This window comes from Haloarchaeobius baliensis, assembly GCF_052060055.1.
Taxonomy (GTDB): Archaea; Halobacteriota; Halobacteria; order Halobacteriales; family Natrialbaceae; genus Haloarchaeobius; species Haloarchaeobius baliensis.
Window position 1 is genome coordinate 500763 of sequence record NZ_JBPPFR010000001.1, and the last position, 218847, is coordinate 719609.

A 218847-nucleotide genomic window follows, 5' to 3' on the forward strand; every position below is an offset into this window, starting at 1 on the left:
CGAATGGGTACGAATCACTGCGCGTGAGCGCCGTTGGTCCCACGAACGAAGCGATGTCGACCGTGGGGCGAGTGAACGCGGTGAACGAGCGCCGTTGGTCCAGTGGTAGGACAGTGGCTTCCCAAGCCACTAGCCCGGGTTCAATTCCCGGACGGCGCATTTTCTGCCGAGCGGAGCGAGGCGAAAATCGCCCGGAGGGAATTGAGTCCTACCAGTCGCGCACAGCGAACGCAGTGAGTGAGCACGTCTGGTATCGGTTCAATTCCCGGACGGCGCATGGTTGTCTCGAACGCAGTGAGAGACATCTTCGTCCGCGGGAACTGAGTCAGGGAGGACACGCGCAGCGGAGCGAGCGGGAACGCCCCGTCGATGTGTGGTCGGGTTCTCGAACAGTCCGTTCGTCCCGGCTCGCTCAAGCGCTGGTTGAGCGGGAGAAACCGCTGGTTTCGCGCCTGTGGCGAACGGTCATCCGAATCGGTTCGAAATGACCCCGTAACGACATCTTGTCGAACGAAACCACCAGCGGGCGCGGGGGATTGAAAACGGCATTATCTGCCCCCGGTCGCTTACACACGGGGACAGGCTGAGGTAATCCGTGGTTAGCTATGTCCTCCGGTATCAATGTTATGGCCGGGGAGTTGGAAGGCCGTGAGTCAGAACGTACATTCCGATACTGGGGGTATCGATCCACCTGCGACGGGTGAGACGCAGACGACGGGGGAGTCACTCGTGTTCGACGTCCTCTCCGATTCGACCGTGACGGAGCGGTGGCCACAGCTCGCACGTGGCTACGCCGCGAACGACTTCGCGACGATCCGTGCCACCGTCGCGGTCGAGTGGGACGACATCGAACACGAGGACCTCGACGTCGAGCCGGCGGACCTGCTCGACTGTGCGGAGGGAGACTGAGATGCGCTTCCCGACCATGGTCCGACTGGTGGTCGGTCTGGCGCTGTTCGCGCTGGCTGCATTGGGTCTGGCGTGGTCGTTCGAGGGGACGATGTACGCGCTGGGCTCGGTCGGTATGCTGGCAGTCTGTCTGTTCACGGTCGGACTCGCGCTCGAACCGGAGCTCCGGGGCGTGTACTGATCCCACACCGGCGTGGCGCCATCCCACTGGCGCCGGCGATTTCTTCGGAACGCAACGGCTCGCGAGCCTGGGCGACGTCAGAAACGCAGATCGGCGGGTCTACCGCGAGGGCGAGGACCGATGGTCCGTCTGCTCGGTGATGGCGACGGTGGTATCGGACTCGATCCAGGCGTCCAGGTTCTCGCGGTCGTAGATGATGAGTCCGTTGACCGTCTCGCGTCCTACGTAGCGTTCGGAATCCGTGTCTTCCATTCGAGTCGATACAGGATTCCGCGGCGCTGGGCTTATGTTTGCTGGCCGGAATGGCCACAACACCTAAGCCCCGGACAGCGATTTCGCGCAGTTCCGGCAGTAGCGGTAGCGCGAGTCGGGCTCGTTCGACGCGCCACAGTGTGGACAACGACGACGGTCGGTCCCGTCGGTGTCCCGGACCGACGTGTTCGCCACGACGCGGTCGACGCCCGCGGGGTCGCCGCCGGCCGGGTCGGGCGTCGGGTCGTCGTCGACCTGGCGACGGTAGTAGACGTACACGGCGAGCTGGAGCGCGGCGAACACGACGAGGTAGCCGAGGGTCCAGTCCCAGACGTTCGCCATACTGTGACATTGTGTGTCATGGGACTTATAGCGTTCGACGCCGGGGGTGGACGACGGACCGTCACGGGGGGCGGACGCGGTAGATCTCGTCGTCGGTGGGGTCGGGGTCGCCGCGACCGTCCTGGTTGCTCGTCGTGAAGTAGAGGTGGTCGTCGGGGCCGGTGACCGTCGTCCGGAGCCTGCCGAGGTCGCCGTAGAGGGTGTTCTGGCCGACGACGTCGTCCGCATCGAAGGTGACCTGCCGGAGGTGCGTACCGGTGAGTGCGCCGACGAAGAAGCTGTTCTGCCACCGCTCGATGGGTCCGGTGTAGTAGGCGAGCCCGCCCGGGCCGATGGACGGCGTCCACGTGACCAGCGGGTCGACGTACTCGTCGCTGCTGCTCTTCCCGGTGACCGCCGGCCAACCGTAGTTGCCGCCGGCCTCCAGGCGGTTGAGTTCGTCGGCCTCGTCCGGTCCGTGCTCGACGGCGTACACGGAGCCACCGACGAACGTGAGTCCCTGCGGGTTCCGGTGGCCGAGGGAGTACACCGGGTTGTCGAACGGGTTCCCAGACGCTGGCTCGCCGTCGCGGGTGACCCGGAGCACCTTCCCGGCGAGGGAGTCACGCGACTGGGCGGTGGTCGGCTGGCCGGCGTCGCCGGTGGTCACCCAGAGCGCGCCGTCAGGGCCGAACGCGATGCGGCCGCCGTTGTGGACCGTGTTCGCCGGGATGCCGTCGAGGACGACCCTGTCGACGGCGAACTCGCGCTCGACGTCGAGCCGGAGTACCCGGTTGGTCAGCCCGTTCGCGCCGTTGTAGGTCTGGTAGACGTAGGCGTCCCGCGGGTCCGCGGGGTCGAACGCGAACCCGAGGAGACCACCCTCGCCGAAGGCGGCGGTGTCCTGGAGGGTTCGGACCGCGCCGCGGTCGTCCCCGGTCGCCCGAACGACTCGACCAGGGCGCTCTGTCACGTACAGGTTCCCCGTCTCGGGGTGGAACGACGCCCCCCACGGTGTCTCGAGGCGCATCCGGACGCGTTCGAGCCGGAGCGGGGCTCCCTCGTCGATGGTCGTCGTCCCGCCGTCTCCAGGCAGGTTCAGACAGCCGGCGACGCCGCTGGCGAGGCCTGCACCCACTGTCGCGAGGAGGCGACGACGGTTCATCACCCCGACCTTTCACACGACAGAGTAAAAACCTGTTACTTCGGCGGCGACAGGTCGCGCCCGAACTCGTCGAACGTGTCGAGGTCGTCGGGCAGTTCGTACTCGATCTCGCGCTCGTCGCGGCGGTCGACGGTGGCGTCTTCGAGCGGCTCCGCGACGTCCTCCCAGCCGGGCTTGACGCGGACGCTCTTCGCGGGCTGGCCGACGGCGACGTGGTGGTCCGGCACGTCGCTGCCGACGATGCTCTTCGCCCCGACGACGGCGTTCTCGCCGACGCGACAGCCCGCCCGGACCATCGAGTCGTAGGTGACGCGGGCGTCGTCGGCGACGACGGTGTGGTAGTTCGAGACCTCGGTCTGGTCGACGATGTCGTGGTCGTGGCTGTAGAGGTGTGCGTCGTCGGAGATGGAGACGCGGTCGCCGATGGTCAGCTTCCCGCGGTCGTCGAGGTGGACGTCGTCGTGGACGACCACGTTGTCGCCGACGCTGATGTTGTGGCCGTAGGTGAACGTGATGCCCTTGAAGAACCGGCAGTTCTCCCCGCACTCCTCGAAGAGGTGGTCGGCGAGCATCTGTCTGAACCGTAGGGCGAACTCGACGTTGTCGGCCATCGGCGTGGCGTCGAACTGCCGCCAGAGCCACTGCAGGTGCTTCGAGCGGACGAACCGGTCCTCGTCCTTCTCGGCGTAGTACTCCGACTCGAGCGTCGTGTTGCACGGGTCGTAGCCCTGGAGCCGGACGCGCTCGGCCGGCGAGACCTCGGCGTCGTTCTGCCAGCGCTCGTAGGCGTCGCGGTCGCCGTGCAGGTCGACCAGCGTCTCCTCGACGACCGTGCAGGTGTCCTCGTCGGACGAGAGTCGCTCGTCGACCTCGTCGATGAACGCACGAACACCAGCCTCCGCGTCGGCCGGGAGCGAGACGTGCCGTTTCGTCATGCCTCCCCGTTCGGCGGGCAGCCGTATGGACCTTCGGTTGTCCGAACTCCACGCACGAGGGGGTACTCGACCACGGCGGCGCGGGCTTTCGGCCGATTGCCCACGACTGGTGACCGTTTTCGGGCGGTCGAGCCAGCGGTTTTCCGGCGTGAACACGTAGCTCCCCCGTGCGTCTGATTCGAACGCTCGTCCCGTCGTCCGAGGTGTCGGCCGTCCGGTCGGTGCTCGACGAGCACGACATCGACTACGTGATCTTCGAGGAGGACAGCGAGGGCTCGGAGGCCATGGTCGTCGAGTTCCCGCTGCCGACCCAGGGCGTCGAGACGGTGCTCGACGACCTCCGCGAGACGACCTCGGTCGAGGACACCTACACCGTCGTCGCCAGTGTCGAGTCCGTCTTCTCCGAGCACGACGACGAGCTCGAGGAACGGTTCATCACCGGCTCCGAGGAGGACGACAGCATCGCGACGGAGGAGATCCGGTCGACGGCGCTCGACCTCACGCCCAGTCCGGTGACGTACTACGCGATGACGCTGCTGAGCGTGCTGGTCGCGACAGCGGGGCTGTTGCTCGACTCGCCCGCCATCGTCGTCGGATCGATGGTCATCGCGCCGCTGGTCGGGTCCTCGCTGACAGCGAGCGTCGGGACGGTGCTGCTCGACCGCGAGATGATGGTCGAGGGATTCCGCACCCAGCTGTTCGGCCTGCTGCTCGCGGTCGCCGGGGCGACGGTGTTCAGCGTCGGGCTCAAGTCGGCGGCGTTCCTGCCGCCCGCGCTCGACGTGACGACGACCCAGCAGATATCCCAGCGCATCTCGCCCGGGTTGCTCTCGCTGACGGTCGGTCTCTGTGCGGGCGCGGCCGGCGCGTTCGGGCTCGCGACCGGCGTCTCGGTGACGCTCGTGGGCGTGATGGTCGCGGCGGCGCTCATCCCGGCCGCGGCCGCCGTCGGTGTGGGCATCGCGTGGGGCGTCCCGGCGGTCGCACTCGGCGCGTTCGTCCTGCTCGTGCTGAACGTCGTCTCCATCCACGTCTCCGGCGTGACCGTCCTCTGGTACCTCGGCTACCGACCCGCCGGCTGGCCCGGCGACGGCCGGGCGGAGTCGGACGACCCGGGGACGCGCGACCTGCTCGCCGACGGTGCCCCGTCGATGAGCCGCGAGCGACTCCTCCCGGTGGCCGTCGTCGCGGTCGTCCTGCTCGCCGTCGTCGCGCTGTGTGGTGCGGTCGTCGCCGCCCACGTCGGCTTCGAGCAGTCGGTCAACCAGGCGGTCGGCGAGACGCTCGAGGAGCCGGGCTACGAGGAGCTGGAGCTCGTCGTCGTGCAGACCCAGTTCGACGGGCAGCCGCTGGTCAGCGTCGTCGACGAGCAGCAGGTCACCGTCGTCGTCACCAGGGACGCGGACCGGCGGTACCCGGACCTGCACGAGAGGCTCGACGCACGCGTCGAGGCACAGACCGGCCGGGATGTCAGCGTCGTCGTCCAGTTCGTGGAGCGCCAGTCGGCGTCCGACCGGCTCGCCTCCGCCCCTGATGGGGCCAAGACTTACGGTCTCGGCTCGGCGATGGTCGGACGTGCCCAGCACGTCTCGCTCCGTGGATGACGCCGACTCGTCCTTCAGCGGCGCGGCCGTCGGCGGCATCGCCGGTGCCGTCGGTGCCACCGTCGCGTTCAGCACGGTCTCCGGACCCTTCGCCATCGCCGGGGTTACGGCGGGCATAACGCTCGTCCTCGTCGTCGTCCTCGCGCTCGCGTTCGACGTCGACTTCGAGTAGGCAGCCCGGGTTCCGCGTTCCCACGACCCGAGAAGGAAACACACCCGCTAAGTGGCACCGCTCCCTAGCCGGTGATATGCAGTACCGCGAACTCGGTGACTCGGGCGTCGAGGTGTCGGAAATCGGCTTCGGCGCGTGGGTCGTCGGCACGGACTGGTGGGGCGACCGCACGGAGGAACAGGCGGTCGAGATGCTGCAGTACGCCCACGACCAGGGCATCACCTACTTCGACACCGGCGACGTCTACGGCCACGGCCGCAGCGAGGAGCTCGTCGGCGAGGCCCTCGGCGACCGACGCGACGAGGTGACCGTCGCGACGAAGGTCGGCTACGACTTCTACAACAACCCGCAGGCGGGCCACGGCGAGCTCCCGAAGGAGATCACACCGGAGTGGATCCGCACCGCCACCGAGCGCAGCCTCGACCGGCTCGGCTTCGACCACGTCGACGTGCTCCAGCTGCACAACGCGAACGTCGACGAGGTCGACGCGGACGTGCTCGAGGTCCTCGACGAGCTCCGCGAGGAGGGTCTCGTCGACGCCATCGGCTGGGCGCTCGGCCCCTCCATCGGCTGGCTCGCCGAGGGCGACATGGCCATCGAGCAGGAGTTCGACTCGCTCCAGCTCGTCTGGAACGTGCTCGAACAGGAGGTCGGCGGCCACTTCCTCGACACCATCGAGCGCACCGGATCCTCGACGAGCCTCATCCCCCGGGTGCCACATTCCTCGGGCCTGTTGAACGAGCAGGTGACACCCGACACCGAGCTGGAGGAGGGCGACCACCGCTCCTACCGGCCGGACGAGTGGTACGAGACGGGGTGGGAGAAGGTCGAGGCGCTCCGGTTCCTGGAGCGCGACGGCGAGCGTACGATGTCCCAGGCCAGCATCCAGTGGCTCCTCTCCCACAGCGAGGTCGCGACGGTCACGCCGACGTTCCGGACGAAGGCCGACATCGACGAGTGGGCCGCAGCCAGCGAGGTCCCGTCGCTCGGCGACGAGGAGGTCGCGCGCGTCGCGGAGCTGTACGCGGACGGCTTCGGCATCGACCGCGACGACGGGATGGACGTGCTCCGTTCGTCGGTCGGCGGCGAGGACATCGACGCGGCGAACATCGACAAGCAAGCGACGTAGTCGGCCCTCGCTAATCGGTCCATTCTCCTCGAAAACGGGCGATTACCTTTCTGTGTTGGGGTGCACGCTACTCCTGCTCTCGGTTCCGACGGCCGGACACCGTCGAGCGAGAGCCTGACCGATTCGGGTCCGCACGAACCCCCTGCCGCGCAGACCTCCCCCCACTGGCGCGGGCGGGGGGTGGTCGTCGTGTTCGCCACGAACACGGGACCGCACCCCTTTCTTTCCGATGGAACCCCGCCACCTGCGGTCGAGGCCGTCCGCAGAACTTCACTTCCACTCCGCAGTCCAGGACACGGATCCGGAGCCGCTCAGGCCAGGAAGACGTGTCGCGGGCGGTCCGCCAGCACGTCGCGGCCCCAGTCGACGGTGTCCGAGAACGCGTCCGACCGGAAGAACGCCATGGCATCCTCCTGTGACTCCCAGCGCGAGGCGATGAACATGTCGTTCTCGTCCTCGCGGTTGGCGAGCAGGTCGGTCGTGATGTGCCCGTCCATGTCGCCGAGGACGCCGCCGACGGTCTCGAACTTCTCGACGAAGTCGGCGCGCTTCTCGGGCTTCGTGGTGTAGAACATCCCCATCGTACCCCAGGTGTCGGCCTCGGCGTCGTCGCCGGCCTGCCGGACGATGCCGGGGAGATCCGAGAGGAAGCCACTGGCGGTGTCGGCGGCGGACTGGGTCTGCCAGACGCTCGCGACGGCCGCCGGTGCGTCGCCCTCGGACTGGTACACCGCGGTCTTCACGTGGGAGTCGTAGTGCTCGAAGTTCGAGCGCAGTCCCTCGACCTCGTCGAACAGCTCGTCGGGGTCGGCGTCGGAGTAGAGCACGACCGCGTAGACGTCCTCGCCGTGGGGCTGGCCGCCGTAGACGCCCTCCTCCTCCAGTGTCGAGCGCACGTCGGCGCCGTGGTCGGTGGCCGGGCGTTCGTCCTCGTCGTCGCCGTGGTGGTGGCCGGCCTCGCCGTGTGCATCGCCCCCTTCGCCGTGTCCGTGTGCATCGCCGTGGTGGCCATCCTCGCCGTGGTGTCCACCCGCCTCGGCGGGGACGGCCTCGCCGGCCATGAACGCCGGCAGGTCGCCCGGCTCGAACCGACGGCCCGTGTAGAACTGGCCGAACTCCGCGAAGCGCGAGGTCGACGGGTCGAAGCGCATCTCGTACAGCAGGTCCTTCACGTCGGTCATGTCGTCGGCCCAGAGCGTGACGCCCCACTCGTGGTCGTCGAGGCCGACGCTCCCCGTGATCATCTGCTGGACCTTGCCGCCGTAGTCCCGGCCGATGTCGCCGTGGCTCGCCATGTGCTCGGCGCGCTCGTCGAACGGCATGTCGTACCAGTTGTCCTCGCCCGTCCGGCGCTTGGACATGGGGTAGAAGGAGAGGTAGTCCTTGGCCGGGATCTCCGGGTGGAGCCGGGACTGGATGTACTTCGCCAGCCCGGAGTCGTCGTCGACCTCGCCCTCGAAGTACTCCCTGGCGCGCTCGGTGTAGCCCGAGGCCTCGGTGACCGAGACGTACGAGCCGGTCTGCTCGGTGAAGCCCGCGAACTCCGTCGACTCGAAACCGCGTTCGAGCTGGTCCAGCTCGTCGAGCGTCGGACGCAGGTGCAGTACCATGAGGTCGGCCTTGTGGCCGAGGATGGAGTACACCGCCGTCCCGCCCGTCTCGGGGTCGCTGTGGGTGTCGAGGAACGCGATACCCTCCCCGACGGCACGTTCGCGCACCCGCTCCGGCGCGTCGCGCCACGCGTCCCAGTCCACGGTCCGGAAGTCGTGCAGTGCGTACCAGCCTTCCTCGGTCACCGGAGGTTCGCGTCGCTGCATGCGCGGGGCTTCGGAGCGGCCGGGTAAGGACGTGTTGATTCGTCCGAGGGCGGAGCCCGATGGCGGGACGTGACCGGGAAGCTGGCAAGCCATCCTCAGTATCGAAACCCTTTCACGTCCACCACGGGTACCACGCGACAATGCGGAAAAGCGGTCCACCGAAGGGACTCATCGCCTATCTCGTGCTCGAGCTGCTCGCGGAGAAACCGCGGTACGGGTACGAGATACTCAAGGAGATTCGTGACATCAGCGGTGGCCACTGGGAGCCCTCCTACGGCTCCGTCTACCCCATCCTCTACAAGTTCGAGGACGAGGGCTGGGCCCAGCGCATCGAGCGCGAGGACGAACCGGACCGCAAGTACTTCGAGCTGACCGACTCGGGGTTCGACGAGCTCGAAGCCCGCCGCGAGGACTCCGCGATGAAGGCCAAGGAGTTCGCCGACGTCATCCTCGGCTTCTACCACGTCTACGTCGCCTTCTCCTGCGACGACCGGTTCGAGGTGCCCCAGATCGACGGCGAGTGGCGCTTCGACGAGACGTTCTCCGCGTGGATCGTCGAGCAGATGATCCGCCACCACGAGCACTACTACAGCGACGAGTTCGACCGCATCGAGGCGACGCCGGAGGAGTTCTACGCCGAACACGGCATCAACAACGACGAGGAGTAGCTGGCCGTCCGGGCTGTTCTCCCGTGCGGAACGACGAACCGAGAGCGGTCAGCCCGCGAGGAACTGCGGCCCGACCACCAGTACGACGAAGCTGAGGAACATCGTCACGCCGATGGTCGTCGTCACCGCGCTCACGCGCCGCCGGGTCACCTCGACCGGGAGCCGCGAGAGGACGGCCTCGGTCGAGGTCCGGAGCAGGTGGCCGCCGTCGAGCGGGAACGCCGGGATGCAGTTGAACGCGCCGAGCTGGACGTTTATCCAGCCGGTCCAGAACAGCGCGTTGGCGACCGCGAACAGCACGCCTGCGCCGAGGAACTCCAGCGGGCCGGTGGCGACGAAGAAGTTCGAGATCTCGCCGATGAAGCCCGCGAAGTTGTACGGGAAGTCGCCCCCGGGCATCACTGCCGCGACGGGGAGGACGAGCACGAACAGCACCTTGCCGACGAACGACTGGGCGAAGGAGTTGAGCATCGACTGGTCGCCGCCGCCGAGGATGGCGAGGTACGCCTCCGCGGGGTAGTAGTTCAGCCCCACGTCGTCGACGGTCAGCCCGCTGACGCCACGGGCGAGGGGGGCGACGCCGAGGAAGCTGCTGCCGTCCTCCTGCGTACCGAGGGTGACGTTGTACGCCGAGCGCTCGCCGTCGTCGTAGAGGACGACCTCGACGGTCTCGCCGGGCTCGGTGGCGTCGATGGCCTCGCCGAGCTCGCTGTAGGAGATGACCCTGGTGTCGCCGAACCGGGTGACGACGACGCTCTCGCCGGCCGGGGCGCCCTGTTCAGCCAGTGGCTCGCCCTCGATGGGGCGGAGGTACGCGCCGGCGGCGAACGTCTTCGTCTCGCCGCTCTTCGTCGTCACCGACACCGGTCCTGGAGCGGCACGGACGGCGTCCTCGAACTCCGCGGTGGTCGAGACCGACGTCCCGTTCACCGCGGCGATGGTGTCGCCCGCCGAGAGGTTCGCCGGGCCGGCCGCCAGCGCGCCGGTCACCAGCACGCTCCGGTTCAGTTGCACCGTCCGGTCGTCGTTCACCTCCAGGCTGAGATCGCTGGCGTTGCTCGCGTCGACGAGCTCCTGGAAGTGGGTGTTGTTGTCGACGGGCGTCCCGTCGACCGCGGTGATGCGGTCGCCGCCGCCGATGTCCGCGTCGGCCGCCGCCGACCCGGGGAGCACGCCGCCGACGAGCGCACCGCTCGCGACGCCGATGGAGCCCGCGACCGGCCCGAACAGCAGCGCGAACGCGACGACGGTGATGGCGAAGTTGTTCGTCACGCCGGCGGCGAACATCCGCGACTGCGCGCCGCGGGATGCCTTCCGCCGGTTCTCCTCGTTCGGCTCGACGAACGCCGCGACCGGCAGGACCGCGAGCAGGCCGATGCCCATCGACTCGATCTCGATGTCCTCGACCCGACAGAGCAGGCCGTGGCCGCCCTCGTGGACGACCAGCCCGACGAGCAGGCCGAAGAGGATGCCCGGCGCGGCCGCGACGGGCAGGAAGTCGTTCACGCCGGGGATGACCAGCACGTTCCGGGGCTGGTTCACCGCGCTCGGGGCGGGCGGGTTCTGTATCGTCAGTATCGCGCCCTGGAGGAGGAACAGGAACGCGCCGAACATCACCACGAGGGCGATGCCGAGGCCGATGTTCGACCAGGCCCGCCAGAACCGCTTCGGGCCGGCCAGCCAGTTCAGGAACCGGCGTCCGCGCTTCGTGTGGACCAGCAGCACCGGCCCCTGCGTCGAGACGTAGGACGGGAGGAGGTTCTCCCGCTTCGCCGTCCAGACCAGCATCCAGTAGAGCGCAAAGCCGGCGATACCCAGCCACAGGGTGGAGACCATTGCGGGATACTGAGGGAGGAACGGGGAAATGCGTTTGGTTTGGCGGTGTTCGTCGGCCGAGGGGTCTGTGGTTCCGCGGGTCGAAACCGGCCCGTTCAGAGCCTGTCGAGGACCACGTAGAGGCCAACTGCTGTCGCCCCGCCGAGGAGGAGCGCCACCGGGAGGCCGAGCGTGCCGAGTCCGAGCAGCAGCGGTGCGTACATGGCGAACGTCACGGCGACGAGCACTCCGACGAGAGCGGACCCGAGACCGTTTACGACATCGAGCCAAGGGAGGGACCGGGTATCGGTCATCGTGTACTGGGGGCCGCTGCTCGAATAAGAAACCAGTCCTCAGCGTTCCCGGCGCAGTCGCGCGACGACGAACTCGCGGTCGAGCTTCCCGAGGAAGGTCCCGAGCTGGGGGCCCTGCTCCTCGTCGAAGAACAGCCGGTAGCCGGCGGTGAACAGGCCGCCGATCTCCATGTCGTTGCGCTTTGCCGTCTCGTAGATCTCGCCCTGTATCTCCTCCCCGTCGTGGCCCGCGGCGACGAAGTCGGCGAGTTCGTCCAGCGCCTCCTCGGTGGCGGGGTCGAGGTCCACGTCGGGCAGCTCGGCGCGCTTCAGCTCGTAGTTGAACTCGTTGTCGGTGCGCCGCGCCCAGTTCCGGGCGCGCTCGACGCGGGCGAGGGCGGCGTCGACGGTCGCCTCGTCGGCGCCGTCGGGGATGTGGCCCTCCTTGCGGGCGACCTGCTCGCGGAGGTCCGGGTCGTCGAACATCCCGAGGACGGCGGCGAAGGTGAACGGGAGCCGGATGCGGTCGGGGTCGACCTCGTCGACGACGAAGGGGTAGACGCGCTCCGCGCGGGCGATCTCGTCCTCGGTGCCCTCGACCTCGCCGAAGTAGAGCTTCTCGAAGCGGTCGAACTCGTCGACGAGCTGGTCGAGGCGTTCGATGGAGAAGTCCCGCGCCTTCTTCGGGTTCTTCGCGAAGAAGAACCGGACGACCTCGGGTTCGAGCAGTTCGAGCACGTCCTCGACGAGGACGACGTGGCCCTCGGAGGAGGAGAACGCCTTCCCGTCGAGCGTGAACCACTCGTACACCATCGGGACCGGCGGGGTGTCGCCGAGGACGTTCCGCGCGACGTCGTCGCCGGAGGGCCAGGAGCCCTCTGCGTGGTCCTTCCCGAACGGCTCGAAGTCGACGCCGAGGACGCGCCACTGTGCGGGCCACTCGAAGCGCCAGGGGAGCTTGCCCTCGCGCAGGGTGGCGGTGCCCTCGTGGCCACAGCCCGAGATGACGTTGTCGCCGGCCTCCATGTCGGTGCAGACGTAGTCCACCTCCCCCGCCTCGGGTCTGACGGCGGTGATGGTCTCGGTGACCTTGCCGCAGTCGGCGCAGATGGGGTTGAACGGGACGTAGTCGGCGTCGACCTTGTCCTGGTACTTCGCGAGGACGGTCCGGGCGGTGTCGCGATTCTCCAGCAGGAACCGGGTCACGTCCTCGAAGGAGCCGTCCTCGTACAGCTCGGTGTTCGAGACGAGCTCGATCGGCACGCCGAGGGCGTCGGCGCTGGACTGGATGAGCGCGGAGAAGTGCGCGCCGTAGGAGTCACAGCAGCCGAACGGGTCCGGGATGTCGGTGTAGGGCTTGCCGAGGTTCCGGCCGAGCGCGCCGGCGTTCACGTCGCCGAGGTCGACGAGTTCGCCGTCCAGATTCGCGAGCTTGCGGGGGAGCTTCCGGAGCGGGTCGCGGTCGTCGGCGGTGAACATCTGCCGGACCTCGTGGCCCCGCTCTCTGAGCACCTCGGCGACGAAGTAGCCCCGCATCACCTCGTTCATGTTGCCGAAGTGCGGGACGCCGGAGGGCGAGATGCCGCCCTTGATGACGATGGGGTCGTCCGGTTCCCTGGCCTCGATGGCGTCTGCGATCTGGTCCGCCCAGAAGACGTGGCGACGCTCGCCCTCGTCCTCCCCGTCGGTCTGGAGCGTGTACGGACTGGTCGCCTCGTCGACGCTCACCGGGCGCTCACCCCGGATTGGGTCGCGACAGCGCGTGTCGATTGCATGGCTGTGGCTACCCGTGTGGCGTGCTTAAGGGTTGTCAAGCAGAAGCAGCGGGGCTACTCGGCCCAGTAGGTGAGCTCGTCGCCGGTGCCCTCGGGGATGACGTCGGTGCCGTCGTGGTCGCCGTAGCGGACGGCGGTGAGGACGCGACTGGGGTCGTTGCCGTCGAGGACGATGGTGCGCATGCCCGAGCGCTGGATGACCTTCGCGGCGAGCAGGTCGACAGGAGCGGAGAGGCCGGCGTTCATCTCCAGGCCGGCGATGACGTCGACGAGTTCGTTCGCGGTCAGCTCCTCGTAGCGCTCCGCGTCGTCGTCCACCGCCGGGTCCGCGGAGAAGACGCCGGGGACGGAGGTGGCGTAGACGAGCAGGTCCGCACCGACGTACTCCGCGAGGGCTGCACTCACGGCGTCGGTGGTCTGTGCGGGGGAGACGCCGCCCATGACACAGACGTCGCCGTTGCGCATCACCTCGCCGGCGGACTCGTAGTCCTTCGCGGGTGCGGTGACCACGTTCTCGCCGAGCGCGGAGATGAGGAGACGGGCGTTCAGGCGGGTCACGTCGATACCGATCTGGTCGAGTTCGATCTCGTTGGCGCCGAGGTCACGCGCCGTACCGATGTAGTCGCGGGCGACGCCCCCGCCGCCGACGACGGCGGCGACCTGGCATCCGTCCGCGACGAGCTCGTTGACAACGTCCGCGTATGCAGTGACCCGGTCGGGGTCGAGTTCCGGCGCGAGGACGCTGCCGCCGACGGAGACGACTACCTTCATGCTACCGGCCAGTAGCCGACTGCGTCTCTTAAGGATTGCCAAGTGCCCGTCGGCGACACCTACAAGCGACTGCCGACTGACCAGTCCGGTATGCACGTACTCGCAGTCATCGGGCCAGACGATACCGCACGACGCGCCCTCCGTGACCGGTTCGTCGCCGCACTCTCGGCCGATGGAACCGTCGCGACGGTCGAACGGTCCGTGGGGTCGTCGCCGGCCCGCGCCGACGATCGCACCGACGGCGTCGACACCACCGTCGCGGTCGGCTCGGAGGGGTGGCTCGCGACCGGGACCGACCGGACCGTCCCGGATGTGGTCGACGACCTGGCGCCGACACACGACTACTGCGTCCTCGACGATGTCTCCGACGCCAACGTCCCGGGTGTCGTACTCGGAGACGCCGACCACGCGGGCGAGGTGCTCGCGAGCGGTGAGTCCGTGGACGACGTCGACGTCGAGGCTGTCGTCGCCGCGCTCCACGACCGGCTCCCCCACGAGACGCTCGAGTCGCTGGTCGAACGCGCCAAGCGGGCACCCGGTGCGGAGTTCTCCGGCGCCATCGCCACGTTCACCGGCAGGGTCCGGGCGCGGGACGACCCGGACGACGAACGGACGACCCACCTGGAGTTCGAGACCTACCAGGATGTCGCGGCAGAACGCATGGCGACCATCGAGGCCGAGCTCGAGCAGCGGGAGGGCGTCCACGAGGTCGTCATGCACCATCGGACGGGTGTCGTCACCGCCGGCGAGGACATCGTGTTCGTCGTCGTGCTCGCCGGCCATCGACCCGAGGCGTTCGCAACGGTATCGGACGGTATCGACCGTCTGAAGGACGAGGTCCCCATCTTCAAGAAGGAGGCGACGACCGACGGCGAGTTCTGGGTCCACGACCGAAACGACGGTGCGGAGTAAGCGCGCCTGACACGTCTCGACGGTTATTTTCACCGAATCGGCGCGGAAAGCTGTTTTCTGACGTGCGTCAGACGACAACCTATTCGAAAGAGTTAGACGCGGTTTTAAAACTTCTAAACGTATCTGAGGGCCTCGCTTGTGGGCTTAGAACTCGGGTAAAACGTCCTGTTACTCCGATTTCACTCGAAATATATCAAAACAGCCCGAAGCAACTGTCCTTTATAACCTATCCCAGTGGCTTGGGGAGAGTGAGGCGAACGCAACATGAGCGCAACGCAGAACCCCTCCACCGACAGCAAGCCCGCCAACAAAGAAACGCGCCTGCAGGAGTACCTGCGCGAGAAGGCGACCGACGGCGAGATGTACTTCAAGTCGAAGTTCATCGCGGACGACGTCGGCCTCTCCCCGAAGGAGATCGGCGCACTGATGGTCAAGCTCAAGGACTCGGCCACGGACCTCGAGATAGAGAAGTGGTCGTACACGAGCGCGACGACCTGGCGGGTCGAACCCATCTGATTCCCCGTAACGGTCCCCACACCCCGGCATCCCACACCACCCCGAACCCACCACACCGCTCCACCACCCCGAACCCACCACACCGCTCCACCACCCCGAACCCACCACACCGCTCCACCACCCCGAACCCACCACACCGAACTCGCGATTCCCACGGCACCCCTGCGACGCCGGCCCGCTGGTCCCCGGCGCCTCACCCACCCGCAGTCGACCGCCGTGCCTTTTTACGACGTGACGACTAACCCACTCCCACATGGCCGCCGACGAGCCACCGTCACAGTCCGTTCCGGAGGCAGGACCCCCGCCCTCCGCCCTCGCCGACGAGTTCTACGTCGAGGACGTGCGACGAGACGGTGAGACGATATACTACTACGGCACGCCGCTGCGGACCCCCGAGATGACGATGCGGAACCTCTGGGGAGCCTTCCACGAGGCTGGCTACGACGCGCAGCTGACGACCTCTGCGGGCCGGTACGTCATCGTCGCCGAACCGACGAGCCACGGTCCCGACGGGGTTCCATGGACGAACGTCCTGCTGTTCCTCGCGACGGTCGTCTCGACGCTGTACGTGGGTGCGCGGTGGTTCTACGTCGACCCCGTCGCGCACCCGGTCGAAGCTGTGCTGACGGCGTGGCCGTTCTCCGCCGCCGTCCTGTTCGTCCTCGGCACGCACGAGCTCGGCCACTACGTGATGAGCCGGTACCACGACGTCGACGCCTCCCTACCGTACTTCCTGCCGTTCCCGACGCTCATCGGGACGATGGGCGCGGTCATCCGGATGCGGGGCCGGATGCCCGACCGGAAGGCGCTGTTCGACATCGGGGCGGCCGGACCGCTGGCCGGACTGGTGGCGACGGTCCTCGTCACCGTCATCGGGCTCTACCTGCCGCCGGTGGCCGCGCCGGAGGGCTTCGCCGCCAGCCCCGACGCCGTCACGATCAGGCTGACCTTCCCGCCGCTCATCGAGGGGATAGCCCTCCTGACGGGGCAGAAACTGTCGTACTCGGACCCGACACTGAACGCGCATCCGGTCGTCATCGGCGCGTGGGCGGGGGCGTTCGTCACCCTGCTGAACCTCATCCCCGTCGGCCAGCTCGACGGTGGCCACATCATGCGGGCGATGTTCGGCGAGGCCCACGACACCGTGGCGACGCTCGTCCCGGTCGGGCTGTTCTCGCTCGCCGGCTACCTGCACTTCGTCGAGCAGATCGCGTGGGACTCCGTCTTCATCTGGATATTCTGGGGCGGCTTCGCCGCGTTCATCGCCGCCGCGGGCTCCGCGACACCGGTCAGCGACACGGAGAAGCTCGGCCGTGGCCGGATGGCGCTCGGCGTGCTCACGTTCGTGCTCGGCCTGCTCTGCTTCATGCCGGTCCCGGTCGCCATCGTCAGCTGAACTCAGACGTTACGAATCTTGTAACTTCACCGTCGGCTGCAGCGAACCGGCCGACCCGGCGTCCCGAACCCCTTCGAGAGATACTCGAGTCGTCCCTGGAACAGGGACCGACACTGCCGACGCGGCGGTCGAGGACAAACTCGTTGTCTCCTTGCGCGTTCGGGTCGACTGACGCGGTGAATCTAGCCTGCAACCAATTGGTACCGTCGTAAACGACGAGGGGTGGAGACCGACCCTGACGTGGGAAGTAAAACATCTGAATAACAATACGGTCACACGGACCGTATGAACCGATGTTCGGACACTACGGCACGAGATCCACAGCGGAGGAAGGGCTTCGTGACAGCCACCGACCACGGGCGTCGGCGTATCTGTTGGGAGCTAGCTCGGCCAATCGCGAGTTGCGATCATGACGGAGCCAGAACGGCCGAGCGTCGCGATCGCCTGTCAGGGCGGGGGCAGCCACACCGCGTTCACAGCGGGCGTCCTGGATCGGTTCCTCGAGGAGGACGACGTCGGGTTCGATATCGCGGGAATCAGCGGCACGTCCGGGGGCGCGATCTGTGCGTTCGCCACCTGGGTTGGACTCGTGCGCGACGGACGGAGCGAGGCACGACGGTTGCTCGCGCAGGTCTGGGACGACATCGCCGCCAAGGGGCCGTTCGACGAGATGCTGAACCTGATGGGCGTCGGACTCGTCCGAGCCCAGAGCACGGGCATGCCGTTCCCGGAGTTCAGCCCGTACGACACACCGGCCTCCGACTGGGGACGTGACGTGCTTCGGGAGACGCTCGAAGCGGTGATCGAGCCCGACGAACTCGCGACCCTCCTCGACCGGCAGGACGGCACCCTTCCGCGGCTCGATATCGGCGCGGTCGACGTCCAGCGCGGGTCGTTCAGAACCTTCAACGAACATACCGTGAGTCACGATGCGGTGCTCGCGTCTGCCGCGGTCCCGAACCTGTTCCAGGCCGCGCCGGTCGCCGAACCCGACGGAACGACACGCTATTACTGGGACGGCCTGTTCTCGCAGAACCCACCCCTCGGCCAGCTATTCCGGCAGGCCGAGAACCGGCACGAGCGGGCCGACGAACTCTGGATCGTCCAGATAAACCCCCAGCGGACGGACGAGATTCCGAACGACCTCGAGGCGATCGGTGACCGTCGAAACGAACTCGGTGGGAACCTCTCCGTCAATCAGGAACTGCGGTTCATCAGACGCCTCAACGAGTGGGAGGCCACCGACATGCTCGCCGACGTGTACGACCCCATCGAGGTGAAGACTGTGAACCTCGAAGAGGAACTCGCGTCCCCGGGCGAACCGCTCGACTACGCGACGAAACTCGACCGCTCTCAGCGCTTTCTCGACCTGCTCTGGAATCACGGGCGCCAGCAAGCCGACCGGTTCCTCGCTATCGAACGCAACCGCCGCAGGGTCCACAACACGGTGCAGGCGACCTGGCGGGAAGCGGAAGTGCTCGCTCCGGACGAGTGGGCCGTTCCGTCCTACGAGGCTCACATCCCGACCAGTCTCGTGCTGCTCCGTGACTACATGCAGGGTGAGCCCACTGAAGAACAGGGGACGCTGGACCGCGACGCTGCGTTCACGTTCGCGAACCAGATACGGGACGCGATCCCCGACCTCGAGTTCGAGGTCGAAGAGATGGTCGCACAACCGAACACGGTCGCGATCCGGTGGGAAGGCACCGGCACGCACACCGAACCACTGGTCGACATCGAACCGACCGACGAGGAAGTGACCCTCTCCGGGATGCGCATCGACCACCTCGAAGACGGGCGCCTCCTCGACACCTGGCTCCTGTTCGAACAGTGGAGTCTCCTCCGGCAACTCGACGTGGCGGAGATGTCGACGCCGGTGTCCACGGTGAGCACGGTCGCGGCGACGCCGGTCGTCACCCAGCTCTCCGCCCCGGCCGAGAACGAGGCGCTGGCGCGGACCCTGATCCAGGAGGTCTGGAACGAGGGCGACCGAGACCAGCTCGCGCTCGTGCTCGACCCCGACGTCGTGTTGCATCTAGACGGTGAAACTGACCTCGTCGGCCGCGATGCGTACTGGGAGTTCGTCTCCAGGTACCGGACGTCCTTCCCGGACCTCGAACTCACGATCGAGGACGTCGTTTCGGAGGGGGATAAGATCGTTCTTCGACTGCGGATTCGTGGGACACACGAGGGGACGATGATGGACGTCGAGCCGACCGGGAATCGGATCGACCTCTCTCGGATGGTCATCTACCACCTCGAAGACGGCCGAATCATCGAGACGGGAATCGTCGAAGACACCCTCGGCATGCTACAACAACTCGGGGCAGTCGGCCCGGCGAGTGCAGAGTAGGACCCGTCAGTCTGTCGCTGGCGCTCCGAGTTGGGTGTCTCCTCGACGTCACGTGGCGAAACGAGTCACACGACCCCCAGGCGGTCCCGCGCGATCGGGCGTGATTCGTGAGGTCGCTTGCGGCCTCTCCACGTTGGATTTGCGAACATCGTATCGGGTTGGTACCGTGCACACATTGGTTCAGATTCCCAGGTTCACGCCCAGATCAGTGAGCAGACCGACCGCGCCTTTGAACAACAGCTGGATGGCGATGGCGGACAGGATGATCCCGGAGACTCGCGTCAGGATGTCCATGCTTCCACTTTCCTGCATCCGATGGCCGATCAACGGCGAGACGAGGTGCGTGAACCCGACGACGAGTGCCATCAGGAGGACGACTGCGGAGATGAGGAGGCGATCAGAGACGGCGGGGAACTGCGCTGAGATGGCGATGGCGATGGCCGCGGTCGCGCCACCGACGGAGAGCGGGAACGAAAGCGGGACGATGATCACGCTCCGCCAGTCGTCAGTCTGTTCAGTTTGTTCGGCGACCTCCTCGTCGTGTTTCTCACCCTGCATCATCATGGGCCCCGCCGTGAGAAGCAGTGCAAGGCCACCGGTCGCGGTCAGCGAGGGGACCGTCAGCCCGAGCAGTTCGAGTAGCGGCGGACCGATCCAGACGGCCGCGAGCATCACTGCCAGGTAGTTGCCCGCGACCTGGGCGGCCATCCGTCGCTGGGTTGGCCTGGGGTAGACGCCGGAGATGCTGGCGATCCCACCGACGCGTGCGAAGGGACTGAATATCGTGAAGAGGCTGACGAAGAATAACGAGAGTTGTTCGTACGGAATCGTCATCTGTGATGGGGGCGGTGGGACGGATTGTGGTGGTTGGTCTGGGACCGGCCGGCCGTATGAGCTCGATCCGCCGAGACGCCGACGAGACAGCCTCGTGAGTGACGCTCATCGGATTGCATCTCTGGACCTCGTGGGATGCGTGGGCGCCACCTGGAGGAGGTACGGAAGGGTTTCTCGGGGTCGACCTGCTTGGCGTCACCGATGAACTCGATGGTGCGCTGGGCGATGTCCTCGGTGAGGTGATCCCCTCCCTTGGGCCACCGGGGTTCCGATTCGTCGTCCGTGCGGCCAATACGGCCGTGAGACTGTTGCTGGGACATGGGCCTGAGTTGCAGGTGACTCCCGCCGGGAGCGACCGGATGCGTCCACCAGGACACGCCAGCAGACCGGACCATAGGATGGTCACCTCGAACAGAACTCGGCTCGTGGGGAGTATCCGCTCAGAGGGCTTTGTTATACTGTACCAATGAGGATCAATGCTCGGAGTACTGGACGGTATAAACGGGGCATGTTCGGAAGCCCGTCTTTCGCATATGGGGCCGGGGAATCGAGCTGACTACCGTCTGGCTCTGTCCGGTGTGTCATCGTGGTCGTGCTGGATACGCACCGTCCGTTCAGCACGACTCTTGAAATGTCTGGCCCGGGCCATTTCGTCTTCACCTGAAATCTTCGATTTCCGGTTAGCAGCCAGAACGCGGGGTGTTCTGGCTACAACACGAAAGAGTGCCCCGTGCTCTTTCGAACGACAGTGAGCCGTGAGAGTCGAGCAGGCAGGGGCTTGCTGGCTCTTCGTGGTCCCAGAAGTGTCGTTTCGATGGGAGCGTACGGATGCATCAGAGCGTGTCGAACCCCCGCCATCGACTGCGAGACGTTCTAGCACGCCGCATTGCACGGATGCGAACCCTTTTGGACGCCCGCGGCCTGAGCGGAGAGTGATGTCTCCGACGACCCACGACCGGAGGTGGTACCGATGACGACAGATCTGACCGAAATTACGGTGGTCGGAGGAGACAAGACCGGACTCATCGCACGCGTCACCTCGTTGCTGTTCGAACGCGGCATCAACATCGAGGACCTCGACCAGGCCGTCCGGGACGACATCTTCCGGATGACCCTGCACGCCGACACCTCGGAGATGGTGTGCAAGGAGAAGACGCTGCGAGACGACCTGCAGGACCTCGGCGACGAACTCGGCGTCGACGTGCAGGTGCGGTTCCCCGCCGACCGCGAGACCCAGCAGATCGCGGTGCTCGCGACGAAGGAGAGCCACTGCCTCGAACGGCTGTTCCAGGCGTGGGCCAGCGGCGACCTCGGCGCGGACATCTCCGTGGTCATCGCGAACCACGACGACCTCGAACCACTCGCCGAGAAGTACGACGTGCCGTTCCACGACGTCGGCGACGAGAAGGGCACACCCGACGAGGGCGAGATACTCGAGCTGCTGAGCGAGTACGACGCCGACCTCATCGTCCTCGCGCGGTACATGCGCATCCTCAGCCCGGACGTGGTGTTCCGGTTCGAGGACCGTATCATCAACATCCACCCGAGCCTGCTGCCCGCCTTCCCGGGCGCGAAGGCGTACCGGCAGGCGCTGGAGGAGGGGGTCCGCATCGCGGGCGTCACCGCCCACTACGTGACGACGGACCTCGACCAGGGTCCGATCATCACCCAGCGGGCGTTCGACGTGCCCGACGACGCCGACATCGCGACGATGAAGGAGCGGGGGCAGCCGCTCGAAGCAGACGCGCTGCTCGAAGCCGTACGGCTGCACCTGAACGGCGACGTGTCCGTCCACCGCGGCCGGACGAAGCTGCGGGAGCAGAGCGAGCGCTACCAGCTCGGGCTCTCGAGAGAGGCCCGCGACGCGAACCCCGACCGTCCCGTCGACGGGCTCGGGGAGATCGTCGCCGGGTCGGCCGAGAACGGCGACTAATCCTTTTCGGCGCTTCGAATCGCGCTTGCGACCGACTCTGGGAGATACGCGTCTTCAACGTATCTCTCTACGCCCTCCTCGAATGCTTCGACCCTGATACCGCAGCGTTCGAACGTTCGTTTCAGGAACTTCGTCCCCCAGACGGCGGTTCCACCACGGGCTTCGACACGGGCGTACAGCGCACCATCGTTCGTCACGAGTCGCCCCGAAGTCGATTCTACAAGTGCAACGCAACACCAGTCTTGCACACTCAACTGTCCCTGCGCCCGAACGTCGAGTGCATCGAGGTCAGCTTTCTGAACGGTCATCCACGTCGGTGCGCCGTCGACTCCGTCGTGCGTTGATTCGAACTCCTCGCTCCAGACGCGTTTCGGAACGGCGAGTAGCGCGTCGTCTGTCCAGAATGAGAGCGAGTCGAACCACCCTGCCTCGTACGCGCCGGACAGGACGTTGTTGTCGAGAACGATGACCTCACGTGTCATCCAGTACGCTCCCTTCGAGATCCTCGGCGTTTGTCGGGCCGTAGCGTGGATCCACACCGTGTTTGCCGAGTTCTGATTCGAAGGCGTCGACCGACTGCCCGGCAAGTTCAGCACCACGGCTCACGGAGATGTCGAGCCGAGCGTACGCGACGACCGCACCGAGTCTGACCGCAGCTGTCAGTGCATCTTCCGTATCGATATCCATCTTCTGGGCCTCGGGCGGTCCGTCGATGATATTTCGGAGGCTGTAGCGACCCCTGACGATATCGACGGCCAGAGCTTTCACCCACTCTTCGTGTTCAACGTCATCGTACGCGCCCTGATGAATCCGTGCAAATAGAGCGAGAACCGTCGACACGGCAGTGCGAGCCGAATCCTTGTCTGGTGACTGGCCAAGAACGTCCAGCGCTAACCGGACGGTTTCGTATGCACTGCTGACGACCAGCACAGTGGTCGGGGTTCGACTGAAGAACACCCGTTCGATGGTGTCCTGTAACAGGGAATCAACTGGCTCCGCGAGTATCTCCGCCAACTGCTCAGCACCTAACTCGTCGAACTGTGGTCCCAGTGCATCGACCGGTCCGAGTTCGTCGACGATGTAGCTCCGAACGCTCTCGGCTGACTCGGTGAAGCGGGTTTCGGCCGGCAGTTCGAGTACCTCGTCGGCGAGACCGGAAGCGAAACTCGGCGGGTCTTCGACGACAAGCTTGAGCGTTGCCTCTATCGCCCCGAACTGGGTGTGGAACTGGCGCAGTGGAGCTTCTGGAGAGTCGTCTGGTCCCGCGGGGTTTTCCCCGCCGAGTGGAACGCCGGACATCTTCACCGGCACATTGGTCGTTCTAACTCAAATACCTCCGGGCGGCTATCCGTCCCATTCTTCGAGACAGTCGTCGTCGCAGAAGTGGCGATGCTCGACGTTGCCGTCCTCGACCCACGAGCGCACCCGGTGCTCGTCGCCGGTGACGGCCGCGCCACAGACAGCACAGGCGGGTGCGTCCTCGGGGTCCACGTCGCCGATGTCGGATGTGGGGTCGACCATGGTTCCCCTTCGCACGCCGAGAGGGTCAACAGTCCCGACGACGGCAATTCTTCGGTCGTCGCCGTCGCGGTCCGTCACTCGACCGCCTCCGCCGGGCCGTCGCGCACCCCGATCCCCTTCGAGGCGAGGTGGCGGACCTGCCGCTTCGCGAAGCCCTCCTCCCGGGTTCCACGGGTGGCGAGCACGTAGACGAGCGCGGTGCCCTCGGGCCGCATCGTCCGGCCGGCACGCTGTGCGCCCTGTCGACGCGACCCGCCGAGCCCGGAGGCGACGACGGCGAGTTCGGCGTCGGGCAGGTCGATGCCCTCGTCGCCGACGCGGGAGACGACGAGCGTCCGGCGGTCGCCGCGGCGGAACTCGGCGAACAGCTCCCGGCGGCGGGCGTGGGGCGTCTCGCCGGAGATGAACGGCGCGTCCAGCGCTTCGGCGAGCTGCTCGCCGTGGTCGAGGTACTCGACGAAGACGAGCGCCTTCTTGTCGGGGTTCTCGGCGAGGAGGTGCTGGGTCTCGGTGACCTTCGCGGGGTTCATCGCGGCGAGCTGGCGACGGTGGTGGCCGGGGTCGGCGCTGGCGTGCTCGCTCTGCTTCTCGTCGTCGGTCCACGGGACGTAGCGGATGTGGACCTCGGGCTCCTGCACGTAGCCCGCCTCGAACAGGGCGTCCCAGTCGGTGCCGATGGGCGGGCCGATGAGCGTGAAGATGTCCTCCTCGCGGTCGTCCTCCCGCACCGGCGTCGCGGTGAGTCCGAGGCGGTGTTTGGACTGGAGGTCGGCGGTCCGACGGCGCACGTCCGAGGGGATGTGCTGGCACTCGTCGTAGACGACGAGGCCCCACTCGCGCGAGTCGAACAGGCTCCGATGGCGGTCCATCCCGGCGATCTGGTAGGTGGCGACCGTGACCGGCCGGACGTCCTTCGTGCCGCCGTGGTACTCGCCGACCTGCTCGGGCGTGAGCGAGGTGTGGGTCAGGATCTCGTCGCGCCACTGCCCGGCGAGCTCGCGAGACGGCACCAGAATCAGCGTCTCGCCCTCGATCTCGCTCATCACGCCCATCGCGGCGACGGTCTTCCCGCTGCCGGGCGGGCCGACCATCACCCCCGACTTCGCCTCGACGAAGCGGTCGACCCACGACTGCTGGTAGTCACGCAGGACGAGCCCGAGCTCCATCGGCAGCTCGTCGCCGCCCTCGAGGTCGCGCTCGTCCTGCACCGGGTAGCCCGCCTCGTACAGGTGGCGCTTCACCGGGGCGATCTGCTCCGCGGCGACCCACGCGGTCACGTCGTCGATGGGGGCGCGGATGCAGTCCTCGGGCAGCTTCTCCAGCGCGACGTTGCCCATGAGGCTCTCGTTGGCGGCCTCGAGCACGACGTAGCCGTCCTCGTGCGTGCGGAGCACGAACTGGTTCGCGCGCTTCCACTGGTCCTCGACCCACGCCTCGAACTCCGGCGCGCGCTCGGGGAGCACCTGCCGCATCGTCCGTTCCAGCTTCTCGAACGTCTCGTAGGGTGCCTGCCAGATGTCCGCCTGACGCACCTCGTAGAGGTAGCCGCCCGAGCGCGTCGTGTCGACGAGGTGGGCGAACTGCGAGCACTGCGCCCGCGTGAACTGCTTGGGCTGGTCGACGACGAACTGCCGGCGCTCCGGGAAGAAGACGACCCGCTCGCGTTCGAGCATCGCGCCCCAGTCGCTCGGGTACCAGATGGTCGGCTCGACACCCGAATCGGTCCGCTCGACCGCACCCTGTGATTCCAGGTCCTCGAGCGCCTGTGTCGCCGCCTCCTGCGTGCAGTCGAGCCGGCGCGCGAGCTGTGCGGCCGTGATGACCGGTCGGCCCTGCGCGTCGAGCGCGTCGTAGAACTCGTCGACGTCGATGGAGTGGTCGGCGTCGGTGTCCGCGGATTGCTCCTCTGTCACTGTCGGTCCCTAGAGCGTTCCGGGGGCAAGCGTGTTTCGAGTGCTGGACCGGGCCTGTCACGGAGTGACGCGCCACCCAGGAGTTTAGGGTCGATGGCGGGAGAGTCGTCGTATGGAACTCGTCGAAGCCACCGCCGACGACCTCGACGCGCTCGTGGCCCGCTGGTACGCCCTGGCTGAGGCGATGGAGCCCCACGACGAACTGAACGAACTCGTCTACGCGGACGTCGAGGAGGTGCCGGAGGATGGGTTCCGGGCCCACCTCGAGGACGAGGATATCACCGACTACCTCGTCGTCCACGAGGGCGAGACCGTCGGCTTCGTCACGCTCCGCGTGGGCCAGCATCCGTCACGGGAGTACTCGCAGTACTGCCGCATCGTGAACCTCGCCATCGACGAGGGCCACCGGAACCGGGGCCACGGCGCGGCCGTCGTCGACCGCGTGCGGGAGCTGGCTCGCGACCTGGGCTGTGACCACCTCAAGGTCTCCTGCGAGTGGGAGAACGAGGGTGCGCGACGCTTCTACCGCGACACGGGGTTCCGGGAGAAGCAGGTCGACTTCGCGCAGCCGCTGGAGTAGTGTGCAGAACAGCGAGCCGACTCAGAGCCGACTGACGGCGCCGATGGCCGAGTCCAGCGGCGGGGCGTCGAACAGTTCGAGGCCGGTGTAGGCGTTCGCGCCGGCGGTGTAGAGCTCGCTGGCGACGGCGAGCACGTCGTCGTCCAGCGGTTCGGGCTGGACCTCGCAGAGCGACCTCCAGTCGGCGACGTTCTCGGCCTTCGCGCGCTCCTTGGCCTCGGTGACCGCGGCGACCCAGTCGGGCTGGGTGCGCTTGTGGTACTGCCGGATGACCTCCTTGGAGATCTGGGTACCCTCGTAGCTGAAGCGGTTCTCGTCGAACGTCCCGACCACGTCCGCGACGCGGATCTCGCCGTCGAAGTAGAGGCACTCGATCTTCCCGTCCTCGTGGGTCAGGCCGCCCGTTTTGGCCTGTTCGGTGATCACGCGGTTGACCTCGCGGGCGGTCCGTTCGAGCGCGTCGATGTCGGCACGGCCGGCGATGTCGTCGGCCTCGGAGCGCGAGAGGTAGCGGTCGGACTCCTCGAACTTCGTGGAGAACTCGACGATGGGCTCGTCGAGGTCGACGACCCCCTCGGGCCACTCCTCGTGGTCGAGGCCGTGGTCCGCGGGGTCGGTCCGGCTGCGCAGGCTGGAGCCGACCGGCACGCGGTTCCGGAAGACGATCTCCAGGGGGACGAGGTAGTTCGAGCCGGCCTCGGCGTGGAACGACTCGTAGTCGTAGTCCCGCCCCTCGTGGGGCAGGTCCGGCACCTGGGTGAGGTCGATGGCCATCTCCCAGGGCGGCTGGTCGGCCTCCCGCAGTGCGACCGTGTCGCCGTTGCGGACGACGCCCCGGTAGTGCGTCGGGATGCCCTGCTCTTCCAGCAGCTCGAAGTTGAACGCACCCATCGAGCAGAGCGACGCGCCCTTGTTCGCGATGGTGTCGGGCATCTTCCCCCAGTCGAAGACGGAGTAGTCGTCGGTGAAGACGAACGCGCCACGGCCCAGCTCGTCGGCGGTCGCCGGCTCCTCGATGCGGAACTCCTTGACGCTCGTCACGGACGCTCCCCCCGCAGGCGAGTACTCATACTCGAACGGGCGAAGCCGTCACTAAAGAAGGTTTCACTACGTGCCGAGGGTCACCGGACGGGAGCGACGATGTTCCCGAACCAACCGAGTGGCGCGCGGTCGTGCTGCGTGTCGAGCCTGCGAGACGCGCAGCACTCACTCGTGCGAGGGACGAGGAGCGCAGCGCCAGCGAGCACCGCAGGAGGCTGGGGAGGTTCGAGGGCGGTTGCGGTGGTGTGCGGGGTGGGACTGAAAGGGGCGAGCCACTGGAGGAAGGCGGACGACGCAAGCACCGCAGGCACGAGGAGCGCAGCGAGTCCTCCGACTCCAGCGGCTCGGGGCTTTCGAGATGGTCGGAGTTCTTTCGGAACCCACGAAGTATCCTAATCCAAACACGATTAACGGCCGGTTCCACTACCCTTTTGGGAGTCAAACTCGACTCCAACACAATGGCCGACTCGTCCGAGCACGCTGCGGCGGATTTGCCCACGGACGGCTTCGACTACGAGCACGTTCCCGACACCGACCAGTCGTTCGAGAACGCACTCGCGAAGGCACGGAGCGGGGAGCGACTCACGGTCGCGGACGGCATCGAGCTCATCACGACCGGCACCGACGTCGACGGCGTCGACCAGTCCCGCAAGGAGCTGGTGCTCGAAGCCGCCGACCGTCGTCGCGCCGAGGTCGTCGGCGACGAGGTGACGTTCGTCGCGAACCTGAACAACAACGTCACGACGGCGTGCAACACGGGCTGTCTGTTCTGCAACTTCAAGGACACCGCGCACGCGTTCGAGGCCGACAGCGACGTCGAGCACGCGGGCTTCACGAAGACACCCGATGAGTCCCGCGAGGTCGTCGCGTCGATGCTCGACCGTGGCATCTACGAGGTCACCTCCGTCTCCGGTCTGCATCCGGCGTTCGCGCTGAACGAGGAGCACCACGAGATGCTCCGCGACTCGGACTGGAAGGAGACGAACTACAAGCCGCCCGAGCGGTACAGCACCGACCCCGGAACCTACGTCGAGCAGATGGAGGCCATGTCGGTCGGCGACGTCCACCTGCACTCGATGACGCCGGAGGAGGCGTACCACGCCCGCCGGGGGACCGACTGGAGCTACGAGGAGATCTACGGGGAACTGAAGGAGGCGGGCCTCGATTCGGTGCCGGGAACCGCCGCCGAGATTCTGGTCGACGAGGTGCGGGACGTCATCTGTCCCGGGAAGATCCGGACCGACGACTGGCTGGATGCGATGGAGGCCGCCGCGAACGTCGGGCTGGGGCTCACGGCGACCATCATGTACGGCCACGTCGAGAACGAGGCCCACCGGGTCATGCACCTCGACAGGGTCCGGAAGCTGCAGGAGCGCGTCGACGGCGCCATCACCGAGTTCGTCCCGCTCTCCTTCGTCCATCAGTCCACGCCGCTGTACGAGCACGGCGTCGTCGACGGCGGCGCGAGCACCGACGAGGACGAGCTGATGATCGCCGTCTCGCGGCTCTACCTCGACAACGTCGACCACCTGCAGTCCTCGTGGGTGAAGTACGGCGACGAGCAGGGACTGAAGATGCTCAACTGCGGCGCCGACGACTTCATGGGCACCATCCTCTCCGAGGAGATCACCAAGCGCGCTGGCGGCGAGTACGGCGAGTTCCGTTCGTTCGACCAGTACGTCGAGATGATCGAGGCCATCGGCCGCACGCCGGTCGAGCGCTCGACGGACTACGAGCAGCGCCGGGTCGTCGACGGCGACGCGCCGTTCGGTCCCGAACTCGGCCCGCGGGCCGACGGGACGCCGCTGCTCCGCGAGGACGAGGGTGCGAGAGCCGGCGACGACGGCATCGCGGCCGACGACTGAGCCGGACCGCATACTGTTTCACCCCGCTCGTTCTATCGCCACGCATGAACACGCTCGCGCCGGCCGACGGCGATGACCGCTACCGGCTCCCGCAGCACGCCCACATCGTCGTCTACGAGCGCGAGGGCGGCCGCGGGCTCCTCACGGTCTACGACTGCGGCGCGGCACAGAAACCGCCCACGGCGCAGCTGCTCGGCGAGCTGGGGAGCGTGCGGGCCGCCCACGAGGTGCAGTCGAACCCGACGGGCTACGTCGTGCGGATGCGCGAATCGTCGGTCATCGAGCGTCAGGGGGAGGGCCACTGGGTCGTCAGGGCGGCGGAGTGAGTTCGTGAGCCGCTTTCAGGGCCGCACGCGCCGGTTCCGCAGCAGCGTCCGGAGGTACTGTTCGCCACGAGCGGTGATGCTGTACGAGCCGTCGGTTCGGGCCCGCACGTAGCCCGCACACTGGAGGCGATGGCAGAGGTGGTCGACCGTCGTCGGGTCGGCGTCGACCGCGTTCGTGAGTTCGGCGATGGGCATGGCGGGGCCGGCGTCGAGCGCGTGGAGGATCGCGAGGTCGGGCGGGCTGTCGGTCGTCGTGGTTCCAGCGGCTACCGGGTGGTCGGGTGCGTGGGTCTCGTCCATCCAGTTCCGACCACGGGCGGATTCGGCAAGAAGCTCACTAGGAGGCGTATCGAGCGCTCACGAGCCGTCTATAGCTCGACCGTCGCACCGTCGAGGACGCGCCGGTAGCGTCGGCCCGCCGGGGTGTGGCCGGTGAGCGCGTCGCGGATGGGGTCGTCGAGCCAGCCGTCGCCCGGCGCTGGCTCGCCGTCGAACTCCTCGGAGCGCAGGTCTTCGGGGAGGTAGCGCTCGTACACCGGCAGGCGCTCGCGGAGGGGCACGCCCGCCTCGTCGGCGATGTCCCGCAGCTCGCGGAGGGCGGGCCACTCGTAGTCGGGGTTGATGTAGTCGTCAGTCACCGGCGAGACGCCGCCGAGGTCGTCGACGCCGCAGTCCAGCAGCTCCCGGGTGGGCGAGAGGTTCGGCGGCACCTGCACCGAGACCGCATCGGGGAGCACCCAGCGCGCCATGGCGACGACGCGGCGCATCGTCTCGACGCTCGGGCGCTCGAACCGCGAGCGCTCGTTCGGGACGACGTTCTGGACGATGACCTCCTGGACGTGGCCGTAGCGCTCGTGCAGCTCCCGGATGGCGAGCAGGCTCTCCGCGCGGTCGCGCCAGTCCTCGCCGATGCCGACGAGGATGCCCGTCGTGAACGGCACTTTCAGCTCGCCGGCGTTCCGGATGGTGTTGAGGCGCTGCCCCGGCGACTTGACGCGCCGGCCCGCGTGGGCGTCCACGTCGGCGGTCGTCTCCAGCATCACGCCCATGCTGGCGTTGTACGGCGCGACCATCGCCATCTGCTCTCGGGTCTGGTCGCCCGGGTTGGAGTGCGGGAGGATGCCCCGGTCCAGCGTGTGCGCACAGACCGCCCGGAGGTAGTCGTGGATGTCGTCGTACCCCCAGCGGTCGAGCTGGGCGTGGATCTCGTCGTAGCGGTCGTCGGGGTCGTCCCCGAACGTGAAGAGCGCCTCCGTACAGCCCGCGTCGATGCCCATGTCGAGCGTCTCGTTCACGTCGCCATCGTCCATCAGGGTCGCCTCGCCAGGCGGGTCGAAGAACGTGCAGTAGGTGCAGGTGTACCGGCAGGCGGTCGTCAGCGGCAGGAAGACGTTCCGGGCGAACGTCAACTCGTCCGCCGGCTCCACGTCGTCGGGGGTGACCGAGAGCGCGGCTTCGACCTCGCGCTCGTCGAACGACAGCGAGATACCGTACTCCTCGGCCCCCGGAATCATGCTCGGGGATGCGTGACGGACGGGCAAAAGGGTGTCTTCATCGGGCAGTACTGTCCGGTGACGCGATGGGTTCGTGACAGCCAATGGGGCGCGCGGCTGGCGAGCGTGCCGAGCGTAGCGAGGTCGCGAGCCATCCGCGCGAGGGATGAGCACCGGAGGGAGCGCTAGCGACTGAGGAGCGCAATCGGCTGGGGAGGTATGAGGTGCGGTGCGGTCGCGGTGGGTGGGACTGAAAGGGGCTGCTCGGTCGACGAACCCCGACGACGTGAGGACCGCAGGAACGAGGACCGCAACGAGTCGCGGGAGTCGAGCGAGCAGGGGCTTTCTGGCTGTTTGCAGTGTCTCGTGACTCTGACGCGCGAATCTATCGGCCGTCTACAACACTCGCTACTCGTATTCGGAGAAAGCCAAAAGGGAGGTGGTGGTGGTGGATTCGCGCGCAGAGGCCTCGCGCACTCTCACGGACGAGCCGTCCCCATATAGTGCCACGTACGGGCTCAGTCGTCGACTCGCACGGCGTTCACGCGGCCGTTTCCGCGCTCGATTCGAACCCCGTGGTCCGCGAGCCAGGTCGCGGCTCGGCCGTCGCCGTGGACGAGCACCTCGACGAGGTCGGCGCGCTCGTCGACGTCGGTGGCGAGGCGATGGGAGTCGACCACCGTCACCTCGGCCCCGACCGTACTCGCGGCCTCGCGGTGGTCGAGGTAGGACGCGCCGTGGAAGTCGGTTCGGAACCCGTCGTCACGGACGACGAGCGCGTTGGTCCCTGCGCCACGGCCCGGGGCGATGACGACGTCGCCGGTGGCCCCGAACAGCCGGTCGAGCACGGCCGGTGTCACGAGCGGGAGGTCCGCCATCACGACGGCGACGGGCCCGTCACCCTCCTCGAGGACGGCGTTCACGGCGGTCGTCAGCGACCGGTCGTCGACGCGGACGCTGGCGTCGACGTCGACGGGTGCGGTCGCGAGGACCGTCGGTGTCCCGCCCGCGCCGCGGACGGCGTCGAGCACGTCCGCGAGCATCGCCCGCGCGAATGCGGCACGCTCGTCGGCGTCGAGGACGCCGGCGAGACGGGTCTTCGGGTTCTCGGCCGCGAACGGGACGACGACACGCATGGCTGGGCGTCGCCGGTGAATCGCAAAGAACGTTCCGAACCGCTCAGCCGAGGCGGCTGTAGTCGTCCTGCTGCTGGCGGTACCAGTAGACGCCACCGCCGATGAGAGCGATGACGACCACGCCGACACCGGCGTAGAGGAGCAGCTGGTTGCGCTGCTCGGTCGACTCGGCGTTGTTCTTGGCCGTGCTGGCCTCCTCCTGTGCGCGGCTGGCGAGGTCCTGTGCGTTGCCGAAGTTCTCGCCCTCGTAGGCCGAGATGGCCGACTCGAGCGTGTCCTCGGCGGTCGAGGTGTCGCCGCCGGCCTCCTCCGCCGACGCGATGGCGTCCTCCGCCTCGCCGATGGCATCCCGTGCGGCCTGGCTCTCCGAGGTGAAGTGGTGGGCCTGCGTCGTCGCGATCTCGTTCGAGGTGCCGCCCTCGCGGACCTGCGTCAGCGACGCCACGGTGAACATCTCCTCGTCGGCGTAGGTGAAGTTCCCGACGCTGGGCACCGTGCCGGTCACCTCGACGGTGACCTGGTTGGCGTCGTTCGCCTCGGCGTCGATGTTCGTGTAGTTGAACGACTGCCCGTCGAAGGACTGGCTGTCGATCTGGTTCCCGGTGTCCGTGTCGGTGGTCGTCACCGTCCACGTCACGTCCTCCAGTTCGGTCTCACCGCGCAGCGTCCACGACGTGTAGTCGGGGTTCTGGTAGAGCTCCCCGAGCGTGACCGTCGCGCTGTAGTCTTCGCCGACCTGTCCTTCGTCCGGGACGTCCTCCTCGGTAACCTGCACGGCCACGGCTGTGCCGACCGCCGCGAACGCCAGCATGGCCACCGCTGCGAGGATCGCCCACCTAGAATAGCGGCTCGAGCTCATCCTCGTCATCTTCAACCAGGTTCTGTAAGTTATCTTCGCTTTCCTCTCGGATGGCCTCGATGTTGTCCTGCGCCTCGATGGCGACCTGCTGGAGCTCCTTGATGCGCGGGACGTTGTTCACGCCCGACAGGAGGATGCAGGACGCGACCTGGGGCTCGCGCAGCGGGTAGTCGCCGCCACGGACCTCCATGGAGCCGGTCTGCTCCTCGAGCCACTTCCGCCCGCGCTCTATCCCTTTCCGGTTGAGGTGCTCCGTGGGACCTGCCATGACGAGCAGGGCACGCTCCGCGCCCTCGATCTCACACGGCAGGGTGAGCCGTCCGAGTGCGGCCTTGCGGACGAGCGACGTGATGCGGTTGGTCGTGTGTGCGGTGTCGACCTGTTCGTCGTCGCCGCCGGTGAACCGTGAGAGGAGGCCGCCGTCGTCGGACAGCTCGACCCCTTCGGTCGCGTAGCCGACCGTCGAGATGCCGCCGCCGGCGAGCGTGTTGATGATCTCGGAGGAGTCGACGACCGACTCACCGACCTCGTCGCCCTGGCCGACCTCGCCGGCCCCGAACAGGACACCGAAGCGGCGGACGATCTCCTCGTTGATCTCCTCGTAGCCGCCCTCGACGGACTCGCCGGCCTGTCGCCAGGAGTCGTTGTCGAAGACGAGCAGGTTGTCTACCTCGCGGACGAACGTCTGGAACGACCGCGCGGCGTTCAGCGTGTAGATGCCACCCTCGTCGGACCCCGGCAGGACGCCCAGCCCGTACACCGGAATCGTATAGATCCGCTTGAGGTGCTTGGCGAGGACGGGTGCGCCACCGCTCCCCGTGCCGCCACCCATCCCGGCGACGACGAGGAACGCGTCGATCTCGTGTGTCGGTATCGAGTCGATGGCACCCTGGACCTCGTCGATGTCCTCCTCGGCGATCTCCGCGCCGAGCTCGTTGTCGGCGCCCACACCGTGCCCCTTGACGCGGGACTGTCCGATGAGGACGCGGTTCTCGTTCGGAATGTTCTCCAGACCCATCAGGTCGGCCTTGGCCGTGTTGACGGCGATCGCCGCACGGACGATACCGCTCCGTGTCCGTTCGTCGTAGTCGACGAATCGGTCGACGATCTTCCCGCCGGCCTGACCGAATCCAATCATCGCCAGTTTCATTTGAAAGGGGGCTCCGTTGGTTTGTCAAGAGAGGGATGAAGGATATAAGCCTTTGGATGGTCCCAGTCTCCGCCGTGTGTCATGTTCGCAAAAATAACCGTCCGATGGGCCTGCTATCGTCCGAATTAGCCGTTCGGTAATTCTCAATTATTCCGTGACATTACCCCCGTCTATTTAAACACGCCCCGAACTATCGATTTCCCGGTCAGGCGGTACCCTCCGCCGGGTTCTCGACGCCCAGGTACGTCGCGAGCGTCGTCAGCTCGTCGGGTTCGACGCCGAAGGCTGTGACGTCGTTCTCGGCGACCCTGTTGTCCTCCTTCAGCGAGCGGATCTGGTCGGGGCCGAACGGGAAGAACGGGGCCGCCCCGGCGACGGTCGCGCCGACCTTCGCCAGCGACAGGGGGATGGGGACGATGGTGAGGGACTTGCCCTCGGCGGCGTAGGCCAGCCTGGCCACGTCGGCGAGCGTGAGCACCTCCGGGCCGCCGATCTCGTACGCGTGGCCGTCGTGCTCGTCGTCCTCGACCGCGTCGGCCATCATCGGCACGAACTCCTCGATCCAGATGGGCTGGAACGGCGTCTTCCCGCCGCCGGGGAAGCCCGTGACGTACGGCGTCGTCAGCTTCTTCGTGAAGGAGACGAACTCGCCGCCATCCCCGAACACGACCGACGGCCGGAAGATGACCCAGTCGAGGTCTGAGGACCGGACGACGTCCTCGGCCTGCCCCTTCGTCCGGAGGTACGCAGTCGAGCCGTTCGGGTCCGCGCCCAGCGCGGACATCTGGACGAGCTTGCCGACGCCGTGCTCCTCGCAGGCGCGGACGACGTTCTCGGTGCCCTGCAGGTGGACAGTCTCGTGGCTCAGGTTCCCCTTCGGCTTGAACAGCGGCGACAGCGCGACGAGGTTGACCGCCACGTCCTGCCCCTCGAAGTGGGGCTCGATGGACTCGTATGCGCTCACGTCACCCATCGCCGTCTCGACGGTGTTCGGGAGGTCCGCGTCGTCGGGATCTCGCGCGAGGGCGGTCACCTCGTGGCCCCGGTCGGCGAGCTCTGTGCACAGTCGGCGCCCGATGAAGCCGGTCCCGCCCGCGACGATTACCTTCATAGCTCTAATATTGGTCAGGAATCAGGATAAAGGCTCGCTTCGGAGTCACGTTAACCGTCTATTTCGCCACCGGAATCTTCCGAGGACGACCAGTAATATTACATTATCTGGTATTACAAATTGTTGAATACATGGTCCGCAGACGGACGGTCGCCGCGACGCTGTTCGGGTCCCTCTCGTTTCTCCCGGGTTGCCTCGGCCTGGGCAACTCCGGCGACGGCAAACACGCGATAGTCGTCATAAACGAGTGCGACTGCCAGCGAACGGTGAGCGTCGATATCGACCGGGTCGAGGGCGGAGAATCAATCGTTGACGAGCGCGTCACGCTCGGTCCAGGAGAGCAACAACGGTACGACCTCGACCTGTCGGACGACTACACGGTCCGGGTCACCACGGGAGAACTCGAACGGGAGATCGAGATTACTCCCGTGGACGACGCGACCATCGAGTTCACCGTCGGGGAAGACGAGATCACCGTCTCGACCAGCATGCCGTAGGGGCTGTCCCACACGAGCCACTCCGACAGACAGATACGGCACCCCGAAGAAGCACCGGGCATGCTCGTCACGCTGGAGGGACTCGACGGCAGCGGGAAGACGACGGTGTGGGAGGCGCTGCACGACACCTACCCCGACGCGACGTTCACCCGCGAGCCGACCGAGTCCTGGTACGGCGAGGCCGTCGACCGTGCCATCGCCGACGACGACGCCGACCCGCTGGCCGAACTGTTCCTCTTCATCGCCGACCACGCCGACCACCTCTCGCGGGTCGTCCGGCCCGCACTGGCCGACGGCGACCTCGTCATCTCCGACCGGTACTCCGACTCGCGCTACGCCTACCAGGGCGCGACGCTGGAGGGCGAGATCAAGCGTCCGATGGAGTACATCCGCGGCGTCCACCAGCCGTTCACACAGCCGCCGGACGTCACCATCTATCTCGATGTCGACCCCAGAACTGCCATGCAGCGCTCGGGCGCGACGAACAAGTTCGAGCAGTCGAAGTACCTCACCCAGGTGCGCCAGAACTACGAGCAGCTGATGGAGTGGCAGCCCGAGCGGTTCGTCCGTATCGACGCCACCCAGTCGCCGGAGGGCGTGCTCGACGACGTGGAGGGCGTGCTGGAACGGGTTCTCGAAGCGGAGTGACTACTCCCGCATCGTGTCCGGCAACTCGATCTCGTCCGGCGCCGGCATCCAGAAGAAGTCGACGCTGACGCCGAGGACGAGCGGGAGCGCGATGGACACCAGCAGCGCGAGGCTCTGGGACCCCAGATTCGTGCCGAGACCCAGCACTCCGGAGATGACGAGCGTCATCGCGAGCAGCGCGACGGGCGTGAGCAGCACGACGTAGATGACCGACCCCCAGTCGGTGTCCAGTCGCTGGCGGAAGAACCGGGTGGAGACGGCTGCGATGGCGGTGTTGACCGTGACGAGGACCAGCAGGCCGATGACGCCGACCAGTGAGACCATATCCACCCTAGGGACGGCAGGACCTTTGACGTATCGGAACGGCTTTCAACCGCGCTGAGTTTGCAACCATCATGCATCGAGTCATCGGAGAACGGGACGTCGAGGAGACACCGTTCTCGCCCGAACAGGCCCGGACGCTCTACCGAGACATGGTCCGGGCACGCCGGTTCGACGAGCGTGCGCTGGCGCTCCAGCGCCGCGGCTGGATGAGCGGCTACCCGCCGTTCAAGGGTCAGGAGGCGTCGCAGGTCGGCGCCGCACACGCCATGGCGGAGTCGGACTGGCTGTTCCCGACGTATCGCTCGAACGCGATGCAGATCGCCCGCGGGGTCCCGATGAGCGACCTGCTGCTGTTCCGACGTGGCCGCGCGGAGTACGACTCGGGCCACACGCTCCCGGTGTTCCCCCAGGCGGTCCCCATCGCGACGCAGATCCCCCACGCGACCGGCGCGGGGATGGCGATGAACTACCGCGACGACGACGGCGCTGTCGTCTGCTACTTCGGCGACGGTGCGACGAGCGAGGGTGACTTCCACGAGGGCCTGAACTTCGCCGGCGTGTTCGAGACGCCGACCGTGTTCTTCTGCGAGAACAACAACTGGGCCATCTCGCTCCCCCGCGACCGCCAGACCGCCGCAGCATCAATCGCCGACCGCGCGGAGGCCTACGGCTTCTCCGGCGGCCAGGTCGACGGGAACGACCCGCTCGCCGTGCTGGAGTTCGTCGGCAGCGCGCTGGAGTCCGCCCGCGACGGCGAGCCCGTGCTCGTCGAGAGCATGACCTACCGACAGGGCGCACACACCACCAGCGACGACCCGTCGCGCTACCGCGACGAGGAGTCCGAGCTACCGGAGTGGCGGACCCGCGACCCGATGGAGCGCTACGAGGAGTACCTCCGCGACCAGGGACTCATCAACGACGAGTACGTCGAGACCATCCACGAGGAGGCCGACGAGGAGCTGGCCGACGCCGTCGACCGCGCCGAGGCGAAGGAGCCGGCCGAGCCCGAGGAGGTTTTCGACTCCGTCTACGCCGAGCTACCGCCGCGGCTCCGGAAGCAGCGCGAGGAGGCGCTCTCGTTCGCCGAGGAGCACGACGTGCAGGAACTGGAGCACTGACCGACTCGCTGCTCCTGCCCCCCAGACGCCGTTACTGGACGAGGTTGCTGTCGGTCAGGCACTTCGAACCGGCTTCGACGCCCCAGGACCGGGTGGCAGGAGCCCCTGGGCAACAGTTTTCACTCGATGGCTATTCCCATCGGATATGGAACAGTCCCCGCTACCGGTGATACTGCTCGTGTTCTTCTGCATTACTGCAGGATGCTTCACGCCGAGCAACGCCGGTACAGAGGAGCCGACCCACTATCAACTGGGGGTAGTCACCGATGTTTCGGTCCCATCCAACGCCACCGTACTCTCGTGGAATGAATCAGCGCTGTCAGACAACGAGACCCTGCAGGATGCTGTCGCTTCCGCGCTCGAGCTCGGAACGAATGCGAGCTTCGTATCCGAGAGCACGTACGACTCGCTCAGACAGCTGTTCCACGATGAGCCTCATCAGACACACGAGCTGAGAACCATCAACGGCTCGGTGATAACAGTGTACGTCCGATTCGGGGACGAGATACTCAAACTCCAACTGACACCGACGACCGGTGGATGATTCTCGAATGCGACACTTCGTGATTGGTCTGACGGTGGAGACCCACCGCTTCAGCATCTCTCGGGTCGCTCATGCCCCCGTCATATCTCACCGATAATCACGTGGGGCGGTGTTACTGCAGCGAGATGTAGGTCTTCGTGTCGGCGACGCCACCGAGCTTCTGCATCTCACCCGTCACCGTGTGCAACACGTCGTACACCTCGCCGGCGTCGACCTCCGTGATGATGTCGTAGTTGCCGGCGACGATGTGCGCCTCCGTCACCGCGTCGAGGCCGCGGATCGAATCGAGGAGTTCCTCAGACTTTCCGGCTGCGGTCTTCACCATGATGAACGCGTGAACCATTCGTGCTGTGGTACTATGTCTCATGGCAAAAACCTTCCCCCGGCACCGGGACCGTCGCCAGGGTAAGTTATTCAAGGTGGGTGAGCGTATGCTGTGATATGCGGTTCGTTATCATAGGCGCTGGTCGAGTTGGACTGCGCACGGCGCGCGTGCTCAGAGACGAGGGACACGACGTGACGCTCGTCGAGCGCGACGAACGGAAGATCAAGCGTGCACGCGAACAGGACTTCACAGTCGTCGAGGGCGATGGCTCCCGGGAGGACAAGCTGGAGGAGGCGGGGATCGCCGAGGCCGACGCCGTCGGCGCACTGACCGGTGACCTGAACACGAACTTCGCGGCGTGTATGATCGCCGACCACAACGGTGCCCGCACCGTCATGCGCATCGACGAGGACTACCGCGAGGACATCTACCGGAAGTACGCCGACGCGGTCGACGAGATCGTCTACCCCGAGCGGCTGGGGGCCATCGGCGCGAAGAACGCGCTCCTCGGTGGCGACATCCACGCCATCGCCGACATCGCCCAGAACCTCCAGCTGGTCGAGCTCACCGCGACGGAGGAGTCGCCGATGCGTGGCTACTCGCTCTCGGAGGTCGAGCTCCCGGCCGACGCGACCATCATCGCGTTCGGGAAGGCGGAGGGTTCGCTCATGATTCCGGACCCCGACGAGTCGCTCGAACTGGGTGACCGCGTGGTCGTCCTCGCCGACTTCGACGTGCTCGCGGACGTGCGTCAGCTCATCGTCGGTGACGCCAGCCGGGCCGCAGCCGCAGGAGGTGTCTGACCGTGGTCACAGCGTACATCATGATCAAGGCGAACACGGGCGAGGCGGACAGGCTGAAGGAGAGCATCGAGGCCAGCGAGGGCGTCGACCACGCGTACATAGTCGCCGGCGACGTCGACATCATCGCGAAGGTGACCGTCGACTCGCCGGGTGCCGTCAAGGACATCGCGGCGTCGAAGATCCAGGGTATCCGCGGCGTCGAGGACACACAGACCTACATCGCGATGGACTGAGCGGTGGTCACCAGCCACCGCCCCCACCGTTCGTCGCGGTCGTGAGCAGACTGGCGGCCGGTTCTTCGTAGTCGTATCCCGGAATCAACCCCTGTACGTACGTCCCTTCCACGAACTCGGCGAGCACCTTCGCGTCCTCGACGCCGGTCTTCGCCCGTCCGGAGCGATAGCTGAACGTCACGACGGCCGTCTGGCCGTGGCGCGCCACCGTCGGCTCCTCGTGGTCGACGGTCTTCGTCGGGTCGAACGAGTCCTCCAGGCGGAGCGCCAGGGTGTCGTACCAGCCATCCTCGACGACGGGCGGGACCGTCTCGCCGGCGACGACGGCGTCGAGCGTCGGCAGCCGCACCGTCACCTCGAAGGCAGGCCTGTCCTCCTCGGTGCTCGTCGCGGTCGCTCGCACGTCGAACGGGGTGGTCGTCAGGTCGTAGCCGTCGTCCTCCTGGACGAACGCGTCGTGGCGCTCGAAGGCGCGCTCGGCCGAGTCGGGTGTCATGACCGCCGCTAGGCCGTCGGAAAGGATGGAAGTTGCGTTCTGTACCGGTACGGCGCGTTCAGCCGAGCAGGTAGCGCGTCCACGGATAGCGCTCGACCAGCGGCTGGCCGTCGACCTCGTACTGTTCGACCCGGGCGTCCAGCCCGAGGATGCGCCCCGCGCCGAAGGCGGCCACGGAGAGGAACACGAGCATGTACGCGAAGTCACCGTTGATGTAGCCGTGGGCGATGTCCCAGTTCCCGAGGTAGAACAGGAGCATCAGGAACGCGCCCCAGAACGCGGCCAGCCGCGTCATGAAGCCGACGATGAGCCCGAGCCCGATGAGCACCTCGCCCCACGGAACGGCGATGTTCACGAAGTCGACGAACCACGCTGTCTCGCCCATCGTGACGAACAGGTCCGCGACCGGGCTGCCGTTCGCTGTCGGCGCGTTCTGCAGGTAGCCGGCGGCGTTGAAGCTCCCGGATAGCACCTTGTCGACACCGCTCTGGAAGAACGCGATGCCCATCATCAGTCTGAGTGCCAGGATGAACCAGACACTCAACGAGTGCAGTTTGCCGGTCGCCGTGTATCCACCGAGCGTACTCTGGAGCCGAATCTCTTGGGTTGCCATGGTACGGGGAGACGTACCACCAGGTTGCTATTAAAAGTGTGCGCTGATAGCCTCGGTTACGTCGGCGAATCCTCCGCGTCCTCGTCGGCGTTCAGCACGCCCCGGACCGCCATCTCGACCTCGTCGAAGTTCGACAGGGTCAGCCCGTCTGTCGTGACGAACACGCCCTCCGTCTCCGTCGTCACCCGCACCAGGAAGCCGTTCTCGAACACGCGGATGGTGTACTCGTACTCCCCCAGCTCGGACTGCTGGTACGCCGCCTGCGTCGTCTTGAAGCCGCGCCACTCGTGGCCCACGAACGTCGTCAGGTCCGCGTCCCGCTCCAGGTCGCTCCGGAGGTACAGCTGCTCGAAGTCGTCGCGGGTGAAGTACGTCACCGACCGCAGACTGTCACCGATCGTCGTCCTGCACGCAGACACGATGCGGTCCGCCTGCCGTTCGGTCACCAGGCTTGTCATGGTCGTTGTCGTCCATCCATGGTCATAAGACCGCCGTTGTGCACAGGTCGCCGCCCGAACCACCGATAGTATGGTTCTGTGACCTGTCACCGACCGGTATATTTACGTGTGATACCACTGTATGCGTACGTGGTTCCTGAGCATTCGGGGGCCCGACTGACGAGACATCTGTCATGACCACAGGTCGCGTTGGTCGCGGTGGCTACCTTCGCCATGCCCGGTAGCCGCCTTCTGCGAGCCCGGTACAGCGGCCAGCGGCTGGCGTGGCTCGACGGCCCCTTGCTCCTCGACGCAGTCTCTTCGCGAGCGCCTCCGCAGACACGTCTCTCACGTTCGTTCGAGAAGTAGTGCGAGGGGCAGGATTCGAACTTCACTCGCTCCGCTCGTGCGTTCGAATCCTATGCTCGCAGACACGTCTCTCACGTTCGTTCGAGAAGTAGTGCGAGGGGCAGGATTCGAACCCGCGAACCCCTACGGGAGCGGATCTTAAGTCCGCCGCTTTTGGCCGCTCAGCCACCCTCGCGCGGTCGGGGATTCACCCGGCGGCTTCAAGACGATTTCGCTTACCAGTCCACGCTGAGGGTGCCGTCGCCGTTCGGGTCGGGCGCGATCTCCTCGTCGGTGCGGCGGTCGACCACGTGGATGATGCCCCGGTCCTTCTTCGCGGGACAGACCTCGGCGGCGCGGACGTTGTGCTCGAGCTCGTCCTCGTCGAAGAAGTAGGTCTTCGGGCGGGCCAGCCCGGTATCGATGTCGAGGTCCCAGTTCGAGGACACCTCGGCGCACTTCCCGGCGCCGAAGCACTTGTTCGCCTCGAAGATGATCTTGTACGGCTTCTCCTCGACCGGTGGGGCGTCCGACTCGCCGATCTCGCTTGGCGTGTGGGCGTCCTCGGCGTCGCTCATGGTTCGTCCTCGGGGGCGGGCCGACTTTCGTGTGTCGGTTCGGGCGACTCAGTACGACCACACGGCGGCGAGGATGCCGGCGGTCTGGCCGATGCCCACGAGCGCGAACCCAAGCAGTGCGACGGGCCAGGTGGTCGAGAGCACCGGCGAGAGCAGGTACGCGCCGGCCCCGACCGCGCTCAGGGCGGCACCGATCTGGTAGACCCTGGGTGCGCGGTCGACCATCTCGCCGGTGTAGACGTACGCGGCGGCGGGCACGAGCATCCAGCCCGCGACCGCGACCCTCGCGAGCGTGACGTTCACCGGGTCGGCGAAGACGGCGACCGTGCCGACGGCGTTCAACACGATGCCGACGAGCAGCACGACCTTCCAGGCGAGCAGCACGCCCTCCTGCATGTCGCGCCACGAGAGGACGGTGAACGCGACGAGCAGGATGTCCATCACGACCATGCCGATCCTGACGGCCTCGAGCCCCGCGAGTTCGACGTGGGCGGCGGCGGCGAACGTCCACGCGAGCGGGACCAGCAGTCCGGGGCCTGTCTCCCGGAGTCGTCGGAGCATGGCTACACCGACGCACGGTCGGACAAAGAACGTGACCCTCCCGGAACACGTCTCGTCTGCCGGGCGGTTCGCTCCGGTTACCCGGCCTAGCTGACGCATACTATTGCCAGCCCTGCACGGACCCGGCACATGGGCAGGTATCCAGTCCGGGGAACCGCGTGACGTCGCCTACGGTCCTCCCGCTCGACGACGACCGGGCGACCGACCCGGCGACGAGCGGCTCGAAGGCGGCGACGCTCGCCCGACTGCGACGTGCCGACCTGCCGGTGCCCGCCGGCTTCGTCGTCACGACAGAGACGTATCGGGAGATCGCCGACGACGAGGCGGTGCAGGAGGCCATCGAGGGGCTCGACGCGGCGGTCGCCGCGGGCGACGACGAGCGCCGGGACCGGGCCGCCGCCGAGGTTCGCGAGACGATCGAATCGCGTTCGCTCCCGGCCGGGGTCGTCGCGGCCATCGAGGCCCAGCTCGACGACGCACCCTACGCCGTCCGCTCCTCGGGGACCGCCGAGGACCTCCCGGAGACCTCCTTCGCCGGTCAGTACGAGACGGTCCTCGACGTGTCGGGCACCGACGAGGTGGTCGCGGCGGTCCGGACCTGCCTGGCCAGCCTGTTCACCGACCGGGCGGTCGCCTACCGGGCGCGCAACGACGTGCCGACCGCCGACGCCGCGATGGCCGTCGTCGTCCAGCGGTTCGTCGAGCCACGCGCCTCGGGCATCCTGTTCACCGCCGACCCGGTCACCGGCGACCGGACGGTCTCCGTCGTCGACGCCGGCCCCGGCCGCGGCGACACGCTGGTCTCTGGCGTGGAGACGGCGGACTCGGTCCGCGTCGACACCGAGACCGGCGAGGTGCTCGACTACCGGGTCGCCCCCGGCCGGGACGAACGCGTGCTCGACGACGATGCCGTCACGGCGCTGGTCGACCTCGGGGAGCGCGTCGCGGCCACCCTCGACGGCCCGCAGGACATCGAGTGGGCCATCGTCGGCGGCGACGCCGAGCCGGGCGAACTCGTGCTCCTGCAGGCCCGCCCCGTCACCGCCCTCCCCCCGATTCCGGAGCCCCGGCCCACCGACGACCGGCTCCACGTCTACTACAGCTTCGGCTACCGGCAGGGGATGCCCGAGGCGATGCCGCCGCTCGTCCTCGACGTCTGGCGGCGGCTCTCGGACCGCGCCGGGCAGCAGTACGGGCTCCGGAGCCGGCTCGCGGCGACCGCCGGCGGTCGGCTCTACATCGACCTCACGGCGTACCTGGGGCGTCCGTGGCTCCGCCGCCGGCTCATGTCGAACCTGCACGCCATCGACGAGCCCGCCGCGGGGGCGCTCTCGGTGCTGTTCGCCGAACGCGCCGACGACCTCCCCGAGTCCGGCTGGTCGCCGTCGGCGGTCCGCCGGGGGCTCGGCGTGCTCTCCGACGTCCTCCCCGCTGTCGGCCACATCCTCGGGCGGATGGCGTCCGCGTTCGTCACCCGGGAGCCCGACGCTGCGCCGGCTCGTGCCCGGGCGGTGTACGAGGCGCAGCTCCACGCCGCGACCGTTCGAATCCGCGGGGCCGACGGCCGCGCCGACAGGCTCCGCGCCACCGTCGGCGAGATCGAGCACTCGATCTCCTGGCTGCTCGACGGCTTCTACCCGTTCCTCTCGTCGATGGTCGCGGGTGCGGCGCTCCGCCGGCTCTGTCCCGGACAGGAGGAGACGATAGCGCGGCTCGCCACCGGCGTCGAGGACGACCCGGTGCGTCGGATGGGGCTCGAACTCGACGCGCTCGCCGACCTGGCACGGGCGGAGCCCGCGGTCGCGACGGCGCTCCGGGACGGTGCCTCGCTCGACGAGCTCGCGGCCGTCGACGGCGGCACCGAGTTCCGCGATGCGTTCGACGCGTTCCTCGACGAGTTCGGCTTCCGCGCCGCCGCCGAGATAGACTTCAGCCGACCGCGCTACCACGAGGATCCGTCGCTGCTGGTGAACACGCTCGCCAGCCGCATCGACGTCGACGAGCGGCGGGCGGACCGACCGGCGCGCCACGGTCACCTCGCCGACAGCGCCGCCCGGTCGCTCGTCGACGGCGCGAACCCCCTGGTCCGCCCGCTCGTTCGCCGGCTCGTCCGGGTGTACCGCGGCTACCTCGGCCTGCGAGAGTACCCGAAGTGGGCGCTCTCGCGGCTGCTCGACGAGCTCCGCCGGGAGGTGCTCGCGGCGGGCGAGACCCTCGTCGCGTCGGGCCACCTCGCCGAGGTCGACGACGTGTGGCTGCTCCGCCTCGACGAGCTGCTCGCCGCGCTGGACGACCCGGCAGCACTCTCGGACATCGACCTCGAAGAGCGCCGCCGCAGCGTCGCACACCACCGCCGGACCGCCGCACCCCGTATCGTCACCAGCGACGGCTACGTCCCGCGGGCCCGCCCCACCGACCGCCCGACGGAGGGGACGCTGACGGGCACGCCGGCTGCGCCGGGCGTCGTCGAGGGCGTGGTCCGCGTGGTGACCGACCCCGGGAGCCAGCGGCTCCGGCAGGGCGAGGTGCTCGTCGCCCCCTACACCGACCCCGGCTGGACGCCGCTCTTTCTGAACGCCGCGGCGGTCGTCACGGCGGTCGGCGGGCGACTCACGCACGGCTCGCTGGTGGCTCGCGAGTACGGGATTCCCGCGGTCGTCGCGGTCGAGGACGCGACGACGCGGCTGAGAACCGGCGAACGGGTCCGCGTCGACGGGACCCGCGGTGTGGTCGAACGGCTCGACTAGTTGACGTCGACGCCCTCGATGACGGCCTCCTCCTGGGGCTGGTCGCGGGGGCCGGTCGAGAGCGAGCCGATGGTCTCGACGACGTCCATGCCGTCGGTGACCTTGCCGAAGACGGCGTGCTTGCCGTCGAGGTGGGGCTGTGCGGCGAGCGTGATGAAGAACTGGCTGCCGTTCGTGTTCGGGCCGGAGTTCGCCATCGAGAGCACGCCCGGGCCGTCGTGGGAGAGCTCGTCGTCGAACTCGTCGTCGAACTGGTAGCCGGGGCCGCCGCGGCCGGTACCGGTCGGGTCGCCGCCCTGGATCATGAAGTCGGCGATGACGCGGTGGAACGGGACGCCGGCGTACAGCGAGTCGCCGCGTGTCTCGCCCGTCTCGGGGTCCTCCCACGTCGTCGTGCTCGGGGATGGGTCGTCGTTCGCGGCGGGGTCGTGCTCGGCGAGGTTGACGAAGTTCTCGACGGTCGTCGGGACGCGCTCGTCGTACAGCTCGATCTCGATGTCGCCGTGGTTCGTGCGGATGGTCGCTTGCGTGCTCATACCTCCACCCAGGAGCCGGCTCGGGAAAACCTTGTGGATACACGGAGCGGCCCGTCGGGGCCGGTCAGACGGCGAGCCGTCGCGGTCGTGTCGGTGACTCGTCACCCCAATGGATTCAATAGCGAGGGCGTCGAAATCTTCGAACGAATGACCCGCTCGGCGCGTCACCGACGCGAACGCGTGACACTCGCCAGACTACCGTCAGGCGTCGAGATCACGACGACCGTCCACAGCTACGAGGGCCCGGAGGACGGACCGACGGTGTACGTGCAGGCGGCCCAGCACGGCCGCGAGATAAACGGCACCGAGGTCCTCCGCCGACTGCACGACGAGCTGCCGACGACCGACCTCGCCGGGAGGCTGGTCGCGGTCCCGGTCGCGAACCCCCTGACCTTCGACCGCGTCTCCTACACCACGCCAGAGGTGCTCGACTCGGTCAACCCGAACATGAACCGCGTCTGGCCCGGCGAGGCCGAGGGCAGCCTCCACGAGCGGATGGCAGCGGCGCTCTGGGAGTACGCCGGCGACGCCGACGTCATCGTCGACCTCCACACGGGGAGCCCGTCGATGCTCACCCACACCGTGTTCACGCAGGGCGACGACCGCTCGCGCGAGCTGGCGGAGGCGTTCGGCACGGACCTGTTGCTCGCCGAACCGTCGGGCGAGGACGCTCCTGAGACCTGGCACCGCCGGGGCTTCGACGGCAAGCTCCGCGTCGCCGCCAGCGCGGAGGGCATCCCCGCCATCACGCCAGAGCTCGCACACAACAAGCAGATCGTCGAGGACGCGGTCTCGACCGGCGTTCGTGGCGTGCTGAACGTTCTCCGTCACCTGGAGGTACTCGACGGGCAGGTCATCGCGGGCGAGCCGCCACGCGTCGCCCGGAACCACCTCGGCCGCGTCGACGCCGAGGAGTCCGGGCTGTTCCGGCCGAACCCGTCGCTCGAGCTCGGACAGCTCGTCGAGACCGGCGACCACCTCGGCCACGTCTACCACCCGTCGACGTACGAGGTGCTCCAGCGCGTCGAGAGCACCCGCGACGGCATCCTGTACGCCATCACGCGGGAGGCGACGGTGAAGGGCGGCGACCGGCTCGCCAGCGTCGCGATTCCGGTCGCGGAGGAGTAGTCGTCGGCGTCCAGCCGGTCGGCGATGTCAGGCCCGCGCCGGCAGCAGCTCCGACAGCGATGCCTTCCGCAGCTCGCCGTCGAGCCTGACCAGCACGTCGAGCGACGGGTCGTAGTCGTACAGCAGCTCCCGGCAGACGCCGCAGGCCGAGATGACGACCGGCTCGTTCGCGGGGTCGTCGTCCCGGTAGCGCACCGCGACCGAGCAGTCGAACGAGTCGTGGCCGTCGGCGAGCGCGTTCTCGAGGGTGACGGGCTCGCAGTGGACCGTCGCCTGGTCGACGGTCGATTTCAGGTTTACCGCGGTGTAGACGGTGCCGTCCTCGGTCCGCAGCGCGGAGGCGACGCGGTGTCTGTCGGGGTCGAAGCGCGCTTCGAGCGTCTCGACGGCGGCCTCGACCAGTTCGTGGTCGGCGGCGTAGGGGGGTCGGGCGTCCATACCATCCCTTCGACCGCGGGGGCAAAAAGCGTCCGTCAGACGGCGCCGGACCGTAATCGTGATTACTCGGCGCCCATTCGGTCCGTCCCCATGTCCGACGACGACCCAGCGGCCTGGTGGGACGAGGCGTACGAGCGCGACGCGGCCCCGTGGGACACCGGCGAGCCGCAGCCGGCACTCGCGGACATCGCCGACCGCACGGAGCGCTGGCGCGTGCTCGACCCCGGCTGTGGGACCGGCACGCACGTCGTCCACTTCGCGAGCAACGGCCACGACGTGGTCGGCGTCGACGTCTCCGAGAACGCCGTCGAGCGTGCCCGGGCGAAAACCGCCGAGGCCGATGTCGAGGCGACGTTCCACGTCGACGACGTGCGCGAGCTCGACGCCGTCGACGGGCCATTCGACGCGGTCGTCGACAGCGGGATGTTCCACGTGTTCGCCGGCGACGAGCGCGAGCGGTACGTCGATGCGCTCGCGAGTGTGCTCGCCGAGGGCGGCCGGCTCTTCCTCGTCGCGTTCGGGGCCGACGCGCCCGACGACGCCGGGCCGACGCCGGTCGCACACGACAACGTCCGCACGGCGTTCGCCGACGGCTGGAGGGTCTGCGAGGTGCGCGACGCGGGGTTCGAGACGCGACACGGCACCGTGCCCGGGACCTACGCGGTCGTGGAGCGGACCGGAGTGAGAAGCGAGAACTGAGCGAGACGGGAGCCGGCGTCAGAACGCGCGCAGCTCTTCGAGCACCGCGGCGGCATCGCCGGAGTCGATGGTCTCGCGGGCGAGGTCCAGCCCCTCGTCCAGCGACTCCACGTCGTCGCGGGCGTACATCCGGAACGCGGCGTTGAGCGCGATGGCGTCGGCGAACTGGTCGTCGCGCTCGCCGGCGAGGACGGCCTCGGTGATTGCGGCCGAGTCCACGGCCACGTCGTCGACACCGAGGTCCTCGCTCTCGAAGTCCATGCCGAACTCCGCGGTCTCGATCTCGTAGTCGGTGAGCTCGTCCTCGCCCGCTCGCCACTCGGCGACCTTCGTGTAGCCGGGGCGGATGTCGTCGTACCCCTCCATGCCCTGGAACATGACGACCTTGCTCACGTCGAGCTCCTCGCTCGCGGCGAACGTGTTGCAGGTCTTCTTCGCGAACGCGAGGTGGTAGAACGAGCCGAGGTGCACGTCCGCGTTGGCGGGGTTCGCGAACGTCTCGATGGTGTTGACGAACGTCCGGACGCCCATCTGGTCGCGCCGGTCGAACAGCTCGTGGACGCCGGGGTTGAACGCGGGCTGGTAGTAGAAGCCGAAGCCGACCTCGTCGACCATGTCCGCGCTCTCCTCCGGTTCGAGTTCGGTCCGGACGCCGAGCTCGTCGAGCACGTGCTTGTAGGCGTCCTGCTTCTGCGTGGGGACGCGGTCGCCGCTGTGGGCCACGACCGGCGTGCCTGCGGCGGCGGCGACGATGCCCGCGCCGACGCCGAGGATGGCCGACCGGCCCTTGCCGTCGTAGTTCGCGCCGCAGTCGACGGGGTCGCAGTCGGGTTCTGCGGTGACGACGCTCTCCTCGCGCATCACGTCGGTGTACGCCGCCAGCTCCTCGGGGTTGTTGCGCTTCCAGCGGTTCGCCAGCCAGAACGCCCCCAGTGTCGTCGGGTCGGGCTCGCCGCCGAGGATGCGCTGGAACGCCTCGCGGGCCTGCGCCCGGTGCATGTCCTCCGCGGACTTGTGGCCGGAGCCGACGACCTCCGTCATCAGCCGCTTCAGGTGCCATTCGCCGTACTCGCGGGTCGCTTGTGCCATGAGCGTGCGTTGGGACGGTCCGAGGAAAAGTCGCCCGGTCCGTTTTCGGCGACCTGGAATCGGGCTGGTACCACCGGAGAGATTCCCTCCGCGATATATTTCAACAATTGTATGTATCTCGTCATCCCACTCTGGTTCATGGTTGGTGCTTCGATTCAACGGTTCTCGATTCTCCTCCTACTGTTTGGCGGCTTTCTGGACCTCAACGGTACGATATCCGGTTACATGGGTGCGCCTGTGTACGGGTTTCCACTCATGATATTTGCGCTGGTGCTCGGCCTCTTCGGGCTAGTGCTGGAGATGCGGGACGAGTTCTCGTAATCCGTTCCTCGGTCGTCGTCAGCTCGGCAGTCAGGCTATCGCTCTTCGAAACACGTACCTTGCACAGGTCCCTAGCGCCGACGATGAACACGCAGTCGGGCGACTGGCGCGAGGACATCGACGAGGTCGATGCCCGCCTCATCGACGGCTACCAGTCGGGCTTCCCGGTGGCCGAGCGGCCGTTCCGCGTCGTCGGCGAGGCGCTGGGCGTCTCCGAGTCGGAGGCGTTCGAGCGCGTGCAGCGACTCCGCGACGAGGGCGTCTTCCGGCGGTTCGGTGCCGTCCTCAACCCGCCGGTCATCGGCTCGTCGACGCTCGCGGCGGTGCGGGCTCCCGCGGACCGGTTCGACGAGGTCGCCGAGGTCATCAACGGCTACCGGCAGGTGAACCACAACTACCGGCGCGAGCACGAGTGGAACATGTGGTTCGTCGTCACCGCCGGGTCCCGCGAGACCAGGGACCGCATCCTCGACGAGATCGAGGAGCGAACCGGTTGCGAGGTACTGAACCTCCCGATGCTCACCGACTACTACATCGACCTGGAGTTCCCGGTCGTCAACGCCGACCGGTTCGCCCGGGAATCGGTCGATTCCACCGAGGTCTCGGCGACGCGCATCTCAGAGAACGCGACGGGCGACCTCTCGCGGTTCGACGCCGAGCTCCTGCTCGCCATCCAGTCGGGGTTCCCGCTCTCGGAGACCCCCTATCGCGACATCGCGGCCGAGATCGACGCGAAGCTCGACGAGGACGTCACCGTCGAGATGGTGCTCGAGGCGGTCGAACGGCTCCGCCAGGACGGCTGCATCAAGCGCGTGGGCTGCATCGTCAACCACGTCGTCACCGGGTTCTCGAACAACTGCATGGTCGTCTGGGACGTGCCCGACGACGAGCTCGACGAGCGCGGGCTCACCGTCGGCGAGCTGCCCTACGTCACCCTCTGCTACCACCGTCCGCGCCGGCCCGAGCAGGACTGGCCGTACAACCTGTTCACGATGATCCACGGCCGCGACGCCGACGCCGTCGACGAGAAGGTCGACGAGCTCGCGACGGAGTACCTGCCGGTCGACCACGAGCGGCTCTACTCCACCGAGACGCTGAAGCAGACGGGCGCGCAGTACGAGGAGCTGGTCGGGGAGTAGCTGCGGGGCGGTGCGGTGGCGGTTGCGGGTGCGGTGGCGGCGGGGCAGTGCGGTGGCGGTGCGGTGGCGGCGGTCCTGGAATCGTACGGCCGCGAGCGCAGCGAGCGGCCGTTTCACCGCGGCGAGCGCAGCGAGTCGCGGCGTTTTTGGTCCAGATTTTTGCGCCGAGCGGTCACGCTCCGCGTGACCCGAGGCGGAAAAAGGTGGAACCCAAAGGCTATTTTACGCCCATCGCATACGACCGATAACTCATGTCCCGGAGTCCTTCGCTGCCCGACCGTCCGCGGTTAGACCTCGACCCGGACATGTCGGAGGAAGAGCGGCTCTCGGCGCTCCGTGAGCACTTCGAAGACGTGTCCGAGGTGCACGACAAGCTCTCCAGTCAGCTGGAGGCTGCCCACGAGCGCCGCGACGAGCTGAAAGAGGAGGTCGACCAGACGGAGCGTGAGAACGAGGCGCTGAAGACGTCCTCGCTCTACATCGCGACCGTCGAGGAGATCGACGAGGAGGCACAGGAGGCCGTCGTCAAGCAGCACGGCAACAATCAGGAGGTGCTCACCGACGTCTCCCGTCGGATGAGCGAGGAGCTGCAGGCGGGCGACCGCGTCGCCGTCAACGACTCGTTCTCGGTCCAGAGCATCCTCGCGAACGAGACCGACGCCCGTGCGCAGGCGATGGAGGTCGACGAGAGCCCCGAGGTCGAGTACGCCGACATCGGCGGCATCGACGAGCAGGTCCGCGAGGTCCGCGAGGCCGTCGAGGAGCCGCTCATCAACCCCGAGAAGTTCGACACCGTCGGCATCGACCCGCCGTCGGGCGTGCTGCTCTACGGCCCGCCGGGCACCGGGAAGACGATGCTCGCGAAGGCCGTCGCGAACGAGACCGACGCCACGTTCATCAAGATGGCCGGCTCCGAGCTGGTCCGCAAGTTCATCGGCGAGGGGTCCCGGCTGGTGCGTGACCTGTTCGAACTCGCCTCCGAACGCGAACCGGCTATCATCTTCATCGACGAGATCGACGCCATCGCGGCCAAGCGCACGGAGTCGAAGACCTCCGGCGACGCCGAGGTCCAGCGCACGATGATGCAGCTGCTCTCCGAGATGGACGGCTTCGAGGCCCGGGGCAACATCCGCATCATCGCCGCGACGAACCGCTTCGACATGCTCGACCGCGCCATCCTCCGGCCGGGACGCTTCGACCGTCTCATCGAGGTTCCCGAGCCCAATTCGGAGGGTCGCGAGCGCATCTTCGAGATCCACACCGAGCAGATGAACATCGCAGCCGACGTCACCTTCGCCGACCTCGCCGAGGAGACGGCGGGCTACTCCGGCGCGGAGATCGCCAGCGTGGCGACCGAGGCAGGCATGTTCGCCATCCGAGACGGCCGTACCGAGGTCCGCAAGCAGGACTTCGTGGAGGCGCTGGAGAAGATCGAAGCCGACGACGGCGGCGAGTTCGTCCCCTCGGCCGGTCACGCCACCTACCACTACTGAGCAGCCAGCGCCCACTCCGGGACCGCGAATCGCAACTTCCTTTCTCTCGCGCCGACTCGCTCGACCATGGAGCCAATCCGCATCGTCTGGGGGCAGGCCACCGGTCCGACCGAGATGGCTGCCTACGACGCGGCGCTGGCCGACGCCGGCGTCGAGAACTACAACCTCGTCGGCGTCTCGTCGGTCATCCCGTCCGACGCCACCGTCGAGCTCGCCGGCACCGCCCCCGACCTCGGCCCCGTCGGGAACCGCCTCACCGTCGTGCAGGCCTGCGCCACCGCGACCGAGCCCGGCCACGTCTCCGCCGGGCTGGCGTGGGCGACCTCGCCCGACGGTGGCCTGTTCTACGAGGCCGCCGGCCCGACCGACGAGGACGACATCTGCGAGCGCGTCCGGCGCGGCCTGGCGGCCGGTGAGTCGCTGCGGGACTGGGCGTTCGACGACCCCATGGTCAGGGTCGAGAGCGCGTCCGTCGAGCCCGGGACGTACACGACTGCGGTGGTGCTGGCGGTGTACGGGGACTCCGAACCGATCCTGTGACCGAACTGGGTGTCGATTGTTTACGGAACGTCTGTTGTTCTCTGAACCGTCGGTGACGACAACAGCCAGAAAGCCCCGAGGCGCTGGAGTCGGGGGGCTCGCTGCGGTCCTCGTGCCTGCGGTCCTTGCGTCGCCCGCCTTCCTCCAGCGCCTCGCCCCTTTCAGTCCCACCCCACAGCACCGCACCTCAGACCTCCCCAACCGATTGCGCTCCTCAGTCGCTAGCGCTCCCTGCGGTGCTCATCCCTCGCGCGAGCGTTGCACTCGCACGCCTCGCTGCGCTCGGCGACGAGTGCGGCCACGCGCCACCCCGGCTGGCTCTCCTATCGTCGCAGTCAGCCGAACACGGCAGCGATGAGAACGCCTTTCACCCGAACCGACGACGCCACAGGTATGAACGTAGATCTGGGCAACGCGCTGGCGGCGGAGGCGTCCCCCGGAATCTCCCGGGAGAATTTGGAGCGCCTCGACGAGCAGGTCGCGGCGGCACACGAGCGAATCGAGGCGGGTATCGAGGCACGGGAGCACGGCTACGCGGCGCTGGCGCTGCCGGAGACGGTCGACACGGACGCCATCGAGGCGGCGGTCGAGCCGTTCGCGGACAGCGAGGCGGTGCTGACCGTGGGAATCGGCGGGAGCGCGCTGGGCGCGGCGACCATCGCGGACGCACTCGAATCTGACGTCGAGGCGCACTTCCTCGACAACGTCGACCCGGAGCAGGTGTCCGCGCTGCTCGACGACCTCCCCCTCGACGCGACGACGGTGAACGTGGTCTCGCGTTCGGGGACGACGGCGGAGACGCTGGCCAACTTCCTCGTCGTGCGCGATGCGATGGAGGATGCGGGCGTGGACTGGACGGACCGGACGTTCGTCACGACGGGTGAGTCGGGGCCACTGCGCGAGCTCGCGGACCGCCACGACCTGCCGTCGCTGCCCGTGCCGGACGGCGTGCCGGGCCGGTTCTCGGCGCTCTCGACGGTCGGGTTGGCGTGTGCGGCCATCCAGGGCCACGACCTCGACGCGCTCGTCGCGGGGGCGGCCGCGCAGCAGGAGCAGCTGTCGGGCTCGCTGTTCGACTCGCCGGCGTACGCCTACGGGGCCATCTGCTACGCGCTGGACGTGCGGGGCGCATCGGTGAACGCGATGCTGCCGTACGCGGAGTCGCTGGAGACGTTCGCGGAGTGGTTCGCCCAGCTCTGGGCCGAGAGTCTGGGGAAGGACGGGCTCGGACAGACGCCCGCGCGGGCCCTCGGTGCGACCGACCAGCACTCCCAGCTCCAGCTCTACCGTGCCGGCCCGCGTGACAAGCAGGTGACGTTCGTCCGGCCCCGCGAGCGCGAGGACCACACCATCCCGGAGACGGAGTTCGAGGCGCTCTCGTACCTCGGCGGGACGGGACTGGGCGAACTGCTCGACGCGGAGTTCGAGGCGACCGAGGCGAGCCTCGCCGCGGCGGGTCGGCCGAACGTCCGGGTCGAGATCGACCGCGTGGACGAGTACGGGCTCGGCGAGCTGCTGTACGCGATGGAGGCGGCCTGCGTGCTCGCCGGCGAGCTGTACGGCGTCGATACGTTCGTCCAGCCCGCCGTCGAGTGGGGCAAGAACGCGGCCCGCGGCCTGCTGGGCGGCGGTGACTTCCCGGAGGCGGACGCGGTCCAGGAGAAGCGGACCCTCCGGATCGAGTAGCAGAGGGCCTATGTCGTTCGCGCCGATACCTCCGGGCATGGACGAGAGCTACGTCGACCGTCACGGGGGCTCGCCACCGTCGGACGACACCTCCCCCGTCGACATCTTCAAGACGTTCGTCCGGTTCCTCCTGCTCGGCTTCGGGAGCCTCGCGCTGCTGTTCGTCATCCAGATCGTCCTGGTCAGCATCTCCGGCATCCCCGTCCCGGTCCCCGAGAACGACCCCCAGGCGCAGTTCATCGCCCAGCTCATCACGTTCCTGAGCCTCGGCTTCGGGACCCTCATCGTCGCCGCGGCGTACCTGCAGAACTCCGGCCGGGACTGGTCGTTCATCGACGTCGAACTACCGTCGCTGCGAGACGTCGCCTGGACGCTCGGCGGGTTCGTCATCCTCATCCTGGGCTTCCTCGCCGTCGTCTCGCTGTTCGACCTGCTCGGGCTCTCGCCGGCCGAGCACAGCAGCACGGATTCCATCATCAACGCCACGCCGCAGGTCATCCTGCTGGTGCTCGTCGCCCAGCTGCTCGTCGTCGGGCCCGGGGAGGAGCTGCTGTACCGCAACGTCATCCAGAAGTCGATGTACGACGTGGTGAGCCGCCCGGTCGCGGTCGTGCTCGCGAGCGCCATCTTCTCGCTGGTGCACATCCCGGCGTACTCGGCCGGCGGCGCGAGCCTCGGCGGGGTCGCGACGACGCTCGCCGCCATCTTCGTGCTCTCGCTGGTCCTCGGCGGGGTGTACGCGCGGACCGAGAACGTCGTCGTTCCGGCGATCATCCACGGGAGCTACAACGTGCTCTCGTTCTACTCGACGTACGCCACGGGCGGCAGCGGCGGCGGGAGCGAGGCGCTCACCTGGCTGTTCTGACGTGTCGTACAGCCGTCTGACGAAGGTTTTTCGACCTACAGGTCGTAGTGGAGGGGGATGCCAACGCGCTACGCGGTCGTCTGCGAGGACGACGTGAGCGAGCGCATCGAGCGACTCGCCCGCGAGTACGACCTCACCGAGCAGGCGGTGCTCAGGCAGCTGATCGAGCGGGGCCTCGAACAGACGGAGGGCTAGGAGTTCGAGGGGTTCTTGCGCGAGAGCGGGCTGCCACAGATCGGACAGCGGTCCTTCTGTTCGTCGAACTCGCGGCCACAGCCCTGGCACTGGAACAGCCAGTCACGGCGCTCGTCGATGCCGTCGCGCGCGATGACCTCGACGGCGACGTTGAGCTTCTCGGCGACGTTCTGCATCGCGTAGTCGTCGGTGACGAGCGTGCCGTCGAGCTCGAACGTGGCGGCGACGAGGCGGACGTCGGTGTCCGAGAGGACGGAGAGGTCACCCGTCTCGCGTGCGGCGCGACGGACCCGTTCGGTCGTCTCGGAGTCGGGAATGTGGATGTGCATCCCGGCACCCTCCATGGCGTCGTAGCGGTAGACGCTCTCGTCTTCGAGCTCGTCCCGGACCATCGGGATGGTGGCGGTGTCGTTGGACGTGTGGTACTCGTTGATGAATGCGGAGGAATCGAGGACGTACATCTAGCGTTCGACGACGATGTAATCCTTCACGGCCTGGACGTGTCCGACGGGGATACGGAAGCGACCGCCTTCGTCTCGTTCGTAGGAGACGCTGCGCGTCGGTGTGTCCTCGTGCGGGTCGACGAGGATGTCGTGGAGTTCGCCGCTCTTCAGGTCCATCGTGATGTTGTACACGATGCCGAGTTCGGTACCGTCGGAACCCATCACGTTCTTGTCCGACAGGTTCTCCGCGAGTACGTCTGGCATACTATGGCCATTCCCCACGACCGGTAATAAACGCCACGGGGACGGTCCGACACGTGGCTGACGCTCCGGAATCTCGCCTCGCCTGTCACAGGAACCGACGGAACTGCCAGTACAGTCCCGAGAGTGCGTTCCGGAGCCCGGCGACGGGGTGGAAGCCGGCATCCGGGTCGTCAGCGCTGTCGAACCCGGTGGCGAACTGGTCCGTGGCCACGTGTCGCAGCTCGCCCGTGTGCACGCGGCGTCCCTCGTCGTCCGTCACCCGGAGCAGTGCCACCTCGCCGGAGACGCCGACGACCCGGTAGACGGGTGCGTCGGCACCGGACGGGCGGTAGTGGTCGCCGATGCTGGGCATGGTACGCGCTGCTCGCGCGGCGCACATGAATCGGTCGCTCCGTGTGAACCGCTTCCACCGATGGCGGCGGAACGGTGGAGTTATACGCCGTCCTGCGAAGGTTTAGACAACACTTCTTCAGGGTGGCACTCATGTCGGATTCGGATACAACCCCCACGGACACATCGGCGGACGCACTTCGAACCCCAATCGTCGCGGTCCTCGGCCACGTCGACCACGGCAAGACCAGCCTGCTCGACAAGATCCGCGGCTCGGCGGTCATCGAGGGCGAGGCCGGGGCCATCACCCAGCACATCGGCGCGACCGCCGTCCCGCTCGACGTGGTCTCCGACATGGCGGGCGAGCTGGTCGACCCCGACGACTTCGACCTGCCCGGCCTGCTGTTCATCGACACGCCCGGCCACCACTCCTTCACCACCCTGCGCTCCCGCGGCGGCGCGCTCGCCGACATCGCCGTCCTCGTCGTCGACGTCAACGACGGCTTCCAGCCCCAGACGCTGGAGGCCATCAACATCCTGCAGAACACCCAGACGCCGTTCATCGTCGCCGCCAACAAGGTCGACACGGTGCCGGGCTGGAACCCCAACGAGGACAGCCCCATCAAGCCGTCGTACGACGCCCAGTCCGATCGCGTCCGCGGCGACGTCGACGAGCGACTGTACGCCATCATCGGCGAGCTCTCCGACCAGGGCTTCTCCGCCGACATGTACTGGCGCGTGCAGGACTTCCAGAACAACATCGGCGTCGTCCCCGTCTCCGCGATGACCGGCGAGGGCGTCCCGGACCTCCTCGCGGTCATGATGGGCCTCTCCCAGCGGTACATGAAGGAGGAGATGGAGATCGACGTCGACGGCCCCGGCGTCGGCACCGTCCTCGAGGTCAAGGAGGAGCGCGGCTTCGGCACCACCGTCGACATCGTGCTCTACGACGGCACCATCCGCGAGGACGACACCATCGTCGTCGGTGGCGAGAACGAGCCCATCGTCACCGACGTGCGTGCCCTGCTCCAGCCCCGCCCGCTCGCCGAGATTCGCACCGAGAGCCGCTTCGAGCAGGTCGACAGCGTCGGTGCCGCGGCCGGTATCAAGGTCGCCGCACCGGACCTCGACGAGGCGATGGCGGGCGCACCCATCCGCGTCGTCGGCGACCGCGACCTCGACGAGGTCATCGAGGAGGTCCGTGCCGAGCTCGCACAGGTCGCCGTCGACACCGAGGAGGACGGCGTCGTCGTCAAGGCCGACACCCTCGGCTCGCTGGAGGCCATGGCCGACGCGCTCTCGGAGGCCGAGATCCCCATCGTCCGCGCCGAGGTCGGCGACATCGCCCCGCGTGACGTGGCCGTCGCCTCCACCGCGGACGACGACCTCCACCGCGCCATCCTCGGCTTCAACGTCGACGTGCTCGGCGACGCCGCCGACCGCGCCGAGATCGAGGACGTGAAGATATACACCGACGACGTCATCTACCAGCTCGTCGAGGAGTACGACACGTTCGTCGAGGAGCAGCGCCAGTCCCAGCAGGACACCGTCCTCCAGAACATCGCCCGTCCCGCCCGCTTCCAGATCCTCGACGACCACACGTTCCGCCAGAGCGACCCCGCGGTCGTCGGCGTCGAGATCCTCTCGGGCACCATCAAGAAGAACCAGAACGTCGTGAAGTTCGACGGCAACGACCCCAAGCGCGTCGGCGAGCTCAAGGGCATCCAGGAGCAGGGCGAGGACGTCGACGAGGCCCGCGCCGGCAACCGCGTGAGCGTCGCCATCGACGGCCCCACCGTCGGCCGCCAGATCGAGGAGGGCGACGAGCTCTGGATCGAGCTCCCCGAGAAGCACGCGAAGATTCTCGAACAGGAGCTCAAGGAGGAGATTCCGATGGACGAGCGCGAGGCGCTGTCGATGTACCTGGAGAAGCAGCGCAAGCGGGACCCCTTCTGGGGGAAATAGACCTCGCTTTACTTAATCTATACGTAAGACCTTTCTTCCCTCCGAATAGAGGCATAGGTGTGTATGGAAGACGGTTACACGAACTACACCCTCCGAATGCGAGAGCGAGACCGGGACGAATGGAAAGAAGCAGTTGAAGAATCAGAACAGTTCACCTCTCTCTCACAACTCGTCCGCTATTCTGTAGAGCAAGAAATTAGACGCATAAAAGACCGACAAGAAGGAGAACTCACAAAAGAAGAACAGGAAGTGATGGACAAAGTAGAGTCGGAACACGCACTCACACGGGATTTAATAAGCAAGCTAGAAGAACTCACCGAACAAGTCAAAGAAACAACAATCACCGAAAGCGATCTTGAAGCTATGAATCACCAACAAACCCAAACCATTCTCGCCAACTTCAAAGAGGACAAAGATGAGTGAAGAAGAATCCGACGAACCCCAATACAAAGAAGAGACTCACAAATCCAACGATGAACGCAAGAAGGAGATCCAAGACCCCTACTTCAAAGAATTTTATGGGGATATAAAAACAGACAAACGGGGCACACAAACTCCTCACGGATACAGAGAGACCCTTTTGATGTTAGAAGAATGGATGGAAGAGAATGATATTGATTCATGGCAGGATCTAACTCGCTACCATATGACGGAGCTGAAGAACTATCTCGAAGAAGACAAAGGTCTGTACGGAAGCTCCGCAGACCGCCACTTAGACAGGCTCAGACTGTTTTTCAAATCGGATGAGGCAATCAAAGAAGCAGGCGTATACAAAGAAGATTGTATCGATAAAATTAACGGGTTTTCCAACACGAATCAGCAACTCTATCAAAAAGTTACAGGCGAGGATGTTATCTTTGTCACCAAAGACGAATATCGAGAGATGTTGGAAGCCTGTAATTCCACTCGTGAGGAGATTATCATTCGGACTCTTTGGGAGACGGGAATGCGACGGTCTGAACTTGCTGAAACTACCCTACAGAAGGTCAAGATAGACGAAAAGAAAATCGAAGTGGACAACAAGAAGAACGATAAAACCCGCACTATTCCTTTCTCCCCCGACCTCTTACCAATATTGAGAGAATGGATGGAGTATGGCGGACGTGAGCAATATTCGAAAGCAGAAGATTCCCCTTATCTAATAGTCACCCAGCACTCCGAGCAAGTCCAGCCTGCGTATATAAACAAGATCGTTCGAAGGGTAGCTGACCGTGCAGGAATTTCAGAGAGCTATGCGACTGACGCTATGGATAGAAAACTCTGGAAACCCACTGCACACCACTTCAGGAACGCATACGCCACCTATCGAGTTGCCGAATCTGAGGGCGCTGGAGCGATGAATTTGAAAAAATTGGCTGAACTCATGGGTCACTCGAACACCGAACAAACAGCCCGCTACGTGGGTCTTCTGGAAGATGATCTTGAGGAAGCTAACGAGAAGTACCGCCCGAAGATGAAAGACAAAGCGAGGAACTTAGCGAGAGAACTCTAAGTCTTCTTTTCAGATAGAAAATTCCTGTACTGCGTGCGTATATAACGCCCATACAGTATCAGTCAGCCACATATACAGCAGTGAAGAATCAGCCTCAGCGAGGAAAGTGTCTATATACCTTTTTCTCAGTCTTAACAATTGTTAAGATTCTTCACAATTGTTAAGATTCAAAAATACGTATTTACACACTTCCCGAAATTCCACTATATTCTTGCTATATTTTACACCTTGAGACCATAACATATTTAAGGGGTGTACAATATACATTTATACGCTTATGTCAGAGAAGCAAAGTTATCTAAGAGAAGTAATTTCGGGGGGTAGAGTGACTATTCCTTCGGAAATTCGGGACGCACAGTATTACGAAATAACAGAAGAATCGCTTGACGGCGAGGAGGTGATTGTCCTTAGAAAGGTCAACACTGAGAAGTAACTACGAGGTGATAAAAATGATTGAAAACAGGAACTTACACTTACAATATAGTATCGCATCGGGTATAAATGTTAGGGTATTGACTAGAATCTCCGTGCAGGCGGGTGATGAGTATGTCTGCTGACTACCCTTCGTCTTCAATTAATTGGATGGATGAAGAGCGTAAGGAGAAGGTAGAGCAGGAAGTGGACCGACGTGGAATGAGTGGTACATCTGAACTAATGAGGGAGATCGTGGATATGTATCTATCTCGCTCATCCTTAGAAGAAGAGGTTGACCAGTTAGAAGCTGAAATTGAAGCGTTGGAGCAGGAAGTAGAACAGAAACAGGACCAGATAGAGAACAAGCGAGAAGTCCTTGAGTACAAGAAGGAGCTACTATCTGAGCAGGAATCTGTTTCCCATGAGATAGAGCTGAAGCTAGAGCATCTTGCGGGGATGAAGCAACTCGATATGCAGTACGAGTACAATCCTCGCTACAAAGAGGTGCTTCAGAATCATCCTCACATTTCTACCCAAGAGGAGTTAGAAGACCTGATCGAGGACTACGTGGACGAGGTAGATCCACAGGAACGACTCCCTCAGAATGTGCTAGAACAGGCTGGAGGTGATGAACTATGAGTGGATACGGTTTCCTCCAGTACATCACGCAAACAGGGTTAGGTGCTAACTGGGAAAATGTGGCGTATGAGGTAGATGACAATGGAATCCTATTCGATGAGGATGAGATGGAGATCACAGTCACGTCTGATATCGTTCACGCAGGCGATGATGTCCTACAGATCAATCCGTATCAATTGGCTAATATCGGTAACTCCTACGATTACACTATCCAGTTCCAGAATTTTGAGTGTGAGTTGACCATATCTGAGCTGGAATCGAAGTTAGATGACCGGATGGTTCAAATAACGGGGAGAGTGGACCACGTAACCGACACTGACGCAGTAGTTGCTGAAACGGTCCATGAATGCCAAGAGTGCGGAGAGAAGACGACTAAGACACAGAACATCATCAAAGCGGGACTGGAAGAGCCCTCTACCTGCGCTACGTGTGAGAAATCGAGATTCAGTGAGCTAGAAGATCGGCGGAAGCGTGTAGACCGAAAGACGGCTGTTGTCTCTGAATTGGTGGACGACGCAACAGAGGATTCCGAGTCTATCGTTCTACGTCTATTCCGTGACGAAGATAGACAGGCAATCAGAGCGGGTGAAAGGGTCGAAATTACAGGAATCCTCAAACACATAGACGATAACAAGACTGGCGAGAGTCACAAGGAGATAGTCGTCATCAATGTCGAGACGGATGACTCCGATAGCGTCGATGTTCCAGAGGAGAAGGAACAGGAGTTAGTAGAATTCACTAAGTCGGACGACTACGAGCAGAAACTAATCGACTCCTTTGCACCTCATGTTGTCTGCCGAGATGCAGAGAAACGGGGTCTACTATATTCTGCTGTTAGTGGCTCTGGAGGCGTTCCTGAACACATCAGAGACACGTCGCACGCTCTGATGATAGGCGACCCGTCAACGGGTAAGTCGGAGCTGATGAAGTACCTTCAGGAAGTCTTACCAAATTCCGTTATGGCGACGGGATCTTCATCGACTGGAGTTGGGTTAACCGCAACAGTTGAGAAGAACGAGGAAACTGGTGAAACCATCGCCTCGGCAGGGGCACTTGCCCACGCTCATGATGGTGTAGCATTCGTTGATGAACTGGACGAATTCAGCGAGGACAGTCTAGGAAAACTCCTATCGACGCTTTCTGACTCACAAATCAAGCTCAACAAGTACAACATCAATACAACGCTCCCTGCCAATACCGTCTTTATTGGGTCAGCGAACCCGAAATACGGGGAGTTCAGCGGACACATGAACATCAAGGATGAGTTTGACTTCCCGCCGGAGTTGCTGGCGAGGATGGACCAAATCTTCGTGGTGGAGAAGGACCCATCTAATGCAGTTGAGAAGGCGAAAGCTCAGGCAGGTATAGGAAGGGCACAAGACCCTCCTCTAAGCAAGGAAGAGCTTGAGATGCTTATCTACCTTGCCCGAAGCAAGGAAGTCCATTACGGGCAAGATATGCTCGAATATGCGTCCGAGATGGTTGGTCAACTGATTCAGAACTCGGATGCTGGTGATATGCGCTCTGGTGGAGCAGTCCACAGGCTCGCTGTTTCGTCGGCAAAACTCCATCTCCGGGATGAAGTGACGAAGGAGGATGTAGACAAGGCGATTGAACTGGTCGCTGAATCCCTCGAACGGATTGGTGAGGGTTCGGTTCAGTATACAGGACTGACGGAAGATCGAGTAGATGCTGAACAGGCAGTAGAGGAAGTCCTTGAAGTGATATATGATGATATCGATGAGGCTCCGACTCGTCAGAACATCACTGAGCGTCTAGTTGAGTCAAAGGACATGGAACCAGAGACGGTTCAGAGTGCGATTGATGCTAAGTTGGAGCAACCTGAGTTCTTCGAGGTTGATGGTAAAATCGTGTCTGAGGCTTCGAGCTAACTGTTTTCTCCGTTTTTCGTTGCTTTTCCGACTTTCCCGAACACCTTTGGGAAGGTATGTATATTTGTAGATATGTAGATATGACAGACAAACTAAATGTCTCTGATATCAGGCGTATAGTGGTGAAAGACATAGCGATGGGCATTGATTCCCAGCCGACCCAACCAGAAGTTCGGTACTACCTCCGACGTGGACAGTACGTGATTCAGGACGTTGGCTCGAAGGGATACGATCTCACCGTGTGGAATGATGACGGCTTCAAGATGAGAGTGATTGCGGTAGCGGATACCGACGTAGAACCACAAACAAGTGTTGTACGGGGTGGTTCGCTATGAGCCAACCTGAACCATACTATGTAGCATATTATGAACAACTAGATGGCTACGGTCTAACTGACGAACAGAAGGATGAGATAATCTACATGTACGAAGAGGGTATGATCGATAGCGAAGAAGCGTATGAAATAGCAGAGGTGATGTCGTCATGAGCGCACAAGCAGAGAACTACACGCTGGACGACTTCACAAACGATTCTTCAACGTGTGCGAGCTGTGGTGTGGATCCTGACTCTTCATGGGATATACCTGAAGACTCAGCGGTGGGTCGGTGTTTATCCCTAGAGTCGGATTCAGAAGTGTGTGATGAGTGCTTTAATAATATGAGCGGTGTCTACAGGGCAGGTGATAACGTATGAATCCGAACGACCTGCCTCCAGAAGACCAGCCTCGACCGACCGAGGAAGAGGCGGAAGAGATTGAACAGGAACAGCGAGAAGAGGCACGAGAAGAAATGAATGAGGAAGATCATCACATCCTCAAATGTGTGCAGTATGGGGTTGATTCCGAGGGCGAGAGGGTAGCTGATAGTGTGGAATACATCCCTACGGAGCAGATTGACCCTGAAGATCTAGGCAGTATGAAAAGTGCGTATGATACTGCGGTGTGGATGACTTATTCGGAAGCGGATGAGGATGCACAACAATACTCGGATGACCAGCTCCTCCACGACTAGATCGCTGTTTTTCGCCCCTATTTCTACTCCGCTAATATAGTTCGATTTTGTCACTAGTTTGGAGACAAAGCTGACGCTCAAATTCTCGCCCGACAACCCTTGTTATGGATCTATATTCAAAACTTCACCGAGAGACAAACCCCACTTTCTACGACTACCCTGAATTCCACCTATTATTACTCCCTACAAAAATTCTAGAAACCTACAGAAAGTCCTCAGCATTTTCATACAATTCTGACTTCTCTGCGTTAGGAAGCATATCTTCACACAGGATGTAACACTTAACGTTCCCTTTCTCTGTTTCTATAATTACTCCTTCTTCTTCTAATTCTTTAAGTGTCCGTCTGATGGTCTTCTCACTGATCTCATACTGATTCATCTCTACATATTCTACTACGTCTGCTACTGATACTGTGTTACTGAACTGTTCCCTCTGATATTTCGCTAACACTTTCTGAACCTGAATTCTATTTCCCATGTATACATACACGTGATTCTCTCCTATTACTATTTTCAACTGTTAGATACGTTCAGAAAAGTTCCCTGATAAAAGGCGGTTCGGCGTGATATGGTTTGTTCGACAATCAGGCATACAGAGCAGGTATGCCAGCTGGATCTTTCATATGGTGGATTTGGCTGTTCACAGTACTTTGTATATCACCTCCACCAGTAACATCGTGTCTTGCTCCTATTAGTTTTCATACTATACTATATTTAATTTAGAACTTATAGTAAGGCAAAATAGTTTTACCCTTTAAGTAAGCTTTTATAAACGCATGAATTTGCAAAATGTACTTAGCGGTCGATCAGGTGAAACGAACCCCTTCGATTTCGGGGAAACATCAATATACGACGCTGTAATGTCGTTCTTGTTCTTCTCAGCAATAGCGTCCATATTCAGTAACTTCGACTTCAGTATTCCAACTGGAGCAAGTACGACAGTCAATCTGTCCGATGTTGCGTTTACATTAGGTGGAGTTGACTGGACATGGGGCGTTGTGCTAGGTCTCGGACTCTTCTCAGTCCAGATCTATCAGTCCGCACAGGCCATTGGACGTAGCAACAATGCTGACGTGAGAGCGTATATTGAGTCGCTCCCTACTGGAACCACGATTCTTGTTGGTTTCACTGTAGTTGCGTTACTCGCATACGCTCTACAGGGTCAGATGACTCTTGCTGCGGACATCTACAACGCCATTACAGTAGAGTACTGGAGGCAGGTTGTAGCAGTTCTAGCATCGACTTACGGATACCTCGCAATCACGACGGAGAACTAATTTGGGTGATCTATAATGAATGGAATAACTCAAAAGTTGATGTCGTTTGTGATGGCGATAGCGGTATTGTCCGTCACTGTGGTCGGAGGCGCATATGTCTCTCCACAGCACGAAATAGATGATGTCAGTCCGGTCGGTGAAGCAGATGCTATAGCCCCTGTCGTAGCTGGTGCAGGCATCCTAGCAGGAGTTGCTATAATGGGTGCTGCCGACTATGTACAATCTGAGTACTTCGACGGCGCAGAGGACGTGGAACAGGCCACTGATGAAACACTCAGGGAAGCTGTCCACGACGACGCTATAGTGTCTCAGGGTACTAATGAGGGCTTCCTCGACAACGTTGATAACGATATCAACACCATCGAGGGTTCTCTTGAGCAGAAGCTCGGTCAAGCCTTCATTGCTGAGGGCGATTCAGTCAACTCAGAAACTGAGGCTGTCACTCTCGCAGAAAATACGGCTTCAGACTATCTGTGGACTACTCAGCAGAATCTCATTGAGACTCACAATTACCACGCCCTGTCCGTTCACACATACATGGAAAAGCTCGACTCGGTGAATCAGTCGAGTGATTACGGAGCCGTTCATGTATATGATATCGAAAGCGCATCAGATTTCGAAGCTGTCGCTGATACGTATGACAGTAATGGATATGCTGAATTCACACAACCAGTAATCCTGAATATCCAATCTGACCTTGCGTTCGACTCAAATATGTCGTATATGAAGATGAGGGCTCCATTCGTGATCAACGGAAACGGTCACGAGATAACTACTAGTACGTCCTTTGCGACGATCTTCCCAGAAGATTCGTCAAAAGGTAGTATAAATAATCTAACGACAAGCACCATCGGATCTAGCTCTAGTGGATCTGTAAATCTGCAAAATGTTACTGTAGATACAGTCGAATCCGGCGTGACTTACTATGCTGACTCTGACACATCTATCAGTACTGCTAATGGTACATCTACCGATAGCAGAGTAACTGTAGATCTCGCCTCTTCAGGTCAGAATGTCACAATGGACCCATCAGACCTCTCTAGTTCAGTTCCGACAGTGACTGTTGGAGAGTCGGATGTAACACTAACCGCAGTCAAGGTTAATGTTGATCCATCCTACGCACAGTCCTCTGATGATACAGTTAAGGTGGCTATGCCTTACAACGTATCTGATTCTACAGCAGTGACAGATAAAAACGTAGTAATCCAAACGAGTACATCAGGTGTACAGTCCTATGCTGTACCTGTTGACTTCGTGAGAGCCCACGATCTCGTCACACAGCGAGATACTCTATCTGCTGAGACGTACAGTATCAGTTCGCAGTGGGCGAAAGATATCTGGTCTAATGGCCTCAGTTCTATTGCTGCTGACGACTCCAAATCCGTCACGGACATGGAGGGAGTCTACGACGAGCTAGGGACTTATACAGTCTCAGCTGACCCAGATAATCCAGCTACAGTCCTTTCACTGTACACGGGTACGTATGAGACAGTCGTTGATCCAGCTAACGCTCGGATGACGGTGACTGACTCGAATGGAACACATGAGAATGTCGTTCTATTCAGCACGGATATGCAGTATCTAGCCGACCAAACGTCGGATAACACGGTACTCGCAGAAGACGATACATTCGATGTGTCTACTTCCACTCAGAGCAATTCTGAGTCCTTCACGAGTGTCGCTCAAGGAGATACTGTCCAGCTGTCTAATGGCAAGATAGACACAATCACATCCGCTACAGATAGTGGTGGAACAGATGTGTCCTCGAACGTCTCTATCGTAGATGCTGAAGCAGGTATAATCGAATACACTGGTTCCTCTACGATTGACCTCTCAGTGTCCTATGACTACACAGAAGGTCCTCAGAGAACGTTCGCTGTTGACCCTAGCAGTGGAGAGCGTGTCTCTCTGAATGGTAGTGTCACAGTGGACAGCATCACAGTTGGCGACGATTCCGAAGTGTCTTCCGTGGAAATTCGGACGTTCGATACTACTGAGACCAACCTAACTAACGTTGCTGACCGCCTCGACAGTCAGTATACAACGACCATTGAGGTCGCTGATAGAAGTGGAGGTGGATTCAGCTTTGGAGATCTTGGCCAAACTGGTATCATCGCCATAGTCATTATCGGTGCTGCTGCTGTGCTGATCCTTGGAAGATCCCCGGTCTAACCCTACATAGTGGTTAAACCTTTGGGATTTGCGGTACTTTTTCTTTGTATATGAAACGTCGATTTATCACTCTGATAGTGGTATGTTTAGTTCTAGTATCGTCCATGGCTATGCCCGTTATGGCACAGTCCGAACAAACCGATTCTGACACGGATTCACCAGAAGAACAGGATGCTGAGTCTTTTGACGGTGATAGTAGTGATCAGAGTAGTGATGAAGAGAGTTCTGAGGATTCTGAGTCCGATTCTAGCGATGAACAAGAATCTGAATCAAGTGGTACGGATATCACTCCACAGGAAGTCCTCACGATCATACGTATAGACGATAGAGAGCAGTTTAATGCGGTTCAGCAGTGGGTCGAGAGTCCATCGTCACAGGACAACCCTGAACTGCGTCAGAGGGCGCAGGAGTGGGTTTCAAACATCGAAGAGCAACAGCAGGAGAGACGGAATCAGATGGAAGGCTACAAACAGATATCCAGTTCCGTTGAGGTAGTCGGATACGAGTTTAATAGTGAAGAAGAGACGGTCACGCTCCTGATTCAGTCATCTGAGAGGAAGACGGTCACGCTACAGGATGTTTCGGCTACGATAGCTTCTGATAGTGGTTTCTCCTACCGGACTGAGCAGGTCAAAGCTGGCGTGACGGAGATCCAGATGGAGGCGCAGGAGGAGAAGGTGAATGGCAGTCAAACGCAGATGATTGCTGTAGTCGATCCCGAGGCCCAACGTGGGGATACGATTGAGAGACGAGATGAGTCTTCGTTCTTCTCGACGTTGAAGTGGTGGTATATCCCACTTGCTGGATTCGGTGGAGGTGCGCTGATATTAATTCAAACTGTCCGATTTGTCAGGAACAAGGAACAGGAAGGTGAGAATGAATTCATCCCATTAGAATAATAGCATACAACAACATATAACTTAAGTGATATAACTATGAGTCAGAAAAATCAAAACAACATTACAGGCACGGTAGAACAGTATTCAGAAGACAGTAGCTCCAAAACAGGACTCCTAACTAAACTGGTATCTAGCAGAGATATTCTTCTCCTTGTTGGTGGAGTCCTATTCCTACATCTAATCGGAGTTATCACGATTCCATACGTTGAACAGTTATCATCTATTCGGTACGGAGACGCCTTCTTATCCCTAATTGTAGGAATGACAGTTGCACAGGGGCTTGTGTGGACTCGTTTCAAAGAGATCTTAGAAGAGATATACAGCAAGAATTGGGATTATGTGTCCTTGGTAGACGCACAGGGAGATGTGTTTGGTGCGTGGAAAACGGATCCTTGGACACTCAATCCGATGAATGAATCAGTGGAATGGATCGGGAACACAGATACGGCTGAAGTGTACAGAGAAGGCGTTGATGTAGCTGGTCGGAGGTATGCGATGATTCGGATGTTAGATGTTGCTGATGAGGATTCTGAGGCGGAGTATGTGCTTCAGAATATAGACCAATACCCTGCTGAGATTGACGAGGACATGGTGATATCCAATAAGGAACACCTCTCCCACGTTATGGACAATCTTCAGGAGGACGCTGAATTCGGTCGGAAAGCCCGCCTCTCCCTGAAATCTCGAATCAAGCACTACGTCAACAAGATTTCTGCCCAACTTTCGGTTATGCACCAACACGCAGTTAACGAGGGAACGTCCGACCCAGAGGAGCTGTTCGAGGAGTCTATAGAGGGCTTCGAGAGGCTTGAACTAGATGTAGATGACCTAGGTCAGGATATATCTGAAGACCTAGCACAACGGGCAGAACAGGAGATTAAGCAGGAAATGAAAAAGGACATGAATGACTCGTCCAACGGAGGTGATTCCGATGAGTGATATCAAGAATTACTACGCCTCTGCCTCTCTAACAGAGCAAATCAAAGACTCAGCAGGTCATCTTGCTGAGGTAGATGATCGGGTGCTGTTTTTTAAGGATGATGTGTCTATGAGGTTCGCTCAGTTACAGATAGAGAATTACCCTTACTGGCATCCAGATATGCCTGTAGACATCCAAGAGAGCGAGATATGGAAGGATCTGATCCGATACAATAAGTCGGAGAATGTGATGGAGGCTATTCGACAGGGGAAGATCTCGGAGCTATCGGCTATGTCTGGATTGAATGACGATGGGATCGAGGCGACCGGTCTAGAAAACTACGAGAAATTACTAGCACAGCCTGCCACGATTCTATACCTCTATGCGAACATGGGCGCTGGAAAGTCCTTCTTTGCCTCTCTAGGGATGCAGGTATTCCTTGACTGGGTTCGACGGAAACACGGTGAAGATACACCGTCTGAGGAGGTTTTAGCATCCAACGTAGACACACTCAACGGGACTACCTATGCGAACAAGATTAGAGACCTTCTGAAGTGGCTCAAATCCAACGATAAACCGAAGCTGTTCCTCTTCGATGAAGCCTCGCTCTATGCTAATTCCCTCTCCATGAGCAATATGCAACAGGCGTACTCCTCCCTCTTACCAATAATAATCCTGATAAGGCGGTACGGAGGGCGAATCATCTTTATTGGCCACTCCGGGACTGACCTTGGGAAGCAAATGCGAGAGATGGCGACGATCTGCAAGAAGGAGTCTAAGAAGAAAGCGACCTTCTATAAGACGATTGACGGCGGTCAACCGAAAGGAAAGAAGTTCAGTATGTATGCGATCCCTGAGATGATTGAAGGGGCACAAGAGGAAGGAATCGTCCCTGAAACGAAGGATAAGGGAGCTTGGGAGTGGACAGAAGAGGATCGTGATCTCATCGAGTCCGAGCTGGCAGGGTTCGGGCGAAGAGCAGAGGAATTCCACTTCCCAGAGGATGATGAACTACCTGAAGCGGGACAGGCGGAGTATGATAGCTGTAGAGTATGTGATCGGACTGTAGGGATAGATAACACTGGATTCTGTCCTGACCACTCTATGGACGACCTTCATGAGCCTGATAACGACACTGAAGATATACTCGACCTAGCAGGGAATGCTGATACGCTTCACTGGTAGATCTTTTGGAAACTGTGGGCGATTTCTCCCACAGAATCGGCTCTACTGCCAGAATCTCAAAATATACGCCCGCCCGTGAGTATTTTCCCCTCTACTACGTAGAGGGAAAATATAGAAGATAAGCGCCGAGAATTCTGGAGGTAGAGCGGTTGAGTATCGACCAAGACCGTCAGTTCAAAGGGGGTACAAGCCCTAACGAGTAGTAATGATTGCTTCTTCAGAAATCGACGATTGGCTGTCGTCAGAGTCTCAGAATGCACTTGTTCACGGTGACAGCCAAAATGTTTTGAAGCAGTTTCCTGATGATTCTGTGGACTGTGTAATGACTTCTCCTCCGTATTGGGGTGTCCGGGAATATGAAGGCGAGAGTGAGCTTGGACTAGAGCCTTCATTCGAGGAATTCATCGACAATTTGCTTGAGATCTTTGGAGAGATTCAGCGGGTTCTGAAGCCTGAAGGTAGTTTCTGGTTGAATATCGGGGATACGTATGAGAACAAAGATCTCCAAGGTGTTCCGTGGAGGACTGCACTGGCTCTCAAAGATCGTCAGGATTGGATGCTGAGGAACGATATCATCTGGAACAAGGTCAAAGGGAACCCCAGCTCAGCGAATGACCGCCTGCGTGTGATGCACGAGTATATCTTCCATTTCGTCCAGCAAGGGAGCTACTACTACGATGACGAGGCAATTCGAGAGGACGAAGACTTCGAACTGACTTTCAAAGATAATGGGGACGTGGTTTCACCTACTGGAGTATCTGGTACTCGCTATCGCCGTCAAATCGAAAACAACGACGCACTCACTGAGGAAGAAAAAGAGAATGCTATCGACGCCCTAGAAGAACACTTGGAGATGCTGAAGAACAGGGAGATCAAGGACTTCAGAATGGTCATCCGTGACGAACAGCGGACGACGCATGGAGACACTGAGGATCTATCTGGACGGGCTCGGGAGAAAGCAGAGAATGGGTTCTACTTCCTGCGATACAACGCTGATGGACCTATGCCTGAGAATATTTGGGATGTTGTACCTGAGGATGAACACAGAGAGGACAGCCACTGTGCAGTTTACCCTGTAGACCTCTGTGAAATTCCCATCAAGGCTTCGTGTCCAGAAGATGGAGTTGTATTAGATCCATTCGCTGGCACGGGGACGACAGTAGTTGCGGCGAATAAGTTTGACCGGCGTGGAATCGGCATCGACGCTTCCAAAGAATACCTCGAAACTGCTCAGGAACGACTGGATAAAGGAGTCCAGAAGACGCTTACTGACCTTTAGAACTTGTTCTTGATGCTACCCTTGAAGTCGTCCTTTGTTGGGATTGTTTCGTTCTCGTCCGAGTCCATCATTTGACTCACGCCTTCAAGATCAGCAGATAACTTCTGGTCGATCTCCCACTCGTACTTTTCCGTTTCATAGTTGTAGTCGAATGAGTATGTGTAGAAGTGGACCGGGTTTTCTTTCTTAGCCTCTTCTAGCCTTGACGTGTTGACCGTTCGGTGTAGGTAATCGAGGGAAACGTCCTGAATTAGGAAGATGATGTTCTCTCCCCATTCATCGAATGCCTGCCCCTTTTGGAAGGCTTGTTGCATCATCGTCTTTGGGAGTGACATCTTCCAATTCATCCCGTAGTTCTTATCGACCTCCCCCATATCTTCGCCATTCTCGTAGGCTTTCTTGTGTTCCCAAACCGAGCCAGTTGTGTCGATAGCCTGTATTTCGATTCCAGCGAAGTCTATGATCTCTCCACTACTATCCTGCTTTCCTGCTACAAAGTCAATAGACGCTCCGAAGAGGGCTACTTCGGGTACTCTGAAATGCTCCCCTTCATCGACAAAGAGTGATTTGACTGGTTCGAATACCTCATCAGTATAGAACCGTTTCGGACATATGACATGTGGTTTGTATTCTGATACGCCTCGACCCTTGTAGCCGACCGAGCAAGTCCCTATGGTAACATCGTTATCGGACTTCCTGCGCTTGGAACATCGGTTGCCTGTGAATGGGCAGTGTTCGTTCTCTCGTTCCTCCTCGGCTTCATCAGAATCCACCCACGGCGGGTGTCCATAGAACTCAGTCGGATGCTTTCCAATATCGGGGTTCACTCTAGCGACATAATCCAGACATTAAATAAAACTATCTTAAAAGGTACTTGAGGTGATGAGCGTAAATCATACTCACTACGGACTGAGTTCCGGATAATCTGATTCTAACTGCTCGAACCCCACATTCAAATCAATAATTGGCGCTCTAGTTTCAATCATAGCGTTAGACGTGGAAATTACTTTAGGACTGGAAAAAGTATTAGTTAATTGTTATGTCTGACGACGATATGAAAGTCACACAGTATGAGGAACGGGATTTCGGAGATCTCGATTCTGAAGAACAAGTAGAGTACATCAAAGCAGAGATTACTGAATTCACAGGTCGGGTTGTAGTTGCGGTCGGTATTGCTATCGGAGGAATCTGGTACGGATCAAACACGAAGCCACATTCCTATGCCAGTGAGTATTCTGGAGAAGTAATCCAAGTCACGACTTCTAGTATAGTATTCTGGACGTTAGCAATTCTCGGCGTTTCAGCGTATGTTGGCTTCAGTGCGTACAAGCGACGAGAACGGATTCTGAACGCTATTCGTGCGACACAGAATGGAGGTGATGACGCATGAAGGACCGAGTAGTTACTATTGGATTGATCTTAGCTCTCTGTAGCGTAAGTTTCCTCGCTGGATACCAAATCCACGAGCCCAGAGTAGTCACTGAAACCGAGACTGTCACAGAAGTAGAGGAGGTAGAGGTGCCGAAAGTGATCGAGGAAGACCCTAATCAGCTGGTGGCTCAGTCTGATTATTACTATCTTGAGTGCGATGAATATGTTCCTCCCGAAGATAGGGTAATCGAGTCTGCTGATAACGGTGGAGGTGAAACGGAGGACTACACGGACAACAAAGCGTTCAGGCTTGTCTACGACAAGGATTCTGGTGCTTTCATTGCTCTCAAAGATTACACTGAAGACTTCGAACACGAGGAAATAGCGGAAGCAAAGGAAGATCGTCTAATCGAGAAATATTGTCCTCACCCCGAAGGAGGTGATGGGTCATGATCGAGCTACACCCACTCCTGCAAGTCGTTCTGGCAGGTCTATTCCTTGGAGTCTTCTTGATCTCCCTAGCTCGGAATTCAGGTTCAGAGGAGGACGATGAGGACGACAATGACCGCAGTGAGAAGAGTCAGCAGGCTCGTGATCAGAATGAATGAGACAGTCAGAGAATCCACGAAGGAGAAGGGAGAGTTCGGAGAATTATACGCAATTATAGAGGTTCTTGACAATCAAATCCACTACATATATTCCGATATAGTTTTCGAAGTGACAAATTGGGATAATTTTGAAGAAATAGAATTATTAGAATTCAGGAATGTAGACGGTAAAAAATCGGCTATAGCTGGGATAAGATCGTCTAAGAAAGTGATCTATAGGAACGAGAAAGTTCTTTCAGATAGCGACATTTTAGCGAGTACGATATAGCCGAGTTGTGCCACAAGTCCGCCACATTTCTCCATATATACCCTAATTCCCTTATTTTCACTAACTTACCATAAGTAATATAGGCAAATAGACACAACAATTCGTGTATGGTTAGAATAGAAGACGACGAAGCTAGGTCCAAATGCTGGCTTAGTTTTCCCGACGAAATCAGAACAGTCGAACAGTATGCCCGAGAAAGAGATTGGGAGCAAGAAATAGCGATCCAACTGATGGCTCGTGTAGGATGTAGATCTTCAGGCGTTCCCTCAGCTCGACCCGAAAACCTCCGCTGGAATGGTGACGGTGAATACTGGGAACTTCGAGTGCGTGGGAAAAATACCAAAGGAGGCGAGAAGACAGTCAGAGATGCCTACGTTCCTACTAAGGTTAAAGAAAATCTGGACCGGTATGCCTCCGAGCGAAACATAGCTGATGACGAACCGTATGTCCAGAAGAGCGAGTCTAGTATCGGACGGTGGGTTCGAGAGATTACGGACCAGATCGCTGAGGAAACGGGCGAGGGACGCTGGTATGAGGTTTCCAGCCACGATCTCCGCCGTACATGGGCATCACACCATCTTGTCGAGCAGAGTGTCGCAGTACGGGTAATGATGGAGATTGGCGGGTGGTCGTCCTACGATGCTATTGAACCCTACTTGACAAAGCCAACTCCCAAGAAAATCGGTCAAGAGATGGGTGATTCGCTATGAGCTGGAAACAAGAAACAGCTGGAGAAGCAGAGATCGTCTCAGAATGGGAATATCAGGGTGTAGAGTGTATAATTGTGGAGCGCACAATAGTAGATAACTACTGCGCCTATGCTCATGTATATCGAGACGATCTCTATGAGAATCACGATCTCGACATTCAGAATTATGTAACCTACGCAAGATCAAATATGGAGGTAGTAGGAATCGATAGCGGTCACGCTGGTATGTGGGATTATGAACCCGAGGATATTCAAGAGGATTTAGAAGAGTTACTAGACGAAGTGGTGTGTTCCGAGTGTTCGAATGTAGAATACAAACACGGCTACTGCGAGGAATGTATAGAGGAGAGTCCTGAGACTGTATTAGCATCTGAGATTTGATTACTCCTTTACTCTCTCAACCCCTTTATACGCTATATGATAGACAATATGCAAATCGTAGACGATAGCACAGCTTGCTTTCTCAGTGACGATCAGTACGTGGGAACTGTAGTTCATGAGGATGAGGGCGAAATCCTGCGCCTAGAATCGGAAGAGAACAAGATAACCTTCGATGAGCTGTCCGTACTGTATTTCATACATACACATGGACCAGTTCCTGTTTCCGAGATCAAGGAAGAGTACGACGCAGATGATCCAAAGGTCGAAGCAGTCGTTGATGAATTACATCACCGAGGAGAGGTATATCAGCCCACAAAAGGATACTACCGAGTCGTTCAGGACGCAGAAGACTAGCGCATCCGATCAACAATTTCCTGTTCTAACGCCTTCCGATAGTCTATTTCGTGCGGAGTGACTTGCCCGTGTTCTGATTCAATCGCACGAAATTCAACGGTTTCACGATACTCTTCTACCAATTCGTCGTTGCTCATCTCTTCTATTTCTTTCATATAGTATAAACTATATTACAGGTCTAAAACGGTTCGGCTACGGGTTCTCCACGCCCTCGTAGGTGTAGATGTGATACATGTCCCTCAACTCCATCACGGCTTGAGTCGCATTCAAAATCTTCTTCCGCTCCTCGTGGTCGTGGGGGCGATTCTCCGAGACTTTCTCATACAATCGACTCAGGTCGTCATAGAGCATATTCACTTGTCCATAAGAAGGGTCGTCAGGCAGTTTGTATTCACTCCAACCGCACTGATTAACCTGCGTGACCATATCGTTACACTCCCTGATTTTGAGTTCCATCTTCCGGTTAGTGACGGAGTGTTCATTCTCTTCCTGTTCTTCTCCTTCCGCTTCGTCACCGCTAGATTTGAGCAACCCGAACATCAGTCGCCACCTCCGAACAACTGACTGTGAAGACCTTCCTGTTCGAGTTCCTGATATTCGCCCACCAGCGCCCGCTTACTGATATTCTCCATCTCCTCACTACACAACTGCATCAATTCCTCCATTTCAGCCTCTTCCGACGACGCCTGAACCGTTAGATCATGCGAGCTGATCTCGATCTGGTTCCGCCCCTGAGACTGTTCTTCTAAACGCTCCACTTTGCTCTGAAGTTCATCAACCTGTTCTTCGAGATCGTCGGCGTTCTGGGACTCACTCACTGATTGAAAACCTCTACCTCACACTAATGGGTGGACTAGGGAAATAACTTACGTAGAATCTAAGTAACGCTGGGATTCCTTCTGGGGGAAGTGAACCGTTCCCACACCCACGGCACCCTTTTCCGCCGACCGATTGACGCCACAGCATGGCGATCTCCCTCCTCGAACTCGACGTCGACGGCGAGACGTACGAGGCGCGACTGAACACACCCGAAGCCAGCGACACCGACACCTGCGTACTCGTGCTCCCCGGCGGCGGCCACGGTCCCTTCGGCGACATCTTCGACATCACCGCCTACGAACTCGCACAGGAGAGCGTCGCGACCTACCGCTTCGAGACGTGGACGACGGCCGACGAGCTGCGGGCGAAGTCGTTCGCCGACTTCCACGCCGAACTCGACGCGGCCATCGCCGAGGTCGGGGACCGTGGCTACGACCGGCTGTTCCTGCTCGCGAAGAGCTTCGGGGGCAGAATCGGATTGACACACGACCTGGACGCGTTCGAGCGCGTGCTCGGCTGGGCACCGGCGGTGCGGCTCGCCGACGAGTCGAATTTTGAGAACCACTACGACACGCCCCTCGGCGAGACGGAGGACCTGCAACTCGACGCCGGGGACGTGGCGGGCGTCGACGCACCCGTGCGAATCCTCCGCGGCAACGAGGACGAGGTGGTCTCGGCCGACGACGCCGAGAGGCTGACCGCCGCGCTCGCGGACGCGGAACTGCGCGAGATTCCCGGCGAGGACCACTCGTTCAACGAGAACCGGACGACGGTGGTGGCGGAGACGCTCGACTACCTGGTGCCGGACGGCGACTGACCGGCGTCAGGGCTCTGCGACGTGGCCCGCGCCGGCCCCGTCGCTATCGAGCAGGGCGACCAGCCCCTCGGGGTACAGCGGTTCCGCGCGCTCCTGTACCGATTCGAGGTCGAACCAGCCGGCGTCGTACTCCACGGCCCCGCCGGCGTCGACACCGGAGAACTCCTCGCGCTCGTACAGCAATCCGTCCTCGAACGTCGCTTCTCGAAGGACGACGATCTCGTGGTCGGGCTCGCCGTCCCACGTGAACCGGTTCTCGATGGTACCGACGGTGGGTCCGGCCGAGAGTTCGACACCGAGCTCCTCCCGGAACTCGCGCTCCAGCGCCTCGGCACTGGTCTCGCCGAACTCGATGCCGCCGCCGATTGGTCGATAGAACGCTCCCTCGCCGGGGTCGGTGAGACGCTGGAGGAGGTACTCGCCGTCGCGTTCGAGGATACCGAGGACCGTCGTCTGGATGGGAGGCATGGACCGCGAAGAAGACGGCAGTTCCGAGTAAAGCTACCGATTCCGGGTCGCTACCGCGCCGTCGGCGTCACCGACTCGGAGATGGCGTTCTTCACCTGGAGGGCAGCCGAGGCAGCCAGCCCGCGGGCGACCTCCGCCTGGTCCTCCGGGTCGATGAGGTCGTCGTCGTCGAACTCGTCGACGTCCGGCGTGAAGCCCGCGCTGATGGGGTTGCCGACCGGCGGCTGGACGGCGACCGTCGCCTGCGGGCCGCCGACGCCGTTGGAGATGTCGCCGTCGACGACGTACTCGTCGGGGAGGAACTCCCGGGTCAGGGCGGCGATGCGGGAGACGTCCGCGCGGAGCCGCCGCTTCTGTTCCGCCGTGAGCTCGGGCACGTCGGCGGACGCACGCTTTCCCGCCTGCGTGCTGCCCGGCAGACCGGCGTACGGAGTGTTTCCATTCATAAAAACTCGCTACTCCGGCTATGGCCGGATGGCCTAAAAAGCGTTCGGCTACGGCACTCGAGACGGGGTTGCTGTCGGCGGGCCCGACGCCGACGGATCGAGGACACACGACGCCCACGACCCGACGAAAAGGCTCTTGTCCGGACACCCGATACATCCACCCATGGCAGACGGCTCGGAGGAGAAGACCGTCGACAAGTCGACGGACGAGCTCCTCGCAGAGACGGACGACCTCCTCTCGGACCTCGACGGCGGCGACGACCGCGCCCGAACGTCGCAGTCCGAGCAGTCCACCCGGCGCGAGCCTGCCCCCGACGACGACGGCGGCCTCGACCTCGGCTTCGGCTCGGAGTCGTCGTCGACGCAGGCCGAACAGTCCACGGACGGGAGCGACGGCGAGGGCTGGCGGGGCTACTTCAACCCGAAGTCGTTCCTGCTGGCGACGCTGCTGTTGACCGTCGGCTACGTGGCGGGCGGGTTCGTTCCCGTGCTCGGCGCGCTCGCGAGCTGGGCGGGGCTGGTCGGCGCGGCGTTCCTCTACGGCCTCGCCACGTCGAAGGGCCGCTACCCGGAGACGGCGCTCGCGGGTGCGGGTGTCGGGCTCGTGACGACCGTGCTGACGAGCCTGCGCTTCATCGCGTTCGCGAACGGCCAGCTGCTGCTCGCGCTCGGGGCGGGCCTCGGGCTGGTCGGTGCGCTCGTCGGCTACTACTTCGGGTCGGACCTCAGGAAGGGACTCACGAGCGACCCCGACGAGTTCGAGGACGACCTCAGCTGGTAGTCAGTCGGCGAGCTGCCAGCCGTCTGAACCGTAGCGGACGAGGTCGTTGTCCTGCAGGTCCGCGAGCACGTCCTCGACCATCCCGGGCGGTGCGTCGACGCTGTTGGCGATCTCGACGGCGGTTCTGGGCTCGGAGCGCACCGCGAGCAGCACGTCGGCGTAGAGCCGGCTGTCGCTCCCTGCCCCGACGGAGTCGGTGATGCGGTCGAGCACGTCGGTCATGCGGCCCTGGACCCAGCGCTGGGCCATCGAGAGCTCGTTCTCCAGCTCCTCCAGCCGGGAGAGGTCGGCGACGAGGTCGTTCGTGTTCTCGCCCTCCTCGGAGTACTGCACGTCGAGCTTGAGGTGGCGACACGTCGTCATGTCGAGGCTCTTCGAGGCGGGGTAGGCGCTCTTGGTCGCGAAGGCGTAGGGGGAGACGTTGACCTCGAGCCGGAGGTTGCGTGCGATGTGGAAGTACTTGCGGCGCTGGTCGTCGGTGTGGCTCTCGATGAGGCCGGCGTCCTCGAGCTTGCGGAGGTGCTCGATGACGGCCTTGGGGCTGACGCCCAGGTACTCGCTGATTTCGGTCACGTAGCACGGTTTCCGAGCGAGCAGGCGCAGGATGCGCCGTCTGTTCTCGTTTCCGAGCAGGTCGAGCAACGCCGCTGAGTCCATCTAGCTGTGCCTTGGCGATTAGCGCGTAAAAGCGTCACCCCTCCGGTCCGCCGGCGGTCGGTCAGGCTGCCGTCCAGGGGAGCGGCTCGAGGAGGACGGTGTCGGCCGAGAAGATGGCTGCGTCGCCGCCAGCGCCGTCGTCAGAACCGCCGTTGCCGCCGTTCCCACCGCTGCCGCCGGTCCCTGCACCGGTACCGTCGCCGTCGGAGCCATCGTCGCCGCCGGCCCCGTCGTCAGGGCCACCAGGTCCGTTTCCCGGGCCGTCGGAGACGTTCCCGCGGTTCTCCTCGCCCTGACCGGGGTTGTCACCGGGGCCATCGTCGCCGTTGCCGCCGGTCTCGTTCCCGCAGTTCGGTCGGTTCTCCGGACAGTCGTCGCTGTCGAGCCCGGGCACGTCCTCGGGGGGCCCGCCCGCACCGAGTTCGCGGGCCATCTCGGCGATCTCGGGGCCGGTGAGCTCGCTCGCGTTCTGCCGGATGCGGTCGAGCTGGGTGGTGTTCACGCCGGTCTCGCGGGCGGCGTCTTCGGTCTGGTTCAGTGCGGACCCCAGCGCGGCGAGCCGGCTCGTGAGCGACGCCAGCTGTGCGCGGTAGGCCACGCGACTCATCTCGTCTCGGCGTTCCTGCAGTCGCTGGCGCTGCTCCTGGAGTGCCTCCAGTCGTGCTTCGAGGGCGGTCGTGCGGCCCTCGACGAGCCGGGTCCGCGTCGCGTTGTCGCCGGAGCCGTTGAACGCGGCGCCCCACATGCGACTGTCGACCTCTCCGTTGGCGTCGGCGGCAGCAGACTGCGCGAACGTGGAGAAGGCGCCACCCATCGATCGGTTCGAGGAGTTGTTGTCCCCGGGTGGCGTCTGGACTGGGTCGTTCGTGGCTGCTGCGTCGACCGCCGTCGCGGGAGTCGGGTGGTCCGCGACCGCCACAGGGAGGGCTGCGACGGTGAGCACGACGCAGGCCAGAACGGCGAGTGTGCTCTTCATCACCGGGTCCTAAGGCTGACTCCCCTAAAAACCTCCACCACCGTTCGGACGGTTCACCCGTGTGCGGGGGACCGTTCAGAATCGTTTTCCCGCTCGCAGTCGGTCGGTTTGCGGTCCGATATAAACACTGCCCAACATGCTTTTGGGTGTCAATGTCTTTCACACTAGTGCACAGCATGTTCGAAGCGTTCTCGAGTAGCTACTACTTCGGGCGGTTGTACGTCACGCCGTCCGAGGGTGACGAGCCCGTGATGCAGCGCGAGCAGCACGAGCGCGTCGCCGAACAACTCTACCACGACGGGAGCGGCCTCACCCGGACCGACAGCCCGCTGGTGATGAAACTGGATACGGCCCATCTGGCCGTCCACGGCGAGGACTGGGTCCCCGCGGACACACTCGCAGTACCCGAATCGCTCCTCGAGCGGACAGACATCAGGAACCCACCGGAGCTCACCGAGGTGTTCCTCGCGAAGGCGGACCGAGCCTCCCAGCTGCTCCGGTTCACGGGCTACGGGGGGGCCGACACCGACGACGGCTTCGACGTCGAGCCGAACGCGGGCACCTGACCCCCGGCCGTTTCTCTCCGACCGCCGGCCGACGGCGCAACCTAGAAGTACGCGGCTCTCCCCGCTTGGAACGATGCTCGACGAGTTGCTCGGCCGCGCGGAGCTGAAGGACCGCATCGGGGAGCTGGAGGAGGAGACCGAGCGACTGGAGGCACAGCTCGAGGCCGAATCCGAGCGCCGGGCCGACGCCGTCAGCGCCAGACAGGACGCCGAGGAGCGCGTCAACCGGCTGGAGGACCGCATCGCCCAGCTGGAGGGCGAGCTGGACCGTCACGACGACGACGACGGCGACGACCTCGCCTTCCACGCCAGGACGGATCGCCGCGGCGAGCGACTCGACGAGGTACTCTCGCGACTGGAGAGCGTCCGGACGGAGCCGGAGGGCTTCCTCTCGGCCGCCGTCGGCGAGGACGACGACGCACCCGACGCCGTCGAGGAGCTGCTCGGCGACCGCGCCCGGCTGGTCGAGCGTGCGGCGCCGTGCCTCGTCTACGCCGACGACGCGGGCCTCGTCTCGACGGTGCTCCAACCCCCCGTCCAGCCCGGTGCCTTCTGCGAGTGGGGCGAGGCCGCCCGCCTCGACCGCGCGTGGTGCCAGCCCACCGGCCGGTTCGCCCTCGCGCTCGTCCGTGCCGACGTGTTCGCCATCGGCGAGTACGACGGTGACGAGCGGCTGTCGGTCGCGTCGTTCGAGAGCGACGTGAAAGGCGACCACTCCAAGGGCGGCTTCTCGCAGGGTCGCTTCGAGCGCATCCGCGACGAACAGATCCAGAACCACCTCGACGACTGCCGGGAGGCTATCGAGGGCCGGGGCGCAGAGCGGCTGTTCGTGGTGGGTGACCGACGGCTCGTCGGGGAGTTCTCGGACCAGGCTCGGGCGACTGCTGCGGTGGACGTGAGCGAGAGCGGTGCCGAGGGGCTGGACGACGCGGTGCGCGAGTTCTTCACCACGCGGGTGTCGACGTTCTAGCGGTCGTCCCAGTTCCGGACGTGTCGTTCGGGGACTCTACATGGCCGCCGACGAGAATCCGGTCATCAAGCTACCTTGCCGCCCCGAGAACGTTTTTCCCGTCCCCCGGCGAACGCGGAGTCATGAGAATCGCCATCCTCGCCCACGAGAAGTTCCCGGACCGCGCGAAGACCGCTCTCGGGCTGTTGCGGTACAGCGACGACGAGGTGGTCGCGGTGCTCGACCGCGACAACGCCGGCAGCCGGGTCGGCGACTTCGTCGACGACGTGCAGGACGCCCCGATCGTCGCGTCGATGGCCGACGCGCCCGACTGCGACGCGCTCGTCGTCGGTATCGCGCCCATCGGTGGTGGCTTCGAGGACTCCTGGCGCGAGGACGTTCGAACGGCGCTCCGGAGCGGCTGTGACCTCGTCGCCGGCCTGCACTACTTCCTCGCGGACGACGAGGAGTTCGCCGACCTCGCCGCCGAGCACGGCTGTGACATCTGGGACGTGCGCAGGCCACCCGAGGACCTGAGCGTGGCCGAGGGCGTCGCGGGCGAGGTCGACGCCGAGGTCGTCCTCACGGTCGGGACGGACTGCTCGGTCGGGAAGATGACGGCGACGATGGAGCTCTGCGAGGCGGCACGGGCGGCGGGCCACGACGCTGCCGTCATCCCGACGGGCCAGACCGGCATCATGATCGAGCACTGGGGCATGCCCGTCGACCGGGTGGTCAGCGACTTCACGGCCGGTGCGGTCGAGTCGATGATCCTGGAGAAGGGCGACGAGCACGACTACCTGTTCGTCGAGGGGCAGGGCTCCATCGTCCACCCGGCGTACTCCGCCGTCACCTGCGGCATCCTCCACGGCGCACAGCCCGACAGCCTGGTCCTCTGTCACGAAGCCGGACGCGAGGCGGTCCACGGCTACGAGTCGTACCCCCTCCAGCCCGTCGAGACGTACGTCGACCTCTACGAGGAACTCGCCGCGCCTGTCCGCGAGACGAGCGTCGTCGCCGGCGCACTGAACACCGTCGGGCTGGACGACGACGCCGCGGCCCGCGACGCCGTCGACGGGTTCGCGGAGACGCTCGACACGCCCGCGACGGACCTCGTGCGCTTCGGTGCCGACGACGTAATGGAGGTGATCCTGTGAAGCTCACCGTCGAGCGCGTCTCCCTCGAGCTCGCGGAGACGTTCACCATCTCGCGGGGCTCCACCGACCGGACCGACAACGTCGTCGTCCGCCTCTCCGACGGCGAGCACGAGGGCGTCGGCGCGGCCGCGCCCTCCGCCCACTACGGTGAGGACGCGGGCACCGTCGAGGCAGCTATCGAGCGCCTGCGCCCCACCATCGAGGCCATCGAGGACCCGTTCCAGGTCGAGCGCATCGAACGCGAGCTCGGCCACGAACTCGGCCGGAACCCTGCGGCGCGGTGTGCCGTCTCCATCGCGCTGCACGACCTCGTCGGCAGCCACACCGACCTCCCGCTGTGGCGGTACTGGGGACTCGACCCCGACGCCGCGCCCGACACCTCCTACACGGTCGGCATCGGTGAGCCCGAGACGATGGCCGACAGCGCCCGGCGCGCAGCCGATGCGGGCTACGGCACGCTGAAGGTGAAGGTCGGCACCGACGACGACCGCGCCAGGGTCGACGCCGTCGCCACGGCCGCGCCCGACGTGACCCTGCGCCTCGACGCCAACGAGGCCTGGACACCGAAGGAAGCCGTCAGCAACGCGAACTGGCTCGCCGACTACGACGTGGAGTTCCTCGAACAGCCCGTGCCCGCCGCCGACCCGGAGGGCCTGCGCTACGTCTACGAGCACTCGCCGCTCCCTGTCGCCGTCGACGAGTCCTGCGTCACGCTCCCCGACGTCCCGGCCGTCGCCGACCGCGCCGACGTGGCCGTCCTGAAGCTGATGAAATGTGGGGGGCTGGTCGAGGCCCGCCGGATGGTCCACGCCGCCCGCGCCCACGGACTCGAGGTCATGCTCGGCTGCATGATCGAGACCGACGCCGCCATCTCGGCCGGTGCACAGCTCGCGCCGCTCTGTGACTACGTCGACCTCGACGGGTCGCTGCTGCTGGACGACGCCTCGGACCCGTACGAGGGACCCGTGAGAGCCGGCGGACACATCGACCTCGACGACCGACCCGGCATCGGACTGCGGTAACGGCGACTACTGATTTTCCGACCGGCGCGCGGCTGGCGAGACTGTGCGAGCGCAGCGAGCGCGTCGAGCCATCCGCGCGAGGGATGAGAAGCGCAGGGAGCGCTAGCGACTGAGCATCGCAGTCGGCTGGGGAGGCGTGAGGTGCGGTGCTGTGCGGGGGTGGGACTGAAAGGGGCGACGCGCTCGTCGAGCGAGACGACGCAAGGACCGCAGGTACGAGGACCGCAGCGAGTCGTAGCCGACGAGCGCGTCGGGGCTTTCTGGCTGTTGTCGTGACCGGCCGTTCCCCCGATAGGCGGGGCATTCTGGCTGTTGTCGTGACCGGCCGTTCCCCCGATAGGCGGGGCATTCTGGCAGTTTTCGTGACCAGCAGTTCCCCCGATAGGCGGGGCATTCTGGCAGTTTTCGTGACCAGCAGTTCCCACGACTTGGCCACGAGACACGAATCCAGCGACGACACGCGATGATGGAAGCTTTCAAGCGCGCGCTGGCCGAATCCCGCTCCATGTACGAGGGACTCAAAGGGTTCCGTGACGTCTACCCCGCCGAGATGGCGGCCTATCGGGCCGTCATCGACACGGTCGAGGACACGGCGCGGGGCTACGGCTTCCGCGAGATCTCCACACCCGCACTGGAGCGAACGGAGATGTACGTCGACAAGTCGGGCGAGGAGATCGTCGATGAGCTGTACGCCTTCGAGGACAAAGGGGGACGGAGCGTCTCACTCACACCGGAGCTGACGCCGACGGTGGCGCGGATGGTCGTCGCGAAACAGCAGGCGCTCTCGAAGCCGATCAAGTGGTTCTCGACGCGGCCCTTCTGGCGCTACGAGCAGGTCCAGCAGGGCCGGTTCCGGGAGTTCTACCAGACGAACGTGGACATCTTCGGCTCCGCCGAACCAGAGGCCGACGCCGAGATACTCTCGTTCGCGGCGGACATGCTGACGAACTTCGGCCTCTCGGCCGACGAGTTCGAGTTCCGCGTCTCGCACCGCGACATCCTCGGGGGGCTGCTCCGCGAGTTCGACGCGGACGTGCAGACGACGGAGGCCATCCGCGCGGTGGACAAGCGCGCGAAGATCGCGGAGAACGAGTACCTGGACCTGCTGTACGACGCGGGGCTCACGTACGACCAGGCCCGCGAGTTCGACGACCTGCTGCTCGCCGGGGACGACGACCTCGACGCGCTGACGGAGTGGTCCGAGAGCGAGCCGGTCCACGACGCCGTCGCCAACCTGCAGGACGTGCTCGCCGCGGCAGAGGACTTCGGCGTGCGCGAGTTCTGCGACGTGTCGCTGACCACGGCCCGGGGGCTGGACTACTACACGGGCGTCGTCTTCGAGTGCTTCGACGCGACCGGCGAGGTCTCCCGCGCCGTCTTCGGCGGGGGGCGGTACGACGACCTCATCGAGTCGTTCGGCGGCCAGCCCACGCCCGCGGTCGGCGTCGCCCCGGGCGTGATGAACTCCACGCTGCCGCTGCTCCTCCAGCGAGCCGGCGTCTGGCCCGAGGAGGCCGTCTCCACGGACTACTACGTGCTCTCCGTCGGCGACACCCGGCCCGTCGCGGCCCGGGTCGCCCGCGACCTGCGCGAGCGTGGCCACGTCGTCGAGACGGACGTCTCCGACCGGAGCTTCGGCGCGCAGCTCGGCTACGCGGACTCCATCAACGCCGAGACGGTCGTCGTCGTCGGCGAGCGCGACCTCGCGAACGGCGAGGTGACGGTGAAGGACATGGCATCCGGCGACGAGACCACCGCACCGGTCGACGAGTTCCCGGGCGCCCACGACCGCCCGACGTACGACACGTTCGCAGAATAGACGGCGTTACGCGGTCTGTATCTCCCGTCTCGTCCGGTCGATGATGGCGGTCTGGACCATCGCGCCCGGCGTCTCGAAGTCGGTCGTCCGCGCGAGGAAGCTGCTGTTGGCCGCCGCCGGGTTCTCCCCGTCCGGCGTCTCGCCGGCGAACGCGGCAGCGATCTCCGATTCGGTCCACGGGCTCGACTCCAGGAACGCCTCGAACTCGTCGAACTCCGTGTGCGCGGCCATGAACGCCGGTGTGAACAGGGTCGCGAGGTCCGCCTCGCCGTCGGCGACGGCCTCCGCGAGCTGGGCGCTCTCGGCCAGTACGTCCGTGATGCGGGCCACCTCGTCGGCCGTGTACTCGCCCTCGTCGACGCCGAGTTGTGCCGCCAGATCCGCGCCGACCACCTCGGCGACCTCCGCGCCCGTGAACGTCTCCATGCTCTCACGGTGTGTGCGGGGGGTCGTAATCCTGTTGGCGCTCTCGTACCCGCGGCGATTATCACGCATCGCCACGAACCGCCGGGCGTGCCACGGCGAGCCTTCCGGGTCGCGTACGACGGCCGGCCGTTCCACGGGTTCCAGCGCCAGCCGACGCTCCCGACCGTCGAGGACGCGCTGTTCGATGCGCTCCGGGAACTGGGGGTGCTCGCCGACGACGCGGACAAGCCGGCGGGCTACGCGGCGGCTGGACGCACCGACGCGGGCGTGTTCGGGCTCGGCCAGACCGTCGCGTTCGACGCGCCCGACTGGCTCACCCCGCGGGCGTTCGACGGTGAACTCCCAGCAGCGGTGCGGGCCTGGGCGCACGCCGACGCGCCCGACGACTTCCACGCGACCCACGACGCGACGAGCCGGGCGTACGAGTACCACCTGTCCGCGCCCGACGCCGACCTCGAACTGGCCCGGGTGGCGGCGGACCGTCTCCGCGGGACCCACGACTTTCGGGACCTCTCGGCGGTCTCCTCGGGGAACACCACCCGGACGCTCACGACGGCGACGGTCGAGCGCGACGACGACTTCCTCGTGATCCGAGTCCGTGGCGACGGCTTCCTGCACGAGCTCGTCCGGCGACTCGTCTCGCTGGTGCGGGCGGTCGCCACGGGGGAGGTCCCGCCGGAACGCGTCGATAGCGTGCTCGTCCCGGGGACGCTCCCCGACCACGAGATCCCGCCGCCGGCACCGCCCGGGGGCCTCGTCTTCCTGGACGCCGCGTACCCCGGTCTCGACTTCGGCCCGGACACGCGAGGCGTGGAGAGCGTCCGCGAGGTGTTCGGCGACCGGGCGGTGCGGGCGACGACGCGGGGGCGGCTCTGCCGGCGGGTCGTCGCGGGTGTCCCCGAGGCTGTCGGCGGCGAGGGTGACGACGGCGGGTCGGGCTGACTCAGGACTCCGGCCACACGCCGGCGGCGCGCATCCCCGGCTCGTACTCCTGTTCGCGGAGCGCGTCGAGAAGGTCCCCCCGCGAGATACGGTCGGGCCGGGTCTCCGTCACCCGCTGGACGAGCAGCGTCGCGAGTATCGCGTGGCTGCGGAGGGTCCGCGGGTCCGCCTTGTCCAGCGTGTCGGCCCGGGTGTGGGTGACGCCGCGGCCGCGCTCGCCGCTGTCGGAGTGGAGCTGGAGGGCGGGGACGCCGGCGGTGAGGAACGGCCAGTGGTCGCTCCAGGGGTGCGGGTCTGGTCGCACCTGTACCGGGTGGTCGGTGTCGTCCGCGAGTCCCTCGACGAGCGCGGCGAGGTCGTCGCTGCCGTGGCTGAAGGCGACGAGGTCGCGGTGCCGGCCCGCGCCGTCGACGTTGACGACCGTCCGGACCGACCCGGTGTCGAGTTCGCCCGCGAGTCCGTGGCTCCCGACGAGGCCGACCTCCTCGCCGCCGACCGCGGCGACCCGAACCCGGCAGCCGAGGTCGAGCTCCGAGAGGGCGCGCGCGACGCCGACGACCACGGCGACGCCACAGCCGTTGTCGAGCGCCCCCTCGCCGACGTCGTGGGCGTCGAGGTGGGCGAGCACGAGGACCTCCTCGTCGGTGTCCGGCCCGAGGACGCCGTGGACGACCGGCGTCTCGCTCTCGTCGCTCGTGGCGTCCACCGACACCCGGACCGCGCCGTCGCGCTCTGCGTACCGGCGGAGCCACTCGCCCGTCTCGTACGAGACGCCGATGCCGGGGACCGCGCCGCCCTCGTCGAACCGGAGCGAGCCCGTCGGCGGGAGCTGGCCGGGGACGTGGTTCGCGAAGACGAACGCCTCGGCGCCGGCGTCGACCGCGTGGCCGTACTTCTCCATGCGATGGACGATGCGGCGGTCCGGCGGCGTGTCGGTGCTCGCGACGACGACCGCGCCGTCGACGTCGGCCTCGTCGATCTCCTCGGGCGTGCCGTAGCCCACGTCGACAATGGGTGCGCGCACTTCGCCGGCGGGCGAGTACGGCAGCGCGATGGCCTCGAAGCTCCGGGGCGTGGGCTCGACGACGCCGAACTCGGTCCGGCCGCGGGTCCAGCGCGTCAGCGGCACCGCGAACTCGGTGACGTTCCGGACCCCGGCGGTCTCGAACGCGCCGGCGACGAGGTCGGCTGCACGGGCCTCACCGTGGTGACCCGCGAGCCGGTCGTCGAGCTCGCAGAGCGAGCTGAGCACGTCCCACGGTTCGTCGTCGCGCCAGAGCCGGCCGAGGACCGCGTCTGCGTCCGTCATGGCTGGTGGTGGGAGCGGAGACGGGAAACGTGTTGTGTCGGTCCTCGTCAGTCGCGCGTCGACACCGGCAGCCGGAGCCCCCAGGTGAACACCCGGGTGTCGGTGTCCTCCACCTCGACCTCGACCTCCGTCCCGGCCGAGGACTCGAACCCGTCCGCGACGGCCGTGTCGCCGGGGACGACGGACTGGCCGGCGAACGGGCGGTCGACAAGGTTCTGCACGAACGGGCCGGCACCCACCGCGACGGTGTCGCCGTCGAGTTCGGGACCGGCGACGTAGCGCGCTTCGACCTCGTCGTCGTCGGTCACGTCGAGTGCGAACAGCACGAATCGCTCGTACTCCTCGTAGCTGCCGGCGAGATGGTCGAACCCGTCGGTCGGGGTCTCCGTCTCGCCGACGAGGAACCGGCCGTCCTGCGAGTAGGCGTCGAGGGCTCGGTGCTCGCGACGTTCGAGGTCCTCCAGCCCAGCCTCGACGGCCGACTCGTCGGGGAAGACGTGGACCTGCTGCACCGTCGTCGTCTCCGGGCCGACCACGACGCTCTCGCCGGTGCCGAACGCGCCCGCCGGGAACGGGACACCGGTCGCGGCCGCGGTGGGGAGCCCGCTCACCAGGTCCGGCTGGTAGCGGTAGACCGTCCCCGCGGTCGGCGCGTCGAGTCGGTCGACCAGTCCGGCGTAGTGCTCGTCGGCGTCGGACAGCGTCTCCGCGCCGCCGTTCGCGATGGACGCGAGCGTCGCGTCGAAGCCCGGCACGGACGACTGGTCGCCGCCCGGTACTGCGCGTCCGAGGAGGTCGTCCCCGACCGTCCAGACGTAGCCGTAGGCCGTCGATTCGTACCGGACGTACGGGCCGTCGTCCTCGACACGTCTGTACTCCTGGGCCCCCTCGCTCCGGTCGATGTGCGTCTCGATGGCGGCCGACACGCGGTCGACGTCGAACTCGCCGCCGACGAACTCCATGTCCGTGCGTCGGACCGTCGCCGTCGGCCCCTCCGGCGAGACGTGTCGTGTCCTGTTGTTCCCCAGCCGCGCGAGCATGGTGACGTGAATGTCGCCCGCGAGCTCCCGGACCGCCGCGTGGTCGGTCAGAAATGCCCGCTGTACCGGTTCCGGGGTCTGCTGTGGCACCATCCAGTTCGGCCGCCACCCCGACGCGTTCCCGCCACCTGCGGCGGACAGCATCGAACAGCCGGCCGCCGCCGCAGCCGCAGCCGTCGCGGTCCCGGCGAGGAACCCGCGACGGGAGATGTCGAACATACGATGTGTGTCTCCCCCCGTCTTAAATACGTATGCATCTGGCGTGGAACGAACGGCCAAATGACGTGCAGGCAGGCATCTGGGACGAGGTGACAAAGCTTACGAACGCCCGGTTCCGAATCGAAACACATGAGCTCAGTTCCCGAGCGATCCGAGGTCGACACCGAGTACAAGTGGGACCTCGAATCCATCTACGCGACGGACGAGGAGTGGGAGGCCGCCTTCGAGGACGTGGAGGCACGGCTCGAGGACCTCGCACACTACGAGGGCGAGGTCACCGACGACGGCGAGACGTTGCTCGCGACGCTCGAACTCCGCGACGAGGTCATGCGGGAGGTCTCGAAGGTCACGGCGTACGCCCGGATGCGCAAGGACGAGGACACGACGAACCAGACGTACCAGGGCTACAGCACGCGGGCGCAGTCGCTCTCCGCCGACGCCTCCAGCGCCGCCTCGTTCATCGAACCCGAGATCCAGTCCGCGACGCGCGAGGAGATCGAGTCGATGGTCGAGTCGACCGACGGCCTCGGCGAGTACGACCACTACCTCGACGACGTGCTCCGGATGAAACCGCACACCCGCTCGGCCGAGGTGGAGGAGCTGCTGGCGGACCTCTCCGAGGTCACCGGCGGCACCGGCGAGGTGTACACCATGCTCTCGAACGCGGACATGTCGTTCCCGACCGTCGAGAAGCCCGACGGCGACTCGGTCGAGATCACCCAGAGCAATCTCACGACGCTGCTGAAGGAGCCCGACCGCGAGTTCCGCCAGGCGGTGTACGAGGGCTACTTCGAGGAGTGGGGCGACGTGCGCAACACCGTCGCGACGGCGTACGAGAACTCCGTCAAGGCCGACGTGAAGCTGGCCCGGGCGCGGAACTACGACACCGCCCGCGAGGCGTCGCTCGACGGCCCGAACGTCCCGGTCGAGGTGTACGACAACCTGCTCGAGACGGTGCGTGACAACCTCGACAAGCTCCACCGGCACACGGAGCTGAAGGCCGACGCGCTCGACGTCGACGAGCTGGCGATGTGGGACGTCTACATGCCGATGACCGAGACGGAGAGCCCCGACGTGGAGTACGAGCAGGCCACGGAGTACATCGTCGAGGCGCTCGGCGCGCTGGGCGAGGAGTACCAGCAGCGGGTCGCGGACGGGCTGGAGTCGCGCTGGGTCGACGTCTACGAGAACCAGGGCAAGCGCTCCGGTGCGTACTCCGGCGGCACGTACGACACCCAGCCCTTCATCCTGATGAACTACCAGGACGACATCTCGTCGATGTTCACGCTGGCCCACGAGCTGGGGCACTCGATGCACAGCCAGTACACGAAGCAGGAACAGCCCTACATCTACTCCGGCTACGAGATCTTCGTGGCGGAGGTCGCCTCGACGGTCAACGAGACGCTGCTCACCCAGCACCTGCTCGACACGGTCGAGGACGAGCAGTTCCGCCGGCACGTGCTCAACGAGTACCTCGAACGGGTGCGCTCGACGCTGTACCGGCAGACGATGTTCGCGGACTTCGAGCACCGGACTCACGAGATGGTCGAAGCGGGCCAGCCCCTCACGCCGGACGCGCTCGACGAGACGTACGGCGACCTCAAGCGGGAGTTCTACGAGCCCGCGAACGTCGACGAGCACATCACCCGCGAGTGGATGCGCATCCCGCACTTCTACTACTCGTTCTACGTCTACCAGTACGCGACGGGCATCTCGGCGGCGGTCGCACTCGCCGGGAAGATCCTCGACGACGACCAGCCCGACGCGGCGGCGGACTACCGCGGGTTCCTCGCGAAGGGCTCGCGGGAGTACCCGCTCGAGCTCCTGCAGGGGGCCGGCGTCGACATGAGCTCGCCGGAACCCATCCAGGCGGCGCTCGACACCTACGGCGAGTACCTCGACGAGATGGAAGCGCTGCTGTAGCAACGGCGGTCTCGCTTTCGGACGAACCGGTCGGGAGAACGGGTGGCGGCGGTCGGGTTATCTCTTGGCCATGATGACGAGCATCGGGCCCACGATGAGCAGACCGAGCCCGAGGAAGCGGTACTGGACGGGAGCGAGGCTCGACGGCGTCACCACGAAGATCGCGCCGAAGGTGACGACGACGAAACCGACTGTCTTCAGGGACTTGAGCGGGAGCGTCCCGAGCACCGAGAGGACGAACACGAAGAGGAGTGCTTGCCCCACGTTGTAGTTGAGCAGGAAGTTGTCGATAACCTGCAGTGCGAGCCCGTTCATTTCTAGTATCGTCTCCCGCCGGTGCAGTCTTAACGCTAACGAAAGGACGCTATTCCGGACCGGTCAGGTCGATGGGGCGGATGAAGAGGTAGAAGAACGCGATCGCGAAGCCGCCGTACCCGAGCGCCCAGACCAGCGTGCCGAGGAACGAGAAGCCCACGCTCGTCAGCAGGTACTTGAGCACCCCGGGCACGATGACGGCGAACGCGATGGTCAACCCGGCGAGCACCGTCCGTTCCCGGTCGAGGCTCGTGGTCTCTGTCATGGCCGCCACTCGGGGCTGGAGAAGCGTCAATGCCCCGGTTCGTGCCGACGGGAACGGCACGGAGCCGGGGCGAACGGGGTGGACGCACGCGGACGAGTGAACCATGGAGCGTGCGGGTGCGTCCGTACGGAGCTACGCACGCGACCAACTAAAACCCCTCTACAGGCCGCAATACGTGCGAATAGTGTCGTATCACCAACCGCTATCGGCGGTCGAGCGCGCGGGCCAGGAGCGCGACCGGCGTCGGCGGCTCGCCCGCACCGCGGCCGTCGCCGAGCACGTGGCGGTCCGCGAGCTGGGTGCGACAGGACGCGCCGGGCGCGACGACGCGGTCGCCGGGGCTCTCGTCGACCTGGTCGTAGAGGATGCGCGCGATGGCCGCGCTCATGCCGCGGTGTTCGGCCTCGTAGCCGAAGCTCCCGGCCATGCCACAGCAGGTGGAGTCCAGCGGGTCCACGTCGTAGCCCGCGCGCCGGAGCACGCCGACCGCGTGGTGGTCCTTCGCGGTCGCCTTCTGGTGGCAGTGCCCGTGGTAGGTGAGCGACTCGTCGGGCGCCGCGAAGTCGATGGCGTCGTCCAGTCGGAACGTGTCGATGTACTCGCAGACGCCGTAGGTCGCGTCGGCGAGCTCCGACACCGAATCGCCGCCGAGCAGGTCGGGGTAGTCGGACTGGAGCATCACGGCGTTCGACGGCTCCACCAGCACCACGTCCCAGCCGTCGCGCACCCGGGGCGCGAGGTGGGCGACGTTCTCGCGCGCGGTCTCCCGGGCAGCGTCGAGCAGCCCCTTCGAGTACGCCGGTCGCCCGGTGTCGCCGACGCCCGACGGCACGTCGACGTGGACCCCGGCCGCCTCGAGCACGGCCACAGCCGCCATCCCCGCATCGGGGTCGGTGTAGTTCGTGTGCGTGTCGGGGTAGCACAGCACCCGACGCTCGGCCTCGTGCGCGGGCACGGCGGGGCCACCCCGTGCCTGGAACCGGTCGCGGAACGTCTCGCGGTGGAACGTCGGCAGGGAGCGGTCCGCGTCGATGCCGAGCAGGCGTTCCCCCACGGCGCGGGCCGGCCCGAAGTCGGCAAGCCAGTTCGAGACGGGTGCGAGCGCGCTGCCGACCCGGGAGAGGTCGTGGATGCGGCCGAAGATGCGGTCGCGCAGCGGGACGCCCGCTCGCTCGTGGTGCTCGTGGACGACCTCGGCCTTGAGCTTCGCCATGTCGACCTCGCTCGGGCAGTCGTGGGCGCAGCCCTTGCAGCCGATGCAGAGGTCGAGCACCTCGTCGACGAACTCCTCGCCGAAGCCGTCCTCGGGCAGGTCGCCAGCCATCGCCGAGCGGAGCATGTTCGCCCGGCCGCGGGTCGAGGTGATCTCCTCCCGGCTCGCGCGGTAGGTCGGGCACATGACGCCGCCGGTGGTGTGCTGGTCGCCGCGACAGCCGCCACAGCCGTGACAGAGCTCGACCATCCCCTGGAAGCCGTTCTCGTTCTCCCAGGCCAGCTCGGGCTCGAAGCCGGCGTCGAAGGCGTAGTCGGGGCCGTGGCGCAGCTGCTCGGTCATGCGCACGTCGCCACAGACCTGTCCCGGGTTCAGGAGCCAGTCCGGGTCGAACGCGGATTTCACGTCCCGGAACGTCTCCCAGAGCGTGTCGCCGTACAGCTTCCGGTTCCACTGGGTGCGCGCGCGGCCGTCGCCGTGCTCACCGGACACCGAGCCGCCCAGCTCCACGACGAGGTCCGTGACGGCGTCGGCGATGGACTCCATGGCCGCCACGCCCGCCGCGGTCTTCGCGTCCACCAGCGGGCGGACGTGGAGCACGCCGGGCCCGGCGTGGGCGTAGAAGCTCGCGAACGTGTCGTGCTCGTCCAGTATCTTCTGGAAGCCCTCGACGAACTCCGGGAGCGACTCGGGTGGGACGGCGGTGTCCTCGATGAACGAGACGTGCTTCGCGTCGCTGGTGCGCGAGAGCAGGATGGGGAGACCGGACTTGCGGAGCTTCCAGATCTTCGCTCGCTCGGCCTCGTCGTGGGCCTCGAGGGCGTCGAAGGCGCGCGCCGGCTCGTCATGCCTCCCGGAACGGTCCGCACCCTCGACCGCCGCGGGCGCACGGTCCGCGAGCAGGGCCGCGACCGCGCGCTCGCCCGCTGCGTCGTCGTCGGCGTAGAACTCCACGAGGAGCGTCGCCCGCGTCCCGTCCGGGAGGCTCTCGGCCACGTCGGCGAACTCCGCGGTGTCGCGTGCGAGGTCGAGCAGCACCTCGTCGACCAGCTCGACGGCGGCCGGGTCGTGTGCGAGGATCGCCGGCACGTCCGCCATCGCGGTCACGAGGTCGTCGTAGCACAGCAACGCGAGCGACTTCGTCTCGGGAACGGGTTCGAGCGACACCGTTGCCTCGGTGACGACGGCGAGGGTGCCCTCGCTGCCACAGAGCAGCTTCGCGAGGTTGACCGTCCCGCCCTCGGTGTCTGGTTCGCCGACGTCGCGGGTCGCGCCCTCGGCGTCCTCGAGGAGCCAGTCGAGGTTGTAGCCCGAGACGTTCCGTTTGAGGTCGGGGTAGCGCTCGCGTATCTCGTCGGCCTCCTCGTCGAGGATACGGGCGACCTCGGCGTGGATGCGCGCCTCGAGGTCGCCGTGGGGGTCGGCGCGGTCGCGGAGTTCGTCGACGGTGATCTCGTCGAACTCGGTGACGGTGCCGTCGGCGAGGACGACCTCGCAGGACTCGACGTAGGCGTCCGTCTTCCCGTAGCGCAGCGAGTGCGCACCCGTCGAGTTGTTGCCGATGGCCCCGCCGAGCGCGCTCTTGTCGCCCCACGCCGGGTCGGGCGCGAACTTCAGTCCGTGGTCGGCGAGCCGGTCGTTCAGGTCGCCGATGCGGACGCCGGGCCGGGCGCGTACGCGGCGGCCGTCCGGGTCGACCGACTCGACGGTGTCCATGTACCGCGTGAAGTCCAGCACGACCGCCTCGTTCACCGTCTGCCCGGCCAGCGAGGTGCCGCCGCCGCGGGGGAGCACGGGGATACCCTCGTCGGCGCAGTAGGCGACGACGGCTGCCACGTCGTCGGTCGATCGCGGGAAGACGACGCCGACGGGCAGCTGCTCGTAGATGCTCGCGTCCGTCGCGTACAGCTGGCGGGAGTAGGAGTCGAAGCGCACGTCGCCGTCGACCCGGCTGGAGAGCGCGTCGCAGAGCTCCGGCCGGGCCACGTCGTCGCTCCGGTAGTCGTAGGTCGCCCCTGCGTCGCGAGCGTCGAGTGCGGCCTCGCGGTCGCGGGCGCCGTCGGGGTCGCTGGCCATGGCGGAGACTCTGGCAGCCAGCGCTGTAAAACGTGGCGAGTGCGGCAGGGCGTGCGGACCGCGCGACCCCGCGACGTGCCGGCCGCTGGCTCAGTCGGCGTCCGCCCGACGTGCCTCCTGGCGGTGCCGACGGGCGAGCGCGACCAGCCGGAGGCCTGCAGACTCCAGCGCGTCGTAGTCGTCGCTGGCGGCCGCGAGCCGGGCGTCGTCGAGCGCCTCGCCGATGTCCTGGGTGGCCATGGACGGCTGTAGGGTGACGAGACACATAACCGCCAGCCAAGCGTGGTGAAAGTGAAAGTGGACGGCAACGCCCGTCTCGCTCCCATCTACGGGTCGACGGTACGTGGGTCCGTACACATGGTGCTTAGGCCGAATCATTAAAATGCTCTTGCTCGAGTGTGGGAGTAGGATGGGACCGCTGACAGCTGTCAAGCGGCGCCTTCAGGGTGTCGTTTCGACACGGGAGACCGGGGGAGAGTACACCTGCCAGTCCTGTGATGCCCGGTTCGACGTGCAGTACCACACCTGTCCGGACTGTGGAAGCTACAGCGTCGAGCGGCTCGACTGGTAGTCCCACGACGACGGTAGCGCGCCCCCGGGCCATCGACCGTGGCGGCTCCCGCTCCCAGCCAGGCCCGCCGCGCTCAGACGGCGACCCACTCCCTCCCTTCGAGTGCGGCTGGCGGTGTCAGCGTCACCGTCGTGCGCATGTCGTTCGCCGTGACGATGGTGAGTCCCGCGTTCGTCCGCCAGGTGATGCCGTCGGGGCCGTCCTCGACGCCCGCCCGGATGGCCTCGACCGCGACGAATATGTGGAACGTGTCCGTGTCGTCGTTGAGCACCGGCACCGAGTCGTCGGCGTCGACGGGCGCGGCGACGGTGAAGTTCGTCGCGTTCGCGCTCCGGTTCGTGAAGTTGAGCGTCGTGGTCACGTCGTCATCGGTGTAGTGGATGGTCGCGTTCCGGAGGTCGCTCTCGTTGGTCCCCGAGCCGAGCTTCACGCTGAGGCGGACGTAGCGGACGCTCTCGCCGTCGTCGTCCACCCGACCGACCTCGTTGACGACGGTCACGCCGGTCCCGATGTCGGCGATGGTCGACTCCGTCTGGTCCTCGGCCTGCAGCCGGATGGCGTTCGCCCCGCCCAGTAGCGCGCCACCCGCGATGGCCGCCACGGTGACGAGCGCGACGAACATGACGAGTGTCCCGATGCCGGCCTGACCCCGACGCTCCATACGTCTCACACGTGTCGACGACCACATAGTTCTGTCCGCCGTGGGGGCCGTGCTACGTCCGGTCGACGAATCCGACGACGTGCTCGGCGACCGTCTCGCCGGCGTCCTCCTGCAGGAAGTGACCCGCGCCCTCGACCCACACGTCGGGCTGCTCGCCCGCGGTCGGGAGGAACTCGCGCAGCGGGTCGCGGTTCGGGCTGGTGATCGGGTCCGAGTCGGAGAACAGCACGAACGCCGGCTTCTCCCACTCGGCAAGGCGCCTCCGGGTAGCCCGCATCACGTCGGCACCCTCGTCGTCGGGCGACAGCGGCACCATCCCGGGCCACGTTCGCACGCTCGCCTTCACGGCCTCGGTGTGGAACGGCGCGCGGTAGGCGTCTCGAACGTCGTCGGAGAGCTCGCTCGTACAGCCGGACTCGACGAGGCGGGCGACGTCGAGCGACTCCGCGGTCTCGACCATCTCGCGGAACTGGTGCCACACGTCGGGCATCTCCTGCGTGCCGTCGGGGATGCCCGTGTTCATCGCCACGATGCGGTCGAACCGCTCGGGATGGTGTGCCGCCACCGCGAGCCCGAGGATGCCGCCCCAGTCCTGGCAGACGAGCGTGAGCCCCGTGAGGTCGAGCTCCTCGAGGAACGCCACGAGCCAGCCGTAGTGTGCGTCGAAGGAGTACGCGTCCCCGTCGGTGTACTTCTCGGACCGCCCGAAGCCGACGAAGTCCGGGGCGATCACCCGACCGCGCTCGGCGAGCGTCGGGACCATCTTCCGGTAGAGATACGAGTACGTCGGCTCGCCGTGCAGGCAGAGGAACGTCTCGTCGCCGTCGCCCTCGTCCACGTACGCCATCTCCGGCTCGCCGACGCCGACGTACTCGGCGTCGTAGTCGTAGCCCGGTAGCGACTGGAACCGTCCGGCCGGTGTGCGCACGAGTTCGGTCATGCGGTGGGCGACTCCCGCCGGGATGAAAACGGTTTGGCAGGAGTTCACGCAGTCGACGCGAGCTCGGGCGGCCGACCGCGAGCAGCTGGGGCGACCCCGTCAGGCGTTGACCGTCAGCCGGACGTCCTCGTGGACGATGTAGCAGACGGCGTCGAAGGGGACCTTCGCGAGCAGCTGGTCGTCGCCGTTCACCTCGCCGTAGCACTGCAGGAAGTCGTTGCCGGCCTTGACCTCCTCGACGCCGCCGAGTGTTCGGGTGGTACCGTTCGAGTCGAAGACGACCTCGTACTGGGACATCGCAGTCCATCGTTCGGGGTGCGTGGACGAGTACTCCCGAGAGAGGATGGGAATCCGGAACGAGTGCCGGCGGAACCGTACACGGAGCGGTGGCTCTCTCCGTCCGTAGTCCCTCGAAAAGTGGGCCGACTCGGATTTGAACCGAGAGCCTCCACCTTATCAGAGTGGCGCTCAACCTGATTGAGCTATCGGCCCGAAGGCTGCGATTTTGAGTTGAGTGCTGGAACGTTTAAACGTTTCTTTCTCGCAGTCCATCGCCACGCCGTCGCACGCTCACTCCTTGTCCTCGAACTCGATGTCGTAGGCGTCGTCGCCGAGGTCGTACACGTCGTCGTCGGTGCTGCTGCCGCCCGCGTCGCCCGGACCGGGGCCACCGCCGAAGCCGCCACCGCCGCTCGCGCCGCCGACGTTCTCGAACGGGTCCTCGTCCTCGGGGAAGCCGTAGGTCCAGACGTTCCCGCTCGCCATCCCGCCGACCTGTTCGTCGATGTACGGCGTGACGACGTACTTCTTCAGGACGACGCGGATCGGCACCCGCGTGATGGGGATGGTGAGCAGGACGCCGAGCGCGTCGGTGACGAACCCCGGCGTGAGGAGGAACGCCCCGGCGGCGATGAGCAGCCCGCCGTCCATGAGCTCGTCCGTCGGGGGCTTGCCCTCGGCGAGCTTGCGCTGTATCTTCCGGATGGTCCGGCGGCCTTCGGCGCGGACGAGGAACATCCCGACGAGCCCGGTCAGGACGACCAGCGCGACCGTCTCGATGGGACCGAGGAAGCCCCAGGCCGCGATGGCCACGAGCAGGATCGCATCGAGCAGGGGGATGAGCAACAGCAGCCCGATGTACCGGAGCGTTCGCATGGACGGGTGTTGCAGGCCACCCCTCAAAGCCCTTTTTCTATTTCCGTGGGGTGTGGCGACGCTGGATTCGGGTTCCACCGTGGCGCGCGACTGGCGAGCGTGCCGAAGGCCGCGAGCCATTCCGCGCGAGGGACGAGGAGCGCAGCGTAGCGAGCACCGAAGGAGGTTGGGGAGGCCCGAGGTGAGGTGTTGTGTGGGGCGGGACTGAAAGGGGCGAGCGTCTCGACGAACCCGGAGCCCGTTCCCGCGAGGGAGCGCCAGCGACCGAGTGGGAAGCAGCGAGACGACGGAGGAGTCTCGCCAGCCAAGCACCGCAGCGGAGCGAGGAGCGCGGCGTGGGTCCCGGGAGCCGAGCACCTCGGGGCGTTCTGGTTGTCGGTAGTTCTTCGGGACTCCTCGATTGCAGTTTCGAACTCGACGCCTGCAACGGAGAACACGCAACCCTTAGGCACGCAGAATCGAACCCAAACGCATGGACGAGTCCGCACGCGAGACGCGCGTCGAGTGGCGGGAGTGGGGCCAGGACGCCTTCGACGCGGCAGACGCTCGGAACCAGCCAGTTCTCCTCTCGCTCTCCGCGACGTGGTGCTCGCACTGCCACGAGATGGACCGCGAGACGTACGACGAGCCCAGGATCGCGGCGAACGTGAACGACGGCTTCGTGCCCGTCCGGGTCGACGTCGACCGTCATCCCAGAGTACGAGACCGCTACAACATGGGCGGCTTCCCGTCGACGGTGTTCCTCACGCCCGCGGGCGAGGTCCTCACGGGCGCGGGCTACCTCGGCGTGGACGGGATGCGGCAGGTGCTCGACTCGGTGCGGGAGATGTGGGACGGCAAGGGGGCGTCGGCCGGGCGGGTCCCGCGGGCGCTCCAGGGGACCGACACGCCCGCCGGGGAGCTCACGCCCGACATCGAGTCGAACCTCGTCGGCCAGCTCGCGGCGGCGTACGACGAGCAGGCGGGCGGCTGGGGCGAGGCGGAGAAGTTCCCGATGCCCCGGACGATCGAGTTCGCGCTGAAGCGGGAGCGCGAGCAGGCCCTGCGGAGCCTGAACGCGGTGAGCGCGAACCTGCTGGACGACTACGAGGGCGGCTTCTTCCGGTTCGCGGGCAACCCGGACTGGACGGACGTGCACTACGAGAAGGTGCTGGACACGAACGCGGCGCTGGTGCGGGCGTTCGCGAACGCCTACCTGCTGACGGGGAAGGAGGAGCTGCGCCAGCCCGCGGCGAAGACGGTGGACTACCTGACGACGACGCTCTGGACGGGCGAGGCGTTCGCGGGGAGCCAGGCCGCCGGGGAGGGCCGGGACTACTACACGGCGGAGGCGAGCGACCGCTCTGACGCCCCCGCGCCGCCGGTCGACGAGACCGTGTTCGCGGACTGGAACGCGCTCGCGGTCGACGCGCTGCTCACCTACCACGGCTACACGGACGACGAGGGCGCGCGCCGGTACGCCGAGCGGGCGCTCTCGCACCTCGTCGACGACCTCGTGGACGACGGCGTGGTGACCCACTACCGGACCGACGAGGAGGTCGGCGCGTCGGGGCTGCTCGTCGACCACGCGCGGGTCGTGGGCGCGCTGACCCGGGCGCGGCAGGTGCTCGGGCCGGACGCGCTGGAAGACGATTCGGCACTCGACACAGCCCAGGCGGTCGCCGACCACGCCATCGAGACGCTGCGCTCCGGCCAGTCGTTCGTCGACGGCCCCCGGGCGGGTGTGGGCCTGCTCGACAGACCGCTGCGGCCGCTCGACGGGAACGTCGAGTTCGCCGACGCGTTGCTCGACCTCGCGGTGCTGACGGGCGAGGAGCGCTACCGCGAGATGGCCCGGGACACCCTCGCCGCGTTCGCCGGCGCGGCCGACCGGTTCGGCGTCCGTATCGCGGCCTACGGGAGCGCGGTGTCGCGGCTGCTGAACGAGCCGCTCGTCATCGCCGTGACGGCGGACCCCGTCAGCGACCTCCACCGCGCGGCACTCCGGATGGCCGACCACGAGAAGGTCGTGGTGCCGGCCACCGAGGGCTACGCCGAACCCGACGCGGCGTACGTCGTCCGCGGTGCGGAGACGAGCGAGCCCGCCACGACCCCGGAGGAACTCGGCCGGCGCGTCTCCGAGCTGGCTCGCTGACCCCGCGAGAGGCGCCCCGGACGACCGCCGACCCGACGCAGTCATGCGGTTCTGGACGACGACCGACGAAACAACTACCGTTGTGTTTATGGTTCTCCACTGAGACAGGGTTTATTATGGCGAGTTTGAGGGACCTGGGTCTGTCGGAGTACGAGGCGAGAGCCTACCGAGCGCTGTTGAACACTGGCCCGACAACGGCCAAGGAGTTGTCGCGGGCGAGCGACGTGCCGATGGGCCGCATCTACGACGTGCTGAACAGCATCGAGCAGTACAACCTCGTGCGGTCCCAGACCGCGAGTCGGCCGAAGAAGTACGTCGCCGTGGAGCCCTCGACGGCGCTCGACCGACTGCTGGACGACAAGAAACGCGAGCTGGAGGAGAAGGCAGAGCAGTACGAGAACATCGTCGACGAGCTGTCCGAGGAGCTCGACGCCGCCGAACCCGTCGAAGAGCAGTTCTGGACCGCCTCCGTCGGCGAGGAGGAGACCACCGACCTGTTGCTCGAACGGCTCACCGCCGCCGACGAGCGCATCATCATGGTGGCGTCGACGCCGTCACCGCAGTTCGACGTGACCGAGGTCGGCGACCAGATCGTCGAGGAGCTGGAGGAGGCCATCGAGCGCGGCGTCGACGTCGACGTGCTGCTCACCCGCGAGATGGTCGCCTCGCTCTCCGAGGAGGTCGGCCGGCGCTACCGCGAGCGGCTCTCCGGCGAGGAGTCCTTCGAGGTGCGCACCAGCGAGGACGTCACGGGCACGTTCAACCTCATCGACGACATGGAGGTCGTCATCCAGGTGCCGAACCCGCTCGGCTCCCGCGAGACGTTCGCGATGATCGACCTGAAGGACCCCGAGTTCGCGGGCGAGGTGTTCGCGGAGTTCGAGCCGACGTGGAGCGAGGCGGAGCCGCTGAGCTTCTGAACGGGTCGTTCGCCCCGGTTCTGGGGAAAGTACTTGCCAGTCGAGAGAGACGTGCTTCGCGATGCGACGTCGTGCCCTCCTCGCGACCACCGGTGCACTGACCTCACTGGCCGGGTGTTCGCTGCTGTCGTCCCGCTCCGCGACGCTCGACCTCTCCGTCTTCAACCACGCCGACAGCCCCTACACGGTCTACATCGAACTGTTGCGTCCGGATGGGGATTCGGGAAGCGGGGCACAGGGATACGACGGCCGCTTCGACGTTGCTGCCGACGGCGGCGAGACCCGCGACGAGGTCGTCGAGAAGCGACCGTACCTCGTGCGCTACGAGGACTACGAGGACGACACGTTCCGGACCGACCAGGACCACTTCCACTACTACCCGGCGAACGGCGACCAGGACCACTTCATCGCGTTCGACATCCACGAGGAAGGGACGCTGACGCACCGGTGAGACGCCCGTCAGCTCACTCCACCTGCCGGTAGAGCGCGACGGCGACCATCCCGAAGCCGACCGCCAGCGCGACGGCCTGTCCCAGTCGCCGCACCGCGGGGTCGAGTCCCACCAGTCCGTCCGCGACGCCGAGCGCGCCGGCGGCCGTCAGCGCCGCCAGCCCGCCAGCCAGCCAGCGGAGCGGCCGCGAGGCGGTCCGCCGGTGTGCCCGGTAGGCGACGTGCGTGACGACGCCGCCGAGCGCGACCGAGACCGCGTTCGCCAGGACGGCGAACGGAGTTGTCGTGACCATCGTGGAACGGGGACCTCGGTCGGGTCACCCGAGGAGGTACTGGATCGGGCGGTTCTCCCGGACGACGTCACGCTCCTCGAGGTACGCGTCCACGCCGAGGATGCGGCCGGCCCCGAACGCCCCGAGGCCGAACAGCAGCAGCGCGTAGACGATGTGGGAGTCGATGACGATGCCGTTCGCGAGCGGCAGGCTGGCCGCCCAGTAGAACAGCATCATGATGGCGCCCCAGAACGCGCTGAACCGGACGAACGCGCCGAGCAGGAGCGCGAGGCCGACGAGCGTGAGCCCCCAGGCGTTCAGCGGGTCGATGAGCCAGAGGTACTCGTTGGCCATGGTCGCCCACATCCCGCCGAAGGGGTTCCCCTCCGGGATGGCGTTCAGCAGGAAGCCACTGGCCGACCATCCCGGATCGAGGACCTTCGTGATGCCCGCGTAGAAGAAGGTCCAGCCCATGATGAGCCGGAGCCCCAGCAGCGCGTAGCCGACCCACGTCGCCGAGTAGTTGAACCGGGCGCTACGTCCGAACAGCTCGGTCTCGAGTTCGTTGGTTGCCATGGGCCTGTCACCTCACATGTGAACATGGTCGGGGAAACCCCTTCAACCGGGGTTCCAGTTCCCAGACGCTGAAAAGCAGGGACGTGGCTGCGACGCGGCCGAAACCGGCGGTACGGACCACCGCATCCGGAACGGTTTTGGCCACGGCAGGCGGGGCTGGGAACATGACCACAGCGGCCGACCGCGTCCTCACGAACGCGGAGGTGCATACGCTCGCGGAGCCCGACGAGACGTACGAAGCCGTCGCCATCCGCGACGGAAGGGTCGTCCGGCTCGACAGCGCGTACGAGATCGAGTTCCTCGTCGGCGTCGACACCGACGTCGTCGACTGCGGCGGCCGGACCGTCGTCCCTGGCTTCGTCGACGCACACACGCACATGCAGCAGCTCGGCCAGTACCAGGTCCACGCCGACCTCTCCGACGCGGGCTCCGTCGACGAGGCCGTGGAGACGCTCGCGACCGACGCGAACGACGACCGCGACTGGCTGCTCGGCTTCGGCTGGGACGAGTCAGGGTGGGAGGAGCCGCGCTACCTCACCCGCGAGGACCTCGACCGCGTGAGCGACGAGCGTCCGGTCGCCGCCGTCAGAGTCGACATGCACACCGCCGCGCTGAACTCGGTCGCGCTGGAGCGACTCGCCGACGCGATGCCCGCGGACGACGTCCGCACCGAGGAGGGCGAGCCGACGGGCGTCGTCGTCGAGGACGCCGTCGAACCCGTCTGGGACGCCATCGACCCCGACCCGGCCGAGACCCGCGACCTGCTGACCGCGGCCCGCGATTACGCCCACCGGCACGGCGTCACCTGCGTCCACGACATGGTCCGGCAGTCCCACGCACCGCGGGTCTACCGCGAGCTCGACCTCGCAGACGAGCTCGACCTGCGGGTCCGTATCAACTACTGGAGCGACCACCTCGACGCCGTCCGCGAGGCCGGCCTGCGGACGAACCACGGGAGCGAGTTCGTCCAGACGGGCGCCATCAAGTCGTTCACCGACGGCAGCTTCGGCGGGCGCACCGCGAAGCTCTCCGAACCCTACACCGACGACCCCGACGAGACGGGCACGTGGGTCGTCGACCCCGACGAGCTCCGCGACATCACCGGCGAGGCCGACGACGCCGGCCTCCAGTGCACCGTCCACGCCATCGGCGACGAGGCGGTCGAGGCGACGCTGTCGGCGTTCGAGGCGACGGAGGACCCGGGCGCGGCCCGCCACCGCGTCGAGCACGTCGAACTCGCGACCGACGAACACGTCGAGCGATTCGCCGAATCGGGCATCGTCGCGTCCTGCCAGCCGAACTTCCTCCAGTGGGCGCAAGAGGGCGGCCTGTACGACCAGCGCCTCGGCGAGGAGCGCCGGAAGCTGTCGAACCGCTACCGCGACCTGCTCGACGCCGGCGCGCACCTCGCGTTCTCCAGCGACGTGATGCCGATGGACCCGCTGCTCGGCGTCTGCCACGCCGTCAGCGCGCCGAGCGAGCACCAGCAGCTCTCCGTGACGGAGGCCCTGCGGGCGTACACCCTCGGCGGCGCGTACGCGGGCTTCGACGAGGACCGCATGGGCACCGTCGAGGTCGGGAAGGTGGCGGACTTCGCGGTGCTCGAGGCGTCGCCCTGGGACGTCGACCCCGATGCGATCCGGGACGTCGACGTGGCGATGACGCTCGTCGACGGCGAGGTCGTCTACGACGGGCGCTGAGTCGGCTCGGCTGCTGGCCGACCCGTTCCGACCACCAACCGTTTTCAGCTCCGGTGCCGTCGTCCCGACCATGGTCCTCGCCTCCCTCCGCAAGAGCCGTCAGCTCGCGCTCGGGGTCGGCGTCGGTGTCGGCGTCCTCGCCGCTGCCGCCGCCGTCGTGCTGACCACCGTCGGCGTCGACGTCGTGTTCGCACTGGCCGTGGGTGTCGCCGGAACGACGTACTACGGCCTCCACTACTGGGGGCAGTTCCCCGAGCAGTCCAGCTTCTGGCGGGCGTTCGTCCGCATCTTCTCGCTGGTGCTGCTCGCCACGACGTTCGTCTCGGACACCGTCAGGCTCGTCGACGGCGTCACGACGCTCGCGGCCATCTTCACGCTCGGAACGCTCGGCCAGTACGGCGCGATGCTCGACGGCGTGGCGGTCGACGAACTGGAGTGAGCCGGCGGACGTCAGAGCGCCAGCAGCAGCCACAGTGTCCCCATCCCGGCCGCCAGCGTCCACGTCATGCTCTCGGTGCGCCAGGCGACGACGGTCGCGACCCCACCGGCGGCGACCTTCGGCGTCAGGAGCGCCACGGTGCCGTCGGGCGCGACGAGCGACGGGAGCACCAGCGCCGCCAGCGCCGCCGCGGGGACGAGTTCGAGCGCGCGCTCGACCCGCCGGGGCACCTCGTCGACGCGCCGGAACAGGACGATGAACGACACGCGGACGAGGTAGCTCCCGACGGCGGCCGCGACGAACGCGCCCCAGAGGACGGGGTCTGACGCCGTGGTCATGGCTCGCCCTCCGTCGAGTCGGGGGGCTTCTCCGGAGTCTGTTCTGCGTCGTCGGAATCCTCGTCGTCAGCCCCATCGGGGTCCGCAACGAGGCCGATGCCGACGCCGGCGAGGGCGGCGACGACGAGCCCGAGGTCGAACGGGATGCCGAGGCCGGCGACCGCGCCGACGCCGCCGACGACCGCGGCGACGACCCCGCCGCGGTCCCGGACGTTCGGGACGAGCAGCGCGAGGAACAGCAGGGGGATGGCGAACTCGAGGTGCCAGCCCGGCGGCAGCCCCGTCCCGAGCGACGCCCCGACGCCGACGGAGAGGCTCCACGTCAGCCACAGCGGGACGGCGATGCCGAGGTAGTACGCGCGACGGTCGACCGTCTCGTCGGCGCGGAACGTCGGCAGGGAGAGGGCGTAGGTGACGTCCAGCAGGAAGAAGGACAGGACGAGCCGCCAGCCCCGGGAGACCGACCGGACGTACGGCGCGAGCCCGGCGCTGTACATCGCGTAGCGCAGGTTGACGACGATGGCCGTGAGGACGGCGACGACGACGGGGGCGTCGCGGGCGAGCAGCTCGATCATCGCGAGCTGGGCGGCGCCGGCGAACAGCAACGCGGCGGTCCAGAGCGCGGTGACGGGGTGGAGGCCGAGGTTCGCCGCCGCGACGCCGACGACCAGCCCGAACGGGACGTTCGCCGGCAGTGCCGGGAGGACGGCACGGGCGCCGTCGCGGAACGCCGAGCGCGCGGTCGAGGTCACGTCTCGGACTCGTCCAGGGGGCTCCTGTCGGTTGTGGTTCCGGCAGTCCGCCCGTCGCCCTCCGTGTGACGATGTGCCATGAAAGGCCGCAAAGAGGGGTTCCCAGTCGCCATTCGGCTCCTTTGAAGAGAAAAGTTATTCAATGTCCGGGACAGAGTTGCAAGTTACCCACAGGTGGACTAATCGTGCCAAGAATGGAAACTGCGGACTTCGATACGGAGCTCAGTCTCTTCAAGTACGACAACCTGGAACAGCTTCCACCGGAGTACCGCGACCTCGACGAGGCCGAACGCACCGAACGGATCGAGGCCGCCAAGGCCGAACTCGGCGACGACGTGGTCATCCTCGGTCACAACTACCAGCGCCGGGAGATCGTCGAGCACGCCGACTTCATCGGCGACTCCTACCAGCTGAGCAAGGAGGCCGCCGAGGCCGACGCCCCCTACGTCATCTTCGGCGGCGTGACGTTCATGGCCGAGTCCGCCGACATCATCACCGACGACGAGCAGTCCGTCATCCTCCCGTCGATGGAGGCCTCCTGTCCCATGGCCGGGATGGCCGAGGCCCTGCAGGTCGACGCCGCCTGGGAGGAGATCACGAACGCGGCGCCCGATGCGAACATCATCCCCATCACGTACATGAACAGCTACGCCGACCTGAAGGCCTTCTGCGCCGAGCAGGGCGGGCTGGTCTGTACGTCCTCGAACGCCCACCGCGCGTTCGAGTGGGCGTTCGAGCGCGGCGACAAGGTGCTGTTCCTGCCCGACAAGCACCTCGGCGAGAACACGGCACACCGACTCGGCATGCAGGACGACGTGGCTGAGTGGGACCCCTGGGACCCCGAGGGGAAGGACGCCGAGCAGGTCGCGAAGTCGGACATCATCCTCTGGGACGGCTACTGCCAGGTCCACGAGCGCTTCCGCGTCGACCACATCGAGCAGGTCCGCGCGGAGCACGAGGACGCGAAGGTCATCGTCCACCCCGAGTGCCGCCGCGAGGTCGTCGAGGCCGCCGACGAAGCCGGCTCCACGGCGACCATCACGCAGACCATCGAGGACGCCGAGCCCGGCGACACCTGGGCCATCGGCACCGAGATCCACCTCACGAACCACCTCGCGCGCTGGCACCCCGAGGTGAACGTCCTCCCGCTCTGTGGCGACGCCTGCATGGACTGCAACGCGATGCGCCAGATCGATCCGAACTACCTCACCTGGGTGCTGGAGGAACTGGTCGAGGGGCGCGAGCGCAACGTCATCGAGGTCGCGCCCGACGAGAAGGAACTCGCGAAGGTCGCCCTCGACCGCATGCTGGAGGTCTGACCGATGGCACGAGAGACCGACGTGCTCGTCGTCGGCACCGGCATCGCGGGCTGTGCGGCCGCGCTCGGCGCCGCGCGCGAGGGCGCTGACGTGCTCGTCGTCACGAAGGCAGTCAAGCCCGAGGACGCCTCCTCGGACTGGGCCCAGGGCGGCATCTCCACGACCGGGACCGACCCCGAGACGTTCAGACAGGACATCCTCGACGCGAGCGCCGGCACCGCCGACGAGGCCGCCGTGGACGTACTCGTCGAGAACGCCGACGACGCGGTGCAGGACGTGCTCGTCGACACGCTCGGGGTCGACTTCGACGTGGACGCAGACACCGACGAGTTCGACTACACGCGCGAGGCCGCCCACTCCGAGGAGCGCATCCTCCACGTGGACGCCTCGACCGGCCGGCACATCCTCCGGCCGTTCCTCAACTTCCTCGCCGACCACGATTCGGTGGAGATCCTCGAGGACACCGCGGCGCTCGAACTCATCACCCACGAGGGACGGGTCCACGGCGCGATGCTGGACACCGAGAAGACGGGCGTTCCCGTCTACGCCGGCACGACCGTCCTCGCGACGGGCGGCATCGGCGACCTCTACGGGCGGAGCACGAACCCGACAGGCTCGACCGGCGACGGCATCGCGATGGCCGCGCTGGCCGGCGCGGACGTCGCGGACATGGAGTTCGTGCAGTTCCACCCGACCGCCTACGCCGGCGACGACCCGTTCCTGCTCTCCGAGGCGATCCGCGGGGAGGGCGGGCTCCTGCGCAACGGCGACGGCGAGCGGTTCATGCCCGACTATCACGCCGACGCCGAGCTCGCCCCGCGCGACGTGGTCGCCCGCGCCGTGCAGGACGAGATCGACGCGACCGGCGAGGTGACGCTCGACGTCTCGACGCTCGACGAACCCTTCGACGAGGTGTTCCCGGACCTCGCCGCGAAGTGCGAGGAGCGCGCCGTCGACTGGGAGTCGGGAATCCCGGTCGCGCCCTGCGAGCACTTCCTCTGTGGCGGCGTCGACGTCGACCACGAGGGCAGCGCAAGCCTCGACCGGCTGTACGCCGTCGGCGAGTGCGCCCGCACCGGCGTCCACGGCGCGAACCGCCTCGCCAGCACGAGCCTGCTCGAGGGGCTCGTCTGGGGCCTGCGCGCCGGCGAGGACGCGGTCGGCGTCGATTGCGAGGTCGTCGAGGCCCCGGAGCTGCTCGACCGCGACCCCGACCTCCCCGAGCGGTTCGCCGCCGAGAAGTTCCACCGGCTCCGCCGGACGATGGACGAGTACGTCGGCCTGCGCCGGACCCCCGACGACCTGGGGCGCGCACAGGCCGTCCTCCGGCGGCTGAAGGGCGAGGTGGACGCCTACGTCCGTACCCGGACGGCACGGGACCTCTACGAGCTCCGGCACGCGAGCGTCACCGCGCTGCTCGTCGCGCGCGCCGCCGCCGAGAACGACGAGAGCGTCGGCTGCCACTACGTCGAACAGCCGGCCGCGGCGAACCAGCACTGATGCTGCACGATAGCCAGGTCGAGGCGTGGCTCCGCGAGGACCTCGGCCACCACGACGTGACCAACGAGGTGCCGGGCGAGACGACCGGCCGACTCGTGGCGAAGGAGGGTGGGGTCGCCGCCGGCCTCGACGCCGCCGAGCGCGTGTTCGACTACCTCGACGTCGACGTGACCGAGCGCGTCGCCGAGGGCACCCAGTTCGACGCCGGCGAGGTCGTCCTCCGCGTCGCCGGTCCCGCGAAGGCGGTCCTCCGCGGCGAACGCGTCGCGGTGAACGTCGCCGGCCACGCCTCCGGGGTCGCCACCCGGACCCGGCGCGCGGTCGACGCCGCCCGCGAGGTCGACGACGACGTGCGCATCGCCGCGACCCGGAAGACGACGCCGGGACTCCGCGAGCTGGAGAAGCGCGCGGTCGTCGCCGGCGGGGGCGACACCCATCGGCTCGACCTCTCGCACATGGTGATGGTGAAGGACAACCACATCGAGGAGCTGGGGCTGGAGAACGCGGTGCAGCACTTCCGCGAGCGCGTCTCCTTCGCCACGAAGATCGAGGTGGAGGTCGAGTCGCCCGAAGACGCCCCGCGGGCGGCCGAGGCCGGCGCGGACGTGGTCCTGCTGGACAACATGCGCCCCGAGCGGACGACCGAGGCGGTCGACCTGCTCCCCGAGCGCACCCTCGCGGAGGCCTCCGGGGGCATCACCGTCGACACCGTGCCCGACTACGCGACGACCGGCGTCGACGTCATCTCGATGGGCTCGCTGACGCACTCGGCGGCGAGTCTGGACTACTCCTTCCGAACCGGGGAGTGAGGTCGACGGCACCGTCAGGGTGCCACCTCATCCGGGGCACGGACACGGCTCTCGTTGCTTGATACGTCGTGCCCCTGATTTTTCAGGGCGCCGTGCTAGCAACGCGCATGGTTCACGGGCAGGGCGACCCGACGGCGGGCGCCGAGAGCGGAGGGCGGACCGATGGTTCGTAAACACACGTACTACCGGGCGGTGGGGATCGTCTGGTTCTTCGGTTCGATGGTGCTGTTCATCGCGGTGGGGCTCGGGATGCTGGAGCCGGCCGTCCCCGAGTCGCTGGTCCCGAGTGGGACCGTCGCCTTCGGAGGCGGTGTCGCCGTGGGACTCGCCGGACTGGCAGTCCTCAAGTTCTTCGAGGCGAGAGCCTGGGTCCGGGCGGGGCGGGGTGCGGACCTCTCGACGCAGAGCCTCGCGCTGCCGCTCCGGACGCCCGACCTCGCCGGCGAGGTCGACGGTCGCCCCGTCCGGGCGTACACGATCAGTCGGTCGACGGGCAGCGGGGAGTCGAGCAGCTCGACGACGTACACCCGCGTCGAGGCGGACCTGGACGAACCGGCCGGGACTGGCTGTCTGATCTTCCCCCACGGCGACGTGAGTGCCGGCGACGAGGCCCTGCGGGACCTCCAGCTGCCGAGCGCCAGCGTCGACAGGGTGCTCGCCATGGGCCCCTCGGCGGCGTTCGCCGAGGCGGTCCTCACGCCGGGGGTCGTCGAGACGCTCGGTGCGGCCGACTCCGTCGACGCCGTCTACGTGGGCGACGCCGGCGGGCTGGTGCAGCAGCTGGTGGCCGAGAACGACAGCGTGCTCCTCGGCGGGGTGGCGAAGCGGGCCATGAACTCGCTCCCCGGCGGCGAGTCGTCGGCCGGCATCGAGACGAAGGGGCCGGTCCTCGACGCGGACAGGCTGGCCGAACAGACGCGGGCGGTCGCAGCCGTCGCAGAGGGGTTCGAGGCGGCCAGCAGGACCGCCGAGGCGGCCTGACGGACTACCCCTCGCCCTCCGACTGGAACGGCTCGCCGACAGCCCGGCGCGGCAGCAGGCTCAGCACCTCGCTCCTGAGCTCGTCCGCCGAGTCGAAGGGGCCGTTCGTCGAGCGGGCGACCGTCTCGCCGAGGTTCGCCGTGCCGTCCGCCAGGACGAGCGTCACGTCGTCGCAGTCCCTGGCCACCTCGTCCGCGCGGACCGGGTAGTCGAACCCCGCAAGCAGGCCGTCGAGTTCGTTGAGTTTGTACTGGCGTGTCATCGTATGGAGATTCGCTCTCGCGGCCGATAGCCGTGGTTACCGGTTGCGTATCGGATCGTTGTGGGCACCCTTGCCTGCACGGCCCTGCGACCGGAACCGTTACACTGGAACGCGGTCGTACACGTGGGTATGTCCGCGGAGAAGCGCACGCCACCGCGTGTCGTCCTCGTGTCGGTCGCCGCCCTCTGTTGCGTCGCGCCGCTGTCGTTCGCCGCACTGATGGGTGGTGCCGGTACCATCGCGAGCTGGTTCGGGGTCACCCCGGTCGCAGGGCCTGTGGAGACGGCCATCGCTGTCCTCGCCAGCGTCCTCGCGCTCGTCCTGACGTCGGTCGCCGTCGACGTGGCGTTCGACGGTGCCACCGGCGTCCGCACCGGCGGGCCCTGGTCGGTCGTCCGCCTCGCCAGCGTCTGGAGCGTCGTGGCCGCCACGGCCGTCGTGATGCTCGACGTCGCCGTCGCCCTGCTGCTCGCGGTGCCCGGCCACGGCTACTCGCCGTTCGTCGCCGCCATCCCGCTCGTGTTCCTCACGGCGTTCGCCGTCGCCACCGTCCGGACGGTGGTCGCGTTCCGCGACGGACTGGCGACCGCTCGCTGACCCGACGCTACGCCACCCGCACGTCGACCACGTCGGTCCCGTGGATGCTGGCGACCAGCTCCTCGTCGCCGCCCGGCACCAGGACCGTCACCCGCCACGGGTCGCGGGACTCGATGCTCGTGAACCGGTCGCTCACGCAGAGTGCCAGCTCCCAGAACGGCGGTTCGCGCAGGTCGTCCCCCTGGTTCCGGTGGAACGACACCACGTCGGGGTGGTCGAGCAGCAGCATGCCGAACGAGGGCAGCACGGAGAAGTCACAGCGGACGCAGTCGAACGCTGGCAGCGCCTCGTAGCCCCATTCTGGCGGGATGTCCGTCGTCACGTGGCCGTCCATCTTCGCGGTACACTCCGGGCAGACGCCGTCCGCCGCGAACGAGACGCGATGCCGGACCAGCCGGTCGAACGCGTGCAACACGTCGGCCAGCGACCGCTCCTCGAAGCCGCCCGGCGGGAAGTCGTTGCTCGTCAGCCCGGTCTCGCAGGCCCCGCAGCGGACGTGGAGCTTCTCGTCGACGTAGCTGACCCGGAGGTCGGCGTCGCCGCACTGCGGGCAGCTCCCGTCGATGGGCTCGTCGGCGAGCCCGGCGCGCTCGGTGAACGTCCCGGCCCTGATGGCCCGGACGACCTTTCTGGCCGGGTAGCGCGCCCGGTAGCCGTCGTCGGTCTGTTCGACGAACTGGTCGCGAAGCTCCTGCAGATGGTAGTTGAAGTGCGCCGAGTCGCGGGTCTCTACCTGCGCGTGGAGGTCGGAGAACGACACCGGCTCGCTCCGGTGGCCCTGTGCGTCCGTCAGCTCGACGAGCCCCTGGAGCGTCTGCAGGCGCGTGCCGTCGCTCAGGAGTCTGAACGCCTCCGTCGGTGGGAGGGTGGGTTCCTCGTTTGTTTCGGTGTCGTCCTCGTCGGTCATCGGCTGGCTCTCGTTCCGAGTTGGTGTGTCTCCGGTAAAGTCGTCCGGGTGGCTCGAGCGATTGTTCGACCGCCGGTCCTATCACTGCCGACAACAGCCAGACAGCCCCGAGTCGATGGGGTCGGGGCCTCGCTTCGTCGTCAGAACGCTCCGCGTTCCGATGCCTGCCGGTCATATCCCGGCAACGTGGTCAGAAATCTACAGTTTCTGGCGTGTCCCGGTCCCGAACAGCGTTGGCGGCTGACCGACAGCGAGCTCGAAGCGGTGGTTGGACCGCAAGCGGGGCCCCATCGCCCCACGGTAGGAGTGCGAGACGCCGTCATCATCCACGGGGCCACACCGTCCGGACTGGGCTATCGGTCACGATCTACCCGACGGCCCCACCGACGGTCGCTGATCGCCTCTGGAAGCGGGACAATACGGTAATAATAACAAAAAATATCTCCGTCTGACACAGTTCATGGTCCGCCACGAGCACCAGGGTCGATTTTTCGAAGCCCGAAACGGCCTCGACGAGGGCGGCCGCTCCAACGACCGCGTCCGCTCGCTCACTCTCGAAATAGCGGAGGTGCGGAATGTCTGGTGAACACACGCTGCCGTACGGCCTGGCAGAGTACGGGGTCGAGTTCAGGCGCATTCCCACGAACGGGATCACTCTCAACGTCGCGGAGGCTGGCGACGGTCCGCCGGTGTTCCTGCTCCATGGCTTTCCGGAGTGCTGGGCAACCTGGGGGCCACAGATCAAGTGGTTCGTGGACCACGGCTATACGGCGGTCGCCCCGGAGATGCGCGGCCACGGTGAGAGCGACGCCCCCAGCGCGGTCGAGGCGTACGATACGGTGGAGCTGGCGGCCGATGTGGTCGGGCTCTTCGACGCCTACGAGCAGGACGAGGGCGTCGTCATCGGGCACGACTGGGGCGCCATCGTCGCCTGGCACACGGCCTGGCTGCACCCGGACCGCGTGAAGGGTGTCGGTGGCATGAGCGTGCCGTGGTTCGGTCGAGGCGACACCGACATCTTGACCGCGCTGGAGGAGCAGATGGAGGGACGGTACTTCTACATCATCGACTTCCAGCGCGACGAGGTCGTCGAGGCACTGAACGAGGACATCGACCGATCTCTTCGGACCATGCTGACCGGGGAGTCCGATGCCTTCGGGACGGACGATCCGAACGCCGACTTCCTCGACACGCTGACTGTGCCGGAGCGAGCGCCGGAGTTCATGCCGGAGGATTTCCTGACGTACATCGCCACGCGGTACGAGATCAACGGCTTCGGACCCGCGATAAACTGGTATCGCAACTACCGTCGAACGTGGGAGCGCACCGAAGGCAAGGACTCCACGATCACCGTACCGGCCATGTATCTGATGGGCAGTGAGGATTGGACGAACATCTACGCCCAGAGGATCGGTCTGGATATGAACGAGCAGTGCAGCGATCTCCGGGTCAGCGAAACGGTCGAGGCAGGTCACTGGCTCGGCCAGGAGAAACCGGACTGGACCAACCGTCACATCCTCACCTTTCTGGAAACCGTGGGGCATCACGGCGAAAGCACGTGACGATAGAGAAGTCAGTCGCTCTGTATCTGCCGAATGGCCGAGCGATGCATTCGGGACAGCAGGAGCCGTGTCGTGACCGACGCGTGGCGCACATCGCTTCGTAACCGATGCTCGCGTCGCTGCCGCCCGATAATCCGAGCTTTCCGGTGATGTGGCCAGAAATCGTATATTTCTGGCTGCCTGCCGGACGTAGTCCGGCAATGACGAGAGAACTCGTCCTCACGAACCACGCTTCTCGTCCCTCGCACACCCGGCTGGTTGGATGATGTCACCGACGAAAGTTTACAAATATTGTAAACCTCGGGTCACGATGAAGCCGCCACCGAATCCTATCACCCACAGTACAAAATCGCGCTTCAGGGAACGCCTAAGGGCCGCTCCCGTGCATTTCGACGTGTGAGTCGCCCAGCCCTCCCCTCCGCTTCGGCCCTCCCCTCCGGCCCCGTCGCGAAGTACTACCTGTACAAGCTGACGGCGACGGCCGGGCTCACGGTCCCCGTCTGGGTGCTGTTCCTGCGCGCCCAGCACCTCAGCTACACTGAGATCATGCTGCTCGACGCCATCTGGTGGGTCGGGCTGACGGCGGGCGAGATACCGACGGGCTACGTCGGCGACCGGCTGGGCTGGCGGAACAGCCTCGTGGTCGGGAACGTGCTCCGGGCGGCGGCCGTCGTGGCGATGGGGCTGGTCTCGACGTTCGCTGCCTTCGCGGGGGTCTACCTGCTCTGGGCGCTCGGTTCGACGCTGATGTCGGGCAGTACGGACGCCTGGCTGTACGAGACGCTCGACCGGACGGGCGACAGCGACGCGTTCGCGCACCGCCGGGGCCGTGGCCAGTCGCTGACGCTCGGCGCGGGTGCGCTGGCCGCGGTCGCGGGCGGCTACCTCGGCACGGTGAACTTCCGACTCCCGTTCCTGCTGACGGGTGTGCTCTGGGCGGTCGGTGCGGTCGTGCTGGCGACGATGCCCGCCGTCGCGGTAGACGACGACGACCGGCTGACCGTGCTGGAGGCGCTGCCGGTGTTGCGCGAACGCCTGCTCTCGGTCGAGTTGCGGGGCGTCGTCCTCTGGGTCGCGGTCGTGCTCGCGGTGGCGAACGCCACTGGGCGACTCACCCAGCCCGTCGCCGTCGACCTCGGCGTGCCTGCGGCGTGGCTCGGCTGGCTCTACGCCGGGTTCACCCTGCTCGCCGCGGTGGCGAGCGACCGGTCGGCGTGGCTCCGCGACCGCTTCGGCTTCGACGGCTGGCTCGTACTCGGCCCGGCCGTACTCGGTGGCCTGCTCGCCCTGGTCTGGTTCGCCCCGGTGATGGCGCTCCCGGCGTTCGTGCTGGTCCGGGCGGTCCGCACGCCGACGGAGACGCTCGCCAACGAGTACGTCAACGACCGGGTCGACACGGCCGGTCGGGCGACGACCCTCTCGGGCGTCTCGATGGTCAACGCGGTCGTCGCCATCCCCTTCGGCGTCGGGCTCGGCGCGGTCGCGGACCTGTCGCCGTACCTCGCGCTGGCGGGCATCGGTGCGGTGCTGCTCGCGCTCGCCGGCGTGGTCGGCGTCGGGGGGCTGCTCGCGACCGGCGAGACGAGGCCCCGTCCGGCGGACTGAGCCCCCTCGGATTCTGACAGCGAACCGGAGTTTCCGTGGCGCGATTTATCAGTCCGGACGCCGATATCTCAGGTATGGACGACAACAGCTCCGTGGCGATGTCGGCGGAGGACCGCGACGCGTTCCTCGGCGCCGGCGGGACCGGCGTGCTCTCGCTCTCGACGGACGAGGTCGACGCACCGCACGCGATCCCGGTCTCATACGGCTACGACTCGGTCGAGGCGACGTTCTACTTCCGGCTGGCGGTCGGGAGAGACCGCGAGAAGGGCGAACTCGACGGCCGCGCCGCGACGTTCGTCGTGTACGGACAGGACGGCGACGACGAGGACGGCGACTGGCACAGCGTCGTCGCGAAGGGGACCCTGGCGGACATCGAGCGCGACGCGGTCGCGACCGAGAGCCTCGCGGCGCTCGACCGCGTCGATATCCCGCTCGTCGACATCTTCGGCGCGCCGACGAGCGACGTGTCGTTCCAGTTCCTTCGGCTGGTGCCCGACGAGCTGACCGCCCGGGAGGAGCACCGGTCCCAGCCGTAGGTCAGGCGTCGTCGAGCAGGCTCCGACCGGTCATCGCGCCCGGCTGCTCGACGCCCGCGAGCGCGAGGAGCGTCGGCGCGACGTCACAGAGCGAGCCGCCTTCGTGGACCCGTCTCCCGCCGCCGTCGCCGTCGGGCGAGAGGTAGACGAACGGCACGTCGTTGTACGTGTGCGCGGTGTGGGGCGCTTCTTCGGTGCCCATGTCGTCCGCGTTGCCGTGGTCCGCGGTCACGACCGCGTGCCCACCCGCGGCCTCGACCGCCGACAGGAGTCTGCCGAGCTGGGTGTCGACCGTCTCGACGGCCTCGACGGCGGCGCGGTAGTCGCCCGTGTGGCCGACCATGTCGGGGTTCGCGTAGTTCAGCACGAGCACGTCCGGGTCGTCCCGCTCGATGTACCGGATGGCCGTGTCGGTCACCGCCTCCGCGCTCATCTCGGGCGTCTCGTCGTAGGTGGGCACGTCCGGACTCTCGATTATCTCGCGGGACTCGCCCGGGAACTCGACCTCCCGCCCGCCGTTGAGAAAGTAGGTGACGTGGGCGTACTTCTCCGATTCGGCGATGCGGAGCTGCGTGAGCCCGGCGTCGGAGACGACCTCGCCGAGCGTGTCCGCGGGCTGGCGCGGAGCGAACGCGACGGGCAGGCCGAACGTCTTGTCGTACTCCGTCATCGTCACGACCCGCACCTCGGGCGGCTCCGGCCAGTTCTCGACGGCCTCGTCCTCGGGCTCGATGTCCGCGAGCATCCGGGTGAGCTGGCGCGCGCGGTCCGACCGGAAGTTGAAGCACAGCACGGCGTCGCCGTCCTCGAGGCCGGCGTGCTCGCCGACCGTCGTCGCCTCGACGAACTCGTCGGTGTCGCCCCGGTCGTAGCTCGCCTCGACGGCCTCGACCGCGGTCCCGGCGTGGTGCTCGGCCTCCCGGTCGACGATGGCGTCGTACGCGTTGCGGGTCCGCTCCCAGTTCCGGTCGCGGTCCATCGCGTAGTACCGGCCCGTCACGCTGGCGACGTCGCCCGTGCCGTGCTCTTCGATGACGGCTTCGAGGTCGGAGAGGTAGCCCGCGCCCGACTTCGGGGGCGTGTCCCGCCCGTCGGTGAACGCGTGGGTGACCGCCGGGGTGCCGCGCTCTGCAGCCAGCTCGATGAGCGCGTGGAGGTGCGTCTGTGCGGAGTGGACGCCACCGTCGCTGACCAGTCCCATGAGGTGCACCCGCCCGTCGTGTGCGTCCGCGTGGTCGAACGCCGACGCGATGGCCTCGTTCTCGTCGAACGCGCCGTCGGCCTCGTCCTCAGGTGCGCCTGCGTCTCCGCGCCAGCGCGCGATGGCGTCCTCGATGCGCGTGTACTCCTGCATCACGACCCGTCCCGCGCCGATGTTCAGGTGCCCGACCTCCGAGTTGCCCATCTGCCCGTCCGGGAGCCCGACGCGCCGGCCCGTCACGGAGAGCCGACCGTACGCCCCATCCCGGCTGATGCGGTCGAACACCGGCGTGTGGGCCGCCGCGACGGCGTCCCTGTGGTCGCCCGGGTCGTCGTTCAGGCCCCAGCCGTCGAGGATCACGAGTGCCGTCTTCATGCGTGAGGGGTCGTGGGTCGGGTCAATGAATGGTTCGTTCGCTAGTGCTCGTCTGGACTGTGAGTTGGTGGAACGCTTTCACGCCAGCAGAGACAGCTTGGACCGGGAACTGCCAGAAAGCCCCTGCTCGCTCGACTCCCGCGACTCGTTGCGGTCCTCGCTGCGCTGCGGTCCTTACGTCGTCCGGGTTCGTCGAGCGAGCAGCCCCTTTCTGGCTGTGTGCGGTCGAGTCTGCTCCCACGGGTGGCGGGGCTTTCTGGCTGTTCTGGCCGCCACCGAGCCTCACGTTTTCTGAACAAGTCGCCTCGTAAAACACAGGAGAACGACGAACAGCCGAGTTATTCGGACACGTACTCGGCACCGCAGTCGCCACAGCGGGAGCCGTTACCCGGGCGCGTCCGCTGGGCGAATACGGCGCCACAGTCGTCACAGACCATGAACAGTCGGTGTTCGGGGTCGACGCCGGCCTCGAACGACATCTCGACCCAGGCGTCGGGGTTGTCGGGGTCGAAGATGCGGACGCCATCCTCGGTCTGGCACCAGTCGTACTCGGGGTCGTCGCCGGTCTGGACGGGGTCTGCACCCAGGTCTGCCATCACGGCTAAATCCGACGGCACGAAACATAAGGCCGTTGATAAATTTGAACACGGAACCGAGTTAACCGCCGGTTTTTACCCGGTGCGTGCGAACCCGGCTGGTATGACGCTCGACCCGGTGCACTTCGACGGCATCGCGGAGCTGGCCCGCCGGATCCGGTACGACGTGAACGAGTCGGACCACCGGGAGTTCGCCGAGACCGTCTGGAACGAGTTCCTGGACCCGCTGGTCCACGACGGGCGGACGGTGCTCGAACCGCTCGACGGACTGGTACGCCACACCGCCCCGGTCGAGGACGTGGCGCTCACGGAGACGGCGTTCGACACCGTCCACGGGCTGGACTCCGGTACCATCAACCCGACGACGTTCACGAACGGGCTCGTGCTCGACATCGCGCAGGCGGCGATGTCGTCCACGCCGTCGGACCTGGACCTGCACCGGGCCCGCACGCTCGTGATGACCGTCCACACGAACGACGCGACGGTCGACGTGGACGAGGCCGACTGGTCGATGGGCGACGAGGGGTTCATCCGGTCGCAGATCCGCCACGCACCGCACGTCAACCGGTTCGAGGAGGGCGTCGTCCACGCGCTGGCGCTCTACCTCGCGGAGTCGAGTCACGCACTCACCCAGGCCGAGGTCGTCGACGACCTGCTCGTGCTCGACGGACCGCTCTACCCGAAGGGGCTGCTGAAGTGGGCCGACCGCCACCCGGAGCTGGCGACCCTGCTGACCGAGGAGGACCAGCCCCGGGAGGTCGTCGCGAACTACGTCGAGCTCGTCGAGCGATTCGTCCAGCGTGACGTGCCGCTCGTCGGCTTCGTCAAGAACCCCGCCTCGAAGGTCGTCACCCAGGTCGTCCGCAAATCGGGCGGGCAGGCGCCCTGGGTCGACGACTCGGCGTTCTTCTCGCGGGTGCTCGAGCGCCGCGAACCCGGCGACTCCGGCGAGTACGAGCGCGACACCGGCACGCTCACCTGCACGAACTGGTTCCGCTCGCGCGGCGGCGTCGACCACCCGCTCTCGACGGACGGCGACGCGCTCGGCGTGGCGCGGGGACTCGACGCCAGCGAGTACGAGGTCACGTTCTGCATGGTGTACGACCCGCGCGAGGACATCGTCTACCGACTGGAGGCTCCCTTCGCGTTCACGAAGGACGCGGACCTGCGCGAGGACCTCCGGCTGTTCGCCATGCAGGAGGTCGCCGCCGAGTCCGGGCCGCCCCGAGCCGTCTCGAAGGCAGACGAACTCGCGCGGATCAGTCGCGACGAGAAGCGTGCCCTCCGGGAGACGCTGGAGGAGAGCTTCGACGCCCGGCGCGCCCGGAACTACGACGACATGCGCTGGGGCGGCGGGGAGTAGGAATCGGACCAGCCGCGCTGGCGGGCGGACCGGCCGCGCTCAGGCCGGCTCCGCCTTCGTCGTCGTCACCTCGACGTCGGCCGGGTCGACCCCGATGCGCGCGAACTGCGTGCGGACGTGCTCCTCGGCCGCCGCGACGGCCTGCTCCTTCGTCTCGAAGCCACGCGGCATCGGGGACTCGAAGGCGACGTTGACCGTCTCGCCGTCGACCTCCTGTGCCGAGCCGCCGCTCTCGACCGCGTAGAACTCGTCGCAGACCCAGACGTACGGCGCATCCTCGTCGGGCGCGCCCTGGAACTGCGGGGCCTCCTCGCCGCGTTCGTAGATGGTCCCCGTCAGCTCCGTCCCGGCCGCACTGCCGCGTACGAGCAACATGACCCGCCGCTACGTGCCCACCCCGGATAAGAGCGCGGGCTACAGGTCTTCCCGTCGGTCAGGACTCCTCGGCCTCGTAGACGAACTCGTACCTGTCGGGTCGATACAGCTTGAGGGCCGACTGGGTGATCCCGACGAGTGCGACGCCCATGACGATTCCGATGGTGAAGGTCACCGTCTCCCCGGAAGTATTGAGGAACGTGACGGTCTGGATGACTGCGAGAGTCGCGTACAGAGCGAGGGAGGTCAGGTGCTTTCTCATCCGTCACTCCACTGTCTCCACGCTGAGGTATCAAGCATTCGGAATATTCTGCCCGTTGCTACTGGTCCTCGTGCGCCGGTCCACCACCGACGGACGAATCCAGTCGACCACCGACCGATGTCGGGACAGGGAAACGGGTTTGACCCCGGCCCGCCTTGGCCCTGACATGACCGACCTCGGCGATTTCGGCGACTTCGACGGCGGCGACGATGGCGACGACGGGGGCGGGTCGTCGGCCGACGTGGACGGCGACGGCGCGCCGGCGGGTGACGGCGGCACGGGCGACGACAGCGCACCCGCCGGCGGCTCGGCGGCCCGCGAGGAGGAGTTCGAACCGCTCGACGTCTCGCCCCGGGGCAGCGACCGCGGCATCGGCACCATCGCGGTCTCCGAGGGTCTGCAGATCTGCGAGCGCGAGGAGGACACCCAGCTCCGGGCATACGTCACGACCGGGAACCGGCCGAACGTCCGCATCGGTTCGTACCTGCTCGTGCCCTACCCCGACGGCGAGCGGTTGTTCTGTCGCATCACCGGGCTGGAGTACGCGCAGGCGTTCCACGCCGACGACGCCACCGAGATCCACGCCCGGCGCGCGATGCGCCGCGACGGCATCGACGAGGCCGACTACAAGTTCATGGCGACGCTGGAGCCGATGGCCGTGCTGTTCGAGCAGCCCGCGGCGGGAACCGCCGCGGACGGGTCGACCGGCGACGAGCCGGGAGACAACGGCGAGCTCACCCGACGGATGGTCGACCGCGTGCCCAAACCGGAGACGGTGGTCCGCGAGGCCGTCGACACCAGCGAGATAAAGACCGGGCTGAAGATGCCCGAGGACGGCGTGTTCATCGGCCACCTCTCCGTCGGCGGCGAGACGGTGACGACGAACGCGGAGCCGCCGACCATCGACTACCGGCTGAAGGACGACTACGAGGCCGGCGACCCGCTCGTCTTCCGGCACACCCTCGTCGCCGGCGGCACCGGCTCGGGGAAGACCCACGGCGCGAAGAACATCCTCCGGCAGTACGTCGCCGACGACCGGACGTACCCCATGGAGGACGGGCGCTCCGTCACCCCGGCGCTGGTCATGTTCGACCCGCAGGACGAGTACGCCCAGATGCACGACGACAACCCCGAGATGACCGACGCGTTCGCCCGCCGGCTCGAACGCGAGGGCATCGCGCACGGCGGTGTCACCGACACGACGGCGTTCGTCCCGAAGGTCGGTCAGGCGACCTATGCGGCCGACCACCACCGCGCCGAGCAGGTCGAGTTCACCGTCCCGTTCTCGATGGTGCGCTCGCGCCCCTGGCTCGTCGCCAGCGCGGGGCTGAACGACAACCAGTACCCGGCGCTGAAGTACCTCCTCAAGCGCTTCTTCGACCAGCACGGGAACGAGGGGACGTACGAGCAGTTCCGCCGGTTCCTCGACGACCCGGCGCTGAAGGAGGAGCTCGACGAGTCTGGACGGGTGCACGAGGCCACGTTCGACGCCGTCAAGCGCCGGACCTACGGCTTCGGCGACGTGTTCGACCAGGCCGCCCGTCCCATCACCGAGCTCGTCCACGAGTTCGTCCGCCCCGGCGGCGTCTCCGTCGTCCCGACCTACCACGTCAACGACACCCGGGCGACGACGACGGTCGTGCTCGCGCTCGCCAGCCTGCTCGTCGACGAGAAGCTCTCGAACGACCCCACCCACGACCGCATCAAGGAGACGCCGCTCGTGCTCGGCATGGACGAGGCACACAACTTCCTCACCGACGCCGACAACGTGCAGGCGCGCAAGGTCATCTCGAAGTTCACCGACGCCGCCAAGCAGGGCCGCAAGGAGCGGCTCGGGCTGTTCCTCATCACCCAGGACCCGCAGGACATCGCCGACCCGGTGTTCAAGCAGGTGAACACCAAGGTCGTGCTGAATCTGGGGGACGAGGACGCCATCAAGTCGGTGAACATCCCACCGAACCTGGAGAGCAAGGTGCCGTACATGGAGAAGGGTCAGATGGTCGTCTACTCGCCCGACAACTCCGAACCCGTCGAGTGCATCGGGCTGTCGACGTGTGTGACCGAGCACGGGCGGTAGTCGGTCACCCCCGATAGCCGGGTGGAAGCTTTACTACATCTGGTGCGCTACTCAGTAGCATGGAACGCCGCGTGCTCGTCGCCTACGACGACTCGGCCCAGTCGACGGAGGCACTGGAGTTCGCGCTGGAGGAGTTCGCGGACGCGACGCTGGTCGTGCTCACCATCGTCGACCCGGCGGAGGCGAACACGCGGCGGGCCTTCTCGATGCCGACGTTCGCCAGCGAGTGGTACGAGGAGGCCCGGGAGGAGGCGGAGGACCGGCTGGCCGAGGCGACCGAACTCGCGACCGCGGTCGGGGTCGACGTCGAGACCGCGGTCGAGGTCGGCCGGCCGTCGAAGACCATCGTCGAGTACGCGAGAGAGCACGACTGCGACCACATCGTCACCGGGAGCCACGGCCGGTCCGGCGTCTCGCGCATCCTGCTCGGGAGCGTCGCGGAGACGGTCGTCCGGCGGTCGCCGGTGCCCGTGACGGTCGTACGGTAGCTCAGAAGATGTTCGCCTGCCGGTGGACGGAGATGCCCGAGTCGGTGATCTCGTAGGGCTTCGTCTCCCGGGAGTGGTTCGCGTCGCGGATCTTCTGTATCTCCACGGCGAGGCGCGTCTCCCGGAAGTCGGAGGGGCGAACGTACTGGAGGATGAACACCGCGTCGGTCAGGTACTCGACGATGCCGTGCCGGGAGACGAACGGGGAGTCCTCGCTGGCCTCGCTCGTCAGCATCGTCGTGATGCCGGAGTTCTTGAGGCTCTGGGTGAAGTCGTACACCTCGGTGCGGCGTTTCGCACGGGAATCGTACATCATCTCCAGGAGCGAGACGGAGTCGAGCACCAGTCTGGTCGCGCCGAACTGCTCGATGAGCCGGGGGAGGTCCGACCGGATGGAGGCGAGGCTGTTCGCCATCTCGATGGGGTCGATGTCGACGATTGCGAGCCGGTCGTCGTCGACGTACTCGTCGAACGGCATCCCCTTCTCGACGGCGGAGTTGATGACGCGCTCGCTGCTCTCCTCGAGGGTGATGAAGATGGCGCGCTCGCCGTTCTCCAGCGCCTGGTTCAGGAACTGCAGCCCGAAGGTGGTCTTCCCGGTCCCGGCGGAGCCGATGGTGACCATCAGCGAGCGCTCCGGCACACCGCCCTGTATCATCTCGTCGAGGCCCTTGATGCCGAGGTCGATGCGGGGCAGGTCGGAGTCGAACTCCTCGTCGTCGAAGCTGGTGCCGCCGAGGCTGCCCCCGCCGCCCATCCCGAACTGGTCGCCGCCGTCGCCCATGTCGAACTCGCCCGGGTCGAACTCGCCGACGGTGCCGTCCATCTCGCCGACACCGGCGTCCATGCCGCCGTCGGCGCCGCCGGCGCTGTCCGGGAGCTGGATGTCGCCCATCGCCGCGCCGAAGTCGTCGTCGAACAGCCCGCCTCCGTCCGTGTCGTCGTCGCCCTCGCCGATGGTGTCGCCCTCGGCGGTGTGGCCAGCACCGTCCGAGTGGTCGGCTGCGTCGTCCGGGCCGTCGCCGTCGTCGGGGTCGAGCGCCTCCCAGGCATCGGTCTCGGTCGGGTCGTCGTGGCCATCCTCGACCGCGGCGTCGCCGTCGTCGTCCTCCTCCGTCCCCTGCTCGTCGACCTCCTCGTCGTCGCCGCCCTGCGCGCGGACGGCCCGCTCGAACCAGTCCAGCTCGTCGTCGTCACTCATCGAACGCCAGCTCCGTTGAGGCGGTCGGGGCGGGACGGCGTCGTGGGCTCTGGGACGGTGCCGGCGACGTGGTCGTCGGGGGGAACATCTGGATGGTGGGCCGGCCGGTCGGCACGCTGCCGCCGGTCGGTTCGTACAGAGCAAGCAAAGCCCTACGGATAAATTAACCTTGTTGCCATCCGGAGGGTTTTATCCCTCGACCCCGCTACCGTCGGGTATGAAGGTCGGCCTGGTCGCCCAGAGGGAGAACGCTCGCGCGGCCCGTCTCGCGGAACAGCTCCGGGAGATGCTCCGCGAGCAGGACGTGACGGTCGTCGTCGACACGGTCACCGCGGCCGCGCTCGACGTGCCCGGCGTAGACCCGTCGGCGATGGACGACGCCGACCTCGCGGTGAGCATCGGCGGGGACGGCACGTTCCTCTTCACCGCCCGGGGGGTCGGCACCGTCCCCATCGTCGGCGTCAACCTCGGCGAGGTGGGGTTCCTGAACGCCGTCTCGCCGGGCGACGCCGTCGACGTGGTGCGCGAGGAGGTCGAGCGCTTCGAGTCAACGGGCTCGGTCCGGACCCGGGAGATGAGTCGCCTGCGCGCACGGGGTGACGGCTGGGACCTCGACCCGGCGGTCAACGAGATCGTCGTGCAGGGCCCACAGCGCGGCCACGGCAACGGCGGCGAGTTCGAGGTGCGCGTCGACGGCGAGCTGTACAGCGGTTCCGCGGCCGACGGCGTGCTGATTGCCACGCCCGCTGGCAGCACGGCCTACAACATGAGCGAGGGCGGGCCGCTGGTCCGCCCGGAGGTCGACGCCGTGGTCGTCACGGAGATGTGCGCCGACGACCCGATGCCGTCGCTCGTCTCCGCGGCAGACAGCACGGTGACGGTGCGCATCGACGACGCCGAGATGGGCTACGTCATCAGCGACGGGCGGGCCCAGCAGGAGCTTTCGCCCCCGACGACGATCACCGTCGAGCGCGCCAGCGAACCGGTCCGGCTGGCCGGCCCGCCAAGCGAGTTCTTCAAGGCGCTCAACAAGCTCGACTGACCGGGATACGGGCAAACCCCCTGACTTTCGAAAGCACTAATCAACTCACGACCCTACCCGGGGGCAATGAGTGAACAACTCCCCGACGTGCAGGCGTCGAGCCCCGACGTGACCGTCGGGCTGAGCCAGGTCGGCGTCACGGGCGTCGAGAAGCTCGTCAAGCTGGCCCGTCCGGACAAGCGACCCATCGTGCTGACGGCGGAGTTCGAGGTGTTCGTCGACCTGCCGTCGTGGCGGAAGGGTGCCGACATGTCCCGGAACATGGAGGTCATCGACGAGACGCTGGAGGCCGCGACGCGCGAAGAGGCCTACCGCGTCGAGGACGTCTGCGGCGACGCCGCCGAGCGCCTGCTCGCCAAGCACGACTACACGAGCAAGGCCGAGGTGCGCATGGAGGCCGAGCTGATGACCCGGGAGAAGACCCCGGAGTCCGACAAGGAGACGCAGTCGACCATCGACGTCATCGCGTCGGCAACGGCGACCGAGGAGGGCACCCGTGAGGAGATCGGTGCCCGCGTCGTCGGCATGACGGTCTGTCCCTGCTCGCAGGGGATGTCCGCCGCCCGTGCCCGCCGCGTGCTCGACGACCTCGGTGTCGACGACGAGACCGCCGAGGCGTTCCTCGACGAGGTGCCCCAGCCGGGTCACTCCCAGCGCGGCCACGCCACGCTGACCGTCGAGAGCGAGGACGCCCCCGAGGTCGACCTGATGAACCTCGTCGACGTGGCCCGCGACGCGATGTCCGCCCGCATCTACAACCTCGCGAAGCGTCCCGACGAGGACCACATGACCTACCACTCCCACGCCAACGCGAAGTTCGTCGAGGACTGCGTGCGCTCGATGGCCGAGGACGTGGTCACGGAGTTCCCGGACCTCCCGGACACCGCCGTCGTGACGATGAAGCAGTCGAACGACGAGTCCATCCACCAGCACAACGCCCACGCCGAGCGAATCGTCGAGATGGGGACGCTGCGCGGTGAGGTGGACGGGGCGAACTGAGCCGACGCCCCGGATCTGCTCTTCTACCCGGGTCTCGCACCGTCGACGAACGCCCATCGAGCCACGGCAGCCGACGCGAGCAGGGACACCCCCGGGCGACGAAGCACACGTCTCGCCGACGATGACGAGAGGGGTGACCGAGTTCGGCCGGGTCCCGTTCGAGCGACCCACCGACGCTGTCGGCCGGTTATCGTCCGAGTATCGGCGCAATTTTTTCGCTCTGTCTGTGTGATAGACTAGATTCAGCGACGAACTGGTTTCTGGCCGCCGAGCGTATTTTTTACACCCTAGACAATAGATTTAATATGTCTTCGGAGATAATGTCTTGGAACGAGGTCGCACATGAGGGGACAAGGCACATCGACGGAGCGGGCAAGAGGTGTATCAGAGGTGACAGGCGTGGTGCTGTTGTTCGGCATCGTCATCGCGGGGGCGGCGATCCTGTTCGTCTCCGGGTCGGCGGTCACTGAGACCGTGCAGGACAACAACGAGATCGAGTCGGCCGAGATCGCCATGTCGAACGTCGACAGCGAGCTCGGCTCGCTCTCGATGGCCGACTCGGGCACCGGCCAGCAGCTCGACCTCGGGAGCATGTCGGCCAACGACGCCATCATCAACCGGACCGGCCAGATCCGGGTCAGCGTGAACGACAGGAGCGCCTGTGCGGCGACGGTACCGCTGACCGCGCTGGAGTACCACCACGAGAGTGGCACGACCATCGTCTACGAGTCGGGCGCGGTCTGGCGTGCCGACGAGGACGGTGGCGTCTCCCAGCTCAGTGAACCCGGGGTCCGCTATCAGGAGCAGACGCTCCAGCTGAACCTCGTCAACCTCTCGGGGACCGTCGACGACTCGACCATCGACGTCCAGAAGAACAGCACGCGTTCTGCAGCGATGTCGAACTCCGTCCGGAACCAGCTCTTCTCCGGTTCCTGTGGCGACCCCGACGACTTCCGGAACCTCACGCTCTCGGTGACGAGTACCTACCACGAGGCGTGGCAGCGCCACCTCGAAGCCGAGTTCGGTCAGAGCCAGGTCAGCCAGGCAGGTCCCCAGACCGTCGCGGTCGAGATCCCGCGCTCGATGCTTCCCCCGGAGTACGACAACCGCCGTAACACCGTCGTCGACTTCGACGACGGCCAGCTCGTCACCGGCGAGATCCTCTCCGAGGGCACACTCAGTATGGCCGCAGCCGGTGTCGCGAGCGGCGACGACGATGCGCTCGCGATAGACAAGGGAGAGGGCAACACCTACCCGAGTTCGCTCACCCTCCTCGGCTCCGCCAACGCGAACGCGACCACACACGAGGTCGAGGAGAACGCCCCCGGCGACCCCCTCGTGGGGTGGAACAACTCGACGATGACGCTCGACGACGGTAGCACCGTCGAGCTCACCCACGAGGAGCCGATCTACGAGCAGCAACAGCAGTGGAACAACTGGACCGAGGAGGTCCCGACGAACGAGACCCTCGAGATCGTCTTCGTGATGGACGAGTCCGGCTCGATGGGCGACGACTCGAAGATGGAGAACGCGAGGGAGGCGGCCCACGACTTCATCGAGGTGGTCGAGACGACCACCAACGGGACCGAGCCGCGGTTCAGCGTCGTCGGCTACACCTCGAACGCGGGCTGTTCGGACTGGTACCGGGACTACCATCGAGGCCGGTATCGGTACGTCTGCGAGGCACCGTCGCCTGCGAACGTCGTCGAGCACCATCCGCTGAACACCGACGAGGAAGGTGCTCACGACGCCATCGACGGCCTCGAACCGCAGGGCAACACCCCGATCAGCCAGTCCATCGAGGAGGCGGCGGACATCCTCCAGAGCCAGGGTAACAGCTCCAACGAGCAGTTCATCGTGCTCCTGACCGACGGTCAGCACAACGTCGACGACGAACCGAACGACTACGTCCGCTGGCCGGACGAGGCGGCCGAACAGGAGGTTCCGGACGGTGTGACCCTGCACAGCGTCGGGTTCGGTAACCCGGACGACGAGATACTCGAGGCGACCGCGGAGGCGACCACCGACGGGGAGTACTACCCCGTCTCGGACTCCGACGACCTCAGCGAGACGTTCGAGGAGATCGCCGAGAACGTCAGTACCCGGACGGTGTACCACAACGAGAGCTACAACGAGACGGTCCTCGTCGGCATCGAGGAGACCACCGAGACGGTCTCGGTGTCCAACAGCAGTCAGTTCGACGTGAACCTCTCGACGACCCGGACGCTCACCGAGGCGGAGGCAGAGAACCTCTCTGTCGGCGACACTGTCTGGGTGAACGGCACGGAGTCGCTCACCATCGACGAGAACCAGTCGGTGTCCATGGAGTTCACCGTCCAGCGGTTCGACGAGGCGTCGAACTCGACGTACACGACGACCGTGCCCCGGACCGTGGAGTTCTCCTTCGAGGACACGGTCACGGGCGAGGTGAACGACACGGTGACCCTCGAGAACCGCCACCTCGACACCGACACGACGTACGAGCGCTACCTGCTGCACCCGCAGGCGACCCTCGCCGTCGAGACGGGTGGCAGTGCGACCACGCTCTGGGATGGGCGGAACCTGAACAACTGGACCGCCGACGGCGTCACCCTGGACGCGTTCGAGAGCGAGGGCTTCACGATGGCAGACGGCGAGGAGACCGGCTTCCAGCCGACGTTCCGCGAGTGTGTCGCGAACGAGACGACCGGCGGTACGGTCACCATCGACGGGACGGACTACCAGGAGACCTACTGTACGGGTGCCGGGAGCACCACGATGGGCGACGCGGAGACGCAGGTCCACATCTACGGCAACGACTCGCAGATCCTCGCCAACGCCAGTCTCTCGTGGCAGGAGTCGGTCAGGGAGATGCTCGACACGCCCGACGGGCAGTACTACCGCGAGACGCCGAGCGGCGACCTCTACACCGACCTGCCCTGTGACAACCAGGCCATCGTCGTGGTGGAGGCGACGGACAACGAGACCCAGACCGACGCGAACAACATGGTGTTCCTCGCGGAGGTCGGCCGCTGTTCGGAGGACGTCGAGATGAGCTACCTGGTCGGGGTGGACGTGAGCGTGGTCTCGACCACGGAGAACGGCACGCGCGTCGTCGCGGCGCCGCCGGTTGCCGACGCCGACGCCGAGGCACTGCTGTCGGTCGACCAGCCCGCGCCGTCGACCGCGGTCGTACGGGCACCGGCCCGAGAGCGCGCGGTCTGAACCGACAACCGTTAAGCGGTATCGGGCGAGAGTGCCGGTATGACAGACCCGGCGACGCTCGCCGACCGCGTTCGGGCGGGCGAACTGCGGCTCCACGAACTCGAAGCGCACGCCGACCACGACACCGCCGCTGCGGCACGCAGACTCGTTCTCGAGGCCGAGACCGACGCCGACCTCTCGACGACCGGTAGCTACGCGTTCGACGCCGAGGTCGCGGACTCGGCCATCGAGAACATGACCGGTGCGACCCAGGTCCCCTTCGGTGTCGCCGGCCCGGTGACCGTCGATGGCGGGGCGGCCGACGGCGAGTACTACCTCCCGCTGGCGACGACGGAGGGGGCGCTCGTCGCCTCGGTGAACCGCGGGCTGTCGGTCATCGAGTCGGCGGGCGGGGCCGAGGCCCGCGTGACGAAGTCGGGGATGACGCGCGCACCGGTGTTCCGGACCGGTGGGATCGTCGAGTCGGCGGCGGTCGTCGAGTGGGTGCGCGACCACGAGGCGGAGCTGGCCGAGGCGGCGGAGGCGACGACGAACCACGGGGAGCTGCTCGACGTGACGCCGTACGTCGTCGGCGACTCGGTCTACCTGCGGTTCCGCTACGACACGAAGGACGCGATGGGGATGAACATGGCCGCCATCGCGACCGAGGCGGCCTGCGAGCTCGTCGAGGCGGAGACGCCGGCCGAACTCGTCGCGCTCTCGGGCAACCTCTGTACCGACAAGAAGCCGGCGGCGATCAACGCCGTCGAGGGTCGTGGCCGGTCGGTCACGGCGGACGTGGTCATCCCGACCGAGGTCGTCGAGGAGCGGCTGCACACGACGGCGGCGGCCATCGCGGAGGCGAACACGCGCAAGAACCTCGTCGGGAGCGCGAAGGCGGGGTCGCTCGGGTTCAACGCGCACGCGGCGAACGTCGTCGCGGCGTCGTTCATCGCGACCGGCCAGGACCCGGCCCAGGTGGTCGAGGGGTCGAACGCCATCACGACGGCCGAGGAGCGCGAGGACGGGCTCTACCTCTCGGTGTCGCTCGCCTCGCTGGAGGTCGGGACCGTCGGTGGCGGGACGAAGCTGCCGACGCAGTCGGAGGCGCTGGAGCTGGTCGGCCTCACCGGTGGCGGCGACCCGGCTGGGGCGAACGCCGACGCGCTGGCGGAGGTCATCGCGGCGGGCGCGCTCGCGGGCGAGCTGTCGCTGCTGGCGGCGCTCGCGTCGAACCACCTCGCGTCCGCCCACGAGGAGCTGGGCCGGTAGTCAGGCCCGTTCGAGCGTCCGTCGAGGGTCGACCCGACCGACGAGTGCGGCGACGACGACGACCGCCGCGACGGCGAGGACGGTCGGCGAGACGCCGAGAAGGAGTGGGGTCGCCACGCCGACGCCGAACGCGAACTCGGCGAGCGCGCGGCGGCCATCGCGTTTTCTGACGGTCCGGAGTGCGCCGAGACCGAAGGCGGCGAGACAGCAGGCACCGGCGAGGAGGGCGACCTCGACGGCCGTCCCGGCGACGAGTAGCGTTCCGCCGCTGTCGCGGCCGACGATGACGAGGGCGAACAGCGTCGCGACGAACTGGGCGCCGACGACGGCGAGGCCGACCGTCCGGTCGTTCATGCACGGAGCTAGCCGGCGACGGACAAGAGCCTGCTGGCAGCAGCTGTCGTCAGCGCTGGCGTCGCAGGCCCTCAGCCAGCGCGGGCACGCCGACCGAAGGCGCGACGGGTCCGACTGCGAGCGGACCGACGCCGACGAGGGTGGCCAGCGGCTCGGCGAACAGCAGGACAGGCCAGTCCGACGAGGGCCCCGACGACGTAGCGGGGGCGGTCGTGGCTTACAGCAGGCGGTACTGCCCCCGGCTCTCGGTGACCTCGCCCTGGCGGACGAGCTTGGTCAGGGCGCGCTCGACGTAGTCAGCGGGGACGCCGCGTTCCTCGGCGTAGGCGACGACCGCCTCCTCCGTCGGTGCGTCCAGCTCGCGCAACGCGTTCGTGACCGTCTCCCTGCGACTGGTCGAGCCACGGGTCTCGGTTGCGCTCTCGCCGGCCTCGTTGACCCGGTCGACGTCGAGCCCCGAGGCTTCGAGGAACTCGTCGTCGTCGAGCACGCCGTCGGCCACGTCGTCCTCGAGCTCGGCGAACGAGTCGACGGCCGCGAACGCGTCGCCCTCGCCCTGTCGGTTCGCGAGCATGGAGGCCCGCACCTCGCGGGCGTGATCGAGGTCGTCCGTCTCGACGAACGACCGGACCTTCGAGAACTGCTTGCGAGCGCCGCAGGTGCCACAGCGTGTGGTCTCCGGGCGTCCCTCGACGATCCGGAGCGCGCTGCAGTCGCTACACCCGACCACGTGGTACATGTCCGGGACTGGGGCCTCGTCCGATTTGAACCTTCGTCTCGTCGGGCAGAGGGCTCAAGGTGTCTGCGTTCGTGGTCGCCGTATGAACAGCCCGTCGTTCTCCGCGCGTGACCTCTCCTGGACTCCGAAGCCGGGTGTCGCCGACGAGTCGACGGTGCTCTTCGTCGCCACGGCCGGCGACGACGACGTCGCCACTGTCGCGGGAACCGACGGGCTCGACGTCGTCCGGGTCGCCAGCCTCGACGCGGTGTCGACGGCGCTGGCCGACCGGGTCGTCGACTGCGTCGTCCACGTCACCGGTCCGGACGTACCGGCCGTCACGGCGACCGTCGAGACGGTCCGGGACGTGAGTGGGACACCGTACGTCCTCTACGCGGGTGACCCGGAGATGGCGACGGTGGACGCGGTGCTGATGCAGTCGGGGACCGCGTACGTCCCCCGGCGCGGGTCGGACGCGGCGGCGCGGCTCCTCTCGCAGGTCCGACGGCTGACCTCGGAGCGTTCGCTCCGACAGGCGCTCGAACTGCGCGAGCGCGCGCTCGACCAGGCGACGGTCGGCATCACCGTGGCGGACGCCGACGAGTCGCTCGTCTTCGTCAACGAGGGGTTCGAGCGACTGACCGGTTACGACGCGGACGAGGCGCTCGGCGACAACTGTCGGTTCCTGCAGGGCGAGGACACGGCCGAGGAGACGGTCGCAGAGATACGGGCGGCCATCGACGCCGGCGAGCCCGTCTCGACGGTCATCAGGAACTACCGGCGGGACGGGACACCGTTCTGGAACCAGCTCGACATCACGCCCGTCGAGGACGGGTCGGGGACGGTCACCCACTACTTCGGGTTCCAGAAGGACGTGACCGAGCGCCTCGAACTGCAGGAGCGCCTGCGCGACCGCAACGAACGGCTCGACGAGTTCGCCGAGGTGGTCAGCCACGACCTCCGTGGGCCGCTCTCGGTCGCGCAGGGCTACCTCGAGGCGCTCGACGGCGACCAGGCCGATGCGGCGGGCGCTGCCCTCGACCGGATGGAGCGGCTCATCGAGGACGTGCTGACGCTGGCACGCGAGGGGCGCTCGCGGGCCGAGACCGAGCGGGTGTCACTGGAGACGGTCGCGACGCGTGCCTGGACGACGGCGGAGACGGGGTCGCTCGACGTGGCGCTCGGTGACGGGCTCGGCACGGTCGAGGCGGACCCGGAGCGTCTCCAGACGCTGTTCGAGAACCTGTTCCGGAACGCCGTCGACCACGCGACGGGGGCGACGACGGTCCGTGTCGAGGCGACCACCGACGGCTTCGCCGTGGTCGACGACGGGACGGGGATCGACCCCGCGGTCGCCGACTCGCTGTTCGAGCAGGGTGTCACGACCGACGACGAGGGGACCGGCTTCGGGCTGGCCATCGTCGCGACCGTCGCGGAGGCCCATGGCTGGTCGGTCACTGCTGTGCCGCAGGATGGGGCGCGGTTCGAGGTCGACTGCGCCGGCGGTGCCTGACGCCGGCGGTCACCCGAACATCGGCCCGGTCGCGAACGACGGTCCGTCGTCGTCGTCGTCCGGCTCGTCGGTCGACTGCTCCGATCCGGTCGCCTGTGGTTCGCCGCCGTCGGCGGCGGCCTCCGCCTCGGCTCGCCGCTGTTCGGCGAGTGCCTCCGCCTGCTGGTCCTTGTGTGACGCGAGGTCCCTGGCGTAGGAGGCGATGGCCCGTTTCGTCTCGTCGTTCTGCATCACGAACGCCTCGGTGATGTACTTCGGAACCTCCGTCGAGCGGGCGCGCTGTGCCTCATACGCGACGATGTTGCGCAACGTCTCCGGGTCGTGCTCCTCGAAGTGCTCGACGACGAAGTCGGGCACCTGGTCGGGTGGCATGGGGGGAGATGCCATGTCACACAAGTATAGTTCCCATTAGAAATAAGTTCTAGTTATTTGACGCGGATTGGACATGTTGGTCAGTGGTCCCGAAACCCGGAGGCTGCGTCGGGGTGGTAGCAGAACGGCCGGGAGGTGGCCGAGAAAGCCGCTTCACGACTGCAGATTCTTGTTGGCGTTCCAATACTATCGGCCCGGCGGCTGTCGTCTCTGGGTTCCGATGCGATTCCCCGGGGGTCGAAGAAGGTCGGCTGTCGGATACTGCGATGCGGCGACCGGTTCTCCGACAGCTGCTCGATGTTCCCGGAAATCGAAGAGTTCCGGGTGCCAGAGAAACTGTCTACGACAGCTGCTCGATGTTCTCGATGATCTGCTCGGCGTACTCCGTGGTCGAGAGCTTCTCGCCGCCCTCGATCTGGCGTTCGAGGTCGTAGGTGACCGTGCCGCTGGAGATGGTCTGCTCGACGGCGTCGCGGATGAGCGCCCCGGTGTCCTCCCAGCCCATGTACTCGAACATCAGGCGGCCGGAGAGGATGAGTGCGGTCGGGTTGGCCTTGTCCTGGCCGGCGCGCTTCGGTGCGCTGCCGTGGACGGGCTCTGCGAGACAGCGACCCTTACCGAAGTTCGCGCCGGGCGCGATGCCGAGGCCGCCGATCTGGGCGCCCGCAGCGTCGGAGAGGTAGTCGCCGTTGAGGTTCGGCATCGCGAGCACGTCGAACTCGTCGGTGCGGAGCTGCATCCACTGGAGCATCGCGTCGGCGAGGCGCTCCTCGACCATGACGGCGTCCTCCGGGATGTCGACCTCGTCCTGCTCCTCCCAGAGCGAGTCCGGTGCGGCGAAGACCTCGTCGTCGGGGTACTCCTCGTCGGCGACCTCCATGCCCCAGGTGCCGAACTGGCCCTCGGTGAACTTCATGATGTTGCCCTTGTGGACGAGCGTGACCTTGTCGCGGTCGTTCTCGATGGCGTAGTCGATGGCCTCGCGGACGAGGCGCTTGCTGCCCTTCTCGGAGATCGGCTTGACGCCGATGCCGATGGGGCCCTCGTGCATGATGCCGTCCATGCCCATCTCGTCCTCGACGAACTCGCGGACCTTCTCGACGTCCTCGGTGCCCTGCTCCCACTCGATGCCGGCGTAGACGTCCTCGGTGTTCTCGCGGAACGTCACCATGTCCATCTCCTCGGGCGCCTTCATCGGGGACGGGACGCCGTCGAGGTAGTACGTCGGTCGGACGTTCGCGTAGAGGTCGAGCGTCTGGCGGAGCGCGACGTTCAGGCTGCGGAAGCCGGCGCCGACCGGCGTCGTGAGCGGGCCCTTGATGGCGACGCGGTGGTCGCGGATGGCGTCGACGGTCTCGTCGGGGAGGTTGACGTCCTCGCCGTAGACCTCGCGTGCGGACTCGCCGGCGTACACCTCCATCCAGTGGACGGTGCGTCCGGTCGCCTTCGCGGCGGCGTCGAGGACCTTCTGAGCGGCGGGACCGACGTCCTTCCCGATGCCGTCTCCGTGGATGATCGGGATGATGGGCTCGTCCGGAACGGACAGCTCCTCGCCGTCGGCCGTGATCTTCTCGCCCTCGTCGGGTACCTCGATATGCTCGTAGTCGGAGCTCATTGTCACCTGAAGCGACGAACAGTGCGGGTAAAAGGGCTATCATTTGGGTCTACGCGGCAAGAATCGCGACCCGACCGTGGTCGGGGGTCGACTGCGCTGGACGGACCGAGCATCCCGTGGTACTCCTGGCGCGAGGCGCTGCTGGCCGGTTCCAGCGGACGAACACGCCACCACCCCTGCTGCTGCCGAAGCACCCGTACTTTTGGGGGCCCCCGCGGAACGCCAGTCCATGCAGGTCATCGTACACGGCGGTGCGGGCGGGGTGCCCGACGACCCGGACCCCAGACAGGCAGTGCTCGACGAGGCAGCGGAGAGCGGCGCAGCGGCTACGACACCGCTCGACGCGGTGGAGAGCGCGGTGCGCGTGCTCGAATCGTCGCCCCGGTTCAACGCCGGGGTCGGTTCCTGCGCGCAGTCCGACGGCATCCTCCGCACGGACGCCGGCGTCATGACCGACGACCGGTCTGTCGGCGCGGCGGCGTCGATGCCGGGCGTCGAGGCCGCGGTCAGCGTCGCACGTGCCGTCCTCGAGGAGACGCCGCACATCCTGCTCTCGGGTGTCCACGCCGTCGACTTCGCCGCTGCGCAGGACGTCGACTGCGAGGTCGACCTCTGGACCGAGAGCACGCGCGAGCGCTTCGCCGACGCCGACGTGCCCGATGGCGACATGGCGGCCCAGGCCCGCTGGGTGTCGGAGACGTTCGGCGGCTCGACGGCCGACCCGGACGCCGAGCAGGAGGACGCGGGCGCGCCGGCGGGCAAGGACCACGACACCGCCGGGGAGACCTCGGCGAGCAGTGATCTGCGAGATCACGACACGGTGGGCGCGGTCGCCCGCGACGGCGACCGGTTCGCCGCGGCGACCTCGACGGGCGGCCGCTGGCTCGCGCTCGCGGGCCGGGTCGGCGACGTGCCACAGGTCGGCAGCGGCTTCTACTGCTCCCCGGCGGGCGGCGCGAGCGCGACCGGTGCCGGCGAGGACATCGCCCGCGTCACGCTCTCCCGGCGCGCGGTCCGCTACCTGGAGGAGGGGATGGACGCACAGGCCGCGGCAGACCGGGCCATCGACGAGTTCGGCGAGCTGACGGGCTCTACCGCCGGGGTAATCGTCGCCGACCACGAGGGGACCGGTGCAGCGTACAACAGCGCGGGGATGCAGACCGCGGTCGACGAGCGATAGCGGTTCGACGCCTGCCGACATCGCCGACGGATAGTGATTCACCCGGGAGATACGCCGAGATTACCCCCAGTAGCTGCCGACTGTTCGACAGCTGTCGTAGCGTAGATTTATGCTCGTCGAAGTAGTCCGTCTCCCCATGCTCGAACAAGTGCAACACGGCCGCACACGGGAGTGCCCGGAGTGCGAGACAGTCACGGTGAACGTCCAGGGGGTCGATGCCTGTCCGCGGTGTGCCTGGGTCGACCGGTAGTCAGTCGGTGCGACCGGACCAGTCGGGAGAATCGGCATCGCGGGCGGCGGCGCGGGCTCGTTCCATCATCAGTTCCTGCACGTTGACGACCGGCGCCCCGTCGTCGGGAGACAGCTGCTCGTAGCGACCGTCTGAGCCGAGTCGCCAGCGCTTGCGATTGTCCGAGAGGTTCGCCTCGAGGATCGTCCACAGCTCGCTCTGCAGTCGTTCGTTCTCGACGGGTGCGACGCCTTCGACGCGGTTGTCGAGGTTCCGCGTCATCCAGTCGGCCGACCCGATGTAGAACCCCGGCTCGTCGTTCTCGAAGTACCAGATGCGGGAGTGCTCGAGGAACCGGCCGACGACGCTGTAGACCGACACGTTCTCGCTGACGCCGTCGATACCGGGGTAGAGCCGGCAGATGTCCCGCACGACGAGGTCGACGTCCACGCCGGCCTGCGAGGCCTCGTACAGCTCGCGGACCATCGCGGGGTCCTCCAGCCGGTTCATCTTGGCGACGATGCGGGCGTCGCCGCCGTTGCGCGCGACCGCGGCCTCGTGCCGGACGAGGTCGGTGAACCCCTCGCGCATGTTCCCGGGCGCGATGAGCATCTTCCGGTACTCGTCGTGCCTGGAGTGGCCGGTGAAGAAGTTGAACAGCTTCACGAGGTCCTGCCCGACGTCGCGGTCGGCCGTGAGCAGCCCGAGGTCGACGTACGTCTTCGCCGTCTCGGAGTGGTAGTTCCCGGTGCCGACGTGGGAGTAGAGCTCCACGTCCTCGCCCTCCTCGCGGACCACGAGCGTGGTCTTCGTGTGTGTCTTGTACCCCGGCGTGCCGTAGGCGACGTGGATGCCCTCCTCCTCCAGTCGTTTCACCCAGCGGAGGTTGTTCTCCTCGTCGAAGCGGGCCTTCAACTCGACCATCACCGCGACCTGCTTGCCGTTCCGGGCCGCATCGATGAGGCTCTCGATGATGTTCGAGTCCCGCGACGTCCGGTAGATGGCTGCCTTGATGGCGAGCACGTCGGGGTCGTGGGCGGCCTCGTCGATGAACCGGTGGACCGTCTTCGAGAACGAGTGGTACGGGTGGTGGACGAGCACGTCCTCCGCCTGCACCACGTCGAAGACGCTGCGGTCCTGGGCGTCGAGACGCGATTCGAGCAGCCGCGGGTGGGGCTGGGGGGTCCACGGCTCCAGTTTGCGGTCCGGACGGTCGAGCTCCGTGAGCTGCATCAGGTCCCGGAAGTCGAGCGGTCCCTCGCGCACGAACGTCTCCGCCTCGCTCACGTCGAGGTGCGTCTGGAGCAGGTTCCGAACGCGGTCCGGCGTCCCCGCTTCCAGCTCGAGGCGGACGACCGTGGCGAACCGCCGTTCGTGGAGCACGTCCCTGATGGCGTCGACGAGGTCCTCCGCGACCTCCTCGTTCCGCCGCACCTCCGCGTTGCGGGTCACGCGGAACGTCGAGTGCGCGAGCACCTCGACGTCGGGGAACAGCAGGTCGAGGTTCGCCGCGACGACCTGCTCCAGCGGGACGAACGTCCGGTCGTCGTCCGCCTGCTCGTCGTCTTCGACCGAGACGAGCCGGGGCCGGTTCCCCGGTATCTTCACGCGGGAGAACGTCACCTCGGCGTCCGGGTTCGACCGGGTCAGCACCGCGAGCGAGAGGCTCAGGTTCGAGATGAACGGGAACGGGTGCGCCGGGTCGAACGTCAGCGGCGTCAGTGTCGGGAGCACCGAGCGCTCGAAGTAGTCCCGCAGCGCCGACTGCTCCGACGCGGTGAGGGTCTCGTAGTCGACGATGTCGATGCCCGCGTCGGCCAGTGCCGGCAGGATGTCCTCGTGGTAGCAGCGCGTCTGCCGGTCGAACAGCGGTCGGGCCGTCTCGAATATCTCCGCGAGCTGCTCGTCGGGGGTTCGACCGTCTGGCGTCCGGTCGGTCACCTCGGCGGCGACCTGCTGTTTCAGGCCACCGACCCGTTTCATGAAGAACTCGTCCATGTTCGAGGTGAAGATGGAGAGGAACTTCACGCGCTCCAGCAGCGGGTTGCGGTCGTCGAGCGCCTCGTGGAGCACGCGTCGCTGGAAGGAGAGCTCGCTCAGCTCGCGGTTCCGGTAGAGTGACGGGTCGTCCAGGTCGACGTCGGTCGCTGGCGGGTGTTCGTCGGACATCCTAGACGGTCGTCGTCCGCTTCGGGCGCACGATCTTCGAGGAGCTCCGGTCCTGGCCGGCCCGGTCGAGCGGCACCGAGACGAACTCGTCGGCCGCGACGTCGTAGGCGGTCAGCTCGCCGCCGTAGACACAGCCCGTGTCGAGGCCGACGGCGTACTCACGGTACACGGGTGACTCGAGCACGGTGTGTCCGAAGAACACCCGCGGGCCCGCGTCGCGCTCCTCGAACCAGAACGGGCCATCGTAGCCGTCGGCGGGGTCGAGCGCCCGCATGTTCTGGACGTCGTCGACGCTGTGGTCGGCGAGCGGCTTCCGGTGGTCGATGCCGCCGTGGACGACGAGGTGGTCATCCCAGGAGAGCGCGACCGGCATCGACCGGACGTACTCGCGGTCGACCGGGCCGAGCTCGGGGAGGGAGGCGTCGCCGCGCAGGAGCTTCTCCTCGTTGTTGCCCCGGACCGAGAGCATGTTCGGGGCGTCCCGGACCCGCCGGAGCACGCCGCGGCTGTTCGGGCCCTTCCTGACGAGGTCGCCGACGAAGACGACGAGGTCGTCGGTGGTCGGGTCGAGTTCGACGAGCAGCCTGTCGAGTGCGGACAGACAGCCGTGGACGTCGCCGACGACGTAGACGTCGTCCCAGTCGTCTCGGTCGACCGTGCGGTGCCACGCCGCCTCCGTCTCGGGGAACGCGGGAGCCGGTGTTCGCATTGGGAGAGGTAGGGCGGAGAAACAGGTAAAGGGTTGCTAAGAACCCTATATAGCCGACGTGTGACGTGCTGTGACACGCCCCGCCGATGCGCAACCTCTTTTTCCGGCCTACGCAAAGGGGACGTATGAGCGAGCCCGAGGTCGATCTTGACGCCGAGAAGTACGAGAAACACCGCGAGGCAGGGCAGATCCTCGCGCAGGTCCGCGACGAGGCAGCCGACCGGCTCGAGGTCGGGATGGGCTATCTGGAGATCTCGGAGTGGGCCGAGGACCGCATCCGGGAGCTCGGCGGCACACCCGCGTTCCCGGTCAACGTGAGCGTCGACGAGGAGGCGGCCCACGGCGCGGCCGGCCCCGGCGACGAGCGCACCGTCGGCGAGGAGATGGTGAAACTCGACATCGGCGTCCACATCGACGGCTGGCTCGCGGACACGGCCGTCACGGTGGACTTCAGCGGCACCCCGGAGCTCGTCGAGGCCGCCGAGGAGGCGCTCGATGCTGCCCTCGAGACCGTCGAGCCGGGTGTCGAGACGGGCACCATCGGGGCGGCCATCGAGGAGGTCATCGACGGCTACGGCTACAACCCGGTCGTGAACCTCACCGGGCACGGCCTGGGCCACTGGGAGCAGCACGTCCCGCCGAACATCCCGAACCGGGCGGTGCAGCAAGGGACGACCCTGGAGGTCGGCGACGTTGTCGCCATCGAACCGTTCGCGACCGACGGCTCCGGCAAGGTGTCGGAGGGCCAGCAGGAGGAGATATACTCGCTGGAGCGCGAGGCATCGGTCCGCGACCGCAACGCACGCAAGGCGCTCGAACAGATCACCGAGGAGTTCCAGACGCTGCCCTTCGCGACGCGATGGCTGGACGTCTCCCGACCGAACATGGCGTTACGGCGGCTGAAATCGCAGAACATCGTCCACGGCTATCCGGTGCTCAAGGAGGACGACGGCAAGCTTGTCAGTCAGAAGGAACACACGATAATCGTCACCGAGGATGGATGCGAAGTGACGACGGCGTCGGAGTGACGCCGTCGCCGGATACAGGTGGCCGCAGTCGTGTCACCGTCAGGCGTTGTTCATCCGCTGGCTCTCGCGGGTCCCGCACTGCTGGCACTCCGTGACGCGGTAGGGTTCCCGGGAGAACTGGGAGTTCTCTTTCTTCGTACTTTCCGTGACGAGCTGGACCGACACCTGGTGGATGGTGTCGGTTCCACAGCTGTCACAGTGCTCGGTCCGCCCGTCTATTGAGTTGTCAGTCGTCGCCATCCGATTAGGAGGTGGTTAGCAAGGGGTATAAAAAGAGACGACCGTTCAGCCTCGAAAACTAACCAAAACTGATTGTTGTTGGTATCTGAGTAATTGGTCACTAATTATGGCGTAACGGGTCGTTTACCCGGCGAACTGTCGCTGCTTGTAGCCCCGAAACCGGGTCTTGAACCCGGTATTGCGCCCCTTTCATGTCAGGTCAGGAGAGGAGTATCGGGGTCGTGGGATTCAATGTGGCCCCGCCCCGACTCGGCGCATGGACCAGGTGTTCGCGCCGTGGCGCATCGACTGGGTGGAACGCGACGGGAACGACGACATCGACGGCTGTCCCTTCTGTGAGCTGCCCGACCGGGACGCCGACCGCGAGTACCGCATCGTCGCACGGAACGAGGGAGCGTTCGTCATCCTGAACAACTACCCGTACAACCCGGGGCACGCGATGGTCATCCCGTACAGCCACACCGGCGACCTCCGTGACCTCGATGACGAGACGCTGCTCGCACACGCACACCTGAAACAGCGGACGTTCGACGCGCTCGATGCGGCGATGGGTCCGAACGGCTACAACGCGGGGCTGAACCTCGGTGGCGCGGCCGCCGGCGGCTCCATCGACGACCACCTCCACACCCACGTCGTCCCGCGGTGGAACGGCGACACGAACTTCATGCCGGTCATCGGCGACACGAAGGTCATCGTCGAGGCGGTCTCCGAGACGTACGGCCGGCTGCACGAGGCGTTCGCCTCGCAGGACGGTGCGGTCGTCCACGGCGACGATACGGCGGTCCGGTTCCCCGACGACGGGTCAAGGTGACCTCTCACCGTCGGGTAATCACGCCGCCCTGCCCTCACGCGAAACAGTCATTCTAAGTACGGGCCGTCCCACTACACGACACGAATGGACGACCGCCGTCGGACCGTCCGCCGGGTCGGAGCCGTCGTCCTCCTCGCCAACGTCGCGCTCGCGCTGGCGAAGGGCGCGGTGTACGTCGAGAGCGGGAGCCTCGCGGTCGGCTCCGAGGCCGTCAACAGCCTCTCGGACTCCGTCTACAGCCTCGTCGTGCTCGTCGGGCTCTACCTGACGACCCAGCCCCCGGACTTCGAGCACCCCCACGGCCACGAGCGCATCGAGCCGTTTGTCTCGCTGTTCGTCGCCGCCGGCATCTTCGCCGCCGGTGCACTCGTCTTCTGGCAGTCGAGCACGACGCTGCTGGCCGGCGACATCGCGGTCAACGCGACGCCGGCCGGTATCGGCGTGCTCGCGGGCTCGGCCGTCCTCAAGCTCGGCCTCTACCGGTACTGCCTGACGCGTGGCGCGGACGCGAACTCCCCGGCGCTGGTCGCGACGGCACTCGACAATCGGAACGACGTGCTCACCGCGCTGGCTGCGCTCGTGGGCGTGCTCGGCGCGTCGGCGGGCTTCCCGGTGCTCGACCCGCTGGCGGCCGCACTCGTCTCGCTCGGTATCCTCTGGACGGGCGTGGAGATCGTCCGCGACAACGTCAACTACCTCGTCGGCGGCGCACCCCCGGACGACCTGCGTGCGGAGATCGTCGAGCGCGCCACCGCCCACCCAGAGGTCGAGGGCGTCCACGACGTCGTCGCCCACTACGTCGGCCCGGAGATCGACGTGAGCCTCCACATCGAGGTCGAGGGCGACCGCACGCTGTTCGAGGCCCACGACATCGAGAGCGACGTGGTCCAGGCCATCCGCGAGCTGCCGGAGGTCGACGACGTCTTCGTCCACGTCGACCCGAAGGAGCTCGGCGAGTGGAAGGAGGACGAGGCGGCGGAACGACTGGTCGGCAACGCGGAGGAGTGAACCGTGCTGCCCGGCCCACGGCACCCGAACTGATAGGCGGCTGTCCGACCTATCCGGTGTATGAACGACGACCTATCGCTCGACGGGCGCACCCTCGTCGGGGTCGAGAACGACGAGGCCGGGGAGGTCGGCGGCGACACCCGGTTCCAGTTCGAACAGGACGGCGACCGCATCCACGCCCACTACGCCGGTGGCACCATCGTCGAGGGACACCTCGTCGGAACGCTCGACGACGGCCAGTGGGACGTTCGATACGTCCAGCTCCACGCGGACGGCGAGACGGCGACGGGGCACTCCGTCGGCGACGTGACCCTGCTCGACGACGGGCGCATCCGCGTCGACGACGAGTGGGAGTGGGAGTCGAGGCCCGGCGGTGGGGCCTCCGTGCTGGAAGAGGTCGAGTGACTCAGAGCGACAGGTACGGTACCACGGCCGGTTCGTCGGCGGTGTACGACAGTGCATCGGCGTTCTCCACGCCCTCGGGCGTCACGAGGTCGATGACGTTCGGGTCGGCGTCGTCGTCGCGGCCGCCGCCGAAGACGTAGCCGCCGGCTTCGGCCTGCACGGGGCGGATTCCGCCCGGGCTGTAGCCGTCCTGCCCCATGAGCAGCGGGACCAGTTCGGCGTCGCCGAGGCTCAGCGCGCTCTTGGGCACGGTGACGACGAACGTGTCGATGGTCGGGTACGCCGCGAGCCCGACGTCGCGGGTTATCTCCGCGCCGTCGGCGGTCTCGACGCGCGGGGCGGCGAACCCCTCGACGACGAGTCGACGGTGGTACGGCGATTCGAACCCGCAGTTGACGCCCTCGCGGGCGACCGTCGAGCCAGAGCCGGAACCGGGGCTCCGGACGTAGACGTGCAGCGTCTGGAGCGAGATGCCGTTCCCGCCCCAGGGGTTGGTGAGCTCGCCGGCGAGCTCCGTGCGGAACTGGTAGCTGTCGGCGGTCTCGTGGACGGCGAACTCGCTGATGTCGAACGCGCCGTCGACGAACGCGTCGGCGGTCGGGTAGACGTACTCGCCGGGGCCGTGGTCGTCGCCGGCGGGGTCGGACCACGTCGCGATTTCGGCACCGAGCGAGAGCGAGGAGACGGTGTCCTGCACGACGGTCGTCGCGGCGTCGGCGGGCGCGCCGGTCTGGTCGGCAGCGACGACGGTGACGGCGGACTCGCCCGCGACGCCGACGTCGACCGAGAACGAGCCGCCGTCCGGCGTCACGGTGACGGTCTCCTCCGGCGTCTTGACCGCGACGAGCGCGCCGTCGGTGCTCCCGGAGACGGTGACGGTATCGCCCTCGACGACGGCGGGCAGGTCGTCGACCGAGAGCGAGGGGCCGCCGGTGCGCGGGCCGTCGGCGTACCGGTCGCGGACGACCTGGGGGGTCTCGACGGGCTCGCCCGCGTCGATACCGTGTGCGAGCCGGACGAACTGGGCCATGCTCCACGAGAGCGGGGTGGCGCTGCCGGTGCCCTCGCCGAACTCCCAGCCGTACGGGCCGGGCTCGGGGCGGTCCCACACCTGCTCGGGGATCATCCGTCCCTCGTTGGCGAAGCCCTGCATCGTGTCGAGCAGGCTGTCGGGGGCGAGCGCGCCGTCGTCGGTGCCACGGAGCAGCTCGTACTCGGCGCGCTCGCCGGTGAAGATGGGCCAGAGGCGGCCCTTGCCGGCGTTGTCGAGCGACCACGGCGCACCTGACTGGTACTGACCGGAGCCGTCCTGCTCGCCGTAGCCGTCGCCGTTGTACCGGTACCAGGCGGGGCCGTGGGGCGTGTCGACCCGGATGGTGTCGTCGACGGCGTCGACGGAGTTCTCGATGGTGGAGTCGTCGGCGGGCTTGACGCCGAGCCGGACGAGTTCGAGGAAGCCGGCGTCGATGCACTCGCGCTCGTCGAGGCTCGGGCCGCCGTTGTTGATGTCGAGCGTCGCGCCGTCGTCCGGGTCGGTGTCGTCGTTGATGCGGACGTAGTACGGCGTCTCGCCGGCGCTGCCGGTCGTCGTCGCCATCCAATCCTCGACGCTGGCCTGCCAGTCGTCGGCGAGGGCGTAGTAGACCAGCGCGTCGCCGTCCTCGTCGACCGCGTCGGCGAGCGCGCCCGAGCAGACCAGGCCGGCGATCTCGGCGGCGGTCGTGCTCGGCGAGTAGCCGGACTCCTCCTCCCAGCGCTCCTGGGCAGTGGCGGGGCCGTTCGCGACCACGTAGTCGCTCGACCGGCGGACGTGCTCGTAGTCGTAGCTCGCCTCGTCGAAGCCGACGCCGTGGCGGGCGGCGAGCTGGTAGGCCATCACCTGCGGGAAGGAGATGTTGTCCAGCTGCTCGCCGCCCCAGCGCGTGCGACCGTCGACGAACGTGTTCTGCGGGATGAAGCCGTCCTCGCGCTGCTGGTGGTCGTAGACGTACTCGGTCGCCTCCAGCGCGCTCTCGACGTCGCCCATCGCCTCGAACGCGGTGAAGGCCTGGTAGAGGTCCCGGGCCCAGGTGTAGTTGTAGCCGTAGTCCGAGGGGTCGTCCGCGACGACTTCCTCTCCCCACGGCACCGAGAGGCTGGCCAGGCCAGCACCGGGGAACTGCTTCGAGTCGGCGGCCTTCAGCGCCATCGCGGCCGCGTCGTACTGCCGGCGGCGCTCGGGGTCCCCGACGACGCTCCACGGTCGGTCGAGGTGCCGCAGGTAGCGCCGCCAGCCGCGGGCGTAGCGTGCCCGGGCGACCGGGTACGGGAGCCGTGTCGCCCCGGCAGCGGTCTCGACGGCGGCCGCGGTGTCGCCGCCCTCGGCGAAGCCGAGTGCGACGGTGTCCTGCGCGTAGCGGCAGTCCGTCGCGAGCCGACCCAGCAGGGCGACGTTCCCGCTGGCCTCGTCGTACCGGGTGCCGTCGTCGCCAGCCGTGACGAGCGGCGAGAGGGAGTCCCCTCCCACGACGTCGACGCTGGTCCAGTCGAAGCCACGCCGGGCGGTCGCGGCGAGCGCGACGTTGTACGGTTCACCCTCCGGGTCGCGGATGACCGCCGCGTCGTCGTTCGACCCACCGTCGACGGCCGTCAGGACGGGGCCGCCACCTCCCGGCGGGCCGCCGCTGCTGTTGCCGTTCCCACCCTGTTGCGCGACCGCCGCCTGGTCGGTCTGGCCGCTGTTCGAGACGGCGGTGTCGACGACGACGTACACGTCGTAGCTGTGGCCGTCGCGGGCGCGGAAGCGCACGTCGGTCAGGATGGCGTCGCGGTCCGGGTCGGTGACGTGCTCCAGTTCCAGCGCCCAGTCCCGCCCCTCGGCCGTCTCGTGGACCTCGTGCTGGAACACCAGCGCGCGGTCGTCGGCCAGCTCGACCGACCGGTCGAGGGTGTCCTCGCCACCGTCGTCCTGGCGGGAGACGTCGAGCGTGCGTCGGACGTAGTCGGCGTCGTCGCTCGCGTCGGCGACCACCACGTCGAGCGAGCGCAGGTTCAGCAGGTCGATGCGGGGGAAGCGCCCACCGACCAGCGCGCCCTCGGTGAGCGCGAACCAGGTCCGGGAGGGGTCCGGTTCGCCGTGGTCGGCCGCGGTGCCGATGCCGTACTGCTCGCCGGTCGTCCAGTAGGAGGTGTCACCGCCGCTCGGGTCGGTCGTCGCCGCCGATACTCGTGTGCCGAGTCCCCCCGCGACGCCCGCCGCACCGAGCGCCTTCAGGACCGCACGTCTGCCAATGTCTCTCATGCATTCGAGAATTTACTCGTATCGTCCTTAATACTTTTTTCAAAGACTAGAAGAGTTACTTCCTCACGATTTCACAACGAAGTTACCTCCGGTGCCTGCGTGCGGTTATCCGTGTCGAACGGCCGTCTCTGGAGTGCACTGTGAGTTCGAACTCGAGGAATGGACCGCGACCGTGACGAGCGAACGGCGGTCACACGCCGCCGACGCCGGCGGCTCCCTACACCGGCGGGTCGCACGTCTCGACGTGCTCCCGGAGCCACGCCACCGCTCCAGCGACCGCCTCTGGGTCCGAGCCACTGACGCGAATCCGGCCCGGTTCGTCCACCGGCGCGGGGTAGCTCCCCACGGCCACGTCGAACCGCTCGCGGATCTCGGAGAGGACGCCGCCGAGTGCGCCCTCCGGTGTCGGCGTGTACACCGTCTCGCTCGTCCGGTCGCCCGCGAACTCGTCGGCGACGACCGCGAACATCGCCTTCATCTCGGCGGGAATCCCGGGGAGGACGTAGACGTTCGCGACGACGCAGCCCGGCGCCCAGCTCTCGTCGGTCACCAGCGCGCGGGCCCCTTCGGGGAGCGACGCCACCGCGTCGAGGTCCACGTCGAACTCGTAGTCCGCGGCGAGGTCGGGGTTCGCCTCGCGGAAGGCCTCGGCCCGTCGCACCAGCCGCTCGCGCTGGTCCTCGCAGACGACCATCTCGCGGTCGAACGCCCCGGCGACGGCCTCGACGGTCACGTCGTCGGGGGTGCCGCCGATGCCACCGGTGACGAGGACCGCGTCGAAGCTCTCGGAGAACTCGCGGACCCACTCGGCGATGACGGCCTCGTCGTCGGGAACGGTGAGGATGCGTGCGACTGTGACGCCCCGTCCTGTCAGCTCGGTCGCCAGCCACGACGCGTTCGTGTTCGTGGTCTCGCCGGCGAGCACCTCGTCGCCGACGGTCAGGATGGCGACCTGCATCAGGCCGGTGGCCCGGCGGTGTGGTCGGTTCGTCGGACCGTCGCCTCGACGACGGGTCGGTGCGCCGAACGGTCGTCGCGTCCACGAGGAGCGTGGTGTCTCATGGGTCCCCTTGCGGCCGCGAACTGGTAAACCCACCTCCGGGTGGTGGCACGGTGCCCGTCAGTAGTACTCGTCGTCGCTGGCGATGCCGTTGAACACGTACTTCCGAGCGTAGTTCGCGAGCACCAGCCCGGCGATGAAGACGAGCGGTGTGAAGAACGCACCCGCAGCGAGCCCCAGTGCGAGCATGAAGCTCCACGTGAACGCGTCGGGGCCGCGGGTCCGCGACGCGTGGACGTAGAGCAGTCCCGGCGGGACGACGACGAGTCCGAGCAACAGGACCACCAGCATCGCGTCGACAGCCAACGGCATCGCAACGTTCATGAAACATACCATTTCGGGGCGGAAATAAATGCTCCGGCTGGTCCCACGTCGCTGCGAGCCGTGGTTCTCAGACCGGCGTCCCGAACGCGTAGACGGTGTTCTGTCCCGTCACCTCGAGGTCGACGAAGTCGCCGGGTTCGAGGCCGTGTTCGGTGGCGTTCCGCACGATGATCTGCCGATACGCCGAGTCCCGGCACTTCACCGAGTCGCCGGTGCCCTGCTCGACGACGAGGCAGTCCGCCTTCGTCTCGCCGACCATCGCCGCGTAGGCGTCGCCGACGACGTCCATCTTCAGCTCGGACATCGCCTTCGAGCGGTCCTTCTTCGTCTGGCCACCGAGGCCCTTCATGTCGGCGGCGTCGGTGCCGGGCCGCTTCGAGAACCGCGTGACGTTGATCTTCTCGGGCCGGGTCTCGCGCAGCAGCGCCATGCTCTGTGCGTGGTCCGCCTCGGTCTCCGTCGGGAAGCCGACGATGAAGTCCGTGCTGAGCGTCCAGTAGTCGAGCGCGTCGTCGAACGCGTCGACGACCTCCAGGTACTCCGAGACCTGGTGCTGGCGGCGCATGTCGCCGAGCACGTCGTCGCTCCCGGACTGCACCGGCGCGTGCAGGAAGTCGTACAGCTCGTCGTGTCTCGCGAACACGTCGGCCAGCTCCTCGCGGATGCCGTGGACGCCCTTCGGGTTCGCCATGCCGACGCGGACGCGGAACTCGCCGTCTATCTCGGTGCAGATGCGGTCGAGCAGGGTGTGCAGCTTGCGCTCGCCGGTGTCCCAGCCGTAGACGCCGGTGTCCTGCCCGGTGATGCGGAGCTCCGTCGCGCCGGCGTGGACCAGCGCGCGGGCCTTCTCGACGTTCTCCTCGACCGAGGGGGACTCTATCTTGCCCGTCGCGTGCTTCGTGATGCAGTACGAGCAGTCGCTCATGCAGCCCCGGGCGATGGGGAGGATGCCGACGACGCCGTCCAGGACGGGTTCGACGCCGGGGCCGGGCGTCGGGCACTCGCCGTTGGTCACCGCCGTGGGGACGTCGTCCCAGTGGAGTATCTGGGCGTCGACGGCCTCGTCGCGGAACTCCTCGCCCTGGGCCAGCGCCATACAGCCCGTGACGATGAGGTCCGCCGTCTCGGATTCGAGTTCTTTGGCCCGACGGAGCATGTTCCGCTCCGTCTTCTCGACCACCGTACAGGTGTTCAGTATCGCGACGTCGGCCTGTTCGGGGCCGTCGACGCGGTAGTGTCCCGCGTCGCGGAGCGCCGACTCTATCTGTCGGCTCTCACCTCTGTTGGAGGTACAGCCGTACGTCTCGATGTGGTATCGGGCCATTCCTATCCCCTGTTGCCGGTGCGCGTTCAAAAGCGCGACGATAGGCCCCGCGTGCCGTGTGTGGGGGGTTCGCGTGTCGGGGCGTGTGATGGTTATTGGCGCGTTTTCTGACTCTGAAACCAAGGCGATGGGGTTATAACTTCTCAGTTGTAACACATTTGTTGTAATGCGAACACAGACCCGCGCACTCCTCGCAGTCGCGTTCGCCGCCCTGCTCGTCACGAGCACGGTCGGCGCGGTCGCTGTGGGGGGCTCCTCGCTGTCCGCCCTGAACGGCACGCAGGAGCAAGACGAACTCGAATCGGCAGACGAAATCTACGTCGAGGACGACGGCGACGCCGTCCTCGTCTACCGCGAGGACGGCGCCGGTAGTGGCAACGGTCACTACGGCGCCGACCTCTCCGAGGGCCTGTTCCACGTGTTCCTCAACGACACGATGGACGAGGCCCCCGAGGACAACTTCTCCGGCGACGCGTCGTTCGAACTCACGCCCGAGTCGATGACGGGCGACGGTTCGTTCGCCATGGACACGCCGGACTCCATCGAGGACCTCTCGTTCACCGCCTCCGGTGAGCAGACCCGCGAGAACGCCCAGGGTTCGGTCACGTTCGATGGTACGTTCACCAGCGAGTCCGGGACGACCTCCACGGGCACCTCCATGCTCGAGTCCCTCTCGACGGAGGGCTCGATGACGACGACCGGGAGCTCGTTCTCGACGGCGGGCTCCGTCAGCGCGACGTTCGGTGAGGACCCCGGCGTCGACGAGATGCACTTCGCGTTCACGCTCGAGGAGCGCGAGGACAGCTACGTCCTCTCCGGCGAGCAGGACTACGTCGTCGGCTCCTACAGCGCCGACTCGTGGAACACCCGCGAGAGCGCGCGCCGGAGCCTCGAGTCGCAGTTCGGGCTCGTCGCCCGCCAGCTCGACGGTGACGTGAGCGTCACGGTCGAGTCGCACTCGTTCGACAGCGACACCAACCGGGTCGACATGGCCTACACGGTCGAGTTCACCGGCGTCGACGAGGCCGTCTCCGAGCAGCTGACCACTTCCCTCGCCTCCTCTCGGCAGATGAACCTCTCCGAGAGCGAGGCGGAGGACCTCGCCGAGCGCATCCAGTCCGTCGAGCTGACCGAGCTCTCCGCGTCCGTCGACGTGACGAGCGAGGAGGCCAGCGCGAGCTGGTCGGTCCAGATCGACAACTACGACGAGGCCTCGCTCGCGATGCTCGACATCATGGAGGCCTCCGAGATGAGCAGCGAGCAGCTGAACCTCGAGGAGAGCCGCGCACGCATCGAGGCCCAGTCCGCCGCCGACCTCCAGCGGACCTACACCTGGAGCGGCTCGCTCTCCTCGCCCGACCAGGACACCGCCGAGGTCGACTTCTCCGCCGACTACGAGACCGAGAACTGGGAGACCTACGTCGAGGAGCTCGAGAGCCGGGGCGTCGAGTGGTCCGGTAACACCGAGTTCTCCGCGAGCGCCCAGACCGAGAACGGCGAGCTGACCGCGGACATGTCCGCCACCTTCAGCCAGGAGGAGCTCGTGAGCGGGGCCATCGACAGCATGCTCCAGTCCAGCGAGGGCACCGGGAGCGACCAGTCCCGCGCCATGCTCGAGGCGTTCCAGCAGTCCGAGTTCGAGACGGCCCGGATGGACGTCTCGATGCAGGACCGCACCGTCACCTTCGAGGCCGGTGCGAGCTTCGACAACGTCTCCGCCTTCCGGGACGTGCTGGAGGAGGAGTACGGCGGCAACCTCAGCGTCGCCAGCGCCTACGGCGAGCTCTCCGGTGACGAGAGCGTCACCTACGTCCGACTCTCCGGGGCCGTCTCCGGCGACGCCAGCGAGTCCGACGTGCGCGAGCTCTCGGTCGTCGGCGACGAGACCGACGTCTACATGCCCGGCGACTGGGACCCCGACGAGAAGGACTTCCCCGAGATGGACACCCAGGAGGCCCGTACCTACCTGAACGTCGACGACGACGGCGGTGGCCTCCTCGGCGGGATGCCCGGCTTCGGCCCGGCCGTCGCACTCGTCGCACTCGTCGCGCTCGCGCTGTTCGGTCGGCGTCGCGCAGAGTAGAACCAGCTACCCTCCGACTACTCGCTTTCTTCGAAGCTCTCGACGATAGCGACGCCGCTGGACGCACCGATGCGTACCGCCCCGGCGTCGAACATCGCCTGCGCCTCGGCCCACGAGCCGACGCCGCCGCTCGCCTTCACGGGGAGGTACTCGCTCATCAGCTCGACGTCCGCGACCGCCGCACCGCCGTCGGCGAAGCCCGTCGAGGTCTTCACCATGTCGGCGTCGGCGTCCGCGGCGGCCTTGCAGGCGGCGTGTTTCTCCTCCTCGGTGAGCAGCGCGGTCTCGATGATGACCTTCACCGGCACCGGCACCGCGGCGACCAGCTCCTCCAGCTCGTCGTGGACCGCACCCGAGTCGCCCGCCTTCAGCCGGCCGACGTTGATGACCACGTCGAGCTCGTCGGCACCGTTGTCCCAGGCGTCGACACCCTCGTCGCGCTTGATCTCCGGCGTGTTGTTCCCGTGCGGGAAGCCGATGACCGTCGCGACGGTCACATCGGGGGCGTAATCCTTGGCCTCCTCGACGAAACACGGCGGGATGCAGGCGTTCATGCCGTACTCGGCGGCCTCGTCGAGGACCGACTCGACGTCGTCGAGCGTCGTCTCCGGGCCGAGCACGGTGTGGTCGATGCTCGCGGCGAGTTCCTCGCGGTTCATGGCTCCCCGTTGTGGGGGAGGGGGTATAGTAGTCGCCGGTCGTCCGTCACCAGCGGTCCCGTCACCCCGGCCGCCTGTCCCCAGCATCGGCCCAAGACCTTTGTCTCCGTCTTCGAACATGTCCGTATGCAACTGCCCTCCCGCCGCGCGCTTCTCTCTGCCGTCGGTGCTGGTCTCTCGGGAGCAGTAGCCGGCTGCCTCGACCAGGGCCGGAGCGGGACCGACGCTGCGGAGACCTCGACGGGGCCCGTCGGTCAGCGGCCCACTGCGACCGATTCGCTCCGGACGGCCATCACGGACGGGACGCTGGATGCGCACGTCAGCGTCCACAACGACGGGGACGCACCGGCGACCGTGACGGCCGAACTCCGTCGCGACGGCACGGTCGTCGACGAACGGACGCGGGACGTGAACGACGGCGTCGTCGCGTTTCTCTTCTCGGTCCCGGAACCGGGGTCGTACACCGTCTCGGCGCACCTCGATGCTGGCGGGAGCGCGACCCACGACTGGCAGGTCGAGGCGGGCTACCGCGGGTCGCTCACCGTGCAGGTCGGGGATTCGGGCGAGCCGTCCTTCGAGGAGACGCTGGTCGACCGTGGCTGTGCGACCGGCGAGGGGACGACGACGTCGCTCCCGTACGCGATACCTGACGCCTCGGAGACGCACACGCGCGGCCGGGCCGAACTCGCGAACGAGTCCGGGGAACCGGTCACGGTGACGCTCGCCGTTGCCCACGAATCGCTGACCTTCTTCGAGTGCACCTACGAACTCGACGCTGACCAGACCGTCGCCGTCGAGGGACTGACCGCGACCGCTGGGGAGTACACCGTCGACGTCGACGTCGTGGCCGGCGGGCGGACCGTCTCACGCTGGCGAATCCCGCCGGACCACGCCTGGCCGCTGCTCAGCGTCATCGTCCCCGCCGAAGGCGACCCGCTCGTCGGCTGTGGCGCGGCACGGGACGTGTCCGTCGCGCTCGAGAACATCACGGACACGTCCGTAGCGGCCACGGTGACGCTGGTACGCAACGGCGAGACGGTCAGCGAGCGGTCGGTCGACCTCGCTGCCCGCGGCTCGAGAGACCTCGCCCTGTCGACGCCCGTCGGTGACTTCTACAGGCTGGTCGCGACGGCCGACACCGGGACCGCACACGCGGAGCTCGTGCGGTGCTCCTGCTACACGGCCGCCGAGACGACGGTGACGTTCGACGGTGACGGGCCGCGAATCGACACGGGCGTCAGGCGCTGTACCTGAACTGGCGCTCCTCGGAGCCGTCCGTAGGCCTCCGTACCGCTCCCGAGACGACGCCTCTCGCCGCGCCATTTTTGTGTCGTGGCGGTCGAGATGAGAGGTATGACCGACGTACATCCGGCCGTCGCCGACACCGCCGACGACATCGCCACGATGGAGATCCGCGGTGCGGCGACCATCGCCGACGCGGCCGCCGGGGCGCTGGCGACGGCGGCCCGCGAGTCCGAGGCGGAGTCGCCCGAGGCGTTCCACGAGGACCTCCGCAAGGCGGCGAAGATGCTGTACGAGACGCGACCGACGGCGGTGAGCCTGCCGAACGCGCTCCGGTTCGTGATGGCCGACGTGACCGGTGAGACGGTCGCCGAACTCCGCGAGTCCGCCGTCGCCAGCGCCGAGGCGTTCCAGCGCGAGCTCGACCAGGCACAGGAGCGCCTCGGCGAGGTCGGCGCGAACCGGCTCCGCGACGGCGACGTGGTGATGACCCACTGTCACTCGACGGACGCGCTGTCGTGCGTGAAGGCGGCGCTCGACCAGGGCAAGCAGATCGAGGCCATCGTGAAGGAGACCCGGCCGCGCAAGCAGGGCCACATCACCGCCGAGGAGCTTCGCGACTGGGGCGTGCCGGTCACGATGATCGTCGACAGCGCGGCACGGCGGTACCTCGACGACGTGGACCACGTGGTCGTCGGCGCGGACTCCATCGCGGCCGACGGGAGCGTCATCAACAAGATCGGGACCTCGGGGCTGGCGGTGAACGCCCGTGACCGCGGCGTGCCCATCATGGTCGCCGCACAGACCATCAAGCTGCACCCGGACACGCTGACGGGTCACACCGTCGAGATAGAGATGCGCGACGAGTCGGAGGTACTCGGCGACGTGGAGCGCGAGCGCATCCAGGGCGACCCCGGGGGCTTCACCGTCGAGAACCCGGCGTTCGACGTGACACCGCCGCGGTACGTCGACGCCATCGTCACCGAACGCGGACAGTTCCCGCCCGAGAGCATCGTGGTCCTGATGCGCGAGCTGTTCGGCCGGGACACGGACCGTCCCTGGGAGGCGTGAAGGGACGACGACAGGTCGGTCACCTAACTTTCCGGCCGTAGCCGACCGGAACCTTCTTTCCTGTTGCTCTCACGATATGCGAGCATGGTACTTGCAGGGGCAGAGCTACCGCCGCTGGTCTACGCGGTGCCGCTCGTGCTCGCCTTCCTCGGGGTGGTGGCGTTGCTCTGGGCGGTCCACCCGCCCGTCACGGACTGGACGGCGGTGGCGTTCGTCCCGTGGATGCTCACGGGCGCGATCCTCCACGTCCTCTACGTCCTCGAGGTGTATCCCGAGTCTATCGCACCCCTGTTCGGCACGCTCACCGTCTACATCACGACGGCGACGGCTGCGGGGCTCGTCTGGATCCTGATGACGTTCCTCGCCGCGGTCCGCCAGCACTTCCACGCCGACCGGGGGCTGGGCACCGTCGGCACCGGCTTCGGCGTGACGTTCGTCATGTTCGCCATCCTCACGTCGCTCGAGAGCGGGACGTTCACCCCGTTCTGGTCGGTCATCGGCGCGGTCGTCGCGGCCATCGTCGCGGCCATCGCCTGGGTGCTGTTGAGCCTCCGCTACACCGAGGTCGCCGCCAAGGCGGGCCGGACCGGCGTCGTCGTCGTGTTCGCACACACGCTCGACGGCATCACGACCGCCATCGGCTACGACTTCCTCGGTGGCGGCGAGCGCGTCGTCCTCTCGAAGTACATCCTGGAGGCCGGCGAGCAGCTCCCGACGTACGACGCCATCGGGGCTGGCTGGCTGTTCGTCCTCGTGAAGGTGCTGCTGGCGCTCGTCGTCGTCGCGGCGTTCAAGGAGTACATCGACGAGCAGCCCCGCTACGGCCGGCTCGCGCTGGCGTTCGTCGCCGCGGTCGGGCTGGGCCCCGGCCTCCACAACCTGCTGCTGTTCATGGTCTCGGGCGACGTGACCGCGGCGGACCTGCCCTTCGCACTCGCTCACGTGGCGGGGGTGGCCTGAGTGCCGCGGGTGCTCACCGCGGGACACGTCAACTGGGACGTGACCCTCCGCGTCGACCGCCTCCCGGAACCCGACGGCGAGTCACGGATCAGCTCGCTGCGCTCCTCCGGGGGCGGGAGCGCCGCCAACGTCGCCGTCGCGCTCTCGGGGCTGAACGTCGACACCGGGCTCGTCGGCAGCGTCGGCGACGACGAGAACGGCCTGCTCGCGCGGCGCGAGCTGGACGACGCCGGCGTCGACCTCGAGGGCCTGCTGACGGTGCCGGACGGCCAGACCGCCGTGAAGTACCTGCTCGTCGACGAGCAGGGCGAGGTGGCGGTCCTCGGCAACGACGGTGCGAACGAGGCCGTCGAACCCGGCGACGTCGAGCCCGCGTACGTCCGTTCGGCCGACCACGTCCACCTGACGAGCCAGCGACCGGACACCGCCGCGAGAATCGCCGAACTCGCGGCCGAGGCGGGCGTCCGCGTCAGCTTCGACCCCGGACGACGGCTCGCCGACCGGGACTTCTCGGCCGCGCTGGAGGCCGCGGACATCCTGTTCCTGAACGACCGCGAGGCGGAGAGCGTGCTCGAGACGGAGTACCCCGGCTCGGAGTTCGCGGACCGCGTGCTCGTCGTCAAGCGCGGGAGCGACGGTGCGGTCGTCCACACGCCCGACGCGACCTACGAGCACCCGGGTTTCGGCGTCGACCCCGTCGACACGACCGGCGCGGGCGACGCCTTCGCGGCCGGCTTCGTCGCGGCGCTGCTCGAATCGGAGGACTACGAGCGCGCCGTCGAGCACGGCAACGCCTGCGGTGCGCTCGCCGCCGCCGAGGAGGGGGCCCGGGCCGCGCCGACGGAGTCCGAGCTGGCGACGTTTCTGGACGACGCGTTCTGAACGGCGAGCCCGTCGCCCTACCGCTGTCTGGCCCGGCGGACGAGGAAGACGGCGAGTCCGAGTGTGCCACCGATGACTAGCGCGAGGGTCGGCGACACCGGGTCGCTGGTGGTCCACTTCCCGAAGCCGGTGATGCCGGCGTAGTACCCGATTCCCGCGACGACGAGCCCGTTGAGCGCGTCCCGGCCCAGGCGTTCGCGGCTGTCGGTCTCCGGCTCGATGTCCATGGTTCGTGACTGCCGGTGTCGGAAAAAAGCGTTGCGGCCACGGGGGCCACGGGCTGCGTCTGTCGTCCCCTGGAACCGGTTTTCACCGTCGCGGCGCGGTCACGGCGTCCCAGTTCACCCGGTAGGCGAGGAACACCGCGAGGCACGTCGCGACGCCGAGGCCGAGTGCCACCGGGAGCGGGAGCTCGGGGAGGTCGGCGTAGCCGGCCGGTCCGATGCCGAGGGCCGTGACCAGCGTCACGGCGAGGCCGTACATCGACGCCCGAGCCGCGTCGGCCCGCGCACCAGTGTCACCGTCTCGCATCTCGTTGCCGTGCGACCGCCGGGGGCAAAGTCGTTCCGCCCGTTGAGGGGGGCAAAGGCTACGCTCCTGCTGCCCGTCGCTCGGACATGGACCCACGAATCAGCATCCTCACGCTCGGCGTCGAGGACCTCGACCGGGCGACCGAGTTCTACCGCGACGGCCTCGGGTTGCCCGAGCGCGACACCGAGGGCGACATCGCGTTCTTCGAGACGGCGAGTACGTGGCTGGCGCTGTACCCCCGCGAGGAGCTGGCCGACGACGCGACCGTTCCGGCGGAGGGGTCGGGGTTCCGGGGGTTCACGCTCGCGCACAACGTCGAGTCGGAAGAGCGGGTCGACGCCGTCCTCGCCGAGGCCGAGGCGGCAGGTGCGGAGATCGTCAAACCAGCACAGGAGGTGTTCTGGGGCGGCTACTCCGGCTACTTCGCCGACCCCGACGGCTTCCTCTGGGAGGTCGCCTGGAACCCGGGGTTCCCGCTCGACGACTGACGCCCCACGGGATTAAGGGGCGACCCGCCGAAGCCGACGCCATGTCGACGGTGACGACGCTCGTGGTGTGTGCCGCCGCCGGACTCGCCGGTGCGCTCGTGATGGACGTGCCGATGGCGCTCCTGTCCGAGGGGTTCACCCCGGCGTGGGTCGCGGCGTCGAAGCTCCAGCGCAAGCCCGTCGACGAGGTGTCCGCGCTCGCGGCACAGCTCGTCCATCACGCGACCGGGCTCGTCGGCGGGCTCGGCCTCGGCGTCGCCGTCGTCGCGCTGGAGCCCCGGCTCGGGACGTGGGCTGCTGTCGTGCTGCCGGCGACGGTGTTCACCGTGTTCATCATGAACTTCTTCGGCTTCGTCGTGCTCCCGACGGCGGGCTTCGACGACGACCGGCGCGAGACGACGCTCCTCCAGTGGCTCTTCTCGGCGGTCGTCTACGGGGTCACGCTGACGGCCGTCGCGCTGTTCGGTCTCGGCGCGTGACGAACGTTTTTTCTCGGGCTCCGGCGAAGCCGTGGGTATGACACAGCCGCACCTGCTCGTCGAGGAGGGAGACGTACACGACATCGCGCTCATCCCGGGCGACCCGGGCCGCGTGGACCGCATCGCCGGCCACTGCGCCGACAGCGAGGTCGTCGCCGAGAACCGCGAGTACAAGCTCGTCAACGCGACCTACGAGGGCGTCGACCTGACCATCTGCTCGACCGGCATCGGCTGCCCGTCGGCCGCCATCGCCGTCGAGGAGCTCTCGAACGTCGGCGTCGAGACGTTCATCCGCGTGGGCACGACCGGCGCGCTCCAGCACGACATCGAGATCGGCGACATGATCGTCGCCACCGGCGCGGCGAAGAACGAGGGCACCTCCAAGCGCTACGAGGCCGTCGAGTACCCCGCCGTTCCGGAGTTCGACGTGATGACCGCGCTCGTCCACGGCGCCGAGGCGAACGACGAGGACGTCCACGTCGGCCCCATCGCCAGCGACGACGCCTACTACGCCGAGACCGACGAGTACGTGCAGGACTGGGAGGACGCGGGCATCCTGAGCGTCGAGATGGAGGCCGCGACCGTGTTCACGCTCGCCCGCCGGAAGGGCCTCGCCGCCGGCGCAATCTGCACCGTCGACGGCAACCTCGTGAAGGGCACCCAGAAGGGCACCGACACCGAGGACGAGGAGCTGCCCGAGAAGGCAAAGAACAACGTCGGCCGCGCCATCGACATCTCGCTGGAAGCGGTCCGAGCGCTGCAGGACTAGGGCGTCTCACTCCGTTGTTTTCGGGGCCTACACCTCCAGTTCGACGAACTCGCCGAGCTTCAGCGACCAGTCGTACCCGGTGTACGCGAGCGACGGCGATGCGTCTTCGGGAACCACGCCGTACCGTTTCAGGGACCGAACGACGCCCGCTTTCCCGCCGAAGTCGCCGCGGTACCACGAGAACAGCTTCGGCACCCGGACGACGTTCGACCCCGGATCGTAGTGGCACTCGGTCTCCAGGAACGACGCCGTCGCCAGGTCGAGCTCCTCGTCGACGCCGTCGCGGGTGTACACCGCCACGGGCGGGCACGACGCCGCCCCGCAGTTCAGCGCGAAGTGGATGCGGGGGTCGACCTCGTTCACGCGGTGCCGGCGCTCGAACTCGTCGACCCGGAGCCGGGGCAGGTAGCCCAGCCCGATGCCGGACTGCGAGCACCTGAGGATGCCGTGCTCGACGTCGTCGAGGCTCAGTTCGTGGCCGGCGACCGTGAACAGCTCGTCGGTGAAGATCGGGCGGGTCGGCGGGAGCCGTCGCTTCCGCCACAACTCCGTGTCTGATTCGAGCAGGTGCTGGGCGAAGCCGTTGTAGACGTCGAGCCAGAACGCCGTCCGTGCCGCGTCGCTGTCGAGTGCTCGGGCGAGTGCCGCATCGTCGAGGTCCGCGAGCACTCGGCGGTGGTCACGCGTGTCCTCGCCGGTCCTGACCGCCCGGAGGAACGCTGCGGCGAGTGCGACGGCGTCGTCCCGGTCGACGGCGGCCATGGCCGCAGGTTGGGTCGCTGTTGCAAAAAGCGGTCGGCTACCAGCGGCTCCCCCCGACGGTCCGCCGGGACACGACAGAACCGTTTTCTCGCTGGCGGGGGAACGGCAGGCCATGCTCTCGGGTCTGCGGGCACGCCTCGACCGGCTCCTCGCCCGCATCCGTCGTGTCGAACGCCGCGAGCTGCGGGACTTCCAGCGCTGGGTCGAGCACACGAACAACCTGCTGCATCTCTCCGTGCTGCTGTTCGTCCCGCTGCTCATCGCGCTCGTCACGTACATCTCGAACGCGTCGACACTCCTGTCGTTCCTGCTGTTCCCGCCGCTGGCCTCCGGGACGTACACCCTGTTCTCGGACCCGGAGGGGAAGTACGCCTCGCCGCCGAAGTTCGTCGGCGGGATGACTGCCGGCGCGATCTGTGGGTCCCTGGCCATCGAGCTGACGGGCCTCGCTGGCATCGTCGGTGTGAGCACCGGTGGGGTGCAGGTGAGCGCGCTCGGCGCCGGGCTCAGCATCTTCCTCACCGGCGCGGTGACGTGGACGCTCGACCTGGAGGAGCCGACCGCGTTCTCGACGGCGCTGCTGACCCTGCTCACGGGCAGTGCGCGCACCGAGTACGTCCTGAGCGTCGTGCTCTCGACCGCGTTCGTCGCCACCGCGTTCTACGCCTGGCGCGAGCTGTTCTACGACCGGCGCGCGGAGTACCTCTACCGGACGACGCAGGGCGACGACCACGTGCTCGTCCCGGTCCGGGGTGAGACCGCCGACGAGACGGCGATGTTCGCCGCCCGCATCGCGGCCGCACACGACGCCGGGAAGGTCGTCCTGCTCGACCTGGTGTCGGAGTCGGAGATCGCCGAGGCCGAGGCGGGCATCCGCCGGGGCGAGGGCGACGAGCCGGCACCGGGTGGCGATGCCGCCGACACCGACCCGACGACCGAGGCGCAGGAGCAGGTCGCGGGCCAGGCGGCGATGCGGCTGGAGCGCCTCGCGGGGCGCATCCGGACCCAGGTCGGGGTCCCCTGCGAGGTCGTCGTCGCGAGCGAGTCCGGCAGCCCCGCCAGCGTGGTGCTCCAGACGGCGCGGGAGGCGAACTGCGACCTCGTCGTGACGCCGTACGAGGAGCGCCACGGCAGCCTCTCGCCGTTCGTCAAGTCGCTGTTCGACGACCCCATCGACGTGGTCGCGTTCCGGTCGGTGTCTGGACGGACCCGCTGGCGCCGCGTGCTCGTGGCGGTGGCCAGACCCGGCGACAACGCCCACGCGATGCTCGACTTCGCCAAGCGCGTCTCCCGCGCGACGGGGACGGTGAGCGTCTGCACCTGCATCGACGCCGAGAGCAAGCGCCGGCGCGCGGAGTCGATGCTGTTGAACCTCGTCGAGCCGTTCGACGGGACGTTCGAGACGCGCGTCTCGCGGGACTCCATCCGCAGCTTCCTCAGCGTGAACGCCCCGTCGCACGACCTGATCGTCGTCGGCGCGAGCACCGACCGAACCGCCGCCTCGCGGTTCCTCGCGCCGCCGACGTTCGAGAAGGTCAGCGACCTCGATTGCGACGTGGCGATTGTCCACCGGGGGGGCTGAGCGGCCGGGGTACGGTCGCCGGTCCGAGGACACGATTCATGCCTGTGGGGTGCGTACACGTACCATGGTGGTATCAGACCAACTCGAGGAGCGCCTCGTCTCGGCCTGTCGAACCGGCTTCGGCGACACACTCCGGTCCGTCATCCTGTTCACGCCCGAGGAGTGGTCACTGAGCTACGTCCGCTCCGACCTGCGGGCGGTCGAGCCCGATCTCCGCGACGTGAAGGCGGAGATCGTCGAGAACGAGCGGCTCGGGTTCACCTCGCAGGAGACGTACCGGTCGTTCGAGGGTGGGGCGACCGGCGAATCACTCGGCACGTATCGCTTCACGGTCCGCGTGTTCGACCACGGCTACCTCTGCCGGGTCATCGTCGGCGAGGTGGGCGTCGTCGCGACCACGGACGAGATGAACATCGACGCGTTCGAGGACGTGGCGACGACGCTCCGGAAGCTGCTCGCCGAGGACTAATCGTCCGACTCGGGGGCCCCTTCGTCCGTCAGGATCTTCTTGGCCACGTCCTCCGTGTCGCCGCGGCCCAGCGCGGACTCGACGAGCAGGTGGCCGCCGATGGCCGCCGGGCTGATGACGGTGTCGGCGCCCGCCCGCTTGAGCTTCGCGACGTTCTCGCGGTCGGTTGCCGCCGCGACGATGCGGATGTCCGGCCGGAGCTGTCTGGCGGTCAGCACCGCGAGCGCGTCCTCCGCGTCGTTGTTCGTCGCGGTGACGACGGCGACCGCGTCGGCGAGCTGGGCGCGTTCGAGCGGCTCCTCGTCGCTCGGGTCCGCCGTGATGACGTTCATCCCGCGGTCCGAGAGCTCGGCGGCACGTGCCTGGTCGGGCACGATGACGACGAACGGGACGGCCGCGTCGGTGAGTTCGTTCAGGATCGGTTCGGTCAGGTCCCCGTAGCCGAGGACGATGACGTGGTCTTCGAGCAGGTCGAGCTGTGTCTCTGTCATTCTCCCAAGTGCGCGTTGGAACCGGGCCTCGAGCAGCGGTGCGAGCAGCGTCCCCAGCGCGACCGTGAAGCTCACGACGCCGAGGACGACGACCGAGAGCGCGAACAGCTTCCCGCGGGTCGACGTGGGGGCAGGCGTCACGTCGCCGTAGCCGACCGTGCTGGCGGTCACGATGGTGTAGTAGAACGCGTCGACCAGCCCGGCGGACCCCTCCCGGATCGAGGGGAACTCCTCGCGGAGCGCGTACGCGCCGACGGTGCCGTACAGCTGGACGCTGGCGAGGATGACGCCGGCGGCCAGCTGCGAGGTCGACAGCGAGAGCTTCCGGTCGAACCGCCGACGGTTGACCAGCAGCCCCGGGATCGCCAGCAGCGACAGCGCGACGAGCGGATACGAGTACGTGCTCGCCTGCAGGAGCCCCTGCGCGGCCGTCAGCGGGAGCAACAGCAGCGCGCTGTACCACGCGCCCCGTCGCCGCCGTCGCAGCGCGTAGGCGCTCAACAGCAGCAGGAAGCCGGTCATCGCTCCGGTGAACCCGGCGGTCTGCTGGACGACCTCGGGGACGTACGTCGCGAGCGGCCCGGGCTGTGTGGTCCCGATGCTCGCGATGCCGGTCGCGATGGAGAGGACCGCCGACGCGGCGGTCAGCGCGACCGGCAGTCGTGCGCTCGTCAACCTGTCCAGCAGTCCCATACCGCGGCTGTGGTCGGGCCGCCTCAAAAGGGTCGCGGTGTCGGCACTCGATTTCGGGTCCGCTATACGGCTTCCGGCACCGGTGCCCGACGGCGACACCGATTTACCGTCGGCCGCCAAGGGCAGGGACATGGCGTCGCTTCCCGTCGAAATCCTCTACGGCATCTACCTCGGGCTGCTCACGGGTATCATCCCGGCACTGGTCTCGGGCTCGCTCGGCTTCCTGTTCAAGTACGTGACCGGCGTCACCCTCCCCGGGCTCGGGGTGGTGGTGCTCTCGGTCGCCATCGCCGGCATCAACGGCGGCCTGATGGGGCTGCTCGACCCGACGGTGTCGAGCTCGCCGCAGCTGCTCGTCGCCGTGGTGATCATCATGATGCTCTCGCTGTGGGCACACAGCCAGGGGGACAGGCTCGGTGGGTCGATGCCCAAGCGGGTCACGCTCGCGTCGCTCCGCCGGCGCAACATCTCCGCCGACGTGGTGGACATCGTCGGCGGGGTCGGCAAGGTGACGCTGCGGTCGACGGGTCCCGTCCGCGACATGGAGGGCTACCCGCCGCTGCCCGCGGACCTCCGAGAGACCATCGCAGACGGGTCGTGGTCGTTCCCGGCGGACCTCCCGCTTCCGGAGCTCGAATCGCGGCTCGTCGACCGGCTCAAGACCGAGTACGACCTCGCGGACGCGGCGGTGGCACTCGACACGCAGGGCCGGGCGACCATCGCGGCCGCCCCGCCGGCGAGCGGGCTCTCGCGTCGCGTCCCACCGGGCAAGCGTGCAGTCTCCGTCTCAGCACTGCTGCCGACCGGGGCGGCCCGCGGTGATGCCGTGGTCATCGACACTGGCGACACGCGGATAGACGGCACCCTCCTGAGCGCGAAGAGCGGGGGCTCGAAGCCATCCGCCCCACCGAAGCCCGTCCCAGACGACGACGGCGTGGCGACGGACGGAGGCGCCGAGGAGACGCCGGTCCCCGCACCGACCGCGCCGACGACGACCGGCGGCGAGGGGCGACTGACCGCCGCGGTCTCTCGCGAACAGGCCCGGACGCTGCTCGGCGTCGACCGTGCGCAGGTCGCGGTCGCCTCGCGGGGGACCCGGCGGGAGTTCGAGCTCGTCTCGCTCCTGCGTCGGTCCGGCCAGCGGTTCCGGAAGGTGTCGGTGCGTGCGACCGGCCCGCTCGACGGCACCACCATCGGCGACGCGACCATCCGCGACAGCTACGACGTGACCGTGCTCGCGCTTCGGCATCCACCCGACGAGACAAGCGGCGACCGCCGGTGGTCGTTCTCCCCGCGGGGCGATGCCGAACTCTCGGCCGGTGACGAGCTGTTCGCCGTCGGTCGACAGGCAGCGCTCACGGCCTTCGTGGAGGCGGTGGCATGACCGTGTTGCAGGTCGACCCCGGCTCCATCGACCCCGTCGCGGCGGGCGTGGGTATCGTCGGCCTCACGGCGCTCTCGACCGCGGTCGCGCTGGTCGTCGCCATCGCCTACCGCTGGTACACGCGCGAGCGGGTCCCGGAGGGCGTCTCGATCCTCCTCGGCGTCAGCGCCGTCGCGCTGGTGCTCAACACGCAGCAGACGCTCGAACTGGTCATGCAGAACCAGACCGGGCTCCCGGCGGAGACGACGGCGCTGGTCACCGTCGCGACGTTCGTCGCCGCCGGGCTCGGGACCGGGCTCGGGCGTCGCATCGGGGACGGCGTCGCCGCGAACGCGTTCGCCGTGACCGGGACGGCGAAGCTCGACCGCGAGGTCTCCCAGCTCGTCCGCGCGGTCGGCCGCGTCGTCACCGTCACCCTGCCCGACGACATCGACGACATCGACGGCTACGACCCGGTCGACCCCGAGGTGAAGTCGGAGCTCGCCGGCACGACGTTCGTCTTCCCGCGACGCATCACCGTCGCGGACCTGCGCGACCGTGTCGTCACCCGCCTGAAGGACGACTACGGCGTCGGCCACGTCGACGTCGAGCTCGAGGCCGACGGCACCGTCGAGTACCTCGCGGTTGGCTCCCGCGCCGCGGGACTCGGGCCGACCCTCGCCCCCGGAACCGTCGCGGTCGCGGTGCAGGCCGACCCCGCCAACGCGGCCAGCCCGGGCGACGTGGTGCAGCTCTGGGAGCGCACCGACGAGGACGGGCTGGTCCGTCGCGCGACCGGCGAGCTCCGGGCGACGACGGAGACGGACGTGGTCACCCTCGCCGTCGACGAGACGGACGCCGGGGCGCTCTCTGCGTCGACGACCTATCGGCTGGTGACGCTCCCGACCGAGCCCGCCGCCGACCGGGAGTTCGCGTCGCTGCTGCGCGCCGCCGACGAGACGATGAGCGCGGTCGAACTCGCCGAGGGAAGCGAGCTCGTCGGCAGGACCGTCGGCGACCTCGACGTGACGCTGGCGGCCATCCGCGGTCCGGAGGGCGGTATCACCGCGACGCCGCCCCGGGGCACCGAACTGCTCGCGGGCTCGACGCTGTACGTCGTCGAACGGCCCGAGGCGCTCCGTCGGTTCGAGGCCCGCGCCCGCGGCGAGGAGGCGAAACCGCTTTCCTGACGGCGTCGTACGATACGTCCATGCAGTGGAAGCTGTTCGCGGACATCGCAGAGCGCGCCGGCACCGACGAGGTGCGCGTCGACGTGGCGGAGGACGACCCGACCGTCGGCGACGCGCTCGACGCCCTGTTCGAGGCGCATCCGGAGCTCCGCGAGCGCGTGCTGGCCGACGGTGAAACAGGTTCTCGCGATGGTGTTGCGCCCGACGTGAACGTCCTGCTCGACGGAGCCGACGTGTTCGTGACGGGTGACGGGCTTGCAACTGGAATCGGCGGGGACGCGGAGCTGGCGCTGTTCCCGCCCGTGAGTGGCGGCTAGAATCGAGTTTTCGTGTAGACCGTGATGTGATTTGCTTGATGGGAATTGAAACCATCTCGAAAGCCCCGAGGCGCTCAGCTCCCGGGCCTCGCTGTCGCGCGAGAGCAAGCTCTCGCTGGATGTGGACAGAAAGCGGAGCTTTCTGTCTGCTAACCGGAAATCGGAGATTTCCGGCGGGCTCACGAGACGCAAGCGTCTCGTGACCGATGCTCGCTTCGCTGTCGTTCGAAAGACGCCGGAGGCGTCTTTCGTGATGTGGCCAGAGATCTCCGATCTCTGGCTGCCAGCCGGACGTAGTCCGGCAATGACGAGAGAGCGAAGCTCTCTCGAACCACGCTTCTCGTCCCTCGCGCGAGCGTCCACTCGCCGCCTCGCGGTGCTCGGCGACGAGTGGGGCCGCGCGCCAGCCGGTTGGTCAATTTGCGGTTCGAACTCGTGGTCACTCTCTGCGTCGCGCCGGGAATCATCCAGTTACGGCGTGGGACTGAAAGCGGGGGCTTTCGAAGTGTTCTCTGCAGTCTCGTCGTTACCGAATCAGCAGAATTCCTGATCCCAACCTTCGCTCAGCCGTGGTTCGCGCGGTAGTCGGCGGTCAGGTCGGCGGCCATCACGAAGTCGGGTTCGTCGGAGATGCCCGAGCGAAGGAGGGAGCCGTCGCTGACGTAGTCGACGGTCTCGGGGATGAGGATGCGGACGTGGTCGGCGTCGAGGGCGGCGGCGTCGCGCTTGATGGCGGCGACGAGGGTACGGGCGGCGTCCATGTCGTCCCAGGCGGCGACGCCGTACTCGGCGAAGTGGTGGGTCTCGCCGTCGTCGTCCTCGCGGTCGTAGTCCCGGACGCGATAGGTGACGCCGCGGGTGCCGGTCGGCGAGGTGACGGCGGCGAGCATCGTCTCGTCGGTGGCGCGTTCGAACAGCTGGGGGGTGAGCTCGACGACCGCCCAGGACTCGTCCATGGCGAGGCCGACGCCGTTGAGGTGGTCGCGGGCGTCGCAGTCGGTCCAGTAGGTCCACGCCGCGTTCGGGTCCGCCGTGGTGTCGAGCGGCCCCGTCGCGTCGGGGTCGGGGTCGGGTTCGAGCCACCGGAACTCGGTCTCGGGGGCGAAGCCGACACCGCGGGAGTGGCCGAGGCCCATGACGTTCCACGAGAACACCATGTTCCGCGCGACGGTCGCGCCCTGGTCGCGCGCCCAGTCCCACATCTCGTGGGTGAGCTCGAGGCCGATGCCGACGCCGCGGTAGTCCGGGGCGGTGCGCATGCCCTGGCACCAGGCCTCGCGCTCGGAGAGGAGGACGGTCTGGGCGATGGAGACGACGGTCCCGTCGACCTCGGCGACGCAGGTGAACTGCTCGTCGTACTCGTCCTCGGTCTCGATCCAGTCGTGGTAGATGCGCGGGATGTAGTCGCTGCCGTCGCGGTCGGCCCAGGTGTCGCTGGTGAACGCGACCACGTCGTCGTGGTCCTCGGGCGTGGCGCGGCGGTAGGTGACGTCCTCGCGGCGGTCGAGCTCCATCGTCACGCCTGCCACGGCCGGGACTGCTCGGTGATCTCGCCGGCGAGCGGCGTCCGCATCGTCGCCGCCACGTCGTCCGCGTTCGCGAGCGCCCACATCAGCTTCACCTTCGCGGTGCCGGGGAGCATGTCCTCGCCCTCGACGACGCCCGCGTCGAGCAGGTCGCGCCCGGTGTCGTACACGCGGTCGCAGACCCGGCCCTCGATGCACTGGCTGGTCATGACGACCGTCGTGCCGTCGTCGACGAGCGACTCCAGCTGCTCGATGCGGTCGCTGTGGACGTGCCCGAGCCCGGTGCCCTCGATGACCAGGCCGTCCTTGCCAGCACAGAGCTCGAAGAACGCGGGGTCCATGCCCGGCGTGAACTTCACCAGCTCGACATCCTCGGCGAGGTCGGGCTGGATGTCGAGGTCGGTCGCGCCGCGTTCGGCGTACTCGCCGTGGAACTCGACCGTCTCGCTGTCGTAGTCCACGACGCCGAGCGGCTCCGCGCCGACCGTCTCGAAGGCGTCCCGGCGCGAGGTGTGGTTCTTCCGGACGCGGGTGCCGCGGTGGAGCGCGCAGACGTCGTCGCTCTCGCTCGCGTGCATGCAGACCATGACCTCCGCGGCGTCGGCCTTCGCCGCCTCGACGGCACAGACCGCGTTCATCACGTTGTCCGACGAGGGCCGGTCCGCCGAGCGCTGGCTGCCCGTGAACACGATGGGGACCGGCGTGTCGAGCATGAACGAGAGCGCCGACGCCGAGAACTGCATCGTGTCGGTGCCGTGCATGACGACGACGCCGTCGGCGCCGTTCTCGATCTCCTCGTGGACGGCCTCGGCGAGGTCCTGCCAGATTGGAACCTCCATGTTCTCGGAGAGGATGTTCGCGACGACACGGCCCCGGTAGTTCGCGCGGCCCGCGAGGTCAGGCACGACCCGAAGCACGTCCTCCGCGTCGAAGCGCGCGGTCACCGCGCCGGTCCGGTAGTCGACGGTCGACGCGATGGTCCCACCGGTGGAGATGAGTGCGATGGTGGGGAGGTCCTCGTCGAACTCGACCGCGGAGGACTCCGTCTCGTCCTGTGCCGAATCGATCTGGTACACGTCCGACTCGAGCACCTCGGTCTCGGCTCCCTCGCGGTCGATGCCGACGTTGTAGCCGCCGTCGAGCTTCACGACGAGCTGGTCGCCTGTCGACGACGGGAGCAACACGCCCTCGTACTCTCTGTCCGCCCGCTCGACGCGGACGCGGTCGCCTGGGTTCATGGCTCCGGCTTCGCCTCGGTCGGACGTAAAGCCATCCGTTCCGTCTCGATTTTCCGCCGTGCCGCACCTGACCGCGAACAGCCGGAACGCCCCGACTATCTCGGCTCCGAGGTTTACAATATTTGTAAACTTGGCCTGCAACATCCTCCACCCAACCGGGTGGCGCGCGGCTGGCGAGCGTGCCGAGCCCCGCGAGGCCGCGAGCCATCCGCGCGAGGGATGAGCACCGGAGGGAGCGCTAGCGACCGAGGAGCGCAATCGGCTGGGGAGGCGTGAGGTGCCGTGCGGGGCTGTCGGGCGGGACTGAAAGGGGCGAGCGTCTCGACGAACCCCGGCGACGTGAGGACCGCAGGTACGAGGACCACAACGAGCCGCGGGAGTCGAGACGCTCGGGGCTTTCGGGCTGCTGTCGGTCAATCGGTTCCCACGATTGACGGGGCTTTCTGGCTGTCACTATCCGAATTTGTCTCTCCGACGGACTGGACGCAGAACACACAGATGCACCCAACTCCCAGTAATTGTCGCGGGGCTTATCTCGCCCCGGTCCGAACCACCACCAATGAGCGAGCAGTCGACCGGCAGGTACAGCGTCATCAGGCGCTCGGTCGCGAAGGGTGTGCGGAGCGAGTCGTACCTCCTGCGGGCCTACACCGTCGTCGGGACGGTCGCCTCGCTGTTCATCGCGCTGCTCCTCGTTCTCGCCATCCCGCAGTGGGTGAAGTGGACGCTGGGGCAGGGGGAGCTGAACACGTTCTCCCGGGCGATGCTGCCGTGGCTGGGGATGCTCATGGTCGCGCCACTGCTGGCACCGCCGTTCTACGCGGCGCGGCGCGCCGGACGCGGGGCCAGCAGCCGGCGGACGGACTTCCTCCTCGCGCTCTCGGGGTTCGCGTTCCTCGCGTCGCTGTACGTGACGCTGCTTGTGTCGGCGCCGGCGGAGTACCGGGACCCGGCCCCGGATGCGCCGTTGCTGGGCGCGTTCGTGGAGTTCTGCTACGCGCTGGACCCGGTCTACGCGTTCGTGCCGCCGGTGCTTGGCGTGGTCCTCATCGTGGCGGTGGAGCGGCTGGCGCGATAGCGCGGGTCGCACCGACGAGCACGTGACGAAATCCGGAAATGGCTCGACCGTCTACCCGTGGGTATGACCGAGAAGACAGGGACGTTCCTCGTCACGGAGGCGGACGCGGAGTCGGCCATCCTGCGGGACGTGGAGACGGGCCAGATTCACACGCTCTCGGAGCACGACGACTACGAGCGACTGGACGTGGTGGGCGCGACGCTCGAAGCCGAGCCGCCGATGGAGGTCGTCTGGACGGTCGTCGAGGAGTCGTACCGCCGGACCGTCGAGCTGGTGGACAGCGACCTCTCGCCGACCCAGCAGGCGATGGAGATCGCCGAATCGCAGTCCGCCGGCGAGCTCGAACGGGTCGAGCGGGCCGGAACGGGGGAGATCCACGTGCTCTCGGTGCCGCCGGCGCAGGTGGACGACGCGGTCGAGGACGTGCTGGCGGACGAGGAGACCATCGCGCGGGCTGCCCGCGTGGGCGCGGTGCGGGTCGAGGTGCGCAGCGACGCCGATGCGGGCGTGCTGAACGTGCGGTACCTGCCGGACTGACGCGGACGGACTGTCTCTACTCGCCGGCGGGACCGGCGGCGCTCTGGACCTTCCAGCCGCCGCCGATCTCGCAGGCCTCGCGGACGGTGTACTCGATCTCGGTGTCGGGGCCCATCGTGGCACCGCCCTCGACCTCCTCGACGCGGAGGGGGACGTCGTAGGTGCTGCCACAGCAGCCGACGTCGACGAACTCCTCCCAGACGTCGCCGACGTGGACCTCGTCGTGGGTGCGCCGGAGCCAGGCGTGGTAGTGGCCGGTGTCGACCTGCTGGCGGCTCCAGTCCGAGAGGTTCGTGGGGTACGAGAGGACGACGCGGGTCGCGTGGGTGCTCATACTCGAACACAGGTGCCAGCCGCCCAAAAGGGTGACCCGGGTCGGTGTGGCGCGCGTCCAGCCGCTGCCGAGCCGACCTGACGGCGGTATGACGGTCCTCCCCCGGTCTTTTCGACAGCCGGAGCCGCCAAAGATAAGAAGGCTTAGGTGGGCTGATGTCCGACCGGGCTTCATGAGCAAGTTCGAGGTACCGGAAGTCGACTACACCCGGTACTCGAATCGCCAGCTTGCGGCGGTGCCCCTCGCCGTCCTCGCCGTCGCGCTGGTGGTTATCGCCGGGTGGTACGTCATGTTCGGAACGCCGGTGTCGCTGGGGACCGACTTCACCGGTGGGACCGAACTCACGGTACAGACAGACACGCCGAGAGGCGAGATCGACCAGGCGTTCGAGGCCGAGGTGCTGTCGACACAGCAGGTCCGCGACCCGACCTCGAACAACCCGACCTACGTCGTCACGTTCGGGCCGGAGACGAACGGTTCGACGCTCGACCGGCAGGCGACGAACAACCTGGAGCCCGCGTGTTCGAACCCTGAGGAGTGCGAGATCGTGCTCTCCAGACAGACGGTGTCGCCCGCGTTCGCGTCCGGCGCACAGAACACGGCCATCATCGGGCTCGTCGTCGCGTTCACCGGGATGAGCCTGCTCGCGTTCGGGCTGTTCCGGACGTTCGTCCCGTCCGCGGCCATCGTCATCTCCGCGTTCTCCGACATCGTCATCCCGCTGGCGGTGATGAACCTGCTGGGCATCGAGCTCTCGCTGGGGACCGTCGCCGCGCTGCTGATGCTCGTCGGCTACTCCGTCGACTCCGACATCCTGCTGAACAACCACATCCTCCGTCGGTCCGGGGGGTTCTACGAGAGCACCAAACGGGCCATGGACACCGGTGTGACGATGACGCTCACGTCGATGTCCGCGATGGCCGTCATGGCCGTGACCGCGACCATCTTCGGCATCGACCTGATGGCCTCCATCGGACTGGTGCTGGTGCTCGGACTGGCGGCCGACCTGATGAACACGTACATGCTGAACCTGAGTCTGCTTCGCTGGTACAAGCTCGGGGAGGTGACCCCGGAATGAACGTCCGCGAGAACTGGCGGGTCATCCTGCTCACCATCATGCTCGTCTCCAGCGGCGTCGTCCTGTTCGTGCCGGGCGTCGTCGGCGGCGGCGACGGCGGCAACAACCAGCTGTCGAACCTGCAGTACGGCATCCAGCTCGACGGCGGGACGCGACTGCGCGCCCCGGTCGTCGGGATGACCGCGGAGGACGTGAGCTTCGCGGGGCAGGACCAGGGCCAGGCCAGACAGGCGATGGCGGAGAACCTGAGCATCCCGACGCGTGACGTCTACTTCCAGGTGGACGACCAGTCGGGCGTCGGCACCGTCGAGGTGTTCAACGACTCGGTCAGCGAGTCCGAGTTCGCGACCGTGCTGAACCAGGTCGGCTTCCGGACGAGCGACGGCGGAGAGTTCGGTGACGGCGACATCCGCGACGGCGTCACCGCGGACACCCGCCAGCAGATCGTCGACACGCTCGACCGGAAGCTGGCCGAATCCGGCCTCACCGCGGGGTCGGCACGCGTCGCGACGACGCCCCAGGGCGAGAACTACATCGTCGTCGAGGCACCGAACCAGGGCGCCGAGGACCTGGAACGGCTGGTCGGCCAGCGCGGCTCGGTCGAACTCGTCGCGCGGTACCCGGGCGCCAACGGCACGATGGAGGAGACGACGCTGGTCACCCGCGAGGGGATCGACAACGTCGGTAGTCCAGAGGTGGGTGGCCCGAACTCCGCCAGTGATTACGTCGTTCCGGTCGTGCTGAACCAGGAGGGCGCGGAGCGGTTCAGCCGAGTGATGAACGAGAACGACTTCACGACGGAGGGTGCTGGTTCGAGAGCCTGTGGCGGTGCCCAGAAGAACGACCGTGGCTACTGTCTGCTGACGGTCGTGGACGGTGAGGTGGCCTCCTCACACTCGCTCGACCCTGATTTCGCCGATATCATCCGGGATGGCTCGTTCCAGGACGACCCCCGCTTCGTGATGGGGGCACAGAACCGGAGCGAGGCCCAGACGATCGCCATCGGTCTCCGTGCCGGTTCGCTCCGCGCACCGCTCGACACCGAGGGTCGCCAGGTGTACACGCTGGAGCCCGCACTCGCCGACCGATTCAAGACGAACTCGCTCATCACGGGTATCATCGCGGTGCTCGCGGTCAGCGGCGTCGTCTACCTGCGCTACGGCGAGCCCCGGGTCGCGGTGCCCATGGTGCTGACGGCGCTGGCGGAGGTCGTGCTCCTGCTCGCGTTCGTCGCCGCCGTCCGGCTCCCGCTCGACCTGTCGCACATCGCCGGGTTCATCGCCGTCATCGGGACGGGGGTGGACGACCTCATCATCATCGCCGACGAGGTGATGGCCGAAGGGGACGTCAGCTCCGCGCGGGTGTTCCAGTCGCGCTTCCGCAAGGCGTTCTGGGTCATCGGCGCGGCGGCGGCGACGACCATCATCGCGATGTCGCCGCTGGCGGTGCTGAGCCTCGGCGACCTGCGCGGGTTCGCCATCGTCACTATCCTGGGCGTGCTCATCGGGGTGCTCGTCACCCGGCCCGCCTACGGTGACATCCTGCGCGCGCTGTCGGTCGAGGAGTAGCGCGGTCCCGTCTTCTCCTACTCGTCGCTGCTGACCGCCAGCACCGGCATCGACGACTGTCTGACCACGCGGTCCGTGACGCTCCCGAGCAGCAGCCCCGTCAGCCCGGAGCGCCCGCGCGTCGCCATCACGATGCAGTCCACCCCGCGGTCGTCGGCGTAGTCGAGGATGGTCGTCGAGGGGTCGCCCTGCAGTACCTCGGTGACGGTCTCGACGCCGTGCTCTCTGGCGCGCTCCTCGACGTCGGCGACGACGCGCTCGCCCTCCGATTCGAGGGCGTCGACGACCTCGCCGCCGACGGTCGTGACGCTGTCGCGGTTCGTGTCGGCGACGTACAGCACGTGCAGTCGCGCACCGTACGTCTCGGCGAGGTCGACGGCGTACTCGAACGCCTCCATGCTCGGCTCGCTGCCGTCGGTCGGGAAGAGGATCTCGTCGTACATGGCACGACGTTGCCCCGCCAGCGTCAAAGGGGTTGCTCAGGGCGACGGCGTGGCCGCTCAGAACTCGTCCAGTCCGGCCTGCTCGGCGGCGGCCAGCGCGTCGGCACACGTCGACCACGACTCCCGGGCGAAGGGCGGCAGCTCGCCGGTCTCCGCGACGTAGTCGGCGAGGAACGCCCGTGTGGTGCCGTCGCTCGGGTAGCCAGACCCCACCGCCCCGTACTCGTCGGCGAGCGCGGCCATCTGGGCGTCGCGGGCGACCTTCGCGACGATGCTCGCCGCCGCGACGACGGCGTCCGATTCGTCCGCGCGATGGGCCGGGACGACGTGAACGTCCCCCGCCGCGGCGTCGGCGACACGGCGGCCGAACCGCCCGGCGTCGGTGTCGCCCGCGTCCACGACGCCCCGGGCCTCGTCGACGCCCGCGTCGTCCAGCGCCTCGGCCTGCGCTGCGACCGTCAGCGAGTTCATGTCCGTCCCGGGGTCGTCGATTCGCGCCGGCGTGATCTCGGCGACCCCGACCCGGACCCGGTCGTCGGCGCGGATCTCGCTGGCGAGTGCCTCGCGGCGCTCCGGGGTGAGCCGCTTCGAGTCGTCCACGCCGTCCGGGAGGATGCCGGCGCGGGGGACGACCACGGCGGCCGCCCACATCGAGCCGAACACCGGTCCCTTGCCGGCCTCGTCGACACCGAATCGCATCGGAACGTCGTTTCATCTGCTGGTGTATTGGTCGTTTTCGTTGCCTGTTGCCTTGTTCAGTCGTGGGCTGGAGATGGACGTCCGACTCTCTCCGAGTACAACTGGAACCGCAAACAGCCGGAAAGCCCCCGGTCGCTCGACTCCCGGGACCACGACTGCGTTCCTCGTGCCTGCGGTGCTTGTCGGGTCCGGGTTCGTCGAGCGACCAGCCCCTTTCAGTCCCACCCACCGCACCTCACGCCTCCCCAGCCGATTGCGCTCCTCGGTCGCTAGCGCTCCCTCCGGTGCTCATCCCTCGCGCGGATGGCTCGACGTGCTCGCTGCGCTCGCACCGTCTCGCCAGCCGCGCGCCACCCGGCTGATCCGACAGCCGTCGCTCGCCGTCTGTACTCAGGTTTCGAAAGAAGTGCAGGTGTACTCAGTCGTCGGCAGCGGGCAGCTCCACCGGCTCGTCGTCGGTGGATTCGTCGGTGCTGTCGTCCTCGATGTCCTCGATGGCGGTGTGTTCTATCTCGATATCATGGTGGCACATTGGGTGACCCCTCGAACCATGACAACGGTTCGCACGACAAAAACAGTTGCCCCGCTACCGCAGGAACGCGGGGTCGTCGAACGGCTCGTCCTCGCCCTCGACGGCGAGCACGTCGAGCGCGGTGACGGTCGCGCCGACGCCGAGCAGCCCGGCGAGCGAGGGTTCCGTGCGGCCCTCGTCGCCGCTGATGAGCTCCTTGATGTAGAGGCCGCCCTCGCCGTGGACGTCGACGGTGGCGTGGCGGTCGTCCTCCAGCTCGGCCGAGATCTCGTAGACGGTGCGCTCGCGGTCGAGCTTGGCGCGCCGGTGGTCGACCCGGTGGGGGGTGTGCTGGCGGACCGTCGTGCCGGAGAGCGTGGCGACGGCGTCGGCGAGCGCGTCAGCGTCGACGGGATCGTCGAACTCGACGGCGGCGCGGTAGGTCTTCGAGGCGTCGAGCTCCTTCACGCGCTCGACCATCTCGTGGGTGGCGAGCCGGAGCCCCTCGACCTCGATGGCGCCCGCGGCATCCTCGTTGATGCGTTCCTCGAGGGCCGCGACGTCGGGGTCGCGGCTCCGCGGGCGCTTGACCTCCGCGACGAACGGCCGCCCCGTCCCGAGCATGAGCGCGTCGACGTCCTCCCGGCCCGCGCCGTGGAACAGCGCCTCGTCGCCGTCCATCGCCTCGAGGACGTGTGGCGTGACGTGCTCCTCGACGCTCATGTCGTAGAGGTAGCCCGAGCCTCCGCAGTGGTCGCAGGGCTCCTCACCGTCGTCGCCGAGCTGCACGCCGGAGCCGCCGCACTCCCGGCAGGGCCACTCTGTCTGCGGGATGTCGCGCTCGAGCTTGCGGTAGCGCCCGTAGACGAACGCCGGGTTCACCTGCACCTCGACCGCGTGGCTGGAGGGCTCCTCGGCGGCGGCGTCGAGGTTCACCAGCGCGAGCACGTCCGGGCGCTCGAAGTCGACCTCCGTGTCGGTGAGCCGGCCGACGCGCTTGCCGACCTCGCGGTTGAACTCGCTCTTGAACAGCTCGCCCGCGTCGGGCTCCATCCCGGCGTCCTCGCGCAGGAGTCGGTCGTTCTCCTCGACCAGCGGCGGTGCGCGCGTGCCGACCTGGTACGTCTCGAACTCGATGTCTGCCAGCCCGTCGGCGACCAGCTCGGCGTACTCGTCGAAGCGCCCGCAGAGGCCCTCGCAGACCCAGCACTCGTCGGCGTCGACGGCCTCGTACGGCTCGTCCTCGGCCAGCGCGAGCGAGACGCGCAGCCCCTTGCCCCGCTCGGCGTTCGTCAGTCCGAAGCTGCGGTCCGCGAACGGCCGCCCGAGACAGGCGTCACAGACCGGTCCGGTCGCCAGGATGGCCCGGACCGCGTCGTCGAAGTCGTCCATACCTGTGCGTGCGGCGCTGTGCGTTAGTGCCTTGCTATCTCTCGTGTGCGCCAGCCGTCGCTGACTGGCTCGACGATGCCTCCGCCAGCCACACGGCCAAGACACCCCGCGCCGGCAGGCGCGTGGGTGTCGAGGGGGAGGGCTGGCGCGGTGCGGTCGCGGTGCTGTGCGGGCGGGTGGGAATGAAAGGGGCGAGGCGGTCGACGACGGCGGGCGACGCAAGCACTGGAACGGAGTGAAGCGCGCAGCGAGCCCCCCGAGTCGAGCGCCTCGGGGCTTTCGGGCCGGAGGCGGTTCAAGCGACCCCACCGCGTATCAGGATTTCCGGACGGCGTTCGTTCCGGTCACGCCGGAGACCACCCCGGACAGGCGGTGGCTTGAAGCGTCCGACGGTCGAGGTGTCGCTATGGCTGGTGACTGGAACTACCGCGCCATCGCGGCCGGCTTCGTGGGCGCGCTGGTCGTCCTCGCCGTCGTGCTCTGGGTCGTCGGCGTCGAGGAGATCCTCGACCAGCTCGCACGGGTGGACCTCCGCTTTGCGGTCGTCCTGCCGCTGTTCGCGCTCGGCTGGCTGTTCTGCTGGGGGCTCGCGCTCCGGTCGGTGCTCGGGACGCTCGGCATCCCACTGTCGGTGCCGAAGGCGTTCCTGGTCTTCCTCTCGGCGACGTTCGTCAACAACGTCACGCCGTTCGGACAGGCCGGCGGCGAGCCGTTCACCGCGCTGCTCATCGCCCGGGTCTCCGAGAGCGAGTACGAGACGGGACTGGCCGCCATCGCGAGCGTGGACGCCGTCAACTTCGTCCCCTCCATCGCCATCGCGTTCGTCGCGGTGAGCTACTACGCCGTGACCGTGGCGGTGACCGACCGGCTGGTCGACGTGGCGGTCGTCATGTCGGGGCTGACGCTCGTCGTCGCCGTCGCGGCGGCGCTGGCGTGGCGCTACCGGTACGGGCTGGAGTCGCGGGCGGTCCGGGTCGTCTCGCCGGTGGTCCGCCGCGTCGGGCACGCAGCCCCCCGGGTGAGTCCGCCGAAACCGCGGACGATCCGTCGCCGCATCGAGAACTTCTTCGCGACCATCGAGCGCGTCGCACAGGACCGTCGGTCGATGGCGACGACGCTCGCGTTCTCGACGGCCGGCTGGCTCATGCTGGTGACCTGTCTCTGGCTCTCCTTCTTCGCGCTGGGGCTCCGCGACCCGGACCTGCTCGCCGCCGCGATGCTCGGGGTGCCCCTGGGCGCGCTCGCCAGCGTCACGCCCCTGCCGGGTGGACTCGGCGGCATCGAGGCCGTCCTGCTGATGGTACTCCCGACGGTGACCGGCGTCGGCGCGGCGACCATCGGCGCGGTCGTCCTCGTCCACCGCGTCGCCTCGTACTGGATTCCGATGCTCGTCGGGGGCGGCGCGACCGCAGCCCTCGGCGCGGCCCAGCGGGGCTGAGAACCCCCGACACCGCCCGTCTCGCGGCGCGACGTACCGGCGAGAAGACGATGCCCTTTTAACCCGCGCGGGGGAACCAAGATGCAATGACGACGATGTACGACGTTCCGGCCGACGACCTCATCGAGGCCGTCGCCGCCGAACTCGAGGATCGACTCGACGAGCCCGAGTGGCTCGAATTCAGCAAGACAGGCGTCAACCGCGAGCTCCCGCCGGAGCAGGAGAACTTCTGGGCCATCCGCTCGGCCTCCCTGCTGCGCAAGGTCGCCGACACCGGCCCCGTCGGCGTCGACCGTCTCTCCACCGAGTACGGTGGCTCGAAGGACGGCTCGACCCGCTACCGCGTCGCCACGGCCCACCGCACGAACGGCTCGAAGAAGGTCATCCGCGTCGCGCTTCAGCAGCTCGAGGAGGAGGACCTCGTCGAGACCGCCGAGGGCGAGGGTCGCCGTATCACCGCCGAGGGGCGCAGCTTCCTCGACAACATCGCCGCCGACGTGATGCAGGAGCTCGACCGGCCGGAGCTCGAGCGCTACGCGTAACTGCTCCCGAACAGTCGAAACGATTTTCCTCCACAATCGACAACCGAGTAGTATGAGCGGCAGTCCCGACGACGACGAACTCGAACAACTGCGAGAGAAGAAGATGGAGCAGCTCCGCGAACAGCAGGGCGGCGGTGGCGACACCGAGGCCCAGGAGGCCATGCGCGAGCAGGCCGAGGCCCAGAAGCAGGCGTTGCTCCGACAGTACCTCACGGACGGCGCGCGCAAGCGGCTCAACTCCGTCCGGATGTCCAAACCCGACTTCGCGGACCAGGTCGAGCAGCAGGTCGTGGCACTCGCCCGGTCGGGCCGTATCCAGGGGCAGATCGACGAGGAGAAGATGAAGGAGCTGCTCCGCGAACTCAAGCCCGACTCCCAGAGCTTCAACATCCGTCGGCGCTGATGCGACTGGGGCTGCTCTACAGCGGTGGAAAGGACTCCACGCTGGCCGCGCTGCTCTGTGACGAGTTCTACGACGTCACCCTCGTCACCGGTCACTTCGGTGTGACCGATGACTGGGAGCACGCTCGCGACGCCGCAGCAGCCGTCGGCTTCCCGTTCGAACGCCTCGAGCTGGACCGTGCAGTCGCCGAGGACGCCGTCACCCGGATGCGCGCCGACGGCTTCCCCCGCAACGGCATCCAGCAGGTCCACGAGCACGCACTGGAGCGGCTCGCGGCCCAGGACTTCGACGCCATCGCCGACGGGACGCGTCGTGACGACCGGGTCCCGACCATCTCCCGGGCGCAGGCCCAGAGCCTGGAGGACCGCCACGACGTCGACTACGTCGCGCCCCTCTCGGGGTTCGGCCGGAACGCCGTCGACAGGATCGTCGAGTCGAAGCTCTCGGTCACGGTCGGCCCGAGCGAGGAGATCCGTCGCGCCGACTACGAGGCCGAGCTCCGACCCTTGCTCGCCGAGCGCGACGGCCCGGACGCCGTCGGCGAGGTGTTCCCGGACCACGACCAGACGTACGTCACCGGCACCGACTGACCGGAGCCGGTCCGCACACGCCGTCTCCCGGGACGTAGCGACGGAGTTATCGGGAACCGGACACGGAATCCACGGACGTCCCGGGTTCACGAAACCGGTAGAATTCTTCGGTCGAACAGAACTGTTGGTTTCCGAATTAGGTAACCTTAACAGGCGATGGCAACAATTTCTGTGTGATGAGTAAGACAAACCAGGAATGGTGGCCGGATATGCTGAACGTGGATATCCTCGACCAGAACGCCCGCGATCTCGGGCCGGCGGACGAGGAGTTCGACTACGCCGACGCGTTCGAGTCGCTGGACCTCGACGAGGTGAAAGCCGACATCGAAGCCGTGCTGACGGACTCCAAGGACTGGTGGCCCGCCGACTACGGCCACTACGGTCCCCTGATGATCCGGATGGCCTGGCACAGCGCCGGGACGTACCGCACCGTCGACGGGCGCGGCGGTGCGGCCGGCGGCCGACAGCGGTTCCCACCGCTCGACAGCTGGCCGGACAACGCCAACCTCGACAAGGCACGACGGCTGCTCTGGCCGGTCAAGCAGAAGTACGGCCAGAAGCTCTCGTGGGCCGACCTGCTCGTCCTGGCGGGCAACGTCTCCCTGGAGTCGATGGGCTTCGAGACGTTCGGCTTCGGCGGCGGCCGCGAGGACGCCTGGAAGGCCGACGACGCCATCGACTGGGGTCCAGAGGAGGAGATGGAGACCTGGGACCGCTTCGACGAGGACGACTTCCTGCAGGAGCCCCTCGGCGCCTCCGTCATGGGCCTCATCTACGTCAACCCCGAGGGCCCCGAGGGCGAGCCGGACCCCGAGTGGTCCGCCCAGCGCATCCGCCAGACGTTCAGCCGGATGGCGATGAACGACGAGGAGACCGCCGCCCTCATCGCCGGCGGCCACACCTTCGGGAAGGTCCACGGTGCGGACGACCCCGAGGACGAGCACGGCGCGCCGCCGGCCGACGCCCCCATCGAACAGCAGGGCCTCGGCTGGCAGGTCGAGGGTGCCGACGGTCCCGTCAAGGGCAGCGAGATGATCACCAGCGGCATCGAGGGCCCCTGGACGCAGAACCCCGTCGCCTGGGACATGGGCTACCTCGACAACTTGCTGGACCACGAGTGGGAGCCCCACAAGGGCCCCGGCGGCGCGTGGCAGTGGAAGCCGGTCGACGCGGACCTCGAGGACACCGTCCCGGCCGCTCACGACCCGTCCGAGAAGGACACGCCGATGATGCTGACGACGGACGTCGCCCTCAAGAAGGACCCCGAGTACCGCGAGATCGTCGAGCGCTTCCACGAGAACCCCGCCGAGTTCCAGCAGGCGTTCGCGAAGGCCTGGTACAAGCTCATCCACCGCGACATGGGCCCGCCGCAGCGCCTGCTCGGCCCGGAGGTTCCGGACGAGGAGATGCTCTGGCAGGACCCCATCCCGGACGCCGACTACGAGCTGGTCGGTGACGAGGAGATCGAACAGCTCGAGGCCGAGATCCGCGACTCGGAGCTCTCGGTCCAGCAGCTGGTCAAGACCGCGTGGGCGTCCGCGTCGACGTACCGCGACAGCGACAAGCGCGGCGGCGCGAACGGCGCGCGCATCCGGCTCGAACCCCAGCGGAGCTGGGCGGTCAACGAGCCCGAGCAGCTCGAGACCGTCCTCGGGACGCTCGAGGAGATACAGGCGGAGTTCAACGAGTCGCGCTCGGACGGCGTGCGCGTCTCGCTGGCGGACCTCGTCGTCCTCGGCGGTAACGTGGCCGTCGAACAGGCCGCGGCCGAGGCTGGCTACGACGTCGAGATCCCGTTCGAGCCCGGCCGGACCGACGCCTCGCAGGAGCAGACCGACGTCGAGTCGTTCCAGGCGCTCAAGCCGAAGGCCGACGGCTTCCGCAACTACGTCGGCGACGAGGCAGAGCGCGACCCCGAGGACATCATGGTCGACCGTTCGGAGCTGCTGAACCTGACGGTGCCCGAGATGACGGTGCTCGTCGGCGGCATGCGGGCGCTCGGTGCGAACTACGACGACACCGACCTCGGTGTGTTCACCGACCAGCCGGGCGCGCTGACCAACGACTTCTTCGTGACCCTGCTCGGCGAGGACGTCGAGTGGGAGCCCGCCTCCGAGGAGCGCCGGGCGTTCGAGGGCTACGACCGCGAGACCGGCGAGCTGGCGTACGAGGCCAGCCGCGTGGACCTCGTCTTCGGGTCGAACGCCCGGCTCCGCGCCGTCTCGGAGTTCTACGCGACCGACGACGCCGAGGAGCAGTTCGTCGAGGACTTCGTCGACACGTGGAGCAAGGTCATGCAGCTCGACCGGTTCGACCTCGAGTGACCCGCCGGTAGGACTGTCTTCTTTCTCTCGCGACCCGTTCAGCGCAGCAGCGTCGTCGTCACGGACGCCACGTCGGCGGCCGGCGCGTTCCGGAACTCGGGGCGGGCGAGCGCGAAGCGGTCGGCCGCGAGCACGCCGGCATCGGCGAGGTCGTCGCGGCGCGCGGCGACCGTCGCCGGACTGGCGATGCCGTTTGTCGCCGCCCAGTACTCGACGGTGGCGACGTCCATGTCGGCACGGGCGGCGGCGACGAGGGCGACCGTGACGACGTCGGGACCGGGGCCGTCGCCGCGGGCGGTCGTCATCGCCTCGTACAGTGCCTCGAACTCCGCGGCGGTCGGGTCGCCGAGGCTCTCCGCCAGCGAGTCGGTCAGCTCCTCGAGGGTCGAGGGGTCGTCGACCGCGGCGGGACCCGGGACGGGCAGGCCGAGACGGACGTAGAGCGCCCGGGCGATGAGTATCGCCGCGACGCCGTAGGTGCCGGCGAACAGGAGCTTCAGCGTCGGCGAGAGCGCCGTCTCGACGACGAGATAGCCGACCAGCACGGCGGCCAGCAGGAGGGCGACGAGCTCGAGTCCGACGATGGCGAGGTTGACCGCGGCACCCCGCCCGACCGGCTCGTCGGGCGCCCGGAACCGGGCATCGGCCAGGAGCTGGTCCCGTCCGTCGCCCGCCGTGAGCCGTCCGCGCCAGAGCTGGACGAGGCCGACGCCGAGCAGCCCACAGAGACCCACCGCGATGACCGGAACCCACATCACGGCTGTTGGGTCACGCCACACCGACTATACGCTTGTGGCCGGTACCAGCGGTGATACGCGTCGCTCCGGTCGCCCTCTCAGGCGTCGTCGTAGTCGAACGAGCGGTCGGTGTCTCGCAGGATGAACGGGCCGATGGAGAGGGTGCGCTTGGCGACCGTCGCGACACGGAGGACGTACGCGAGCAGGATGGCGAACGGGACGACCGCGACGGTGTTGGCGAGCGCGAACACGAGCAGCACGTCCGCGATACCGAGGGTCGAGCCGGCCAGCCACGGCGCCGTCGGGTCGAAGAAGACGAGCACGGTCGACGTGACGAGCAGCGCCGGCACGGCGGCGTAGGTCATCGCCCGGGAGAGGTCGACGAGCTCCCACTGGAAGTACAGGGTCTTGATGTGCTCGCGGGCGGGGCCGAACAGCGAGAGCAGGTCGATGAGGTCGTCGAGCGCCTCCTGTGCCTCCTCGGAGAGCTCGTCGGCGTGTTCCGAGCTGAGGCGCTTCGCGGCGTACAGCTTCCACGAGTAGTTGAAGTCGAGCGCGGCCGACACCACGTCGAAGTCGCCGAACTCCGAGCCCTCCAGCGAGTTGCTCGTCGTGGCGGCGTTCGACCGCACGGCGTCCGTCAACGCGGTGACGTGCTCGGCGGCCTCGCCGTCGGCAGACGCGGCATCCGCCAGGGCCTCGGCGCGCTCGTCGGCGGCATCGAGCATCGCCGTCAGGAACTCGGCGGGGTCGGCCGGTGCGATGGCGAGGCCGACGGCGTCGGCGACGTCCTCCCGGAACGTCATCGCACCCTCCATGCGCTCGCGCTGGTCGCCCGCCGCGCCCAGCTCCTGCGAGAGCACGAGCTGGTTGAGGGTCAGGACCAGCGTGACGCCGGTGATGATGGCGGTGACGTGCGCCTGGAACAGCGTCTCGATGGGGTCGCCCGCGGTCAGCTGTGCCGGGCCGGCGACGGCCAGCCCGAGCACGACCGTGCCGACGAACACGAACCCCGCGATACCGGCCGCGACGATCCGGCGGTTCGTCTCGAGCAGCACGTGCAGCTTCCGGCTCGACTCCGGGGCGCGGCTGCGCATGCTGTCGTCGCTCCCGCCCTCGGCTTCGTCCATGGTCCGAGCGACGGCGAAGACGGTGAAAAGCGTGTGGTCGAACTCCGTAGGGTAGACCGTTCGCGGGCGACAGGGATGGCGATTCGACGACGCGACGGCAGTGTGGGAACGGTCGGCGGCGCGTTACGCGTCCGAGTTCTCCTCTTCCTCGAGGTCGGCCTCGACGGCCTCGTCGCCGGAGCCGTCGGAGCCACCGGACTCGGCGGCGTCCATCTCGGCCTCGAGCTCCTCCAGGTCCGCGGAGACCTCCTCCTCGCTGCTCTCGGCGTCGGCGGACTCGGCGTCCGCGGAGCCGCCGCCCTTGCCCATGTCGGCCTTGAGCGTGTCGAGCTCGGCCTCGACGTCGCTCGACGCGCCGAGCTCCTCGAGCTCGCGGTCGATGGAGTCCTTGTCCGAGAGCACGTCGTCGAACGCGCCCTCGTCGTAGAGCTCGTCCATGGCGGCCGCGCGGGCCTCCATGTCCTGCGTGCGCTCCTCGGCGCGCTCGATGGCCATCCCGACGTCCTCCATCTCGTCGCCGACGCCGGTCATGGCCTCGGAGACGCGGTTGCTCGCCTCGGCGGCCTCGTAGCGGGCCTTCATCGACTCCTTCTTCGTGCGGAACTCCTCGATGCGCTGCTGGAGGGTCTCCTTCTTGTCGACGAGCTGGTCCTGGGTGCCCTGCAGGCGCTCGATCTGGGCGTCGAGCTCCTCCATCTGGCGCATCTTCGTCTTCTTCTTCTCGAGCGCGCGACGGGCGAGGTCCTCGCGGTCCTGCCGGACGGCCTCGCGGGCCTGCCGGTTGTGCTTCTCGACGTCCTCCTCGAGGCGTCGCTTCTGCATCTCCAGTCGCTTCTTCTGTGTCGTCAGGTCGGCGATGCCGCGCTTGACCTGCTGGAGCTGGTCGCGCATCTGCTCGTAGGAGTAGTCGAGCGTCTCCGTCGGGTCCTCAGCCCGGTTCAGCAACGAGTTTATCTTCGACTTGAGGACGTACGACGTCCGCGATAGTATTCCCATATTGCATTATTTCCCTCCGTGAACTTAAAAACGTCACTCCTCGAAGGTGTAGCTGTGACCGACGAAACAGTTCTCGTGCCAGGGGCCAGGGAGGTCCGTGCGAGCCTCGACGAATCGCCGGCCGGCGCCGACGCCTGCGTCGTCGCCTGTCCGCCCCATCCACAGCACCGAGGCCACCGCGGCGACAAGCGCCTCGTCGCCGTCGCAGATGCGCTGACCGCGGGCGGCGTCGACTGCCTGCGGATCGACTACGGCGACTGGGACGAGGGGTACGGCGAGCGAGAGGACGTACGCAACGCCGTGCGCTGGGCCGCCGAGCGCTACGACCGCGTCGGGCTCTTCGGCTTCAGCTTCGGCGGCTGTCTCTCGATCCTCGCCGCGGCCAGCGTCGAGGTGCCCGTCACGGCCGTCAGCGCGCTCGCACCCGCCGACAGGCTCGCCGACGACCTCGACGCCGTCGCCGCGCTCGCGGACGTCGACTGTCCGGTCCAGATCTGCTACGGCGAGCGCGACGACGTCGTCGACTGGGAGCGCATCGTCGAGCGCGCCGAGGAGCTGGGGGTCGAGACCGTCCGCTTCGGCGCGGACCACTTCTTCGTCGGCCAGCACGAGAAGGTCGCGGACGCGGTGTCGGGGTTCCTGCTTTCCGAGGTCTGAGTCACTCCCCGGCCGGAACGCTCGACGGCTCGGGCACGGGGAACAGTTCGTCGACGCGTGCGAGCGTCGCGTCGAGGTCGCCCGAGTTGTCGACGACGACGTGCTCGCACTCGATGGGGTCGAACAGCTCGCGGAACCGCGAGTGCAGGTCCGGGTCGGCGTCGCTCTCGTCGTCCGTGCGCTCGCGGATGCGCCGGCGCGCGACGGTCTCGTCGCACTCGACCTTCACGAGCCGGAAGTCGACGCCGAGGTCGTCGGCGAGGTCGACGACGTCCTCGCGGAAGCGCGCCTCCTTGAACGTGCCGTCGAGCACCGCCGTCTCGCCGTCCTCGACGGCCTCGCGGCCGCGAGCCAGCAGTTCTGCGTACACCGCGAGCTTCTCGGCCTCGGTGTACTCGGGGTCGGGGAAGCGGTCCTTGCGCACCACGTCGGTCCGGACGAGTCGGCCGTCGACGCGGTCGGTCACCGCCTCTGCGATGGTCGTCTTGCCCGCACCCGGCAGGCCACAGACCACTAGCAACATCGGTCACCGTCGCGTCGTGTGTGCGGGAGTGTCGTCCGCGTGCGGTCCTCGGTTCGTCGGTCGGCCCATCCGTCTCCAGCGGCGTCCCCGTGCCCGGCCGTCATTGGGAGACAGACGACACCGAGCGCACATGAAACTGTGGTATCCGTCGCGCCACGGGAGTTCAGACGCCGTAGATCTTCGCGTAGGCGTCGGCGAACTGCTTCGAGAACACCGTCCCGAGGTACTTGATCTTCACCGGCGTCACGACGACGGTGATGAGCTGGATGACCGGGATGAGCGCGATGACGATGGAGATCGCCCCCGCGATGCCCGCGACGATCCACACCTTCACCCAGGCGACGAACCAGGTCCCACTGACGAGCACGCGCGCCAGCTTCGGCGAGAACCCCGACAGCATCGACCCGGTCTCGGCGAACCGCGCCATCCCCGCCGAGCCCGCGTACCCGAACAGCGCGGACAGTCCAAGCCAGATGACGAGCCCCGTGAGCAGGCTCCCCAGCCCCTGCTGGAAGTTGCCGTCGATGATGGCGGTGATGCTGCCAAGCACGAACACGACGAACGCGATGATCGGGATGATGCCGTAGACGCCGACGATGATGGAGCCCTTGATGCCGTCGATCAGCATGCTGCCCGGGTCGGAGAACGACGGCGGCTCGGGGTCGCCGTCGAGGCGCTGGCGCATCACGCGGACGTAGTAGCCCGTTAGCATCCAGCCCGGCACGATGAGGAAGGTGAGGTACTCCAGTACCGTCCCGATGGCGATGGTCTTCCACCAGCCCGCCTCGTTCATCGGGTACCTGATGTCCGTGCCGAGGCTGTCCGGGCCGCGCGTGTCGGGGTGGTGGCCGCCCGACTCCTCCAGTCCGTCACCGGGCGTTCGGACGCTCGTCCCGCCGCCGGCGTCCTCCCGTGGCGGTCCGCCCTCGCCCCGTCGTCGCCCCGGTTCGGGCTCCTGTGCGTTCGGTGGCGGTCGCTCGTCCCGCTCGACCGTCTCCGTCCGCGTCGTCGTCCCGCCACCAGTCGCGCCGTCGCCGACGGGCTCCTCGCGTGGTCCACGACGGTCGGTCGCCGGTCGGCCACTCGCGGGCGACGCCGGCGGCCTGTCGGTGGGCGCGTCCCGTCGGTCGTCGCGGCGTGGCGGCTCCTCTCGCCGGTCGCGCTCCTGGCGTCTCGGCCCCGGCTCCGGGTCGCGGTGTGGCGGCTCGTCCTCCCGGGGTCGCCCGTCCCCGTCGTGCCCGCGGCGCCCCTCCTCATGCGGTCCTCGGCGGTCGTCACCACGCTCGCGACGGTCACGAGCGTCGCGGTTGTCGCCGTCGCGCTGTCGACGTCGGCCGTCGTCGTCCCGCCGGTTCTCGTCACGACGCGCGTCGCGGCTGCGGCCCTGTTCGCGACCCCGCTCTGCGTTCGACTCGGCAGGCCGGCCGGTGTCCCGACCCGACCGATCCCCCCGGCGGCGGGACCGTCTCTCTCCCCGGTCGTCCGCCCGCGCCCCCCGACCGTCGTCGCTGCGTCGGTCCCCGCGTCCGCCGGCCGATCGGTTCGTGTCTCGCCGGTCCGCGCCGGCTGACCGGTTCGTGTCTCGCCGGTCCGCGCCAGCCGACGCCGAGCGGCCCGCCTCGCGCTCCCGCCGGCTCCGGTTCGAGTCCGGCGACGTCTTCCCGGTCTGGTCGACGCCACAGCGCGGGCAGACGTCGGTCGACGGGTCGAGACTCACGCCGCAGTTCCGACAGTCACGCTGGCCGCTCCCGTCGTCTCCCGACCGCTCGCTGCCGGTCGAACGGCTGTCCCTCCGGTTCCGGGTCGTGCGCCTGCCGCCGGGGTCCCCGTCGTCGCCCCGGCGTGTCGCTCCCGACCGTCCATCGGACCGTTCCCGTCGGTCCCCGTCGGGCTGTTCGACGCCACAGCGCGGACAGATGTCGGTCGAGGAGTCGAGACGCACGCTGCAGTTCGAACACGCCCGACGCCCGCCATCCGTTCGACGACCCCCGTTGTTATCCCTCGGTGACATTCGCAACTGGTAGCCACTGCGCGAAGCGGTCACTTGGGCGTACTGGCCGTCGAGACGGTCGTCCCGGTCTCAGGGCTCCGGGGCGACCGCACCCTGTGCCTGCTTCCGTTCATCGAACGTCGCGAGATCCGCGCCGAGGTCCGCCGCCATCGCGAGCAGCGTCCAGTCGTTGTTCGTCAGGTCCTCGCCACGGTCCGTCCCGTCGCGCATCGCCTTCGCCAGCCCGAAGTCGTCCATGTCGGCCTCGTACACGTCCACCTCGTCCACGATGGCCTTGCAGGCCTCCCCGACCGCCGTCTCGTCCATCCCCGCCCCGTCGACGAGGATGGACTGCAGCTCCAGCACCGTCAGCGTCGACGTGGCGAGGTCGTCGGTCGCGTTCAGGAACTCCCGGGCCGTCTCGCCGTGCTCGTCGTCGGCCACCAGCGCGGCGAGGAACACGTCCGTGTCCGCGAGGGTCGTCATTGCCGTTCCTCCCTGACCGCCTCGGCCGGGTCGACGTCGGCGTCCGCGAAGCGACCGAACAGGCTGTCACCGAGTCGTTCGGCGGGCGTGTCGTCTGCGTCGGCTGAGTCGTCCATGGCAGGGCGTGCGAGGGCGTGGGGAGTAAAACGTTCGGCTCTCACCCGCACCGCAGGCCGGCCGCTTGCCCCCAACAGCCGCCCGTCCCCTCAGCCGAGCTCGACGAACGGTGCGACGCTGCTCGTGACGAAGTCCGCGAACTCCAGCGAGTCGAAATCCGGCGAATAGACGTTCACGTACCCGCTCTCCGTGATGTTCAGCTTCACCGTCTCGTCCGACTGGGTCTCGTAGGTCACCCCGAGCTGGTTCAGGCTCGCCCGGTCCACCACCTCCCCGAACTCGTCGTCACCGAGGATGTCGGCGCCGTAGAGGACACCGTTGTCCGTCTGCCCCTCGTGTTCGGAGAACCCGACCTTCCACGCATCGGCCGACTCGACGCTGCCGAAGTAGCTGTCGAGGTCGATGCTCGTCCGCTCGATGTCGGCCCCGCCGACCTCCCCGATGAGGTCGAACGCGAACGTGCCGTCTCCGCTCCCGACCATCACGAACTCGTCCGGCACGGCGAGGAACTCGGTGAACTCGGTGACCGTCCCCTCGTCGCTCACCTCCTCGATCTCCGTTCCGCGGATCGAATAGCCCGTGTCGGTCCGCTGGCGCTCCCTCGCCGCCGCGCCGACGACCACCCGGTTCCCACTCGCCGTCCCCGCGAACCGACGGACCTCGAGGACGGAGTTCTCGTCGTCGTCGAACTGCGTCGTGGTGAGCCCGTTCAACGAACCGTATATCTTCGCGATGACCCCTGCTCTCATGTCGGCAGAGATTCTCGCTGGCGCACACTTAAATCTCGGTGCGCGGGCGAACCCGTCGTCGGGGCTGGTCTCGTCGCTGGTGCTGAGAAGTGTGATGTGGGGAAGATGGGCCGGTGCCTACATGCACATCGGTGAGAGTAGCGTGCCGACTGCCGCGGGCAGGAGAGGACCAACGGATGAACGAGCGGCTGCCAGCGCACTGGATGGTGATGATCGACCAGCGATTTCCGGAGTTTTCTGGACTCCAAGGGGCTATCGAGTTCAGGACTGATGTCGAAGGAGTTCGGCTGCAACGCCACTCCGAACCGTGTTCGAGAGCGGTGCAAGGTGCTCACCTACGCGGGCCTGATCGCACCCCTCAGTCGGGAGTACGAGCTTTCGAGAGTACGTCGCAGGGGGAGGAGTACCTCGCTGGGGGGCTCGACGCTAGGTATCGGCCGAATCCGCACGCTGGCCGGTTCGAGTACTCTTCAAGGGTATAAGAAATTCAACCAGTGTTTAGCAACTATTGCTGCCCCAACAATTCATTATAGATGTTTTTTGATAAACAGAAGTAGTTTTTTACATTAAGAATATAAATATATTGGTAGCGCCCAGTGCGCGAGCGTCTCCAAGACGCGAAGACCTCCGCTAACCATGGGGGCATTGTAGGATGGGATTGAGCATCCGAGCTACGACGCCGGCAGGGATCGGGGTCCTTTGCGGGACTTTCCTGATGCTCCGGGGTGTGGTCTTCGGTGCGCTGCTCGCTTCGGCCTCGTTGGCCGCGTGGGTATATGTTACCGGCCTCATCACGGAGTGACCCACCCGGTGTCCCGGCCACACTCCAGAGGCAAAATCCCATTGTTTGTCACAATACCACAGAACTGTCTGCTGAATTCATTGTAAAGGATTGAGCAACCAACGACACCGGGCACATCCAGAGAATAACCAATTCTCTTTCACTGGTGTCCGGCCAGAGCCAATCCCGATCAAGGACTGACCCGTTGGATTGCTTGCTCCTGTAGGCCGCCCCAGCTCAGACTGGATTGGGTTCGCAGATCGAATATCGACCTGTGGAATCCCTCGGCCTACAAATTGCGACTTAAACCTCCCAGCAAATGAAATTTGGGGTTGTGTACCATCGATTCGCAATCGTCAGGCTATACAAGTTCACGTCTGAGACGTCACAATTACCTCGCTGACTCGCTCCACAGCAGGTATCCATAGATACATTCCACTGTTCGGTTCGAGGACCACTCCAGAGCCTTGTCAAGGTCCTATCGACCGTTGAGAAGTGCTTCACCCTCGGTTCCAACTTACCTTCGCCTGTACACCATCGTACTAGACTCATCTATCTAAACGTGTCAGATGGATATCCAACTAGATGCCACGGGAAGGGACTGACCTCCTTTTCGGCGATGTATTTGGACTGGATCAACTCGATGCCGATGACGACAGAGAAGAGCTTGCTCACGGCCGACACAGGCTCTGGTCGAGCGCGGGACACTGCGGGTGCTGCTCGTCTATCCAGTCGCCGCAGTAGTCGCAGATCGGCGACTCTCCGACAGGCCCAGAACCGCCTAAGCCTGTCAGTAGAGGATGCAAAAGTGGGATATATGGAATGGGCCGGCGCGAATTTGAATCGCGGTTACGGCCACCCGAAGGCCGAAGGATACCAAGCTACCCCACCGGCCCGCATTCGAGATAGACGAGTGGGCGACTTTTAACGCTTCCGAAACGCGGGACGACTAGCGGTCGACGCGGAGTTCGTCGAGGTGGCCCTGGAACTCGAGGTCGTGGCCGTGGACGGTCGTGACGCGGACCGCGTCGGAGGAGAAGCTGGATTCGACGCGGTACTCGTCGCCGTCGTCGCCGTCGACGTAGATGGTGGAGCCGCCGATGTAGCTGGTGTCGGCACTGGTGACGTCGCCGGAGACGGTCTCGGTGGGGGCGGAGCCGTCGCCGGTGTCGCGTCGGAGGTCGAAGTGGACGCGGTCGCCCTCCTCGACGTCGTCGAGGCCGGAGTCGAGGACGGTGCCGAGGTCGGAGCCGTCCTCCTCGGGGGTGCCGCCGTCGGCGACGACCTCGGTGCCGGTCTGTGTGTCCGTGCTGGCCGTCGTGTCCGTGCTGGCCGTCGTGTCTGTGCTGGTCGGTGCGTCGGTGGCCGGTTCGGGTGCCGTCTCGGGGACGGACGCACAGAACTCGTCGAACACGTCGGTGCAGTCCGGACAGAGCACGTAGCGGTCCTGGTCCACGTCGAGCTGCGTCGCGCCGGCGTCGGGGGCGACGGCGCGGCCACAGAGGCTGCAGTCGTGGTCGGCGAGGGCGGCGCGGTCGGCGACGTGGCGGCGCTGCATGTCGGCGGCGAGCGCACGCACGTCGTCGAAGCAGTGGTCGCAGGCGAAGCGCTCGCTGGTGCCCATGGTCGTCGCGTCGCCGTCGACCCGACGGGTGTAGATGCGGTGGACGGTGTCGGCCGGGGTCGGGGTGACGGTACGCGCACAGAACCGACAGACGTCGGGGGAGTCGGTGGACATGAGTCACCCTCTGCAGGCCAGCTACTTAATTTCGACCTTCTCTGGCGCTGTCAGAAATTCGTGTAGCCGTCGGTGTCGAGGTAGTGGTGTGCGACGGTGACGGCGTGGTCGGCGTGGAGCAGCGTCGGCCCCAGTCGGAGGCGCTGGTCGGCCGCATCGGCGAGCAGCGCCGCCTCCGCGTCGGTGAAGTTCTGGTGATCGGAGAGCACGAACGTCGGGTTCGCGGGCGGTTCGGTCTCGTCGGCGGGCGCGCCGTCCTCGTGGAGCTGCACCACCGTGCCGTCCCGGGCGCACTCGTCGAGCACCACGTCCAGCCCGACACGCCGGATGCTGATGCCCGGCGAGGACTCCGCGGGCTGGTGGCCGATGGCGTCCTCGCGGTGCTCTAGCGCGGTGCGAATCAACGCGGCGGTCGACCGCTCGTCCGGGTGCAGGTTCCGCACCGTCGCCCCGTCGACGGTCACGGTGAACTCGTCCTGCAGCACGAGGTGGACCCGGACCTCGTCTCGGAGGCCGTGACTCGTCAGGAACGCCGCGTTCAGACACCGACAGAGCAGGTCCAGCCGGCCCGCCTCGCTCGCCAGCGCGTCCAGCGAGAAGTCGGGCGTCGTCGGGACCTCGTGACCGCAGATGACGAACTGTCGCATGTTCGCGTGTGGTTCGCGGGTGGGTTTAGTCGCGTCGAACCCGCTTTCGAACTGTGGTGTCGCTCGTGATGCTGCTCGAACGGTTTCGGTAGTCGGGGGAACGCGCTGGGACTCGAACGGCCAGAAAGCCCCCGCGTTCTCGCCGCCTGCGACTCGTTGCGCTCCTCGCTCCGCTGCGGTGCTTACGTCGTCTCGGCTGGCGAGAACGCGGCCCCTTTCAGTCCCGCCCCGCCCCGCCCCGCACAGCACCGCGACCGCACCGCGCCAGCCCTCCCCCTCGACACCCACGCGCCTGCCGGCGCGGGGTGTCTTGGCCGTGTGACTGGTGGCGGCATCGTTGTGCTCGTCAACCGGGTGGCGCGCGGCTGGCGAGGTACGAGGTGCGGTGCTGTCGGCCGGGGCGTTCTGGCTGGTATCGGCGCAGGCAGTTCCCACTGAGAAGGGGGCGTTCTGGCCGTTCGAGCCCACTGCTGTTCCTCCTGCAACCCCGCTGAAGCACGTGTTCGGACCGCGTTCCTTTTGCCACACGCCGCGAAACACACGCCCGACATGAACGAACGGGCGGCGCTCTCGCTCGTCGGCGGCCTCGTGGACCACGCGGGGGACGACGCGGCGGTGGTCGACGGGACGGTCGTGACGACGGACATGCTCCACGACCGGACGGACTTCCCCGGGGGGACGACGCGGTACACGGCGGGCTGGCGGGCGGTCGGCGCGTCGCTGTCGGACGTGGCGGCGACCGGCGCCGAGGCGACGGCGGCGGTGGCGGTGTACGCGGCCCCGGAGTTCACCGAACCAGCGCTCAGAGAGTTCCTCCAGGGCGCGACGGACGTCTGCGAGGCGGTCGGCGCGGAGTACGTGGGTGGCGACCTCGACACGCACCAGGAGTTCACGGTGGCGACGACGGCGCTCGGGCGGACCGACGAGTCGGTGGGTCGTGGCGGCGCGGAGCCTGGCGACCGGCTCTGCGTGACGGGCACGCTGGGACGCAGCGGCGCGGCGCTGCGGCTGTTCGAGGCGGGCGAGACCGACCGCGCGAACGAGCTGTTCCGGTTCGAGCCACGGGTGGCCGCCGGGCTGGCGCTCTCAGAGCACGCGACGGCGATGATGGACTCCAGCGACGGGCTGGCGCGCTCGTGTCACCAGCTCGCCGAGGCGAGCGGCTGCGGGCTGGCCCTCGACGCCGACGCGGTGCCGGTGGCCGACGTGGTCCACGAGGTCGCCGGGGGCGAGGCGGAGGTCCGCGAGCTGGGCTGGTTCTTCGGCGAGGACTTCGAGCTGGTCTGTACCGTGCCGGCGCGGCGGGTCGAGGACGCCCGCGACGACTGCCCGGTCCCGCTGTCGGTCGTCGGCGAGGTCACACGAGGCGACGACGGCGAGCCGGTCGTCACCGTCGACGGCGAGGCCCTGCCGGACCGGGGATTCACGCACGGCGAGTGAGGCGGGCGACGCGGTCGCGGGGCGACTATCCACGAACGTGCATCACAGGCGCGAGTCACAAGAGTTTTTGAACACGAACGCGCCTGTCCAGGTGATGAGCGCCTACACCGCCACGGTGACCGTCCGACTCAAGCAGGGAGTCCTCGACCCCGAGGCCGAGACGACCAAGCGCGCGCTGGAGCGTCTGGGCTTCGAGCTGTCGGGGCTGCGCTCGGCCGACCGCTTCGAGGTCGACCTCGACGCGGCAGACGAAGACGCCGCCCGCGAGCGTGCCGCGGAGATGGCAGAGCGCCTGCTCGCGAACCCGACCATCCACGACTACGACGTGGAGGTCGCCCCGCGCGAATGACGGTCTCGGTCGTCCGCTTCGGCGGCTCGAACTGCGACCGCGACGCCCTCCGCGCCCTGGAGGACCTCGGCATCGACGCCGAGATCGTCTGGCACGAGGACGGCCTGCCCGCGGACACGACGGGCGTCATGCTCCCCGGCGGCTTCTCCTACGGCGACTACCTCCGTGCCGGCGCGATGGCCGCACGCTCGCCCGTCATGGACGAGGTGCGCGAGCTGGCGGGCGAGGGTGTCCCCGTCCTCGGCGTCTGCAACGGCGCACAGGTCGGCTGCGAGTCCGGGCTCACCGAGGGTGCGTTCACGACGAACGCGAGCGCCCGCTTCCAGTGCGAGCACGTCCACGTCCGCGTCGAGCGCGCCGACACGCCCTGGACCGCCGGCTACGAGGACGGCGAGGTCATCGAGCTGCCCATCGCCCACGGCGAGGGTCGCTACGAGATCAGCGAGGACCGGCTCACGCAGCTGGAGACCCAGGACCGGGTGCTGTTCCGGTACTGCGACGCCGACGGCAACCTCACCGACGGGGCGAACCCGAACGGCTCGAAGCACAACGTCGCGGGCGTCGTCGGCGAACGCGACTCGGTGGCGGTGCTGATGCCCCACCCCGAGCGCGCCGCGCTCGCCGACGTCGGCGGCACCGACGGCCGACCGCTCCTGCGCGGCTTCGCCGCCGAGTAGGGCGAATCGGCGCGCGGTCCGTTCCCGAGTCGAGGCTCGAAACGGCTAAAGCATTAAAGACGGTGGGTGACTTCGGTGGGGGTAACTGGTGGCGCGTGTGCCGCCGAAACTCGCATGACTGGACGTACGACACGCGTCCTGCTCGTCGCTCCCCCCGGCGACGTGCGGACGGAGACGGTGGAGTCGCTTCCATGGACGGTGAGCACCGCGTCCGACATCGCGTCGGCCCGGGACGCACTCGACGATGCGGTCGACTGCGTCGTCGCGACGGACACCGTCGACGGCGACCCGCTCGAGCTCCTCGCGACCGCCCGGGAGCGTCGTCCGGCACTGCCCTTCTTCCTCCTCACCGAGGACGGCGACGAAGCGCTCGCGAGCGAGGCCGTCGCTGCCGGCGTCGACGGCTACGTTCCCGCCTCCGCCGGCCTCGACGTGCTCCGCGACCGCATCGCCGACGTCGTCGAACCGGAGGGCGGCCTCCCGGTCGACGACGAACTCGACCGACTCCGGCTCGTCTACGAGCAGGCACCGCTGGCCGTCGTCGAGGTGGACGAGGACGGCCACATCACCGCCTGGAACGCCGGCGCGGCCGAGCTGTTCGGCTACGAGGCGCCCGAGGCCATCGGACAGCCCGTCGTGGAGCTGCTCGTCGCACCCGACGAGCGAGATGCCGTCCGGTCCGTCTCCGACGCCGCACTCTCGCCCGGCGGGGAGGTACCGGCGGTCAACGTGAACCGGAACGTCACCGCCGACGGGACCGAGCTCACCTGCGAGTGGTACAACACGACGCTGACCGACGACGACGGGAGCGTCCTCGGCGCACTGTCGTTCGTCCAGGACGTGACCGACCGCGTGAACCGGCGCGAGACCGTCGAGTCGCTCCAGGCGATGACGAGCGAGCTCGTCGGCGTCGAGGAGCCGGCCCGGGTCGCGGACTTCGCGGTCGAGGCCGCACGGACCGTCCTCGACCAGCCCTACGCGGGCGTGTTCTTCCACGACGACACCAGCGACGTGCTGGTCCCCGTCTCGGTCACCGAGGAGGTCGCCGGTCACTTCGACCAACCGACCATGCTCGACCGGGACGACGGGGTCGCCTGGTCCGCGTTCGAGGACGGCGAGACCGTCGTCATCAACGAGGGGGCGAGCGCCCAGACGGGCATGCCCTCGTCGCTGGCGCTCGAGAGCGCCGTCGTCGTCCCGCTGGGCGACCACGGCATCCTCGCCTTCGGTGCCGGCGCGCGGAACGCCTTCGACCGGACCGACGTGCACATGGCGAACATCCTCGCGTCGACGACCCGGGCCGCCCTCGACCGGAGCACCCGCGAACGCGACCTCAAACGACATCAGACCATCGTCGAGGCGGCGGGCGACGGCGTGTTCGCGCTCGACGAGTCGGGGCGGTTCCGCGCCGTCAACGACGTGATGGCCGAGTTGACTGGCTACGAACGCGACGACCTCATCGGCCGGCGCGTCGACGAGGTGTTCCCCAGAGAGCACGTCGAGCGAGGCCGCGAGGAGGTCGAGGCGTTGCCCGACGGCGAGACGCGGACGTTCGAGCTGCAGATCGGCGACGACAGGGTCGTCGAGTACGAGGCGACCATCGCCGCACTCCCCCAGGAGACGACCTTCGATGGGACCGCGGTCGTCGTCCGGGATATCTCCGAACGAAAGCGCATGGAGGCCGAGCTCGTCGAGCAGAAACGCAAGATAGAGGCGTTGCACGCCATCGCCTCCGGCCTGGACGACTGCGAGACCCGGGAGGAGATCTGGACGCTGACCGTCGAGGCCGCAGAGCGCGTGCTGGACTTCGACATCTGCTGTGTCGACGAGGTCGTCGACGAGTTCCTCGTCTCCCGGGCGCTCTCCTCGGAGATCGAACCGGAGGGCTACAGCGACCGCGCGCCCATCACCGAGGGACTCGCCGGGAAGACACATCGCACGGGCGAGTCCTTCCTCATCGACGACGTCACCGCGGACAACGCGGCCGAGCCGGAGGACCGGACGTACCGGTCGCTGCTCTCGGTCCCCGTCGGCCAGGATGGTGTCTTCCAGGCTGTCTCCGACGAGGTGGACGCCTTCGACCAGTCCGACCTCGAGCTCACGGAGCTGCTGTTGACCCACGTCGCGGACGCGCTGGAACGGACCTCGTTCGAGGAGGAGCTCAAGGAGGAGCGCGACCGGTTCGCCGCGCTGTTCCAGAACGTGCCGGACCCGGTCGTCTACGCCGTCCACGAGGATGGCTACCCGAAGGTCGTCGAGATCAACAACGCGTTCGAGCAGGTGTTCGGCTACGACGCCGACGAGATCGTCGGCGGGAACCTCGACGAGTTCATCGTCCCGCCGGACCGGGACGCCGAGAGCGACCACATCAACGATCAGGCGTACCAGGGCGAGCTCGTCGAGCGGGAGGTGAAACGACGAACCACCGACGGCCTCCGTGACTTCCTGATGACCGTCGTCCCCGTCGACCTCGACGAGTCCTCCCCCCGCACCTTCGGCGTCTACTCCGACATCACCGAGCGCAAGGAGCGCCAGAAGCGCGTCGAGATCCTGAACCGCGTGCTCAGACACGACCTGCGCAACGGGATGAACATCATCAAGGGCTCGGCCGAGATGCTCGGCGACGTGGTCGACGGGACCGCCGCCGTCGGGTACTCCGAGACCATCATCGACCGCGCGGACGACCTCATCAGCCTCGCCGAGAAGACCCGTGCCGTCGAGCGCACGCTCGACCGCGACCGCGCCGCGACCGGTCCGGTCAACGTCCACGAGAGCGTCAGCACCTCCATCGCACGGCTCTCGGAGGAGTATCCAGATGCCGAGTTCACGACCGACCTGCCGAGGTCCGCGCAGGTCCGCGCCGACGACCTGCTCCGGACCGCCATCTTCCACGTCATCGAGAACGCCGTCGAGCACAACGACACCGACGCACCGACCGTCCACGTGAGTGCCAGCAGCGGCGAGGACGACCCGGACGTGCTCCGGGTGTCCGTCGCCGACGACGGCCCCGGCATCCCGTCCTCCGAGCGCGCGCTCATCTCGGAGGAGCAGGAGATCACCCAGCTCAGGCACGCCAGCGGGCTCGGCCTCTGGCTGGTCAACTGGGTCGTCACGCAGGCCGGTGGCTGGCTCAGCTTCGAGGACAACGAGCCGCGGGGATCGGTCGTCACGTTGCACGTCCCGCTGGCGAGGGAGTCCTCGTCGGAGGAGTCGGCGGCAGGGAACGGCGGGACCGAGACGACGCCCGTGGAGTGACTACCGGGCGAGCGGCATGTTGTAGCTGGTCTCGCGTTCCAGAACGGCCTCCCACGTCAGCTCGCAGTCGCAGGACACCTGCTCGAACACCGAGGGGTCCTGCCGGACGTCGAAGTCCTTGATGGCGGTCTGGACGCGGTCGTCGCACTCGCCGCAGTTGTGGGCGCCGCGGTCGGAGCCGTGTCCGACCGGGTCGGAGACGACGATGGCGTCGCAGTCGGCGGTCGATTCGAGCACGTCCGCGACCGACCAGAGCCACGGCGGCCGGTAGCCGCCCCGGAAGAACAGCTCGTCGACCATCGTGTAGCGCTGGACGTTGCAGGGGTTCATCGAGACGGTGTGACAGCCGTCGACCGCCGCACAGCGCCGCACGGACGACTTCATGTCCGCGAGGGCCTCGGGCTCTGCGAGGAACGGCGGCTTCATCAGCAGGTACGCCTTCACGCCGGCGTCGCCCTCGTCCCCGCTGCTGGCCTCGTCGGCCGCGACGGCCTCCGCGCACGAGTCCTCGAAGTCGGCGAAGTCGAAGTACTTGTTCACGCAGTCGTGGCGCACGCGGTCGGTCGCGGTCTCCAGCCCGATGGCGACGTCGGTGTCCAGCCCGTGACGGGTGAACTCCTCGATCTTCTCCTGGTCGACGAAGTCCGGCAGCGACTCGACGACGATGCGCTCGCGGTCCGCGAACGTCTCCGCGATGGCGCGCCGGGTCTCTCCACCGACCTCCCGCTCGTCGAGGAAGCTCCCGGAGGTGTAGATCTTGATCAGGTCGCTCTGCTCGTCGGCGTTCTCCGCCTCGTGGTCGAGACAGACCTGTATCTGGTCCATCAGCGCCTCGTGGCTCACCGAACCGCCCTCGACCGATTCCGCGACGTAGCCACACATCGTGCAGCCGCCGGCGCGGGCCCACCGGCAGCCGCCGGTGTTCAGGATGATGGTCAGGCTCTGGAACACGCCGCCCGGGGTGTTGTCCTCGTCGATCCACACCCGCGTCGGCTCGTGGGGGTCGTACGTCTCGTCCTTCTCCGCGCGGATGCGACGCATCACCTGGTTGTGCGCGTCCATCCCCTTCCCCTGCTCGTAGACCTCGGGGGTGGGCTTGCTCATTGGCGGAGAGAAACGGTCGTGGGCGTAAATCCGCTTCGGGTCGGCCGAGGGCTCAGTCCGCGTAGAGCGAGTAGAGGATGACGCCGAAGCCGACGGTGGTCAGCAGGCTCTCGATGGCCAGCGCGATGGTGCGGTCGCTTGGGCCCATGATGAACTGGTCCATCGCACCGGCCAGCAACGCGCCCAGCGTGACGAAGCCGAACCCGACCGCCAGCGCCCGCAGCGCGGGCGACTCGGTCCGTCGATAGGCCTTCGTCGCGAAGTAGGTGATGAGGCCGCCGAAGACGAGTGCGAGCGTCTTGAACGCGATGACGAGGGCTGAGAGGTGAGTCATGTCTCCTTGCGCACCTCCTTCCACATCGAGGCGAGGCGTTCGTCTGGCGTCTCTGGCGGTCGAGCGATACGTAGTTCGAGCGAGTTGTCCTCCGCGAGCATGATTGTGACGTCCTCGAAGTTGACCCGGTACTGCGACGTGTGACGGCCGTCCGCTCGGAGCTGTGTCTCCTCGACGAGCAACGACGACTCGGTTAGCTGTTCGAGCTTCCGGTAGGTCGTCGAGAGCGGGATGTCGCACTCGTCGGAGAGTTCACTGGCGGTCATCGGCTCGTCGAGTGCCTCGATGATCGCGTGACAGTCCTCGTCATCGAGGGCGTCGACGACCGACTGGAACTCCGGTTCGTCCGTCGCGGACGGGTCGTACATCCGTACCCGGGTAGTCCGGACGGGGGCACCATTACAGTTCGGTTTTTGACGCGACCGCCGTCGGTCAGTTCCGCCCGTCCGGCTCGTCGTCGGGGCGGCCGTCGGAGCCGAGCCCCATCGCGATACCGACGAGTGCGGGGAACAGCAGCAACGACCCGAACCCGCCGACGAACGCGAGCTCTAGGGGTTCGATTCTGGACTCGCCGACCGGCCGCGGCTGCGCGGTCGGCTCGGTCCAGCCCTCGTCCGCGCTCTCGGTGGTGCCGCCACCGTCTGCCGCACCGGTCACGACGACGGCGCCCTTCATCCCCATCCCCTCGTGTGGTTCACAGGAGTACCGGTGGATGCCTGGCTCCTCGAAGGTGCGCGAGTAGGTGTGGCCGGATTCGCCGACGAGTTCGGAACCCCAGTCGCCCGACTGGGGGAGGACGTTGTGGACGCCGCCGTCGCCGGTCCACTCCCAGACGACCTCCGTCCCGGGGTCGACGCGGACGGCTGGCGGCGCGAAGCCGAAGCCGCCGCCGTTGGCCTGGCTCCCGACCTGGACGGTCACGCTGTCCGCGCCGGTCTCGTTCGCGGTCGACTCGTAGTTCCCGACGTCGTCGAACCAGCCGCCGTAGTCCGGCTCCTCGAAGCTCTCCTGGCCGCCACCGCCGTTGCCGCCGGACGGGCCGGCGTCGCCGACCACGACGACGCCCTTCATCCCCATCCCCTCGTGTGGTTCGCAGGAGTACTTCACCACCTGCGACTCCTCGAAGGTGCGGGAGTAGGTGTGCCCCGCGTCGCCGACGAGTTCGGAGCCCCAGTCGCCCGACTGGGGGAGGACGTTGTGGACGCCGCCGTCGCCGGTCCACTCCCAGACGACCTCCGTCCCGGGGTCGACGCGGACGGCGGGCGGTGAGAACCCGAACGCGCCGCCGTTGGCCTGGCTCCCGACCTGGACGGTCACGCTGTCCGCGCCGGTCTCGTCCACCACGCCGTCGTAGTTGCCGACGCCGTCCAGCCACCCGTCGAACGTCGGCTGTTCCTGTGCGGTCACCGTGGCGCCGGTCGCCACGAGGCCGGCACCGGCGCCGAGTGCTCGGAGTGCGGTCCGCCGCGTGCAGGTCGACTGTCGGCTCATACACGGCACTCGGTTCGCCGGGGAAAAGCCGGTTACGAGCGTTCCCAGGGCGTGAGAGACCTTCTCGCCACGAGCTGCCAGCCGGCCACACCGACGACAGCGCCGACGGCGTTCGCCAGCCCGTCGACGGCCGAGGCAGTACGCCAGGGGACGAACGACTGGCACAGCTCCACGCCGAAGCCGACGGCGACGGCGAGTCCGACCGCGAGCAGGGCCGCCTGCACCGTCGCCCGGTCGAGCGCACGGGCCACCAGCCCGCCGAGCACCGCGTAGGCGAGCCCGTGCTGCCACTTGTCGGCCGGCAGGACGCCGAACGGACCGGTCGTCGGCGTCGCCGCGCCGGGTGGGTCGACCAGCGAGGCGACGAGCACAACGAGCGCCCAGGCGATGGCCGGGCCCCACAGCCGCGCCCGTCGGCGGTCGAGTCGAGTCACGCCACCGACTCCGTGGCGACGACACAAAAACGGGTCGCGTCGCCGTGGACCGTCGGCTTCTTGCAGCCACCGGCGGCAGGTCCCACCATGGCCGGTGGAACGTACACGTTGCTCGTCGAGCTCGACGGTCCCGTCACGCTCGCGGTCGGTGCCCTCGGCGAGGTGACGCTGGACTCGGGCTGGTACGGCTACACCGGGAGCGCGCTCGGCACCGGCGGGTTCTCGCGGCTGGACCGCCACCGGGAGGTCGCCTCGGGCGGGCGCGACGTGCGCCACTGGCACGTCGACTACCTGCTCGGCCACGAGGCGGCGACGGTCCGGGGCGACGTCCGCACCGTCGGCGACGTGGAGTGCGACGTCGCGCGGCGGCTCCCCGACGCCGTCGTCGGCTTCGGCTGCTCGGACTGTGACTGCACCAGCCACCTCACCCTGGCGGCGGACGAGGCGACGCTCCGCGCGATCGTCACGGAGGCTCACCGGACGGCGAGCGAGGCGTGATCACAGCGTCTCGCCGTCGGTCGCGGTGTTCCCGCCGTCCGTCGCGGCCTGGGGCGTGTCCTTCCCGATGACGACGCACTCGCGCACCTCCAGCGCCGTCGCGAGCTCCTGGACCCGGTCGGTCTCGCGGGCGAGCCGCCGCAGGTGCTCGATGTGGGCGCACTCCACCGCCCAGGAGTCGCTCGAATCGAAGCCGAGTCGCTCGGCGATGGTCGACCAATGGCCCCCCTCGACCAGAAAGACGAACGCGTCCGTCGTCTCGTGGACGCACTCGTACCGGTGCCGGTAGTCGTCGACACGGAGCCCCAGGTCGGCCTGTACGACACCGACGAGCTCGGGGAGGCGACCGGGTGGCACCCCTGCTGTCGCTGCTGCGAGGAGTACCGCGTCGTCCCGTATCGGGTAGTCCTTCATCCCCGTCACCCCGGAATCCCGTGCGTTCGTCGGTCGGTCGAGTCGCTTCGCTCCCGTCCCTCACACCCGCGACCATCCTGCCCAGGCACGCGCGACTCGACGCTCATCGGATACACACAGCAACTCGGCGCGTATAAACTCGGCAGGCAACCAGTTGGTAGTCGACTGGTTCACGGAACTGAGATTCATAACGAATTTACGATTCCGTCGTGCCCGTCGAACTGCAATGTACACTGGTGTCGTCCCCGGAACCGGCCGGGTGACCGCGAGCGAGACCGCTGGAGCGGGCCACGAACTGCGCATCGAGACGAACGGACACGTGGACCCCCAACCGGGCGATAGCGTGTCGGTCGACGGTGTCTGTCTCACCGCCACCGCCGTCGGACCCGGCTGGTTCGAGGCGTACTGCAGCGACGAGACGGTCGACCGGACGCTGCTCGCCGAGCGGCCGGTCGGTGCGCCCGTCAACCTGGAGCCGCCGCTGACGCTTTCCGACGGGCTCGACGGCCATCTCGTCCGGGGGTGTGTCGAGACCACGACCGAGCTGCTCGCCGCCGCATCGACCGGCGAGGGCTGGCGCTACGAGTTCGCCATCCCCGACGGCTTCGCCGGGCTGCTCGTCGAGAAAGGCGGCGTCGCGGTCGACGGCGTCAGCCTCACCGTCGCAGCCCTCGCGGCGGACCGCTTCGCCGTCGCCGTCATCCCCGAGACCCGCGAACGGACGACGCTCTCCGAGCGCGAACCGGGTGACCGCGTCCACCTCGAGGCCGACCCGGTCGCGAAGTACGTCGCCAGACAGGAGTCCGTCGCCTGAGCGACGGGAACGTCGCCGACCGCGCCGCCCGACTACTTCTCCTCGACGTGGCGGACCGACGCCGCCTCGCCGCGCGTGCTCTCGACCATCGCCGCGCCGTGCATCTGCGCCCGGCCGATGGCGTACGCCGCCGGCCCCTCGATGAGGACCTCGTCGCCGACGCGGATCTCCTCGTCGGCGTCGAGCACGCCCGGGGCGAGCACGCTGCCGTGCGGGACGAAGCCGTCGATCTGGACACGCTTGGTCGGCGCGTCGCTCTCGTCCCAACGACGGGCGCCTTCGAGGGTGAACGAGAGGGTGCCGTAGCGGGGCACCTGTGCGGCGAGCTGGGTGCCGTCGTCCTCCCGGACCTGCAGCTTCGGGTACCGACTCGTCGTCCGGAACTCCTCGAACAGGTCGTCGCCCGCGCCGTCGCCGAGCTGGTAGTCCGCGAGCGCCCGGACCGTGTTGTGCTCGCGTTCGCGCTTGCTGTACGCCAACTCGCCCTCCAGTGCGTCGCGGAGGTTCCCGAGGCTCTCGCTCGTGGTCGGGTGGTCGGCGACGGTGTACTCGACGGGCACGTCGACGTCGTCCTCGACCGCCTCGACGATTGGGCGGTACTCCTCGGGCACGTGGGCGATGATCCGCGGGTAATCACTCCGGGCGAGGTACCGGCGGAGGACCTCGCTCACGAACTCGACCTCCTCGGCGCTCCAGCGGCCCGTCACCACCGAGTCGTAGTGCTGGGCCGGGTACGTCGTCTCCAGCTCCTGGGGGACGACCCCGATGGGCGAGGTCATCGAGACGATGTGGCCCCGGAACTGGATGGCGTCCATGTACTGCCGGTGGCTCTGGGACTCGCTGTAGGGCTTCGTCGCCGAGCAGGGGACGAGCACGAGCGGGTGGTCGTCGAACCGATTCTCGTACCGGGTCGTCACGCGCTCGGCGAAGCGCTGGATCTCGACCCGGCGCAGGGTGTCCTCGGTCGTCGCGTCGAGGTCGGCACCGCGATAGACGGGCGTTCGTGCCTCCAGATAGCTGTACTGCTGGTCGAGCTCGCGCATGAGCGCGGTGAGCCACTGGTCCTGGCGGGCCTGTCCCTCGATGTAGTCGCGCAGGCGACCGTCGCGGATGCGGCGGCGGACCCGTCGGAGCTCCGCCTCGAGCGCGTTGACGTTGTGCGCGGCGCAGTCCTCGCGGCCGAACTCCTCACGGGGCGTCGCACAGGCCGGACAGGCACACGGGAGCTCGTCCAGATCCTCGAGGAAGTACGCGTCGTCGGTCGTCAGGTAGCGTCCCTCCGTACCGCGGACGTACGCCCGGTGGGCGTCGAAGAGGTCGACGCCGGCGTAGGCGAGGACGGCGACGTTCCGCGGCGTGGCGACGCCGGAGAGGTAGAGCCCGGTGTCGTCCGGGATGGCCTCGCGGACCGCCAGAATGAGCTCCTTCATCCCGGCGCCGTGTCCGAGCGAGCCACCAGCGTCGGAGACGACGTAGGCGTCCGCGCCGTGGTCGGCCGCGGTGTCGGCCGAGACGACCGCCGCGCTCGGGTAGTCGACCTCAGGGTAGTCGACGGCGAAGGAGTCCGCGACCTCGTCGGCGGTCCCCGACGGGAGCCCCCGGTGCGGGAGGACGGTCAGTCGGGACTCGTCGCCGTCGGGGAGCTCCCGGTCGGCCTGCCAGAGGCTGCCCGCGTCGTCGACGACGTCGTCCACGAGCGCCGGCGTCGTCACCGGCTCGGCCAGCCGGAGTTCGGCCAGCCGGGCCGCGCCGTCGCGCTCGAGGACCTCGAAGTAGTCGGTCATGGCACGGTGTCGGGGGCCGACGGACTACTATCTTGCTTTGTCCGTCGGCCACCGGTGGCCCGGCTGGTGGACGAGAAGCGCGCCGCTCAGGGGTCGCCGCGCCACAGGTTCTCGACGGTCACCGACTCCGGAACGAGCCCGAGCGCGCTCTCGGGCCAGTCCTCGTGGGCCAGCGTGAACGCGGTGTCGGGATTCCCCTCGGCGAGCCTCGCCACGCCGCGGGCGGCGGCCTCGTAGGCGTCGCGGTCGAGTCGGCTCGGCACCTCCGCGGTCAGCGGGTAGGTGTTCCGGAGCGCCTTCGGGAACGGGCCGAACGGCGGGACGACCGACCAGGACTCGTCGAAGTCGCTCGAGTGATCGCCCTCGGTGAGGAGCACCTCGCCCGACGGGGAGAGCCGGTCCAGCCGCTCGTGGTGGCGCACGACCTCGGGGCGATGTGCGCTCTCGTTCGAGAGGTAGAAGAAGGAGCCCTTCGAGGCGGGGTCGGTCTCCTCCAGCTGTGCGGCGTGGTCGGTGAGCGCGCGGTAGCCGTCGAGCATCGCCGGGTGGGCGCGGGCGCGGCGCTCGACGAGTTCCATGAGGTCGCCATCGCGGATGGCCTGCTTGATGGTTCGCATCTCCGCGAAGGTGACGTGGAGGTTGTGGGCCGCCAGCGCCTCCTCGCGCGCCTCGTCGTTCATCGCGCGGAGCGAGTCCGGCGTCTCCGCGACGCAGACCGGACACGAGCACGGCATGTAGTCGAGGTCCTCGACGTGCTCGGTGCCGTCGACGGTGAGGTAGCGGCCGTCCCGGGCGTACAGCGCGTACGCTGCGGAATCGAACAGGTCACAGCCCATGGCGACGGCGAGCGCGAACATCATCGGGTGGCCAGCCCCGAACAGGTGGACCGGGCAGTCCCGGGAGAGCCCGCGCTTGGCGGCGGCGACCACGTCGACCATGTCGTCGTAGCGGTAGTCGTTCAGCAGCGGGACGACCGCGCCGACGGGGAACACGTCGAGGTCCGTGCCCGCGGCGTGCGCGCCGGCCGCCTCCCGCAGGTCGAGGTGGGTCGAGCCCTGCACCGGCGCGTTGACGAGCATGTCGCCGACGTCGATGGTCTCGGCGAGTTCGAGGCGCTCCTGGGTGGTGCGGAGCTCGGACTCGGCACGCTCGTGCGAGACGTCCGGCGGGGTGGGGATGTCGACGGGGGTGCCGATGTCGCTGCCGATGTCGTGCTGGAACTCGAGGATCTCCTCGGTGTCCGTGTCGATCTCGCCGTACTCGGCGAGCTGGAAGCTGCCGGAGTCGGTCACGATGGCCCCGTCGAAGTCCAGCAGGTCGTGGAGCCCCTGCTCGCGGGCCTGTGCTTCGAGTCCGTCGGTCGTCTTGATGATGTAGGAGTTCGTGATGATGATCTCTGCGCCGAACTCGTCGGCCATCCGCGCGGGCTCGATGGTGACGATGTTCGGGTTGACGACCGGCATCAGCGCGGGCGTCTCGACGGTGACGCCGGCGCGGGGGACGGTCAGCTCCCCGATGCGACCGCCGGCATCGCTGTCGCGGACCTCGAACTGCTCTCTCATTGGCGTCGGCTACCCGGGCACCGGCGGTAAGGGTGTCGTTTGGCGGCGAGGCTGGCGCTCGACGGAGTCAGCGGTGGCTGGCGGGGACCGTCTCGGGACGACGTGCCTCCAGATACACCGACGCGGCGGCGAGCAGCGCGAAGGGGAGGCCGGCACCGACGGCGAAGCCGTAGCTGACGAGGACGACCAGCCCGACGAGTCGCACCGCGAGCCGGGCGCGGTGCGAGAGGAAGCGGCGCTGCACGGGCTCAGTACGCGCCGTGTGGACAAAACCGCTGTGGTAGGGGTTGGCAAGGGGGCGGACAGGCGACGCGGTGGGTACGGTCACGCGACGGTGCGTCGCACACCGGCCTCGGCCGTCGCGCGTCGGCGCTCAGGACACGCCCCGTCTGGGCGCGGGTTCGTACTTGAACCCTGGGTCCGCTCACCCGAAGAGCTCGTGGTAGCAGAGGGCGGTGACGGCACGGCCGTCGCGCAGGTCGCCGTCGCGGGCCGCGGCGAGCAGCTCTTCGTAGGGACGGGTGGCGACGCGGATGCTCTCGTCGTGGTCGAGCTCCTGGTCGGCCGAGGGCTCGCAGTCCCGGGCGACGAAGTGATGGTGGACGGAGTTGCCGATGCCGTTGGAGGGTTCGACCGTCGTGAGCGGCTCGACGCTCCCGGCCTCGTAGCCGGTCTCCTCGCGGAGCTCGCGGCGTGCGGCGAGCGCGAGGTCGTCGTCGCCGGGTTCGACGCTGCCGGCGGGGAGGCCGTGGTTGACGCGGCCGACCGCCTGTCGCCACTCGTCGATGACGACCACGTCGCCGTCGGGCGTGAAGGGGAGCACGACCACCGCCGGCGGCTCGGAGACGTAGTCGTAGTCGGTGCGGGTGCCGTCGGGCAGCGAGACCTCGTCGTGGACGACGTCGAAGCCGGGGCACTCGTAGGCGACGTGGGAGGACTCGACGGTCCACGCCAGTTCCTCGTCGTCTGTCATGCCCGGGGCTCGGTGGCGGAGGGGCAAAAGGATGCGTCTCTCGGCTCAGTCCCGGGCGAAGAACTCGAGCATGGCGTCGGCCACGGCGTCGGGCTCGTCGAGGTGGAGCCAGTGGCTCGCGTCGGGGAATCGGACGACCCGGAGGTCGGACACCCACTCCCCGAGCCCCTCGGTGAGCGCGGGCGAGAGCGCGTCGTCGTCCATCCCCCAGAGGAGCTGCGTCGGGACGTCGATCTCGAGCGGCGGGCCCTCGCCGCCGACGAGCGGGAGCATGGACAGCCCGAGCGTGCGGAACAGTGCCCGGTAGTAGTTGATGGCAGAGGTCGGGGTCCCGGGGAGGGTGAACGCGTGCTCGAACATGTGGACGTCCTCGGCGGAGCAGGCGTCCTCGCTGTTGGGGCCCTCGGCGAACAGCTGCTCGAAGATGCGGTCGCTGGCGAGGTTCCACAGCCGCTCGGGCAGCCACGGCACCTGGAACCAGAAGGCGTACCACGAGCGCCGGATCTGCCCCGGGTTCCGGGTGAGCTCGCGCTGGAACGCGCCGAGGTGCGGGGCGTTCAGCACGGTGAGCGTCTCGACCACCTCGGGGTGGCGCGCGCCGACGTCCCAGGCGACGACGCCGCCCCAGTCGTGGCCGACGACGTGGGCGGTCTCGCCGAACTTCCGGACGAGCCCGTCGACGTCGCGCGAGAGCCGGCCGAGCGTGTAGGCATCTTTGCCGTACGGTTTCTCGGAGGTGTTGTAGCCGCGCATGTCCGGCGCGACGACGTGGTAGCCGGCGTCGGCGAGGGCGGGTATCTGCCGGTGCCAGGTGTACCAGTACTCGGGGAAGCCGTGGAGGAGGACCACCGTCTCGTCGGCGGGGTCGCCAGCCTCGACGTAGTGGAGGCGCACGTCGTTGACGATGGTCTGGTCGTGCTCGACGTCCGACATGGGTGGTGGTTCGCGGGCCGGCCTGAAAGGCGCTCCCCTCACGCGACGACACCCGGCTGCACGGCCCCGAAGTCCCGTCTACTCGTCGAAGCCCGGCGGGAGCCCGGTCTGCTTGATGCCGGACCAGTCCGCGACGACGAACCGGTAGAGTGCGACCTCGACCTCGGCCATCGCCCGCTCGAACAGGTCGGGCCGCCAGGCGTTCTCCAGGGCGTCGCTGGCGGTGTCCAGCTCCGCTTCCGGGACCGGCTCGATGCGTCCGGTGAGCCGGACGCTCTGCCAGGTGAACGGGGTGTCCGCCCGGTAGACGAGGAACGAGGCCGTCTCGGCGCGCTCGCTCAGCTCGGCCTTCTCGCTCCCCGAACCGACGACGAACGTGAAGTACAGCGTGTCGTCGCCGTCGTAGCCGAACGACAGCGGGAGGAGCGCCGGCGCGCCGTCCGACGGGAGCCCCAGTACGCCCGTCCCCTGGGTGGTCAGGAACGCGCTGATGGCGTCGTCGTCCATGTGCTCGACGCCGTACGCCGCGAGGTCTTCGAGGGTCATACGTGAACGTACGGCACGAGCGGCTTCAAAGCTATCTGTGGCTCCAGCGCGCTGGGAATCGGTGACTGCGCACCGCCTGCCTCACTCCGTCAGCCCGTAGCCCCGCGCGACGAGCGCCACGTCGACGGCGAAGACGACGCCCGTCGCGACGAGCAGGATGCCGAGCGAGAGGGCTGGGTCGCGCTCGGCGTAGCCGAGGAAGCCGTAGCGCACCGCGTCGACCATGTGGACCATCGGGTTCGCGAGCGAGACGGTATACCAGACGCCGTCGAGCGCCGACAGGGGGTAGAAGACGCCGCCGAAGAACACCAGCGGGCGGATGAGGAACTGGTTGAGGACGGTGAGGTAGTCGAAGTCCCGCGCCCAGAGCCCGCCGACGATGCCGAAGCAGGCGAACAGCGCGGAGACGGCGACGAGCGAGACGGCGAGGTACGCGGGGTGGGCGACCGACACGATGTCGTAGCTCGGGTGCACGAGCGTGAACACGACGCCGATGACGGAGATGATGACGCCGACGAGCACGCCCCGGAGCGCGCTGGCGGCGACGTAGGCGAACGAGAGCTGGCGGTACGACAGCGGCGACGTGAGCACCTCGTGGATGTACTCGTTCCAGCGCCCGTGGAAGATGGAGAACGAGGCGTTCTCGAAGCCGTTCGACACCGCGCCGAGGACGACGAGGCCGGGCAGGACGAACTTGATGTACGGGATGCCGTCGCCGTAGCTCCCGATGCGGCTCCCGAGGATGACCCCGAACACCGCGAAGTAGAGCACGTTGTTGATAAAGGGCGGCAGGAACGTGTTCCGGGGGCGGCGGACGTACCGCAGTATCTCGCGCTTGAGCAGGGCACGCGTCCCGGTGGCGAGCCCCCTCATCTGCCCTCACCCGTGAGCTCGACGAAGATCTCCTCCAGACTGGTGCGCGAGATGTCGAGGTCGACGACCTCGTGGCCCATCGCCTCCAGCTCGTTGAGCAGGTCCGGCGTGACCGCGCCGCCGTTGCTCGCCCGGACGACGAGCCGGTCGCCGTCGAGGTCGACCGACTCGACGCGGTCGAGCGTGTCGCCGAGCGGCGGGGTCTCGGCTGGGGCGTCCCGAAGGGTCACGGTGACGGTGTCGGTCCCGCGGTTCATCAGGTCGTCCGGCGTCGCCACCTCGACCTTCCGGCCGTCGTCGACGACGGCGACCCGGTCGCAGAGCCGTTCCGCCTCCTCGATGTAGTGCGTGGTGAGCAGGATGGTCGTCCCGTTCTCGTTCAGGTCCCGCACGACCTCCCAGAGGTCGTGTCGGAGCTGCACGTCCACCCCTGCGGTCGGCTCGTCGAGGATGAGCAGGTCGGGGTCGGTGACGAGCGCCCGGGCGAGCAGCAGCCGGCGCTTCATCCCGCCCGAGAGCCAGTCGAAGCGCTCCTCGCGCTTGTCGTAGATGCCGACGCGCTTCAGCGCCTCGTGCGCCCGGTCCAGCGCCTCGTCCTCGGGGATGCCGTGGTAGCCCGCCTTGTGGACGAGCACCTCCTCGATGGGGAAGAAGCGGTCGACGTTGAACTCCTGTGGCGCGAGCCCGATGGCGTCCCTCGCGTCGCGGTACTCGTCGACCACGTCGTGGCCGAACACCTCGGCGTGGCCGTCGGACTTGCGGACCAGCCCGACGAGGATGTTGATGAACGTCGTCTTGCCCGCGCCGTTGGGGCCGAGCAGGCCGAAGAACTCGCCCTCCTCCACCCGCAGCGAGAGGCCGTCGAGCGCCTGGACCTCGCCGTAGGACTTCCTGAGGTCTGAAACCTCGATGGCGGCAGTCATCGGGGAGTTTTCGGCGGCGTTCGCTGGTAAGGCTGGCGAAAGCGGGTGGCGAGCGGGCACGTCCCGCATCAGTATACACGAGTTACGGACACGGACGCTCGACCTGCTCGCACGGGGGCCGACCGACGACTCTCCATCGCGAACGGACAGTCCCAATGAGGGATAGCTAGTACTAAAAGCAACAGAACTGGCCCCTCGATCTGGGGTGTAAGGAACTCTCTACGCCGTTTCAGAGTGGCGATTCCGTGAGTACCGGCACTCGACCGAGTCCGGAGGTTTATGGGTCAGGTGCCGTGGTTTTAAAATAGTCTACCGGTCGTTCAGCTATTTTCGAACAGTATACTCGGCAATTAATTATCACGTACTTGGCCGTGTGTCGAACTGGAGCATGAGATCGACCCGACGAACGCTACTCACGATACTGGGGAGCACGGTCGCAGTCGGTAGCATCGCCACGACAGGTTCGGGCAGTCCACCCGCGAAGGGCCGCATCACCAAACTCGGACACTCCCTGCTCTCCGACCCGGCAGGAGGATACGCCGAGGAGGACGTCCGTGCTGACGGCCGGTACGCACTGGTCGGCAGCTACGCCGGTCCGGGTGGCTCGTTCCTCGTCGACATCAGCAACCCGACCGACCCGACGGAGGTACACGAGTTCTCGACGCCGTCGGACGCCGTCCGCCACGCCGACGTCCAGTTCGACCGGCGCGACGGTCTCTACTACCGGAGCCGTGAGGGTGGCGGCGGGGACGATCAACCACCGAACGGTGTCGACGTCATCGACTACGGCTACGACGAGGGAACACCGGAAGCGCCGGTGAAGGCGTCGCGGGTTCCCGCCGGGTCGACCCACAACGTCGAGGCCCACCCGGAGAGCGACGTCCTCTACACGACCGAACACGACGGCGTCGGCGTCTGGGACACCAGCGACCCGACGAACGTCACCGGTGGCGACGTCGTCAGCCCCGACCCCACCGGCGACTGTCACGACATCGTCGTCGACACCGAGCGCGACCTCCTGCACTGTGCGTTCATCGGCGGCGGCTTCGACGGCTACGTCGCCATGGACATCAGCGACCCGCTCTCGCCGACCGTCGCCGGGACGTTCGACTACGAGGGGCGGGAGGACTACTCGGAACAGCGACTCGAGAACGGCGAGCCCGGGTTCAGCAACTGCCACTACGCGAGTCACGACCCCGACCGTGACATCGTGGTCGTCGGCGACGAGATCGGGTTCGGTGCCCCCGGTGGGAAGCACATTCTCGACATCGGCTGGGGCGATGGCTCCGTCGAGGACCCGGAGCACGTGGGATTCACGTACTCGCCGAACGCCCGGATGATGGACGAGGCGGCCGAGCTGTTCGACTGGACCACCCACAACCACCAGGTCATCTCGAAGGGCAACAACTCCCTGCTCGTCAGCGGGGACTACCACGAGGGGACCGTCGTCTACGACATCTCGGACCCGACCGACCCGACGCCGGCCGACCAGTACCGGACCGACGACATGGCCGACCAGGCCGACGGGGCCGGCTTCGTCGGCGACCCCCCGATGGCGTGGGGCGCGAACTACAGCGAACAGCGCGACCTCGTCGTGACGAGCGACATGCAGACCGGCATCTACGTCTTCAAGGTGACGCCAGCCGCAGCGGGCGGCGGTGGCGGAGCTGGCGGGCGCTGACGGCCTCGGTCCGCAGTGCTACGAGGCAGCGCGGACGGCTTCGCTCGCGGTCCGGCAGGCCCGACCGGAGTCGCACCGGCAGTTCGGGGTCTCGGTCGAGCGATCCGCCAGCCGGGAGCAATCTGGTAACCAGCGCATGACCACCCCGAAAATAGCTTCATGACGTGCCTGTGAGTAGGACTCGCTTACCCAAGGATGACCGACCCATGACCCAGGACGAATCGACTGCGACGGACCAGGGGACCGTGTACCGAATGGCTGGCGTTACCGGACTCGGCTGGACCGTCTCGATACTCGCGTACCTGTCGACGCTGCTCGGCTACGGGAACGCCGCCGTCGCGCGACTCGTCGGCAGCCCCCGGGCGCTGCTCTACCTCGGGGGCGGCCTGCTCGTGGCGACGCTGGGGCTGGACAGGCTCCAGCGCAGGGGTACGGACGACGAGGCCGACGACAGGGACGGCGAGACGGCACTGCCGAACTTCGCCGACGACCAGCCGGAGTGACAACACATTTGACCGACGCCCGAGAACCGTCGCCCGATGAGCACGTCGACGGCCCGCCGCTGGCTGCCCGAACTCGGGATGTCGCTCGCCCTCGTCGGTGGCGTCGTCGCCTTCTACGCGCTGTTCGCGCCCGGGATCGGCTGTCGCGACCACGCGCTCTCGACGTGGGGCGTCTCGGTCGCGCTCGACGGCGCGATGCTCCAGGTCGCCGACTGTGGCAGCTACGCGGTCACCGTCGACCTCCGGCTCGCGGTCGGCGGCCTGGTCTGCCTGGTCGTGGGCTGGGCGGTCGCCAGATACAGCACCTGAACGTGTCGACCGAACGACGCGCCGTAACGCAACGATTAGGAGCCACGGCCACGAAATTTTCCCCATGACAGGTGACATCGACGACGCGGTGGACGAGCTCGCGGACGTGCAGGCGGGGTCGGATCTGGACTCCGTCCCCATCGTCGACGTGACGGAGACGGACGCGACGGTGGCGGTGACGCTCGGGCTCCCGTCAGGCAACGAGTTCGTCGACGAGTTCACGAAACCACCGGTGTGGGGCGCGAACTGCGAGCTGCAGTCGTTCCTCGACGCGATGGGCGTGGGGCCGAACGAGCTGGACAAGCTGGTGGGTCAGACCGTCGCGGCGGAGCGCGAGGTCGGGACCAGCGGCCTGGAGTTCAGTATCGACCGCGAGACGGTGTTCGGCGGAAAGTAGGACTACTCGTCGTCGGGCACCGTCGAGAGCGGGCCCCGCAACTGCGCCGCGAAACCGACGCTCTCGTCGTAGCCGTCGGTTGACATCAGCACCGGGTAGAACGGCTCGTCGCGGGTGAGTTCCTCCTCGCCGCGGCGGGCGAAGGGCTCGCCCGCGGGCACCACGACGAAGTTCTCGCCGAGGAACTCGTAGCCAGCACCGTCGACGCGCTCGGTCACCTCGAAGACGGTCGGGTCGCTGATGGCTGCCTTCCCCGCGACGACGTCGTAGGCCGCGAGCACGTTCCTGACGACCCGTTCGGCGTTGTCGACGGCGGCCTCGCTGCCCTTGAAGCCGCACTCGACGGCGACGCCGTCGACGTGCTGGGTCAGTCCGCCCGGCTCGGTGCGGATGTCGACGGCGCGGTCGAGCCCGGTGCGCTCGATGAGCTCGCGCGACCGTGGGGTGAGTCGCTGGTAGAGCGCGAACGGCTCGTCCGTCGAGACCGTCGAGTGGAGGTCGAGCACGACGAGGTCGTCCAGCTCGGCGAGCAGTTCGCTGGCGAGCCGGGCCTCGTGCGACGCGGCCTCGGGATCACCGGGGTACGCCCGGTTGAGGTCCTCGTCGACGAACCGCTGTTCCAGTTCGGCCGCGCGTTCGTTCCCCACGACGAACGTGACCGTGCCCGTGAGCTCGAGGTCGTCGTCCTCGAGGAGTCGCTCCATGGCGCGCTCGCCACAGGGTTCGTCGCCGTGCTGGCCGACGACGACGGCGAGCGCCGGGTCGCCGTCGCCAAGTGTGTGGACCCGCATCGATGATACATTCTCCGAACGTCCGTATTTAACTGCTTCTATCGGACGAGTCGTCGCCGTGGATCGGTGCCAGCTGGTCGGGGGACGGTCCGGTTACGTTCCGCTATCGAGATAACCGTTCGCAAGGGTGGTTTTATAAGGCACTGTTTGGTATTAGGATGCATGCCTGAGAATGGTACTGACCGACGTGGCTTTCTGAAGTACGCAGGCGGAGCAGCGGTCACGGCGTCCCTCGCTGGTTGCCTCGGTGGTGGAGGCGACGGTGACGGGACCGATACTCCGGCGGGAACCGAACCGGAGGAGACCGACGACGGTGGTGGTGAGGGGACCCAGACCGAAGGTGGCGAGGAGCTACCAGACTTCCCGGTGACCATCACGCAGGGCAACATGCCCTCCGGACTCGACCCGCACGACCACCGCGAGACGCCGACCGACGTGGTGATGCTCCACGCCTACGAGGGGCTCATCACGCGTGACGCGGCCGGCGCGGCACAGCCCGCACTCGCGACCGACTGGTCGCGCGTCGAGGGCGAGAGCGCGGCCGAGTTCCAGCTCCGCGAGGACGTGACGTTCCACAACGGCGATACGTTCGTCGGCGGGGACGCCGCGTACAGCATCAACCGCATCGTCGACCCCGACACCGGGTTCGCGAGCCCGCAGAGCGACCAGCTCGCCGGTGTCTCGGGTGCGAGTGCCCCGGACGACACGACGGTCCGCGTGACCCTCGACGGGCTCAACCCCATCGTGTTCTCCGAGTTCGCGACCTACTGCGACATCATGCAGCAGTCGTGGGTGGAGGAGCGCTCGAAGTCCGAGATCGGCCAGCAGATGAACGGCACCGGCCCGTTCCAGCTCGACAGCTACACGCAGGACGAATCGGTCGTCATGACCCGGTACGAGGGCTACTGGAACGACCCGGCCCAGGTCTCCGAGCTCACGTTCACCGCGGCGAGCGAGTCGAGCACCCGTGTCAACCAGCTGCTCCAGGGGGAGACCGACATCATCGTCAACGTCCCGCCGCAGGAGGTCAACCGGGTCAACAACAGCGACGCCGGCAGCGTCGCTGCGGCGCCGAGTACGCGTATCATCTACAACGCGCTGCGCTACGACGTGGAGCCGTTCTCGAACAAGCAGTTCCGGCAGGGCCTGAACTACGCCATCGACCTCGAGAGCATCGTCTCGAACGTGCTCGGTGGCTTCGGTGCCCAGACCGGCCAGCCGACGCTCGAGGGCTTCGTCGGACACAACTCCGACGTCGAGCCGTATCCGTACGACCCCGACGAGGCCGAGCGCCTCATCGACGAGTCCGGGCAGGCCGGTGCTGAGATCGAGCTCCACACGCCGGTCGGTCGCTACCTCAAGGACCTCGAGATCGCCCAGGCGGTCGCGGGCTACATCGACGAGCTGCCGAACGTCTCCGCGAGCGTCCGCCAGCGCGAGTTCGGGTCGCTCGTCGACGAGCTCCTGACCGGCAACATCGAGGACAAGCCGCCGTGGTACCTCATCGGCTGGGGCGAGGCCACCTTCGAGGGTGCGCTGGTCATGACCGCGCTGCTCTCGACCAACGGCGCGCTCACGACCTGGAGCAACGAGGAGTTCGACTCGCTGCTCGAGACCGCCGGCAACAGCACCGGTGACGAGCGCGTCTCGGCGCTCGAGGAGGCCAACGCGCTCGCACACGAGGAGGCACCGTGGATCTTCCTGAACCGGCAGTACAGCGTCTACGGCGTCAGCAGCCGCGTCTCGTGGGAGCCCCGCTCGGACGAGCGCATCGACGCCTACGCGATGAGCCAGGCGTAAGCTCTCATGTCCCTGGCTCGGTTTTTGGTAAAGCGACTACTGCAGGGGGTGTTCGTCGTCTGGGGAGTCGTGACCATCGTGTTCGGGCTCCGCGTCATCGCACCCGGCGACCCGGCGAACGTCCTCCTGCCACCCGACGTGGCGCCGGAGGTCCGCAGGCAGGTCATCGAGGACCTCGGGCTGGACGAGCCGCTGTACGTCCAGTACTGGGAGTTCATCAGCGGCATCCCGACGGGCGACCTCGGCATGTCGCTGGAGACCGGGACGCCGGTCACGTCCCGTGTGCTCCGCAGCCTGCCCGCGACGCTCGAGCTGGCGGTCGCGGCGACCATCGTCGCCGTCGTCATCGCCATCCCGCTCGGCGTCATCAGCGCGACGCGGCGCCACCAGCCGGCTGACTACGGCGCGACACTGTTCTCGCTGGCGGGCATCAGCACGCCGAACTTCTGGCTCGGCGTCATGCTCATCATCCTGCTCTCGGTGCAGCTCGATCTGTTCCCGACGAGCCAGCGCGCCATCGGGCTCCCGGGCGTCTTCGACCTCCTCGTCGCCGGACAGGTCGTGGCCGCCGTCGAGGGACTCCGCACGTGGCTGTGGTACATCACGCTCCCGGCCATCACGCTCGGGACGTACTTCACGGCGCTCATCACGCGACTGACCCGCAGCGGGATGCTCGACGAGCTCGGGAAGACGTACGTCCGCGCCTCGCGGGCGAAGGGGCTGCCGGAGTCGCTCGTGCGCTACAAGCACGTCCTCCGGAACACGCTCATCCCCATCATCACGGTCGTCGGACTCCAGCTCGGCTCGCTCATCGGCGGTGCCGTCATCACGGAGTTCGTCTTCGACTGGCCGGGGCTGGGACAGGTGCTCATCAACAGCATCAACGGCCGTGACTGGCCGATGGTGCAGGGCTCGCTCATCGTCATCGCGGTCGGCTTCGTCGTCGTGAACATCGTCGTCGACATGTTGTACACCTACGTCAACCCACGGGTGGGATTCGACTGATGATCGCGCCACGCACCATCCGCAGTCTGAAGCGCGGATTGAACCGCAACGTCCTCGCCAAGATCGGCATCGTCATCGTGGTTCTGGTGTTGCTCATGGCGGTGTTCGCGCCGTTCCTCGCACCGGACCCGCCGGGCCAGCAGAACCTGGAGGAGGCACGCACGCCACCGGTCGGGTTCACGAAGGCCTCCACGCAGGAGGTCCCGGTCCAGGAGAACGGCAGCGTCGTCTTCGAGGACGGCCAGATCGTCACCGAGAACCGCACCGTCTACGAGAACGCGACGTGGGCCCACCCGATGGGGACCGACGGCAACGGCCGCGACATCCTCTCCCGGCTGATATACGGGGCCAGGGTGTCGCTGCTCGTCGGCTTCCTCGGGACGGGGCTCGCGATGCTGTTCGGCGTGACCGTCGGCCTCACCGCGGGCTACTACCGCGGCAAGGTCGACGACGCGCTGATGCGCGGCGCCGACGTGATGCTCGCGTTCCCGTCAATCGTGCTGGCCATCGCGCTCATCGGCGTGCTCGGCGACACGCTGGAGCGGTCCATCCCGGACCCGTTCGTCCAGTTGGGCATCGCCCCGGCGTTCCGGGAGGCCGTCGGCCTGCCGACCGGGATGCCAGAGAGCACGGTGTTACCGGGGACGGTCGTCGTCGTCGTCGCGCTCGTCAACTGGGTGTGGTTCGCCCGCGTCGCCCGCGGCGAGGCGCTCAGCCTCCGCGAACAGTCGTACGTGAAGGCGGCCCGCGCCCTCGGCGCGAGCGACGCCTCCATCATGTTCCGGCACGTGCTCCCGAACGCTATCACACCGATACTCGTGCTCGGGACCATCCAGATCGCGGCCATCATCCTGCTGGAGAGTGCGCTGTCGTTCCTCGGGTTCTCCTCGGCGAACATCTCCTGGGGCTTCGACATCGCGCTCGGCAGGCAGTACCAGTCGACGGCGTGGTGGATATCCACCATGCCGGGGCTGGCCATCGTCATCACCGTCATCGGGTTGAACCTCGTCGGTGACTGGCTCAGGGACGCCCTCGACCCCGGTATCGAGGGGGAGGGTGGCGTATGAGCGGCGCCACCTACAGCCGCGACGACCTGCTCCGCGTCGAGGACCTCTCGACCCGGTTCTTCACGGAGGAGGGGCAGGTCAACGCCGTCGAGTCGGTGTCGTTCGACGTGCGCCAGAACGAGATACTGGGCATCGTCGGCGAGTCCGGCTCCGGCAAGTCCGTCACGGCGCTGTCGGCCATCGACCTCGTCGAGTCGCCCGGGAAGATCACCGGCGGCGAGGTCTGGCTCCGCGAGGCGGAGCTCGCCGAGGAGTTCCGGGAGGACACTCCGGAGGCGGTCGACGGCGACTTCGTCGACCTCAGACAGCTCCCGAAGGGGGTCCGTCGCTCGCTCCGCGGGCCGAAGTTCAGCATGATCTTCCAGGACCCGATGAGCAGCTTCAACCCGTCGCTGACCGTCGGCGAGCAGATCGCCGAGGCCGTCGAGGTGCAGCGGCGCGCCTCGGCGAACCCGCGGCGCACCCGCTCGCGGACGCAGGGCTACGGGCTCGGTCGGTTGCTCGTGGACAGCGTCGTGCCGGGACGGGAGTACACCAGCGACGAGAGCCACGAACGCGCCATCGAGCTGCTGGACCAGGTCGGTATCCCCGACCCGGTCGAGCGCGCCGACGAGCACCCCCACCAGTTCTCCGGTGGGATGCTCCAGCGTGCGATGGTCGCCCAGGCGCTCGCCGGCGAGCCCGACGTCCTGTTCGCCGACGAGCCGACGACCGCGCTCGACGTGACCATCCAGGCGCAGATACTCGACCTGCTGCGGGACATCCAGCAGGACCGCGGGATGAGCGTCGTGCTCATCACGCACGACCTCGGTGTCATCGCCCGGATGTGCGACCGCGTCGGCGTGATGTACGCCGGCGAGATCGTCGAACGCGGCTCGCTCGAGGCGGTGTTCGATGATCCGACCCACCCCTACACGGAGGGGCTGCTCGGCTCCATCCCGGACCTCGACGACCCGGCACCGCGGCTCCAGCCCATCGAGGGCAACGTGCCGAACCTCGTCGACAGCGAGATGCCGGAGCGGTGTTACTTCGCCGACCGCTGTCCGAAGGCGATGGAGGCCTGTCTGACGCATCCGGAGGAACGCGCGGTCGAGGGGGACCCGGGCCACACGGCCCGGTGTGTCCTCGCCGACGGCGAGTACGACCCCGAGACTGCACTCGACGACTCCTACTTCGAGGGAGGTGAGGACGAATGAGCGACGAAGCGTTCGACGACGTCGCGGACGGCCCCATCGTCGAGGTCGAAGACCTGGAGAAGTACTACTACGAGAACGACACCCTCCTCGACCGCGTGCTCGGCCGCGAGCCGACCGCGGTCCGTGCGGTCGACGGCGTCTCCTTCGAGGTCAAGGAGGGGGAGACGCTCGGGCTCGTCGGCGAGTCCGGCTGCGGGAAGTCGACCACCAGCGAGACGCTGCTGGGTCTGCGCGAGGCGACCGGCGGCTCGGTCCGCTTCCACGGTGACGACGTGTTCGAGATGTCCTCGAACGAGCGCACGGAGTTCCGGCAGGACGCCCAGATCGTCTTCCAGGACCCCTTCTCGAGCCTGGACCCGCGGATGACCGTCGGCGATATCGTCACCGAGGGGCTGCGCATCCACGGGCTGGCGGGCAGCGATGAGCGCA

General features: G+C 66.9%; 234 protein-coding genes and 4 tRNA genes (1 of these 238 cut by a window edge). 125 read left to right on the forward strand and 113 right to left on the reverse strand.

Features of this window, described 5'->3' with window-relative positions:
* Positions 1-88: 88 nt before the first annotated feature.
* The 3 genes from ACSG06_RS02515 to ACSG06_RS02525 all read left to right on the forward strand — a co-directional run bounded on the left by ACSG06_RS02515 (position 89) and on the right by ACSG06_RS02525 (position 1090).
* A tRNA-Gly gene (locus ACSG06_RS02515) sits at positions 89-159 on the forward strand.
* Positions 160-648: 489 nt separating this feature from the next.
* Positions 649-909 (forward strand): hypothetical protein, encoded by a 261-nt coding sequence (locus tag ACSG06_RS02520; RefSeq protein ID WP_440988686.1) that lies wholly within the window; start codon positions 649-651, stop codon positions 907-909.
* Between the two features lies 1 nt (position 910).
* On the forward strand, positions 911-1090 hold the full coding sequence (locus ACSG06_RS02525; protein WP_440988687.1) for a hypothetical protein: 180 nt from the start codon (positions 911-913) through the stop codon (positions 1088-1090).
* 99 nt (positions 1091-1189) lie between these two features.
* On the opposite strand, the gene ACSG06_RS02530 is transcribed toward ACSG06_RS02525, so the two are convergent.
* The 4 genes from ACSG06_RS02530 to ACSG06_RS02545 form a co-directional block, all read right to left on the reverse strand.
* The gene (locus tag ACSG06_RS02530; protein ID WP_256296383.1) at positions 1190-1342 is read right to left on the reverse strand and encodes a DUF7331 family protein; all 153 of its coding nucleotides are present in this window, start codon (positions 1340-1342) and stop codon (positions 1190-1192) included.
* 63 nt (positions 1343-1405) lie between these two features.
* Positions 1406-1684, reverse strand: coding sequence for a DUF7577 domain-containing protein (locus ACSG06_RS02535; RefSeq protein ID WP_440988688.1), 279 nt, complete (start codon positions 1682-1684; stop codon positions 1406-1408).
* Between the two features lie 61 nt (positions 1685-1745).
* Complete coding sequence (locus ACSG06_RS02540; RefSeq protein ID WP_440988689.1) at positions 1746-2828, reverse strand: PQQ-dependent sugar dehydrogenase; 1083 nt, start codon at positions 2826-2828, stop codon at positions 1746-1748.
* A gap of 35 nt (positions 2829-2863) precedes the next feature.
* Positions 2864-3763, reverse strand: coding sequence for an acyltransferase (locus ACSG06_RS02545; RefSeq protein WP_440988690.1), 900 nt, complete (start codon positions 3761-3763; stop codon positions 2864-2866).
* 167 nt (positions 3764-3930) lie between these two features.
* Here ACSG06_RS02545 and ACSG06_RS02550 point away from each other — a divergent pair, with 167 nt between their 5' ends.
* The 3 genes from ACSG06_RS02550 (at position 3931) to ACSG06_RS02560 (ending at position 6668) form a co-directional block, all read left to right on the forward strand.
* Positions 3931-5367, forward strand: coding sequence for a TIGR00341 family protein (locus ACSG06_RS02550; protein WP_440988691.1), 1437 nt, complete (start codon positions 3931-3933; stop codon positions 5365-5367).
* Positions 5360-5539, forward strand: a complete 180-nt coding sequence (locus tag ACSG06_RS02555; RefSeq protein WP_440988692.1) for a hypothetical protein — start codon at positions 5360-5362, stop codon at positions 5537-5539. The genes ACSG06_RS02550 and ACSG06_RS02555 overlap by 8 nt, the downstream gene beginning before the upstream one ends.
* 76 nt (positions 5540-5615) lie before the next feature.
* Positions 5616-6668, forward strand: a complete 1053-nt coding sequence (locus ACSG06_RS02560) for an aldo/keto reductase (RefSeq protein WP_440988693.1) — start codon at positions 5616-5618, stop codon at positions 6666-6668.
* Between the two features lie 311 nt (positions 6669-6979).
* On the opposite strand, the gene ACSG06_RS02565 is transcribed toward ACSG06_RS02560, so the two are convergent.
* Complete coding sequence (locus tag ACSG06_RS02565) at positions 6980-8485, reverse strand: heme-binding protein (RefSeq protein ID WP_440988694.1); 1506 nt, start codon at positions 8483-8485, stop codon at positions 6980-6982.
* 140 nt (positions 8486-8625) lie between these two features.
* On the opposite strand from ACSG06_RS02565, the gene ACSG06_RS02570 reads away from it, so the two are divergent.
* Positions 8626-9153 (forward strand): PadR family transcriptional regulator, encoded by a 528-nt coding sequence (locus tag ACSG06_RS02570; protein WP_440988695.1) that lies wholly within the window; start codon positions 8626-8628, stop codon positions 9151-9153.
* 48 nt (positions 9154-9201) lie between these two features.
* On the opposite strand, the gene ACSG06_RS02575 is transcribed toward ACSG06_RS02570, so the two are convergent.
* The 3 genes from ACSG06_RS02575 to pyrH all read right to left on the reverse strand — a co-directional run bounded on the left by ACSG06_RS02575 (position 9202) and on the right by pyrH (position 13807).
* Positions 9202-10989, reverse strand: a complete 1788-nt coding sequence (locus ACSG06_RS02575) for a site-2 protease family protein (RefSeq protein ID WP_440988696.1) — start codon at positions 10987-10989, stop codon at positions 9202-9204.
* A 332-nt stretch (positions 10990-11321) separates the two neighbouring features.
* Positions 11322-12989 (reverse strand): lysine--tRNA ligase, encoded by a 1668-nt coding sequence (gene lysS / locus ACSG06_RS02580; RefSeq protein ID WP_440988697.1) that lies wholly within the window; start codon positions 12987-12989, stop codon positions 11322-11324.
* Between the two features lie 101 nt (positions 12990-13090).
* Positions 13091-13807, reverse strand: coding sequence for a UMP kinase (pyrH, locus tag ACSG06_RS02585; RefSeq protein ID WP_440988698.1), 717 nt, complete (start codon positions 13805-13807; stop codon positions 13091-13093).
* A 90-nt stretch (positions 13808-13897) separates the two neighbouring features.
* On the opposite strand from pyrH, the gene ACSG06_RS02590 reads away from it, so the two are divergent.
* The 4 genes from ACSG06_RS02590 to ACSG06_RS02605 all read left to right on the forward strand — a co-directional run bounded on the left by ACSG06_RS02590 (position 13898) and on the right by ACSG06_RS02605 (position 18984).
* A complete protein-coding gene (locus ACSG06_RS02590) occupies positions 13898-14719 on the forward strand; it encodes a molybdopterin synthase (protein WP_440988699.1) in 822 nt (273 codons plus the stop codon).
* Between the two features lie 264 nt (positions 14720-14983).
* The gene (locus ACSG06_RS02595) at positions 14984-15235 is read left to right on the forward strand and encodes a DUF7123 family protein (RefSeq protein WP_440988700.1); all 252 of its coding nucleotides are present in this window, start codon (positions 14984-14986) and stop codon (positions 15233-15235) included.
* A 253-nt stretch (positions 15236-15488) separates the two neighbouring features.
* On the forward strand, positions 15489-16631 hold the full coding sequence (locus ACSG06_RS02600; RefSeq protein ID WP_440988701.1) for a site-2 protease family protein: 1143 nt from the start codon (positions 15489-15491) through the stop codon (positions 16629-16631).
* A gap of 409 nt (positions 16632-17040) precedes the next feature.
* Positions 17041-18984 (forward strand): ester cyclase, encoded by a 1944-nt coding sequence (locus ACSG06_RS02605; RefSeq protein ID WP_440988702.1) that lies wholly within the window; start codon positions 17041-17043, stop codon positions 18982-18984.
* 180 nt (positions 18985-19164) lie between these two features.
* Here the strand turns inward: ACSG06_RS02605 and ACSG06_RS02610 are convergent, their stop codons facing one another.
* Positions 19165-19818 (reverse strand): MarC family protein, encoded by a 654-nt coding sequence (locus tag ACSG06_RS02610; protein WP_440988703.1) that lies wholly within the window; start codon positions 19816-19818, stop codon positions 19165-19167.
* Positions 19819-20788: 970 nt separating this feature from the next.
* On the opposite strand from ACSG06_RS02610, the gene ACSG06_RS02615 reads away from it, so the two are divergent.
* Complete coding sequence (locus tag ACSG06_RS02615) at positions 20789-21751, forward strand: formyltetrahydrofolate deformylase (RefSeq protein ID WP_440988704.1); 963 nt, start codon at positions 20789-20791, stop codon at positions 21749-21751.
* Here ACSG06_RS02615 and ACSG06_RS02620 read toward each other — a convergent pair.
* From ACSG06_RS02620 to ACSG06_RS02635, 4 genes are all read right to left on the reverse strand, one after another.
* Positions 21748-22233 carry a hypothetical protein gene (locus ACSG06_RS02620; RefSeq protein ID WP_440988705.1) on the reverse strand — a complete coding sequence of 162 codons (486 nt, stop codon included), beginning with the start codon at positions 22231-22233 and terminating at the stop codon, positions 21748-21750. The two genes, ACSG06_RS02615 and ACSG06_RS02620, sit on opposite strands and share 4 nt — an antisense overlap.
* Entirely contained in the window at positions 22223-23050 is an 828-nt protein-coding gene (locus tag ACSG06_RS02625; protein WP_440988706.1) for a hypothetical protein, read from the reverse strand. Before ACSG06_RS02625 ends, ACSG06_RS02620 begins: the two co-directional genes overlap by 11 nt.
* Positions 23051-23095: 45 nt before the next feature.
* Positions 23096-23272 (reverse strand): DUF7576 family protein, encoded by a 177-nt coding sequence (locus ACSG06_RS02630; protein ID WP_440988707.1) that lies wholly within the window; start codon positions 23270-23272, stop codon positions 23096-23098.
* 74 nt (positions 23273-23346) lie between these two features.
* Positions 23347-25185 (reverse strand): DEAD/DEAH box helicase, encoded by a 1839-nt coding sequence (locus ACSG06_RS02635; protein WP_440988708.1) that lies wholly within the window; start codon positions 25183-25185, stop codon positions 23347-23349.
* Positions 25186-25297: 112 nt separating this feature from the next.
* On the opposite strand from ACSG06_RS02635, the gene ACSG06_RS02640 reads away from it, so the two are divergent.
* Positions 25298-25765: a GNAT family N-acetyltransferase gene (locus ACSG06_RS02640; protein ID WP_440988709.1), complete on the forward strand. Its 468-nt coding sequence runs from the start codon at positions 25298-25300 to the stop codon at positions 25763-25765.
* A gap of 21 nt (positions 25766-25786) precedes the next feature.
* Here the strand turns inward: ACSG06_RS02640 and ACSG06_RS02645 are convergent, their stop codons facing one another.
* Positions 25787-26806 carry a phosphoribosylaminoimidazolesuccinocarboxamide synthase gene (locus ACSG06_RS02645; protein ID WP_440988710.1) on the reverse strand — a complete coding sequence of 340 codons (1020 nt, stop codon included), beginning with the start codon at positions 26804-26806 and terminating at the stop codon, positions 25787-25789.
* 458 nt (positions 26807-27264) lie between these two features.
* Here ACSG06_RS02645 and cofH point away from each other — a divergent pair, with 458 nt between their 5' ends.
* A complete protein-coding gene (gene cofH, locus ACSG06_RS02650; protein WP_440988711.1) occupies positions 27265-28671 on the forward strand; it encodes a 7,8-didemethyl-8-hydroxy-5-deazariboflavin synthase subunit CofH in 1407 nt (468 codons plus the stop codon).
* A 44-nt stretch (positions 28672-28715) separates the two neighbouring features.
* Positions 28716-28997, forward strand: coding sequence for a hypothetical protein (locus ACSG06_RS02655; protein WP_440988712.1), 282 nt, complete (start codon positions 28716-28718; stop codon positions 28995-28997).
* 15 nt (positions 28998-29012) lie between these two features.
* On the opposite strand, the gene ACSG06_RS02660 is transcribed toward ACSG06_RS02655, so the two are convergent.
* From ACSG06_RS02660 to ACSG06_RS02685, 6 genes are all read right to left on the reverse strand, one after another.
* A complete protein-coding gene (locus ACSG06_RS02660) occupies positions 29013-29297 on the reverse strand; it encodes a winged helix DNA-binding protein (RefSeq protein ID WP_440988713.1) in 285 nt (94 codons plus the stop codon).
* Positions 29298-29365: 68 nt separating this feature from the next.
* Entirely contained in the window at positions 29366-30511 is a 1146-nt protein-coding gene (cofG, locus tag ACSG06_RS02665; RefSeq protein ID WP_440988714.1) for a 7,8-didemethyl-8-hydroxy-5-deazariboflavin synthase subunit CofG, read from the reverse strand.
* A gap of 497 nt (positions 30512-31008) precedes the next feature.
* A complete protein-coding gene (gene cofC, locus ACSG06_RS02670) occupies positions 31009-31626 on the reverse strand; it encodes a 2-phospho-L-lactate guanylyltransferase (RefSeq protein ID WP_440988715.1) in 618 nt (205 codons plus the stop codon).
* A 43-nt stretch (positions 31627-31669) separates the two neighbouring features.
* A complete protein-coding gene (locus ACSG06_RS02675) occupies positions 31670-32485 on the reverse strand; it encodes a hypothetical protein (RefSeq protein WP_440988716.1) in 816 nt (271 codons plus the stop codon).
* Positions 32463-33635, reverse strand: coding sequence for a tubulin/FtsZ family protein (locus ACSG06_RS02680; protein WP_440988717.1), 1173 nt, complete (start codon positions 33633-33635; stop codon positions 32463-32465). Before ACSG06_RS02680 ends, ACSG06_RS02675 begins: the two co-directional genes overlap by 23 nt.
* A gap of 205 nt (positions 33636-33840) precedes the next feature.
* Positions 33841-34746: a complex I NDUFA9 subunit family protein gene (locus ACSG06_RS02685; protein ID WP_440988718.1), complete on the reverse strand. Its 906-nt coding sequence runs from the start codon at positions 34744-34746 to the stop codon at positions 33841-33843.
* 266 nt (positions 34747-35012) lie between these two features.
* On the opposite strand from ACSG06_RS02685, the gene ACSG06_RS02690 reads away from it, so the two are divergent.
* On the forward strand, positions 35013-35243 hold the full coding sequence (locus tag ACSG06_RS02690) for a hypothetical protein (RefSeq protein ID WP_440988719.1): 231 nt from the start codon (positions 35013-35015) through the stop codon (positions 35241-35243).
* A gap of 60 nt (positions 35244-35303) precedes the next feature.
* Positions 35304-35891, forward strand: coding sequence for a dTMP kinase (tmk, locus tag ACSG06_RS02695; RefSeq protein WP_440988720.1), 588 nt, complete (start codon positions 35304-35306; stop codon positions 35889-35891).
* On the opposite strand, the gene ACSG06_RS02700 is transcribed toward tmk, so the two are convergent.
* The gene (locus tag ACSG06_RS02700) at positions 35892-36215 is read right to left on the reverse strand and encodes a DUF7991 family protein (RefSeq protein WP_440988721.1); all 324 of its coding nucleotides are present in this window, start codon (positions 36213-36215) and stop codon (positions 35892-35894) included.
* A gap of 71 nt (positions 36216-36286) precedes the next feature.
* On the opposite strand from ACSG06_RS02700, the gene pdhA reads away from it, so the two are divergent.
* Together pdhA and ACSG06_RS02710 are read left to right on the forward strand one after the other, a co-directional pair.
* A complete protein-coding gene (pdhA, locus tag ACSG06_RS02705) occupies positions 36287-37333 on the forward strand; it encodes a pyruvate dehydrogenase (acetyl-transferring) E1 component subunit alpha (RefSeq protein WP_440988722.1) in 1047 nt (348 codons plus the stop codon).
* A 145-nt stretch (positions 37334-37478) separates the two neighbouring features.
* On the forward strand, positions 37479-37877 hold the full coding sequence (locus tag ACSG06_RS02710) for a hypothetical protein (protein WP_440988723.1): 399 nt from the start codon (positions 37479-37481) through the stop codon (positions 37875-37877).
* Positions 37878-37989: 112 nt separating this feature from the next.
* On the opposite strand, the gene ACSG06_RS02715 is transcribed toward ACSG06_RS02710, so the two are convergent.
* Complete coding sequence (locus tag ACSG06_RS02715; RefSeq protein ID WP_440988724.1) at positions 37990-38220, reverse strand: Lrp/AsnC family transcriptional regulator; 231 nt, start codon at positions 38218-38220, stop codon at positions 37990-37992.
* 98 nt (positions 38221-38318) lie between these two features.
* Here ACSG06_RS02715 and ACSG06_RS02720 point away from each other — a divergent pair, with 98 nt between their 5' ends.
* A complete protein-coding gene (locus tag ACSG06_RS02720; protein WP_440988725.1) occupies positions 38319-39005 on the forward strand; it encodes a potassium channel family protein in 687 nt (228 codons plus the stop codon).
* Between the two features lie 2 nt (positions 39006-39007).
* Positions 39008-39238 carry an Lrp/AsnC family transcriptional regulator gene (locus tag ACSG06_RS02725; protein ID WP_440988726.1) on the forward strand — a complete coding sequence of 77 codons (231 nt, stop codon included), beginning with the start codon at positions 39008-39010 and terminating at the stop codon, positions 39236-39238.
* A 7-nt stretch (positions 39239-39245) separates the two neighbouring features.
* On the opposite strand, the gene ACSG06_RS02730 is transcribed toward ACSG06_RS02725, so the two are convergent.
* The 6 genes from ACSG06_RS02730 to ACSG06_RS02755 form a co-directional block, all read right to left on the reverse strand.
* Entirely contained in the window at positions 39246-39734 is a 489-nt protein-coding gene (locus ACSG06_RS02730) for a DUF5813 family protein (protein ID WP_440988727.1), read from the reverse strand.
* 58 nt (positions 39735-39792) lie between these two features.
* Complete coding sequence (locus ACSG06_RS02735; RefSeq protein ID WP_440988728.1) at positions 39793-40347, reverse strand: DoxX family protein; 555 nt, start codon at positions 40345-40347, stop codon at positions 39793-39795.
* A 56-nt stretch (positions 40348-40403) separates the two neighbouring features.
* Positions 40404-40805 (reverse strand): DUF7522 family protein, encoded by a 402-nt coding sequence (locus tag ACSG06_RS02740; protein ID WP_440988729.1) that lies wholly within the window; start codon positions 40803-40805, stop codon positions 40404-40406.
* A 440-nt stretch (positions 40806-41245) separates the two neighbouring features.
* Positions 41246-41328 (reverse strand) — tRNA-Leu (locus ACSG06_RS02745).
* 40 nt (positions 41329-41368) lie between these two features.
* Complete coding sequence (locus tag ACSG06_RS02750) at positions 41369-41710, reverse strand: ferredoxin (protein ID WP_440988730.1); 342 nt, start codon at positions 41708-41710, stop codon at positions 41369-41371.
* 48 nt (positions 41711-41758) lie between these two features.
* Positions 41759-42271, reverse strand: coding sequence for a hypothetical protein (locus tag ACSG06_RS02755; RefSeq protein WP_440988731.1), 513 nt, complete (start codon positions 42269-42271; stop codon positions 41759-41761).
* A gap of 158 nt (positions 42272-42429) precedes the next feature.
* Here ACSG06_RS02755 and ACSG06_RS02760 point away from each other — a divergent pair, with 158 nt between their 5' ends.
* Positions 42430-45018, forward strand: a complete 2589-nt coding sequence (locus ACSG06_RS02760) for a PEP/pyruvate-binding domain-containing protein (protein ID WP_440988732.1) — start codon at positions 42430-42432, stop codon at positions 45016-45018.
* On the opposite strand, the gene ACSG06_RS02765 is transcribed toward ACSG06_RS02760, so the two are convergent.
* On the reverse strand, positions 45015-45554 hold the full coding sequence (locus ACSG06_RS02765; RefSeq protein WP_440988733.1) for a peptidylprolyl isomerase: 540 nt from the start codon (positions 45552-45554) through the stop codon (positions 45015-45017). The genes ACSG06_RS02760 and ACSG06_RS02765 overlap by 4 nt on opposite strands.
* A gap of 147 nt (positions 45555-45701) precedes the next feature.
* Between ACSG06_RS02765 and ACSG06_RS02770 the strand changes: the two genes are divergently transcribed.
* Positions 45702-46682, forward strand: a complete 981-nt coding sequence (locus ACSG06_RS02770) for a succinylglutamate desuccinylase/aspartoacylase family protein (RefSeq protein WP_440988734.1) — start codon at positions 45702-45704, stop codon at positions 46680-46682.
* A gap of 27 nt (positions 46683-46709) precedes the next feature.
* Here the strand turns inward: ACSG06_RS02770 and ACSG06_RS02775 are convergent, their stop codons facing one another.
* The gene (locus tag ACSG06_RS02775; RefSeq protein WP_440988735.1) at positions 46710-47120 is read right to left on the reverse strand and encodes a cytidine/deoxycytidylate deaminase family protein; all 411 of its coding nucleotides are present in this window, start codon (positions 47118-47120) and stop codon (positions 46710-46712) included.
* 90 nt (positions 47121-47210) lie between these two features.
* Between ACSG06_RS02775 and ACSG06_RS02780 the strand changes: the two genes are divergently transcribed.
* A complete protein-coding gene (locus ACSG06_RS02780) occupies positions 47211-47819 on the forward strand; it encodes an SAM-dependent methyltransferase (RefSeq protein WP_440988736.1) in 609 nt (202 codons plus the stop codon).
* 18 nt (positions 47820-47837) lie between these two features.
* Here ACSG06_RS02780 and ACSG06_RS02785 read toward each other — a convergent pair whose 3' ends face one another.
* Positions 47838-48908 carry an anthranilate phosphoribosyltransferase gene (locus tag ACSG06_RS02785; protein WP_440988737.1) on the reverse strand — a complete coding sequence of 357 codons (1071 nt, stop codon included), beginning with the start codon at positions 48906-48908 and terminating at the stop codon, positions 47838-47840.
* Between the two features lie 111 nt (positions 48909-49019).
* Here ACSG06_RS02785 and ACSG06_RS02790 point away from each other — a divergent pair, with 111 nt between their 5' ends.
* From ACSG06_RS02790 to ACSG06_RS02820, 7 genes are all read left to right on the forward strand, one after another.
* Complete coding sequence (locus ACSG06_RS02790; RefSeq protein ID WP_440988738.1) at positions 49020-49229, forward strand: hypothetical protein; 210 nt, start codon at positions 49020-49022, stop codon at positions 49227-49229.
* 83 nt (positions 49230-49312) lie between these two features.
* Complete coding sequence (gene ahbB / locus ACSG06_RS02795) at positions 49313-50368, forward strand: siroheme decarboxylase subunit beta (protein ID WP_440988739.1); 1056 nt, start codon at positions 49313-49315, stop codon at positions 50366-50368.
* 251 nt (positions 50369-50619) lie between these two features.
* On the forward strand, positions 50620-51861 hold the full coding sequence (gene pan2 / locus ACSG06_RS02800) for a proteasome-activating nucleotidase Pan2 (RefSeq protein ID WP_440988740.1): 1242 nt from the start codon (positions 50620-50622) through the stop codon (positions 51859-51861).
* A 66-nt stretch (positions 51862-51927) separates the two neighbouring features.
* The gene (locus tag ACSG06_RS02805) at positions 51928-52401 is read left to right on the forward strand and encodes a pyruvoyl-dependent arginine decarboxylase (protein WP_440988741.1); all 474 of its coding nucleotides are present in this window, start codon (positions 51928-51930) and stop codon (positions 52399-52401) included.
* Between the two features lie 393 nt (positions 52402-52794).
* On the forward strand, positions 52795-54087 hold the full coding sequence (locus ACSG06_RS02810; RefSeq protein ID WP_440988742.1) for a phosphoglucose isomerase-related protein: 1293 nt from the start codon (positions 52795-52797) through the stop codon (positions 54085-54087).
* Positions 54088-54124: 37 nt separating this feature from the next.
* Positions 54125-54952: a CPBP family intramembrane glutamic endopeptidase gene (locus tag ACSG06_RS02815; RefSeq protein ID WP_440988743.1), complete on the forward strand. Its 828-nt coding sequence runs from the start codon at positions 54125-54127 to the stop codon at positions 54950-54952.
* 57 nt (positions 54953-55009) lie between these two features.
* A complete protein-coding gene (locus tag ACSG06_RS02820) occupies positions 55010-55147 on the forward strand; it encodes a CopG family transcriptional regulator (protein WP_440988744.1) in 138 nt (45 codons plus the stop codon).
* Here the strand turns inward: ACSG06_RS02820 and ACSG06_RS02825 are convergent.
* From ACSG06_RS02825 to ACSG06_RS02835, 3 genes are all read right to left on the reverse strand, one after another.
* The gene (locus ACSG06_RS02825) at positions 55144-55608 is read right to left on the reverse strand and encodes an NOB1 family endonuclease (RefSeq protein WP_440988745.1); all 465 of its coding nucleotides are present in this window, start codon (positions 55606-55608) and stop codon (positions 55144-55146) included. The two genes, ACSG06_RS02820 and ACSG06_RS02825, sit on opposite strands and share 4 nt — an antisense overlap.
* The gene (locus ACSG06_RS02830; RefSeq protein ID WP_440988746.1) at positions 55609-55854 is read right to left on the reverse strand and encodes a PRC-barrel domain-containing protein; all 246 of its coding nucleotides are present in this window, start codon (positions 55852-55854) and stop codon (positions 55609-55611) included.
* Between the two features lie 85 nt (positions 55855-55939).
* On the reverse strand, positions 55940-56206 hold the full coding sequence (locus ACSG06_RS02835) for a hypothetical protein (RefSeq protein ID WP_440988747.1): 267 nt from the start codon (positions 56204-56206) through the stop codon (positions 55940-55942).
* A 131-nt stretch (positions 56207-56337) separates the two neighbouring features.
* On the opposite strand from ACSG06_RS02835, the gene infB reads away from it, so the two are divergent.
* The 8 genes from infB to ACSG06_RS02875 all read left to right on the forward strand — a co-directional run bounded on the left by infB (position 56338) and on the right by ACSG06_RS02875 (position 63596).
* Entirely contained in the window at positions 56338-58149 is a 1812-nt protein-coding gene (gene infB / locus ACSG06_RS02840) for a translation initiation factor IF-2 (RefSeq protein ID WP_440988748.1), read from the forward strand.
* Positions 58150-58212: 63 nt separating this feature from the next.
* Positions 58213-58572, forward strand: coding sequence for a hypothetical protein (locus ACSG06_RS02845; protein ID WP_440988749.1), 360 nt, complete (start codon positions 58213-58215; stop codon positions 58570-58572).
* On the forward strand, positions 58565-59641 hold the full coding sequence (locus ACSG06_RS02850) for a tyrosine-type recombinase/integrase (RefSeq protein ID WP_440988750.1): 1077 nt from the start codon (positions 58565-58567) through the stop codon (positions 59639-59641). The genes ACSG06_RS02845 and ACSG06_RS02850 overlap by 8 nt, the downstream gene beginning before the upstream one ends.
* Before the next feature lie 546 nt (positions 59642-60187).
* Complete coding sequence (locus ACSG06_RS02855; RefSeq protein ID WP_440988751.1) at positions 60188-60694, forward strand: hypothetical protein; 507 nt, start codon at positions 60188-60190, stop codon at positions 60692-60694.
* Entirely contained in the window at positions 60691-62586 is a 1896-nt protein-coding gene (locus ACSG06_RS02860) for an ATP-binding protein (protein WP_440988752.1), read from the forward strand. Before ACSG06_RS02855 ends, ACSG06_RS02860 begins: the two co-directional genes overlap by 4 nt.
* An 80-nt stretch (positions 62587-62666) precedes the next feature.
* Positions 62667-62921, forward strand: coding sequence for a hypothetical protein (locus tag ACSG06_RS02865; protein ID WP_440988753.1), 255 nt, complete (start codon positions 62667-62669; stop codon positions 62919-62921).
* A complete protein-coding gene (locus ACSG06_RS02870) occupies positions 62918-63073 on the forward strand; it encodes a hypothetical protein (protein ID WP_440988754.1) in 156 nt (51 codons plus the stop codon). Before ACSG06_RS02865 ends, ACSG06_RS02870 begins: the two co-directional genes overlap by 4 nt.
* Positions 63074-63275: 202 nt before the next feature.
* The gene (locus ACSG06_RS02875; RefSeq protein WP_440988755.1) at positions 63276-63596 is read left to right on the forward strand and encodes a hypothetical protein; all 321 of its coding nucleotides are present in this window, start codon (positions 63276-63278) and stop codon (positions 63594-63596) included.
* A gap of 202 nt (positions 63597-63798) precedes the next feature.
* Here the strand turns inward: ACSG06_RS02875 and ACSG06_RS02880 are convergent, their stop codons facing one another.
* Positions 63799-64074 (reverse strand): HTH domain-containing protein, encoded by a 276-nt coding sequence (locus ACSG06_RS02880; RefSeq protein WP_440988756.1) that lies wholly within the window; start codon positions 64072-64074, stop codon positions 63799-63801.
* A 298-nt stretch (positions 64075-64372) separates the two neighbouring features.
* On the opposite strand from ACSG06_RS02880, the gene ACSG06_RS02885 reads away from it, so the two are divergent.
* The 6 genes from ACSG06_RS02885 (at position 64373) to ACSG06_RS02910 (ending at position 71327) form a co-directional block, all read left to right on the forward strand.
* A complete protein-coding gene (locus ACSG06_RS02885) occupies positions 64373-64873 on the forward strand; it encodes a hypothetical protein (protein ID WP_440988757.1) in 501 nt (166 codons plus the stop codon).
* A gap of 15 nt (positions 64874-64888) precedes the next feature.
* Positions 64889-67045 (forward strand): Env/VP5 family phage fusion protein, encoded by a 2157-nt coding sequence (locus ACSG06_RS02890; protein WP_440988758.1) that lies wholly within the window; start codon positions 64889-64891, stop codon positions 67043-67045.
* Positions 67046-67164: 119 nt separating this feature from the next.
* Complete coding sequence (locus ACSG06_RS02895) at positions 67165-67944, forward strand: DUF8063 family protein (protein ID WP_440988759.1); 780 nt, start codon at positions 67165-67167, stop codon at positions 67942-67944.
* Positions 67945-67980: 36 nt separating this feature from the next.
* On the forward strand, positions 67981-68883 hold the full coding sequence (locus ACSG06_RS02900) for a hypothetical protein (protein ID WP_440988760.1): 903 nt from the start codon (positions 67981-67983) through the stop codon (positions 68881-68883).
* A complete protein-coding gene (locus ACSG06_RS02905; protein WP_440988761.1) occupies positions 68876-70048 on the forward strand; it encodes a hypothetical protein in 1173 nt (390 codons plus the stop codon). Before ACSG06_RS02900 ends, ACSG06_RS02905 begins: the two co-directional genes overlap by 8 nt.
* Before the next feature lie 205 nt (positions 70049-70253).
* Entirely contained in the window at positions 70254-71327 is a 1074-nt protein-coding gene (locus tag ACSG06_RS02910) for a DNA-methyltransferase (protein WP_440988762.1), read from the forward strand.
* Here the strand turns inward: ACSG06_RS02910 and ACSG06_RS02915 are convergent.
* A complete protein-coding gene (locus ACSG06_RS02915) occupies positions 71324-72154 on the reverse strand; it encodes a NotI family restriction endonuclease (protein ID WP_440988763.1) in 831 nt (276 codons plus the stop codon). The genes ACSG06_RS02910 and ACSG06_RS02915 overlap by 4 nt on opposite strands.
* Before the next feature lie 227 nt (positions 72155-72381).
* On the opposite strand from ACSG06_RS02915, the gene ACSG06_RS02920 reads away from it, so the two are divergent.
* The 6 genes from ACSG06_RS02920 (at position 72382) to ACSG06_RS02945 (ending at position 75018) form a co-directional block, all read left to right on the forward strand.
* Positions 72382-72717: a hypothetical protein gene (locus ACSG06_RS02920; protein WP_440988764.1), complete on the forward strand. Its 336-nt coding sequence runs from the start codon at positions 72382-72384 to the stop codon at positions 72715-72717.
* Positions 72714-73151 carry a hypothetical protein gene (locus ACSG06_RS02925; RefSeq protein ID WP_440988765.1) on the forward strand — a complete coding sequence of 146 codons (438 nt, stop codon included), beginning with the start codon at positions 72714-72716 and terminating at the stop codon, positions 73149-73151. Before ACSG06_RS02920 ends, ACSG06_RS02925 begins: the two co-directional genes overlap by 4 nt.
* Positions 73152-73247: 96 nt before the next feature.
* Positions 73248-73574 carry a hypothetical protein gene (locus ACSG06_RS02930; RefSeq protein ID WP_440988766.1) on the forward strand — a complete coding sequence of 109 codons (327 nt, stop codon included), beginning with the start codon at positions 73248-73250 and terminating at the stop codon, positions 73572-73574.
* A gap of 107 nt (positions 73575-73681) precedes the next feature.
* Positions 73682-74284, forward strand: coding sequence for a site-specific integrase (locus ACSG06_RS02935; protein WP_440988767.1), 603 nt, complete (start codon positions 73682-73684; stop codon positions 74282-74284).
* Positions 74281-74664 (forward strand): hypothetical protein, encoded by a 384-nt coding sequence (locus tag ACSG06_RS02940; RefSeq protein ID WP_440988768.1) that lies wholly within the window; start codon positions 74281-74283, stop codon positions 74662-74664. Before ACSG06_RS02935 ends, ACSG06_RS02940 begins: the two co-directional genes overlap by 4 nt.
* A 36-nt stretch (positions 74665-74700) precedes the next feature.
* Positions 74701-75018, forward strand: coding sequence for a hypothetical protein (locus ACSG06_RS02945; protein ID WP_440988769.1), 318 nt, complete (start codon positions 74701-74703; stop codon positions 75016-75018).
* On the opposite strand, the gene ACSG06_RS02950 is transcribed toward ACSG06_RS02945, so the two are convergent.
* Genes ACSG06_RS02950 through ACSG06_RS02960 form a run of 3 tightly spaced genes read right to left on the reverse strand, consistent with a single transcriptional unit; the run spans position 75015 to position 75836 of the window.
* Positions 75015-75173 carry a hypothetical protein gene (locus ACSG06_RS02950; protein ID WP_440988770.1) on the reverse strand — a complete coding sequence of 53 codons (159 nt, stop codon included), beginning with the start codon at positions 75171-75173 and terminating at the stop codon, positions 75015-75017. The genes ACSG06_RS02945 and ACSG06_RS02950 overlap by 4 nt on opposite strands.
* 37 nt (positions 75174-75210) lie before the next feature.
* A complete protein-coding gene (locus ACSG06_RS02955; protein WP_440988771.1) occupies positions 75211-75558 on the reverse strand; it encodes a hypothetical protein in 348 nt (115 codons plus the stop codon).
* The gene (locus tag ACSG06_RS02960) at positions 75558-75836 is read right to left on the reverse strand and encodes a hypothetical protein (protein ID WP_440988772.1); all 279 of its coding nucleotides are present in this window, start codon (positions 75834-75836) and stop codon (positions 75558-75560) included. Before ACSG06_RS02960 ends, ACSG06_RS02955 begins: the two co-directional genes overlap by 1 nt.
* Positions 75837-75982: 146 nt before the next feature.
* On the opposite strand from ACSG06_RS02960, the gene ACSG06_RS02965 reads away from it, so the two are divergent.
* Complete coding sequence (locus ACSG06_RS02965) at positions 75983-76654, forward strand: alpha/beta hydrolase (protein WP_440988773.1); 672 nt, start codon at positions 75983-75985, stop codon at positions 76652-76654.
* Between the two features lie 6 nt (positions 76655-76660).
* Here the strand turns inward: ACSG06_RS02965 and ACSG06_RS02970 are convergent, their stop codons facing one another.
* Both ACSG06_RS02970 and ACSG06_RS02975 read right to left on the reverse strand, forming a co-directional pair.
* Entirely contained in the window at positions 76661-77122 is a 462-nt protein-coding gene (locus ACSG06_RS02970; RefSeq protein ID WP_440988774.1) for an NUDIX hydrolase, read from the reverse strand.
* A 50-nt stretch (positions 77123-77172) separates the two neighbouring features.
* Positions 77173-77568, reverse strand: coding sequence for a DUF5811 family protein (locus ACSG06_RS02975; RefSeq protein ID WP_440988775.1), 396 nt, complete (start codon positions 77566-77568; stop codon positions 77173-77175).
* 163 nt (positions 77569-77731) lie between these two features.
* Between ACSG06_RS02975 and ACSG06_RS02980 the strand changes: the two genes are divergently transcribed.
* Entirely contained in the window at positions 77732-78349 is a 618-nt protein-coding gene (locus ACSG06_RS02980) for a DUF8526 domain-containing protein (protein ID WP_440988776.1), read from the forward strand.
* On the opposite strand, the gene ACSG06_RS02985 is transcribed toward ACSG06_RS02980, so the two are convergent.
* Positions 78350-79006, reverse strand: coding sequence for an ArsR/SmtB family transcription factor (locus tag ACSG06_RS02985; RefSeq protein ID WP_440988777.1), 657 nt, complete (start codon positions 79004-79006; stop codon positions 78350-78352).
* 61 nt (positions 79007-79067) lie between these two features.
* Positions 79068-79982, reverse strand: a complete 915-nt coding sequence (locus ACSG06_RS02990; RefSeq protein WP_440988778.1) for a hypothetical protein — start codon at positions 79980-79982, stop codon at positions 79068-79070.
* A 176-nt stretch (positions 79983-80158) separates the two neighbouring features.
* Here ACSG06_RS02990 and ACSG06_RS02995 point away from each other — a divergent pair, with 176 nt between their 5' ends.
* From ACSG06_RS02995 to hisS, 5 genes are all read left to right on the forward strand, one after another.
* Positions 80159-80548 carry a DUF5802 family protein gene (locus ACSG06_RS02995; RefSeq protein ID WP_440988779.1) on the forward strand — a complete coding sequence of 130 codons (390 nt, stop codon included), beginning with the start codon at positions 80159-80161 and terminating at the stop codon, positions 80546-80548.
* A gap of 73 nt (positions 80549-80621) precedes the next feature.
* Entirely contained in the window at positions 80622-81518 is an 897-nt protein-coding gene (locus tag ACSG06_RS03000) for a Vms1/Ankzf1 family peptidyl-tRNA hydrolase (protein WP_440988780.1), read from the forward strand.
* A gap of 122 nt (positions 81519-81640) precedes the next feature.
* On the forward strand, positions 81641-82654 hold the full coding sequence (locus tag ACSG06_RS03005; RefSeq protein WP_440988781.1) for an N-acetyltransferase DgcN family protein: 1014 nt from the start codon (positions 81641-81643) through the stop codon (positions 82652-82654).
* Complete coding sequence (locus ACSG06_RS03010; protein WP_440988782.1) at positions 82651-83676, forward strand: dipeptide epimerase; 1026 nt, start codon at positions 82651-82653, stop codon at positions 83674-83676. Before ACSG06_RS03005 ends, ACSG06_RS03010 begins: the two co-directional genes overlap by 4 nt.
* Positions 83677-84181: 505 nt before the next feature.
* Positions 84182-85495, forward strand: coding sequence for a histidine--tRNA ligase (hisS, locus tag ACSG06_RS03015; protein WP_440990286.1), 1314 nt, complete (start codon positions 84182-84184; stop codon positions 85493-85495).
* Between the two features lie 6 nt (positions 85496-85501).
* Here hisS and ACSG06_RS03020 read toward each other — a convergent pair whose 3' ends face one another.
* The gene (locus ACSG06_RS03020; protein WP_440988783.1) at positions 85502-85921 is read right to left on the reverse strand and encodes a hypothetical protein; all 420 of its coding nucleotides are present in this window, start codon (positions 85919-85921) and stop codon (positions 85502-85504) included.
* An 87-nt stretch (positions 85922-86008) separates the two neighbouring features.
* Here ACSG06_RS03020 and truA point away from each other — a divergent pair, with 87 nt between their 5' ends.
* Positions 86009-86863 (forward strand): tRNA pseudouridine(38-40) synthase TruA, encoded by an 855-nt coding sequence (truA, locus tag ACSG06_RS03025; RefSeq protein ID WP_440988784.1) that lies wholly within the window; start codon positions 86009-86011, stop codon positions 86861-86863.
* Between the two features lies 1 nt (position 86864).
* Here the strand turns inward: truA and ACSG06_RS03030 are convergent, their stop codons facing one another.
* Together ACSG06_RS03030 and ACSG06_RS03035 are read right to left on the reverse strand one after the other, a co-directional pair.
* Positions 86865-88172, reverse strand: coding sequence for a M28 family peptidase (locus ACSG06_RS03030; protein WP_440988785.1), 1308 nt, complete (start codon positions 88170-88172; stop codon positions 86865-86867).
* A gap of 47 nt (positions 88173-88219) precedes the next feature.
* Entirely contained in the window at positions 88220-89431 is a 1212-nt protein-coding gene (locus tag ACSG06_RS03035; RefSeq protein WP_440988786.1) for a hypothetical protein, read from the reverse strand.
* Between the two features lie 129 nt (positions 89432-89560).
* Between ACSG06_RS03035 and pepF the strand changes: the two genes are divergently transcribed.
* Positions 89561-91354, forward strand: a complete 1794-nt coding sequence (gene pepF / locus ACSG06_RS03040) for an oligoendopeptidase F (RefSeq protein WP_440988787.1) — start codon at positions 89561-89563, stop codon at positions 91352-91354.
* Positions 91355-91411: 57 nt separating this feature from the next.
* Here pepF and ACSG06_RS03045 read toward each other — a convergent pair whose 3' ends face one another.
* The 4 genes from ACSG06_RS03045 to ACSG06_RS03060 all read right to left on the reverse strand — a co-directional run bounded on the left by ACSG06_RS03045 (position 91412) and on the right by ACSG06_RS03060 (position 95463).
* Entirely contained in the window at positions 91412-91669 is a 258-nt protein-coding gene (locus ACSG06_RS03045; protein WP_440988788.1) for a DUF8006 family protein, read from the reverse strand.
* 49 nt (positions 91670-91718) lie between these two features.
* Positions 91719-91934: a DUF7996 family protein gene (locus tag ACSG06_RS03050; RefSeq protein ID WP_440988789.1), complete on the reverse strand. Its 216-nt coding sequence runs from the start codon at positions 91932-91934 to the stop codon at positions 91719-91721.
* 202 nt (positions 91935-92136) lie between these two features.
* On the reverse strand, positions 92137-95223 hold the full coding sequence (locus tag ACSG06_RS03055) for an FAD-binding and (Fe-S)-binding domain-containing protein (RefSeq protein WP_440988790.1): 3087 nt from the start codon (positions 95221-95223) through the stop codon (positions 92137-92139).
* Between the two features lie 90 nt (positions 95224-95313).
* The gene (locus tag ACSG06_RS03060) at positions 95314-95463 is read right to left on the reverse strand and encodes a hypothetical protein (protein ID WP_440988791.1); all 150 of its coding nucleotides are present in this window, start codon (positions 95461-95463) and stop codon (positions 95314-95316) included.
* A 169-nt stretch (positions 95464-95632) separates the two neighbouring features.
* Here ACSG06_RS03060 and ACSG06_RS03065 point away from each other — a divergent pair, with 169 nt between their 5' ends.
* On the forward strand, positions 95633-95794 hold the full coding sequence (locus ACSG06_RS03065; RefSeq protein WP_440988792.1) for an FmdB family zinc ribbon protein: 162 nt from the start codon (positions 95633-95635) through the stop codon (positions 95792-95794).
* Positions 95795-95867: 73 nt separating this feature from the next.
* Here ACSG06_RS03065 and ACSG06_RS03070 read toward each other — a convergent pair whose 3' ends face one another.
* The 5 genes from ACSG06_RS03070 to ACSG06_RS03090 all read right to left on the reverse strand — a co-directional run bounded on the left by ACSG06_RS03070 (position 95868) and on the right by ACSG06_RS03090 (position 98550).
* A complete protein-coding gene (locus tag ACSG06_RS03070; protein WP_440988793.1) occupies positions 95868-96455 on the reverse strand; it encodes an archaellin family protein in 588 nt (195 codons plus the stop codon).
* Positions 96456-96507: 52 nt separating this feature from the next.
* Positions 96508-97395 (reverse strand): haloalkane dehalogenase, encoded by an 888-nt coding sequence (locus ACSG06_RS03075; RefSeq protein WP_440988794.1) that lies wholly within the window; start codon positions 97393-97395, stop codon positions 96508-96510.
* 99 nt (positions 97396-97494) lie between these two features.
* Positions 97495-97692, reverse strand: coding sequence for a hypothetical protein (locus ACSG06_RS03080; protein WP_440988795.1), 198 nt, complete (start codon positions 97690-97692; stop codon positions 97495-97497).
* 121 nt (positions 97693-97813) lie between these two features.
* Positions 97814-97887: transfer RNA gene (locus tag ACSG06_RS03085), tRNA-Ile, on the reverse strand.
* A 78-nt stretch (positions 97888-97965) separates the two neighbouring features.
* Positions 97966-98550: an FxsA family protein gene (locus ACSG06_RS03090; RefSeq protein ID WP_440988796.1), complete on the reverse strand. Its 585-nt coding sequence runs from the start codon at positions 98548-98550 to the stop codon at positions 97966-97968.
* A gap of 472 nt (positions 98551-99022) precedes the next feature.
* On the opposite strand from ACSG06_RS03090, the gene ACSG06_RS03095 reads away from it, so the two are divergent.
* From ACSG06_RS03095 to ACSG06_RS03105, 3 genes are all read left to right on the forward strand, one after another.
* On the forward strand, positions 99023-100684 hold the full coding sequence (locus ACSG06_RS03095; protein WP_440988797.1) for a DUF255 domain-containing protein: 1662 nt from the start codon (positions 99023-99025) through the stop codon (positions 100682-100684).
* Positions 100685-100800: 116 nt separating this feature from the next.
* Positions 100801-101604 (forward strand): TrmB family transcriptional regulator, encoded by an 804-nt coding sequence (locus tag ACSG06_RS03100; RefSeq protein WP_440988798.1) that lies wholly within the window; start codon positions 100801-100803, stop codon positions 101602-101604.
* A gap of 61 nt (positions 101605-101665) precedes the next feature.
* Entirely contained in the window at positions 101666-102055 is a 390-nt protein-coding gene (locus ACSG06_RS03105; protein WP_440988799.1) for a hypothetical protein, read from the forward strand.
* A 13-nt stretch (positions 102056-102068) separates the two neighbouring features.
* On the opposite strand, the gene ACSG06_RS03110 is transcribed toward ACSG06_RS03105, so the two are convergent.
* Both ACSG06_RS03110 and ACSG06_RS03115 read right to left on the reverse strand, forming a co-directional pair.
* On the reverse strand, positions 102069-102347 hold the full coding sequence (locus tag ACSG06_RS03110) for a DUF7521 family protein (RefSeq protein WP_440988800.1): 279 nt from the start codon (positions 102345-102347) through the stop codon (positions 102069-102071).
* 24 nt (positions 102348-102371) lie between these two features.
* Positions 102372-102902 (reverse strand): DoxX family membrane protein, encoded by a 531-nt coding sequence (locus ACSG06_RS03115; protein ID WP_440988801.1) that lies wholly within the window; start codon positions 102900-102902, stop codon positions 102372-102374.
* A gap of 164 nt (positions 102903-103066) precedes the next feature.
* On the opposite strand from ACSG06_RS03115, the gene ACSG06_RS03120 reads away from it, so the two are divergent.
* Positions 103067-104602, forward strand: a complete 1536-nt coding sequence (locus ACSG06_RS03120; protein ID WP_440988802.1) for an amidohydrolase — start codon at positions 103067-103069, stop codon at positions 104600-104602.
* A gap of 70 nt (positions 104603-104672) precedes the next feature.
* Complete coding sequence (locus ACSG06_RS03125) at positions 104673-105041, forward strand: hypothetical protein (protein ID WP_440988803.1); 369 nt, start codon at positions 104673-104675, stop codon at positions 105039-105041.
* Positions 105042-105052: 11 nt separating this feature from the next.
* On the opposite strand, the gene ACSG06_RS03130 is transcribed toward ACSG06_RS03125, so the two are convergent.
* Complete coding sequence (locus ACSG06_RS03130) at positions 105053-105379, reverse strand: AzlD domain-containing protein (RefSeq protein ID WP_440988804.1); 327 nt, start codon at positions 105377-105379, stop codon at positions 105053-105055.
* The gene (locus tag ACSG06_RS03135; protein WP_440988805.1) at positions 105376-106131 is read right to left on the reverse strand and encodes an AzlC family ABC transporter permease; all 756 of its coding nucleotides are present in this window, start codon (positions 106129-106131) and stop codon (positions 105376-105378) included. The genes ACSG06_RS03130 and ACSG06_RS03135 overlap by 4 nt, the downstream gene beginning before the upstream one ends.
* A gap of 185 nt (positions 106132-106316) precedes the next feature.
* Between ACSG06_RS03135 and nadA the strand changes: the two genes are divergently transcribed.
* The 4 genes from nadA (at position 106317) to ACSG06_RS03155 (ending at position 110740) form a co-directional block, all read left to right on the forward strand.
* Complete coding sequence (gene nadA / locus ACSG06_RS03140) at positions 106317-107450, forward strand: quinolinate synthase NadA (RefSeq protein ID WP_440988806.1); 1134 nt, start codon at positions 106317-106319, stop codon at positions 107448-107450.
* A 3-nt stretch (positions 107451-107453) separates the two neighbouring features.
* The gene (locus ACSG06_RS03145; protein WP_440988807.1) at positions 107454-108950 is read left to right on the forward strand and encodes an L-aspartate oxidase; all 1497 of its coding nucleotides are present in this window, start codon (positions 107454-107456) and stop codon (positions 108948-108950) included.
* Positions 108950-109759 carry a carboxylating nicotinate-nucleotide diphosphorylase gene (gene nadC, locus ACSG06_RS03150; protein WP_440988808.1) on the forward strand — a complete coding sequence of 270 codons (810 nt, stop codon included), beginning with the start codon at positions 108950-108952 and terminating at the stop codon, positions 109757-109759. Before ACSG06_RS03145 ends, nadC begins: the two co-directional genes overlap by 1 nt.
* A 162-nt stretch (positions 109760-109921) precedes the next feature.
* Positions 109922-110740, forward strand: coding sequence for a hypothetical protein (locus tag ACSG06_RS03155; protein ID WP_440988809.1), 819 nt, complete (start codon positions 109922-109924; stop codon positions 110738-110740).
* Between the two features lie 4 nt (positions 110741-110744).
* On the opposite strand, the gene ACSG06_RS03160 is transcribed toward ACSG06_RS03155, so the two are convergent.
* On the reverse strand, positions 110745-111002 hold the full coding sequence (locus tag ACSG06_RS03160) for a DUF5789 family protein (RefSeq protein ID WP_440988810.1): 258 nt from the start codon (positions 111000-111002) through the stop codon (positions 110745-110747).
* A 129-nt stretch (positions 111003-111131) separates the two neighbouring features.
* Here ACSG06_RS03160 and ACSG06_RS03165 point away from each other — a divergent pair, with 129 nt between their 5' ends.
* Positions 111132-111599: a hypothetical protein gene (locus ACSG06_RS03165; RefSeq protein ID WP_440988811.1), complete on the forward strand. Its 468-nt coding sequence runs from the start codon at positions 111132-111134 to the stop codon at positions 111597-111599.
* Between the two features lie 7 nt (positions 111600-111606).
* On the opposite strand, the gene ACSG06_RS03170 is transcribed toward ACSG06_RS03165, so the two are convergent.
* Positions 111607-112506, reverse strand: coding sequence for a DUF7351 domain-containing protein (locus ACSG06_RS03170; RefSeq protein ID WP_440988812.1), 900 nt, complete (start codon positions 112504-112506; stop codon positions 111607-111609).
* A gap of 575 nt (positions 112507-113081) precedes the next feature.
* Between ACSG06_RS03170 and ACSG06_RS03175 the strand changes: the two genes are divergently transcribed.
* From ACSG06_RS03175 to ACSG06_RS03185, 3 genes are all read left to right on the forward strand, one after another.
* On the forward strand, positions 113082-114068 hold the full coding sequence (locus ACSG06_RS03175; RefSeq protein WP_440988813.1) for an alpha/beta fold hydrolase: 987 nt from the start codon (positions 113082-113084) through the stop codon (positions 114066-114068).
* Positions 114069-114464: 396 nt separating this feature from the next.
* Positions 114465-115673 (forward strand): MFS transporter, encoded by a 1209-nt coding sequence (locus ACSG06_RS03180; protein WP_440988814.1) that lies wholly within the window; start codon positions 114465-114467, stop codon positions 115671-115673.
* Positions 115674-115747: 74 nt separating this feature from the next.
* Positions 115748-116209 (forward strand): pyridoxamine 5'-phosphate oxidase family protein, encoded by a 462-nt coding sequence (locus ACSG06_RS03185; protein ID WP_440988815.1) that lies wholly within the window; start codon positions 115748-115750, stop codon positions 116207-116209.
* Between the two features lies 1 nt (position 116210).
* On the opposite strand, the gene gpmI is transcribed toward ACSG06_RS03185, so the two are convergent.
* Together gpmI and ACSG06_RS03195 are read right to left on the reverse strand one after the other, a co-directional pair.
* On the reverse strand, positions 116211-117785 hold the full coding sequence (gene gpmI, locus ACSG06_RS03190; RefSeq protein ID WP_440988816.1) for a 2,3-bisphosphoglycerate-independent phosphoglycerate mutase: 1575 nt from the start codon (positions 117783-117785) through the stop codon (positions 116211-116213).
* 338 nt (positions 117786-118123) lie between these two features.
* Complete coding sequence (locus ACSG06_RS03195; RefSeq protein WP_440988817.1) at positions 118124-118381, reverse strand: hypothetical protein; 258 nt, start codon at positions 118379-118381, stop codon at positions 118124-118126.
* Positions 118382-118484: 103 nt separating this feature from the next.
* Between ACSG06_RS03195 and ACSG06_RS03200 the strand changes: the two genes are divergently transcribed.
* On the forward strand, positions 118485-119744 hold the full coding sequence (locus ACSG06_RS03200; RefSeq protein WP_440988818.1) for a DNA double-strand break repair nuclease NurA: 1260 nt from the start codon (positions 118485-118487) through the stop codon (positions 119742-119744).
* Positions 119745-119783: 39 nt separating this feature from the next.
* Here the strand turns inward: ACSG06_RS03200 and ACSG06_RS03205 are convergent, their stop codons facing one another.
* Together ACSG06_RS03205 and ACSG06_RS03210 are read right to left on the reverse strand one after the other, a co-directional pair.
* Positions 119784-120119, reverse strand: a complete 336-nt coding sequence (locus ACSG06_RS03205) for a DUF7113 family protein (protein WP_440988819.1) — start codon at positions 120117-120119, stop codon at positions 119784-119786.
* A 58-nt stretch (positions 120120-120177) separates the two neighbouring features.
* Positions 120178-120381, reverse strand: coding sequence for a hypothetical protein (locus tag ACSG06_RS03210; RefSeq protein ID WP_440988820.1), 204 nt, complete (start codon positions 120379-120381; stop codon positions 120178-120180).
* Positions 120382-120547: 166 nt separating this feature from the next.
* Here ACSG06_RS03210 and ACSG06_RS03215 point away from each other — a divergent pair, with 166 nt between their 5' ends.
* Complete coding sequence (locus ACSG06_RS03215; protein ID WP_440988821.1) at positions 120548-122458, forward strand: ATP-binding protein; 1911 nt, start codon at positions 120548-120550, stop codon at positions 122456-122458.
* Positions 122459-122517: 59 nt separating this feature from the next.
* Positions 122518-122946 carry a universal stress protein gene (locus tag ACSG06_RS03220; RefSeq protein ID WP_440988822.1) on the forward strand — a complete coding sequence of 143 codons (429 nt, stop codon included), beginning with the start codon at positions 122518-122520 and terminating at the stop codon, positions 122944-122946.
* A 1-nt stretch (position 122947) separates the two neighbouring features.
* Here ACSG06_RS03220 and ACSG06_RS03225 read toward each other — a convergent pair whose 3' ends face one another.
* Positions 122948-124147 carry a KaiC domain-containing protein gene (locus ACSG06_RS03225; RefSeq protein ID WP_440988823.1) on the reverse strand — a complete coding sequence of 400 codons (1200 nt, stop codon included), beginning with the start codon at positions 124145-124147 and terminating at the stop codon, positions 122948-122950.
* A gap of 217 nt (positions 124148-124364) precedes the next feature.
* Here ACSG06_RS03225 and ACSG06_RS03230 point away from each other — a divergent pair, with 217 nt between their 5' ends.
* From ACSG06_RS03230 to hmgA, 4 genes are all read left to right on the forward strand, one after another.
* A complete protein-coding gene (locus ACSG06_RS03230; protein ID WP_440988824.1) occupies positions 124365-125189 on the forward strand; it encodes an NAD(+)/NADH kinase in 825 nt (274 codons plus the stop codon).
* A 66-nt stretch (positions 125190-125255) separates the two neighbouring features.
* The gene (gene mptA / locus ACSG06_RS03235) at positions 125256-126188 is read left to right on the forward strand and encodes a GTP cyclohydrolase MptA (protein WP_440988825.1); all 933 of its coding nucleotides are present in this window, start codon (positions 125256-125258) and stop codon (positions 126186-126188) included.
* Positions 126189-126530: 342 nt separating this feature from the next.
* Entirely contained in the window at positions 126531-129392 is a 2862-nt protein-coding gene (locus ACSG06_RS03240; RefSeq protein ID WP_440988826.1) for a vWA domain-containing protein, read from the forward strand.
* A 39-nt stretch (positions 129393-129431) separates the two neighbouring features.
* Entirely contained in the window at positions 129432-130643 is a 1212-nt protein-coding gene (hmgA, locus tag ACSG06_RS03245) for a hydroxymethylglutaryl-CoA reductase (NADPH) (protein WP_440988827.1), read from the forward strand.
* Here hmgA and ACSG06_RS03250 read toward each other — a convergent pair whose 3' ends face one another.
* Both ACSG06_RS03250 and ACSG06_RS03255 read right to left on the reverse strand, forming a co-directional pair.
* Positions 130644-130997 carry a hypothetical protein gene (locus ACSG06_RS03250; RefSeq protein ID WP_440988828.1) on the reverse strand — a complete coding sequence of 118 codons (354 nt, stop codon included), beginning with the start codon at positions 130995-130997 and terminating at the stop codon, positions 130644-130646.
* 217 nt (positions 130998-131214) lie between these two features.
* The gene (locus tag ACSG06_RS03255) at positions 131215-131736 is read right to left on the reverse strand and encodes a DUF5817 family protein (protein ID WP_440988829.1); all 522 of its coding nucleotides are present in this window, start codon (positions 131734-131736) and stop codon (positions 131215-131217) included.
* Positions 131737-131818: 82 nt separating this feature from the next.
* Between ACSG06_RS03255 and ACSG06_RS03260 the strand changes: the two genes are divergently transcribed.
* Positions 131819-133228: a PAS domain S-box protein gene (locus ACSG06_RS03260; RefSeq protein WP_440988830.1), complete on the forward strand. Its 1410-nt coding sequence runs from the start codon at positions 131819-131821 to the stop codon at positions 133226-133228.
* 9 nt (positions 133229-133237) lie between these two features.
* On the opposite strand, the gene ACSG06_RS03265 is transcribed toward ACSG06_RS03260, so the two are convergent.
* Together ACSG06_RS03265 and icd are read right to left on the reverse strand one after the other, a co-directional pair.
* Positions 133238-133615, reverse strand: coding sequence for a hypothetical protein (locus tag ACSG06_RS03265; RefSeq protein ID WP_440988831.1), 378 nt, complete (start codon positions 133613-133615; stop codon positions 133238-133240).
* 325 nt (positions 133616-133940) lie between these two features.
* Positions 133941-135215, reverse strand: a complete 1275-nt coding sequence (gene icd / locus ACSG06_RS03270; protein ID WP_440988832.1) for an isocitrate dehydrogenase (NADP(+)) — start codon at positions 135213-135215, stop codon at positions 133941-133943.
* 229 nt (positions 135216-135444) lie between these two features.
* Here icd and ACSG06_RS03275 point away from each other — a divergent pair, with 229 nt between their 5' ends.
* On the forward strand, positions 135445-136395 hold the full coding sequence (locus ACSG06_RS03275) for an isoaspartyl peptidase/L-asparaginase (RefSeq protein WP_440988833.1): 951 nt from the start codon (positions 135445-135447) through the stop codon (positions 136393-136395).
* A 250-nt stretch (positions 136396-136645) separates the two neighbouring features.
* Here the strand turns inward: ACSG06_RS03275 and ppk1 are convergent, their stop codons facing one another.
* The gene (gene ppk1 / locus ACSG06_RS03280; protein WP_440988834.1) at positions 136646-138793 is read right to left on the reverse strand and encodes a polyphosphate kinase 1; all 2148 of its coding nucleotides are present in this window, start codon (positions 138791-138793) and stop codon (positions 136646-136648) included.
* 1 nt (position 138794) lies between these two features.
* Positions 138795-139502: a metallophosphoesterase family protein gene (locus ACSG06_RS03285; RefSeq protein WP_440988835.1), complete on the reverse strand. Its 708-nt coding sequence runs from the start codon at positions 139500-139502 to the stop codon at positions 138795-138797.
* A 125-nt stretch (positions 139503-139627) separates the two neighbouring features.
* On the opposite strand from ACSG06_RS03285, the gene map reads away from it, so the two are divergent.
* Positions 139628-140530, forward strand: coding sequence for a type II methionyl aminopeptidase (map, locus tag ACSG06_RS03290; RefSeq protein ID WP_440988836.1), 903 nt, complete (start codon positions 139628-139630; stop codon positions 140528-140530).
* A 39-nt stretch (positions 140531-140569) separates the two neighbouring features.
* On the opposite strand, the gene ACSG06_RS03295 is transcribed toward map, so the two are convergent.
* Positions 140570-140770, reverse strand: coding sequence for a DUF7835 family putative zinc beta-ribbon protein (locus ACSG06_RS03295; protein WP_440988837.1), 201 nt, complete (start codon positions 140768-140770; stop codon positions 140570-140572).
* Between the two features lie 256 nt (positions 140771-141026).
* Between ACSG06_RS03295 and ACSG06_RS03300 the strand changes: the two genes are divergently transcribed.
* From ACSG06_RS03300 to ACSG06_RS03310, 3 genes are all read left to right on the forward strand, one after another.
* Positions 141027-141581, forward strand: coding sequence for an HIT family protein (locus ACSG06_RS03300; protein WP_440988838.1), 555 nt, complete (start codon positions 141027-141029; stop codon positions 141579-141581).
* 84 nt (positions 141582-141665) lie between these two features.
* The gene (locus tag ACSG06_RS03305) at positions 141666-142589 is read left to right on the forward strand and encodes a cation diffusion facilitator family transporter (RefSeq protein WP_440988839.1); all 924 of its coding nucleotides are present in this window, start codon (positions 141666-141668) and stop codon (positions 142587-142589) included.
* 60 nt (positions 142590-142649) lie between these two features.
* Positions 142650-142994 (forward strand): avidin-fold protein, encoded by a 345-nt coding sequence (locus ACSG06_RS03310; RefSeq protein WP_440988840.1) that lies wholly within the window; start codon positions 142650-142652, stop codon positions 142992-142994.
* 1 nt (position 142995) lies between these two features.
* On the opposite strand, the gene ACSG06_RS03315 is transcribed toward ACSG06_RS03310, so the two are convergent.
* The 4 genes from ACSG06_RS03315 to ACSG06_RS03330 form a co-directional block, all read right to left on the reverse strand.
* Positions 142996-146274: a glucodextranase DOMON-like domain-containing protein gene (locus ACSG06_RS03315; protein WP_440988841.1), complete on the reverse strand. Its 3279-nt coding sequence runs from the start codon at positions 146272-146274 to the stop codon at positions 142996-142998.
* Positions 146275-146491: 217 nt separating this feature from the next.
* Complete coding sequence (locus ACSG06_RS03320; protein ID WP_440988842.1) at positions 146492-147232, reverse strand: competence/damage-inducible protein A; 741 nt, start codon at positions 147230-147232, stop codon at positions 146492-146494.
* A 162-nt stretch (positions 147233-147394) separates the two neighbouring features.
* A complete protein-coding gene (locus ACSG06_RS03325; protein ID WP_440988843.1) occupies positions 147395-147658 on the reverse strand; it encodes a hypothetical protein in 264 nt (87 codons plus the stop codon).
* Between the two features lie 67 nt (positions 147659-147725).
* Positions 147726-148982, reverse strand: a complete 1257-nt coding sequence (locus ACSG06_RS03330) for a tRNA (N(6)-L-threonylcarbamoyladenosine(37)-C(2))-methylthiotransferase (protein WP_440988844.1) — start codon at positions 148980-148982, stop codon at positions 147726-147728.
* A gap of 166 nt (positions 148983-149148) precedes the next feature.
* Here ACSG06_RS03330 and ACSG06_RS03335 point away from each other — a divergent pair, with 166 nt between their 5' ends.
* Complete coding sequence (locus tag ACSG06_RS03335; RefSeq protein ID WP_440988845.1) at positions 149149-151065, forward strand: PGF-CTERM sorting domain-containing protein; 1917 nt, start codon at positions 149149-149151, stop codon at positions 151063-151065.
* 17 nt (positions 151066-151082) lie between these two features.
* Here ACSG06_RS03335 and deoC read toward each other — a convergent pair whose 3' ends face one another.
* Positions 151083-151724: a deoxyribose-phosphate aldolase gene (gene deoC / locus ACSG06_RS03340; protein ID WP_440988846.1), complete on the reverse strand. Its 642-nt coding sequence runs from the start codon at positions 151722-151724 to the stop codon at positions 151083-151085.
* Between the two features lie 126 nt (positions 151725-151850).
* On the opposite strand from deoC, the gene ACSG06_RS03345 reads away from it, so the two are divergent.
* From ACSG06_RS03345 to ACSG06_RS03360, 4 genes are all read left to right on the forward strand, one after another.
* The gene (locus tag ACSG06_RS03345; protein ID WP_440988847.1) at positions 151851-152978 is read left to right on the forward strand and encodes an Ig-like domain-containing protein; all 1128 of its coding nucleotides are present in this window, start codon (positions 151851-151853) and stop codon (positions 152976-152978) included.
* A gap of 90 nt (positions 152979-153068) precedes the next feature.
* Positions 153069-154037, forward strand: a complete 969-nt coding sequence (locus ACSG06_RS03350; RefSeq protein WP_440988848.1) for a ribose 1,5-bisphosphate isomerase — start codon at positions 153069-153071, stop codon at positions 154035-154037.
* 84 nt (positions 154038-154121) lie between these two features.
* Positions 154122-154997, forward strand: a complete 876-nt coding sequence (locus ACSG06_RS03355) for a DUF63 family protein (protein ID WP_440988849.1) — start codon at positions 154122-154124, stop codon at positions 154995-154997.
* Complete coding sequence (locus ACSG06_RS03360; RefSeq protein ID WP_440988850.1) at positions 154998-155879, forward strand: ATP-dependent ribose-1-phosphate kinase; 882 nt, start codon at positions 154998-155000, stop codon at positions 155877-155879. It begins immediately after the preceding gene.
* A gap of 17 nt (positions 155880-155896) precedes the next feature.
* Here ACSG06_RS03360 and ACSG06_RS03365 read toward each other — a convergent pair whose 3' ends face one another.
* Entirely contained in the window at positions 155897-156106 is a 210-nt protein-coding gene (locus ACSG06_RS03365) for a hypothetical protein (protein WP_440988851.1), read from the reverse strand.
* Between the two features lie 82 nt (positions 156107-156188).
* Positions 156189-156410, reverse strand: a complete 222-nt coding sequence (locus ACSG06_RS03370) for a hypothetical protein (protein ID WP_440988852.1) — start codon at positions 156408-156410, stop codon at positions 156189-156191.
* Positions 156411-156496: 86 nt separating this feature from the next.
* Here ACSG06_RS03370 and ACSG06_RS03375 point away from each other — a divergent pair, with 86 nt between their 5' ends.
* From ACSG06_RS03375 to ACSG06_RS03385, 3 genes are read left to right on the forward strand one after another with little or no spacing between them, the layout of a single operon-like run.
* Positions 156497-156898, forward strand: a complete 402-nt coding sequence (locus tag ACSG06_RS03375; protein ID WP_440988853.1) for a VOC family protein — start codon at positions 156497-156499, stop codon at positions 156896-156898.
* A 41-nt stretch (positions 156899-156939) separates the two neighbouring features.
* Positions 156940-157377, forward strand: coding sequence for a hypothetical protein (locus ACSG06_RS03380; RefSeq protein ID WP_440988854.1), 438 nt, complete (start codon positions 156940-156942; stop codon positions 157375-157377).
* A 37-nt stretch (positions 157378-157414) separates the two neighbouring features.
* Positions 157415-158146, forward strand: coding sequence for a guanosine phosphorylase (locus ACSG06_RS03385; protein ID WP_440988855.1), 732 nt, complete (start codon positions 157415-157417; stop codon positions 158144-158146).
* Between the two features lie 27 nt (positions 158147-158173).
* On the opposite strand, the gene ACSG06_RS03390 is transcribed toward ACSG06_RS03385, so the two are convergent.
* On the reverse strand, positions 158174-158908 hold the full coding sequence (locus tag ACSG06_RS03390) for a DUF547 domain-containing protein (RefSeq protein WP_440988856.1): 735 nt from the start codon (positions 158906-158908) through the stop codon (positions 158174-158176).
* A 112-nt stretch (positions 158909-159020) separates the two neighbouring features.
* On the opposite strand from ACSG06_RS03390, the gene ACSG06_RS03395 reads away from it, so the two are divergent.
* Both ACSG06_RS03395 and ACSG06_RS03400 read left to right on the forward strand, forming a co-directional pair.
* Positions 159021-160490, forward strand: coding sequence for a universal stress protein (locus tag ACSG06_RS03395; RefSeq protein WP_440988857.1), 1470 nt, complete (start codon positions 159021-159023; stop codon positions 160488-160490).
* 64 nt (positions 160491-160554) lie between these two features.
* The gene (locus ACSG06_RS03400) at positions 160555-160959 is read left to right on the forward strand and encodes a DUF7522 family protein (RefSeq protein WP_440988858.1); all 405 of its coding nucleotides are present in this window, start codon (positions 160555-160557) and stop codon (positions 160957-160959) included.
* Here ACSG06_RS03400 and ACSG06_RS03405 read toward each other — a convergent pair.
* Positions 160956-162143 (reverse strand): NAD-binding protein, encoded by a 1188-nt coding sequence (locus ACSG06_RS03405; protein ID WP_440988859.1) that lies wholly within the window; start codon positions 162141-162143, stop codon positions 160956-160958. The genes ACSG06_RS03400 and ACSG06_RS03405 overlap by 4 nt on opposite strands.
* A gap of 130 nt (positions 162144-162273) precedes the next feature.
* Here ACSG06_RS03405 and ACSG06_RS03410 point away from each other — a divergent pair, with 130 nt between their 5' ends.
* The 3 genes from ACSG06_RS03410 to ACSG06_RS03420 are packed head-to-tail and all read left to right on the forward strand — an operon-like array spanning position 162274 to position 165013.
* Entirely contained in the window at positions 162274-163527 is a 1254-nt protein-coding gene (locus ACSG06_RS03410) for a potassium channel family protein (protein WP_440988860.1), read from the forward strand.
* Positions 163524-164696, forward strand: a complete 1173-nt coding sequence (locus ACSG06_RS03415) for a DUF8167 domain-containing protein (RefSeq protein ID WP_440988861.1) — start codon at positions 163524-163526, stop codon at positions 164694-164696. The genes ACSG06_RS03410 and ACSG06_RS03415 overlap by 4 nt, the downstream gene beginning before the upstream one ends.
* A gap of 20 nt (positions 164697-164716) precedes the next feature.
* Positions 164717-165013 carry a ubiquitin-like small modifier protein 1 gene (locus tag ACSG06_RS03420; protein ID WP_440988862.1) on the forward strand — a complete coding sequence of 99 codons (297 nt, stop codon included), beginning with the start codon at positions 164717-164719 and terminating at the stop codon, positions 165011-165013.
* Between the two features lie 563 nt (positions 165014-165576).
* Here the strand turns inward: ACSG06_RS03420 and ACSG06_RS03425 are convergent.
* Positions 165577-166527 (reverse strand): GNAT family N-acetyltransferase, encoded by a 951-nt coding sequence (locus ACSG06_RS03425; protein ID WP_440988863.1) that lies wholly within the window; start codon positions 166525-166527, stop codon positions 165577-165579.
* Between the two features lie 2 nt (positions 166528-166529).
* Positions 166530-167777, reverse strand: a complete 1248-nt coding sequence (gene gatD, locus ACSG06_RS03430; protein WP_440988864.1) for a Glu-tRNA(Gln) amidotransferase subunit GatD — start codon at positions 167775-167777, stop codon at positions 166530-166532.
* A 559-nt stretch (positions 167778-168336) separates the two neighbouring features.
* On the opposite strand from gatD, the gene ACSG06_RS03435 reads away from it, so the two are divergent.
* Complete coding sequence (locus ACSG06_RS03435; RefSeq protein WP_440988865.1) at positions 168337-168855, forward strand: DUF8056 family protein; 519 nt, start codon at positions 168337-168339, stop codon at positions 168853-168855.
* A gap of 63 nt (positions 168856-168918) precedes the next feature.
* Positions 168919-169392, forward strand: coding sequence for a DUF5812 family protein (locus ACSG06_RS03440; protein WP_440988866.1), 474 nt, complete (start codon positions 168919-168921; stop codon positions 169390-169392).
* Positions 169393-169408: 16 nt separating this feature from the next.
* On the opposite strand, the gene ACSG06_RS03445 is transcribed toward ACSG06_RS03440, so the two are convergent.
* Positions 169409-169726, reverse strand: coding sequence for a DUF7968 family protein (locus ACSG06_RS03445; RefSeq protein ID WP_440988867.1), 318 nt, complete (start codon positions 169724-169726; stop codon positions 169409-169411).
* Positions 169727-169898: 172 nt separating this feature from the next.
* Here ACSG06_RS03445 and secF point away from each other — a divergent pair, with 172 nt between their 5' ends.
* Complete coding sequence (gene secF, locus ACSG06_RS03450; protein ID WP_440988868.1) at positions 169899-170804, forward strand: protein translocase subunit SecF; 906 nt, start codon at positions 169899-169901, stop codon at positions 170802-170804.
* Positions 170801-172372: a preprotein translocase subunit SecD gene (locus tag ACSG06_RS03455; protein ID WP_440988869.1), complete on the forward strand. Its 1572-nt coding sequence runs from the start codon at positions 170801-170803 to the stop codon at positions 172370-172372. Before secF ends, ACSG06_RS03455 begins: the two co-directional genes overlap by 4 nt.
* A 17-nt stretch (positions 172373-172389) precedes the next feature.
* Here the strand turns inward: ACSG06_RS03455 and ACSG06_RS03460 are convergent, their stop codons facing one another.
* From ACSG06_RS03460 to ACSG06_RS03470, 3 genes are all read right to left on the reverse strand, one after another.
* Positions 172390-172815, reverse strand: a complete 426-nt coding sequence (locus ACSG06_RS03460; protein ID WP_440988870.1) for a universal stress protein — start codon at positions 172813-172815, stop codon at positions 172390-172392.
* Between the two features lie 57 nt (positions 172816-172872).
* Positions 172873-173514 (reverse strand): ribonuclease HII, encoded by a 642-nt coding sequence (rnhB, locus tag ACSG06_RS03465; RefSeq protein ID WP_440988871.1) that lies wholly within the window; start codon positions 173512-173514, stop codon positions 172873-172875.
* Positions 173515-174100: 586 nt separating this feature from the next.
* Positions 174101-175417, reverse strand: coding sequence for a tRNA pseudouridine(54/55) synthase Pus10 (locus tag ACSG06_RS03470; protein ID WP_440988872.1), 1317 nt, complete (start codon positions 175415-175417; stop codon positions 174101-174103).
* Between the two features lie 406 nt (positions 175418-175823).
* Here ACSG06_RS03470 and ACSG06_RS03475 point away from each other — a divergent pair, with 406 nt between their 5' ends.
* The 5 genes from ACSG06_RS03475 (at position 175824) to katG (ending at position 180714) form a co-directional block, all read left to right on the forward strand.
* On the forward strand, positions 175824-176855 hold the full coding sequence (locus tag ACSG06_RS03475; RefSeq protein ID WP_440988873.1) for a lysylphosphatidylglycerol synthase transmembrane domain-containing protein: 1032 nt from the start codon (positions 175824-175826) through the stop codon (positions 176853-176855).
* Between the two features lie 86 nt (positions 176856-176941).
* Positions 176942-177397 (forward strand): 30S ribosomal protein S19e, encoded by a 456-nt coding sequence (locus tag ACSG06_RS03480; RefSeq protein WP_440988874.1) that lies wholly within the window; start codon positions 176942-176944, stop codon positions 177395-177397.
* A 52-nt stretch (positions 177398-177449) separates the two neighbouring features.
* The gene (locus tag ACSG06_RS03485; protein ID WP_440988875.1) at positions 177450-177800 is read left to right on the forward strand and encodes a DNA-binding protein; all 351 of its coding nucleotides are present in this window, start codon (positions 177450-177452) and stop codon (positions 177798-177800) included.
* Complete coding sequence (locus ACSG06_RS03490; RefSeq protein ID WP_440988876.1) at positions 177800-178390, forward strand: DUF7411 family protein; 591 nt, start codon at positions 177800-177802, stop codon at positions 178388-178390. The genes ACSG06_RS03485 and ACSG06_RS03490 overlap by 1 nt, the downstream gene beginning before the upstream one ends.
* Positions 178391-178566: 176 nt before the next feature.
* Entirely contained in the window at positions 178567-180714 is a 2148-nt protein-coding gene (gene katG / locus ACSG06_RS03495; RefSeq protein ID WP_440988877.1) for a catalase/peroxidase HPI, read from the forward strand.
* 38 nt (positions 180715-180752) lie between these two features.
* Here the strand turns inward: katG and ACSG06_RS03500 are convergent, their stop codons facing one another.
* From ACSG06_RS03500 to ACSG06_RS03510, 3 genes are all read right to left on the reverse strand, one after another.
* A complete protein-coding gene (locus ACSG06_RS03500) occupies positions 180753-181469 on the reverse strand; it encodes a hypothetical protein (protein WP_440990287.1) in 717 nt (238 codons plus the stop codon).
* An 80-nt stretch (positions 181470-181549) separates the two neighbouring features.
* A complete protein-coding gene (locus ACSG06_RS03505; protein WP_440988878.1) occupies positions 181550-182581 on the reverse strand; it encodes a DUF7972 family membrane protein in 1032 nt (343 codons plus the stop codon).
* A 123-nt stretch (positions 182582-182704) separates the two neighbouring features.
* A complete protein-coding gene (locus ACSG06_RS03510; RefSeq protein WP_440988879.1) occupies positions 182705-183577 on the reverse strand; it encodes a PspA/IM30 family protein in 873 nt (290 codons plus the stop codon).
* Positions 183578-183631: 54 nt separating this feature from the next.
* Here ACSG06_RS03510 and ACSG06_RS03515 point away from each other — a divergent pair, with 54 nt between their 5' ends.
* A complete protein-coding gene (locus ACSG06_RS03515) occupies positions 183632-184234 on the forward strand; it encodes an alpha/beta hydrolase (RefSeq protein WP_440988880.1) in 603 nt (200 codons plus the stop codon).
* A gap of 1 nt (position 184235) precedes the next feature.
* Here the strand turns inward: ACSG06_RS03515 and ACSG06_RS03520 are convergent, their stop codons facing one another.
* The 7 genes from ACSG06_RS03520 to trmY all read right to left on the reverse strand — a co-directional run bounded on the left by ACSG06_RS03520 (position 184236) and on the right by trmY (position 191265).
* Positions 184236-184757, reverse strand: a complete 522-nt coding sequence (locus ACSG06_RS03520) for a P-loop nucleotide/nucleoside kinase family protein (protein WP_440988881.1) — start codon at positions 184755-184757, stop codon at positions 184236-184238.
* 163 nt (positions 184758-184920) lie between these two features.
* Positions 184921-186699: a DUF4013 domain-containing protein gene (locus tag ACSG06_RS03525; RefSeq protein WP_440988882.1), complete on the reverse strand. Its 1779-nt coding sequence runs from the start codon at positions 186697-186699 to the stop codon at positions 184921-184923.
* Between the two features lie 138 nt (positions 186700-186837).
* On the reverse strand, positions 186838-187233 hold the full coding sequence (locus ACSG06_RS03530; RefSeq protein WP_440988883.1) for a type II toxin-antitoxin system VapC family toxin: 396 nt from the start codon (positions 187231-187233) through the stop codon (positions 186838-186840).
* Between the two features lie 206 nt (positions 187234-187439).
* Positions 187440-188099 carry a hypothetical protein gene (locus ACSG06_RS03535; RefSeq protein WP_440988884.1) on the reverse strand — a complete coding sequence of 220 codons (660 nt, stop codon included), beginning with the start codon at positions 188097-188099 and terminating at the stop codon, positions 187440-187442.
* Between the two features lie 1604 nt (positions 188100-189703).
* Positions 189704-189776, reverse strand: a tRNA-Pro gene (locus ACSG06_RS03540).
* A 53-nt stretch (positions 189777-189829) separates the two neighbouring features.
* The gene (locus tag ACSG06_RS03545) at positions 189830-190618 is read right to left on the reverse strand and encodes a hypothetical protein (protein ID WP_440988885.1); all 789 of its coding nucleotides are present in this window, start codon (positions 190616-190618) and stop codon (positions 189830-189832) included.
* Positions 190619-190668: 50 nt separating this feature from the next.
* Positions 190669-191265, reverse strand: a complete 597-nt coding sequence (trmY, locus tag ACSG06_RS03550; RefSeq protein WP_440988886.1) for a tRNA (pseudouridine(54)-N(1))-methyltransferase TrmY — start codon at positions 191263-191265, stop codon at positions 190669-190671.
* A gap of 549 nt (positions 191266-191814) precedes the next feature.
* On the opposite strand from trmY, the gene thiL reads away from it, so the two are divergent.
* The 4 genes from thiL to ACSG06_RS03570 all read left to right on the forward strand — a co-directional run bounded on the left by thiL (position 191815) and on the right by ACSG06_RS03570 (position 196986).
* The gene (gene thiL, locus ACSG06_RS03555; protein WP_440988887.1) at positions 191815-192705 is read left to right on the forward strand and encodes a thiamine-phosphate kinase; all 891 of its coding nucleotides are present in this window, start codon (positions 191815-191817) and stop codon (positions 192703-192705) included.
* Positions 192706-192799: 94 nt separating this feature from the next.
* Positions 192800-193054 carry a phosphoribosylformylglycinamidine synthase subunit PurS gene (gene purS, locus ACSG06_RS03560; protein WP_440988888.1) on the forward strand — a complete coding sequence of 85 codons (255 nt, stop codon included), beginning with the start codon at positions 192800-192802 and terminating at the stop codon, positions 193052-193054.
* Positions 193051-193731: a phosphoribosylformylglycinamidine synthase I gene (gene purQ, locus ACSG06_RS03565; protein ID WP_440988889.1), complete on the forward strand. Its 681-nt coding sequence runs from the start codon at positions 193051-193053 to the stop codon at positions 193729-193731. Before purS ends, purQ begins: the two co-directional genes overlap by 4 nt.
* A 114-nt stretch (positions 193732-193845) precedes the next feature.
* Entirely contained in the window at positions 193846-196986 is a 3141-nt protein-coding gene (locus ACSG06_RS03570) for a PAS domain S-box protein (protein ID WP_440988890.1), read from the forward strand.
* On the opposite strand, the gene ACSG06_RS03575 is transcribed toward ACSG06_RS03570, so the two are convergent.
* From ACSG06_RS03575 to ACSG06_RS03595, 5 genes are all read right to left on the reverse strand, one after another.
* Complete coding sequence (locus tag ACSG06_RS03575; RefSeq protein WP_440988891.1) at positions 196987-198090, reverse strand: archaeosine biosynthesis radical SAM protein RaSEA; 1104 nt, start codon at positions 198088-198090, stop codon at positions 196987-196989.
* A 52-nt stretch (positions 198091-198142) separates the two neighbouring features.
* Positions 198143-198424, reverse strand: a complete 282-nt coding sequence (locus ACSG06_RS03580; RefSeq protein WP_440988892.1) for a DUF7521 family protein — start codon at positions 198422-198424, stop codon at positions 198143-198145.
* Complete coding sequence (locus ACSG06_RS03585; RefSeq protein WP_440988893.1) at positions 198421-198792, reverse strand: helix-turn-helix domain-containing protein; 372 nt, start codon at positions 198790-198792, stop codon at positions 198421-198423. The genes ACSG06_RS03580 and ACSG06_RS03585 overlap by 4 nt, the downstream gene beginning before the upstream one ends.
* 64 nt (positions 198793-198856) lie before the next feature.
* On the reverse strand, positions 198857-199915 hold the full coding sequence (locus ACSG06_RS03590) for a halocyanin domain-containing protein (RefSeq protein ID WP_440988894.1): 1059 nt from the start codon (positions 199913-199915) through the stop codon (positions 198857-198859).
* A 32-nt stretch (positions 199916-199947) separates the two neighbouring features.
* Entirely contained in the window at positions 199948-200349 is a 402-nt protein-coding gene (locus ACSG06_RS03595; protein ID WP_440988895.1) for a VanZ family protein, read from the reverse strand.
* 87 nt (positions 200350-200436) lie between these two features.
* On the opposite strand from ACSG06_RS03595, the gene ACSG06_RS03600 reads away from it, so the two are divergent.
* Positions 200437-200847 carry a GIY-YIG nuclease family protein gene (locus ACSG06_RS03600; RefSeq protein WP_440988896.1) on the forward strand — a complete coding sequence of 137 codons (411 nt, stop codon included), beginning with the start codon at positions 200437-200439 and terminating at the stop codon, positions 200845-200847.
* Here ACSG06_RS03600 and ACSG06_RS03605 read toward each other — a convergent pair whose 3' ends face one another.
* Entirely contained in the window at positions 200848-201261 is a 414-nt protein-coding gene (locus ACSG06_RS03605; protein WP_440988897.1) for a DUF8048 family protein, read from the reverse strand. It lies immediately after the preceding gene.
* A 226-nt stretch (positions 201262-201487) separates the two neighbouring features.
* On the opposite strand from ACSG06_RS03605, the gene ACSG06_RS03610 reads away from it, so the two are divergent.
* A complete protein-coding gene (locus ACSG06_RS03610; protein WP_440988898.1) occupies positions 201488-202075 on the forward strand; it encodes a riboflavin synthase in 588 nt (195 codons plus the stop codon).
* 32 nt (positions 202076-202107) lie between these two features.
* Here ACSG06_RS03610 and arcS read toward each other — a convergent pair whose 3' ends face one another.
* The 8 genes from arcS to ACSG06_RS03650 form a co-directional block, all read right to left on the reverse strand.
* The gene (arcS, locus tag ACSG06_RS03615) at positions 202108-203859 is read right to left on the reverse strand and encodes an archaeosine synthase subunit alpha (protein ID WP_440988899.1); all 1752 of its coding nucleotides are present in this window, start codon (positions 203857-203859) and stop codon (positions 202108-202110) included.
* Positions 203860-203945: 86 nt separating this feature from the next.
* Positions 203946-205421, reverse strand: a complete 1476-nt coding sequence (gene tgtA / locus ACSG06_RS03620; RefSeq protein ID WP_440988900.1) for a tRNA guanosine(15) transglycosylase TgtA — start codon at positions 205419-205421, stop codon at positions 203946-203948.
* A 67-nt stretch (positions 205422-205488) separates the two neighbouring features.
* Positions 205489-205665 carry a hypothetical protein gene (locus tag ACSG06_RS03625; protein WP_440988901.1) on the reverse strand — a complete coding sequence of 59 codons (177 nt, stop codon included), beginning with the start codon at positions 205663-205665 and terminating at the stop codon, positions 205489-205491.
* Between the two features lie 180 nt (positions 205666-205845).
* A complete protein-coding gene (locus tag ACSG06_RS03630; RefSeq protein WP_440988902.1) occupies positions 205846-206394 on the reverse strand; it encodes an NUDIX hydrolase in 549 nt (182 codons plus the stop codon).
* A 45-nt stretch (positions 206395-206439) separates the two neighbouring features.
* Positions 206440-207327, reverse strand: a complete 888-nt coding sequence (locus ACSG06_RS03635; RefSeq protein WP_440988903.1) for an alpha/beta fold hydrolase — start codon at positions 207325-207327, stop codon at positions 206440-206442.
* A 78-nt stretch (positions 207328-207405) separates the two neighbouring features.
* Positions 207406-207873, reverse strand: coding sequence for a pyridoxamine 5'-phosphate oxidase family protein (locus tag ACSG06_RS03640; protein WP_440988904.1), 468 nt, complete (start codon positions 207871-207873; stop codon positions 207406-207408).
* A gap of 81 nt (positions 207874-207954) precedes the next feature.
* Positions 207955-208746 (reverse strand): ABC transporter permease, encoded by a 792-nt coding sequence (locus ACSG06_RS03645; RefSeq protein ID WP_440988905.1) that lies wholly within the window; start codon positions 208744-208746, stop codon positions 207955-207957.
* Complete coding sequence (locus tag ACSG06_RS03650; protein ID WP_440988906.1) at positions 208743-209669, reverse strand: ABC transporter ATP-binding protein; 927 nt, start codon at positions 209667-209669, stop codon at positions 208743-208745. Before ACSG06_RS03650 ends, ACSG06_RS03645 begins: the two co-directional genes overlap by 4 nt.
* Positions 209670-210057: 388 nt before the next feature.
* Between ACSG06_RS03650 and ACSG06_RS03655 the strand changes: the two genes are divergently transcribed.
* From ACSG06_RS03655 to ACSG06_RS03670, 4 genes are all read left to right on the forward strand, one after another.
* Entirely contained in the window at positions 210058-211350 is a 1293-nt protein-coding gene (locus tag ACSG06_RS03655) for an LVIVD repeat-containing protein (protein ID WP_440988907.1), read from the forward strand.
* Between the two features lie 254 nt (positions 211351-211604).
* The gene (locus ACSG06_RS03660; RefSeq protein WP_440988908.1) at positions 211605-211853 is read left to right on the forward strand and encodes a hypothetical protein; all 249 of its coding nucleotides are present in this window, start codon (positions 211605-211607) and stop codon (positions 211851-211853) included.
* A gap of 36 nt (positions 211854-211889) precedes the next feature.
* On the forward strand, positions 211890-212162 hold the full coding sequence (locus tag ACSG06_RS03665; RefSeq protein ID WP_440988909.1) for a hypothetical protein: 273 nt from the start codon (positions 211890-211892) through the stop codon (positions 212160-212162).
* Between the two features lie 64 nt (positions 212163-212226).
* A complete protein-coding gene (locus ACSG06_RS03670) occupies positions 212227-212559 on the forward strand; it encodes a hypothetical protein (protein ID WP_440988910.1) in 333 nt (110 codons plus the stop codon).
* A gap of 2 nt (positions 212560-212561) precedes the next feature.
* Here ACSG06_RS03670 and ACSG06_RS03675 read toward each other — a convergent pair whose 3' ends face one another.
* Positions 212562-213350, reverse strand: coding sequence for a M14 family metallopeptidase (locus ACSG06_RS03675; RefSeq protein ID WP_440988911.1), 789 nt, complete (start codon positions 213348-213350; stop codon positions 212562-212564).
* Between the two features lie 162 nt (positions 213351-213512).
* Between ACSG06_RS03675 and ACSG06_RS03680 the strand changes: the two genes are divergently transcribed.
* The 5 genes in view from ACSG06_RS03680 to ACSG06_RS03700 are tightly spaced (at most 6 nt apart) and all read left to right on the forward strand, a layout consistent with a single transcriptional unit that may run on beyond the window.
* Complete coding sequence (locus ACSG06_RS03680) at positions 213513-215150, forward strand: ABC transporter substrate-binding protein (RefSeq protein WP_440988912.1); 1638 nt, start codon at positions 213513-213515, stop codon at positions 215148-215150.
* A 6-nt stretch (positions 215151-215156) separates the two neighbouring features.
* Positions 215157-216155 carry an ABC transporter permease gene (locus ACSG06_RS03685; RefSeq protein WP_440988913.1) on the forward strand — a complete coding sequence of 333 codons (999 nt, stop codon included), beginning with the start codon at positions 215157-215159 and terminating at the stop codon, positions 216153-216155.
* Positions 216155-217222 carry an ABC transporter permease gene (locus ACSG06_RS03690; RefSeq protein ID WP_440988914.1) on the forward strand — a complete coding sequence of 356 codons (1068 nt, stop codon included), beginning with the start codon at positions 216155-216157 and terminating at the stop codon, positions 217220-217222. The genes ACSG06_RS03685 and ACSG06_RS03690 overlap by 1 nt, the downstream gene beginning before the upstream one ends.
* Positions 217219-218418 carry an ABC transporter ATP-binding protein gene (locus tag ACSG06_RS03695; RefSeq protein WP_440988915.1) on the forward strand — a complete coding sequence of 400 codons (1200 nt, stop codon included), beginning with the start codon at positions 217219-217221 and terminating at the stop codon, positions 218416-218418. Before ACSG06_RS03690 ends, ACSG06_RS03695 begins: the two co-directional genes overlap by 4 nt.
* Positions 218415-218847, forward strand: the 5' end (the start) of a protein-coding gene (locus ACSG06_RS03700) for an ABC transporter ATP-binding protein (RefSeq protein WP_440988916.1). 674 nt of this gene lie beyond the right edge of the window; only the first 433 of its 1107 coding nucleotides appear in the window; its start codon is at positions 218415-218417; its stop codon lies off the right edge, out of view. The genes ACSG06_RS03695 and ACSG06_RS03700 overlap by 4 nt, the downstream gene beginning before the upstream one ends.

Coding starts and splice junctions, on each gene's coding strand:
- ACSG06_RS02525 (WP_440988687.1), top strand. CDS start 911: ATGCGCTTCCCGACCATGGTCCGACTGGTGGTCGGTCTGGCGCTGTTC.
- ACSG06_RS02530 (WP_256296383.1), bottom strand. CDS start 1,342: ATGGAAGACACGGATTCCGAACGCTACGTAGGACGCGAGACGGTCAAC.
- ACSG06_RS02535 (WP_440988688.1), bottom strand. CDS start 1,684: ATGGCGAACGTCTGGGACTGGACCCTCGGCTACCTCGTCGTGTTCGCC.
- ACSG06_RS02540 (WP_440988689.1), bottom strand. CDS start 2,828: ATGAACCGTCGTCGCCTCCTCGCGACAGTGGGTGCAGGCCTCGCCAGC.
- ACSG06_RS02545 (WP_440988690.1), bottom strand. CDS start 3,763: ATGACGAAACGGCACGTCTCGCTCCCGGCCGACGCGGAGGCTGGTGTT.
- ACSG06_RS02560 (WP_440988693.1), top strand. CDS start 5,616: ATGCAGTACCGCGAACTCGGTGACTCGGGCGTCGAGGTGTCGGAAATC.
- ACSG06_RS02565 (WP_440988694.1), bottom strand. CDS start 8,485: ATGCAGCGACGCGAACCTCCGGTGACCGAGGAAGGCTGGTACGCACTG.
- ACSG06_RS02570 (WP_440988695.1), top strand. CDS start 8,626: ATGCGGAAAAGCGGTCCACCGAAGGGACTCATCGCCTATCTCGTGCTC.
- ACSG06_RS02575 (WP_440988696.1), bottom strand. CDS start 10,989: ATGGTCTCCACCCTGTGGCTGGGTATCGCCGGCTTTGCGCTCTACTGG.
- pyrH (WP_440988698.1), bottom strand. CDS start 13,807: ATGAAGGTAGTCGTCTCCGTCGGCGGCAGCGTCCTCGCGCCGGAACTC.
- ACSG06_RS02590 (WP_440988699.1), top strand. CDS start 13,898: ATGCACGTACTCGCAGTCATCGGGCCAGACGATACCGCACGACGCGCC.
- ACSG06_RS02595 (WP_440988700.1), top strand. CDS start 14,984: ATGAGCGCAACGCAGAACCCCTCCACCGACAGCAAGCCCGCCAACAAA.
- ACSG06_RS02600 (WP_440988701.1), top strand. CDS start 15,489: ATGGCCGCCGACGAGCCACCGTCACAGTCCGTTCCGGAGGCAGGACCC.
- ACSG06_RS02605 (WP_440988702.1), top strand. CDS start 17,041: ATGACGGAGCCAGAACGGCCGAGCGTCGCGATCGCCTGTCAGGGCGGG.
- ACSG06_RS02610 (WP_440988703.1), bottom strand. CDS start 19,818: ATGACGATTCCGTACGAACAACTCTCGTTATTCTTCGTCAGCCTCTTC.
- ACSG06_RS02615 (WP_440988704.1), top strand. CDS start 20,789: ATGACGACAGATCTGACCGAAATTACGGTGGTCGGAGGAGACAAGACC.
- ACSG06_RS02620 (WP_440988705.1), bottom strand. CDS start 22,233: ATGACACGTGAGGTCATCGTTCTCGACAACAACGTCCTGTCCGGCGCG.
- ACSG06_RS02625 (WP_440988706.1), bottom strand. CDS start 23,050: ATGTCCGGCGTTCCACTCGGCGGGGAAAACCCCGCGGGACCAGACGAC.
- ACSG06_RS02630 (WP_440988707.1), bottom strand. CDS start 23,272: ATGGTCGACCCCACATCCGACATCGGCGACGTGGACCCCGAGGACGCA.
- ACSG06_RS02640 (WP_440988709.1), top strand. CDS start 25,298: ATGGAACTCGTCGAAGCCACCGCCGACGACCTCGACGCGCTCGTGGCC.
- cofH (WP_440988711.1), top strand. CDS start 27,265: ATGGCCGACTCGTCCGAGCACGCTGCGGCGGATTTGCCCACGGACGGC.
- ACSG06_RS02655 (WP_440988712.1), top strand. CDS start 28,716: ATGAACACGCTCGCGCCGGCCGACGGCGATGACCGCTACCGGCTCCCG.
- ACSG06_RS02660 (WP_440988713.1), bottom strand. CDS start 29,297: ATGGACGAGACCCACGCACCCGACCACCCGGTAGCCGCTGGAACCACG.
- cofG (WP_440988714.1), bottom strand. CDS start 30,511: ATGATTCCGGGGGCCGAGGAGTACGGTATCTCGCTGTCGTTCGACGAG.
- cofC (WP_440988715.1), bottom strand. CDS start 31,626: ATGCGTGTCGTCGTCCCGTTCGCGGCCGAGAACCCGAAGACCCGTCTC.
- ACSG06_RS02675 (WP_440988716.1), bottom strand. CDS start 32,485: ATGAGCTCGAGCCGCTATTCTAGGTGGGCGATCCTCGCAGCGGTGGCC.
- ACSG06_RS02680 (WP_440988717.1), bottom strand. CDS start 33,635: ATGAAACTGGCGATGATTGGATTCGGTCAGGCCGGCGGGAAGATCGTC.
- ACSG06_RS02685 (WP_440988718.1), bottom strand. CDS start 34,746: ATGAAGGTAATCGTCGCGGGCGGGACCGGCTTCATCGGGCGCCGACTG.
- tmk (WP_440988720.1), top strand. CDS start 35,304: ATGCTCGTCACGCTGGAGGGACTCGACGGCAGCGGGAAGACGACGGTG.
- ACSG06_RS02700 (WP_440988721.1), bottom strand. CDS start 36,215: ATGGTCTCACTGGTCGGCGTCATCGGCCTGCTGGTCCTCGTCACGGTC.
- pdhA (WP_440988722.1), top strand. CDS start 36,287: ATGCATCGAGTCATCGGAGAACGGGACGTCGAGGAGACACCGTTCTCG.
- ACSG06_RS02710 (WP_440988723.1), top strand. CDS start 37,479: ATGGAACAGTCCCCGCTACCGGTGATACTGCTCGTGTTCTTCTGCATT.
- ACSG06_RS02715 (WP_440988724.1), bottom strand. CDS start 38,220: ATGGTTCACGCGTTCATCATGGTGAAGACCGCAGCCGGAAAGTCTGAG.
- ACSG06_RS02720 (WP_440988725.1), top strand. CDS start 38,319: ATGCGGTTCGTTATCATAGGCGCTGGTCGAGTTGGACTGCGCACGGCG.
- ACSG06_RS02730 (WP_440988727.1), bottom strand. CDS start 39,734: ATGACACCCGACTCGGCCGAGCGCGCCTTCGAGCGCCACGACGCGTTC.
- ACSG06_RS02735 (WP_440988728.1), bottom strand. CDS start 40,347: ATGGCAACCCAAGAGATTCGGCTCCAGAGTACGCTCGGTGGATACACG.
- ACSG06_RS02740 (WP_440988729.1), bottom strand. CDS start 40,805: ATGACAAGCCTGGTGACCGAACGGCAGGCGGACCGCATCGTGTCTGCG.
- ACSG06_RS02750 (WP_440988730.1), bottom strand. CDS start 41,710: ATGAGCGACGCCGAGGACGCCCACACGCCAAGCGAGATCGGCGAGTCG.
- ACSG06_RS02755 (WP_440988731.1), bottom strand. CDS start 42,271: ATGCTCCGACGACTCCGGGAGACAGGCCCCGGACTGCTGGTCCCGCTC.
- ACSG06_RS02765 (WP_440988733.1), bottom strand. CDS start 45,554: ATGAGCACGCAAGCGACCATCCGCACGAACCACGGCGACATCGAGATC.
- ACSG06_RS02770 (WP_440988734.1), top strand. CDS start 45,702: ATGACCCGCTCGGCGCGTCACCGACGCGAACGCGTGACACTCGCCAGA.
- ACSG06_RS02775 (WP_440988735.1), bottom strand. CDS start 47,120: ATGGACGCCCGACCCCCCTACGCCGCCGACCACGAACTGGTCGAGGCC.
- ACSG06_RS02780 (WP_440988736.1), top strand. CDS start 47,211: ATGTCCGACGACGACCCAGCGGCCTGGTGGGACGAGGCGTACGAGCGC.
- ACSG06_RS02785 (WP_440988737.1), bottom strand. CDS start 48,908: ATGGCACAAGCGACCCGCGAGTACGGCGAATGGCACCTGAAGCGGCTG.
- ACSG06_RS02790 (WP_440988738.1), top strand. CDS start 49,020: ATGTATCTCGTCATCCCACTCTGGTTCATGGTTGGTGCTTCGATTCAA.
- ahbB (WP_440988739.1), top strand. CDS start 49,313: ATGAACACGCAGTCGGGCGACTGGCGCGAGGACATCGACGAGGTCGAT.
- pan2 (WP_440988740.1), top strand. CDS start 50,620: ATGTCCCGGAGTCCTTCGCTGCCCGACCGTCCGCGGTTAGACCTCGAC.
- ACSG06_RS02805 (WP_440988741.1), top strand. CDS start 51,928: ATGGAGCCAATCCGCATCGTCTGGGGGCAGGCCACCGGTCCGACCGAG.
- ACSG06_RS02810 (WP_440988742.1), top strand. CDS start 52,795: ATGAACGTAGATCTGGGCAACGCGCTGGCGGCGGAGGCGTCCCCCGGA.
- ACSG06_RS02815 (WP_440988743.1), top strand. CDS start 54,125: ATGGACGAGAGCTACGTCGACCGTCACGGGGGCTCGCCACCGTCGGAC.
- ACSG06_RS02820 (WP_440988744.1), top strand. CDS start 55,010: ATGCCAACGCGCTACGCGGTCGTCTGCGAGGACGACGTGAGCGAGCGC.
- ACSG06_RS02825 (WP_440988745.1), bottom strand. CDS start 55,608: ATGTACGTCCTCGATTCCTCCGCATTCATCAACGAGTACCACACGTCC.
- ACSG06_RS02830 (WP_440988746.1), bottom strand. CDS start 55,854: ATGCCAGACGTACTCGCGGAGAACCTGTCGGACAAGAACGTGATGGGT.
- ACSG06_RS02835 (WP_440988747.1), bottom strand. CDS start 56,206: ATGCCCAGCATCGGCGACCACTACCGCCCGTCCGGTGCCGACGCACCC.
- infB (WP_440988748.1), top strand. CDS start 56,338: ATGTCGGATTCGGATACAACCCCCACGGACACATCGGCGGACGCACTT.
- ACSG06_RS02845 (WP_440988749.1), top strand. CDS start 58,213: ATGGAAGACGGTTACACGAACTACACCCTCCGAATGCGAGAGCGAGAC.
- ACSG06_RS02850 (WP_440988750.1), top strand. CDS start 58,565: ATGAGTGAAGAAGAATCCGACGAACCCCAATACAAAGAAGAGACTCAC.
- ACSG06_RS02855 (WP_440988751.1), top strand. CDS start 60,188: ATGTCTGCTGACTACCCTTCGTCTTCAATTAATTGGATGGATGAAGAG.
- ACSG06_RS02860 (WP_440988752.1), top strand. CDS start 60,691: ATGAGTGGATACGGTTTCCTCCAGTACATCACGCAAACAGGGTTAGGT.
- ACSG06_RS02865 (WP_440988753.1), top strand. CDS start 62,667: ATGACAGACAAACTAAATGTCTCTGATATCAGGCGTATAGTGGTGAAA.
- ACSG06_RS02870 (WP_440988754.1), top strand. CDS start 62,918: ATGAGCCAACCTGAACCATACTATGTAGCATATTATGAACAACTAGAT.
- ACSG06_RS02875 (WP_440988755.1), top strand. CDS start 63,276: ATGAATCCGAACGACCTGCCTCCAGAAGACCAGCCTCGACCGACCGAG.
- ACSG06_RS02880 (WP_440988756.1), bottom strand. CDS start 64,074: ATGGGAAATAGAATTCAGGTTCAGAAAGTGTTAGCGAAATATCAGAGG.
- ACSG06_RS02885 (WP_440988757.1), top strand. CDS start 64,373: ATGAATTTGCAAAATGTACTTAGCGGTCGATCAGGTGAAACGAACCCC.
- ACSG06_RS02890 (WP_440988758.1), top strand. CDS start 64,889: ATGAATGGAATAACTCAAAAGTTGATGTCGTTTGTGATGGCGATAGCG.
- ACSG06_RS02895 (WP_440988759.1), top strand. CDS start 67,165: ATGGCACAGTCCGAACAAACCGATTCTGACACGGATTCACCAGAAGAA.
- ACSG06_RS02900 (WP_440988760.1), top strand. CDS start 67,981: ATGAGTCAGAAAAATCAAAACAACATTACAGGCACGGTAGAACAGTAT.
- ACSG06_RS02905 (WP_440988761.1), top strand. CDS start 68,876: ATGAGTGATATCAAGAATTACTACGCCTCTGCCTCTCTAACAGAGCAA.
- ACSG06_RS02910 (WP_440988762.1), top strand. CDS start 70,254: ATGATTGCTTCTTCAGAAATCGACGATTGGCTGTCGTCAGAGTCTCAG.
- ACSG06_RS02920 (WP_440988764.1), top strand. CDS start 72,382: ATGAAAGTCACACAGTATGAGGAACGGGATTTCGGAGATCTCGATTCT.
- ACSG06_RS02925 (WP_440988765.1), top strand. CDS start 72,714: ATGAAGGACCGAGTAGTTACTATTGGATTGATCTTAGCTCTCTGTAGC.
- ACSG06_RS02930 (WP_440988766.1), top strand. CDS start 73,248: ATGAGGACGACAATGACCGCAGTGAGAAGAGTCAGCAGGCTCGTGATC.
- ACSG06_RS02935 (WP_440988767.1), top strand. CDS start 73,682: ATGGTTAGAATAGAAGACGACGAAGCTAGGTCCAAATGCTGGCTTAGT.
- ACSG06_RS02940 (WP_440988768.1), top strand. CDS start 74,281: ATGAGCTGGAAACAAGAAACAGCTGGAGAAGCAGAGATCGTCTCAGAA.
- ACSG06_RS02945 (WP_440988769.1), top strand. CDS start 74,701: ATGATAGACAATATGCAAATCGTAGACGATAGCACAGCTTGCTTTCTC.
- ACSG06_RS02950 (WP_440988770.1), bottom strand. CDS start 75,173: ATGAAAGAAATAGAAGAGATGAGCAACGACGAATTGGTAGAAGAGTAT.
- ACSG06_RS02955 (WP_440988771.1), bottom strand. CDS start 75,558: ATGTTCGGGTTGCTCAAATCTAGCGGTGACGAAGCGGAAGGAGAAGAA.
- ACSG06_RS02965 (WP_440988773.1), top strand. CDS start 75,983: ATGGCGATCTCCCTCCTCGAACTCGACGTCGACGGCGAGACGTACGAG.
- ACSG06_RS02970 (WP_440988774.1), bottom strand. CDS start 77,122: ATGCCTCCCATCCAGACGACGGTCCTCGGTATCCTCGAACGCGACGGC.
- ACSG06_RS02975 (WP_440988775.1), bottom strand. CDS start 77,568: ATGAATGGAAACACTCCGTACGCCGGTCTGCCGGGCAGCACGCAGGCG.
- ACSG06_RS02980 (WP_440988776.1), top strand. CDS start 77,732: ATGGCAGACGGCTCGGAGGAGAAGACCGTCGACAAGTCGACGGACGAG.
- ACSG06_RS02985 (WP_440988777.1), bottom strand. CDS start 79,006: ATGGACTCAGCGGCGTTGCTCGACCTGCTCGGAAACGAGAACAGACGG.
- ACSG06_RS02990 (WP_440988778.1), bottom strand. CDS start 79,982: ATGAAGAGCACACTCGCCGTTCTGGCCTGCGTCGTGCTCACCGTCGCA.
- ACSG06_RS02995 (WP_440988779.1), top strand. CDS start 80,159: ATGTTCGAAGCGTTCTCGAGTAGCTACTACTTCGGGCGGTTGTACGTC.
- ACSG06_RS03000 (WP_440988780.1), top strand. CDS start 80,622: ATGCTCGACGAGTTGCTCGGCCGCGCGGAGCTGAAGGACCGCATCGGG.
- ACSG06_RS03005 (WP_440988781.1), top strand. CDS start 81,641: ATGAGAATCGCCATCCTCGCCCACGAGAAGTTCCCGGACCGCGCGAAG.
- hisS (WP_440990286.1), top strand. CDS start 84,182: ATGTACGAGGGACTCAAAGGGTTCCGTGACGTCTACCCCGCCGAGATG.
- ACSG06_RS03020 (WP_440988783.1), bottom strand. CDS start 85,921: ATGGAGACGTTCACGGGCGCGGAGGTCGCCGAGGTGGTCGGCGCGGAT.
- ACSG06_RS03030 (WP_440988785.1), bottom strand. CDS start 88,172: ATGACGGACGCAGACGCGGTCCTCGGCCGGCTCTGGCGCGACGACGAA.
- ACSG06_RS03035 (WP_440988786.1), bottom strand. CDS start 89,431: ATGTTCGACATCTCCCGTCGCGGGTTCCTCGCCGGGACCGCGACGGCT.
- pepF (WP_440988787.1), top strand. CDS start 89,561: ATGAGCTCAGTTCCCGAGCGATCCGAGGTCGACACCGAGTACAAGTGG.
- ACSG06_RS03045 (WP_440988788.1), bottom strand. CDS start 91,669: ATGAACGGGCTCGCACTGCAGGTTATCGACAACTTCCTGCTCAACTAC.
- ACSG06_RS03050 (WP_440988789.1), bottom strand. CDS start 91,934: ATGACAGAGACCACGAGCCTCGACCGGGAACGGACGGTGCTCGCCGGG.
- ACSG06_RS03055 (WP_440988790.1), bottom strand. CDS start 95,223: ATGGCCAGCGACCCCGACGGCGCCCGCGACCGCGAGGCCGCACTCGAC.
- ACSG06_RS03060 (WP_440988791.1), bottom strand. CDS start 95,463: ATGGCCACCCAGGACATCGGCGAGGCGCTCGACGACGCCCGGCTCGCG.
- ACSG06_RS03065 (WP_440988792.1), top strand. CDS start 95,633: ATGGGACCGCTGACAGCTGTCAAGCGGCGCCTTCAGGGTGTCGTTTCG.
- ACSG06_RS03070 (WP_440988793.1), bottom strand. CDS start 96,455: ATGGAGCGTCGGGGTCAGGCCGGCATCGGGACACTCGTCATGTTCGTC.
- ACSG06_RS03075 (WP_440988794.1), bottom strand. CDS start 97,395: ATGACCGAACTCGTGCGCACACCGGCCGGACGGTTCCAGTCGCTACCG.
- ACSG06_RS03080 (WP_440988795.1), bottom strand. CDS start 97,692: ATGTCCCAGTACGAGGTCGTCTTCGACTCGAACGGTACCACCCGAACA.
- ACSG06_RS03090 (WP_440988796.1), bottom strand. CDS start 98,550: ATGCGAACGCTCCGGTACATCGGGCTGCTGTTGCTCATCCCCCTGCTC.
- ACSG06_RS03095 (WP_440988797.1), top strand. CDS start 99,023: ATGGACGAGTCCGCACGCGAGACGCGCGTCGAGTGGCGGGAGTGGGGC.
- ACSG06_RS03100 (WP_440988798.1), top strand. CDS start 100,801: ATGGCGAGTTTGAGGGACCTGGGTCTGTCGGAGTACGAGGCGAGAGCC.
- ACSG06_RS03105 (WP_440988799.1), top strand. CDS start 101,666: ATGCGACGTCGTGCCCTCCTCGCGACCACCGGTGCACTGACCTCACTG.
- ACSG06_RS03110 (WP_440988800.1), bottom strand. CDS start 102,347: ATGGTCACGACAACTCCGTTCGCCGTCCTGGCGAACGCGGTCTCGGTC.
- ACSG06_RS03115 (WP_440988801.1), bottom strand. CDS start 102,902: ATGGCAACCAACGAACTCGAGACCGAGCTGTTCGGACGTAGCGCCCGG.
- ACSG06_RS03120 (WP_440988802.1), top strand. CDS start 103,067: ATGACCACAGCGGCCGACCGCGTCCTCACGAACGCGGAGGTGCATACG.
- ACSG06_RS03125 (WP_440988803.1), top strand. CDS start 104,673: ATGGTCCTCGCCTCCCTCCGCAAGAGCCGTCAGCTCGCGCTCGGGGTC.
- ACSG06_RS03130 (WP_440988804.1), bottom strand. CDS start 105,379: ATGACCACGGCGTCAGACCCCGTCCTCTGGGGCGCGTTCGTCGCGGCC.
- ACSG06_RS03145 (WP_440988807.1), top strand. CDS start 107,454: ATGGCACGAGAGACCGACGTGCTCGTCGTCGGCACCGGCATCGCGGGC.
- nadC (WP_440988808.1), top strand. CDS start 108,950: ATGCTGCACGATAGCCAGGTCGAGGCGTGGCTCCGCGAGGACCTCGGC.
- ACSG06_RS03155 (WP_440988809.1), top strand. CDS start 109,922: ATGGTTCGTAAACACACGTACTACCGGGCGGTGGGGATCGTCTGGTTC.
- ACSG06_RS03160 (WP_440988810.1), bottom strand. CDS start 111,002: ATGACACGCCAGTACAAACTCAACGAACTCGACGGCCTGCTTGCGGGG.
- ACSG06_RS03165 (WP_440988811.1), top strand. CDS start 111,132: ATGTCCGCGGAGAAGCGCACGCCACCGCGTGTCGTCCTCGTGTCGGTC.
- ACSG06_RS03170 (WP_440988812.1), bottom strand. CDS start 112,506: ATGACCGACGAGGACGACACCGAAACAAACGAGGAACCCACCCTCCCA.
- ACSG06_RS03175 (WP_440988813.1), top strand. CDS start 113,082: ATGTCTGGTGAACACACGCTGCCGTACGGCCTGGCAGAGTACGGGGTC.
- ACSG06_RS03185 (WP_440988815.1), top strand. CDS start 115,748: ATGGACGACAACAGCTCCGTGGCGATGTCGGCGGAGGACCGCGACGCG.
- gpmI (WP_440988816.1), bottom strand. CDS start 117,785: ATGAAGACGGCACTCGTGATCCTCGACGGCTGGGGCCTGAACGACGAC.
- ACSG06_RS03195 (WP_440988817.1), bottom strand. CDS start 118,381: ATGGCAGACCTGGGTGCAGACCCCGTCCAGACCGGCGACGACCCCGAG.
- ACSG06_RS03200 (WP_440988818.1), top strand. CDS start 118,485: ATGACGCTCGACCCGGTGCACTTCGACGGCATCGCGGAGCTGGCCCGC.
- ACSG06_RS03205 (WP_440988819.1), bottom strand. CDS start 120,119: ATGTTGCTCGTACGCGGCAGTGCGGCCGGGACGGAGCTGACGGGGACC.
- ACSG06_RS03210 (WP_440988820.1), bottom strand. CDS start 120,381: ATGAGAAAGCACCTGACCTCCCTCGCTCTGTACGCGACTCTCGCAGTC.
- ACSG06_RS03215 (WP_440988821.1), top strand. CDS start 120,548: ATGACCGACCTCGGCGATTTCGGCGACTTCGACGGCGGCGACGATGGC.
- ACSG06_RS03220 (WP_440988822.1), top strand. CDS start 122,518: ATGGAACGCCGCGTGCTCGTCGCCTACGACGACTCGGCCCAGTCGACG.
- ACSG06_RS03225 (WP_440988823.1), bottom strand. CDS start 124,147: ATGAGTGACGACGACGAGCTGGACTGGTTCGAGCGGGCCGTCCGCGCG.
- ACSG06_RS03230 (WP_440988824.1), top strand. CDS start 124,365: ATGAAGGTCGGCCTGGTCGCCCAGAGGGAGAACGCTCGCGCGGCCCGT.
- mptA (WP_440988825.1), top strand. CDS start 125,256: ATGAGTGAACAACTCCCCGACGTGCAGGCGTCGAGCCCCGACGTGACC.
- ACSG06_RS03240 (WP_440988826.1), top strand. CDS start 126,531: ATGAGGGGACAAGGCACATCGACGGAGCGGGCAAGAGGTGTATCAGAG.
- hmgA (WP_440988827.1), top strand. CDS start 129,432: ATGACAGACCCGGCGACGCTCGCCGACCGCGTTCGGGCGGGCGAACTG.
- ACSG06_RS03250 (WP_440988828.1), bottom strand. CDS start 130,997: ATGAACGACCGGACGGTCGGCCTCGCCGTCGTCGGCGCCCAGTTCGTC.
- ACSG06_RS03255 (WP_440988829.1), bottom strand. CDS start 131,736: ATGTACCACGTGGTCGGGTGTAGCGACTGCAGCGCGCTCCGGATCGTC.
- ACSG06_RS03260 (WP_440988830.1), top strand. CDS start 131,819: ATGAACAGCCCGTCGTTCTCCGCGCGTGACCTCTCCTGGACTCCGAAG.
- ACSG06_RS03265 (WP_440988831.1), bottom strand. CDS start 133,615: ATGGCATCTCCCCCCATGCCACCCGACCAGGTGCCCGACTTCGTCGTC.
- icd (WP_440988832.1), bottom strand. CDS start 135,215: ATGAGCTCCGACTACGAGCATATCGAGGTACCCGACGAGGGCGAGAAG.
- ACSG06_RS03275 (WP_440988833.1), top strand. CDS start 135,445: ATGCAGGTCATCGTACACGGCGGTGCGGGCGGGGTGCCCGACGACCCG.
- ppk1 (WP_440988834.1), bottom strand. CDS start 138,793: ATGTCCGACGAACACCCGCCAGCGACCGACGTCGACCTGGACGACCCG.
- ACSG06_RS03285 (WP_440988835.1), bottom strand. CDS start 139,502: ATGCGAACACCGGCTCCCGCGTTCCCCGAGACGGAGGCGGCGTGGCAC.
- map (WP_440988836.1), top strand. CDS start 139,628: ATGAGCGAGCCCGAGGTCGATCTTGACGCCGAGAAGTACGAGAAACAC.
- ACSG06_RS03295 (WP_440988837.1), bottom strand. CDS start 140,770: ATGGCGACGACTGACAACTCAATAGACGGGCGGACCGAGCACTGTGAC.
- ACSG06_RS03300 (WP_440988838.1), top strand. CDS start 141,027: ATGGACCAGGTGTTCGCGCCGTGGCGCATCGACTGGGTGGAACGCGAC.
- ACSG06_RS03305 (WP_440988839.1), top strand. CDS start 141,666: ATGGACGACCGCCGTCGGACCGTCCGCCGGGTCGGAGCCGTCGTCCTC.
- ACSG06_RS03310 (WP_440988840.1), top strand. CDS start 142,650: ATGAACGACGACCTATCGCTCGACGGGCGCACCCTCGTCGGGGTCGAG.
- ACSG06_RS03315 (WP_440988841.1), bottom strand. CDS start 146,274: ATGAGAGACATTGGCAGACGTGCGGTCCTGAAGGCGCTCGGTGCGGCG.
- ACSG06_RS03320 (WP_440988842.1), bottom strand. CDS start 147,232: ATGCAGGTCGCCATCCTGACCGTCGGCGACGAGGTGCTCGCCGGCGAG.
- ACSG06_RS03325 (WP_440988843.1), bottom strand. CDS start 147,658: ATGAACGTTGCGATGCCGTTGGCTGTCGACGCGATGCTGGTGGTCCTG.
- ACSG06_RS03330 (WP_440988844.1), bottom strand. CDS start 148,982: ATGGCCCGATACCACATCGAGACGTACGGCTGTACCTCCAACAGAGGT.
- ACSG06_RS03335 (WP_440988845.1), top strand. CDS start 149,149: ATGCGAACACAGACCCGCGCACTCCTCGCAGTCGCGTTCGCCGCCCTG.
- deoC (WP_440988846.1), bottom strand. CDS start 151,724: ATGAACCGCGAGGAACTCGCCGCGAGCATCGACCACACCGTGCTCGGC.
- ACSG06_RS03345 (WP_440988847.1), top strand. CDS start 151,851: ATGCAACTGCCCTCCCGCCGCGCGCTTCTCTCTGCCGTCGGTGCTGGT.
- ACSG06_RS03350 (WP_440988848.1), top strand. CDS start 153,069: ATGAGAGGTATGACCGACGTACATCCGGCCGTCGCCGACACCGCCGAC.
- ACSG06_RS03355 (WP_440988849.1), top strand. CDS start 154,122: ATGGTACTTGCAGGGGCAGAGCTACCGCCGCTGGTCTACGCGGTGCCG.
- ACSG06_RS03365 (WP_440988851.1), bottom strand. CDS start 156,106: ATGGACATCGAGCCGGAGACCGACAGCCGCGAACGCCTGGGCCGGGAC.
- ACSG06_RS03370 (WP_440988852.1), bottom strand. CDS start 156,410: ATGCGAGACGGTGACACTGGTGCGCGGGCCGACGCGGCTCGGGCGTCG.
- ACSG06_RS03375 (WP_440988853.1), top strand. CDS start 156,497: ATGGACCCACGAATCAGCATCCTCACGCTCGGCGTCGAGGACCTCGAC.
- ACSG06_RS03380 (WP_440988854.1), top strand. CDS start 156,940: ATGTCGACGGTGACGACGCTCGTGGTGTGTGCCGCCGCCGGACTCGCC.
- ACSG06_RS03385 (WP_440988855.1), top strand. CDS start 157,415: ATGACACAGCCGCACCTGCTCGTCGAGGAGGGAGACGTACACGACATC.
- ACSG06_RS03390 (WP_440988856.1), bottom strand. CDS start 158,908: ATGGCCGCCGTCGACCGGGACGACGCCGTCGCACTCGCCGCAGCGTTC.
- ACSG06_RS03395 (WP_440988857.1), top strand. CDS start 159,021: ATGCTCTCGGGTCTGCGGGCACGCCTCGACCGGCTCCTCGCCCGCATC.
- ACSG06_RS03400 (WP_440988858.1), top strand. CDS start 160,555: ATGGTGGTATCAGACCAACTCGAGGAGCGCCTCGTCTCGGCCTGTCGA.
- ACSG06_RS03405 (WP_440988859.1), bottom strand. CDS start 162,143: ATGGGACTGCTGGACAGGTTGACGAGCGCACGACTGCCGGTCGCGCTG.
- ACSG06_RS03410 (WP_440988860.1), top strand. CDS start 162,274: ATGGCGTCGCTTCCCGTCGAAATCCTCTACGGCATCTACCTCGGGCTG.
- ACSG06_RS03415 (WP_440988861.1), top strand. CDS start 163,524: ATGACCGTGTTGCAGGTCGACCCCGGCTCCATCGACCCCGTCGCGGCG.
- ACSG06_RS03420 (WP_440988862.1), top strand. CDS start 164,717: ATGCAGTGGAAGCTGTTCGCGGACATCGCAGAGCGCGCCGGCACCGAC.
- ACSG06_RS03425 (WP_440988863.1), bottom strand. CDS start 166,527: ATGGAGCTCGACCGCCGCGAGGACGTCACCTACCGCCGCGCCACGCCC.
- gatD (WP_440988864.1), bottom strand. CDS start 167,777: ATGAACCCAGGCGACCGCGTCCGCGTCGAGCGGGCGGACAGAGAGTAC.
- ACSG06_RS03435 (WP_440988865.1), top strand. CDS start 168,337: ATGAGCGAGCAGTCGACCGGCAGGTACAGCGTCATCAGGCGCTCGGTC.
- ACSG06_RS03440 (WP_440988866.1), top strand. CDS start 168,919: ATGACCGAGAAGACAGGGACGTTCCTCGTCACGGAGGCGGACGCGGAG.
- ACSG06_RS03445 (WP_440988867.1), bottom strand. CDS start 169,726: ATGAGCACCCACGCGACCCGCGTCGTCCTCTCGTACCCCACGAACCTC.
- secF (WP_440988868.1), top strand. CDS start 169,899: ATGAGCAAGTTCGAGGTACCGGAAGTCGACTACACCCGGTACTCGAAT.
- ACSG06_RS03455 (WP_440988869.1), top strand. CDS start 170,801: ATGAACGTCCGCGAGAACTGGCGGGTCATCCTGCTCACCATCATGCTC.
- ACSG06_RS03460 (WP_440988870.1), bottom strand. CDS start 172,815: ATGTACGACGAGATCCTCTTCCCGACCGACGGCAGCGAGCCGAGCATG.
- rnhB (WP_440988871.1), bottom strand. CDS start 173,514: ATGCGATTCGGTGTCGACGAGGCCGGCAAGGGACCGGTGTTCGGCTCG.
- ACSG06_RS03470 (WP_440988872.1), bottom strand. CDS start 175,417: ATGGACGACTTCGACGACGCGGTCCGGGCCATCCTGGCGACCGGACCG.
- ACSG06_RS03475 (WP_440988873.1), top strand. CDS start 175,824: ATGGCTGGTGACTGGAACTACCGCGCCATCGCGGCCGGCTTCGTGGGC.
- ACSG06_RS03480 (WP_440988874.1), top strand. CDS start 176,942: ATGACGACGATGTACGACGTTCCGGCCGACGACCTCATCGAGGCCGTC.
- ACSG06_RS03485 (WP_440988875.1), top strand. CDS start 177,450: ATGAGCGGCAGTCCCGACGACGACGAACTCGAACAACTGCGAGAGAAG.
- ACSG06_RS03490 (WP_440988876.1), top strand. CDS start 177,800: ATGCGACTGGGGCTGCTCTACAGCGGTGGAAAGGACTCCACGCTGGCC.
- katG (WP_440988877.1), top strand. CDS start 178,567: ATGAGTAAGACAAACCAGGAATGGTGGCCGGATATGCTGAACGTGGAT.
- ACSG06_RS03500 (WP_440990287.1), bottom strand. CDS start 181,469: ATGTGGGTTCCGGTCATCGCGGTGGGTCTCTGTGGGCTGCTCGGCGTC.
- ACSG06_RS03505 (WP_440988878.1), bottom strand. CDS start 182,581: ATGGACGAAGCCGAGGGCGGGAGCGACGACAGCATGCGCAGCCGCGCC.
- ACSG06_RS03510 (WP_440988879.1), bottom strand. CDS start 183,577: ATGGGAATACTATCGCGGACGTCGTACGTCCTCAAGTCGAAGATAAAC.
- ACSG06_RS03520 (WP_440988881.1), bottom strand. CDS start 184,757: ATGTTGCTAGTGGTCTGTGGCCTGCCGGGTGCGGGCAAGACGACCATC.
- ACSG06_RS03530 (WP_440988883.1), bottom strand. CDS start 187,233: ATGACGACCCTCGCGGACACGGACGTGTTCCTCGCCGCGCTGGTGGCC.
- ACSG06_RS03535 (WP_440988884.1), bottom strand. CDS start 188,099: ATGAGAGCAGGGGTCATCGCGAAGATATACGGTTCGTTGAACGGGCTC.
- ACSG06_RS03545 (WP_440988885.1), bottom strand. CDS start 190,618: ATGTCCACCGACTCCCCCGACGTCTGTCGGTTCTGTGCGCGTACCGTC.
- trmY (WP_440988886.1), bottom strand. CDS start 191,265: ATGCGACAGTTCGTCATCTGCGGTCACGAGGTCCCGACGACGCCCGAC.
- thiL (WP_440988887.1), top strand. CDS start 191,815: ATGAACGAACGGGCGGCGCTCTCGCTCGTCGGCGGCCTCGTGGACCAC.
- purS (WP_440988888.1), top strand. CDS start 192,800: ATGAGCGCCTACACCGCCACGGTGACCGTCCGACTCAAGCAGGGAGTC.
- purQ (WP_440988889.1), top strand. CDS start 193,051: ATGACGGTCTCGGTCGTCCGCTTCGGCGGCTCGAACTGCGACCGCGAC.
- ACSG06_RS03570 (WP_440988890.1), top strand. CDS start 193,846: ATGACTGGACGTACGACACGCGTCCTGCTCGTCGCTCCCCCCGGCGAC.
- ACSG06_RS03575 (WP_440988891.1), bottom strand. CDS start 198,090: ATGAGCAAGCCCACCCCCGAGGTCTACGAGCAGGGGAAGGGGATGGAC.
- ACSG06_RS03580 (WP_440988892.1), bottom strand. CDS start 198,424: ATGACTCACCTCTCAGCCCTCGTCATCGCGTTCAAGACGCTCGCACTC.
- ACSG06_RS03585 (WP_440988893.1), bottom strand. CDS start 198,792: ATGTACGACCCGTCCGCGACGGACGAACCGGAGTTCCAGTCGGTCGTC.
- ACSG06_RS03590 (WP_440988894.1), bottom strand. CDS start 199,915: ATGAGCCGACAGTCGACCTGCACGCGGCGGACCGCACTCCGAGCACTC.
- ACSG06_RS03600 (WP_440988896.1), top strand. CDS start 200,437: ATGGCCGGTGGAACGTACACGTTGCTCGTCGAGCTCGACGGTCCCGTC.
- ACSG06_RS03605 (WP_440988897.1), bottom strand. CDS start 201,261: ATGAAGGACTACCCGATACGGGACGACGCGGTACTCCTCGCAGCAGCG.
- ACSG06_RS03610 (WP_440988898.1), top strand. CDS start 201,488: ATGTACACTGGTGTCGTCCCCGGAACCGGCCGGGTGACCGCGAGCGAG.
- arcS (WP_440988899.1), bottom strand. CDS start 203,859: ATGACCGACTACTTCGAGGTCCTCGAGCGCGACGGCGCGGCCCGGCTG.
- tgtA (WP_440988900.1), bottom strand. CDS start 205,421: ATGAGAGAGCAGTTCGAGGTCCGCGACAGCGATGCCGGCGGTCGCATC.
- ACSG06_RS03630 (WP_440988902.1), bottom strand. CDS start 206,394: ATGACAGACGACGAGGAACTGGCGTGGACCGTCGAGTCCTCCCACGTC.
- ACSG06_RS03635 (WP_440988903.1), bottom strand. CDS start 207,327: ATGTCGGACGTCGAGCACGACCAGACCATCGTCAACGACGTGCGCCTC.
- ACSG06_RS03640 (WP_440988904.1), bottom strand. CDS start 207,873: ATGACCCTCGAAGACCTCGCGGCGTACGGCGTCGAGCACATGGACGAC.
- ACSG06_RS03645 (WP_440988905.1), bottom strand. CDS start 208,746: ATGAGGGGGCTCGCCACCGGGACGCGTGCCCTGCTCAAGCGCGAGATA.
- ACSG06_RS03650 (WP_440988906.1), bottom strand. CDS start 209,669: ATGACTGCCGCCATCGAGGTTTCAGACCTCAGGAAGTCCTACGGCGAG.
- ACSG06_RS03655 (WP_440988907.1), top strand. CDS start 210,058: ATGAGATCGACCCGACGAACGCTACTCACGATACTGGGGAGCACGGTC.
- ACSG06_RS03660 (WP_440988908.1), top strand. CDS start 211,605: ATGGCTGGCGTTACCGGACTCGGCTGGACCGTCTCGATACTCGCGTAC.
- ACSG06_RS03665 (WP_440988909.1), top strand. CDS start 211,890: ATGAGCACGTCGACGGCCCGCCGCTGGCTGCCCGAACTCGGGATGTCG.
- ACSG06_RS03670 (WP_440988910.1), top strand. CDS start 212,227: ATGACAGGTGACATCGACGACGCGGTGGACGAGCTCGCGGACGTGCAG.
- ACSG06_RS03675 (WP_440988911.1), bottom strand. CDS start 213,350: ATGCGGGTCCACACACTTGGCGACGGCGACCCGGCGCTCGCCGTCGTC.
- ACSG06_RS03680 (WP_440988912.1), top strand. CDS start 213,513: ATGCCTGAGAATGGTACTGACCGACGTGGCTTTCTGAAGTACGCAGGC.
- ACSG06_RS03685 (WP_440988913.1), top strand. CDS start 215,157: ATGTCCCTGGCTCGGTTTTTGGTAAAGCGACTACTGCAGGGGGTGTTC.
- ACSG06_RS03690 (WP_440988914.1), top strand. CDS start 216,155: ATGATCGCGCCACGCACCATCCGCAGTCTGAAGCGCGGATTGAACCGC.
- ACSG06_RS03695 (WP_440988915.1), top strand. CDS start 217,219: ATGAGCGGCGCCACCTACAGCCGCGACGACCTGCTCCGCGTCGAGGAC.